The organism is Burkholderia gladioli (assembly GCF_000959725.1).
GTDB classification, from domain to species: Bacteria; Pseudomonadota; Gammaproteobacteria; order Burkholderiales; family Burkholderiaceae; genus Burkholderia; species Burkholderia gladioli.
The window spans coordinates 226,011-453,702 of sequence record NZ_CP009323.1 but is presented as its reverse complement, the minus strand read 5'-3'; the positions used below and the strand labels follow the sequence as shown (position 1 = coordinate 453,702).

Below are 227,692 nucleotides of genomic sequence, written 5' to 3'. Positions count from 1 at the left end.
GCGGGATTGACCAAGCAGCATGAAGCAGGGCGCGCCGCGCGCGGCGCGCGTCTCACGCCGGGCGAACTGGTACGGCAATCGATCCGGATGACGATGCGCGACTGGCGCTCGGGCGAGCTGACCCTGCTCGTGCTGGCGCTGGTGCTGGCGGTCGCCGCGCTGACCAGCGTCGGTTTCCTGTCCGACCGGCTGCGCCAGGGGCTCGAGCGCGATGCGCGCCAGATGCTCGGCGCCGATTTCGTGGTGCGCGCCGATCATCCCGTCGATCCGTCTTTCGCCGCCGCCGCGCGCGCCGACGGCCTCGCCACCGCCTCCACGGCGATCTTTCCCAGCATGGTCGGCGGCACCGGCGCGAACGCGCCGTCGCGGCTGGCGGCCGTGAAGGCCGTGTCGAGCAGCTATCCGTTGCGCGGGCGGGTCGAGATCGCGGGTACCGCGAGCGCGCCGGGGCGCCCGGCCGAGTCGATCCCCGCGCCCGGCACCGTGTGGGCCGATCCGGCGCTGCTCGACGCGCTGCACCTGAAGGTCGGCGACGCGGTGCGCGTCGGCCAGCGCACTTTCAGCATCTCGGCCGCGATCACGCGCGAACTCGATCGCGGCTTCTCCTTCGTCAATTTCTCGCCGCGCCTGATGCTGCGCGAGGACGAGCTCGCCTCGACCGGGCTGGTCGGCTATGGCAGCCGCGTGACCTATCGCCTGCTGGTGGCGGGCTCCGATGCGGCGGTGGCGCGCTTCGCCGAGCTCGCGCACCAGCGCGTGGACGGCGGCAAGCTGCGCGGCGTCGCGCTCGAATCGCTGCAGGAAGGGCAGCCGCAGGTGCGCGAGACGCTCGATCGCGCGCGTCACTTCCTGACCCTGGTGTCGCTGCTCACGGCGCTGCTGTCGGCGGTGGCGATCGCGATGGCCGCGCAGCGCTACATGCGCCGCCATCTCGACGGCTGCGCGGCGATGCGCTGCCTCGGCACCAGCCAGCGCACGCTGGCCGGGCTGTTTACGCTCGAATTCATCGCGCTCGGCCTGGGCTCGGGCCTGCTGGGCGCGGCGCTCGGCTACGCGGGCCACCTCGCCTTGCTGGCCGCGCTGGGCAGCCTGATCGACGTGGTGCTGCCGCAGCCGGGCATGGTGCCCGCGCTGGTCGGTATCGGCGCCGGCCTGGTGCTGCTGCTGGGTTTCGCGCTGCCGCCGCTGATGCCGCTCACGCGCGTGCCGCCGGTGCGCGTGCTGCGCCGCGAGTGGGGCGAGGCGGGCCGCACCGCCTGGCTCGGCTACGCGCTCGGCGTGCTGCTGTTCGCGGCGCTGCTGGTGGCGGCGGCCGGCAACCTGCGGCTCGGCCTGATCGTCGCGGGCGGCTTCGCCGGCGCGCTGGTGCTGTTCGCGGCGCTGGCGCGCGCCACCTTGTGGCTGGCCGCGCGCGCGGTGCGCGACGCGCGGGTCGGCGCCGGGCTCGGCTGGCGTTACGCGATCGCCTCGCTGCACCGGCGCGGCGGCGCCAGCGCGCTGCAGATCACCGCGCTCTCGCTCGGCCTGATGTGCCTGCTGCTGATCTCGATCACGCGCGACGACCTGGTCGCCGGCTGGCGCAAGTCCACGCCGCCCGATGCGCCGAACCAGTTCCTGATCGACATCCAGCCCGACCAGCGGCCCGACGTGGTGCGCTACCTCGCCTCGCACGGCATCGACGACGCGCCGCTGCAGCCGATGGTGCGCGGCCGCCTGGTCGCGATCGACGGCAAGCCGGTGAATCCCGACAGCTATCCCGACGCGAACGCGCGCCGGCTGGTCGACCGCGAATTCAATCTCTCGTACACGACCCAGCTGCCCGACGACAATCGCGTCGTCGAGGGCCGCTGGTTCAGCGATTCGCCCAAGCCGCAGATCTCGATCGAGGCGGGGCTGGCCAAGACGCTCGGCGTGAAGCTTGGCGACACACTGCGCTTCGACGTCACCGGCCTGACTGTCGATGCGCCCGTCACCAGTATCCGCAAGCTCGACTGGGGCACCTTCCGCGTCAACTTCTTCGTGCTGATGCCGCCGGCCGCGCTGCAGGATTTCCCGGCCATGTACATCACCAGCTTCCACCTGCCGCCCGGACGCGCGCGCCTGATCGACGGCCTGATCGCGCGCCAGCCCGGCATCACGGCGATCGACGTGGCGCCGATCCTGGCGCAGATCGAGCGCGTGCTGCTGCAGGTGGTGGGTGCGGTGCAACTGCTGTTCGGCTTCACGCTGGCCGCCGGCATCCTGGTGCTGTACACCGCGCTGGCCGGCAGCCGCGACGAGCGCGCGCGCGAGGCCGCGCTGCTGCGCGCGCTGGGCGCCTCGCGCAAGCAGGTGGGGGCGGTGCAGCGCGCCGAGTTCGTGATCGTCGGCACGCTGGCTGGCGTGTGCGCGGCGGCCGGCGCGCTGGCGATCGGCTCGGTGCTGGCCACCCTCGTGTTCCAGTTCGAGCTGGCGCTCAATCCCTGGGTGGTGCCGGCCGGTATCGCGGCGGGCATCGTCTGCGCGGGCGCGGCCGGCTGGTGGAGCCTGCGCGCGGTGCTGTCGCGCCCGGCGCTGCGCACCCTGCGCGACGCCTGAGCGCGGCGACTGCGGTATCGTTGCGCTTTTCCGTGGATCGAGTATCGAGGCATGACTGACGATGTAAGCGACGAGGACGCGCAATCGAAACCGAGCGCGTTCGAGCTGGTGGGCGGCGAGGCGCGGGTGCGCGAGCTGATCGACCGTTTCTACGACCTGATGGACCTGGAGCCCGAGTTCGCGGGCATCCGCGCGCTGCATCCGGCCTCGCTCGAGGGCTCGCGCGACAAGACCTTCTGGTTCCTGTGCGGCTGGCTGGGCGGCCCCGACCACTACGTGAGCCGTTTCGGCCACCCGCGGCTGCGCGCGCGGCACCTGCCGTTCCCGATCGGCAGCTCGGAGCGTGACCAGTGGCTGCGCTGCATGGCCTGGGCGATGGAGGACATCGGCCTGGACCTGCCGCTGCGCGAGCGCCTGATGCATTCGTTCTACGACACGGCCGACTGGATGATCAACCGCCGCTGAGCGGCGCGACGCGATCGAGGAGACAGCCCATGCACGAGCCGGTGCATGGGCTTTTTTCATGCATCCGTCCCTCGATGTTTTCTTTGACAAACGCTCTTACGATATATATCTTTCGATATGTTTTTCGATATCCAGGCGCGAGAGGCGGGCTTGCCGCCATCCTGAGCTCGACCGAATGTCGGCGAAATCTGGACGCTTCGGCCGCAAGATAGGCGCGATGCGCCGCTCCGCGCGGGATATCGAGGCGGGCGGCGCGGCCGCCCAGACAAGGATCGACGATCAACCCCGAAACGCGTGGCGCTGGTGCCGCGCGTTTTTCCGATGGAGCGCAAGCAATCCAATGACAATCACGCTCAACCCGTTGCGCGAACGCACCCTGCTGTGGCTGCTCGCGCTCACGCAGTTCACCGTCATCATGGACTTCATGGTGATGATGCCGCTCGGCCCGCAGATCATGCATGCCTTCGCCATCACGCCGGCGCAGTTCGCCTCGGCCGTTTCGGCGTATTCGCTGTGCTCGGGGCTGTCCGGCCTGTTCGCGGCCACCTATATCGACCGCTTCGACCGGCGCCGCCTGCTGCAGGCGACCTACGCGCTGTTCGCGCTCTCGAACCTGGCCTGCGCGCTCGCCGGCAATTTCCACCTGCTGCTGCTGGCGCGGGCCTTCGCGGGGCTCACCGGCGGCGTGCTCGGCGCGATCGTGATGGCGATCGTCAGCGACGTGATCCCGGTGGCGCGCCGCGGCGCGGCCACCGGCGTGATCATGACCGCCTTCTCGATGGCCGCGATCGGCGGCGTGCCGGCCGGCGTGCTGCTGGGCGCGCACTTCAGCTGGAGCGCGCCGTTCCTGCTGCTGGTGGTGCTGTCGGTGGTGATCTGGCTGGTCGGCACACGCGTCGTGCCGCCGCTGGCCGAGCATGTCGGGCAACCCACGCCGCTGTCGCGGATCCTGCCGCAGTTGTTCAGCCTGCTCAGCCTGCCGCGCCACCTGAAGGCCTTCGCGCTGACCTTCGTGATGATGTCCGGCCACATGCTGGTGATCCCCTTCATCTCGCCGATGCTGGTCGCCAATCACGGCGTGCAGCCGCAGCAGCTGTCCTGGCTCTACATGGCGGGCGGCGCGGCCACCTTGCTCACCTCGCGCTGGATCGGCCGGCTCTCCGATCGCTACGGCAAGCGCCAGATGTTCCGCGTGACGGCGGTGGTGTCGATGCTGCCGGTGCTGCTCGTCACGCACCTGCCGGCCATGCCCTTCGTGGTGCTGATCGCCTTCTTCGGCTTCTTCATGGTGGCGATGTCGGGCCGGATGGTGCCGATGCAGGCCCTGCTCACCACCGTGCCGGAGCCCGCGCGGCGCGGCGCCTTCCTCAGCGCGAACAGCGCCGTGCAGGCGCTGGGCATGGGGATCGGCGCCTGGGTTGGCGGGCTGCTGCTGGCGAACGGGCCGAACGGCACGATCGTCGGTTACGGCTCCAACGGCTGGCTGGCGGTGATCATGACGCTGATCACCATCGTCTGGGTCGCGCACGTGAAGGGTTCGGGGCACGACACGCCGATGCCGGCCGGGCCGCAGCCGGCCGCGGCGGTGGCCGAATCCTGAGCATCGAGGGCGTGCCGGGCGAGCGGGCATGAGCGCCCGGCACGCATGACGACAAAGGGCGCCACATTCATCACGTGGCGCCCTTTGTCATGGCGCAGGCGGTGCAAGCGGTTCAGTGGCCCGGCGTGTCGTCCGGCGTGCGCACGTAGACGCGCAGCAGTTCGTCGTCGTCGCCGGGGCGCGCGCCCTGCCAATACGGCTCCCACTCGTCGCCGAGCTTCGGCGCGACCGAGCGCGGGCTCTGCACGATCAGCCAGGTGCAGTTCGTCTGGTTCGGATCGGTGACGGGACGGTGCTCGATGTCGGCGAAATAACGCAGCATCGGGGCTTCCGATTCGCCGAGCCCGAGGCTCGCCATGCAGTCGCCCTCGTTCCATTGCTGGGCCAGGCTGCGATCGAGGTCGACGAACACCGAGCGATAGCTCTTCGCCGCGTCGAGCCAGGGCAGCAGCAGGGTGAAGATCAGGCCCCAGACCAGCACCACGCCGGCGGTCCAGGACAGCGCGCCGCGCCACTTGCCGGTCGAGCGCAGCCAGGGCAGCAGCCAGACCCAGCCGAGGGTCAGCGCCAGGCCGGCGAAGGCGAAGGGCAGTTGCAGCGGCGTGGTCCAGTCGAGCGGCAGCCAGCGGCCGAGCCAGCGGATCGGCTCGCGCGAGGCGTGATACGAGGTGACGATCGACCAGACATACCAGGCATAGATCGCCACCGCGCCGAACACCAGCCGGCTGGCGTAATCCCAGCATTGCGCGAGGCGACGCGGCAGACGCTCGACGGCGTTGGCCGCGAGCAGCGCGAGCGGCGCGATGAAGGGCAGGATGTAGAGCTGTCGCGAGGTGGCCGACATCTGCAGCACCATCATGCCGATCCCGCCGAACAGGGTGGGCAGCGCCACCGCGGGTTCGCGCCAGGCGCGCCAGCGCCCGGCCGCGAGCGCGTAGGCGGCCAGCGGCCCGACCGGGAAGCCGACCGTCAGCAGCGCGCGCCAGATGAACAGCGGCTTGTCGTTCTCGGCGCCGAGCTCGGCCACCGAGAAGCCGAAGAAGCGCCCCACGTTGTTGTCCCAGAACCAGGTCATGAACAGCGTTTCCGAGCGCATCAGCAGCGCGATTGGCCAGATCAGCGCGAACGGCGCGAGCACCAGGCCCGCGATGCCGAGCGAGCGGAAGAAGGCGCGGCCGCGGCAGGCCGGATACAGCACCATCACGGCGGCGAGCGTCGCGCCGAACACCAGCGGCACGAACAGGCCCTTGGCCATCAGCGCCATGCCCACGCCCAGGCCGAAGCCGGGCGCCGCGAAGCGGCTCGCGCGACGGCGCATGACCGCCTCGCCGACCAGTTCGAGCAGCGAGGCGAAGGCGATCGCGGCGCCGGCCATCAGCGCCACGTCGGTCATCATGTCGTGGACGTGCTTGACCACCACCAGGGTGCCCGCGCAAAGCGCGAGCGGGCCGAGCACCTTGAGGTCCAGCCAGCGCGGCGCACCGCTGGCGATGCGCGCGGCGCGGGCGGTGAAGCCGAAGGCGAGCGCGGCGAACAGCGCGCTGGCCAGGCGCGCCGCATCGTGCAGCGGCAGGTAGCGGCCGAACAGCCAGGCCAGCGTGGCGGCGGTCCAGTCGTAGAGCGGCGGTTTCTCCATGAAGGGCTGGCCGGCATTGCTCGGCACCACCAGGTCGCCGGTGTCGAGCATGTGCTGGATGATGCCGAAGGTATAGGTCTCGTCCTGCTTCCACGGATCGTGGCCGACGATGCCGGGCAGCAGGTAGGCGCAGGCGATCGCGATGGCCAGCGCCCAGACGCGCCAGCCGGCCTGCGCGAACGCGGCGGGCCAGCCGGGCGCGTCCGCGGCGGTATTGGACCAGGGCAGCCTCAGGCCCGGCGCGGCGCGGCGGCCGGCGCCCGACGAGCTGTCCTGGGGCTGGACGGCATGACGAATCGGGGCGCGCGCGGACGAGCGCGGGCCGCCGGGAGTGGAAGGTCCCTGCATCGAAAAACGTCTCAGAAGTCGGTGGTTCGACCGGCTGCCTGGCTCGGTCGATTGTCGTGCCGTGAGGAAGGCGGGATGGCGGTGCGAGCCGCGATGGTCGCTAGTAGACCATGTTTTTATTACGGCTTGTTACGAAAACTGTCGCCCGAATGTGCGATTTTTTCGCGCATGTGCTGTTTTGTGATTTGTACGTTTGCGCTGTCGTTTTCGCGACACAGGGCGAGGGCGGCCGCGGCCCGTGCGCCGGGCGGAATCGCCCGTCCGTCATGGCGCCAGGCGCGAGCGGCGAGGCGCGCCGGCGCCGATCCTGGCCGCGCCTGCGCTCACCGGCAAATCAAGCCCTCAACGTCCGCCGCCGACGTCGACCAGGGTGCCTGTCACGTAGGACGCGGCATCGCCGAGCAGCCAGACGATCGCCTCGGCCACCTCGTCGGCGCGGCCCGGGCGGCCGATCGGCGTCTGCGCGCCGAGCCGCGCCGCGCGATCGGGCTGGCCGCCGCTGGCATGGATCTCGGTGTCGATCAGGCCGGGCCGCACGGCGTTGACGCGCACGCCGTGTGGCGCGAGTTCCTTGGCCAGGCCCAGCGTGAGCGTGTCGACGGCGCCCTTGGAGCCGGCGTAGTCGACATATTCGTTCGGCGAGCCGAGCCGCGCGGCCAGCGAGGAGACATTGACGATCGCGCCGCCGCGGCCGCCGCGATCGGTCGGCAGGCGCCGCGCCGCCTCGCGCGCGCAGAGGTAGGCGCCCAGCACGTTGACCTCGAACATGCGCGTGAGGCGCGTCAGCTCCATCTCGGCGAGCGGCTGCGGCGCGGCGACGATGCCGGCGTTGTTGACCAGCGCGTCGAGCGGGCCGAGTTCGCGCTCGACATGATCGAACATGGCGATCACCTCGGCTTCGACGGCCACGTCGCCGCGCACGGTGGTGACGCGCGCGCCGCCAGCGCGCAACTCGTCGGCCAGCGCTTCGGCCGCCGCGGCGTCGCGCGCGTAGTTGATGCCGACGGCCCAGCCGCGCGCGGCGAGCAGGCGCGCGGTGGCGGCGCCGATACCGCGGCTCGCGCCGGTGACGAGGACGACCTTGCTGTTCGATGCGGACATGACGAAGCGACTCCCGGTGAATGAGGGCTGAGGGGGACGATGGCGGGGGCGAACGACGGGACGGCGCGCTGGCGCTGCGTCACGCGAGGCCGCCAGGGGAAGACGATACCGGCCGGCGCGAGAGCGCGCCAGCCGGCATGGCGATGAAGCGAAGGGGAAACGCGAGGATGGCCGGGGCGGCTTGCCCGGCCGGAAGACTCAGGGCGCCTCGCCTACCGGCGTCCACTTGTCGCGCGTGGGCGGCTGGTAGCGGCGCAACTGGTCGAGCAGGCCTTCGGGGTTCGCGTCGATGCAGAGCGACTCCACGTAACTGCCCGCCATGAAACCTTCCTCGACGGTATGCCGCAGCATCGTGACGAGCGGGTCGTAGAAGCCCTCGACGTTGAGCAGGGCCACCGGCTTGCGGTGATAACCGAGCTGGGCCCAGGTATAGACCTCGAAGAACTCCTCGAGCGTGCCGGCGCCGCCGGGCATCGCGACGAAGGCATCGCTGAGGTCGGCCATCATCTTCTTGCGGTGATGCATGTCGGGCACCACGTGCAGCTCGGTCAGGCCGTGATGGCCGACTTCCTTGTCGACCAGCAGCTTGGGTATCACGCCGATCGCGCGGCCGCCGGCGGCCAGCACCGCGTCGGCGATGATGCCCATCAGGCCGACCCGGCCGCCGCCATAGACCAGCGTCAGGCCGGCCTGCGCCAGCGCCTGGCCGAAGGCGCGCGCGGCCTCGGCATAGACGCCGCGGGTGCCCGCCGAGGAGCCGCAGTAGACACAGACCGACTTCATGATTTCGCGTCCTTGGGCGCGCCGCGAGGCGGCAGGTAGTCGTGGAATTCGCGCTTGGGCAGCTTGCCGGAAACCAGGTCGTCGAAGATCTGCCGCGAGCGGCCGCGCAGGTACGGCGCCATCACCGAGATCACGTGCATGCTGACCTGATGCAGTTCGTCGCGGATCGCGTCCTGGTCGTTGTACTTGCGCGGGTGCATCACGTATTGGTACGAGAGCCAGTAGGTGGAGATCACCGCCATGTTGGTGGCGATCACCTCGATCTCGGCCGGCGTGGCCACCAGCTCCTCGTCGGACACCAGCAGCTCGCACATCTCGCGCGCGAAGCGCACCTTGTGGCTGATGATCTGCTTGAAGTGGGTTTCCAGCGTGCGGTTGCGCGCCAGCAGGTCGTTCAGGTCGCGATACAGGAACCGGTAGGTCCACATGAAATCGGCCATGTACTGCAGATAGGACCAGGTCTCGTCGATGGTCGGACGATGGTCCTCGGGGAAGCGCAGTCGCCGTTCGATCTGCTGCTCGAACTGGGCGAAGATGCTGTTGATGATGTCGTCCTTGTTGCGGAAATGGTAGTACAGGTTGCCTGGACTGATTTCCATTTCCTCGGCGATCGTGGTGGTGGTGACGTTCGGCTCGCCGATCTCGTTGAATAGCTTCAACGACAGCTCGAGGATCCGTTCACGCGTGCGGCGGGGAGGTTTCGCTTCCATGTGTCGTCCGGCCCTGAATGTGCCGGACTGGCGGGCGCTGCATGAGGATGCTGCGTAGTTGTCCGGCTCGGGTTAGCTGTTTTCGAGACTATCGGTCGATTATAAACGGTCGTTCGCTTTCTCGGCGCTTTTCGTCGCACGAGCGGAACAATGGGAAAAGCAGGCGCCGATCGTTGCCGGCGCGGAACGAATCGGCAAGGATCGGCGCGCGTCGATGAAGAATCAGTGGCCGAGCCAGCGCGACACCACCGGCCAGAGGATGAAGCCCCAGGTGGTCAGGCAGGCGCCGAGCGCGACCGTGACGGCCGCGCTGCCGAGGTCCTTGGCGCGTTTCGAGAGCTCGTGGCGCTCCAGCGAGATCCGGTCGATTGCCGCTTCCACGCTGGAGTTCAGCAGTTCGACGATCAGCACCAGCAGCACTGAGCCGATCAGCAGCGCATGCGAAACCGCGTCGACCGGCATGAACAGGCCGACTGGCACGAGGATCGCGGCGAGCGTCAATTCCTGGCGGAACGCGCTCTCCTCGCGGATCGCCACGCGAAAGCCGTTGACCGAATGCTTGAGCGCGTACCAGGCGCGCGTGAGCCCGCGATTGCCCTTGTAGGGGTTCGGCGGCAGCGGCGCGAGCGGGTCGTCGGTGCCGAGCGGCTCGTGATGCTCGTGCCCGTCGTGCGCATCGTGGGAATCGTTATCGGCATGCGGATCGCGCGCGAACGCGGCGGCGTTCAGCGCGGGACGGCGCAGCGGCGACGGGGACGGAGCGGGCGCTTTCGCGCGCGTGGCAGGTTTCAAACGGCGGCGCCTTGAGGTTGGGAGCTGGCGGTGTTCGGCAGCGGCTTCAGGTGCGAGGCGAACTGCTCGGAGGCGGCGCGCCACGAGAAGCGCTCGGCCCATTCGCGCGCGGTGGCGCGATCGATCTTCAGCGCTTCCAGGCAGGCCTCGCGCAGGTCCTCGTTCATCGCGCCGGCGTGACCGCCGCCAAGCACGTCGACCGGGCCCGTCACCGGATAGGCCGCCACCGGCGTGCCGCAGGCGAGCGCCTCGAGCAGCACCAGGCCGAAGGTGTCGGTCTTGCTCGGGAACACGAACACGTCGGCCGCCGCGTAGACCTTGGCGAGTTCCGCCTGCGACAGCACGCCAAGATAATTCGCCTCAGGATAGCGTGATTTCAGCTCGGCCAGCGCGGGGCCTTCGCCCGCCACCCACTTCGAGCCGGGCAGGTCGAGCTTCAGGAAGGCCTCGACGTTCTTCTCGATCGCCACGCGCCCCACGTAGAGGAAGATCGGGCGCGCGGTGTTCAGCACCTTCGATTCCATCGGTTCGAAGATGTCGAGGTCGACGCCGCGGGTCCACAGCACCACGTTGTCGAAGCCGAAGGATTCCAGGTCCTGCTTGACCACCGGGGTGGGCGCCATCACCGCCAGCGAGGCACCGTGGAACCAGCGCAGGAAGCGGTAGGTGGCCGACAGCGGGATGCCGAAGCGCGCCTGCACGTATTCGGGAAAGCGCGTGTGATAGGCGGTGGTGAAGGGCAGCTTGTGGGCGCGCGCGTAGCGGCGCGCGGCCATGCCGAGCGGGCCTTCGGTGGCGATGTGCAGCGCGTCGGGCGCGAACGCGTCGATGCGCGCGCGCAGCTTGCGATACGGGAACAGCGACAGGCGGATCTCGGGATACGTCGGGCAGGGGATGGTGCGGAATTCCAGCGGCGTGAGCAGCTCGACGCGATGGCCGAGCGCGCTCAGCTCGCGCGAGGTGCTCTTCAGGGTACGCACGACGCCGTTGACTTGCGGCTCCCACGCATCGGTGACGATCATGATCTTCATGCAGGCATTCCTGTAGGGTGCGGGACGCGGGACAGCAGGGGGCTCACGCGGTGGCCTTCGCCTTGCGCGAGGTGGTGACGGGCGGCGACTGCATCACCGTCCAGTAGACGATCTTCAGCTCGCCCTCCATGGTCTCGACCAGCGCCGACAGGCTCTCCACCCAGTCGCCGTCGTTGCAGTACAGCACGCCGTCGATGTCGCGGATCTCGGCCTTGTGGATATGGCCGCATACCACGCCGTCGCAGCCGCGGCGGCGCGCCTCGTCGGTCATCACGTTCTCGAACGAGGAGATGAAGTTCACGGCGTTCTTGACCTGGTGCTTCAGGTATTGCGACAGCGACCAGTACTGGAAGCCGAGCCGGCTGCGGATCCGGTTGAACCAGCGGTTCAGCACCAGGATCAGCGTGTAGGCGGTGTCGCCCAGGTAGGCGAGCCACTTGGCATGCTGGATCACGCCGTCGAACAGGTCGCCGTGGACGATCCAGAGGCGCTTGCCGCCCAGCGTGGTGTGGAAGGCCTCGCCGCGCACCTGGATGTCGCCGAAGGCGAGGTCGCAGAACTGGCGCGCCGCCTCGTCGTGGTTGCCGGGGATGTAGATCACCTGGGTGCCCTTGCGCGCCTTGCGCAGGATCTTCTGCACCACGTCGTTGTGCGCCTGCGGCCAGTACCAGCCCTTGCGCAACTGCCAGCCGTCGATGATGTCGCCGACCAGGTACAGGTACTCGGAATCGTTGTGGCGCAGGAAGTCGAGCAGGTAGGGCGCCTGGCAGCCGCTGGTGCCGAGATGGATGTCGGACAGCCAGATGGTGCGGTAGCGATGCGCGGGTCCGTCGGATTCGTCGTGATGGCCGGCGCTGGCGCTGGCCGGTGGCGGCAGGCTCGCGTCACCGCCGGCCGTGCCGGAGAGGAACGCCGAGGCTGCCGCGCGGGCGCCGGCCGGGTCTTGGAAGAAGGTAGTCGCGGACGTTTTGAGGCCCATGCGTGACTCGCGCCGGTTGGGATAACCGGCATTGCGCCATGCGAGGATGACTGTGCCATGACAGTCACGGGACGTTCTTATTACGTTCTTTCGGCGCGGGAAACGATGGCGCCGTCAGGCCCGCCGGGCATGGAGGAGGCGTGATCGCCCGAGCTCCGGCGAGCTTGATGCGCCGATGCAACAGTGGCGCGGCAGGCTGCAGAGCGATCAATGATCGGAGGATTGCGGCCGGCCGCGACGGTATTTGGGCTCGGCGAACCAGCGTGGCGGGCGCTGGCGATTCAGCGCGGCTGCGCCACCACGCGCGTGCCGGCGAGACGGTCGTGCGGGAACTGGCGGGCCGGATCGAGCCGCGCGGCGAGCGCCCACAGCACCACCCAGGCGGCCGTCACGGCAAGGGTGGCCGGCACCGGCAACTGCAGCAGCGGATGCAGGGCGAGCGGCGGCAGGAACCACAGCCAGCCGAGCAGGTAGCGCAGGATCGCGCGTGGTGCCGAGAGCGGGGCGCCGTTGGCGGCCACCAGCCTGAGGCGCCAGGTCTTCATCGGCAGCGTCTGGCCGCCGTGGGTCCAGAACCACACGAAGTAGGCGCCGACCACCAGGGCGATCCAGGCGGCGAGCAGGCGATGGTGGACCAGGCCGTTGCGTTGCTGGAACACCAGCGCGAAGGCCAGCGCGGCGAAGAACACGATGCCGAACAGCAGCACGCCTTCGTAGAGCAGGGCGGCCAGGCGGCGGCCCACGCCCGGGCGGGGGCCGGCCGGTTCGATGGGGGAGGCGGCCGGCGCGTGGCTCACGAGCCCTTGAAGATCGACGGCGCGTCGGCCGGCGAGACCGGCAGCGGCGCGGGCGGCTGGACCGTGCCGGAGGCGGCCGTGGTCGGCACCGCGGCGCTGGCGCCCGCTTCGGCGGGCGGCGTCGTCAGCGGCGTGAGCGGCTTGGCGGGCGCGTTGGCCGGGTGGTCGTGCGCGTTGACCAGGCGGTTGATGTCGCGGTCGCTCTTGCCGGAGGGCGGCGCGCTGACCACGGTCGGTCGGCGACGGCGCTCGGCGGCGGCCAGCTTGGCCTTCTGCTCGGGCGACAGCTTCTGGTAGTCCTTCCAGGCGCGTTCGCGGGCCTGCGCGGGCAGGTCCTGCGAGGCCTGGTAGTTCTCGCGCGCGACGCGCCGTTCCTCGGCCGTCATGTTGGCCCACTGGGTCATCCGCTCATGCAGGCGTTTCTGCTCTTCGGGCGACATCTTCGGGAAACGTGCGGCGATCCGCAGCCATTTGCGCTTGCGCGCATCGCTGAAGCCGTCCCATTGGCGTTCGAAGGGCGCCAGCGCCTCGTGCTGCTGCGCGCTCAGGCGCGCCCAGGACAGCGGGCTGGCGGGCGCCAGCGTCGGAAATGCATTGGGCAGGGACAGGCTGACGGCGGGCTGGGCGGGCGGCGTGGTGCCGGAGGCCGCCACCGGCGCGGCGGCGATAGGCGCCGGGGTCTCGAAAAAACGGGGGTAGGTGGCCGCGTAGGCAACCACGAGCGCGATCACGCTCCCGAAAAATATCGCCAGTCCCCGTTTCTGCATCGCCCCGTGCGTCCTTCTCTCTCTGGTCGCGCTCAGCGCGTGTGTGACAGGTATGCGTTGAACCCGTGGTCGAGGTACGCGTTGAGCGGCAGGTTGTCGTTCAGCATCGCGGCGTCGATGTCCGCGAGCTCGGCCGTGTGCTCGAGGTTTTCCCAGTAGGCGATGCCGACGATGCCGGCCAGCAGCACCACCAGCGGCACCGCGCGCAGGATCCGGCGCGTGAGCGACACCGGCCGCGGGGCCGGACCGCGCACCAGGCCGAAGCTGCCGGTGCCGCCGCCCGCGAGGGCGGGCACCAGCACGATGGCGGTATCGGGTTTCTTGCGCGCGAGCGCGGCCCGGCGCGCGGCGGCCAGCCGATCGGCGGCCGACGGGGGCAGCTCGGCCGCGCGTTCGTCCAGCGCGCGGCGGATCTTGAGGGCGAATTCCAGTTCTTTGAGTTCGGGAGCGGAGCTCATAGCGTGATTCCTTTGGCCTTGAGCGCTTGTGCCAATGCGTGCGTGGCCCGTGAGCAATGCGTCTTGACGCTGCCTTCGGAGCAGCCCATGGCAGCGGCTGTTTCGGCGACATCCATATCTTCCCAGTAACGCATCAGGAATGCTTCCCGTTGACGCGCCGGCAGCTTGCGGATTTCTTCGTCGATCAGCGACAGCACCTGCTCCCGCTCCAGGCGCGATTCGCTGCTCTCGATGCCGCTGCCGTTGTCGGCCGTGTCGAGCGTTTCGAGCGGATCGAAGTCGTCGTCATCGGCGCCGCCGAGCGAGGAAAACAGGCTCACCCAGGTGTTGCGGACCTTCTGGCGGCGGAAGTAGTCGTGGATCGCGTTCTGCAGGATCCGCTGGAAAAGCAGGGGCAGTTCGGCGGCCGGGCGGTCGCCGTATTTCTCGGCGAGCCGGATCATCGCGTCCTGCACGATGTCGAGCGAGGCGTCGTCGTCGCGAACCGCGTAGGCGGCCTGCTTGAACGCGCGCCTTTCGACGCCCGCCAGAAAGTCGGCGAGTTCCTTGTCTGATGCCATTCCGTGAAAAGGTCTGCGCTCGAGGGGCCTGGAAGGACGAAAAATTCTGTAAACGGGGCGGATGCTAACAAATTTTCGTGCCGACCGGCATCCCGGGTGCCGCCACGAGGGCGCGCGGGATGGCGCCAGCCTGTGGTTTTATGATCAGCCTCCCGGCGGCAGGGATTTTTTTCTTGACCACTTGACTTCGCCAAGATATCGTCACCGGTTCGCAACATAAGTGATGGTCTCAATTGAGGCTGGCCCAAGAAGCCAGCTCGTCAACTGGACGCGCCGCTTGAACCCGAGCCACAAGTTCGGCAGAGAGCACCCGATCAATTTTTTGCCGAAAATTCGAAAGGTCGATATGAACATGCCCAGCGCGGAATTCTCCACGTCGGAACCTATTTCTGCCCCCTCGAGCGACTCGATCGGCGGTACCGTGCTGATGAAGGCACTGGCCGACGAGAACGTCGAATTCATCTGGGGCTATCCCGGCGGCTCGGTCCTCTACATCTACGACGAACTCTACAAGCAGGAAAAGATCCAGCACGTGCTGGTGCGCCATGAACAGGCGGCCGTGCATGCGGCGGATGCCTATGCGCGCGCGACCGGCAACGTCGGCGTCTGCCTGGTGACCTCCGGCCCGGGCGTGACCAATGCCGTGACCGGCATCGCCACCGCCTACATGGATTCGATCCCGCTGGTGGTGATCAGCGGCCAGGTGCCGACGGCCGCGATCGGCCAGGACGCATTCCAGGAATGCGACACGGTCGGTATCACGCGCCCCTGCGTCAAGCACAACTTTCTCGTGAAGGACGTCCGCGACCTCGCGGAAACGGTCAAGAAGGCGTTCTTCATCGCCCGCACCGGCCGTCCCGGCCCCGTGCTGATCGACATCCCGAAGGACGTCTCCAAGACGCCCTGCGAATACGTGCCGGTCAAGAGCGTCGCACTGCGCTCCTACAACCCGGTCACCAAGGGCCATTCGGGCCAGATCCGCAAGGCCGTGTCGCTGCTGCTGACGGCCAAGCGCCCGTACATCTACACGGGCGGCGGCATCATCCTGGCCGATGCCTCGCGCGAGCTGAACCAGTTCGCCGACCTGCTCGGCTACCCGGTCACCAACACGCTGATGGGCCTGGGCGGCTACCGCGCCTCGGATCCCAAGTTCCTCGGCATGCTCGGCATGCACGGCACCTACGAAGCGAACATGGCGATGCAGCACTGCGACGTGCTGATCGCGATCGGCGCGCGTTTCGACGACCGCGTGATCGGCGACCCGGCCCACTTCGCCTCGCGTCCGCGCAAGATCATTCACATCGACATCGATCCGTCCTCGATCAGCAAGCGCGTCAAGGTCGACATCCCGATCGTCGGCGACGTCAAGGAAGTGCTCAAGGAACTGATCGAGCAGCTGCAGACGGCCGAGCACGGCCCCGACACCGAGGCGCTCGCGCAATGGTGGAAGGACATCGAGAGCTGGCGCGCCAAGGACTGCCTGAAGTACGACCGCGAGAGCGAGATCATCAAGCCGCAGCACGTGGTCGAGACGCTCTGGAAGCTCACCGGCGGCAATGCCTTCGTCTGCTCGGACGTCGGCCAGCACCAGATGTGGGCCGCGCAGTTCTACCGCTTCGACAAGCCGCGCCGCTGGATCAACTCGGGCGGCCTCGGCACCATGGGCTTCGGCCTGCCGGCGGCGATGGGCGTCAAGATGGCCCATCCCGACGACGACGTGGTCTGCATCACGGGCGAGGGCTCGATCCAGATGTGCATCCAGGAGCTGTCGACCTGCAAGCAGTACGACACGCCCGTCAAGATCATCTCGCTCAACAACCGCTACCTCGGCATGGTCCGCCAGTGGCAGCAGATCGAATACAGCAAGCGCTATTCCCATTCCTACATGGACGCGCTGCCCGATTTCGTGAAGCTGGCGGAGGCGTTCGGCCACGTCGGGATGCGCATCGAAAAGTCGTCCGATGTGGAGCCGGCGCTCAAGGAAGCGCTGCGTCTCAAGGATCGCACCGTGTTTCTCGACTTCCAGACCGATCCGACCGAAAACGTCTGGCCGATGGTCCAGGCCGGCAAGGGCATCACGGAGATGCTGCTCGGATCGGAAGATCTGTAACGGCGTGCCCGCGCGCCGCGCGCTCGGCGCCCGCTTCCACGAGGAGCGGGCTGCGCCGGGCGGCGCGCGGCAGGCATTCGAACTGGATTAGTCGAGACATCATCGGGAAGAAGCGAACATGAGACACATCATCTCCGTGCTGCTGGAAAACGAACCAGGCGCGCTCTCGCGCGTGGTCGGCCTGTTTTCGGCACGCGGCTACAACATTGAAACCTTGACGGTGGCACCGACCGAAGACAATTCGCTGTCGCGGCTGACCATCGTCTCCATTGGCTCGGACGACGTGATCGAACAGATCACGAAGCATCTGAACCGCCTGATCGAGGTGGTGAAAGTGGTGGACCTGACCGACGGTGCCCACATCGAACGAGAGCTGATGCTGATCAAGGTGCGAGCGGTCGGCAAGGAACGCGAAGAAATGAAGCGGATGGCGGACATTTTCCGCGGCCGCATCATCGACGTTACCGAAAAGACCTACACAATCGAATTGACGGGCGCGAGCGACAAGCTCGACGCATTCATCCAGGGGCTGGACGCGGGGGCGATTCTCGAAACCGTGCGCACCGGCAGCTCGGGCATCGGTCGCGGCGAGCGCATCCTGAAGGTCTGATGCGGCCGTATCGAACGAAGCCGGCGGCGCCGTCATGCCCCGGTAGCCTTACTCATTGAACGAACTCACTGCATTTAGCGAAAGGAATCATCATGAAAGTTTTCTACGACAAGGACGCTGACCTCTCCCTCATCAAGGGCAAGCAAGTCACCATCATCGGCTACGGCTCGCAAGGCCACGCCCACGCGCTGAACCTGAAGGAAAGCGGCGTGAACGTGACGGTCGGCCTGCGCAAGGGTGGCGCGTCGTGGAGCAAGGCCGAGAACGCCGGCCTGACGGTCAAGGAAGTCGCCGAGGCGGTGAAGGGCGCCGACGTGGTCATGATGCTGCTGCCCGACGAGCAGATCGCCGAGGTCTACGCCAAGGAAGTGCACGCCAACATCAAGCAGGGCGCGGCGCTGGCCTTCGCCCACGGCTTCAACGTCCACTACGGCCAGGTGATCCCGCGCGCCGATCTGGACGTCATCATGATCGCTCCGAAGGCCCCGGGCCACACGGTGCGCGGCACCTACTCGCAAGGTGGCGGCGTGCCGCACCTGATCGCGGTCGCCCAGGACAAGTCGGGCGCGGCGCGTGACGTGGCCCTGTCGTACGCGGCAGCCAACGGCGGCGGCCGTGCCGGCATCATCGAGACGAACTTCCGCGAAGAGACCGAAACCGACCTGTTCGGCGAGCAGGCGGTGCTGTGCGGCGGTACCGTCGACCTGATCAAGGCCGGTTTCGAAACCCTGGTCGAAGCCGGCTACGCGCCGGAAATGGCCTACTTCGAGTGCCTGCATGAGCTCAAGCTGATCGTCGACCTGATCTATGAAGGCGGCATCGCCAACATGAACTACTCGATCTCGAACAACGCCGAGTACGGCGAATACGTGACGGGCCCGCGCATCGTCACGGAAGAGACCAAGAAGGCCATGAAGGCGGTCCTGACCGACATCCAGACCGGCGAATACGCCAAGAGCTTCATCCTGGAGAACAAGGCCGGCGCCCCGACGCTGCAATCGCGCCGCCGCCTGACGGCCGAGCACCAGATCGAGCAGGTCGGCTCGAAGCTGCGCGCGATGATGCCCTGGATCGCCAAGAACAAGCTGGTCGACCAGTCGAAGAACTAAGCGTTCGCTGAGCGACGGCCCCGGTTTTCCGGGGTCGGCAACGAAAAGCCGCCCGAAGGCCGTAGTGCCGAGGGCGGCTTTTGTTATGCTACGTCCTTTGCAATTCACCGAATCACACCATGAACTACCCTCATCCGATCATCGCGCGCGAAGGCTGGCCGTTCATCGCGATCGCTGCCGTCATCGCGCTGTTGATCCATGCAGTCGCGGGTTTCGGCCTGGCCTGGCCGTTCTGGCTGTTGCTCGTCTTCGTGGTGCAGTTCTTCCGCGATCCGGCCCGACCGATCCCGACCGAGGCCAACGCGGTGCTGTGCCCGGCCGACGGGCGCATCGTCGCGGTGGAAACCGCGCATGATCCCTACGCGAACCGCGAGGCGCTCAAGATCAGCGTGTTCATGAACGTGTTCAACGTTCACTCGCAGCGCTCGCCGGTGGACGGCGCGATCACCAAGGTCGAATACTTCCCGGGCGCGTTCCTGAACGCGGCGATCGACAAGGCCTCGACCGAGAACGAGCGCAACGCGGTGGTGATCCACACCGGCAGCAACCATATCGTCACCTCGGTGCAGATCGCCGGGCTGGTGGCGCGGCGCATTCTCTGCTACGTGCGCAACGGCGAGCCGCTCACGCGCGGCCAGCGCTACGGCTTCATCCGCTTCGGTTCGCGCGTGGACGTGTACCTGCCGATCGGCAGCCGCGCCCGCGTCTCGATCGGCGAAAAGGTGTCCGCATCGTCGACGATTCTTGCTGAATTGCCGCAGTAAGCGGCAGGAGGCTCGATGGCTGCATTCAAACCGCGCCGGTCGCGCAACGGCAAGTCCCTGCCGCGCTCGTTCCGGCACAACAAGGTGCTCGGCGCCGACAATTCGTCGGTCGAGCCGCGCCGCGCCGCGCGCCAGCAGTTCCTGCGCACCCGCGGCATCTACCTGCTGCCCAATGCCTTCACCACCGCCGCGCTGTTCTGCGGCTTCTTCGCGGTGGTGCAGGCGATGAACGTGCGCTTCGAGATCGCCGCGATCGCGATCTTCGTGGCGATGGTGCTCGACGGCATGGACGGCCGCGTGGCGCGCATGACGCACACCCAGAGCGCCTTCGGCGAGCAGTTCGACAGCCTGTCCGACATGGTCTCGTTCGGCGTGGCGCCGGCCCTGGTGATGTACGAATGGGTGCTGAAGGACCTGGGCCGCTGGGGGTGGCTGGCCGCCTTCGTCTACTGCTCGGGCGCCGCGCTGCGCCTGGCGCGCTTCAACACCAATATCGGCGTGGTCGACAAGCGCTTCTTCCAGGGCCTGCCGAGCCCGGCCGCGGCCGCGCTGATCGCCGGCTTCGTGTGGCTGGCCACCGACAACCGCGTGCCGCTCAAGCTCGGCTGGCTGCCCTGGGTAGCCTTCGTGCTGACCATCTATGCCGGCGTGACCATGGTGTCGAACGCGCCGTTCTACAGCGGCAAGGCGCTCGACGTGCGGCACCGCGTGCCGTTCGCGGCGATCCTGCTGGTGGTGGTGGCCTTCGTGCTGGTGTCCTCCGATCCGCCGCTGATGCTGTTCGGCCTGTTCGTGCTGTATGGCCTGTCGGGCTATGTGTTCTGGGGCTACATGGCGATCCGCGGCCGCGCCAATCCGGCCCGCTCGTCCCAGCGCGAGCACTGAGGGCGAGCCTCGCATCATCCGCGAACCAGCCCCATTTCGGTGCAAGACGGCGACCCTGATCCGGTCGCCGTTTTTTCGTCCGGAGCCGGCTCGGCGGGGCAGGGCAGGTTCCGGGTGCAGTCTGATTGCACGTGTTACGGAATGCCGCTATATTCCTCGGCATGACCGCATTTCTCCGCCTCTCCCTCCTTCAAGCCGGTGCGCCCCTATGCGCACTAGCGCTAGCGCGCCTGCCGCGCTGACCGTCTTCGCCCTCCGTCAAGCCTCGTCTGTTGTTGAGCGTCGCCAGCGGTGGCGCGAACTCCATCGTTTCTGCCGTACCCACAAGATCCCCCTGGAGCCTCCCCATGACAGACAAGCTGATCATTTTCGACACGACCTTGCGTGACGGCGAGCAATCGCCCGGCGCGTCGATGACGAAGGAAGAAAAGATCCGTATCGCCAAGCAGCTCGAACGGATGAAGGTCGACGTGATCGAAGCCGGTTTCGCGGCCAGCTCGAACGGCGATTTCGACGCGATCCACACCATCGCCGGGCTGATCAAGGACAGCACGATCTGCTCGCTGGCCCGCGCCAATGACAAGGACATCCAGCGCGCCGCCGATGCGCTGAAGCCCGCCAACAGCTTCCGGATCCACACCTTCATCGCCACCTCCCCGCTGCACATGGAGAAGAAGCTGCGCATGACGCCGGACCAGGTGTTCGAGCAGGCGCGGCTGGCGGTGCGTTTCGCGCGCAAGTTCACCGACAACGTCGAGTTCTCGCCGGAAGACGGCAGCCGCTCCGACATGGACTTCCTCTGCCGCGTGCTGGAAGCCGTGATCGCCGAGGGCGCAACCACCATCAACATCGCCGACACGGTCGGCTACGGCGTGCCGGAGCTGTACGGCAACCTGGTCAAGACGCTGCGCGAGCGGATCCCGAACTCGGACAAGGCGATCTTCTCGGTGCACTGCCACAACGATCTCGGCATGGCCGTGGCCAACTCGCTGGCCGGCGTGCAGATCGGCGGCGCGCGCCAGGTCGAGTGCACCATCAACGGTCTCGGTGAGCGCGCCGGCAATACCTCGCTCGAGGAGATCGTGATGGCGGTGAAGACGCGCAAGGACTATTTCGGTCTCGACGTCGGCCTGGACACCACGCAGATCGTGCCGGCCTCGAAGCTGGTCTCGCAGATCACCGGCTTCGTGGTGCAGCCGAACAAGGCGGTGGTGGGCGCCAACGCCTTCGCCCATGCCTCGGGCATCCACCAGGATGGCGTGCTGAAGGCGCGCGACACCTACGAGATCATGCGCGCGGAAGACGTGGGCTGGACCGCCAACAAGATCGTGCTGGGCAAGCTCTCGGGCCGCAACGCCTTCAAGCAGCGCCTGCAGGAGCTGGGCGTCTCGCTCGACAGCGAAACCGAGCTGAACGCGGCCTTCATGCGCTTCAAGGACCTGGCCGACCGCAAGGCCGAGATCTTCGACGAGGACATCATCGCGATCGTGTCGGAAGAGGCGGCGGTGGTCGAGCGCGAGCACTACAAGTTCGTGTCGCTGTCGCAGCGCTCGGAAACGGGCGAGCAGCCGCAGGCCAAGGTGGTGTTCTCGATCGATGGCGGCGAGGTGACCGGCGAGGCGCGCGGCAACGGCCCCGTCGACGCGACGCTGAACGCGATCGAGACGGAAGTCGGCAGCGGCTCGGAGTTGCTGCTGTACTCGGTCAACGCCATCACCACCGGCACCCAGGCGCAGGGCGAGGTGACCGTGCGCCTGTCCAAGAGCGGGCGCATCGTCAACGGCGTCGGCACCGACCCGGACATCGTCGCGGCCTCGGCCAAGGCTTACCTGTCGGCGCTCAACAAGCTGCACTCGGACGTCGACAAGCTCAACCCGCAACGCTCCTGAGCCCGATCGGCCGGCTTGCCCGGCCGTTGATCGGCAATGAAACGCCCCGCGCGGCCCGAAGGCCGGCGGGGCGTTTTGTCGTTGCGGGCCGCGCTTATTGCGCGCTGGGGCTGCGCAGCATCGAGATCGACCAGCGCCTGGCCGTGGCGCGCGTGGGCTGCCGGTAGTCGACCAGGATCTCGCGTGCCTGCGCATCCGCCATGAAGGCGTCGATCAGCTCGCGCACGTCGTGGTCGATGTAGTCGGCGCGCGTCGCGTCGATGATCACGATCGAACGATCCGGGATCTGCCGCAGGTAGTGCTTGACCTGCACCTTGCCGAGGAAGGACACGTCCTTGCGGAAGGTCAGCAGGTAGTGGTCGTCGTGGCGGGCCAGCGTGGCCGGGCTGCGCAGGTTGGCGAAGGCCACCGCCAGCACGCTGCACACGATGCCCAGCGCGATCCCGGCCAGCAGGTCGATGGCCAGCACGCCGGCAACGGTCGCGACGAAGGGCAGGAAGGCGGCCGGCCCCTGTTGCGCGACGGCCTTGAACAGCGCCGGCTTGGCGAGCTTGAAGCCGGTGTGGATCAGGATCGCGGCGAGCGTGGCGAGCGGGATCAGATTGATCAGCTCGGTCAGCAGGAACACGCTGACCAGCAGCAGCGCGCCATGCACCACCGCCGAGAGGCGGCTTTGCGCGCCGGCGTTGACGTTGACCGAGCTGCGCACGATCACCGAGGTGATCGGCAGGCCGCCGAAGGCGCCCGCCACCAGGTTGCCGACGCCCTGGGCCTTCAGCTCGCGGTTCGGCATCGGCGGGCGGCGCTTCGGGTCGATCTGCTCGACCGCCTCGAGCGAGAGCAGGGTCTCGAGGCTGGCGACGATCGCCAGCGTGATGGCGACGCGCCAGACATCGGGGTTCCAGAGCTGGGCGTAGTGCGGGCCGAGCTCGACGCTCTTGAGCGCGCCGCCGAGCGAGGCCAGCGAGTCGAGCGCGGGCAGCGCCACGCGATGCTCGGCCGGCGGCGCCAGCGCGGGCAGCAGGGCGCCCAGCACCAGCGTGGCGCCGATGCCGAGCACCACCACGATCAGCGGCGCCGGGACGTTGCGCACCAGCGCGAAGCGGCGCAGCGCCTTCGAATCCCAGGCCACCAGCAGGGCCAGCGAGACGATCGCGATCAGCGCCGCGCCGATCGCATGGGCGCTGAACGCGGCGGTGCCGCCATGCAGGCCGAGCGCGAAGGGCACCTGCTTGACGATCAGCAGCAGGCCGATCGCGGCCAGCATGCCCTTGATCACGGGCGACGGCACGTAGGCGGCCAACTGGCCCGCGCGCAGCATGCCGAAACCGAGCTGCAGCAGGCCCGACAAGACCACCGCGAGCAGGAAGGCGGGAAAGCTGCCGAGTTGGGCGATGCCATCGACGACGATCACCACCAGGCCGGCGGCGGGGCCGCTCACCGACAGCGGCGAGCCGCTCAGGAAGGCGACCACCAGGCCGCCGACGATGCCAGAGATCAGGCCCGCGAAGGGTTCGACGCCGGAGGCGTTGGCGATGCCCAGGCAGAGCGGCAGCGCGACCAGGAACACGACGGTGCCGGCGACGAAGTCGCGCGGAAACGTGGAGAAGGCGTTGCGTAAATTCATGATGGGGTTCGAGGCGGGGCGTTGGGGAGCGTGCTGCGGGAGGCGCGACCGGCGCCGGGTTGGGCGGCCGGCCGCGCCGTGTTGTTTCGAGTGCGTCAGGCGGGCTGGGGCTCGCGGCGCCGCGCATGCGCGGCGGCCGGTGCCGTTTCGGCAGGCTGCGCCGCGCCCGCCTCGTAGCCGGAAGACAGCACGTTGAGCAGCCCGTCCGACAGCGAGAAGATCCAGCCATGCACCAGCGGCGCCGGCAGGCTGTCGCGCACCACCGGGTGCTCGCGCAGCAGGCGCACCTGCTCCAGCACGTTCAGTTCGGCCAGGCGATTCGCGGCGGTATCGGCGGGCAGTTGGTCCAACGTGGCGCGATGCCGGCTGGCCAGCGCGCAGAGCGGCGCGATGCGCCTTGCCACATGCGGCAGGTCGGCCGGCGGCGGCAGCAGCGAGGCGCGCACGCCGCCGCAGCCGTAATGCCCGCAAACGATTACGTGATCGACCTTGAGAACGCGCACCGCGTATTCCAGCACGCTGACGCTGTTGTCGTCGTTCGGGTGGAACAGGTTCGCGATATTGCGGTGGACGAACAGCTCGCCTGGCGCGCTGTGCGTGATGGCCTCGGCCGGCACGCGGCTGTCCGAGCAGCCCAGCCACAACACGCGCGGATTCTGGCCTTGCGACAGCGCCTCGAAGAAGCCAGGCGCGCGTTCGGCGGTTTCCCGCGCCCAGGCGACGTTGGCGGCGAGCAGGGTTTTGGCGCGATTCATGAGGAATCCTTCATAAATGAACGAGATCGCGAACGGCGCCGGAGCAGCCGTATCGGCAATGCTTTCTAGATTGAAAGCTTGTTGGGGATATTAGGGGTTTGCCTCGATACGTGGAGGCCTTGAAACATTCTGTTTCAAATTCGAGATGGGTGAATCGGCTTTGCACCATTTCGGAAATCGAATTGCCGGATTCCGGTGCATTCGATCACCTGAAAAGTGACGCCCCTATTGAATTGTGACGATACAGACCGGTTCGGTGACGAAATGATTCGAAGCTTATTTTCGCAATTCTTTCGGCCGGAAAATCAATTCGTGATGCCTGGATGACAAAAAGGCCATTCCGCTTATCAGCTGGAATGGCCTGGGTAAATCCTGTCGAAATTGACAGTGATTCGATTATCAGAATGCGACGCGGCGATCGGGATCGTGCAGCGGGTCCGGCGTCTTCTGCGTGAGGCGCAGGATGCCCTGGTCGTCGAAGTAGAAGCTGTAGAGCATGTACCAGACGTTGTCCTCGAGATAACGATAGGTCCAGACCTCGCGCTTCATCAGCGGGAAGTAGGCGGTTTCCTCGGGGCGGCCGAAATTGACCAGCACGTCGGACTTCTTCCACTTGCCGATCTCGGCGCGATAGAACTCGAGCGGCTGCAGGACCTGGCGCACGTTGCGGACCTTGCCGGCCGCGTCGATATCGGCGGCGGTGGTGGTTTCGCCCATCGGCTGAGTCGGCCACATCAGGCGCTTGCCGCCGTCGGGCAGGTCGTAGATTTCCTTCGGTGGCCCGAGCCGGGCGACCAGCGCCGACTGGTCCTCGCCCGCCTGGAAGCGCTGCCACGGTTGCGCGCAACCGGCCAGCAGCGTGGCCGCGATGGCTAGCAGTACGGGAAGTCGTCGAAACATGCTGGTCTCCGTCGGATGCGATGCCGCTGTTGTATCACGACGCGCAGCCGTGTGCTCGCGCGGCGGCGCGCATTTCTCGAGGCCGCTTCGCATCGCGCATCGCTGGTGCGGCGCGGCCCGGGCGGGCGGCGATCGGCGGGCGCCGGCTCCGGTATGATCCGCTTCCCGATCGATGACAGGAAGCAGCCGATGTCCGGATGGAAACGCTTAGCCGCCGCCTGCGCGGCGCTCTCGCTGATGGCTGCCGCCGCGCCGGCCGGTGCTGCCGCGCAGGCGGCCGAGCCGGTGCGCATCGCGCTGGTGGAGGGCATGTCCGGGCCGTTTGCCAACGCCGGCGCGGCCGTCGAGCGCAACCTGCGCTTCGGCATCGAGCGCGTCAACGCGCGCGGCGGCGTGATGCTCGCCGACGGCGCGCATCCGCTGGAGCTGGTGGTGCTCGACAGCAAGGGCGGCGTCGAGGATGCGCTGCAGCAACTGCGCGTGGCGGCCGACCGGCATATCGGCTTTATCGCGCAGGGCAACGGTTCGGCGGTCGCGGCGGCGTTGGTCACCGCGATCGATCGCCAGAACGCGCGCCGCCCCGATGCGCGCATGCTGTTCCTCAATTACTCCGCCGACGATCCGGCGCTGACCGGCGCGCAGTGCAGCTTCTGGCATTTCCGCTTCGATGCCCATGCCGGGATGCGGATGGCCGCGCTCACCCAGGTGCTGGCGCAGGACCGCGGCGTGAAGCGCGTCTACCTGCTGAACCAGGACTACAGCTTCGGTCACGACGTGAGCACGCTGGCGCGCGAGGAACTGAAGACGCGCCGGCCCGACGTGGCGATCGTCGGCGACGAATTCCACCCGATCGGCCGCGTCAAGGATTTCACGCCCTATATCGCCAAGATCCGCGCCAGCGGCGCCGACGCGGTGATCACCGGCAACTGGGGCAACGACCTGAGCCTGCTGGTGAAGGCCGCGCGCGAGCAGGGGCTCGACGCCAGGTTCTACACCTTCTACGGCAACAGTCTCGGCGCGCCTGCCGCGCTCGGCGAGGCCGGCGTCAAGCACGTGATCGCCGTGGCCGACTGGCACCCGAACGCGGGCGGCGCGGCTTCCGATGCCTTCTACCGGGAATTCCGGAGCCGTTTCCCCGCCGCCCAGGACGATTACCCGGTGCGGCGCATGAGCGAGATGGTGGAGATGCTGGCGGCGGCGATCACGCGGGCGCGCTCGGCGGACCCGGCCGCGGTGGCCAGGGCGCTGGAAGGCGCGAGCTACGACGACGGCTTCCACCCGATCCGGTTGCGTGCGTCCGATCACCAGGCGATCCAGCCCCTTTACGTGATGGAAATGGATCGGCTCGGCACGCCGGGCGTGCGTGTCGACAACGAAGGGTCGGGTTACGGTTTCCGGACCGTGCTGGCCTTGTCGGCCGCGAGCACCGAGCCGCCGTCGACCTGCCGGATGACGCGCCCCTGAGGCCCGGCCGGGGCAATGCCGCGGCAGGCGCGGGGGAGGGGCTGGCCGGGCGCGGGACTTGTGCTACAATGCCGGCCGGTTGTCAATCACGACAGCCTTCACGGCACGGCCATTCTTCCGTGTCCGCCTGTTAGCTAGAAAGGAAATCACATGTCGGTTGCAGATATCAAGAAGTCGGATGTTGTTGCTCAGTTCGCGCGTGGCGCCAACGATACGGGTTCGCCCGAAGTCCAGGTCGCGCTGCTGACCGCGCGTATCGTCGAACTGACGGGTCACTTCAAGACCCACGCGAAGGATCACCACAGCCGCCGCGGCCTGCTGCGCATGGTGAGCCGCCGCCGCAAGCTGCTCGACTACCTGAAGGGCAAGGATGCCGACCGCTATCGCGCGCTGATCGAGAAGCTGGGTCTGCGTAAGTAAGCGGGCGACGTTCGCCTCCCCGCCAATGCCTGTGTCAGTCCGCTGATACAGGCATTTTGTTTTTCAGCGGTACGCAAGGTCTCGCCGTTGCCCGTACCGCGGGCGCCAGGTCCGAAGTCGCGGACCGTCGCCCAACGGCCTGTGCGCCGGGTGGAGCTTTGTGTCATTCCAGCGCGGCGGTTCGCCTGCGCCAGCCACGCCCTGGAATGGCATAAAAAACACACCTCCTTCCCGTCACGCCAGGTCGCACCGTCGTCGCGCGGTGTTTCTCGCGCGGCGCATGCCATCCATGAACAAAACAAGGAGCGACCATGTCTCTGTTCAATAAAGTCGTGAAGGAATTCCAGTGGGGCCAGCACAAGGTCCGTCTCGAAACGGGTGAGATCGCCCGTCAGGCGAGCGGTGCCGTGATCGTCGACGTCGAGGACACCGTGGTGCTGGCCACCGTGGTGGGCGCCAAGACCGCGAAGCCGGGCCAGGACTTCTTCCCGCTGACCGTCGACTACCTCGAGAAGACCTACTCGGCCGGCAAGATCCCCGGCGGCTTCTTCCGCCGCGAAGGCCGTCCGTCCGAGCACGAGACGCTGACCTCGCGCCTGATCGACCGTCCGCTGCGCCCGCTGTTCCCGGAAGGCTTCTACAACGAAGTCCAGGTCGTGATCCACGTGCTGTCGATCAACCCGGAAGTGCCGGCCGACATCCCCGCCCTGATCGGCGCCTCGGCCGCGCTGGCCGTCTCCGGCCTGCCGTTCAACGGCCCGGTCGGCGCCGCGCGCGTGGCCTACATCGACAGCCAGTACGTGCTGAACCCGACGCGCGAGCAGATCAAGGCATCGAGCCTCGACCTGGTGGTCGCCGGTACGGAGCGCGCGGTGCTGATGGTCGAGTCGGAAGCGCAGCAACTGCCGGAAGACGTGATGCTCGGCGCCGTGGTGTTCGGCCACGAGCAGATGCAGGTCGCGATCGACGCGATCCACGAGCTGGTGCGCGAAGGCGGCAAGCCCGAGTGGGACTGGCAGCCGGCGCCGAAGGACGAGGCGCTGATCGCCAGCATCACGGCCGCTGCCCAGGAGCCGCTGCTGGCCGCCTACCAGATCCGCGACAAGCAGGCTCGCTCGACCAAGCTGAAGGAAGTCTACGCCGCCACCTCGGCCAAGCTGGAAGCCGATGCGGCTGCCGCCGGCACGACCCCGGCCGACAAGGCCACGGTCGGCAACGTGCTGTTCGACATCGAGGCGAAGATCGTCCGCTCGCAGATCCTGAACGGCGAGCCGCGCATCGACGGCCGTGACACGCGCACGGTCCGCCCGATCGAGATCCGCAGCGGCGTGCTGCCGCGCACCCACGGCTCGGCGCTGTTCACGCGCGGCGAGACGCAGGCGCTGGTGGTGGCCACGCTCGGCACCAAGGGCGACGAGCAGATCATCGACGCGCTCGAAGGCGAGTACCGCGAGCGCTTCATGCTCCACTACAACATGCCCCCGTTCGCGACCGGCGAAACCGGCCGCGTCGGCTCGCCCAAGCGCCGCGAAGTCGGCCACGGCCGCCTGGCCAAGCGCGCGCTGGTCGCGTGCCTGCCGAGCGCCGAGGAATTCGGCTACTCGATCCGCGTCGTCTCGGAAATCACCGAGTCGAACGGTTCCTCGTCGATGGCCTCGGTGTGCGGCGGCTGCCTCGCGCTGATGGATGCCGGCGTGCCGATGAAGGCGCACGTCGCCGGTATCGCGATGGGCCTGATCCTCGAAGGCAACAAGTTCGCGGTGCTGACCGACATCCTCGGCGACGAAGACCACCTCGGCGACATGGACTTCAAGGTCGCGGGTACCGAAGCCGGCGTGACGGCCCTGCAGATGGACATCAAGATCCAGGGCATCACCAAGGAAATCATGCAGGTCGCGCTGGAGCAGGCCAAGGAAGGCCGTCTGCATATCCTCGGCAAGATGAAGGGCGCCGTCTCGGGTGCGAACACCCAACTGTCCGAGTTCGCGCCGCGCATGATCACCATCAAGATCAATCCGGAGAAGATCCGCGACGTGATCGGCAAGGGCGGTTCGGTGATCCGCGCGCTGACGGAAGAAACCGGCACCACCATCGACATCTCCGACGACGGCGTGGTGACCATCGCCAGCACCAGCAGCGAAGGCATGGCCGAGGCCAAGAAGCGCATCGAGCAGATCACCGCCGAGATCGAAGTCGGCCAGGTCTACGAAGGCGCGGTGCTCAAGCTGCTCGACTTCGGCGCGATCGTGAACCTGCTGCCGGGCAAGGATGGCCTGCTGCACATCTCGGAAATCGTCAACGAGCGTGTCAAGGACATCAACGACTACCTGAAGGAAGGCCAGGTCGTGAAGGTCAAGGTGATCCAGGTCGACGAGAAGGGCCGTGTGCGCCTGTCGGCCAAGGCCTTGTTGAACGAAGCGGCCCAGTCGGGCGACGCGCCGCAGCAGTAAGCGGAAAGAAAGCGGCCGGCCGCGTCAGCGCGCCGGCCGTTTTTCCTGCAGGATGGACGGGCCTGCGTCGTGAATCGGCGCAGGCCCGTCCCTATCTTGGAGCGACGCAAATGAAAGCGATCGAAATCACCGAGTTCGGCGCGCCCGACGTGCTCAAGCTCGTCGAGCGGCCCCGGCCCGATCCGAAGCGCGGCGAAGTGCTCATCAAGGTGGCCGCGTTCGGCATCAATCGCCCGGACGTGTTCCAGCGCAAGGGTGCCTATGCGCCGCCGGCGGGTGCGTCGGACCTGCCCGGGCTGGAAGTGGCGGGCGAGATCGTCGGCGGCGAATTTGGCGATGGCGTCGCGAATCCGTTTGGCCTGACGCTCGGCGATCGCGTATGCGCCTTGCTCGCGGGCGGCGGCTATGCCGAGTATGCGACGGCGCCGCTCGCGCAGTGCCTGCCGGTCCCGGCGGGCCTGAGCGAGGTCGAGGCGGCCTCGCTGCCCGAGACCTTCTTCACGGTCTGGAGCAACGTATTCGATCGCGGCGGGCTCGGTCGTGGCGAGGGCGGCGAGCAGGAAACGCTGCTGGTGCAGGGCGGCTCCAGCGGGATCGGCGTGACGGCGATCCAGATCGCGCACGCGCTCGGTTTTCGCGTGTTCGCGACCGCCGGCACCGACGAGAAATGCCGCGCCTGCGAGGCGCTTGGCGCGGAACGGGCGATCAATTACCGGAACGAGGATTTTGTCGACGTCGTGAAGTCGCTGACCAACGACCGCGGCGTGGACGTGATCCTGGACATGGTGGCCGGCACTTATGTGCCGCGAGAGCTGAGCGCGCTGGCCGACGGCGGCCGGCTGGTGGTGATCGCGCTGCTCGGCGGCGCCAAGGCGGAGGTCAGCCTCGGCGAGATCCTGCGCCGGCGGCTCACCATCACGGGCTCGACGCTGCGCCCGCGTCCGGTCGAGTTCAAGGCCCGGATCGCCGCGCAGTTGAAGGAAACCGTCTGGCCGCTGATCGAGGCCGGCACGGTGCGCCCGGTGATCCACTGCGTGCTGCCGGCGTCCGAGGCCGCCCAGGCCCACGCGCTGATGGAGAGCAGCGAGCATGTCGGCAAGATCGTGCTCGAATGGGGCGCGAGCGCTTGACATTCGCGGTTTGACCGGTTCTTGCGCGCCGAAGTAAAATCGCCGGTTTGCTGCGCCGGTGGGGGCCGTCCTCGTTCTCGAGATGGCGGACGCCGGCGATGCGGCCTTGATGAGATTCATCAGTTCGGATTCAGTTCGAGATACGAGAGACGATGTCCACACAACGAGTGAAGCGGGTAGTCGGTAACTGGAAGATGCACGGCCGTCTCGACGGCAATCGCGCGCTGCTCAACGAAGTGCTCGAGGGCGCGAAGGGCGTGCAGGCCGGTGTCGAGATCGGGGTGTGCGTGCCGTTCCCGTATCTGGCGCAGGTGGGCGAGCTGCTGCAGGGCAGCCGCGTGGTGGCGGGGTCGCAGGACGTGTCGGCCCACGAGCAGGGCGCCTATACGGGCGAGGTGGCGGCGGCGATGATCGCCGAGTTCGGTGCGAAGTACGCGCTGGTCGGCCATTCCGAGCGTCGCACCTACCACGGCGAATCGAGCGACCTGGTCGCGGTGAAGGCGCAGCGCGCGCTGGCGGCCGGCCTGACGCCGATCGTCTGCGTCGGCGAGACCCTGGCCGAGCGCGAGTCGAATGCGACCGAGCAGGTGGTCGGCGCGCAGCTCGACGCGGTGCTCGCGCTGCTGTCGGCCGAGGAGGCGGCGCGCATCGTGGTGGCCTACGAGCCGGTCTGGGCGATCGGCACGGGCAAGAGCGCGAGTTCGGAGCAGGCACAGCAGGTGCACGCCTTCCTGCGTTCGCGGCTGGCCGCCAAGGGTGTCGAGCAGGTGTCGGTGCTGTACGGCGGCAGCGTGAAGCCGGACAATGCGGCCGAACTGTTCGGCCAGCCGGACATCGACGGCGGCCTGATCGGCGGCGCGTCGCTCAAGAGCAATGATTTCCTGGCGATCTGCCGCGCGGCGCAGTAAGCGCGCGGCCGGCGCCGTCGGTTTGTGAATCCGGGGCCGCGCGAGAGGCGCGCAGCGTCCCACAATTCGGGTGAATGAGATGTCCTTTCTGAAAGTTTTGATTATCGTGGTGCAGATCCTGTCTGCGCTCGGCGTGATCGGCCTGGTGCTGCTCCAGCACGGCAAGGGTGCCGACATGGGCGCGGCCTTCGGCAGCGGCGCGTCGGGCAGCCTGTTCGGCGCCACCGGCTCGGCGAACTTCCTGTCGCGTACCACCGCGGTTCTCGCAACAATATTCTTCATCGCCACGCTGGCGCTGACCTATCTCGGTTCCTACAAGTCGGCACCGTCGATCGGCCTGCTCGGCGCGGCCACGGCGCCGGCATCGGCCGCAGCGGGCTCGCAGGCTGCTGCCGCGTCGGCGCCTTCGGCATCCGTGCCCGCCGCCGCCTCGGCCGCGTCGAGTTCGGGTCAGGACGTCCCGAAATAAAAATTCAAGAAAGCGCTCGATACTAGTTGATCAGCTAGAAGAAAACGGGTTAGAATTTAATTCTTGAAGCGATTCGCGGGAATCAGCAGTTCTTCCCGAGTTGCCGTAGTGCCGACGTGGTGAAATTGGTAGACACGCTATCTTGAGGGGGTAGTGGCGAAAGCTGTGCGAGTTCGAGTCTCGCCGTCGGCACCAAGATTCCGCAATGCCAGCCAGCTTCCAAGCGGCTGGCATTTTTCATTTCAGGCTCCGATTTGCGTTGTCCCCGGATAGCGTGCAGTCCGAAATGACCCTTTGTCCGGAAGGTGATATGCTCCGGAACGATCAGAACTAACCGATAGAGGATTGCCTTGAACCTCGCTGCCTATTACCCCGTCTTGCTGTTCCTCATCGTGGGCGTTGGTTTGGGAGTGGCATTGGTCGGCATTGGCAAGGTCCTCGGTCCCAACAAGCCCAACAGCGAAAAGAACTCACCGTACGAGTGCGGTTTCGAGGCCTTCGAGGACGCGCGCATGAAGTTCGACGTGCGCTACTACCTCGTCGCCATCCTGTTCATCATCTTCGATCTCGAAACCGCTTTCCTGTTTCCATGGGGTGTCGCCTTCCGCGACATCGGCTGGCCCGGCTTCATGGCCATGATGATCTTCCTGCTCGAATTCCTGTTCGGCTTCGCCTACATCTGGAGAAAGGGCGGCCTGGACTGGGAGTAACGGGCGGATTTGTCACCGGTTTGCGTGAGGCGGCCACTCTCCGCCGCCTGTCAGGAGTGGAAAGCAATGAGTATCGAAGGGGTCTTGAAGGAAGGGTTTGTCACCACCACGGCTGACAAACTGATCAACTGGACGCGCACCGGTTCGCTGTGGCCGATGACGTTCGGTCTCGCATGCTGCGCGGTCGAAATGATGCACGCGGGCGCGGCCCGCTACGATCTCGATCGGTTCGGCGTGGTGTTCCGTCCGAGTCCGCGCCAGTCCGACGTGATGATCGTCGCCGGCACGCTCTGCAACAAGATGGCACCGGCGCTGCGCCGCGTCTACGAGCAGATGGCCGAGCCGCGCTGGGTGATCTCAATGGGGTCGTGCGCCAATGGCGGCGGCTACTATCACTATTCCTATTCCGTCGTGCGCGGCTGCGATCGTATCGTGCCCGTCGATGTCTACGTGCCAGGGTGTCCGCCGACTGCCGAGGCGCTCGTCTATGGCGTGATCCAGCTGCAAGCGAAGATCCGTCGGACCAGCACCATCGCCCGTCAATAAAGTCCCGAGCACCCACAATATGGCAAGCAAAATCGAGACCCTGAAAGCCAACCTCGAGGCCGCGCTCGGCGAGCGCGTGGTCAGCCTGACCGAAGCGATCGGCGAGCTGACCCTGGTCGTGCGCGCGCGCGACTATGTCGAGGTGGCCACCCAGTTGCGCGACGACCGCAAGCTCGGCTTCGAACAGCTGATCGACCTCTGCGGCGTCGACTATCAAACCTATGGCGACGGCGCCTACGACGGCCCCCGCTTCGCGGCGGTGCTGCAACTGCTGTCGATCACCAACAACTGGCGCCTGCGCCTGCGTGTGTTCGCACCCGACGACGACTTGCCGATCCTGGCCTCGATGGTCGAGGTCTGGAGTTCGGCGAACTGGTACGAGCGCGAGGCCTTCGACCTGTTCGGCATCGTCTTCGAAGGCCACCCGGACCTGCGCCGCATCCTCACCGACTACGGCTTCATTGGCCACCCGTTCCGCAAGGACTTCCCGCTCTCGGGCTACGTCGAAATGCGTTACGACCCGGAGGAAAAGCGCGTCGTCTACCAGCCGGTGACGATCGAGCCCCGAGAAATCACGCCGCGCGTGATCCGCGAGGATCGCTACGGCGGCCTGAAACATTGAGAGGGCGGCATGGCTGACATCAAGAACTACACGCTCAACTTCGGTCCCCAGCACCCGGCCGCGCACGGTGTGCTGCGCCTCGTGCTCGAGCTCGACGGCGAGGTGATCCAGCGCGCCGATCCGCACATCGGCCTGCTGCACCGGGCCACCGAGAAGCTCGCCGAGAACAAGACCTTCATCCAGTCGGTGCCCTACATGGACCGCCTCGACTACGTGTCGATGATGGTCAACGAGCACGGCTACGTGCTCGCGATCGAGAAACTGCTCGGTATCGAGGTACCGGAGCGCGCCAAGTACATCCGCGTCCTGTTCGACGAAATCACCCGCGTGCTGAACCACCTGATGTGGATCGGCTCGCACGGCCTCGACGTCGGCGCGATGGCGGTGTTCCTCTACGCGTTCCGCGAGCGCGAGGACCTGATGGACGTCTACGAGGCGGTGTCGGGCGCGCGCATGCACGCGGCCTACTATCGTCCGGGCGGCGTCTACCGGGATCTGCCTGACGTCATGCCGCAATACAAGGCGTCGAAGATCCGCAATGCCAAGGCCCTCGAGAAGATGAACGAGGCCCGCCAAGGCTCGGTACTCGATTTCATCGACGATTTCTTCATGCGTTTCCCGAAATGCGTGGACGAATACGAAACCCTGCTGACCGACAACCGGATCTGGAAACAGCGCCTGGTCGGGATCGGCGTGGTGAGCCCGGAGCGTGCGCTGCAGCTCGGCCTGACGGGCGCGATGCTGCGCGGCTCCGGCATCGAGTGGGACCTGCGCAAGAAGCAGCCCTACGAGGTCTACGACAGGCTCGACTTCGACATCCCGGTCGGCGTGAACGGCGATTGCTACGACCGTTACCTGGTTCGGGTCGAGGAAATGCGCCAGTCCTGCCGCATCGCGAAACAGTGTATTGAGTGGCTGCGGAAGAATCCGGGGCCGGTGATGACCGACAATCACAAGGTTGCGCCGCCCAAACGTGTCGACATGAAGTCGAACATGGAGGACCTGATTCACCATTTCAAGTTGTTCACCGAAGGTTTTCATGTGCCGGAAGGCGAAGCCTACGCAGCGGTGGAACATCCGAAGGGTGAGTTCGGCATCTACCTCGTGTCCGACGGCGCGAACAAGCCGTACCGGCTCAAGATTCGCGCGCCCGGTTACGCGCATCTCTCCGCGCTCAACGAAATGGCGCGCGGCCACATGATTGCCGACGCGGTCACGATCATCGGTACGCAGGACATCGTGTTCGGCGAAATCGACCGTTGATCGTCACGCCGTCCGCGTCGAGCGAGCGGCGAGCAGTAAGGCTTCGCGTTGCGCACCGTGCTGGTGCGCATTCGCGGGCAGTCAATAGTGAGCGCCAGGTCTGCCGTCCCGCATCCCCGCGGCAGGTTGTTCGTTCGGTAGGAATTGAAAGAGTCGTGTCTGAAAATGATCTCAGCTGAAGGCCTGAAAGAAATCGATCGCGTGATTGCGAAATATCCCGCCGATCAGAAACAGTCCGCCGTGATGTCGGCCCTGGCCGTCGCTCAGGACGAGCACGGCTGGCTGTCGCCCGAACTGATGCAGTTCGTCGCGGATTATCTCGGCATGCCGGCCGTCGCCGTGCAGGAGGTCGCGACGTTCTACACGATGTACGAACTGAAGCCGGTCGGGAAGCACAAGCTCACGCTCTGCACGAATCTCCCGTGCCAGCTCGGGCCGCATGGCGGCGCCGAGGCCACGGCCGACTATCTGAAGCAGAAGCTCGGTATCGATTTCGGCGAAACCACGCCCGACGGCAGGTTCTCGCTGAAGGAAGGCGAATGTTTCGGCGCCTGCGGCGACGCGCCGGTGCTGCTGCTCAACAATCACAAGATGTGCAGCTTCATGAGCCGAGAGAAGATCGACCAGCTTCTTGAGGAGCTTTCGAAATGACGTCCCTCCATGATCGTCACATCAAACCGCTGATCCTCGCCAACCTGAACGGCGAGAACTGGCGTCTCGAAGACTACGTCGCGCGCGGTGGCTACAAGCAACTGCGCCGCATCATCGAAGAAAAGATCCCCCCCGAGCAGGTGATTGCCGACGTCAAGGCCTCGGGCCTGCGCGGCCGCGGCGGCGCGGGTTTTCCGACCGGCCTGAAGTGGAGCTTCATGCCGCGCCAGTTCCCGGGCCAGAAGTACCTGGTCTGCAACTCGGACGAGGGCGAGCCGGGCACCTTCAAGGATCGCGACATCCTGCGCTGGAACCCGCACTCGGTGATCGAGGGCATGGCGATCGGCGCCTATGCGATGGGCATCACGGCCGGCTACAACTATATCCACGGTGAAATCTTCGAAGTCTATCGACGCTTCGAGGAAGCCCTGGAAGAAGCGCGCGCGGCCGGTTATCTCGGCAACAACATCCTCGGTTCGGAATTCTCGTTCCAGCTGCATGCGCACCATGGTTACGGTGCCTATGTGTGCGGCGAGGAAACCGCGCTGCTCGAATCGCTCGAGGGCAAGAAGGGCCAGCCGCGCTTCAAGCCGCCGTTCCCGGCCAGCTTCGGCGTGTACGGCAAGCCGACCACCATCAACAACGCGGAAACCTTCGCGGCGGTGCCGTTCCTGCTGACGGTCGGCCCCCAGGCCTACCTCGAGATCGGCAAGCCGAACAACGGCGGCACCAAGATCTATTCGGTGTCGGGCGACGTCGAGCGTCCCGGCAACTACGAGGTGCCGCTGGGCACGCCGTTCGCGGCGCTGCTCGAGCTGGCCGGCGGGATGCGCGGCGGTCGCAAGCTGAAGGCGGTGATCCCGGGCGGTTCGTCGGCGCCGGTGATCCCCGGCGAGATGATGATGCAGACCGACATGGACTACGACTCGATCGCGAAGGCGGGATCGATGCTCGGGTCGGGCGCGGTGATCGTGATGGACGAGACGCGCTGCATGGTGCGCTCGCTGATGCGCCTGTCGTACTTCTACCATGAGGAGTCGTGCGGCCAGTGCACGCCGTGCCGCGAAGGCACGGGCTGGCTTTATCGCGTGGTGAAGCGCATCGAGAACGGCGAGGGCCGAGTCGAGGATCTGGACCTGCTGAACTCGGTGGCCGAGAACATCATGGGCCGCACCATCTGCGCGCTCGGCGACGCGGCGGCCATGCCGGTGCGCGGCATGCTGAAGCACTACTGGGACGAGTTCGCGTATCACGTCGAGCACAAGCATTGCATGGTCGGCGAGCATTCGCACGGCAGCGTCGCCGCGGCGGCCTGAAGCGAAACCCGATTGCGGAACATCAGCGCCCCGACGGGCGAGAGCGCGAGCGAGCGCTAAAGGCTAAGGACCATACATCATCATGGTTGAACTTGAGATAGACGGGAAGACGGTCGAGGTGCCCGAAGGCAGCATGGTGATCCAGGCTGCACACAAGGCAGACAAGTATATTCCCCACTTCTGCTACCACAAAAAGCTGTCGGTTGCGGCGAACTGCCGCATGTGTCTCGTTGACGTCGAGAAGATGCCGAAGGCCGTGCCGGCCTGCGCGACGCCGGTGTCGGCCGGGATGATCGTGCGCACGCACTCGGAAAAGGCGGTCAAGGCGCAGCAGGCCGTGATGGAATTCCTGCTGATCAACCACCCGCTCGATTGCCCGATCTGCGACCAGGGCGGTGAGTGCCAGCTGCAGGATCTGGCGGTCGGTTACGGCAAGTCGGCTTCGCGCTATCGCGAGGAAAAGCGCGTGGTGTTCCACAAGAACGTCGGCCCGCTGATCTCGATGGAAGAGATGTCGCGCTGCATCCACTGCACGCGCTGCGTGCGCTTCGGCGAGGAGGTGGCCGGAGTGATGGAGTTCGGCATGCTGGGCCGCGGCGAGCACTCTGAAATCACCACCTTCGTCGGCAAGACTGTCGACTCCGAGCTGTCCGGCAACATGATCGATCTGTGCCCGGTCGGTGCGCTGACGAGCAAGCCTTTCCGCTTCAGCGCCCGCACCTGGGAGCTGTCGCGCCGCAAGTCGGTCAGCCCGCACGATTCGGTGGGCGCGAACCTGGTCGTGCAGGTCAAGAACAACCGCGTGATGCGCGTGCTGCCGCTCGAGAACGAAGCCGTCAACGAGTGCTGGATCTCCGACAAGGATCGTTTCTCCTACGAAGGCCTCAATAGCGAGGAGCGCCTGACCAAGCCGATGCTGAAGCAGGGCGGCGAGTGGATCGAGACCGATTGGCAGACCGCGCTCGAATACGTCGCGAAGGGCCTCAAGGGCATCGCGGCCGATCACGGCGCCAATGCGCTGGCCGCGCTCGCGAGCCCGCACAGCACGGTCGAGGAACTGTTCCTGGTCAAGCAACTGGCCCACGAGCTGAAGGTGCCGAACGTCGATTTCCGCCTGCGCCAGACCGATTTCTCGGCGTCGATGTCGGGTGCGCCGTGGTTGGGCATGCCGATCGCCGAATTGACCAATGTCGATACCGCCTTCGTGGTCGGCTCGACGCTGCGCCGCGATCATCCGCTGTTCGCCGCACGCCTGCGCCAGGCCGCCAAGGCCGGCGCTCAAATCCATCTGCTGCACGCCACGGGCGACGACGCCCTGATCCCGAGCGCGAAGCGCATCGTCGCCGCGCCGTCGGCCTGGCTCGACACGCTGGCCGGCATCGCCGCCGCGGTCGCCCAGGCGAGCGGCGCCGAGCTGCCGGCATCGCTGGCAGGCGTCGAGGCCTCGGCCGAGGCGCAGCGCTTGGCCAAGGCGCTTGCCACCGGCGAACGCCGCGTGGTGCTGCTTGGCAACGGCGTGGTCCAGCATCCTCAGTTCGCGCAGATTCATGCCGTCGCGCAGTGGATCGCCGAACACAGCGGTGCCACGCTCGGTTTCCTGACCGAAGCGGCCAACACGGTCGGCGCGCACCTGGTCGGTGCGCTGCCGGGCGAGGGCGGCCTGAACGCGCGCGAAGCGTTCGCGCAGCCGCGCAAGGGCTACCTGCTGCTCAACGTCGAACCCGAGTTCGACACGGCCGATCCGATCGCCGCGCGCGCCGCGCTCGAGCAGGCCGAGATGGTGGTGGTGATGTCGCCGTTCAAGATCGGCGCCGAATACGCCGACGTGCTGCTGCCGATCGCGCCCTTCACCGAGACGGCCGGCACCTACGTCAACGCGGAAGGCCGCGCCCAATCGTTCAACGGCGTGGTGCGCCCGCTCGGCGATACGCGCCCGGGCTGGAAGGTGTTGCGCGTGCTGGGCAGCCTGCTGGGCCTGCCGAACTTCGAATACGAAACCTCGGACGAAGTGCGGCTCGCCGCGCTCGGCGACGGCGACCAAGCCTCGCGCCTGTCGAATGCCGCGACCGCGCAGCCGGCCCGCGCGGCCAAGGCCGCATCGGCCAACGGTGGTTTCGAGCGCCTGGCCGACGTGCCGATCTATCACGCCGATCCGCTCTCGCGCCGTGCCGGCGCGCTGCACCTGACGGTGGCGGCCAAGGCGGCGCATTCGGCCGGCCTGCCGGCCGCGCTGTTCGACCGCCTCGGCCTGAGCGACGGCGATGCGGTGCGCATCAGTCAGGGCGGCCGCTCGGTGCAGTTGCCGGCGGTGCGTGACGCGAACCTGGCCGAAACGGTGGTCCGCGTGTCGGCTGCCACGCCCGCCGGTGCGGCACTCGGCGGCCTGTCCGGTGAACTCGTGGTGGAGAAGGCGTAAATGAGCTTGTTCGATACGATCAATTCGGGTGGTACCGAGCTGCTCGGCGCGGCATGGCCGACCGTCTGGGCGCTGGTGCGGATCCTGGTGGTCTGCGTGGTGATCCTGCTCAGCGTCGCCTACCTGATTCTCTGGGAACGCAAGCTGATCGGCTGGATGCACGTGCGTCTCGGCCCGAACCGCGTCGGCCCCGGCGGCCTGCTGCAGCCGATCGCCGACGTGCTCAAGCTGCTGCTCAAGGAAGTGATCCAGCCGAGCGCGGCCAGCCGCTGGCTTTACCTGATCGCGCCGGTCATGACGGTGGTGCCGGCCTTCGCGGTCTGGGCGGTGATTCCGTTCCAGGCCGGCGCGGTGCTCGCCAACATCAACGCCGGCCTGCTCTACGCGATGGCGATTTCCTCGATCGGCGTCTACGCGGTGATCCTGGCCGGCTGGGCCTCGAACTCGAAGTACGCGTTCCTCGGCGCGATGCGCGCGGCCGCGCAGATGGTGTCCTACGAAATCTCGATGGGCTTCGCCCTGGTGCTGGTGCTGATGACGGCCGGCAGCCTGAATTTCTCGGACATCGTGGTCTCGCAGCAGCACGGCTACTTTGCGCACCACGGCATCAACTTCATGTCCTGGAACTGGCTGCCGCTGTTGCCGGTGTTCGTCATCTACTTCATCTCGGGCATCGCGGAAACGAATCGCCACCCGTTCGACGTGGTGGAAGGCGAATCGGAAATCGTGGCCGGTCACATGATCGATTACTCGGGGATGGGCTTCGCGCTGTTCTTCCTCGCCGAGTACATCAACATGATCGTGATCTCGGCGCTGGCGGCGACGCTGTTCCTCGGCGGCTGGGACGCGCCGTTCAGCTTCCTGCACTTCATCCCGGGCGTGGTCTGGCTGGTGCTGAAGATCTTCATGCTGCTGTCGGTCTTCATCTGGGTACGCGCCACGTTCCCGCGTTTCCGTTACGACCAGATCATGCGCCTGGGCTGGAAGATCTTCCTGCCGATCTGCGTGATCTGGGTGGTCGTGGTCGGCTTCTGGATGATGTCGCCGCTGAATATCTGGAATTGAGAGGGCGGATCCCATCATGACGGCAATCCAACAATTCTTTAAGACCTTCTTCCTGACCGAACTGGTGAAGGGGCTCGCGATGACGGGCCGCTACACCTTCAAGCGGAAGATCACGGTGCAGTTCCCGGAAGAGAAGACGCCGATCTCGCCGCGTTTTCGCGGGCTGCACGCGCTGCGCCGCTACGAAAACGGCGAGGAGCGCTGCATCGCCTGCAAGCTCTGCGAGGCCGTGTGCCCGGCGATGGCGATCACCATCGAATCGCAGGTGCGCGCCGACAACACGCGCCGCACCACGCGCTACGACATCGACCTGACCAAGTGCATCTTCTGCGGCTTCTGCGAGGAAAGCTGCCCGGTCGATTCGATCGTCGAGACGCAGATCCTCGAGTACCACGGCGAGAAGCGCGGCGACCTGTATTTCACCAAGGAAATGCTGCTCGCGGTGGGCGACCGCTACGAGAAGGACATCGCGGCCGCCAAGGCCGCCGACGCGCCGTATCGCTAATGCAGGACCGGCCGGCCCCAGGGGCCGGCCCGAGCCGCCGCGGCAACGGTGCGCGGCACGTCGCAGTGCCCGAGAACCGTGCCTGACCAAGGCCTAAACGATGAACCGGTAACCATGGACTTCACGACCGTACTCTTCTACATCTTCTCGCTGCTGCTGGTGATCTCGGGGCTGAAGGTGATCACCGCGCGCAACCCCGTGGCTTCCGCGCTCTTCCTCGTCCTCGCGTTCTTCAACGCCGCCGCGATCTGGATGCTGCTCGAGGCCGAGTTCCTCGCCATCCTGCTGGTGCTCGTCTACGTCGGCGCGGTGATGGTGCTGTTCCTGTTCGTGGTGATGATGCTCGACATCAACACCGACGTGCTGCGCCGCGACTTCCGCCGCTTCGTGCCGATGGCCACCGTGGTGGGCGCGATCATCGTGGTCGAGACCGCGCTGATCCTCTGGCGCGGCTACGGCGCGACGTCCTCGCCGGTGCGCGAGATCGCCTCCGGCGCGCTCGCCAACATGACGAACACGCAACTGATCGGCAAGGTGATCTACACCGACTACATCTTCGCCTTCGAAATCGCCGGCCTGGTGCTGCTGGTCGCGATCATCGCGGCGGTTTCGCTGACCTCGGGCCGCGGCAAGGAGCGCAAGCGCCAGCGCGTGTCCGACCAGGTCAGCGTGCGCCGCCAGGATCGCGTGCGTCTCGTGAAGATGGCGGCCGAGAAGCCGCCCGCGCCTGAAGCGGCACCCGCCGCGGCCGATCCCGCCGCGGCCACCAAGAGCTGAGCGGAGGAGAACCCAACCATGTTGAACCTGACTCTTGCCCACTACCTGGTGCTCGGCGCGATCCTGTTCGCGATCAGCATCGTCGGCATCTTCCTGAACCGTCGCAACATCATCGTGATCCTGATGGCGATCGAGCTGATGCTGCTCGCGGTCAATACGAACTTCGTCGCGTTCTCGCATTATCTCGGGGACGTGCACGGACAGATCTTCGTGTTCTTCGTGCTCACGGTTGCAGCGGCGGAAGCGGCAATCGGCCTCGCGATTCTGGTGACGCTGTTCCGCAAACTCGACACCATCAATGTCGAGGATCTCGACCAGCTCAAGGGCTAATTTCAGGCGAGTCTGCTATGTCGACCACACTCAACGAAACCACGCTGCTGGCGATCCCGCTGGCGCCGCTCGCCGGCTCGATCATCGCCGGCCTGTTCGGCAATACCGTCGGTCGCAAGGGCGCGCACCGCGTGACCATCCTCGGCGTCCTGATCTCCTTCGTCCTGTCCTGCCTGGTGTTCCTGCAGGTGATGGACGGCGCGAGCTTCAATGCCACCGTCTACGAATGGATGCAGGTCGGGCCGCTCAAGCTCGAGATCGGCTTCCTCGTCGATTCGCTGACCGCGATGATGATGGTGGTGGTCACCTTCGTCTCGCTGATGGTGCACATCTACACGATCGGCTACATGGAAGAGGAGGACGGCTACCAGCGCTTCTTCTCCTACATCTCGCTGTTCACCTTCTCGATGCTGATGCTCGTGATGAGCAACAACTTCCTCCAGCTGTTCTTCGGCTGGGAGGCGGTCGGCCTCGTGTCCTATCTGCTGATCGGTTTCTACTACACGCGGGAAAGCGCGATCTACGCCAACATGAAGGCGTTCATCGTCAACCGCGTCGGCGATTTCGGCTTCCTGCTCGGCATCGGCCTGCTGCTGGCCTATGGTGGCTCGATGAACTACGGCGAGGTGTTCGCCAAGAGCAACGCGCTGGCCGCGATGCACTTCCCGGGCACCGACTGGGGCCTGCTGACGGTGGCTTGCATCTGCCTGTTCATCGGCGCGATGGGCAAGTCGGCACAGTTCCCGCTGCACGTCTGGCTGCCCGATTCGATGGAAGGCCCGACGCCGATCTCGGCGCTGATCCACGCGGCCACCATGGTGACGGCCGGCGTGTTCATGGTCACGCGCATGTCGCCGCTGTTCGAGCTGTCGGACGCCGCGCTCTCCTTCATCACCGTGATCGGCGCCATCACTGCGCTGTTCATGGGCTTCCTCGGCGTGATCCAGAACGACATCAAGCGCGTGGTCGCGTACTCTACGCTCTCGCAGCTCGGCTACATGACGGTCGCGCTGGGCGTGTCGGCCTACCCGGTCGCCGTGTTCCACCTGATGACGCACGCCTTCTTCAAGGCGCTGCTGTTCCTCGCGGCGGGCTCGGTCATCATCGGCATGCACCACGACCAGGACATCCGCAACATGGGCGGCCTGCGCAAGTACATGCCGATCACCTGGATCACCTCGCTGATCGGTTCGCTGGCGCTGATCGGCACGCCGTTCTTCTCGGGCTTCTACTCGAAGGACTCGATCATCGATGCGGTCAAGCTCTCGCATCTGCCGGGTTCGGGTTTCGCGTACTTCGCGGTGGTCGCGAGCGTGTTCGTGACGGCGCTGTACTCGTTCCGCATGTATTTCCTGGTGTTCCACGGCGAGGAGCGCTTCCGCAAGCCGAAGCATCCCGATTCGCCGATGGGCAAGGCCGCCGCGCAAGGGCATGGGCATGACGCGCACGGCCACGACGATCACGCACATGAACCGCACGAGACCTCGTGGGTCGTCTGGGTGCCGCTGGTGCTGCTCGCGATTCCGTCCGTGCTGATCGGCGGCGTGGCGATCGGCCCGATGCTGTTCGGCGACTTCTTCCAGCACGGCGTGGCGTTCGACAAGGTGATCTTCATCGGCCAGAACCATCCGGCGCTCGCCGAGATGGCCGATGAATTCCACGGCTGGGCCGCGATGGGCCTGCATTCGGTGTCGGGCCTGCCGGCCTGGCTCGCGCTCGCAGGCGTGGTCGTTGCCTGGTTCCTGTATCTGAAGCGCCCGGACCTTTCGGCGGCAATCCGCCGCGCGGCCGGTCCGATCTATACGCTGCTTGACAACAAATACTACATGGACAAGATCAACGAGGTCGTGTTCGCCAGGGGCTCGGTCGCGGTCGGCCGAGGCCTGTGGAAAGAGGGCGACGTCGTGGTGATCGATGGAGTCGTCAACGGGAGCGCGCGATTCGTCAGCTGGTTCGCCGGCGTGATCCGCTTCCTGCAGTCCGGCTACATCTATCACTACGCGTTCGCGATGATCATTGGCATGTTGGGTCTCCTTACCCTGTTTGTTACGCTCGGCGGCAAATAAGAAAAGGAGAGGAACCCACTCATGTCCGCATTTCCGATTCTCAGTACCGCCATCTGGCTTCCGATCGTGTTTGGCCTGCTCATCCTGGCCGTGGGCACCGACCGGAAGCCCGGCGTGACCCGCTGGGTCGCGCTGATCGGTTCGCTGCTCGGGTTTGCAGTCACGATTCCGCTCATCACCGGTTTCGATCCGAGCACCGCGGCTCTTCAGTTCGAAGAGAACGTGATCTGGATCGACCGCTTCAATGTTTCGTATCACCTCGGCGTCGACGGCATCTCGATGTGGTTCGTCGTGCTCACGGCGCTGATCACGGTCATCGTGGTAGTGGCCGGCTGGGAAGTCATCACCGAGAACGTCTCGCAGTACCTGGCTTCGTTCCTGATGCTCTCGGGCATCATGATCGGGGTGTTCTCGGCGGCCGACGGCCTGCTGTTCTACGTGTTCTTCGAAGCCACGCTGATCCCGATGTACATCATCATCGGCGTCTGGGGCGGCCCGAACCGCGTCTACGCGGCCTTCAAGTTCTTCCTCTACACGCTGGCCGGCTCGCTGCTGATGCTGATCGCGCTGATCTACCTGTACCGGGAGACGCATACCTTCGACCTCGCGGCCTGGCAGGGCGCGAAGCTGGCGATGACGCCGCAGTTGCTGCTGTTCGGGGCGTTCTTCCTCGCCTTCGCGGTGAAGGTGCCGATGTGGCCGGTCCACACGTGGCTGCCCGACGCGCACGTCGAGGCGCCGACCGGCGGCTCGGTGGTGCTGGCGGCGATCATGCTCAAGCTCGGCGCCTACGGCTTCCTGCGCTTCTCCCTGCCCGTCACGCCCGATGCGGCGCACTATCTGGCCCCGGTCGTGATCGTGCTGTCCCTGATTGCCGTGATCTACATCGGCCTGGTCGCGATGGTGCAGACCGACATGAAGAAGCTGGTCGCCTATTCGTCGATCGCCCACATGGGCTTCGTCACGCTCGGCTTCTTCATCTTCAGCCAGCTCGGCATCGAGGGCGCGATCGTGCAGATGATCTCGCACGGTTTCGTGTCCGGCGCGATGTTCCTTTGTATCGGCGTGTTGTACGATCGCCTGCATACGCGCAATATCGCCGAGTACGGCGGGGTGGTGAACGTGATGCCGAAGTTCGCCACCTTCGCCTTGCTGTTCGCGATGGCGAACTGCGGCCTGCCCGGCACCTCGGGCTTCGTCGGCGAGTTCATGGTGATCCTCGCCTCGGTGAAGTTCAATTTCTGGATCGCGTTCGGCGCGGGCCTCACGCTGATTCTCGGCGCGGGCTACACGCTGTGGATGTACAAGCGCGTCTATTTCGGCAAGGTGGTCAACGAGAAGGTAACGACGCTGAAGGACATCGGCGCGCGCGAATTCTCGATGCTCGCTGTGCTGGCCGCGTTCACGCTGCTGATGGGCCTGTATCCCAAGCCCTTCACCGACGTGATGCACGTTTCCGTAGAAAATCTCCTCTCTCACGTTGCGCAATCCAAGCTGCCGCTGGCCCAGCAGTAAGTGTGGGCGGAGGAAACCAAGACCATGCAAAACGCACCTATGAATGCCTTGTTGCCCGACGCGCTCGTGATGCTCGCCATCATTCTGGCGTGGATCAACGACACCCTCTCCGGCGAGTCCGGCCGCCGTCTCACGTACCTGATCGCGGTCGTCTCGTCCGTTGTCGCCGGTGTGTGGTTTGCGTTCCAGGCGCTCGACCCGCACCAGTACTACTTCTTCTCGCGGATGGTGGTGGTCGACGCCTTCTCGAGCGTGATGAAGGCGGTCGTGTCGATCGGCTTCGCGGCCTCGATGATCTACTCGCGGCGCTACCTGTCGGACCGGGGCCTGTTCCGCGGCGACGTGTTCCTGCTCGGGATGTTCTCGCTGCTCGGCCAGTTGGTGATGATCTCGGGCAACAACTTCCTGACGCTCTACCTCGGCCTCGAACTGATGTCGCTGTCGCTCTACGCGCTGATCGCGCTGCGCCGCGACGGTGCCCAGTCGAGTGAAGCGGCGATGAAGTACTACGTGCTCGGCGCGCTGGCTTCCGGCTTCGTGCTGTACGGCATCTCGATGGTGTATGGCGCCACCGGCTCGCTCGAGCTGCAGGACGTGCTCAATGCCGTCGCCTCGGGCCGCATCAACAATATCGTGCTGCTGTTCGGCGTGATCTTCATCATCGCCGGCGTGGCCTTCAAGCTCGGCGCGGTGCCGTTCCACATGTGGGTGCCCGACGTCTACCAGGGCGCGCCCACGGCGATGTCGCTCATGACCGGCGGCGGCCCGAAGGTGGCGGCCTTCGCCTGGGGCTTGCGCTTCCTGGTGATGGGCCTGCTGCCGCTGGCGGCGGACTGGCAGCAGATGCTGGTGATCCTGGCGGCACTGTCGCTGATCGTCGGCAACATCACCGGTATCGTCCAGCGCAACGTCAAGCGGATGCTGGCCTACTCGGCGATCTCGAACATGGGCTTCGTGCTGCTCGGCCTGCTCTCGGGCGTGGTGAAGGGCAGCCCGGCCTTCACGGCCACCGCCTACAGCTCGGCGATGTTCTACTCGATCGTCTACCTGCTCACCACGCTCGGCGCCTTCGGCATCGTGATGCTGCTGGCCCGCCGCGATTTCGAGGCGGAAACGCTCGAGGACTTCAAGGGCCTCAACAAGCGCAGCCCGGTGTTCGCCTTCGTGATGATGCTGATGATGTTCTCGCTGGCCGGCATCCCGCCGACGGTGGGCTTCTACGCCAAGCTCGCGGTGCTCGAGGCCACCATCAACGCCGGCCTGACCTGGCTCGCGATCCTCGGTGTCATCAGTTCGTTGTTCGGCGCGTTCTACTATCTGCGTATCGTGAAGCTGATGTACTTCGATGCGCCGCAGGACACGAACCCGATCATGAGCGACACGGCGAACCGCGCGGTGCTGCTGCTCAACGGCCTGGCCGTGCTCGTGCTCGGCATCATGCCCGGCCAGCTGATGGAGGTCTGCCTGCAGGCCATCAGCCATACGCTGCCGCTCTGAAATGTCGGCAGCCGGTTGGTTCATCGTGTTGTTGGCGCTGCTGGGCGCCAACCTGCCGTTCGTGAATCAGCGGGCCTTCGCCTTCATCCCGGTCGGCGCCGCTGCCCGCAAGAGCGGGTGGTGGCGGATCGCCGAGATGATCGTGCTGTACTTCGTGGTCGGCGTGCTCGGCTTCTGGCTCGAGTCCCGCGCCGGCAACCGCTTCGAACAAGGCTGGCAGTTCTACGCGATCACCTTCAGCCTGTTCGTGGTGTTCGCGTTCCCCGGCTTCACGTTCCAGTATCTCGTCAAACGACGTTGACGGCGCTCGGCCGTCGCGTCCAACCTTGGAGCCGACGATGGCCGAATTACCGAATCACGACGACAAACTGACCGAAGTCTGCGTCGAAAGCGAATCCATTCTCGACGGCCATTTCCTGAAAGTGAAGCGCGACACGGTGCGCCTGCCCGACGGCAAGCACGCGACGCGCGAGTACATCCGCCATCCGGGCGCCGTGATGGTGATCCCGTTGTTCGACGATGGCCGCGTGCTGATGGAAAGCCAGTTCCGCTATCCGATCGGCAAGGTGATGGCCGAGTACCCGGCCGGCAAGCTCGATCCGCAGGAAGGCTCGCTGGCTTGCGCGGTGCGCGAACTGCGCGAGGAAACCGGTTATACGGCGCGCGAGTATTTCTACCTGACGCGCATTCATCCGATCATTTCCTACTCGACCGAATTCATCGACATCTATCTCGCGAAGGGCCTGACGGCCGGCGAGCGCCAGCTCGACGAGGGCGAATTCCTCGAGACCTTCACGGCCACCGTGCCCGAGCTGCTCGAATGGATCCGCACCGGCCAGATCAGCGACGTGAAGACCATCATCGGCACCATGTGGCTGGAGAAGGCCTTGTCGGGAAGCTGGCCGCTCGGCGCGGCCGAGCACGCCTGATCAATGCAGCGGCTGATTCCCGGCGATGCGAGGCCGTGCTTGCCGCCGCGCATCGCCGAACCCACCTTCGGCGTCAAATTTCCCCGCACGTTACAATCCAGCCAGTCCGGGCTCGTCCCGGAGAATTTCGATCGTGATTTAGCACGGTCGTTCTTAAATCTTCCGATTGGGCGTACACTCCCGAGACGCCCCGATTCAGCATGAAGGTCCTCGATTTACAGTGCACGCACGGCCATCGCTTCGAAGGCTGGTTTGCGTCTTCCGATGATTTCGAATCGCAGCTGTCCCGCAAGCTGGTCGAATGTCCGGTTTGCGGGGCGACCGAAATCAGCAGGATGCCGTCGGCGCCGCGCCTGAACCTGTCAGGCGCGACGAAGGAAAAGGCGCCGGCAACCGATCCGCGGCAGATGCAGGCGCAGCTGATGCGCGCCTTGCGCGAGGTACTGGACAAGACCGAGAACGTGGGCGAGCGCTTCGCCGAGGAAGCGCGACGCATCCATTACAACGAGGCGCCTGCGCGCAATATTCGCGGCGTGACCTCGGCCGAGGATGCGCGCGCCCTCGTCGAGGAAGGCATCGACGTGATGCCGCTACCGGTGCCGGCCGCACTGAAAGAGCCGCTGCAATGATCGTCTCCTGATCGGCGCGTCGTCTCCAGCCGGCCGCTCCGGTTCGCGGCCAGGAGACATGCGCATGGATCTGGACCATTCCCCCGCCGACGACGCGTTCCGCGTCGAAGTTCGCACCTGGCTCGAGGCCAACCTGCCTCGCACGCTGCGCGACAAGGTACTCAATCACAAACGTCTGTCCCGCGAGGATTATCTTAACTGGCATCGCCGTCTCGCGACGCGCGGCTGGTCGGCGCCCGCCTGGCCCGTCGAATACGGCGGCCCGGGCTGGGACGCGACGCGGCGCTTCATCTGGGACGAGGAGTGTGCCCGCGCGGGCACGCCGTCGCCGCTGACCTTCGGCGTGTCGATGGTCGGGCCCGTGCTGATGAAATATGGCAACGAGGCCCAGAAGCGCCATTATCTGCCGCGCATCCTCGACGGCAGCGACTGGTGGTGCCAGGGTTACTCCGAGCCCGGCTCGGGTTCCGACCTCGCCTCGCTGCGCACGCGCGCCGAACGGCGCGGCGATCACTATCTCGTCAACGGCCAGAAGACCTGGACCACGCTCGGCCAATATGCCGACATGATGTTCTGCCTGGTGCGCACCGATACGGCCGTGAAGAAGCAGGAGGGCATCTCCTTCCTGCTGATCGACATGAAGACGCCGGGCATCACGGTGAGGCCGATCATCACGCTCGACGAGGAGCATGAAGTCAACGAGGTGTTCTTCGAGGACGTGCTGGTGCCGGTCGAGAACCTCGTCGGCGAGGAGAACCGCGGCTGGACCTATGCCAAGTACCTGCTCGGCCACGAGCGCACCAGCATCGCGCGCGTCGGCACCTCGAAGCGTGAACTGCGCTTCCTCAAGCGCATCGCGGCCGGGCAGCGCCGCAACGGCCGCTCCCTCCTGGAGGATCCGGTGTTCGCCGCCCGCGTGGCCTCGCTGGAAATCGACCTGATGGCGCTGGAGGTGACCGCGCTGCGCGTGGTCAGCCAGGAAGCGAGCGGGCGAGGGCCGGGCCCCGAGGCCTCGATGCTGAAGATCAAGGGCTCCGAGATCCAGCAGGCGCTGACCGAGCTGATGGTCGACGCGATCGGGCCGCTCGCCGCGCCGTTCCATCCGGCCTTCCTCGAGGGAGAGCGCGATCGCGCGGTGAGCGGCGACGACGACGCGGCACCGCTTGCCGCCTATTACTTCAATTTCCGCAAGACCTCGATCTACGGCGGGTCGAACGAAATCCAGAAGAACATCATCGCGCAGATGATCCTGGGCCTCTGAGGAGCGACGCATGGACTTCACTTTCAGCGAAGAACAGCAGCAATTCGCCGACGCGTTGCGCCGTTATCTCGGCCAGCGCTACGGTTTCGAGACGCGCCAGGCGATCGTCGCCTCGCGCGAGGGCGTATCCGACGAGCAATGGCGGGCGTTCGCGGAGCTGGGGCTGACCGCCTTGCCGGTACCGGAGGCGAGCGGCGGCCTGGGCGGCGGCGCGCTCGACATGCTGGTGGCCATGCAGGCGCTGGGCGCCGCACTGGTGGTCGAGCCGTATTGGGCGACGGCGGTCGGTGCCGAGGCGCTGCAGCTCGCGGCCAGCGAGCATCAAGCCGATCGAGCGCTGCTGGCACGCGTGGCCGGCGGCGAGGCGCGCCTGGCGGTTGCCTTCGACGAACCCGGCGCGCGCTACGAGCTGCTCGCCATCGATTCGCGTGCGGAGCCGGTCGGCGACGGCTTCCGGCTCAGCGGCAGCAAGGCGCTGGTTCGTCACGGCGCCCAGGCGCAGGCCTGGATCGTGCCGGCCCGGCAGCCCGATGGCGCGATCGCGTTGTTCCTGGTCGAGCGCGGTGCCGCCGGTGCCGATGTCGAGGATTACCGAACCATCGACGGCCAGCGCGCGGCGACGCTGCGTTTCTCGAGCGCGCCCGCGCGCCGGCTCGTCGACGGCAGCCGCGGTGCCGAAACGCTGGAACGGATCGCCGATTACGGTATCGTGCTGCTCTGTGCCGAGGCGATCGGCGCGCTGGACGCGCTCAATCGCGCGACGCTCGACTACACCCGCACGCGCGAGCAGTTCGGCACGCCGATCGCGCGTTTCCAGGTGCTGCAGCACCGCATGGTCGACATGCTGATCCACACCGAGCAGGCGCGCTCGCTGGCTTATCTGGCGGCGCTGCGCTATGCCGACGACGACGCCAATCAACGGCGCCGCGCGGTATCTGCCGCGAAAGTGCGGGTGGGGCAAGCCGCGCGTTTCGTCGGGCAGCAGGCGATCCAGCTGCATGGCGGGATGGGCATGACCAACGAGGTCGCGGCGGCCCATCTGTTCAAGCGACTGTCGATCATCGACCTGACGCTCGGCGATGTCGATCACCACACGGCGCGATTTGTCTCGCTGCCGGATTTTTTCGAATACGATGCGGCCTGAGAGCACGCAAACTGACAGGAGATGGGTATGACGATCGGCTATGAGGATCTGGAAGTCGGCGGGCTGACCGAGGTCGGCAAACACACGTTCACGCCGGACGAGATCATCGAATTCGCGCAGCGCTTTGATCCGCAACCGTTCCATCTCGACGAGGCGGCCGGCAAGGCCTCGCCGTTCGGCGGATTGGTGGCGAGTGGCTGGCACACCTGCTCGGTGTTCATGGGCATGCTGGTGCGCAACGTGCTGCACGATTCGACCAGCATGGGCTCGCCCGGCATCGAGGAGATCCGCTGGATCAAGCCGGTGCGCGCCGGTGCGACCATCACGATGCAGCAGCGGATCCTCGACAAGCGGCTGTCGGCGAGCCGTCCCGATCGCGGCATCGTGACGACGGAGTGGGTTGGCACCGACGAGAGCGGCGAAACCGTGATCACGGTGCGCTCCAAGGTGATTTTCGGGCTGCGTAATCCGCAGGCGGGCGCATGAGCGGCGATTCGACGGAGAAGCAGCCTGGGCAGCGGCCCGAGCGGCCGCGCATCGCTTCCGTCGAGGCGCTGCGCGCGCTGGTCGGCGCGGATGGTTTCGCGAGCGAGTGGATCGTGATCGAACAGTCGCGCGTCAACCAGTTCGCCGACGCGACCAACGATCATCAATGGATCCACGTCGATCCCGAGCGGGCCTCGCGCGAATCTCCGTTCGGTGGCCCGATCGCACACGGCTTCCTGACGCTGTCCCTGATCCCGGCGCTGATGACCGATGCGATCGAATTCGAGCAGAAGATGGGGGTGAACTACGGGCTGAACCGCGTGCGCTTCCTGCGGCCGGTGCCGGTCGGCGCGAAGGTTCGCGGGCTGTTCGCGGTGAAGACGGCGATCGACGGCAAGCAGGGCGGCCTGCAATGCACCTGGTCGGTCGCGGTGCAGGTCGACTCGTCGGGCGAGCCGGCACTGGCCTGCGCGGCCGAGTTCGTCACCTTGCACCTGTTCTGAGGTTCCGGGCTGCAGGCGGCGCGGCTGCCGCCCAAGGCATGCCCGAACGGCGGGGCGGCGCGCAGGCGCCGTCCCGCCGTTTCGCATCTAGGCTGCCGAGTAGCGCGCGAGTTCGAGCTTGGCGATCGCGTTGCGGTGGACTTCGTCGGGGCCGTCGGCAAAACGCAGCGTGCGTGCCGAGGCATAGGCGTAGGCCAGCGGAAAATCGTCGCTGACGCCGCCGCCGCCATGCGCCTGGATCGCCCAGTCGATCACCTGGCAGGCCATGTTCGGCGCGACCACCTTGATCATCGCGATCTCGCGGCGCGCCTCCTTGTTGCCGACCTTGTCCATCTTCCAGGCCGCGTTGAGCGTCAGCAGGCGCGCCTGGTCGATCAGGCAGCGCGCCTCGGCGATCCGCTCCTGGGTCACGGTCTGCTGCGCGATCGGCTTGCCGAAGGCGACGCGCTGCAGCGTGCGCCGGCACATCAACTCCAGCGCGCGTTCGGCGAGCCCGATCAGGCGCATGCAGTGATGGATGCGCCCCGGGCCGAGACGGCCCTGCGCGATCTCGAACCCTCGCCCCTCGCCGAGCAGCAGGTTGTCGGCCGGCACCCGGACGTTCTCCAGCGTGATCTCCATATGGCCGTGCGGGGCGTCGTCGTAGCCGAACACGTTCAACGGCCGATGCACGGTGATGCCGGGCGCATTGGACGGCACCAGGATCATCGACTGCTGCGCATGGCGCGGCGCCTCGGGATCGGTCTTGCCCATCACGATATAGAGCTTGCAGCGCGGATCGCCGGCGCCCGAGGACCACCATTTGTGGCCGTTGATCAGGTAGCTGTCGCCGTCGCGCTCGATGCGCGTGCGGATATTGGTGGCATCCGACGAAGCCACTTCCGGCTCGGTCATCAGGAAGGCCGAGCGGATCGTGCCGTCGAGCAGGGGCTCGAGCCACTCGCGTTTCTGATCGTCGCTGGCGTAGCGCTCGAGCGTCTCCATGTTGCCGGTGTCGGGCGCGTTGCAGTTGAAGACCTCGGGCGCCCAGGGCACACGCCCCATGATTTCGCAGAGCGGCGCGTAGTCGAGGTTCGACAGGCCGGCGCCGCGATCGGATTCGGGCAGGAACAGGTTCCATAGCCCGGTCGCGCGCGCCTCGTCCTTCAGCGTGTCGAGCAGGGTGACCGCGCGCCAGGCGTTGCCGTCGCGCCGGTTGCGCGCGATCTCCTCATGGAACACGCGCTCGTTCGGATAGATGTGGGTGTCGAAGAAGGCGAGCAGCCGCTCGCGCAGGACCTGGGCCTTGGGGGAGTAATCGAATTCCATTGCCACCTCGCTGGAGTAGGGCGTCGATCGGAATCGGGACGGGGACCGGGATGAAGAATCGGCCGGGCTCGATGTGCTGCCGAGCCCATTGTGTTCAGCGCACTTGCTGGGCGTAGCGCCAGGCCAGCTCCGCCATCGGCCGTGCCTGCCGGCCGGCGTCGAGCGCACGTGCACTGGAGGCGGTGCCATCGGCCACGCGCTTCATGATGCCTTGCAGGATCGCGGCGATCCGGAACATGTTGTAGGCGAGATAAAAATGCCAGTCGCCCTCGATCGTGAAGCCGGTGCGCTCGACATAGCTGGCGATGTGGCGCCGTTCGTCGGGAATGCCTAGCGCGGCCAGGTCGAGCCCGCCGATGCCGCGGAATCGTCCCGGCTCGGTGTGCCAGGTCATGCAGTGATAGGAAAAATCGGCGAGCGGATCGCCGAGGGTAGAGAGTTCCCAGTCGAGCACGGCCAGCACGCGCGGCGCATCGGGCGCGAAGATCAGGTTGTCGAGCCGGAAGTCGCCATGGACGATGGCGCTGCGTTGCCGAGCCGCGTCGGCGGCCGGGATATGCCGCGGCAGCCATTCGATCAGCCGGTGCATGGCCTCGATCGGCTCGGTTTCCGAGGCGGCGTACTGCTTGCTCCAGCGCCCGATCTGGCGCGCGAAGTAATTGCCGGGCTTGCCATAGTCGCCGAGCCCGAGCGCCTGCGGGTCGAGCCGGTGCAGCGCGGCGATCACGCGATTCATCTCGTCGTAGTGGGCGGCGCGCTCGGCTTGCGTCATGCCGGGCAGCGCAGGATCCCACAGCACCCGCCCCTCGACGCAGCTCATCACGTAGAAGGCGCGGCCGATCACCGATTCGTCCTCGCAGAGCGCGAGCATGCGCGGCACCGGCACGTCGGTATCGGCGAGCGCGGCCATCACGCGGTACTCGCGCTCGATCGCGTGGGCCGAGGGCAGCAGTTTGGCGACCGGCGCCGGCTTGGCGCGCAGCACATAGCGGCGCGTCGGCGTGACGAGCTTGAATGTCGGGTTCGACTGCCCGCCGCGGAACTGCTCGATCGAGAGCGGGCCCGCATACCCACTCACATGGGCGGCGAGCCAGGTGTCGAGCGCCGCGGTGTCGATGTGCTGGGCCGCGCTGACCGGCGCCGTGCCCTCGAAGGCCGAATAATCGTCCGGCTTTGCCGCTCCTTGCTGCGCTTGCCTCATCCTTGCCTCCGGGGCGCCGCGCGGGTTCAGCTTCCCGCGTTGGCCTGAACGAACTGGTGATAGAGCACTTCCATGACGGTGTTGCGAGCGTCGCGATGCAGCGCATCGGGCGGCGTGTAGTTGAGTTGCCGGATCACCCAGTCGTGCGCATGCTGGCCGACGTCGAGCACGTTGATGCAGGCGGTCGATTGAGCGAAGCGCCCGATGAATAGCCGCTGTTCGGGCAGCGTGGCGTGGGACAGCAGCGCGCAGTTGACGCCGCCATGCAGCACCAGCAGCGCGGTGTCCCAGCCGGGATCGGCGCGCAGCGCCGCGAGCGGCGGCAGCACGCGGTCGATCAACTCGCCGATGGTTTCGCCGCCGAGGAAGGGAACGTGTTCGGGGACGATGCCGTGGAATGCGCCGATAAAGGCCGCCTCGACATCCTCCGGCGGCAGGTCGGCAAGATGGCCGCCGCGGATTTCGCGCCATGCCGGTTCGATCTCGACGTCGATCGCCTGCCCGGTTTCCGCGAGCACGAGCGAGGCCGTTTCGACGGTGCGATTCAGGCCGCTGGTGATCACGCGGTCGAAGCGGATCGATTGCGCGGCGAAGGCGCGGCCGGCCGCGCGGGCCTGGGCCCGGCCGAGTTCGTTGAGCGGTACCGCGTCCGGGTCGATCGCCTGTTGCCGGGCATCGAAATAGGTGACGTCGCCATGTCGCATCAGATAGATGCGGCGGCGGGTCGGCAGGGTATAGAGAGTGGTCATCCTGGGATCATCGGGAATAGACGGGCGGCCGTTTCTCCAGGAAGGCGGTGATGCCTTCGAGCCCGTCGGCATGATGGAGCGAGGCGACGAAATGATCGCGCTCGGCCACCAGGTGCGCCGCGAGCGGCTGCTCGGGCGCGTCGGCGAGCAAGGCCTTCACGCGCGTGACGGCGTTCGGCGAGATGCGGCCGAGCTCGTCGGCCCAGGCCAGCGTTTCGCCGAGCACCGAGCCGGCACGCGCGAGGCGATTGACGACGCCGAGATCATGCAGGCGTCGGGCCACGACCGGTTTGCCCTCGATCAGGATTTCAGTGGCCAGCGCGCGCGGCAGTGCACGGGCCAGGAACCAGGAGCCGCCGCCGTCCGGCGTGAGCCCGACGCGCGCGTAGGACATCACGAATTTCGCGTCCTCGGCGGCGACGACCAGGTCGCAAGCCAGCGCCAGCGAGAAACCGGCCCCGGCGGCCGCGCCTTCGACCGCCGCGATCACCGGCTTGGTGACGGTCCGGATCGCGGTGATCCATTCGCCTAGCAGGTCGATGCTGGCGGCCTGCACCGCGGGATCCCTGGCGCGATTCTCGAGCAGTCGGTTCAGGTTGCCGCCGGCGCAGAAGAAGCGGTCCGCGCCGGTCAGCACCACGCTGCGGATCGAGGGATCGCGCTCGGCGGTGTTCATCGCCTCGAGGCCGGCCGCGTACATGTCGGGATGCAGGGCGTTGCGTGCGCCCGGATTCGATAGCGTCAAGACCAGGGTCGATTCGCTTTCGGCGGGGCGGGACGCGAGCAGTTCGGCGCTCATGCGGATGTCTCCAGGATGTCGGTCTTTTGGCCGGCGCGGCGAATGCATGAACGCGCGTCCGGTGGTCGGGGCTGCGAAGTGCTTTAGACTAGCACGAACGTGCTATTCGGCACGTCGCGACGAGCCGCGGATTTCACGAGCAGGGCTCGCGCCTCGAACCCGTCAGGACAGGAGAACGATGATGCTGCAGCTCTGTGGTTTGCCCTTATCGAACTACTACAACAAGGTGAAGCTGGTGCTGCTCGATCACGAGATCGATTTCGAGGAGCAGATTCATACGCTGCCGTTGAGCGGTGACGAGGCGCTCGACGCCTCGCCGTTCGGCAAGGTGCCGTTCCTGCGCACCGAGCACGGCGCGCTGTCGGAATCGCAGGCGATCGTCGAGTATCTTGCCGCGCGTTATCCGGAGAAGGGCCTGTTCCCGGCCGATCCGTTCGAGGCGGCCAAGGTGCGGGAAATCACCGTCTTCGTCGAACTGTATCTCGAATGGGTCGCGCGCAGCCTGTACGGGCAGGCATTTTTCGGCGGCACGGCCAGCGAGGAGACGCAGCGGCGCGTCGAGAAGCGCCTGGTCGGCGCGCTGGCCGCGTTTCGCAAGATGACGCGCTTCGCGCCCTACGTGCTCGGCGAGACCTACGGCATGGCCGACGTGGCCGCCTATATCCACCTGCCGATCGTGGGGCTCGCGACCAAGGCCGTGTATGGCCGCGATCTGGTGGTCGAGGCGGGAATCGACTGGAAGGCGTATTCGAAGCTGGTGGGCGAGCGTCCCGCCGCGCAGCGCGTGACGGCCGATCGCAAGGCTTATCTCGAGGCGAACGGCGCCAGGCGCTAGGCCAGGGCGGCTGCGCGGGCTAGGGCAGGCGCGGCGCGAGCACGGGAAGCTGCCGGCGCCGCGCGGCCGGCTTACAGCCGCGAGAGCCGCTCCAGCGCGGTCGCGAGCGTGTCTTCGCGCTTGGCGAAGCAGAAGCGCACCACGCCCGATTCGTGCGGCTCGTGATAGAAGGCCGACACGGGGATCGCGGCAACCCCGATCTCGGCGGTCAGCCACTTGGCGAATTCCGCCTCGGGCAGGTCGCTGATCGCCGAATAATCGACGCACTGGAAGTAGGTGCCGGCGCAGGGCAGCAGCTTGAAGCGCGTCGAGGCGAGCCCGGCGCGGAACAGGTCGCGCTTCTTCTGGTAGAACGCCGGCAGCGTCAGGTAGGGCTCGGGATCGCGCAGGTAGCTGGCGAGCCCGACCTGCATCGGCGTGTTGACGGTGAACACGTTGAACTGGTGGACCTTGCGGAATTCGGCCGTCAGCGCTGCCGGCGCGGCGACGTAGCCGACCTTCCAGCCCGTCACGTGATAGGTCTTGCCGAAGCTCGAGACGATGAAGCTGCGCGCCGCGAGTTCCGGGTAGCGCGCCACGCTCTCGTGCCGCTCGCCGTCATAGACCATGTGCTCGTAGACCTCGTCAGACAGGATCAGCACCTCGGTGCCGCGCACGATCTCCTCGAGCTGGCGCATGTCGGACTCGCGCCAGACCGTGCCGGTCGGGTTGTGCGGCGTGTTGATCAGGATCAGCCGCGTCTTCGGCGTGATCGCGGCCGCCAGCTTGTCGAAGGGGATCGCATAGTCGGGCGCTTCCAGCGTGACGAACACCGGCTTGCCTCCGGCGAGTTCGATCGAGGGCAGGTAGCTGTCGTAGGTCGGCTCGACCACGATCACCTCGTCGCCGGGGTGGACCGCGCAGAGGATCGCCGTCAGCAGCGCCTGCGTCGCGCCTGCCGTGACGGTGATCTCGCTGGCCGCGTCGTAGCGGCGGCCGTAGATCCGCTCGATCTTGTCGGCGATCGCCTCGCGCAGCGGCGCGGCGCCCGTCATCGGCGGATATTGGTTGTGGCCGTCGCGCATCGCGTTGGCGACCGCCTCGATGATCCTCGGATCGCAATGGAAATCGGGGAAGCCCTGGCCCAGGTTGACCGCGCCTTTTTCGGCCGCGAGCGCGCTCATGACCGTGAAGATCGTGGTGCCGACCTGCGGCAGGCGGGAAACGATGGCGGGCGTGACGGGCGAGGCGGACGGTGCGTTCATCGTGTGTCGGGCGGATGCGATGGGGTGGACGGGGCCGAGCGCGGCGCGGGCTGCGGCCTTCAGGCCGGCGTCGGCTCGGTAGGTTCGGCGGGTTCGAGCCCGCAGGCGCTCACGAACGGCGCCGGCTGCGCGATCCGGAAGTGGAAGTCGCGTTCGGTGCGGCGCGAGAGCTTCAGCAGCGCGCGGTCTTTCGACACGAGCCAGTCGGCATCGACGGCCCGGGCGAGTTCGAGGAATTTCTGGTCGTCGCGGTCCTTGCACTTCGGCAGCGGCGGCGCGTTCTCGGGCAGCGGAGCCGAGCCATCGGCCGCTTGCGAGAGCCGGGCGACGGTGGCCAGCGCGGCGGCCTTGTCGACCGCGCGCGAGGCGAATTGCGGATAGTCGAGCACGTGCTCGAGTTCGTTCAGGCAGCGCGCGTCGATTAGGGCAACCAGGCTGCCGTTCTCGAGCGCGGCCCGGATCGGGCGCACGGCGGGGTCGTCGAACACGAGGATGTCGATCCAGACGTTCGAGTCGAGCACCACGCGGTGCCCGTCTCGCGGAGCGTTGGGGCTGGGCATTCGTTACAATCGGTGGTTTTCGTCTGACGGCACCGCACCGCGTGCCGGCGAGCCTCTATGATAATCGTTCTCTCTCCCGCGAAATCGCTCGATTACGAGACCCCGCCCCATATTCCGACCCACACGCTGCCCGACTTCATCGAAGACGCGGCCGAGCTGATCGAGGGATTGCGGAAACTGTCGCCGCAGCAGATTTCCACGCTGATGGACATTTCGGACCCGTTGGCCCGTCTCAACTTCCAGCGTTACGCGGATTGGTCGCGCCAGTTCACGGCCGCCAACGCCAAGCAGGCGGTGCTCGCCTTCAATGGCGATGTCTACGAGGGTTTCGACGCGCGGACCTTGTCCGCCTCCGATCTCGACTATGCGCAGCAGCATGTGCGCGTGCTGTCCGGCCTCTATGGGCTGCTGCGCCCGCTGGACCTGTTGCAGCCGTATCGGCTCGAGATGGGCACGCGTTTCCAGAATCCGCGCGGCAAGGACCTGTACGCCTTCTGGGGCGAGCGCATCACGCGGGCCTTGAACACGCAACTGGCCTCGCGCGATGGCGACGCACGCGTGCTCGTGAACTGCGCCTCGACCGAGTACTTCAAGTCGGTGAAGCCGAAGCTGCTCGACGCGCCGGTCATCACGCCGGTGTTCGAGGACTGGAAGGGCGGCCGCTACAAGATCATCAGCTTCCACGCCAAGCGCGCGCGCGGCTTGATGGCGCGTTACGCGGTGACCCGGCGCATCGCGTCGGCCGAGCATTTGAAGGACTTCGCCGAGGAAGGGTATGCCTTCGACGCCGAGGCCTCGAACGATTCCACCTATGTGTTCCGTCGGCGGATCGGCGCGTAATCCACGCGCCGTCCCCGAGATTCCGATCTGATCCCGTGCCTCAAGAGGGCGCGGCTACCTGGAGACAAGATGACTCTCTCGATTTCCACCCAGTTCGATGCCGGCGCGATCGACGTCGTGTTCTGCGAGCGTCCCGAGGAGATCCGCCTGCGGATTCGCGGCGACAATCAATCCGAGTTCGCGCAATGGTTCTATTTCCGCCTGTCGGGCGCGCGCGGCGAGCGCTGCGTGATGCGTTTCGAGAACGCGCACGAGAGCGCCTACCCGGCGGGCTGGCGCGGTTATCGCGCGGCGGCGAGCTATGACCGCGTGAACTGGTTCCGCGTGCCGACCGATTTCGATGGCAAGGTGATGACGATCGATCACACGCCGGAATTCGACAGCATCTACTACGCCTACTTCGAGCCCTATGGCGAGGAGCGTCATTCGGAATTCCTCGGCGCGATCCAGCAGATGCCGCAGGCCAACGTGGTCGAGCTGGGCCGTACCGTCGAGGGGCGGCCGATGTCCCTGCTCGTGCTCGGCACGCCCGACGAGGATGGCAGCAAGAAGAAGGTATGGGTCATCGCGCGCCAGCATCCCGGCGAATCGATGGCCGAATGGTTCGTGGAAGGGCTGGTCAAGCGTCTGGCGGGCTGGGGCGACTGGGCGGGCGACGCGGTTGCGCGCAAGCTCTACGATCACGCGACCTTCTATATCGTCGCGAACATGAATCCCGACGGCAGCGTGCACGGCAACCTGCGCACCAACGCGGTCGGCGCCAACCTGAACCGCGAGTGGATGGAACCCGACGCGGCGCGCAGCCCCGAGGTGCTGGTGGTGCGCGATGCGATCCACGCGATCGGCTGCGACATGTTCTTCGACATCCACGGCGACGAGGACCTGCCCTACGTGTTCGTGGCCGGTTCGGAAATGCTGCCCGGCTTCACCGATCGCCAGCGCGAGGAGCAGGACGCGTTCATCGCCGCGTTCAAGCAGGCAAGCCCCGATTTCCAGGACGAGCATGGTTATGCGGCCAGCAAGTATCGCGAGGATGCGCTCAAGCTGGCCTCGAAATACATTGGCCACGCCTTCGGCTGCCTATCGCTGACGCTCGAAATGCCGTTCAAGGACAACGCCAACCTGCCGGACGAGCGCGTCGGCTGGAACGGCGAGCGCAGCGCGGCGCTCGGTGCCTCGATGCTGCTGCCGATCCTGAACCATCTGCAGCGCTTTGCCTGAGGAGCCGATGCCTCGGCGTTGAATGCGCAAAACAAAAGGCCGGAATGTCGACGCATTCCGGCCTTTTGCATGAAGAGCCGATCGTGACGCGCCGCGAGGGCGCCGGGGCTCAGGATTTCTTCGCCGTGCTCTTCTTCTTGACGGCTTTCTTGCTCGTCGTCGATTTCTTCACCGTCGCCGATTTGCGAGTGCTCTTGCCGCTCGCCTTGGCCTTGCCCTTGCCGCGATGACCACCGTGCAATTGCCGCTTCGACGAACTGCTGCGCTCGGCGCGCGGCCTGGCGGGAGGGACCGGGTCGTTCCAGCTGAAGGCGAGCATCTGGCTGCCGACATAGCCGCAGCGGAATTTCAGGCTGGCCGGGTCACCGCCGTTCTGCGAAATACCGAGACCTTCGACCGTCACGATGCTGTCGACCTTGATGCGCTGCTTGCCCTCGTCGAACGAGTCGTTCCAGGGGGTGATCGTGGCATTGCTGCTGTCGAATGCGCTGGGCGGGAATTCGACGTGATCGAATGCACTCGATGTGCTCGCAATGAAATTGCCGTGCGCGGCGCAGTCGGCGACGAGCGGATCGGCATGCATTTCGGTGACGTATTTATTGATCAGTTCGGTGCGCTGATCGAGCAGGTCGGCGAAGGCGGGGGCGGAAAGCGCAAGCGACAGGCCTGCGACACAGGCTGCCAGCTTGCCGAACACGCCGAATAGACGCTGGGCGGGGAAGCTGTCCATCAGGATTCGAGAGTGCGGAATTGAGTCGCCGGGCACGTAAGATGCCCGGCGAAGGCGAAGAGTTCAATCTTAGCGCAATTTTTTTGACATGCTGCTGTTTGGCTGGTCGAAAGTGCCGGCTCGCGAACCGAGCCGGCACGATTGCCCGAGCAGCAGTGGATATTTTCAGGCGCGAGGGCCGCCGAGACGGTAGCGACGCACATCGAAGGTGGTCACCCAGGCCGGCCGGTAGATTGCGATCAGGGCGGTGGCCATGCCGGTGAACCAGGCCTCGCCGAGTGCGAGCAGCAGCGTGTTCAATCCATAACCGGCCGGAATCACCAGGGCCGAGCCGTCGGCGATGCCGATCTGCACGCCTGCTGCCGCTGCGGCCACGATGCCGATGGTGACGGCCGGGGCGACGAAGCCCTGGCCGACGATGAATGTTGGGAGGTTGTGGGGCAGCCAGGCAACCGCGGCACGCTGGAACAGCGTCGAAATGGCAACCGGCAGGGCGCCGTAGACGAGATAGGTTAGGCCGACACCCTGCCAGCTCGCATCGAAGACGATGGCCGCGATGCCGGTGACGGCGCCCATCGCGATCAAGGCGAGCGTCCAGTCGAACAGGGTCGCGATCAGCGTCGCGCCGAGCAGATGCATGACGAGGCCGTCGTCGAGCCAGGCGTTCGAAGCCCAGAGCACGGTGATCGTGGCGATCAGCGCACACCAGACGTGCTGCAGTGTCGGATCCTTGAGGCGGCTGAACGGACGCTTCCACGACGCGAGCGCGAGCGCCGCCGCGGCGGCGATCCAGCCACCGACGGCGACCCAGAGCGGAAGCGGCGTGTAGAGGAAGCCCATGCTTCGAATATTACTCGTTGACGCTGAAAAATGGGAACCGATTCGACTCCCGGCGCCGACTCAGGTGTTGCGTTTCGGCGTCGTCGGCTCCGGCTCGGCCGCCATGGGTACCGGGATCTGCGGCCCCTCGTAGGCAACCAGCGGATATTTCCTGCGGCTTGCGCGTGGGGATGGCGGAATCGAGCCTGGTGAGCCGAACAAGGGGCGCGACTGGGTCTGGCGGGCCGTCGCGAGCACCTCCAGATGCGGCGGCAGCCAGCCGTTGTAGATTGCCACGGCGGCGGCGCGGTTGGCCGCGCCGAGCTGCTGGAAAATGCTGGCGAGATGGATCTTGACCGTGCCCTCGCTGATGCCGAGCGTGCGGGCAATCATTTTGTTCGTGTTGCCCATGTGCACGAAACGCATGATCTGCGCTTGCCTGGGTGAGAGGACGCCGGTGCTCGGTTGGCGACGCAGGGGGATCTTCCTGGCGATACGGACTGAACGATCGCCGGCCAGGCGTGCCTCGATGAGATCGAGCGCACCGGGCGGTATGTAGTAGCCGCCCAGCAGCACCATTTCGAAGGCCCGGATCACGAGGTGGGAGCCCATGCTGCGCGGAACCACGCCCTGCGCGCCGGTCGCGAACTGTTCCTGGGCTGCCGTGGCCGACGTATCGTCGACCAGTACCGCGACGGGCGTCGGCGCGCTGGCCTCGCACAGCGCGCGCAGATCGCCGAGACGAGGCCCGTGCGGGGCGTCGACGACGATCATGTCGAAGCTGTGCTGCCTGACGACGCGCATGGCCTGCCGCCAATCCTTGGCATCGTTGTAGCCGCCGTGCCGATCGATCTGCCGCAGCAACGCCTTCAAGCCGTCGCGGCGCTCCGCGTCAGGACTCAACACCAGGAATCTCATCGCTGCCTCCTTCGTTTGGTTTGTAGCGTGATGACGATTAGCGTCGCGAACATGATGACAAAACGATTACGTCGCGTCGGCCTAGCCGAACGTCATAGGAAGAGGTGCAAGTATGTGAAAAAAAAGAGCCGCCTCGCGGGCGGCTCTTTGTCGCTGTGAAACAGCGCGGCGGCGTGCCGGCTCAATGGAAATGCGGCTGGGCGGGGGAGGCGTCTTCCGGCATTTCGGCGTGGACGATTTCACCGAGCGGGTCGGCATACAGCGGAACGCCGCAATCGTCGCAGTATTCCGGTTCGAAGCGGCCGGCGTGACGGCGGATGTCGGTCACGCCCGTATCCTTCAGCAGCGAGACGATTTCCTCGATCGGGCCGTCGACCGGGGCCTCGGCATCGACCATCGTGTCTTCCACGGCGATGTCGCCGTTCTCGCGTCCATACAGCGGCCACACGACGCCGTAGATCACGTCGTTGCTGCCGCGTCGCGTGAAGCCGATCCGGTATTCGTCGATGCGGCGCTCGCCGAAGCCTGCGACGACAGCCCGCAGTTCCTGAGGGGCAGCGCCGATGGTGTCGAACAGGTAACGGATGGCGGTGCGAACCGTATGCGGACGAACGCGCTCGTCGGCGTCGCGGCATGCCGAGTAATAGGCGTCCGGCAGCAGGCATTCGAATTCGCAGCCCGGCAGCGCGTTGGCCAGATTGCCGCCGCCCTGGCTGGTCCATTGTTCGAGGCACTGGCCGCGCTCGATGCGCGCGCCTTGCTCTTCTTCCTGCCAGCGGAACATCGGCGAGCCGGCTGGCGTCGCGACCACGGCCAGCAGGAAGCGCGGGTCAGCCAGGATCGGCGAGGTTTCGGGCAGGTCGCCGAAGTTGAGGCGGGGCGCCTGGCCGCCGAGCGCGGCTTGCGCGAGCTGCTGCGTGAGGCGATAGGCCTCGACGTGATGGCGCGGCAATTGGTCGATGCTGTAGAGGAAGGGGGCGAGCGCGACGTGCGTGTGTTCCGCGAGCACATGTGCCTGCAGGTGCGTGCGCAGGACCTCGGCGATTTCGGCCTTGAGCGTCCCGGACGGAATCATGTAGCGCGTCCAGGCGAGAATCGGCACGGCGACGAGCAGCGCTTCGTGCGTCTGCCCCTCGTGTTCGACGAGCAGCGACTCGCTGTGGGTCTCCGCCATGTCGGCAAGCGCGCCATAAGCATCGGGATGATTCTGCTGCAGATGGTCGAGCGCGGCGTCGAGGGTCGTCTGATTGCCGTTGCGGATCACCTTCGTGAGCAGCGCGTCGAGCTTCGCTTCCCAGAACCGGTCCTCGACACGGCTGCCGGATGCGAACAACGCGAGCGACAGGCCGACCAGTTTGTCGGCATCGGGGGGAAGGCGTTTGGCGGTTCGCTGGCGCATAGATCTGGATAGTTAGAGGTGGGTGCTTTGAGCCAGCCATTTTAGTCGGTTCCCGCGCGGAGTAGCGGGTCGTCCGGACGGCTACGAGAATTCCGGTACGTGCTGGCGAAGCAAGGCGAGGGGGATGTGGGAGAAAGGCGAAAAAATATGTTCGATTCCCTCTTGCGCGCTGGCCAAAGCCTGCTTAGAATCACGCCTCTTTCGCGCTAACGGAAACGCGGTGCGAAAGGGGAAGCAAGGTTGGATGGGCTGAGCGCTAGGTTGGATCGGCAGCTGGCTCGTTTGACTGAGAAGTGATCGACGAAGTGTGTTGATCGCGGCGCTGAAAAAAGTAGTTGACGCGCTGCGAAATGTTGATCATAATCTCGCTTCTCTGCTGCTGAAGAAGCCAAAGTTGCTTCGCAGATACGCTCTTTAAAAATCTACAGCCGATAAGTGTGGACGCTTGATGGCAGCGGTCCTGATCTCCGGATCAGGTCAGCAAAAGTATCAAGAGTCTCACACAAAAGTAAGTCAGGTTTGTGAAGCAATTCATTAACCTGTCAGCTTTGAGTGAGCGACCGGTTCATTATGAACCGAAAACAGTAACAGGTATTGAACTGAAGAGTTTGATCCTGGCTCAGATTGAACGCTGGCGGCATGCCTTACACATGCAAGTCGAACGGCAGCACGGGTGCTTGCACCTGGTGGCGAGTGGCGAACGGGTGAGTAATACATCGGAACATGTCCTGTAGTGGGGGATAGCCCGGCGAAAGCCGGATTAATACCGCATACGATCTACGGATGAAAGCGGGGGACCTTCGGGCCTCGCGCTATAGGGTTGGCCGATGGCTGATTAGCTAGTTGGTGGGGTAAAGGCCCACCAAGGCGACGATCAGTAGCTGGTCTGAGAGGACGACCAGCCACACTGGGACTGAGACACGGCCCAGACTCCTACGGGAGGCAGCAGTGGGGAATTTTGGACAATGGGCGAAAGCCTGATCCAGCAATGCCGCGTGTGTGAAGAAGGCCTTCGGGTTGTAAAGCACTTTTGTCCGGAAAGAAATCCTGAGGGCTAATATCCTTCGGGGATGACGGTACCGGAAGAATAAGCACCGGCTAACTACGTGCCAGCAGCCGCGGTAATACGTAGGGTGCGAGCGTTAATCGGAATTACTGGGCGTAAAGCGTGCGCAGGCGGTTTGTTAAGACCGATGTGAAATCCCCGGGCTCAACCTGGGAACTGCATTGGTGACTGGCAAGCTAGAGTATGGCAGAGGGGGGTAGAATTCCACGTGTAGCAGTGAAATGCGTAGAGATGTGGAGGAATACCGATGGCGAAGGCAGCCCCCTGGGCCAATACTGACGCTCATGCACGAAAGCGTGGGGAGCAAACAGGATTAGATACCCTGGTAGTCCACGCCCTAAACGATGTCAACTAGTTGTTGGGGATTCATTTCCTTAGTAACGTAGCTAACGCGTGAAGTTGACCGCCTGGGGAGTACGGTCGCAAGATTAAAACTCAAAGGAATTGACGGGGACCCGCACAAGCGGTGGATGATGTGGATTAATTCGATGCAACGCGAAAAACCTTACCTACCCTTGACATGGTCGGAATCCTAGAGAGATCTGGGAGTGCTCGAAAGAGAACCGATACACAGGTGCTGCATGGCTGTCGTCAGCTCGTGTCGTGAGATGTTGGGTTAAGTCCCGCAACGAGCGCAACCCTTGTCCTTAGTTGCTACGCAAGAGCACTCTAGGGAGACTGCCGGTGACAAACCGGAGGAAGGTGGGGATGACGTCAAGTCCTCATGGCCCTTATGGGTAGGGCTTCACACGTCATACAATGGTCGGAACAGAGGGTCGCCAACCCGCGAGGGGGAGCTAATCCCAGAAAACCGATCGTAGTCCGGATTGCACTCTGCAACTCGAGTGCATGAAGCTGGAATCGCTAGTAATCGCGGATCAGCATGCCGCGGTGAATACGTTCCCGGGTCTTGTACACACCGCCCGTCACACCATGGGAGTGGGTTTTACCAGAAGTGGCTAGTCTAACCGCAAGGAGGACGGTCACCACGGTAGGATTCATGACTGGGGTGAAGTCGTAACAAGGTAGCCGTATCGGAAGGTGCGGCTGGATCACCTCCTTTCTCGAGCTAATACCGCGAAAGTTGAGCGTTCACGCTTATCGGCTGTAAATCAAGACAGACTCAGGGGTCTGTAGCTCAGTCGGTTAGAGCACCGTCTTGATAAGGCGGGGGTCGTTGGTTCGAATCCAACCAGACCCACCAATTGTCTGGCGGTAGAAACCTGAGACGTCTCTGTATGGGGGCATAGCTCAGCTGGGAGAGCACCTGCTTTGCAAGCAGGGGGTCGTCGGTTCGATCCCGTCTGCCTCCACCAATCTTCAATGACAAACGTTCGGGTCAGTTGACTCGAGTCTTTGTCATTGGCGATTGAGCCAGTCAGAGGATATTGAAAGATATCGGCTGTCGTTCTTTAACAATCTAGAAGAAGTAGTAATTTGGATAGCGGAAGCGTCTATTGAGATGGGCGTGGAAACTATCCGGGTTGTGATTGTATCGATGTATCTCAAGATGATTCGAACTTCATGTTCGGCTCAATTGGAATACGGCACAAATGCGAGAACTCAACCTGTAGCGGCCTGTCAAGCGAAAGCGAGACAGACTCGTTATAGGGTCAAGCGAACAAGTGCATGTGGTGGATGCCTTGGCGATCACAGGCGATGAAGGACGCGGTAGCCTGCGAAAAGCTACGGGGAGCTGGCAAACGAGCTTTGATCCGTAGATGTCCGAATGGGGAAACCCACTCCTTTTGGAGTATCCATAGCTGAATACATAGGCTATGTGAAGCGAACGCGGTGAACTGAAACATCTAAGTAACCGCAGGAAAAGAAATCAACCGAGATTCCCAAAGTAGTGGCGAGCGAAATGGGAAGAGCCTGTACTCTTTATTTGTATTGTTAGTCGAACGCTCTGGAAAGTGCGGCCATAGCAGGTGATAGCCCTGTAGACGAAAACAGTATGAAAGAACTAGGTGTACGACAAGTAGGGCGGGACACGTGAAATCCTGTCTGAAGATGGGGGGACCATCCTCCAAGGCTAAATACTCGTGATCGACCGATAGTGAACCAGTACCGTGAGGGAAAGGCGAAAAGAACCCCGGGAGGGGAGTGAAATAGATCCTGAAACCGCATGCATACAAACAGTCGGAGCCTCGTAAGGGGTGACGGCGTACCTTTTGTATAATGGGTCAGCGACTTACGTTCAGTAGCAAGCTTAACCGAATAGGGCAGGCGTAGCGAAAGCGAGTCCGAATAGGGCGTTCAGTTGCTGGGCGTAGACCCGAAACCAAGTGATCTATCCATGGCCAGGATGAAGGTGCGGTAACACGTACTGGAGGTCCGAACCCACTAACGTTGAAAAGTTAGGGGATGAGCTGTGGATAGGGGTGAAAGGCTAAACAAACTTGGAAATAGCTGGTTCTCTCCGAAAACTATTTAGGTAGTGCCTCGTGTCTCACCTTCGGGGGTAGAGCACTGTCATGGTTGGGGGGTCCATTGCGGATTACCCCGCCATAGCAAACTCCGAATACCGAAGAGTGCAATCACGGGAGACAGACATCGGGTGCTAACGTCCGGTGTCAAGAGGGAAACAACCCAGACCGCCAGCTAAGGTCCCCAAATATAGCTAAGTGGGAAACGAAGTGGGAAGGCTAAAACAGTCAGGAGGTTGGCTTAGAAGCAGCCACCCTTTAAAGAAAGCGTAATAGCTCACTGATCGAGTCGTCCTGCGCGGAAGATGTAACGGGGCTAAGCTATATACCGAAGCTGCGGATGCATATTTATATGCATGGTAGGAGAGCGTTCCGTAAGCCTGCGAAGGTGCATTGTAAAGTGTGCTGGAGGTATCGGAAGTGCGAATGCTGACATGAGTAGCGATAAAGGGGGTGAAAGGCCCCCTCGCCGTAAGCCCAAGGTTTCCTACGCAACGTTCATCGGCGTAGGGTGAGTCGGCCCCTAAGGCGAGGCAGAAATGCGTAGCTGATGGGAAGCAGGTCAATATTCCTGCACCATTGTTAAATGCGATGGGGGGACGGATCGCGGAAGGTTGTCCGGGTGTTGGAAGTCCCGGTCGCTGCGTTGGAGAAGGCACTTAGGCAAATCCGGGTGCAGAATTCAAGGGCGTGGCGCGAGCTTCTTAGGAAGCGAAGCAATTGGAAGTGGTTCCAAGAAAAGCCTCTAAGCTTCAGTTTAACAGTGACCGTACCGCAAACCGACACAGGTGGGCGAGATGAGTATTCTAAGGCGCTTGAGAGAACTCGGGAGAAGGAACTCGGCAAATTGGTACCGTAACTTCGGGATAAGGTACGCCCCTGTAGCTTGACTGGCCTGCGCCAGAAGGGTGAAGGGGTTGCAATAAACTGGTGGCTGCGACTGTTTAATAAAAACACAGCACTCTGCAAACACGAAAGTGGACGTATAGGGTGTGACGCCTGCCCGGTGCCGGAAGATTAAATGATGGGGTGCAAGCTCTTGATTGAAGTCCCGGTAAACGGCGGCCGTAACTATAACGGTCCTAAGGTAGCGAAATTCCTTGTCGGGTAAGTTCCGACCTGCACGAATGGCGTAACGATGGCCACACTGTCTCCTCCCGAGACTCAGCGAAGTTGAAGTGTTTGTGATGATGCAATCTCCCCGCGGCTAGACGGAAAGACCCCATGAACCTTTACTGTAGCTTTGCATTGGACTTTGAACCGATCTGTGTAGGATAGGTGGGAGGCTATGAAACCGGAACGCTAGTTTCGGTGGAGCCGTCCTTGAAATACCACCCTGGTTTGTTTGAGGTTCTAACCTTGGCCCGTGATCCGGGTCGGGGACAGTGCATGGTAGGCAGTTTGACTGGGGCGGTCTCCTCCCAAAGTGTAACGGAGGAGTACGAAGGTACGCTAGGTACGGTCGGAAATCGTGCTGATAGTGCAATGGCATAAGCGTGCTTAACTGCGAGACCGACAAGTCGAGCAGGTGCGAAAGCAGGTCATAGTGATCCGGTGGTTCTGTATGGAAGGGCCATCGCTCAACGGATAAAAGGTACTCTGGGGATAACAGGCTGATACCGCCCAAGAGTTCATATCGACGGCGGTGTTTGGCACCTCGATGTCGGCTCATCTCATCCTGGGGCTGTAGCCGGTCCCAAGGGTATGGCTGTTCGCCATTTAAAGAGGTACGTGAGCTGGGTTTAAAACGTCGTGAGACAGTTTGGTCCCTATCTGCCGTGGGCGTTGGATATTTGAAGGGGGCTGCTCCTAGTACGAGAGGACCGGAGTGGACGAACCTCTGGTGTACCGGTTGTCACGCCAGTGGCATCGCCGGGTAGCTATGTTCGGAAGAGATAACCGCTGAAAGCATCTAAGCGGGAAACTCGCCTTAAGATGAGATATCCCTGGAGGCTTGACCTCCTTGAAGGGTCGTTCGAGACCAGGACGTTGATAGGTCAGGTGTGTAAGCGCAGTAATGCGTTCAGCTAACTGATACTAATTGCCCGTAAGGCTTGATCCTATAACCAGTCTGCGCCGATGTTCGCAGGTGCCAAGGCACCGCGGCCATCCCGTCCTGAGCCCAGCTCAGGATCTTGGAGCGCGACAGGTCATACAGATGGAGTCTCGTGTGCTGATACACACAACCCCATTACTACTTCTTCGAGATTGGTCGTGGCGCTCATAGCGACGCGACAACCCCTTTAGCCTGATGACCATAGCGAGTCGGTACCACCCCTTCCCATCCCGAACAGGACCGTGAAACGACTCCACGCCGATGATAGTGCGGATTGCCCGTGTGAAAGTAGGTAATCGTCAGGCTTCCCTTCATGACAACCCCCGTTGCCCTAGGCAACGGGGGTTTTGTCTTTTTGCATTGCCCAAACGCAGCTTTCCATGCATATCCCCTTACGCACAAGCATCTTGTCATCGCGCTAAGATCTGGAAGAAATTGATCAGGAGGGCAACGTGAATATCAGTGAAGCCGCGCGCGCATCGGGCGTCAGCGCAAAGATGATTCGTTATTACGAAAGTGTCGGCCTGATCGAGCCGGTCCAGCGTACTGACGCGGGTTATCGCACTTACGGCGGCAACGAGGTCCACCTGCTGAAATTCATCCGGCAAGCGCGTCGCCTTGGTTTTCTTGTTGACGATGTGCGCAAGCTTCTGGCGCTCTGGCAGGACCGTGCGAGAGCAAGCGCAGAGGTGAAGGTGATCGCGCTCGAGCACGTATCGGAGCTCGATAAACGCATCGCCGAGCTGACCGATATGCGCAATACGTTGGCAAAGCTCGCCGCCCACTGTCACGGCGACGATCGTCCGGACTGCCCGATTCTCGAAGAACTGGCTGCCCCGAATGAGCACCATTGTGGTGCGACGCGACGACAGTTTTGATCGCGCCTTTTCCGGATATATCCTTGTGAATCAACGGGTTGATGGAAATGTTGGTCAATTATTCCAAATTGGCATGCCATCCATTCGTGCATTTCATTAGCAAACTGGTGCGCTCTCGCTATAATTCGGGATAACCCTATACGGGATATCCCTTATCCAGATTCACCGGGGGATCTCAAACTTCCTTGGAGAGCATCATGGTTGCCTACATCGTTGAAAAGCTGAGCTACTGGTTCGAATCCGCTGAGCGTGAGCGTCGCGAAGCCTACCTGGCCTCGTCGAGCGACATCGTTCAACTCGAGCAGCGCATTCGCGCCCTCGAAACGAACGGCTACTCGCTGTAAGTCTTACCGGCGTCGGTCGCATGCGCTGAGCATGCGAAGCATGAAGAGCCCCGAAATTGTCGGGGCTTTTGCTTTTTGGGGTTCTGGGCGTCTAGCGCGTGCTCGGGGAGCGGCTGTATCGTTTCGACATGGACACGACAGCGAGGATGGATGGCATGAACCAGGGAATCTCTCTCCGCCGCGCCGGAGCTCGGTGTGCCTGGATGGCAGCGATGCTTGTCGTGATGGCCGGGGGCGGCCATGTGATGGCGAAGGAAGATCGGCCGCCAGTTGTGCTCGACACCCAAACCGGTATCCACGACGGTCGTTCAGGTGTCGTGCTGCAGACCGCTCCGCTGAATCCGGCCCCGATCGTGGCGCCTGCGCAAATTCGGCAGCCTGCACAGTTGCCGCAGGACAATCAACAAACGCCGTTGATCGTCGCTCCCTATATTCGCGTCCCAACCGATTCGGGGCCGCGCCGATAAGACAAATGCGGCGCGTGCGTATCAGGCGCTGCGCAACTCGATGCCGAACTTGGCACCGCCGTCCTGGCCCAATGTCTCGACCAGGTATGGCAGGGCTTCTCGCATCGACTCCGCCAGCGTGTAGGGCGGATTCAGAATGAACATCCCGCTTCCATAGAGCCCGAAGCCGTCAGCTGGCGGGTTGCTGACGGTCAGCGTCAGGTGCAGCCAGTTGGTGGTTTGCAGGCGCTTCAACTGATCCGGGAACCGCTCCGATTCCGGGCGTTTCACCTGCGGATACCAGATCGCATAACAGCCGGTCGAAAAGCGCTTCAAACCTTCTTCCACGCACGTAATTGTCCGAGCGTAGTCACGCTTGTCTTCATACGAAGGATCGATCAGCACCAGGGCGCGCCTCGGTGCGGGCGGCAGCAGTGCCTTGAGTCCTTCGAAGCCGTCGGCCGCGAAAATCATCGCTCGACGACCGGCATCGCGGAAGTTGTGCCGCAGAACGCCGATCTCGGTGCTGTGCGCCTCGAACAACCGCATCCGATCCTGTTCGCGCAGCAGGCGCCAGGCGAAGTAGGGCGAGCCAGGGTAGAAGCGCAGATCCGGGGTTTCATTGCAGGCGCGAGTCTCGGCGACATAATCGGCCAGGGCAGCCGGCAGGTCGTCGGCATTCCACAGCTTCTCGATGCCAGTCTCGTATTCTGCCGTCTTGGCGGCGAAACCTTCATCGAGCGCGTAGATCCCGGCGCCGGCATGCGTATCGATATACCAGTACGACTTGTCCTTCTTGTTCAGGTAATGAAGCAACTGGACGACGACGGCGTGCTTCAGCACGTCGGCATGGTTGCCGGCATGGAATGCGTGGCGATAACTGAACATGGCAGGATAAGACGTAGAAAATCGGATTCGATGGCGCGAGCGCGATGCCGGCGCCACCAAGGCGGCGCCGGCCCGCGGGACTCGCGCGGCCGGGTATTGTACGCGACCGTGCCTACTGCGCCTGGTCGCCGACGATTTCCTCGATGCGCTGCTTCAATTCCGGCGTGATACGTGCGGCAACCTCGACGGCCTTCATGTTCTCGCCGATCTGCTCGACACGCGAGGCGCCGGTAATCACGGTGCTGACGTTCGGATTCTTGAGCGTCCAGGCGATCGCGAGTTGGGCGAGCGTGCAGCCGAGCTCGTCGGCGACCTTCGCGAGCTTGCCGACGGCTTCGTTTTTCGCCGGATGTGTCAACTGCTCGCGCAGCCAGTCATAACCCTGCACCGCAGCCCGGCTGCCGGCCGGTACGCCGTCGCGATACTTGCCGGTCAGCAGCCCCGAGGCCAGCGGGCTCCAAGTAGTCAGGCCCAGGCCGATGTCCTCGTAGAGCCGATGGTATTCCTGTTCGACGCGGCGGCGATGAAACAGGTTGTACTGCGGCTGCTCCATCACCGGCTTGTGCAGATGATGCCGCTCGGCAATCTCGTAGGCGGCCCGGATCTCGTCGGCGCTCCATTCCGAGGTGCCCCAGTAGAGCGCCTTGCCGCGCGCGATCATATCGCTCATCGCCCAGACCGTTTCCTCGATCGGCGTGTTCGGATCCGGTCGATGACAGAACACCAGATCGACGTAATCCAGTTGCAAGCGACGCAGCGAGCCGTCGATCGCGTCCATCAGGTACTTGCGATTCAGCGTGTGATACTGGTTCGGCGCTTCCGCCAGACCCCAGAAGAACTTGGTCGACACCACGTAGCTGACGCGCGACCAGCCGAGCGCCTTCAGCGCCTCGCCCATGATTTCCTCGGACTGCCCCTTCGCATAGACTTCGGCGTTGTCGAAGAAATTGATGCCTGCGTCACGTGCCGCGGCCAGCGACTCGCGCGCGGCTCGATGATCGACCTGGTTGCCATAGGTGACCCACGAGCCGATCGACAATTCGCTGACCTGCAGCCCGGACCGGCCCAATCGCCTGTAATTCATCCTCACTCTCCTCGAATTTGGGACAGCGGCTAGCTTAGCCCGTTTGCCGACAGCATGCAGGAGGCTTCATGCACAATAGCAGCGCCGCGCCTGCGGCGGCACCTGGCCGAACGGCCGGCTTGTCGCGCAGGGCCCGGCAATGATTTCATTGGATCTGAGCACTGAATCGGGAGACGTCGAAATGGATTCGAAACTGGACGGCAAGGTTGCCGTGGTCACCGGCGCCGCGAGCGGCATCGGCAAGGAAATCGCGCTGGAACTGGCCAAGGCGGGCGCCGCCGTGGCGATCGCCGACCTGAACCAGGACGGCGCGAACGCCGTGGCCGAGCAGATCAAGACGGCCGGCGGCAAGGCGATCGGCGTGGCGATGGACGTCACCAACGAGGACGCCGTCAATGCCGGCATCGACAAGGTCGCCGCCGAGTTCGGCTCGGTCGACATCCTGGTCTCGAACGCGGGCATCCAGATCGTCAATCCGATCGAGAACTACTCGTTCTCGGACTGGAAGAAGATGCAGGCGATCCACGTCGACGGCGCCTTCCTGACCACCAAGGCCGCGCTCAAGCACATGTACAAGGACGATCGCGGTGGCGTGGTGATCTACATGGGCTCGGTGCACTCGCACGAGGCCTCGCCGCTGAAGTCGGCCTACGTGACGGCCAAGCACGGCCTGCTGGGCCTGGCGCGCGTGCTGGCCAAGGAAGGCGCGAAGCGCAATGTGCGCTCGCATGTGGTCTGCCCGGGCTTCGTGCGCACGCCGCTGGTCGACAAGCAGATCCCCGAGCAGTCCAAGGAGCTCGGTATCAGCGAGGAGGACGTCATCAAGAAGGTAATGCTCGGCAATACCGTCGACGGCGTATTCACCACGGTGGAAGACGTCGCCAAGACGGTGCTGTTCCTGTCGGCCTTCCCGAGCGCCGCGCTCACGGGCCAATCCTTCGTGGTCAGCCACGGCTGGTTCATGCAGTAAGGCCGACAATCGCACCAATGAAAAACGCGCTCCACAGAGCGCGTTTTCGAGGCAAACCGGCGCGATTCGATCGTGCCGGCAGGCTTACTTCAGGACGGCGGCAACCGCGGCCGCGACCGCGTCGATGTTGCGCGTGTTCAGCGCGGCCACGCAGATCCGGCCCGTGCTGACGGCATAGATGCCGAATTCTTCGCGCAGGCGGTCGACTTGCGCCGCAGTCAGGCCCGAGTACGAGAACATGCCGCGTTGTGCATTGATGAAGCCGAAATCACGATCCACGCCGCTTGCCTTCAGGCGTTCGACCAGGCCGTTGCGCATCGCGCGGATGCGATCGCGCATCTCGCCCAGTTCCTGCACCCACGAGGCGTACAGCTCCGGCGAGGCCAGCACGGCCGAGACCAGGGCGCCGCCATGGGTCGGCGGGTTCGAGTAGTTCGTGCGGATCACGCGCTTGAGCTGCGAGAGCACGCGCGTGGCTTCGTCCTTGCTCGAGGTGATGATCGACAGCGCGCCGATGCGTTCGCCGTACAGCGAGAACGACTTCGAGAACGACGAGGACACGAACACGTTCAGGTCGGCCGCCGCGAACAGGCGCACAGCCGCCGCGTCGGCTTCGAGGTCTTCGCCGAAGCCCTGGTAGGCGATGTCGAGGAAGGGCACCAGTTGGCGCGCCTTCACGACCTCGACGACCTGCGCCCATTGCGCGTCGCTCAGGTCGACGCCGGTCGGGTTGTGGCAGCAGGCGTGCAGCACGACGATGGTGCCTGCCTCGTAGCTGTTCAGCGCGGCGAGCATCGCGTCGAAGTTCACGCCGTGGGTGGCCGCGTCGTAGTACGGGTAGGCCTCGACCTTGAAGCCGGCCGTCTCGAACAGCGCGCGGTGGTTTTCCCAGCTCGGGTCGCTGATCGCGACCTTGGCGTTCGGGTTCAGCGTGCGCAGGAAGTCCGCGCCGATCTTCAGCGCGCCGGTGCCGCCGATGGCCTGTGCCGTCACGACGCGGCCGGCCGCGATCAGTGCCGAATCCTTGCCAAGCAGCAGCTTCTGCACGGCCGCGTCATAGGCGGCGATCCCATCGATCGGCAGGTAGCCGCGCGGCAGGCCGGCTGCGACGCGTGCCTTTTCCGCATCGGCCACGGCGCGCAGCAGCGGGATCTTGCCTTCCTCGTTGGTGTAGACGCCGACGCCGAGGTTCACCTTGGTCGGGCGCGTATCGGCATTGAACGCTTCGTTGAGGCCCAGGATCGGATCGCGGGGCGCGAGTTCGACAGCGGAGAAGAGCGACATGATGATTTCGCAGCAGTAGTGGTGAAATGAAATCAGGGTCCGGTTCCCAACGCGTCCCATGTGATGACGGGGGCGGGCCAGCGGACGGCGCCGATGCCGGGGCGAGCGGCGCGAATCCGGCTATTGTAGCGAATTGCGGCCTGGTTTCGGCCAAAGCCGGGGTGTCGTTGCAGGTATCGGTGGCGCGAAACGGCCATCGAACGCGTGTTGGAGTCCGAGGCAGACATCCTTGGAGGAGGCTCCTAGCGTCCTGGCGTCGATATCGCGGCAGGCTGCGCCTAACGGTCAGCCCGCTATTGACCGAAGCGCTAAAATACTCTTTTGCACGCGGCCAGGCCCTCGATCCATGTCCGAACACTCCCCTGAAGTCTCCGCCGAGCTCGACGAATCGAAGTTCGTGGCATTCGACGGTTCGCCGTTCCAGCTTTACCAGCCGTATCCGCCGGCGGGCGACCAGCCCACCGCGATCGAGACGCTCGTCGAGGGTGTCGAGGACGGCCTGTCGTTCCAGACGCTGCTCGGCGTGACGGGCTCCGGCAAGACCTTCACGATGGCGAACACCATCGCGCGGCTCGGCCGCCCGGCCATCGTGTTCGCGCCGAACAAGACGCTCGCCGCGCAGCTCTATGCCGAGTTCCGCGAGTTCTTCCCGCGCAACGCCGTCGAGTACTTCGTTTCGTACTACGACTACTACCAGCCGGAAGCCTATGTGCCGCAGCGCGACCTGTTCATCGAAAAGGACTCGTCGATCAACGAGCACATCGAGCAGATGCGCCTGTCGGCCACCAAGAGCCTGATGGAACGGCGCGACGTGGTGATCGTCGCGACCGTCTCGGCGATCTACGGTATCGGCAATCCCTCCGAGTACCACCAGATGATCCTGACGCTGCGCGCGGGCGACCGGATCGGCCAGCGCGACGTGATCGCCCGGCTGATCGCGATGCAGTACACGCGCAACGAGCAGGACTTCCAGCGCGGCACCTTCCGCGTGCGCGGCGACACCATCGACATCTTCCCGGCCGAGCATGCCGAGATGGCCGTTCGCGTCGAGCTGTTCGACGACGAGGTCGAGACGCTGCAGCTGTTCGACCCGCTCACCGGCCGGGTGCGCCAGAAGATCGTGCGCTTCACCGTCTATCCGTCCTCGCACTATGTGACGCCGCGCGACACTGTGATGCGTGCCGTCGAGACCATCAAGGACGAGCTGCGCGAGCGGCTCGAGTTCTTCCACAGCGAGAACCGCCTGGTGGAGGCGCAGCGGCTCGAGCAGCGCACGCGCTTCGATCTCGAAATGCTGCAGGAGCTCGGCTTCTGCAAGGGCATCGAGAACTACTCGCGGCACTTCTCGGGCGCCGCGCCCGGCGAGCCGCCGCCGACCCTGGTCGACTATCTGCCGTCCGACGCGCTGATGCTGCTCGACGAATCGCACGTGTTGATCGGCCAGCTGAACGGCATGTACAACGGCGACCGCGCGCGCAAGGAAAACCTCGTCAACTACGGCTTTCGCCTGCCTTCGGCGCTCGACAACCGGCCGCTGAAGTTCCCCGAGTTCGAGCGCAAGATGCGGCAGGTGGTGTTCGTCTCGGCCACGCCGGCCGACTACGAGATCCGTGTGTCGGGCCAGACCGCCGAGCAGGTGGTGCGGCCGACCGGCCTGGTCGACCCCGAGATCGAGGTGCGGCCGGCCACCACCCAGGTGGACGACGTGCTGGCCGAGATCAACGAGCGCGTGAAGGCCGGCGAGCGCGTGCTGATCACCGTGCTGACCAAGCGGATGGCCGAGCAACTGACCGAATTCCTCGCCGATCACGGCGTGAAGGTACGCTACCTGCACAGCGACATCGACACGGTCGAGCGTGTGGAGATCATCCGCGACCTGCGGCTCGGCACCTTCGACGTGCTGGTCGGGATCAACCTGCTGCGCGAGGGGCTCGACATCCCCGAGGTTTCGCTGGTGGCCATCCTCGACGCGGACAAGGAGGGTTTCCTGCGCGCCGAGCGTTCGCTGATCCAGACCATTGGCCGGGCCGCGCGTAACGTCAACGGCAAGGCGCTGCTCTACGCCGACCGCATGACCGATTCGATGCGCCGCGCCATCGACGAGACCGAGCGCCGCCGCGCCAAGCAGATCGCACACAACGAGAAGCTCGGCATCACGCCGCGCGGCGTGGTCAAGCGCATCAAGGACATCATCGACGGCGTCTACAGCGCCGACGAGGCGCGCGCGGAGCTGAAGGAGGCGCAGCAGCGCGCCAAGTTCGAGGACATGTCCGAAAAGCAGTTGGCCAAGGAAATCAAGCGGCTCGAGAAGCAGATGGTCGACTACGCGAAGAACCTCGAATTCGAGAAGGCCGCGCAGACGCGTGACCAACTCGCGGTGCTGCGCCAGCGCGTGTTCGGGGCCAACGTCGGCGATCACGTCGAAGGTGCGAACTGACACCGTGCATGTGCCGCTCGCCGATCCGTCCCTCCCAAGGGCTGGGTCGGTATATTCCATTCCGCCTATCGGATTCTTCCGAAATCCTTTCCATATCAAGGGCTTGAATTTCTTCCCTGTTTGTTCCCCGCGAGATTCGATGCTACACTCCCCAATTATTGAGAATGGTTCGCATTAACGTTCTTAAGTATCCCCGCCGCCCGGCACGAGACCGGGCGACGTCAATCGATCTGACGATAAAAAGAGGAGTGTCAATGTTCGCTTCATCCTTCGCCCGTAGTGGTGTCGCACTTGCCGCAGCCCTGGTCGCGATGTCGGCGTCGGCAGCCGAGTATCCGATCGGCAAGCAGCAGATCCAGGGTGGCATGGAGGTCGGCGCGGTCTATCTGCAGCCGATCACGATGGAGCCGGAAGGCATGATGCGCAAGGCATCGGATTCCGACATCCATCTCGAGTCCGATATCCATGCGGTGAAGAACAACCCGACCGGCTTCGCCGAAGGCGACTGGATGCCTTATCTGCAGGTCGAGTACAAGCTGACCAAGCAGGGCGACGCGAAGTGGAAGGCCGAGGGCATGCTGATGGGCATGGTCGCGAACGACGGCCCGCACTACGGCGACAACGTCAAGCTCGCCGGCCCGGGCAAGTACCACCTGTCGCTGACGGTGAAGCCGCCGATGCAGATGGGCAACATGGCCTTCGGCCGTCACGTCGACAAGGAAACCGGCGTCGGCCCGTGGTTCAAGCCGTTCACGCTCGAATACGATTTCCCGTTCGCGGGCATCGGCAAGAAGGGCGGTTACTGATCGCGTTCCACCGCCGGGTGATCCGGCCGGGCGGCATCGCGCGATGCCGCCCTCCACGAGAAGCACAATGACATTCCCCAAGATTCTCGCCGTCGCATTCGCCACCGCGGTGCTCGCCGGCGCGGCCCAGGCGGCCGACCTGCCCACCTTCCAGCTCGAGATGGCCGACGGCGTGCTCAAGCCGGCCCGCATCGAGGTTCCGGCCGGCCAGCGCATCAAGATCGAGGTTCGCAACACCGGTCGCGGCGCCGTCGAGTTCGAGAGCGTCCAGCTGCGCAAGGAGAAGGTGCTCGCGCCGGGCGCCGAGTCCTTCGTGGTGATCGCGCCCCTGTCGCCGGGCGAGTACAAGTTCTTCGACGATTTTCACCAGCAGGCGCAAGGCGTCATCGTCGCGAAGTAGTTCCGATTTATCGTGCGGCCGCGGATGTCCCGCCGCGGCCGGGACACGGAGGTTTCAATGGGTCAAATCATGTTCATCGTCTGGCGCGAGAGCGTCGAGGCGCTGCTGGTCGTCGGCATCCTCTATGCCTGGCTGAAGAATGGCGATGCCGAGACGCGTCGCGGCCTGCCGTATCTGTGGCTCGGCGTGGGCGCCGGGCTGCTGATGGCGTTCGGGCTCGGCGCCGCGCTGGTCGGCTTCACCGAGGTGCTCTCGGGCGACGCACAGGACTATTTCCAGACCGCGATGGTGCTGGTCGCCTGCGTGCTGATCGTGCAGATGGTGATCTGGATGAAGAAGCATGGACGCACGCTCAAGCGCGAGATGGAGCAATCGCTGCAGGAAACCACCAGGACCGCCAACTGGTGGGGCGTGGCCGTGCTGGTCGCGCTCGCGATCGCGCGCGAGGGCAGCGAGACGGTGATCTTCCTCTACGGCCTGGGCTTCGGCCAGACCGGCCATGTCGGCGGCGGCCAGGTGCTGGCGGTGGTGATCGGCCTCGCGCTGGCGCTGCTGACCTTCTATGTGCTGCAGCTTGGCGGCAAGGTGTTCTCCTGGCAGCTGTTCTTCCGCGTCACGGAAATCATGCTGCTGTTCCTCGGCGCGGGCCTGTTCGAGGCCGGCGTCGACAAGCTGATCGACAAGGAAATCCTGCCGCTCGGCATTTCGCAGCTGTGGGATACCTCGGCGATCCTCGACGATTCGAGCACGGTTGGCTCGCTGGTCGCCACCTTGACCGGCTATCGCGCGCATCCGGCGCTGACCAACCTGGTGGCTTACGTACTGTACTGGGCGGTGGTGTACACGCTGCTGAAGTTCGCGACGCGCCGCCCGGCCGCAGCGGCGGGGCGGCCCGCATGAGCACGCCGGTCGGCGGCGCGCGCTGGAGCCGGCTGTCCGAGGCCGGCCACTGGATGCAGCGCCATGGCGCGCTGATCCGCGGCATCCAGTGGGTGGTGGTGGCCGTCTATGCGTTCCTGATCCTGGTGCCGGCCTTCACGCCGCTGCCCGACGACACCGCCCATCTCTGGAACAACCTGACGCTGGCCGCGCAGTTCGTGTTCTGGGGCATCTGGTGGCCTTTCGTGCTGCTGTCGATGGTGATGCTGGGGCGCGTCTGGTGCGGCGTGCTGTGTCCCGAAGGGGCGCTGGCCGAATTCGCCAGCCGCTTCGGGCGCGGTCGTGCCATCCCGCGCTGGATGCGCTGGGGCGGCTGGCCCTTCGTCGCCTTCGGCATCACCACCATCTACGGGCAGATGGTCAGCGTCTACCAGTATCCGCGCGCGGTGCTGCTGGTGCTGGGCGGCTCGACCTTCGCCGCGATGGTGATCGGCCTGCTCTACGGCCGCGAGAAACGCGTCTGGTGCAAGTACCTGTGCCCCGTCAACGGCGTGTTCGCGCTGCTCGCGCGGCTCGCGCCGCTGCGCTTCAAGGTCGACGAAGCAGCCTGGCGCCGCTCCTACACGCAGGGCGAGCATGGCCATCGCGTGATCCCGATCAACTGCGCGCCGCTGGTGCCGCTGCGCAACATGAAGGGCGCCGCAGCCTGCCATATGTGCGGCCGCTGCAGCGGCCATCGCGACGCGATCGCCCTGACGATGCGCTCGCCGTCCGAGGAAGTGGTACAGCTCGGCGACGCGCAGGCCAGCGCCTGGGATACCGCGCTGATCCTCTACGGCCTGCTCGGCGTGGCGATCGGCGCCTTCCACTGGAGCGCCAGCCCCTGGTTCGTGACCATCAAGCAATGGCTGGCCGGCTGGCTGATCGACCATGACATCACCTGGCCCCTGGAGACCAATGCGCCGTGGTTCCTGCTCACGCATTACCCCGAGCAGAACGACGTGTTTTCCTGGCTCGACGGCGGCCTGGTGGTGTCCTACATCGTCGGCACCGGGCTGGTCTACGGCACCGCGCTGCTAATCGTGCTGTCGGCCACCACCGCGATGCTGGGGCGTTTCGAGCGCGTGCGCCTGCACCACCTGACCCAGGCACTGATCCCGCTGGCCGGCGCCGGCGTGTTCCTCGGCCTGTCGGCCACCACCTTGTCGCTGCTGCGCGCCGAGCACCTGCCGCTCGACTGGGCCTCGCCGGTGCGCATCTCGATCCTGGTCGGCTCGAATCTCTGGAGTGCGTGGCTCGCCTGGCGCGTGACGGGGCGCTACGCGAGCTGGCCGCGCCGGCTCGCCGCTATGCTCGGCTTCGCGCTCGCGCTGGCGATCGTCGACAGCGCCTGGTGGCTGATGTTCTGGGTGTTCTGACACGCCGGCGCGTTATCATCGTCGGCCCAGCGAACCAGCCATCGAGAAGCCGCGATGAGAACCAGGCCGGTACTGACCAGCGACGATGTCAAACGCATGGCGGCCGCCGCGGAAGCGCACGCGGCCGCCAATCAATGGGCCGTCACGATCCCGATCTACGACGACGGCGCCCATCTCCTCTACCTGAACCGCATGGACGGCGCGGCCCCGAGCACGGTCGAGATGGCGCTCGCCAAGGGCCGCGTGGCCGCGCTCGGCCGTCGCGACGGCAAGCTCTACGAGGAAGTGATCAAGCAGGGGCGCACCGCCTTCCTGAGCGCGCCGCTCACGGGCCTGATCGAGGGCGGCGTGGTGATCCAGCTGGACGGCGAATCGCTCGGTTCGATCGGCGTGTCGGGCGTGAAGTCGGAGCAGGATTCCGAGGTCGCGCGGGCCGGCATCGCCGCGCTGACGGCGGCCTGATCAAGTTCCGGCAGGCGTCCCCGCGGTACCCCGCACGTTTTCAGCCCGCATGAAAAAAGCGACGTGCCCGTCAGGCACGTCGCTTTCGTCTATCTGCATGAGAACCAAAAAAATGGCTTGGCTTGCTGTAACGGCTGCTTGAGTGTGGTTGCACGAAGGGGTCTAGATCTCGCGTGCAAGCCGTTACGGCTGGCTAGTGCCCAACACCTCTCAGGGAGGTGGTCCCCACAATACTCGGTACTTACTTCGTCAGGATCAGCTTGCCCAATCGCGTGGCGCGCAGCTGGTAGGTCTCGCCGTTGTGCATGATCGAGACATGGGTCCGACCTTGCAGCAGTGTGTCGCTGAACACGACCCGCTGATTCGAATCCGCGCTGTCCGCGGATTCCGCCTTCGTGACAGCCGCGACTTTCGTCCGGCCGCCGGGAGCCGCGCTGCTGGTGCGGCGCAGGGTAAGCGTGGAAGGGCGCATGAGTTCGGTCATTCGGTTGGCGGTGAATCAGTGGTGTGTCGATGGAATGAATTCTAAATGATAATTATTCCCATTTACCAGCGATGATTTTTGATCGGAACTTGAACTTCGATAGCTTTTGATAAAGTGCGCCGGCGGCCCGCGCAAGGCCGCCGGAAGTGGGTCTTCAGTGCAGGGGATCGGGGTCGCGCCGGCCTTGCGCGTATTCGCGGATCAGGCGAACCGTGTCGATATCGGCGGTGCGATAGGCTTCCTTGACGATCCCCTGGGTCTGCCGCGCGTCCTCGCTGTCGGCCGTCTCGGGCAGGGTGGTGCGGTACTCGAAGCGCAGGAACAGCTCGGCGTCGGCGCGCTCCTCGATGGTCATGGTCAGCGAGCCGCCGATCTCGCCGTCGGCGGCATGGATGTCGTAGCGGACCTGGTGGTTCGGCGTGAAGGTTACGCGGTCGCGAATCGTTGCCTGGCCGAAGTGCAGTTCGCGCTCGAGCACGGTGTCGGTGCGCGACTGGATCTCGCAGCTGTCGAGCCCGATCACGAACAGTTGCGGCTGTTCGGCACGCAGCACGAGGCCTTCCCAGAGTTGCTCGCGGGTCAGCGTCGGCAACATCGGGTTGTCCGACGCGTTGATCTGGATCAGGTGTTCAAAATTCAAGGCAGGGGCTTCCTTCGGTCGACGCGGCGCTCAGCCGCAAGAAGCCTGCATTTTGACGCAATTCCCGGGCGACGTCCGGACTCAGCGGCAGATCCGGCCCATCCGGCCGGCCTGGTAATCGGCGACCGCATCGAGGATGTCCTGCTCGGTGTTCATCACGAAGGGGCCGTAGCGCACGATCGGCTCGCCGATCGGCTGGCCGCCGAGCAGCAGCACCTCGAGCGGCGCATCGCCGGCGGCGATCTCGACCGTGTCGCCGTCGTTCTCGAACACGATCATCTGCTGCGGGCCGCTGACCTGCCGGCTCGCGCCATAGTGGCCGGCGCCGGCGATCGGGTAGGCGAACACGCGGAATTCGCGCGGCACCGGCACGGCGAGCCGCGCCTCGGGCTGCAAGGACAGATGCAGGTAGACGAGCGGCGTCTGCGTCTCGACCGCGGCCCTGGCGCCGAAGGCCTCGCCGGCGATCACCCTGATGCTGCCGCGGCCGTCCTCGGACAGCACGCGCGGGATATCGGCCGAGGCGATCTCCTGGTAGCGCGGCGTGAGTTTCTTGTCGGCACGGCGCAGGTTCACCCACAGCTGGAAGCCGTGCGCGCGACCACCGGTTGCCGCGAATTCGGGATCGGGCATTTCGCTGTGAATCAGCCCCGAGCCGGCCGTCATCCACTGCACGTCGCCGGCGCGTAATTCGCCGCTATGGCCCGCCGAATCGCGATGACGGAAATGTCCCTCGAGGATGTAGGTCACGGTTTCGAAGCCGCGATGCGGATGATCGGGCGCGCCGCGGGCCGTGCCGGGCGCGTACTCCACCGGCCCCATTTCGTCGAGCAGCAGGAACGGGTCGAAGTCGGCCAGCAGCCGTGTGGGGAACGGGCGATGAACCTGGAAACCGGCGCCTTCCGTCGCCCGTAATGACGGATAGACGCGCTGGATCGAGCGCGATACGGGCATCGTATATTTTCCTGAATGATCGATTGAGCGAAGTCAAAGTTATTATATGGATCGGCCAGCGGATTACTTCCGCGCGATCCGCAATGGATCGTTCTGCAATTGGAACGATGAAATGAATATCGACGCACACAATCTGAACGACCTGATGTACTTCTCGCAGGTCGTCGAGCACGGTGGTTTTTCGGCTGCCGAGCGTGTCCTGGGAATCTCGAAATCGCGCCTCTCGCGGCGGCTGACCGAGCTTGAGGCGACGCTCGGCGTGCGCCTGCTGCAGCGCTCGACGCGCAAGCTGGCGCTGACCGAGGCGGGACAGTTGTTCTACCAGCACTGCCAGGCGATGCTGGCCGAGGCGCAGGCGGCGATGAACGCGGTGCAGCAGTTGCGGGCCTCGCCGCGCGGCACGGTGCGCGTCAGCGTGCCGGTCACGCTGTCGCAGACCATGATGTCGCGGCTGCTGCCCGAATTCCTCCGTCGATATCCCGAGGTCCGCGTCCAGGTCCGCGTGACGAACCAGGTGATCGACCTGTTCGAGGATTCGATCGACATCGCGCTGCGGGTGCGCTCCGAGCCGCCCGAGAATGCCAATATCGTGGTGCGGCCGCTCTGGCGCACCGAGCAGATGCTGGTCGGCTCGCCGAGCCTGCTGGGGCAGAATGCGCCGCCGCTGGTGCCCGACGACCTGGTGCGCTTCGAGACGCTCGACACGCCCTCGGGCGACGGCCGCCACGTGTTCAACCTGATCGCGCCCGACGGCACGCGCCATGTGCACGAGCACGAGCCGCGGCTGGTGACGGCCGACCTGATGACGATCCGCGAGGCCGTGCTCGACGGGGTCGGAATCGCCGCGCTGCCGGAGATGATGTATGGCGGCGCGCTGCGCGCGGGGCAGTTGTCGCCGGTGATGCCGGGTTGGACCTTGCCGGTGCCGCAGCTCTACGCGGTGTTCGTGTCGCGCCAGGGTATGCCGCCGGCGGTGCGCTCCTTCGTCGACTTCCTGGTCGAAAAGCTCGACCGCGACTATCGCGAGCCCGAATGTCCCGAGCGCGACGAGAAGCACAAGCAGGCCGCCAAGGCCGCGAAAGCCGGCAAGCCGGCCGAGTCGGGCATCCTTGCCTGAGGCCGGATCGCTTTTGTCATTGAAGCGTCGCCTGCAATCGCGAGATTCAATCGGGGCTCGCTTGAATGCCCGCGCGACGCGGCCTATATTGAAATCCCATTTCGCGAAGGGATGTTCCAAGCGAATCCGGTGGCCGCATATATTGCGAGCCAGATAGGGCAGAACGCGCAAGTCCGTGCAGACCACGGCGTGCCGCATTGCGTTGCTCCAGGCGCCTGACGCCGCCGAAGAGCCCGCCGCCCGAAGGCGCCCGCGTGCGCATCAAAAAAGGCCTTCATCCTGCGATGAAGGCCTTTTACTTTGGCGCGGGGAAGACGCCGCGAACCGATTGATTCGCAGTGCTTGGAAATCGCGCCTACTTCTTCGCCTCGGTCACGAAACCGAGCTTGGTCAGGCCGCCGGCCTGGGCGGCCGACATCACCTCGGCCACGTGCTCGTAGGCGATCTTGCGATCGGCGCGGATATGCAGCTCCGGCTGCGGATCGATGCGTGCGGCATCGGCGATCTTCGCCTCAAGCTCGGTCTGGCTGACTGCCTGATCGTTCCACAGGATCGTGCCGTCGCCCTGGATCGCCAGATCGATCGTCTTGGGCTTCTCCTCGACCTTCTGGCTGCTGGCGTGCGGCAGGTCGATCTTGACCGCGTGATGGATGGCGGGAAGCGTGACGAGGAAGATGATCAGCAGCACCAGCATGACGTCGACCAGCGGCGTCATGTTGATTTCGTTCATCAGGCCGTCGTCGTCGTCGTCGCCGAACGAGGAATTCATTGCCATGACGTGACCTCGCTCAGTTCGCGCGCGTGGTGGCGAGGCGGATCGAATCGCGCTTCTTCGCCGAGGCGAGGCTCGAGCCCGTCACGAAGTAGGCGTGCAGGCCGTGCGCGAAGCGGCGCAGCTTGGTGACGATGCCCTTGTTGGCGCGCGTCAGCGCGTTGTAGCCGAGCACCGCCGGAATCGCCACGAACAGGCCGAAGGCGGTCATGATCAGCGATTCGCCGACCGGGCCCGCGACCTGGTCGATCGAGGTCTGGCCGGTCGCGCCGATCACCAGCAGCGCGTGATAGATGCCCCACACCGTGCCGAACAGGCCGACGAAGGGGGCCGTGCTGCCGATCGAGGCGAGGATCGCCAGGCCGCTCTGCATGCGCGCGACGCCGTCGTCCATGGTGTCCTTCAGGCAGCGCGTGACCCAGTCCGACACGTCCATGCGGTCGTGCAGGTGCGGCTGCGTCTGCTGATGATGCTCGGCCGCTTCCTGGCCGGCCAGCGCGAGCGCGAGGAAGGGGTTGTCCTGGGTGGTCGGCGAGGCGTCGCGCAGCTTCTGCACGCCCTTGTCGAACTCGTCCGAATGCCAGAACGATTGCTCGGCGTTCTTCATCAGGCGGCCGAGGCGCATCACGTTCCAGCCCTTGACGAGGATCACGAGCCAGGAGAGGACCGACATGATGAGCAGCGCGATCGCGATGAAGCGCGTCACGAAATCACCTTGCGCCCAGACGTGCGCGATACCGTAGCTTTCCATTTCCTTTCCTTTGTTTGAATCCGGTGAGACTGAATCGGGGTTCGGGGGCGATCACTCGCCGTCGAGATTGAACTTCATGACCTGGGTGTAACGGGCACGTACCGGCTGGCCGTTCTCGATGTAGGGCTTGCACGACGAGGCGTTGATGGCGTCGAGCGCGGCCGCGTCCAGGCGCGGGAAGTCGCTGCTCTTGGTAACGTGCGCCTTCTCGATCTGGCCGCCGACGCTGACTTCGAAATAGATGCTGACGGCGCCGGTTTCGCCGCGTCGCCGCGACAGCGTGGGATAGGTCGGCTCGATGATCTGGCAGGAGATCTTCGGCCCGGCCGCCGGCGCCGCGATGGCCAGCGTCGGCCGCGGAGCGGGCGGTGCCGCGGGAGTGGGTGGCGCCGGGGGCGCGGGCGGAGCCGGCGTCGGTTCCGGCGCCTCGATGGCATGCTCCGACGGTGCGGCCGCCACCGGCAACGGCGCCGGCTTGGGCTTGAGCACCGGCTTGGGCACCACCTTCGGCTTGTCCACCGGCTTGGGCGGCTGCGGCGTGGGTTTCGATTCGACCGCCACGGGCGTGGGCGCCGGCTGCGAGATCAACTGCACGGTCATGGTCGATTCGAGCTTGGGCTGCGGCAATTCCTTCGGGGGCATCAGCAGCGCGACGGTGATCAGCGCTGCATGGCCGAGCACCACGATGACGGCCGCGGTGACGAGACGGCGATTGAAACGGGGGGCGACCGGAGCGGGTCCGGTCGGGATGGAAGTCGAGGCCTGCATGTCTGCCAGTCTAGGCGGCGGCGCGTGGCGCGCCGGCCGCGAGGTCATGCATTACTTGCGGAAAATCAGCAGCGAAATGCACAGGGTGGTTACGAATCCGATCAGCAATTCCATCACAGCTCCTTGGCGGGTGGCCGCTGGCTAGCGATTTGCAGGCTCGCTGACGGAAAGGTCAAACAAAGGCGCGGCCGGGTGGAGCAGGCCGCGCGCGATAGCGTTGCTGTCGGTGCTCAGGCTGCCTTGCGTTCGTAGAACACCACGGGCACCGCTTGCGTGTGCGAGGCGACGCCGCAGTGGCTTTCGCAGATGCCGTGCTCGGCCATCAGTTCGCGAACCGATTCCTCGCACTTGCCGCAGCAGCTGGCGACGCCGAGCTCGAACTGCAGCTCGTCGAACGAGGCGACGCCTTCCGCCAGCGAGGCACGGATCTTTCGGTCGGACACGGACTTGCACACGCAGACGATCATGATGAGCGCGATAGCTAACGTTAATGCGAATTATTATCATTATATTCGCGCGGCTTGGCAAGCCTGCTCCACGGTTTTTTGTAACAAATCCAGGTGCTTAGCAGGGGATTGGCAAAAACGTCATGGCGCCGTGGCAGGGCGCCAGGCAGGCCGGCTCAGGCCGGCAGGGCCGTGTCGGCGCAGCGCGGCGAGGCGATCGCGACGGTTTCGGCCGGCGCGTCGAGGCCCAGCAGGGCGGCCGCGAGCGCCTGCAGGCGGCTGCCGTCGTCGGTCGAATACAGGCGCGGCGGGCGGGCCGTGGTGCCGGCCGGCGCGCGCAGGCCGTGGTCGTCGAGCACGCGGGCGAGTTGTCGCGCGATCGCCTCGCTGGTGTCAATCAGGGTCAGACGATCCTGCGTCAACTCGCGGATCGTTGCGTCGAGGAAGGGGTAATGAGTGCAGCCGAGCACCAGCGTGTCGGCGCCGGCGGCCAGCATCGGTTCGAGGTAGCCGTCGAGCAGGGCGCGCAGCGCGGGCGAACCGGTGTCGCCGCGTTCGATCGCCTCGACCAGCCCGTGGCCTGGTTGGCGCAGGAAGCGGCAGTCGGCCGCGTAGCGCTCGATCAGCGATTCGAAGCGCGCGCTGCGCAGCGTCGCCGCGGTGGCCAGCACGCCCGCCACGCGGCTGCGCGAGGCCAGGGTAGCCGGCTTGATGCCGGGCTCGACGCCCACCAGGGGGATCGCGAGTGTCTCGCGCACCACCGCGATCGACTGCGCGGTGGCCGTGTTGCAGGCCACCACCAGCGCCTTGGCGCCGCGCGCGGCCAGCCATTCGCCGATCGCCAGCGTGCGTTCGATGATGAAGGCGTCGTCGCGCTCGCCATAGGGTGCATGGCGCGAATCGGCGACGTAGACGAAGGATTCCTCGGGGAGCTGCGCGCGCACAGCGCGCAGTACCGAGAGACCGCCCAGCCCGGAATCGAAGATGCCGACCGGCGCGGCGGTGGTGGAGTCTTCTGACGCGAAGTCGGTCGGGCTGGACATGTGGGGGTGAAGCTGGCGGATGGCGATCCGCCATATTACGACGCCGTGCTCAGCTCGGCGAGCCCATCATCGACTGCTGGTAGTTCTGGATGCCGATCTTGCCGACCAGGTCGATCTGCGTCTCGAGCCAGTCGATGTGTTCCTCGGTGTCGTCGAGGATCTTCTGGAACAGTTCGCGCGAGACGTAGTCGCGCACCGATTCGCAGTAGGCGATCGCGTCCTTGCAGGTGCCCTGGGAGATGTACTCCAGCTTCAGGTCGCACTTCAGGATCTCTTCGGTTTCCTCGCCGACCAGCAGCTTGTGCAGGTCCTGCAGGTTGGGCAGGCCGTCGAGCATGAAGATCCGTTCGATCAGCCAGTCGGCGTGCTTCATCTCGCCGATCGACTCGTCGTATTCGTGCTTGCCGAGCTTCTCGAGACCCCAGTGGCGATACATGCGCGCATGCAGGAAATACTGGTTAATCGCGGTCAATTCATTCTTCAACTGAGCGTTGAGAAACTCGATGACTTTCTTGTCGCCTTGCATGGCCGTTCCTTCCTTTGTGACATAGGGTTACGGACACGAAAGATAAACGCTCGACGGCCAAAAGCCAAGCCCTAAATGCCTGAATATTCGAATATTTCTGGATAATGAGAATGATTAAGAGTAAATCAGGCCGGATTGAAATCCGGCCTGAAAATCATTCTCGTTTACTACGGATTCACGCAGTCGCGACCGGGATTTTTCCGATCTTCGCCTGCCATTCCCTCGGCCCGGTCTGGTGCACCGAGGTGCCCGAGGAATCGACCGCCACCGTCACCGGCATGTCGACCACGTCGAACTCGTAGATCGCTTCCATGCCGAGGTCCTCGAAGGCGATGACCTTGGCGCTGCGGATCGCCTTGGACACCAGGTAGGCCGCGCCGCCCACCGCCATCAGGTAGGCCGCCTTGTGCTTCTTGATCGCCTCGATCGCCACCGGGCCGCGCTCGGCCTTGCCGACCATCGAGATCAGGCCGGTCTGGGCCAGCATGGTCTCGGTGAACTTGTCCATGCGGGTGGCGGTGGTCGGGCCCGCCGGGCCGACCGCCTCGTCGCGCACCGGATCGACCGGGCCGACGTAGTAGATCACGCGGTTCCTGAAGTCCACCGGCAGGCTCTCGCCCTTGGCCAGCATGTCGGCGATGCGCTTGTGCGCGGCATCGCGCCCGGTCAGCATCTTGCCCGACAGCAGCAGTGTCTGGCCCGGCGTCCAGGCGGCCACTTCCTGCGGCGTGAGCGTGTTCAGGTCGACGCGCTTGCTGGTCTCGGTGTTCGGCTCCCAGTTGACCTTCGGCCAGGCGTCCAGCGACGGCGGGTCCAGGCGCGCCACGCCCGAGCCGTCCAGCGTGAAGTGCGCATGGCGGGTGGCCGCGCAGTTCGGGATCATCGCCACCGGCTTGGAGGCCGCGTGGGTCGGCGCCGCCATGATCTTGACGTCGAGCACGGTGGCCAGGCCGCCCAGGCCCTGCGCGCCGATGCCCAGCGCATTGACCTTCTCGTAGAGCTCGACGCGCAGTTCCTCGGCCCAGTCCTTCGGGCCGCGCTTGATCACGTCCTGGATGTCGATCGACTCCATCAGCGATTCCTTGGCCATCAGCATCGCCTTCTCGGCGGTGCCGCCGATGCCGATGCCGAGCATGCCCGGCGGGCACCAGCCGGCGCCCATGGTCGGCACGGTCTTGAGCACCCAGTCGACGATCGAGTCGGAGGGGTTCAGCATCACGAACTTCGACTTGTTCTCCGAGCCACCGCCCTTGGCCGCGACCTGCACGTCCACCTTGTCGCCCGGCACGATCTCGTAGTGGATCACGGCCGGCGTGTTGTCCTTGGTGTTCTTGCGGGCGCCCTCGGGCGGATTGACGATCGAGGCGCGCAGCACGTTGTCGGGATGCGTGTAGCCGCGGCGCACGCCCTCGTTGATCATGTCGGTCAGGCTCATGGTGGCGCCTTCCCAGCGCACGTCCATGCCCACCTTCACGAAGATCGTGACGATCCCGGTGTCCTGGCAGATCGGCCGGCGGCCTTCCGCGCACATCCGGCTGTTGGTCAGGATCTGCGCGATCGCGTCCTTGGCGGCCGGGCTCTGCTCGGCCTCGTAGGCGCGGCCCAGGGCCTCGATGTAGTCGAGCGGATGGTAGTAGCTGATGTACTGGAGCGAATCCGCGACGCTCTGGATCAGGTCTTCCTGCTTGATGACGGTCATGGCTGTGACTCAGTGGGGACTATTGGTGATGAAACTCGAAACTCGTGCGGCGGCCGGTCTGCTGCCGGCTCGCCCGCGCGGTGCTCAGGCCGCTTCGCGAGGCGCGTGCGCCTCCTCGAAATGCTTGGGGTGCGTCTGGGTGGTCAGGCGGTCGATCCAGGCCATCACCAGCGCCGACACCAGGAACGACAGGTGGATCAGCACCTGCCACATGATCGCGTGCTCGGAATGCTGGTCGGGATTGATGAAGGTCTTGAGCAGGTGGATCGAGGAGATGCTGATCAGCGCCATCGACAGCTTGACCTTCAGCACCCCCGCGTTGACGTGGTCGAGCCATTCGGGCTCGTCGGGATGGCCCTCGACGCCGAGCTTCGACACGAAGGTCTCGTAGCCGCCCACGATCACCATGATCAGCAGGTTCGAGATCATCACCACGTCGATCAGGCCGAGCACGGCCAGCATGATGTTGGTCTCGTCGAGCGAGGTGGCGTGCGTGAGCAGGTGCCAGACTTCCTTCAGGAACAGGAACACATAGACCGCCTGCGCCACGATCAGGCCGAGATAGAGCGGAACCTGCAGCCAGCGGCTCATGAAAATGAGGGACGGGAGCGGCTTCATCTTGCGGCGGACGTGCGGATCGGTCGGGCGAGCGGACATGGTCGAGCGGCCTCTGGGTGGGCGCGGATATCGTGGGTGAAGCGAATCTGAAAAAAAGCGCGATATTGTAACGTGCCCGCCGCCGGGACGGCGCCCGGGCGGGAGCGGCTCGCGAGGCGGGCCGGCAGGGGCCGGGGCCGGGGCCGGGGCAAGGCGGCAGGTACGAGACGTGCGCGAGAAGGGCAGGAGGAGGCAGGCGGGGGCGACCCGCTTCAGGGCGATCCGCCCGGCGCCGCCCGTTCGCGCCGGAGCGACCGAGCGGCCCAGGCGCCCGGGCCGCCGACCTGCCCGCCTCGCGGTTCAGGACGCGGCGGTGGGTGTGCCGCGCGGCTTCAGGCTGGCCAGCAGGATGCCGGTCACCACGCAGGCCAGCGCGAAGCCGTGCGCGAGCGTGGGCCGCTCGCCGAGGAAGGCGATGCCGTACACGGCCGCCGCGATCGGCAGCACCGCGCTGAACACGCCGGCCAGGCTGCCCGGCACGTGGCGGATGCCGATCATCCACAGGCAGAACGAGAAGATGCTGGCCGACAGCGCGTACCAGACCACCAGCGCCCAGGTGCCGGCCGGCACCGCCGCGTAGTCGAAATGCGGCAGCGCGAGCAGGCCCAGCGGCAGCATCAGCAGCATGCCGAACAGGTGCGTGTAGGCGCAGATGTCGAGCGGGCGCAGCGTCTCGGTCAGGCGGCGCGAGAGGATCACGTAGAAGGATTCGCAGCACACCGCGCCGAGGATCAGCAGGTTGCCGGCGAGCGAGCTGCCGGCCGCGGACGCGGCGCCCGGCGCATGGCCGTTGGCGAGGTTGATCGCCACCACGCCGACGATCGCCAGCGCGATCGACAGCAGGGCGCGGCCGTCGGGCCGCTCGCGCAGGAAGATCCAGGCGAACAGGGCGACCACCGCGGGGATCGTGCTGGTGATCACGCCCGCGGCCACCGCGCTGGTGCGCTGCACGCCGGTGAGCATCAGCAGGGTGAACAGGAAGGTGCCGAACAGCGCCTGCAGGAACAGGTTCAGCCACTCGGCGCGCTTCACGGTGCGCATTTTCGAGGGCCGCCACAGCGGCCAGAGCACCGCGTTGGCGATCACGAAGCGCAGCGTGGCGAGGATGGCGACCGGCACCACCACCACGATGGTCTTGCCGATGCCGACGTTGCTGCCGACCAGCAGCATCGACAGGATGAGGATGAAGGCGTAGCGATTCAAGCTGGAGTCCGGGCGTTGAGTTCAGTTAGGATTGTAACGGCCGGCGCGCCGCGGCCGCCGGCACGGCCGGGCCACGTAAGAGACGGGTAAGTTGCGAAGCTTATCGTGTCGAACGCGCGAGCAGGCCCCGCGCGATGCGGCAGCGCAGCAAGGCAGCGCCCATCGCCATCGCGGCGGCAGGTCGGCGAGCGGCCCCGCGCGCCATCACAGAAACACAAGCCAGGACAGCAAGGCCCTCGCCGCCCGGCACCGTTGACTCGGTGCCGGCGGCCGGGATCAGGAGGCACGGCGCGTCGCGCGCCGTGGAAGCGGCGCGCCCCGGGGTGCGCCGTCATGCAGTGGTTTTACCTTCATCAAGGGGTAGTCGATGTCTGCGATTGATTCGGTTCTTCACGAACGCCGCCAGTTTGCTCCGCCCGCCAGCGTTGAACAGGCGGCCAATATTTCCGGCATGGCCGCGTACCAGGCGCTGGTCGACGAGGCCGGCCGCGATTTCGACGGTTTCTGGGCGCGCCTGGCGCGCGAGGCGATCGACTGGCACAAGCCGTTCTCGAGCGTGCTCGACGAGTCGAACGCGCCGTTCTACAAGTGGTTCGAGGACGGCGAGCTGAACGCTTCGTACAACTGCCTGGACCGTCACGTCGCGGCCGGCCGCGGCGAGCGCGTCGCCGTGATCTTCGAGGCCGACGACGGCAGCGTCACCCGCGTGACCTACGCCGAACTGCTGGCGCGCACCTGCCGCCTGGCCAACGCGCTCAAGGCGCGCGGCATCGGCCGGGGCGACCGCGTCGTCATCTATATTCCGATGTCGGTCGAGGGCATCGTCGCGATGCAGGCCTGCGCGCGGATCGGCGCGACGCATTCGGTGGTGTTCGGCGGCTTCTCGTCCAAGTCGCTCAACGAGCGGCTGGTCGATGTCGGCGCCAGCGCGCTGATCACCGCCGACGAGCAGATGCGTGGCGGCAAGACCCTGCCGATCAAGAGCATCGCCGACGAGGCGATCGCGATGGGCGGCTGCGAGGCGGTCAAGAGCGTGATCGTCTACCGCCGCACCGGCGGCAAGGTCGACTGGCACGAGGGCCGCGATCTGTGGCTGCACGAGATCACCGCGAACCAGCCGGAAAGCTGCGAGCCGGAATGGGTCGGCGCCGAGCACCCGCTGTTCATCCTCTACACCTCGGGTTCCACCGGCAAGCCCAAGGGCCTGCAGCACAGCACCGGCGGCTACCTGCTGTGGGCCGCGCTGACGATGGACTGGACCTTCGACCGCAAGCCCGACGATATCTTCTGGTGCACCGCCGACATCGGCTGGATCACCGGCCATACCTACATCACCTACGGGCCGCTGGCGACCGGCTCGACCCAGGTGGTGTTCGAGGGCGTGCCGACCTACCCGAACGCGGGCCGCTTCTGGAAGATGGTGGCCGACCACAAGGTCACGGTGTTCTACACCGCGCCCACCGCGATCCGTTCGCTGATCAAGGCCTCGGGCGCCGACGAGCAGGCCCATCCGTCGCGCTACGACCTGTCGAGCCTGCGCATCATCGGCACGGTCGGCGAGCCGATCAATCCCGAGGCGTGGATGTGGTACCGCGAAAACGTCGGCGGCAATCGCTGCCCGATCGTCGATACCTGGTGGCAGACCGAAACGGGCGGCCACATGATCACGCCGCTGCCGGGCGCCACGCCCACCGTGCCCGGCTCCTGCACGCTGCCGCTGCCGGGCATCATGGCGGCGGTGGTCGACGAGACCGGCCAGGACGTGCCGAACGGGCAGGGCGGCATCCTGGTGATCAAGCGCCCCTGGCCGTCGATGGCACGCACCATCTGGGGCGATCCGGATCGATTCCGCAAGGCCTACTTCCCCGACGAGCTCGGCGGCAAGCTCTACCTGGCCGGCGACGGCACGGTGCGCGACAAGGACAGCGGCTACTTCACCATCATGGGCCGCATCGACGACGTGCTGAACGTCTCGGGCCACCGGCTCGGCACCATGGAGATCGAGTCGGCGCTGGTCTCGCACGAACTGGTGGCCGAGGCGGCCGTGGTCGGTCGCCCCGACGACATGACGGGCGAGGCGGTGGTGGCCTTCGTGGTGCTCAAGCGTTCGCGCCCGGAAGGCGAGGAGGCGCAGCAGATCGCCAAGGCGCTGCGCGACTGGGTCGGCAAGGAAATCGGCCCGATCGCCAAGCCCAAGGACATCCGCTTCGGCGACAACCTGCCCAAGACCCGCTCCGGCAAGATCATGCGGCGCCTGCTGCGCTCGCTCGCCAAGGGCGAGGCGATCACGCAGGACACCTCCACGCTGGAGAACCCGGCCATCCTCGAGCAACTGACCGAGGCGCGCTGAACCCGAGCCGGCCGGTTTCCACGGCCGGCGCGCGAAACCGCCGCCACCGGACGCGCCCGGCCCCCGCCGCGGCGCGCCGATCCGGCCGGCCCGGCACGCAGCCCCTGCGCGGCAATCCCGATTGCCCGCGCCGGGGCTTTTTTGTTAGATAAGCGGATGACCGCCGCCCCCCGTTCCCCGTCGACCACCACCTCGACCTCCCGCCACTTCAGCGATCCGCCGCCGGTGCCGGACCGGCTCGCGCGCGCCCATGCGCGCTACTGGCGCTTCAACGTCGGGCTGATCGCGGTGCTGATGGCGATCGGCTTCGCGGTGTCCTTCCTGGTGCCGCTGTTCGCGCCGTCCCTGGCCGCGCTGCGCCTGGGCGGCTTCAGCCTGCCGTTCTACCTGGGCGCGCAGGGGGCGATCCTGGTCTACCTGCTGCTGATCGCCGTCTACGTGCTGCTGATGCAGCGCGCCGATCGCCGGCTGCGGCGCGACTACGCGGCCTGCGCCGACGAGCCCGATACCGGCGCCGTGGCCGACGACCAACCGCGCCGCGCCGACGGCTGGCACGACCGGCTCGACGACGAGGCGGATCGCGACGCATGCTGACCAGCCGGCTGATCCGCGCCTATGCGTGCTACACGCTGGGCTTCCTCGCCTTCGTGGCCTTGCTCTGGCGCATCGAGCGCGCCACCGGGCCCGGCGTCTGGATCGGCTACGTGTTCCTGTTCGTGCCGATCGCCGTCTATGCCGTGATCGGGCTGCTGTCGCGCACCTCCGACCTGGTCGAGTACTACGTGGCCGGGCGGCGCGTGCCCTCGGCCTTCAACGGCATGGCGACCGCGGCCGACTGGCTGTCGGCCGCCTCCTTCATCGGCCTGGCCGGCTCGCTCTACGCCACCGGCTACGACGCGCTGGCCTACCTGATGGGCTGGACCGGCGGCTTCTGCCTGGTGGCCTTCCTGCTGGCGCCCTACGTGCGCAAGCTGGCGCGCTACACCATCCCCGACTTCCTCGGCACGCGCTATTCGAGCACCCTGGTGCGCGCGCTCGCGGCCGGCGCGGCGATCCTCTGTTCCTTCGTCTACCTGGTCGCCCAGATCCAGGGCATCGGCCTGATCGCGACGCGCTTCATCGGCGTCGACTTCGCGATCGGCATCTTCTGCGGGCTGGCCGGGATCCTGGTCTGCTCCTTCCTGGGCGGGATGCGCGCGGTGACCTGGACCCAGGTGGCGCAGTACGTGATCCTGATCGTCGCCTTCCTGGTCCCGGTCTCGCTGATCGCGATCAAGGACGGGCTCGGGCCGGTGCCGCAACTGAACTACGGGCACCTGATGACGCGCGTCGAGGCGCTCGAGGCCCAGGTGCGCGATTCGGCCGACGAACACGCCGTGCGCGAGGCCTTCCGCGCGCGCGCCGCCGTGTTCCAGGCTCGGCTCGACCGGCTGCCGGCGTCCTACGGCGAGGCGCGCGTGCAACTGGCGGACGAGCTCGCGGCGCTGCGCCGGCGCAACGGCCCGCTGCGCGAGATCAGCCAGCGCGAACGCGAGCTGGCCGAGTTCCCGCGCGACGCGGCGGCCGCGCGGGTGGTCTGGGAGCAGGCGCGCGACGAGCTGCTGGCGCGCGCCGCCGAGCCGCTGCCGATGCACCTGCCGTTCCCCTCGGCGAGCAACGACGACGAGCGCCCGCGCCGGCGCAACTTCCTCGCGCTGCTGCTGTGCCTGTCGCTCGGCACGGCGAGCCTGCCGCACATCCTGACGCGCTACAACACCACCACCTCGGTGGCCTCGGCGCGCCGCTCGGTGGGCTGGACGCTGTTCTTCATCGCGCTGTTCTACCTGAGCGTGCCGGTGCTGGCGGTGCTGATCAAGTTCGAGATCCTCGCCCACCTGGTGGGCCAGCCCTTCGCCGAGCTGCCGTCCTGGGTCACGCAATGGCAGCACTTCGAACCCGACCTGATCGGGGTGGTCGACGTGCTGCGCGACGGCATCGTGCACTGGTCCGACATCCAGATGCAGCCCGACATCGTGGTGCTGGCCGCGCCCGAGATCGCCGGGCTGCCCTACGTGATGTCGGGGCTGGTGGCGGCCGGGGCGCTGGCCGCGGCGCTGTCCACCGCCGACGGCCTGCTGCTGACGATCGCCAATGCGCTGTCGCACGACGTCTACTACCACATGGTGGCGCCCGACGCCTCGGCGCAGCGGCGCGTGACGATCTCGAAGGTGCTGCTGCTCGGCGTGGCGCTGTTCGCCTCCTACGTGGCCTCGCTCAATACCGGCAAGATCCTGTTCCTGGTCGGCGCGGCCTTCTCGCTGGCGGCCTCGAGCTTCTTCCCGGTGCTGGTGCTGGCGGTGTTCTGGAAGCGCACCACCACGCGCGGCGCGGTGGCGGGGATGATCACGGGCCTGGGCGTGTGCATCTACTACATCCTCTCGACCTATCCCTTCTTCACGCAGCTGACCGGCTTCGCCGGCCCCACCTGGTTCGGCATCGAGCCGATCAGCTCGGGCGTGTTCGGCGTGCCGGCCGGTTTCGCGGCCGCGATCGGCGTGAGTCTGCTCGACAAGCGGCCCGACGCCTATACCCGGGCGCTGGTCGATTACATTCGGCATCCATGAATCAGGCGAGGCGCGACCACCGGGCAAGCATCGGGCACTCGAGATGACGACGACACGCCATATCGACTGGCGCAGCGGCGCGGTCCGGATCGAGCAGGTCCGCATCGAGGTCGACGCGAGTGGCGCGCTCGCCCCCGATGCGCGGGCGGCCCGAGATCACGCCGGGCGGCGCACTGCGTGATCGCGTCGGCAAGCCGCTCGGGCTCCATGGATATGCGGCGAACTGCGTGATCGACGTGGCCGATGCCAGGGTGGCCAGCGTCGCCGTGCTGTTCGAGCCGATCCATTTCTTCGATGGGAGCATCACGGAATCGCGGATCGTGCAGGCGGTGGCCGCCGCCTCGGGACGGCAACTGGCGAGCACGCATCCGGCCAGCGCCGCGCTGGAGCCACTCGCCTGGGGCCGGGCCCGGTTCAGCCACGATCCGCGCCAGGCAGACCCGAGCCTGATGTTGCGGTACCCTTGAGGCCGCTGCGGGCGCCGGGAGAGCGGTGGCCCGCACGTGCATCCACCGAACTACGGGAGCAAGGACATGAAGAACGTGATTCGCGTCGGCGATCCGACCAGCCATGGCGGCGTGGTCGAGACCGGCGATTCGAGCCTGCTCGTCGAGGGCAAGCCGGTCGCGCGCGTCGGCGACCTCTGCATCTGCCCGATCGCCGGGCACCAGAGTTGCGTGATCGTCGAGGGCAACCCGGAATTTACCGTCGGCGGCCGGGCCGTCGCCTTCGACGGCCACAAGACCAGTTGCGGCGCCACCCTGCAATCGACGCTGAGCACCTTCGGCAGCGAATAGGCGGGCGGGGCGCGCGAAGCCCGGCCGGCGCGGCGCGGGGGGCTGTGACGTCGTCCATGCCGCCGCGCTTCGCGTCGAGTTTCAAGTCGAATTTCGCCGTGTCGGCACGGCACGGCGCGGCGCTCGCCGGCCCCCGCTGGGCATCGAAGGAAAGCCATGAAACCGATATCGTCGAACCAGGCAACGACCACGTCCTTGCCGCCGTCCGCGCTGGCCTGTTCGCCGGGCGCGAGCTTGCGTCGATGGCGCACGCTGCGCCGGATCAAGCAGGAACATGCAGCGGCGCTGTTCGGCGTATCGCAGTCGACGATATCGCGCTGGGAAGCCGGCACGCAGGCGGTGTCGCACGAGGAACTGCGGCGCATCGAGGCCTGCTTGTCGGCGCGCCTCGACTCGGCGGCGGATCGCGCGCTCGAGCGCCTCGTCAGCCATCACACCCGTCCCGTTCATCTCGTCTGCGACCTCACGCACCGGCTGCTGGCCTGCTCCGCGCCGCGAGCCGCGGAGTTCGCGGCGCCGCTGTCGTCGCTGATGGGCGCGTCGCTCTGGCCGTTCGCGACGGCCGAGATCGTGGCGCGCGAGCAGTCGTTGCGCGATGCGGGCTGGCAAGATCATCCGGCACCCTCGATCGAATTCGATACCGGGTCCAACGATTCGCCTCAGGTGCCGATTCGTGCGAGCCGCTGCCGCTGGACGCGTTTCACCTTGTCCGACGGGACGCTGGCGCGCCTGGTCGAGACGCTTTGAATGCCGAATGGTGAGGCGGGCGGCGACGCATAATTCATGCGTGGAGCGGGCCCGCCCGGCGCCGTATAGTGGCCGATCAATCGAGTATTCGAGGTGGCTCCCATGGACGACGCGTTGATCGACGCACGACTGGATTTCCTGCGCGGCTGCGAGCGCCTGAAGGATGTGCTGCGCAGCGGCCATACCTCGGGCGGGCGACGCGAGAGCACGGCCGAGCACAGCTGGCGGCTCGCGCTGATGGCGATGGTGCTGATGGATCAATTGGGCGAGGTCGACCCCGGCAGGGTGCTCGAGCTCTGCCTGGTGCATGACCTGGGCGAAGCGCTGGGCGGCGACGTGCCGGCGCCCGAGCAGGCCCCGGGCAGCGACAAGGATGCCGCCGAGCGACGCGACCTGCTGCGCCTCGGCGACGCGCTCGATGCGCCGATGCGCGAGAGGATCGTCGCGTTGTGGGACGAGTATGCGCGGGCGGCCACGCCGGAAGCACGCGCGGTGAAGGCGCTCGACAAGATCGAGACGATCCTGCAGCACACGCAGGGCGAGAATCCGCCCGATTTCGACTATGCGTTCAACCTCGCGTATGGACAGGCGCATACCCGCAAGGTGCCGGCGCTGCAGCGGTTTCGCGAGCGCGTCGACGAGGCGACGCGCGAGCGGATGGCCCGTGCTGGCGGGCCTTCGTGCTGAAGGCCCGCCGCGATGAATGGGCGTTTCGGTGGGGCTGGCGAGCCGCCGTTGGAGTCTGCTATACTCTCGCTCTTGCTGGAGAGATGGATGAGTGGTTTAAGTCGCACGCCTGGAAAGCGTGTATAGGTTAATCGCCTATCGGGGGTTCGAATCCCCCTCTCTCCGCCAGAAATGATCGCGAAGCCCCGTAAGTTCAAAGACTTACGGGGCTTTTGATTTTCTGGTCCCTCAATCAGGCCATCAGCCGATTCCCGAAGCGTATGTAATTCGCGCAGCCGCGCCGGCGGCTAGCCGTAAGCGGCATCCAGCGTTGGACGCAACTGCCGCACCAGATGCCAATGCGACACCACCGGTGGCAGAGCGAGGATGATGTCGAATAAAAGGATCGGACATGACGGGAATCGTGAGGCTTGCCGGTGACGTGCGCCTGGCGGTGCACGATGAGGCGGCGCCGTCCCATCACGGCCATATCCCGTTATTCGAGCTGGAACGCATGGCACGTTCCGGATACGGCAGGAACCGGGCGCAAGTCAGCCCTGACGCGTTAGCGACATTCCCATGGCGCCCATGACAGAAGACACGCCGAGGAAAATCCCCTCGGAAATCCGGAATTTCCTGCAGGCGGCGATTATCGTCGGCGATATGGTCTTGCCTTGCCGATACGCACTGCCTGACGAGATCGAGACCCTGCAAGTGGGTTTCAGGTCGAATGGGCGCACCGGCGAATCCCTGGTGTCGACGCACGATGGAGCCTGGCAGCCGGCCTGGTTCGTCCTCGCCGTGAACGATTTCAACGACCCGTTCTTCGTCGACATGGCGGAAGAGGCTGCGGGTTTTCCGGCCTATTTCGCGAAGCGCGGGGGCGGGCGATGGGACGCGATTCCCGTGGCAGGATCCCTGCGGCGTTTTGGTGAAATCCTGCTTCGCCTGAAAGCCGTGGGCGACGATGACGCGCAGGTGTCGAGGTTCGTGGAAGACGAGTTGGATGTGGCCGATCCCTTATGGAGCGAGGTCCTCCAGGCCCGCCGCGAGCACGCTGCCGAGTTCCGGGAAATCGCACCTGCGGCCTACGACCTGGCGAACCTGACGACGGTCGAGCTTGTCGTCACCGATTTCGGGGCGCAGAAGCTGAAGGTCATTCAGATCGTCAGGCGCATCCTTGGCGTGTCGCCGCAAGAGGCGCTTGCCTTGCTTGCCCGGCCCGAGCTCCTGGTTGGCACAGGCCCCAGGATCAGCCTGCAACGTCTCGCCGCCGAGTTGACCGCCGCAGGTGCCAGGACGGAATACCGGCCCCGCACCGACTGAATTTCGCTGCAAGTCAGTGGATTGCTCAGGCAAGCGATGTCAGGGTTCTGGATCGTGCGCAATCGAGAGCGACACAGGGTGCCCATGTGGAAGCTCATCGAGCTATCGAACTGGACAACCTGGTTTCGGCGGTGCAAGAGATAGCCACGCGCCTTGACTACCCCGTGCCAAATATCGACGCACTGCTTGGCATCACTCGCTTGTTTGCGCGAGTGCGCGGGCTTTACCCGGAATAGTCATGAATATGTGACAGCGCGAGGTGATTCCGCTTTGCCGCCCGCGTCTGACGTCTACCCTCGTGTTTCGCATCCCCGGCATCCACTTCGCGCCACCCAACCACCGCCTGCCGGAACCCGCCTAGAGTGCTCGGATAACCGTCGCGCCGTCCTCACAGGGAGACGTCCATGTCGATGTCCGTTGATGCCGCCGGATCGAGCACGCTCGATCCCTACCAGAGCTCGGGCCAGGGCAATACGCAGGCCTTGCAGCAGCTCGCGCAGCTCGAACAACTGATCCAGCAGTTGATCGCCGAACTGCAGATGTTCTCGCAGTTGAACAACCTGGCCAACCAGAAACCGTCTCCGTCGGTTGGCGGCGCGAGCGGTGGCGGTGGAGGCGGCGGCATGCCCGCGCTGTCGGACGGCGGTGGTGGCGGCGGTGGGCCCCAGACGCTGGCGGCCGCTCCCGGCGGCGCGCCGGCCGCGGCCGATGCCTCGCCGGCCACCGGCAGCGGCGCGCCGGCCGACAGCACGGGCGCGCCGGCAACGGCGGGCGCCTCGTCGGTCCAGGCCACGCCCGACGCTTCGGGCGGCGACATGACTCCGCAGGAAGTCGCCAGCAAGTACAAGGACGAGATCATGTCGGCATCGCAGTCCACCGGCGTGCCGCCCGGCATCATCGCCGGCCAGATCTGGCAGGAGTCGAAGGGGATCGCGAACACCCCCGGCGGCGGCCTGATGCAGCTCGGCCCCAACGAATTCCAGCAATACGGTGGCGGCGACATCTCGAACCCGGCCGACAACATCCGCGCCGGCGCGAACTACATGAAGGACCTCGCCAACCAGTTCGGCGGCAACATGGGCGCCGCGCTGCGCGCCTACAATTCCGGCCCGAATGGCGTCGACCTGAGCAACCTGAATGCGACGCCGGCCGGCACGGGCGATCCGACCTACGTGCAGAAGGTCATGCAGGCCGCCCAGCAATCGGGGCTCGCCACGGCCTGATCCGGCTGCTCGGCGCTTGCCGATCGAGGCCCGCGCCCTCGCGTTTCGCGAGGGCGCGGGCCTTGTGCTTTTTGTCGGGTTTAGGGCTGCTCGGGCATGCCTGCGCGATGAGATGCCAGGTGGTAGTATCCGCGAAATTCATGCTCGAACGTCTCGCATCGGCGAGGCGCCGGGCCTACCCACAGGAATCTTCGATGGATCTGCTGAGCCGTTTGCTGGCCTTGATGCCCGTGGCCGGGCAACTGGATGCGCGCTGCCATTTCGGCGCGCCCTGGCGCATCGACGGCGCCGCCGCCGGCGAGCGCGAAATCCATTACCACGTGCTGCTCAGCGGAGAGGCGAGCTTCGAGGACGGGCTCGGCGAGCCGCTGGCCATGCAGGCGGGCGATATCGTGATGCTGCCGTCCGGCGTGGGCCATGTGCTGCACGACGGCAGCGGCAAGCGTCCGGCGAAGTCGGAGGAGCGCTTCGTCGCCGGGCTGGAGATGGTGTCGAACAAGGGGCGCGGCGCGCCGGCCGACGTGCTGTGCGGGCGCTTCCTGCTGCCCGCCATGCCGCAGCAACTGCTGCGCGACCACCTGCCGAACCGGCTGCTGGTCAGGACCTCGGCCGCGCCGGGGCAGGACGCCGCCGCCGGCAACCGGCTGACGCGGCTGGTCGGCCTGATGCGCGAGGAATCCGACGAACTCGGCCCGGGCAGCCTGGCGCTCGTCAATCACCTGTCGGGCGCGCTGTTCGCGCTGACCATGCGATTCGCCAGCGAGGCCGGCGAGCCGCCGCGCGGGCTGCTCGCGCTGGCGGCGCGTCCGCGCCTGCAGCCGGCGCTGTCGGCGATGTTCGATACGCCCGAGAAGGCCTGGACCCTGCCCGAACTGGCCGAGCTCTGCCACATGTCGCGCGCGACCTTCGCCCGTCACTTCGACGAGGCGATCGGCCGCTCCGCCAGCGACATGCTCACCGAGATCCGCATGACCATCGCCGGCCGCATGCTGGCCGAGGGCAAGCTGTCGGTGGCGGAGATCGGCGAGCGTGTCGGCTACCAGTCGGATGCCGCGTTCCAGCGCGTGTTCAAGCGGCAGATCGGCGTGACGCCCGCGCAATGGCGGGCCCAGAGCCGCGAGCGGGTGGAACTGGCGGAAGTGGGCGAGGCCGCGTGAAGCGCCTGCATGAGGGGGCCTCGTAACGCCGGCACCTCGTGCAAGCACGTCACGCAGTACATGACGTGCTCACATGAAGGGTTCGCTTCACGCAGCCGAATCAAGCCCGGCGCGCGGCGTTGCCTCAGTTCGCGGTGGTCGCCGCCTTCAGCAGGGCCGGCACGCGCGCAAGCGGCGCCAGCAACGCGTCGTCCACGCCGTAGTCGCGCTCGAGCAGTCGCGCCGCGTCGAGATAATCGACCCGGACCGAGCCGTCCTCGGCTTGCCGGACCACCAGCCTCAGCGGCAGCTCGACGCTGGCCAGCGGATGTTGCAGCATCACCGGCGTGCCGGCCTTCGGGTTGCCGAACAGGATCAGCACGGTGGCCGGCATTGTCAGGCCGGAATCCGCCGCGGCCGCAGCCTGGTCGATTTCCGCGAAGATCCGGATGCCCTTGTCGGCGAGCGCGCCGCGCAGGTGCTCCAGCGTGCCGGCGAAATCGTGGCGGCTCTGCCAGGACAGCAGCGCATCGCTGTGTGCTTGGTTCATGCTTGCCTCCATCGGGGTGTCGAGGGGAGCGGGCGTGGCGGCCGCCGCGCCGCCGAGGCCCGCCAGCATCAGCGCGAGGCCGCCGAGCAGCGCGGCGATTCTGCCACCGACTCGCGCCGCCGCCAGGCGCGGCCGCTTATTGCGCGGCCACATGTGCCGGCACCGCGTTCAGCAGGATATTGAGCCCTTCCGAGATCAGCGGATGCGCAATGATCGCATCGCGCACCGCCGTGTAGGGCAGCTCGCCGAGCATGGCCATCTGCACCGCCGTCATCACCTCGCCGGCATTGACGCCGAGCATCGTGAAGCCGAGGATCCGATCCGATTCTCCGTCCACCAGGATCTTCATGAAGCCCTGGGTCTCGCCGCTGGTGCGGGCGCGCGGCACGGCCGCCATCGGCAGCTTGGCCACGCGCACCGCGATGCCGCGCGCCTTCGCCTCCTGCTCGTTGATGCCGATGCGCGCCAGCTCCGGCTCGATGAACAGCGCATAGGGAATCTGGCGCTCGCGGGTGCTGCGATCGCCGCCCGCCAGCTGCGATTTCAGCACGCGGTAGTCGTCGTAGGAGGCGTGCGTGAACATCGCGGTGCCGGCCACCTCGCCGATCGCCCAGGTGTTCGGCGCCGTGGTGGCGAGCCGTTCGTCGACCTTGATGATGCCGCGCTCGTTGACTGCCACGCCGGCCGCTTCCAGGCCCAGATCGGCCGTCACCGGCGTGCGGCCGGTGGCGATCAGCAGGTGGCTGCCGCTCACTTCGCTGCCGTCGTCCAGGCGCAGCGTGACCGCCTCGCCCGAGCGTCCGCTCACCTCGACCGGGCGCACGCCCGAGCGGATCGCGATGCCGTCCCCGGCGAAGGCCGCCTCGATCGCGGCGCTGACGTCCTCGTCCTCGCGCAGCGCCACGCGCGGCGCGTCGTGGACAATCGTCACGCGGCTGCCGAGGCGGCGGAACGCCTGGGCCAGTTCGAGCCCGATGTAGCCGCCGCCGATCACCACCAGGTGCTCGGGCAGCACCTCCAGTGCCAGCGCTTCCACGTGGGTGAGCGGCGCGGCGGCCTGGAGTCCCGGCACATCGGGAATCTGCGCGACCGTGCCGGTATTGATGAAGGCGTGCTCGCCCTCGACGATGCGCGTGGCGCCCTCGGCGGTGCGCACCTCGATGCGGCGCGGGCCCACGAAGCGGCCGGTGCCGATGATCAGATCGAGTCCCGAGCCGAGCATCGCCTTGCGGTTGATCTCGACCATCCCGTCCACCACCGAGCGCACGTAGCGCTTCACGCTCGCCATCTCGGCGGGGCGCGCGGCGCCGTCGCGCCGGTTCGCGAGATGGGCCAGCTCGGCCTCGTGGATCAGCGCCTTGCTGGGGATGCAGGCGACGTTGATGCAGGAGCCGCCGATCATGCCGCGCTCGATCACGGCCACCCGCTTGCCGGCGCGCGCCAGCTCCATCGCCAGCGTCTTGCCGCCCTTGCCGCCGCCCAGAAACACATATTCGAAGTTTTCGACGTTTGCCATGACCGTATCCTGATTCCGTGGGTGCCCGAAGGCGTGTTGGGAAAGTCCTGCACCGCGTGGTGCGCCGCCTGGCGGCTGGTCGATCACGCGGTTGACGGAATGCATGTTGAGGCCGCCGGCGCCTGGCGCCCAGACGCGCTCGTCTCAGCTTCATGCCCGAACGTCTCATCGCGTCGTGGCGCCGTTTTTCCGCGCGTCGAGCCGGCCCGGGCGCCGCATTTCGATAGCGCGGCTTCCGGGCTTTCCGTTCGTCAGCGGCCGATCCGCTGTCACGCAGACTTTTTCCGGACGTTGTACGCTTACGGTCTTGCGCGGGCGCCCGCGCCGCCGCGCGCTGCGGCCGGGCGCCATGCCCCGCCGGCCGGCGCGGTGGGCCGCCGCCCCCGTGTCGCCGGGCCGGCAGGCACTACGCGGGTGCCGCCACGGCACGGATGCCGCTGGCGGCGCGAGCCGCCCAGCGTGCCCGGCGGCCCGTCCCGACGCGACATGCCGCGGCAGCGCCCGGCTTCGGCCGCTCCTTTTCTCGATCAGGTGGATACCCAGATGACGAACACGACTTACACGGATACGCAGCTCCTCATCAACGGCGAGTGGTGCGATGCCGCGAGCGGCAAGACCATCGACGTGCTGAACCCGGCCACGGGCAAGGTGATCGGCAAGGTCGCGCACGCCGGCATCGCCGACCTGGATCGCGCGCTGGAAGCCGCCCAGCGCGGTTTCGAGACCTGGCGCAAGGTGACGGCCTACGATCGCGCGGCACTGATGCGCAAGGCCGCGGCGCTGGTGCGCGAGCGCGCCGACACGATCGCCCAGTTGATGACGCAGGAGCAGGGCAAGCCGCTGGTCGAGGCGAAGATCGAGGTGCTGTCGGCCGCCGACATCATCGAATGGTTCGCCGACGAAGGCCGCCGCGTCTACGGCCGGATCGTGCCGCCGCGCAACCTGGCGGTCCAGCAGACCGTGGTCAAGGAGCCGGTCGGCCCGGTGGCGGCCTTCACGCCCTGGAACTTCCCGGTCAACCAGGTGGTGCGCAAGCTCAGCGCGGCGCTGGCCACCGGCTGCTCGTTCCTGGTGAAGGCGCCGGAGGAAACCCCGGCCTCGCCGGCCCAGCTGCTGCGCGCCTTCGTCGACGCGGGCGTGCCGGCGGGCGTGGTGGGCCTGGTCTATGGCGATCCCGCCGAGATCTCGAACTACCTGATCCCGCATCCGGTGATCCGCAAGGTCACCTTCACGGGCTCGACGCCGGTCGGCAAGCAGCTCGCCGCGCTGGCGGGCCAGCACATGAAGCGCGCCACCATGGAGCTGGGCGGCCACGCGCCGGTGATCGTCGCCGAGGATGCCGACCTCGATCTGGCGGTCAAGGCCGCCGGCGGCGCGAAGTTCCGCAACGCCGGCCAGGTCTGCATCTCGCCGACGCGTTTCCTGGTCCACAACAGCGTGCGCGAGGACTTCGCCAAGGCGCTGGTCAAGCACGCCGAAGGCCTGAAGGTCGGCGACGGCCTCGCGCTCGGCACCAACCTGGGCCCGCTGGCCAACTCGCGCCGCCTGGGCGCGATGGAGAAGGTGGTGGCCGACGCGCGCAAGACCGGCGCGACGGTGGCCACCGGCGGCGAGCGGATCGGCAGCGAGGGCAACTTCTTCGCGCCGACCGTGCTGACCGACGTGCCGCTCGAGGCCGACGTGTTCAACAACGAGCCGTTCGGCCCGATCGCGGCGATCCGCGGCTTCGACTCGCTGGAGGACGCGATCACCGAAGCGAACCGCCTGCCTTACGGCCTGGCCGGTTATGCCTTCACGCGCGCGTTCAAGAACGTGCACCTGCTGACGCAGCGTCTGGAGGTCGGCATGCTGTGGATCAACCAGCCCGCCACGCCCTGGCCGGAAATGCCGTTCGGCGGCGTGAAGGATTCGGGCTACGGTTCGGAAGGCGGCCCGGAAGCGCTCGAGCCCTACCTCGTCACGAAGTCGGTGACGGTCACCGCCGCCTGAGCGGCGATGGTGACGGGGAGCCGGTCGCCCGACCGGCTCCCGGCGAGGCTCGCGTCCGGGCGGGCGCGTCTCGCGATGTAGCGCCCCAGCCCGCCATGTCCTGCCATTTTCCGTCGATTCCGACGCCGCGATTTCCCTGCTTCATCCATTCCTTGCTTCCGCGTGCCGCTTTGGGCGTGCTGCGCCGGTTCGCGCGCCGGGACGTGCCGAAAGCGTTGAAGCGCACGCCGGCCTCGCGCATCGCCGCGTGCGCGGCGGTTGCCGTCAATGGCCCGAGGTAGAAGGGATCGCGCACCACGAAGTGGTGGATCGCGTGCGTCGCGCCGAAGTTGCAGCAGAACAGCTGCAGGGGCGCGAGCCACCCGCGGCCTCGCTCAAGCCGAGGCCGCCGCCGCGTAACGCGCGATCACGCGCTCGCGGATCGACGGCTTGATGTTCGACTGGCGCATGTCGCCGCCATAGTGCGCGACCACGCGCGGGTTCATCACGCGGAACCACAGCGGCGGCAGGTAGGCGAGCAGGATCATGGTCGCGTAGCCCGACGGCAGTTGCGGCGAGTGGTCGAAGTGGCGCAGCGCCTGGTAGGAGCGCGTCGGGTTGGCGTGATGGTCGGCGTGCCGCTGCAACTGGTAGAGGAACAGGTTGGTCACCACGTGGTTGCTGTTCCAGGAGTGCTCGGGCGAGCAGCGCTCGTAGCGGCCGTTCGGCAACTGGCGCCGGCCGAGCCCGTAATGCTCGACATAGTTGACCACCTCCAGCAGCGAGGCGCCATAGACGGCCTGGACCAGCAGGAAGGGGATCACGCGCGGCCCGCAGTAGGCGAGAGCGGCGCCCCACAGCACGGCCGTCATGGCCCAGGCGTGCAGCACCTCGTTGCGCGGCGACCAGCTCGCGTGCCCCTCGCGTTCGAGCCGGCGCTTTTCCAGCCGCCAGGCCGAGGCGATGCTGCCGAACACGGTGCGCGGCAGGAAGGCCCAGAAGGATTCGCCGAAGCGCGCGCTGGCCGGGTCGGGCAGGGTCGCCACGCGCACATGGTGGCCGCGATTGTGCTCGACGAAGAAATGCCCGTAGGCGACCGGCGCGAGCGTGATCTTGGCCAGCCAGCGCTCGAAGCGCGAGGTCTTGTGGCCGAGTTCGTGCGCGGTGTTGATCGACACGCCGGTGGCCGCGCCCAGCGACATCGCGAAGCCGAGGTAGTCGTACCAGGTCAGGGGCACGTGCCGCAGCACCCACATCGCTGCGACGAAGGAGACATAGACCACCAGCGTGGCCAGGTAGACCACCCAACGGTAGTAGCGGTCGCTTTCGAGCGCCGCCACCAGCTCGTCGGGCGGGTTGCCGGCATCGTCGCCGATCAGCCAGTCGAGCACCGGGATCACGCCGAACGCGAACAGCGGGCCGAACCACCAGAAGACATGCCAGCCGGTGCTGAGCGCCAGGTGCGCGGAGAAGATCGGCAGCGTGATGGTCAGCGCGCCGAGCAGCCACCAGTAGCGTTTGCCGTCGGTCCAGCCGACGCCTGCCGTTTGCAGCTTCGCCATTGTCTCCTCCTGTTTTTCCGGCTTCGGCTTGCGTGCCGTGCGGCCCTGGCGGGTCTCGTGCCGGTTCGTTGATTTATAAGGCTTGGCGGCCGGCAACGCCAAGCCGGTCGCTAGGCGCGCGACTCCAAACGGGCGGGCGGCGGCGGGACTCGGTGGCAGCGCGCCGGCTCGGGCGATTGAAACGCGTCGAGGGCGGGGCCGGGCGCCTCCGGGCCCGGCTAGGGTGCCGGCAGGCGGCGCGGAAATTGCTGAAGGGTTGGTTGAAGTGGGCGGCGTGCAAGGGCGCTGGCGGCGAGTGGGCGCCTGAAACCCGGTTCGCTCTGTCCCCTTGCGTGGTTTAATGGCGCGCAATCGGGCGAGCGCCCATGTCCGTGCCGCCATGCCCGATCGATCCGTCATTACCCGTTCTTCCCGGAGCCTGCCCCGTGCCTGCCGAATCCTCAGCCCAAGCCGCGATCGTCTGGTTTCGCGACGACCTGCGCGTTACCGACAATCCGGCGCTCGTGCGCGCCGCCGAATCGGGCCGGCCTTTCGTCTGCGTCTACGTGCTGGAGCGCGAGGGTACGCGCCCGCTGGGCGGCGCGGCGCGGTGGTGGCTCGACGGCGCGCTGCGCTCGCTCGACGCGAGCCTGGCCGGGCACGGCGGGCGCCTGCTGGTGCTGGAGGGCGACGAGCGCGAGACCGTCGCCGCGCTCGCCGAGGAACTCGATGCCGGCGCGGTCTACTGGAACCGCCGCTACGACGGCATCGCGCGCGAGACCGACGGCGCGCTCAAGCGCTCGCTGAAGGAGGCCGGCATCGAGGCCGAGAGCTTCAACGGCGCGCTGCTGCGCGAGCCCTGGGAGCTGCAGACCGGCAGCGGCGGCGCGTTCCAGGTGTTCACCGCCTATTGGCGCGCCGCGCTCAAGAGCGGCGACGTGAGCGCGCCGCTGGCCGAGCCCTCGACCTGGCGCTTCCACGCGCTGCCGGCCTCGCTCGCGCGCCGCGCGTTGAAGATCGATGCGCTCGGCCTGCTGCCGACGCGCCCCGACTGGGCCGGCGGCCTGCGCGAAGCCTGGGTGCCGACGGAGGAGGCCGCGCTCGAACTGCTCGAACGCTTCCTCGACAAGAAGATCCGCGGCTACGGCGAGGCGCGCGACCGGCCCGACCGGCCGGCGACCAGCCGCCTGTCGCCCTACCTGCGCTTCGGCCAGTTGTCGGCGCGGCAGGTCTGGCACGCGGCGATGGCGGCGGCGCGCGAGGGCGGGGCGGCGGTGGCGGCCGACATCGAGAAATTCGTCAGCGAGCTGGGCTGGCGCGAATTCGACACCAGCCTGCTCTACCACTTCCCCGAACTGCCGACGCGCAACTACCGCGAGCGTTTCGACGCGATGCCCTGGCGCGACGACGAGGCCGGCTTCACCGCCTGGTGCCGCGGCCGCACCGGTTATCCGCTGGTCGACGCCGGCATGCGCGAGCTGTGGACCACGGGCTGGATGCACAACCGCGTGCGGATGGTGGTCGCCTCCTTCCTGATCAAGCACCTGCTGATCGACTGGCGCGCGGGCGAGCGCTGGTTCTGGGACACGCTGGTCGATGCCGACATCGCCAACAACTCGGCGAACTGGCAGTGGGTGGCCGGCTGCGGCGCCGACGCGGCGCCGTATTTCCGCATCTTCAATCCGGTCACGCAGGGGCGCAAGTTCGATCCCGAGGGCGATTACGTGCGGCGCTGGGTGCCCGAATTGGCACGCCTGCCTGCCGATGCGATCCACGAGCCCTGGCGCGCCAAGCCAATCGTGCTGGAGGCCGCCGGCGTGGTGCTCGGCCAAACCTATCCCGAGCCGATCGTCGACCACGACGCGGCGCGCCAGCGGGCGCTGGGCGCGCTGGAACTGACCAAGCGCTGAGCGCGGCGGCGGTGCCGCGCGGCTCGCGCTTCGCTGCAGCCCGGCCGGGGCTTGTGGCACAGTGGCCGCTGCCGCTGCGACCGGCGCAGCGGGCGCGACGGCCCGCGCGGCGCCCGCCGGATGCCGCGGCGCGATACCGATCGAGGGAGACGCGACCATGAGCGAGGTTCCGCCGAGCCTGCCGCTGCCGCCCGAGCCGTTCTCGGTGCAGGCCGCCGACGGCTTCGTGCTGCACGGCCATCAGTGGCGCCATCGCGCCGTCGATGCGACGCGCCCGGTGGTCGTGATCCAGTGCGCCACGGCGGTGCGCTGCCGCTACTACTTCCGCTTCGCCACCTGGCTGTTCGCCCAGGGTTTCGACGCGCTGGTCTACGACTATCGCGGCATCGGCGAGTCGCGCCCCGCCTCGCTGCGAGACCTGCGCGCCAACTGGCTCGACTGGGGGCGGCTCGACAGCGAGGCGATCCTGCAATACGTGGCGCGCAGCTTCCCCTGGCAGCCGGTCGACCTGGTCGCGCACAGCATCGGCGGCTTCACCTGCGGGCTGGCCGCCTCGAACGGCATGATCCGGCGCGCCGTGACGGTCGGCGCACAGACCGCGCACTGGCGCGATTACGGCAAGTGGACGCGCACCCGGATGCGGCTCAAGTGGCACCTGGTCATGCCGCTGCTCAGCCGGCTGTTCGGCTATTTCCCGGCGAGCCGGCTCGGCTGGATGGAGGACGTGCCGCGCGGCGTGGCGCTGTCGTGGAGCCGCAGCCGGCCGCGCTTCGAGGACACGTACACGCGCTCCCCGATCCTGGAGACGCCCGAGGAGCGGCGCGCCATGGTGGCGCGCTTCACGCGCTTCACGGCGCCGCTGCTGGCGATCAGCATCGACGACGATCCCTTCGGCACGGTTGCCGCCACCGAGCGGCTGCTCGGCTACTACGTCGCCAGCCCGATCACGCATCTGCACCTCGCGCCGCGGCGGATCGGGGTCGAGGCGATCGGGCATTTCGCGTTTTTCCACAGCCGCTTCGAGGCGACGCTGTGGCCGATCGTGCTGCGCTGGCTGCGCGAGGCGGCTCTGCCTGACGAGCCGCCGGGCGAAGTGCTGCGCCGCCCGGCGAGCCCGGGCGGCACGGCGGCGTATTCGCCCGGCGCAATCCGGTAAGATCGGCGGCTTCTTTCCCCTGATCCGGCCGCGCGCCGGCTTCCCGCCCATGGCCATCGCTTTCGAGACCGCTTCCCCCTCGCCCCAGGCTTCGGCGCTCGCGCCGCATCGGCTGGTATCGCTCGCGGTGCCCGAGGCGGCGGCGCGCGCGGGCGTGCGGCTGTGGCGAGTCGATTTCGCGTTCGGCACGCCGCTCGACGCGCCGGCCTACGCGTCGCTCGATGCGGCCGAGCGAGCCCGCGCCGCGCGCTTCCTGCGCGCCGAGGACGCCACGCGCAGCGCGGCCACGCGCGCGGCCCTGCGCGAAGTGCTCGGCGCCGCGCTCGGCGTGGCGCCGGCCGCGCTGCGTTTCGCCACCGGCGAGGCGGGGCGCCCTTCGCTGGTGGCGGATTGCGCGCCGGGCGCCGCCGCGCTCGATTTCAATGTCTCGCATTCGGGCCGCCACGCGTTGATCGCCTGGAGCGCGTCGACCCGCGTCGGCGTCGATGTCGAGGCGCCGCGCGAGGGTTTCGACTGGACGCCGCTGGGCCAGTCGGTGTTCGCGCCGGCCGACGAGGCCGCCGTGCTGGCTTGCGCGCCGGCCGCGCGGCGCGATGCCTTCTACCGTGTCTGGACCGCCAAGGAGGCGCTGCTGAAGGTGCTCGGCGTCGGCATCGCGGGCGGGCTCGAGGCGTTCTCGGTGCTCGATCCGCGGCGGCCCGGCGAACTGGTGCCCTGCGTGGTGGATTCGTCCGCGCCGGCCAGCGGCGTGGCGGCCTATACCGCCGCCTGGGTGGACGCGGCGCCGGGACATCCGGCCTGCCTTGCCTGGCGTCCGCTCGCGGCCGAATAGGGCGAATAGGGCGAATAGGGCGAATAGGGCGAATAGGGCGCCGGCCGGTTTGGCGCGGCTGCCGGCTCGACGGCTGGCGCGGCGCGCCGTCGATTCGCCCGCGCCGGGCTTCCGGTTCGATTTCCAATCCGCTGTCCTCCCGTCGCGTTCCCGGCGCTGCCTCGCGAACCGCTGGCGCCGTGATGCTTCGTCGCGCCTGAGCTTGCGAGGCTGCCGTCCGGCAGTCTGCCGAGGCTCGTGACCTGCCGTTCCATCTTTCCCCGAGGCCTTTCCCCGCCGGGCGCCAAGCTGCCGCGCGCCGCATTTTCGCGTGCATGGCCCGGGGTGTCCGCGCCCATCCCGCCCCGTATGCGGCGCTAGGGAAATCCCTGAGCGTCGAATTTTGAAAACGGGTTGTCTATACAAGTCCGCACATCTACACTGCTCAGCACCTAACTTGTATAGACAGGACGCCCTTATGATCACCTTGACCCCCGGCCATCTGACGCTCGCCCAACTTCGCTCGATCGCACGCGAGCCGGTCAAGATCGAGCTCGATCCGGCCAGCTTCGCCGCCATCGACCGCGGCGCGCAGGCGGTGGCCGACATCGCGGCCAAGGGCGAGCCGGCCTACGGCATCAACACCGGCTTCGGCCGTCTCGCCAGCACCCATATCCCGCACGACCAGCTCGAACTGCTGCAGAAGAACCTGGTGCTCTCGCACGCGGTCGGCGTGGGCGAGCCGATGAAGCTGCCGGTGGTGCGCCTGCTGATCGCGCTGAAGCTGTCGAGCCTCGGGCGCGGCCATTCGGGCATCCGCCGCGAGGTGATGAATGCGCTCGTCACGCTGTTCAACGCCGACGTGCTGCCGCTGATCCCGGTCAAGGGCTCGGTGGGCGCCTCGGGCGACCTGGCGCCGCTGGCCCATATGTCGGCCACCCTGCTGGGCATCGGCGAGGTGTTCATCCGCGGCGAACGCGCCAGCGCGGCCGACGGCCTGCGCTCGGTCGGCCTCGCGCCGCTCACGCTGCAGGCCAAGGAAGGCCTGGCCCTGCTCAACGGCACCCAGGCCTCGACGGCGCTGGCCCTCGACAACCTGTTCGCGATCGAGGATCTCTACCGCAGCGCGCTGGTGGCGGGCGCGCTGTCGGTCGACGCGGCGGCCGGCTCGGTCAAGCCCTTCGACGCGCGTATCCACGAACTGCGCGGCCATCGCGGCCAGATCGAGGCGGCCGCGGCCTATCGCGGCCTGCTCGAGGGCTCGAAGATCAACGTCTCGCACCAGGATTGCGACAAGGTGCAGGACCCGTACAGCCTGCGCTGCCAGCCGCAGGTGATGGGCGCCTGCCTGGACCAGATGCGCCACGCGGCCGAGGTGCTGCTGATCGAGGCGAACGCCGTCTCGGACAACCCGCTGATCTTCCCGGACACGGGCGAGGTGCTGTCGGGCGGCAACTTCCACGCCGAGCCGGTGGCCTTCGCGGCCGACAACCTGGCGCTGGCCGCCTCGGAAATCGGCGCGCTGGCCGAACGCCGCATCGCGCTCTTGATCGACGCCACGCTGTCGGGCCTGCCGCCCTTCCTGGTCAAGGACGGCGGCGTGAACTCGGGCTTCATGATCGCGCACGTGACGGCCGCCGCGCTGGCCTCCGAGAACAAGACGCTGGCGCATCCGGCCTCGGTCGATTCGCTGCCCACCTCGGCCAACCAGGAGGACCACGTCTCGATGGCGACCTTCGCGGCGCGCAAGCTCGGCGACATCGCCGAGAACGTCGCCGCGATCATCGCGATCGAGCTGCTGGCCGCCGCGCAGGGCGTGGACCTGCGCCAGCCGCACGCGACCAGCCCCAAGCTGCAGGAAGCGATGGCCACCATCCGCGAGCGCGTGCCGCACTACGACCTGGACCGCTACTTCGCGCCCGACATCGCCGTGATCACCGAGCAGGTGCGTGCCGGCGCGTTCGCCCGGCTGAGCCCGCTGTCCTTCGTCTCGGAGCAGTGATGCGATGAGCACGCCGGCCTACCAGGAGATCAAGGACTTCATCCTCGCGCGGATCCACGCGGGCGAGTGGGCCGAAGGCGACCTGGTGCCGTCGGAGAACGAGCTGGCGCGCGACTTCAAGGTGGCGCGCATGACGGTGAACCGCGCGCTGCGCGAGCTGACGGCCGAGCAGGTCCTCACCCGCGTGCAGGGCGCCGGCACCTTCGTGGCGCGGCCGAAGTACGAGTCGACCCTGGTGGCGATCCGCAGCATCTCGGACGAGATCGCGGCGCGCGGCCATCGCTACCACGGCCAGGTGCTCGAACTCCTCACCCTCGAGGCCGACGAGGCGCTGGCCGACGAGTTGCAGGTGGCGGTGGGCGCGAGCCTGTTCCTGTCGACCATGCTGCATTTCGAGAACGACGAGCCGGTCCAGCTCGAGCAGCGCTGGGTCAATCCGGCCGTGGCCGGCGCTTATGCGCAGCAGGATTTCACGGCCGTCACGCCGGCGCAGTACCTGATGCGCGTCGCGCCGCTGCAGCGCGTCGAGTACCGCATCGAGGCGGCCGCGCCCGATCGCGAGATGCGCGAGCGGCTCGCGATGGGCGAGGCCGAGCCCTGCCTGGTGCTGCATCGGCGCACCTGGTCGCAGGGCGTGGTGGCCTCGATCGCTAACCTCTGGCACCCAGGCAGCCGTTATCGCTTCACCGGCCATTTCTGAACCGCAACCGCGCGGCCGCGCCAGGCGCCGAACCGCGCAGCCCTTTGCATCCATTCCTTCGTAGGGAGCCGTCGACATGAACCATCCCAAGCACATCGATCCGCGTCTCGATCCGACGCGCGTGATCCGCGCGCCGCGCGGCAGCGAGAAAACCTGCAAGACCTGGCTCGCCGAGGCGGCGTACCGGATGATCCAGAACAATCTCGATCCCGAGGTGGCCGAGCATCCGCATGCGCTGGTGGTCTATGGCGGCATCGGGCGCGCGGCGCGCAACTGGGACTGCTTCGACCAGATCCTCGCCTCGCTGAAGGACCTGGAGGACAACGAAACGCTGCTGGTCCAGTCGGGCAAGCCGGTGGGCGTGTTCCGCACCCACGCCGACGCGCCGCGCGTGCTGCTGGCGAATTCGAACCTGGTGCCGCATTGGGCCAACTGGGATCACTTCAACGAGCTCGACCGCAAGGGCCTGATGATGTACGGCCAGATGACGGCCGGCAGCTGGATCTACATCGGCAGCCAGGGCATCGTGCAGGGCACCTACGAGACCTTCTTCTCGGTGGCCAACCAGCATTTCAACGGCGATCCTTCCGGCCGCTGGATCCTCACGGGCGGCCTGGGCGGGATGGGCGGCGCGCAGCCGCTGGCCGCCACCATGGCCGGCTTCTCGATGATCGCCGTGGAATGCGACGAGTCGCGCATCGATTTCCGCCTGAAGACGCGCTACGTCGACAAGAAGGCCAAGACGCTCGACGAGGCGCTGGCGATGCTGGAAGAGGCCAAGGCGAACGGCAAGCCGGTCTCGATCGGGCTGCTCGGCAACGCGGCCGACCTGTTCGCCGAGATCGTCGCGCGCGGCATCACGCCGGACTGCGTGACCGACCAGACCAGCGCGCACGACCCGGTGAACGGCTACCTGCCGCAAGACTGGAGCGTCGAACAATGGCACGAGGCGCGCAAGGTCGATCCGCAGAGCATCGTGAAGCCGGCCAAGCAGTCGATGGCCAGGCAGGTGCAGGCGATGCTGACGCTGCAGGAACGCGGCGCGGCCACGCTCGACTACGGCAACAACATCCGCCAGATGGCGCTGGAGATGGGCGTGCACAACGCCTTCGACTTCCCGGGTTTCGTGCCGGCCTATATCCGCCCGCTGTTCTGCGAGGGCAAGGGGCCGTTCCGCTGGGTGGCGCTGTCGGGCGATCCCGAGGATATCTACAAGACCGATGCGAAGGTGAAGGAGCTGATCCCCGACGATCCGCACCTGCACAACTGGCTCGACATGGCGCGCGAGCGGATCGCCTTCCAGGGGCTGCCGGCGCGGATCTGCTGGGTGGGCGTGAAGGATCGCTATCGCCTGGGGCAGGCCTTCAACGAGATGGTCCGCAAGGGCGAGCTGAAGGCGCCGATCGTGATCGGGCGCGACCACCTCGACACGGGCTCGGTGGCGAGCCCGAACCGCGAGACGGAAGCGATGAAGGACGGCTCGGACGCGGTCAGCGACTGGCCGCTGCTCAATGCGCTGCTGAACACGGCAGGCGGGGCATCGTGGGTGTCGCTGCACCATGGCGGCGGGGTCGGCATGGGCTTCTCGCAGCACTCGGGCGTGGTGATCGTGGCCGACGGCACGGACGCGGCGAAGGAGCGCCTGGCCCGCGTGCTGTTCAATGATCCGGCCACGGGCGTGATGCGTCACGCCGATGCCGGCTACGAACTCGCGCAGGAAACCGCGCGCGAGGCCGGCCTCAAGCTGCCGATGCTGGGGCGCTGAGCGAACGCACCATGACTCATCCGCTTCGACTCTCGCTGATCCGGGCCGAACAGCTCGTCGCCTCGCCGTGGAAGAACGGCGGCGGGGTGACGCGCGAAATCGCGGCGCAGCCGCCGGGCGCCTCGCTCGACGGTTTCGCGTGGCGCGTGAGCGTCGCCGACGTGGCGCAGCCCGGCCCGTTCTCGCGTTTTCCCGGGATCGATCGCACCCTGGTGCTGCTCTCGGGCGCGGGCATGAGCCTGATCGGCGAGGACGGCGCGCGGCGCCTGCTGGCCGCGCCGCTCGATCGCTTCGACTTCGACGGCGAGCTGGCCTTGTCGGCCGAGCTGAACGACGGCCCGACCCGCGACTTCAACCTGATGACGCGGCGCTCGGCCGTGACGGGCCGTGTCTCGATCCTCGCCGATGGCGCAGGCATCGATTCGAGCGCCGCGACCGTGCTGCTGTTCTGCGCGAGCGGCACGCCGAGCGTGTCGATCGACGGCGCGGGCGAGGCGGGAAGCGTCGTGCTCGGCGCGCTCGATACCTTGCGGATCGACTCACCCGGCGTGCCGGGCACGGCTATCACCGGCTCGGTGCGCGGCGAAGGCGCGCTGCTCTGTATCGAACTGATTCCGAAGGCGGCCGCGAAGGCCGCATGAACCTGGGCTGCATGAAACGATGACTCCCACTGTCTGGCATCAACTGAATCTCTGCGCCTCGGGCGATCCCGAGGAGACGATTGCCGACGCGGCGCTGGCCGTCGATGCCGACGGCACGATCGCCTGGCTCGGCCCGCGCGCGGCACTGCCCGACGCCTACGCGGGCTGGACGCGTGAAGGCCTCGGCGGCGCCTGGGTCACGCCGGGCCTGGTCGACTGTCATACGCACCTGGTCTATGGCGGCCAGCGCGCCGACGAGTTCGCGCTGCGGCTGGCCGGCGCCAGCTACGAGGAGGTCGCGCGGCGCGGCGGCGGCATCGTCTCGACGGTGCGCGCGACGCGCGAGGCCGACGAGGCGACGCTGTTCGCGCAGGCCGCGGCACGGCTCGCGCCGCTGCTGGCCGAGGGCGTGACGGCGATCGAGATCAAGTCGGGCTACGGGCTGGAGCTGGCCAGCGAGCGCAAGATGCTGCGCGTGGCGCGCCAGCTCGGCGAACGCTTCCCGGTCGACGTCCACACCACCTTTCTCGGCGCGCATGCGCTGCCGCCCGAATACGCGGGGCGCGCAGACGACTACATCGATCTCGTCTGCGACACCATGCTGCCGGCGCTGGCCGCCGAAGGGCTGGTGGACGCCGTCGACGTGTTCTGCGAACGAATCGGCTTCTCGCTCGCGCAGAGCGAGCGCGTGTTCGAGGCCGCGCACCGCCACGGGCTGCCGGTCAAGATGCATGCCGAGCAGTTGTCGAACTCGGGCGGCACGGCGCTGGCCGCGCGTCACGGAGCCTTGTCGGCCGACCACATCGAGTATCTCGACGAGGCCGGCATAGAGGCGATGAAGGCCGCCGGCACGGTGGCCGTGCTGCTGCCGGGCGCCTATTACTTCATCCGCGAGACGCAATTGCCGCCGCTCGATCTGCTGCGCCGCCACGGCGTGCCGATCGCGATCGCCACCGATCACAATCCCGGCACCTCGCCGCTCACCTCGCTGCTGCTGACCATGAACATGGGCTGCACGCTGTTTCGCATGACGGTGCCCGAGGTGCTGCTGGGCGTGACGCGCCACGCGGCCGCCGCGCTCGGCCGCGCCGACCGCCACGGCCTGCTGGCGGCCGGGCGCGCGGCCGACTTCGCGGCCTGGCCGGTGGCCTCGCTGGCCGAGCTGGCCTACTGGTTCGGACGACCGCTCTGCGAGCGTGTCGTCAAGCGCGGCGCGACCGTGTTCCGTCGCGACGCCGTGTAATTTCGAAGGGATCCTCACGATGAATCAGGCAATGCTGTTTGCCGAGAATGCCTTCCTGCCCGGCGGCTGGCAGCGCGACGTGCTGCTGGGCTGGGACGAGCGCGGCATGCTCACCGAGGTGCGCGCCGGCGTGGCATGCCCGCAAGGCGTCGCGCGCGCGCGCGGCCCGCTCGCGCCGGGCATGCCCAACCTGCATTCGCACGCCTTCCAGCGAGCGATGGCCGGGCTCACCGAATACCGGGCGAATCCGTCCGACAGCTTCTGGAGCTGGCGCGACCTGATGTACCGCTTCGCGCTGAAGCTGACGCCCGACGCGCTCGGCGCGATCGCGCGCTGGCTCTATGTCGAGATGCTGAAGTGCGGCTACACCTCGGTCTGTGAATTCCACTACGTCCATCACATGCAGGATGGCGAGCGTTATCCGCGCCAGGAGGAACTGGCGCGGCGCGTGGTCGACGCGGCGCGCGAGACCGGCATCGGCATCACCATGCTGCCGGTCGCCTACCAGTACAGCGGCTTCGGCGAGAAGCCGCCGCGCGAGGACCAGCGCCGCTTCATCAACACCTCGGAAGGCCTGCTCTCGCTGCTCGATTCGCTGCGCTCGGCCGTGCCCGAGCATGAGGGCCTGCGCTACGGCATCGCGCCGCATTCGCTGCGCGCGGTCTCCGAGCCGGGGTTGCGCGTGCTGCTGGCCGGGCTGCCGGCCGATGCGCCGGTGCATATCCATATCGCCGAGCAGACCGCCGAGGTCGAGGATTGCCTGCGCACCACCGGCATGCGCCCGGTGCAGCGGCTGCTCGACGGCTTCGAGGTCGATGCGCGCTGGTGCCTGGTTCACGCGACCCACGTCGATGAGGCGGAAACCGCCGCGCTGGCCGCCAGCGGCGCCGTGGCCGGCCTGTGCCTGACCACCGAGGCGAATCTCGGCGACGGCATCTTCCCGGCCGTCGACTACCTCGCCAGGAAAGGCGCGATCGGCATCGGCTCGGACAGCCATGCCAGCGTCGACTGGCGCGCCGAGCTGCGCTTGCTCGAATACGGTCAGCGGCTGGTGCGCCGCGAGCGCAACGTGCTGGCCGACGCGACGCAGCCGCATGTCGCCGACATGCTGTTCGCGGCCACGCTGGCGGGCGGCGCCCGTGCCAGCGGCCGGCCGGTCGGCGCGCTGCGCGTGGGCAGCCGCGCCGACTGGATCGTGTTCGATCCCGATCACCCCAGCCTGATGGAGCGCGGCAGCGACGACTGGCTGTCGGGCGTGGTGTTCGCCGAGCATGGCGACACGCCCGTGCTCGACGTCTATACCGGCGGCGAGCGCGTGGTCGACGCGCGCCGCCATCGCGACGAGGCGCAAGCCTATGCCGACTACCGCCGCGCGCTCGCGGAACTGCTGCGCTGAACGGCGCGCCCCTCGACAAGGATCTCGAACCGATGAATGCCGTCGCTGAACCCGCTGTTTTCACCCTGCACCAGGGCAGCGTGCCGCTGCTCGTCTCGATTCCTCATGCGGGCACGCGCCTGCCCGAGGATATCGCGCGGACCATGACGCCCGTTGCCGCCCACGTCGACGATTGCGACTGGCACCTCGAACGCCTGTATGGCTTCGTGCGCGAGTTGGGCGGCTCGGTGCTGGTGCCCGCCAACGCGCGCTACGTGGTCGACCTGAACCGGCCGCCCGACAATGCGAACCTGTACCCGGGCCAGGACACCACGGGGCTGGTGCCGGTCGATACCTTCGACAAGGAAGCGCTGTATCCCGTCGGCGGCCAGCCCGACGAGGCGGAGATCATGCGCCGGCGCGATCGCTACTGGCTGCCGTATCACACGGCGCTGAAGGACGAGATCGCGCGGCTGGCCGCCGAGCATGGCCGCGTGCTGCTGTGGGAGGCGCATTCGATCCGCTCGCAGGTGCCGCGCTTCTTCGAGGGGCGGCTGCCCGACTTCAACTTCGGCACGGCGAACGGCGCGAGCGCGGCGCCGGGGCTCGGCGAGGCGCTTGCCGAGGTGGTCACGCGGCAGGGTGCTTATACGGCGGTAGCGAACGGGCGCTTCAAGGGCGGCTACATCACGCGCCAGTATGGAGCGCCCGATGCGAAGGTCGACGCGGTGCAGCTCGAGCTCGCGCAGATCACCTACATGGACGAGACGCGTCCTTACGCCTACGACGAAGGCAAGGCCGATGCGGTCGCGCCCTTGCTCGAAACGCTGCTGAAGACGGCATTGGCGTATCGCTGATCCGGCACTGGTGGATGGCGCGATAAAAAGCGGCGCGTTACCCGAGAAGGGTGACGCGCCGCTTTGTCTTGCCGACCGCCTGCAGGCTCAGCGCAGCCGGATCAGCGTCGATTTCAGCTCGGTGTATTTCTCCAGCGCATGCAGCGACTTGTCTCGGCCATTACCTGATTGCTTGTAGCCGCCGAACGGGAAGTTCATGTCGCCGCCCTCGTCGTAGCAGTTGACCCAGACGGTGCCCGCCCGCAGCCGCCGCGATACCTCGTGGGCGGTGCCCAGGCTGCCGGTCCAGACGGCGGCCGCGAGCCCGTAGTCGCTGTCGTTGGCGATCCGGATCGCCTCGTCGACCGTGTCGAACACGATCACCGACAGCACCGGCCCGAAGATCTCCTCGCGCGCGATCCGCGTATTCGCCTCGGTCTCGAACACGGTCGGCTCGACATAGAGGCCGCCGCTGTCCTGCTTCACGCGCTTGCCGCCCGTCAGCAGCCTGGCTTCGGCCTGCCCCGTCTCGATGTAGCCGAGCACCCGCTCGAGCTGGATCGGGTCGATGATCGCGCCCATCGAGGTGGCGGGGTCGAGCGGATGGCCGGGCTGGTAGGCCTTGGCGGCTTCCAGCAGCTTGGCGACGAACAGCTCGCGGATCTCGCGATGCACCAGCAGGCGCGAGCCGGCCGTGCACATCTCGCCCATGTTGTAGAAGATCGCGCCGGCCGCGGCGGCCGCCGCGCGGTCCAGGTCGGGGCAATCGGGCAGCACGATGTTCGGCGACTTGCCGCCGAGCTCCAGCCAGACGCGCTTGAGGTTGGACTGGCCGGCGTATTGCATGATCTGCTTGCCGACCGCGGTCGAGCCGGTGAACGCCAGGCAATCGACGTCGCGATGCAGCGCCAGCAGCTTGCCCGGCTCGCCGCCGCCCGGCAGCACGTTGAACACGCCGGCGGGAATGCCGGCGTCGAAGGCCAGCTTGGCGACGCGGATCGCCGTCAGCGGCGATTTCTCCGAAGGCTTCAGCACCACGCTGTTGCCGGCCGCGAGCGCCGGCGCGAACTTCCAGGCCGCCATCAGCAGCGGGAAATTCCAGGGCACCACCGCCGCCACCACGCCGACCGGCTCGCGTGTGACGAGCCCGACCAGCTTTGGATCGACCGGCGCGACCTCGCCGCCGATCTTGTCGATCGCCTCGGCGAACCATTCGACGCAATAGGCGGCGCCGGGGATGTCGACCGAGGTGGTATCGGCGATCGGCTTGCCGGCATCGATGGTCTCGAGCACGGCAAGTTCGTCCTGGTGCTCGCGCAGCGCGGCCGCGAAGCGCAGCAGGATGGTGCGGCGCTCGCGCGGCGCGAGGCCGGACCAGCCGCCGCCGTCGAAGGCGCGGCGCGCGGCGGCCACGGCGGCATCGACGTCCTCGGCGCCGCTGTCGGCGATGTGGGCGAGCACGCGGCCGTCGATCGGGCTCACGCAGTCGAAGCGGCGGCCGCTCGCGGCATCGCGATAGGCGCCGTCGACGAAGGCGCGACCCTCGATCTCTAGCGAGGCGGCGAGTCGCTGCCAGTCGGCGAAGGTATGGGTCATGGGCAAGTCCTGTTCAGTGAGGCACGGCGCGCGGCCGCGTGGCCGAGCGCTGGATGGATCAATCGGTCGGCGGCGTGGCGGCCGAGACGAATTCGCAGCGCGTATCGGCGCTCGGGTTGCGGAAGCGATGGGGCAGGCGGCCCTCGAAATAATAGCTGTCGCCCGGATCGAGCCGCCAGGTGCGGCCCGAGACGATCAATTCCAGTTGCCCGGCCGTGACGATGCCGCCGAGCTGCCCCGGATGCTGGAGCGGTTGCTCGCCCGAATCACCGAGCGGTTCGTAGACCTGACGAAGCAGGGTGATCGCGCGCTCGCGCACGGTCGCGCCCGCCAGGTAGCGCGGCGTGGCCTCGTCACCGAGATTCGGCATCTCGTCGCGGCGCCAGACCACCGGCGCATCGTCCTCGAACTCGAAGGTGAAGAACTCCGCCAGGCTCATCGGGATGCATTCGAGCAGCTTCTTGAGCGAACCCACCGAGGGGCTCACGCGGTTCTGCTCGATCAGCGAGATGGTGCCGTTGGTGACGCCCGCGCGCTTCGCGAGTTCGCGTTGCGACAGGCCGTGCTTCTTGCGGATGAACTGCAGGCGCGTGGCGACTTCTACGGACATCGGACGGCTCCGGCTCGCCGGCGGCGAGCGGCAGGACGGTTCGGAATCCGGACGATGCGCGGCTGGAAAATCGTCGTGAGGCCGCTGTCGGCACGCCGGGGCTGTCGAATATTTTAAGCGGGCTGGCGGCGAACGGGCTCAGGGTAAATACCCGGCTTGGAATTTTGAAAGGCGATTGACGCCGTCCGGGAATACGTTAAGCTAAACCCCAGCAAGCCGTCATGCCGATCACTCTGGCCCGAATGACGCCAGTTTGCGCGACTCGCGCAGTGCACCGATCGCCACCGACGGCCAGCCGGCGTGTCGAGCGCTCGTGCGAATCCATCTCCCGCAGGGCTCGACGCGTTCAATACTTTAAACAGTCAGTCGAGTGTGATCGTGAGAGTCCGAGGCCCCCTGGTCAGTCGGGACCGAAGTCGGTACGCGGCGTCGCCGCGTGTCGCCGTGTCCCCCGAAACCGGCTGCGGCGAGTATCGCGCTAGCCCAAGCCTGCCTATCTTCGTCGTCATTTCCCGGCGTTGCGTGCGCCGTTTCAATGTCGGCACGGCCCGCGCGCACAATGCGCTGCGGCCGTATCACGCCGCTTCGTTGTTGCCCTAGCGCCTCGATTCCTGCTTCCGGCCCCGTGCGTGCCGCGCTTGCGCGCTCGCATGCGCCGGATTGCCGTTCCCGCATCGCGGGCGCTTGCCCTTGCATCCCGCCGAGCCGGCATGCAGCGCTGGTCCACCGCGACTGCCCATGCAGATCCGAACCGTCGCCGCGCGGCCGCCCCGGCGCGCGCGGTTGCCGCGAAGACGCTCGTCCGCCCGCTTGCCGCGGGGTGGCGCGTGCCCTCGCGTGCATCGAACCGGAGGCAGCAAGATGACCCAACACCTTTCCGGGAGGCCCCTGGTCGCCATCAGCGCCGATCGCTCGATGGCCGGCCCGCACCCGGTGCATTCCGCCGGCGAGAAATACATCGACGCGGTGGTCGACGGCGCCGGCGCGCTCGCGTTCGTGCTGCCCGCGCTCGGCGATCGCCAGCCGGTGGAAGACCTGCTCGCCTCGATCGACGGGCTGCTGCTGACGGGCAGCTATTCGAACGTCGAGCCGCATCGCTACGCGGGCGTCGCGAGTGTGCCCGGCACCTTGCACGACGCGGCGCGCGACGCCACCACGCTGCCGCTGATCCGCGCCGCGATCGAGGCCGGCGTGCCGGTGCTGGCGCTCTGCCGCGGCCTGCAGGAGCTGAACGTGGTGTTCGGCGGCAGCCTGCATCAGCGCGTGCAGGAACTGCCCGGTTTCCTCGATCACCGCGAGGACAAGTCCGCGCCGCTCGATCGCCAGTACGGGCCCGCGCATGCCGTGCGGCTCGCGCCGGGCGGCTTGCTGGCGCGGCTCGTCGGCGAAGCGGCCGAGGTCGAGGTCAATTCCCTGCATGCGCAAGGGATCGATCGGCTCGGCGAGGGGCTGACGATCGAGGCGCTCGCGCCCGACGGGTTGATCGAGGCGGTCGGCGTGCGCGAGGCGCGTGCTTTCGCGCTCGGCGTGCAGTGGCATCCGGAATGGCAGTTTGCGCGGAACCCGCTGTCGCGGGCCATTTTTTCGGCGTTCGGCGAAGCCTGCCGGGCCCGAAGGCGTATCGCGGCCTGACAGGCCGCCGTGTGCCGGCGCGTCCAATGAACACGAACGCGTCGGTGCCCACCCAACGAGGCTCCTATGCAAGACCTTGACGACTTCATGAAGCAGCATCGGATCACCGAGGTAGAGGCGATCATTCCGGACATGGCCGGCATCGCGCGCGGCAAGATCATCCCGCGCAACAAGTTCGAGACCGGCGAATCGATGCGGCTGCCGCAGGCCGTGATGGTGCAGACCGTCACCGGCGATTATCCCGAGGACGGCTCGCTGTCGGGCGTGACCGATCCCGACATGGTGTGCGTGGCCGATCCCTCGACCATCTGCCTGATTCCGTGGGCGGTCGACCCTACCGCCCAGGTGATCCACGATTGCGTGCACTTCGACGGCTCGCCGGTGGCGATCTCGCCGCGCTACGTGCTGCGCCGCGTGCTCGACCTGTATCGCGAGAAGGGCTGGCGTCCGGTGGTGGCGCCCGAGCTCGAGTTCTACCTGGTCGAGATGAACAAGGACCCGGACCTGCCGCTGCGCCCGCCGGTGGGCCGCACCGGCCGCGCCGAGACCGGCCGGCAGTCCTACTCGATCGAGGCCGTCAACGAGTTCGATCCGCTGTTCGAGGACATCTACGAGTACTGCGACATGCAGGGGCTCGATATCGACACGCTGATCCATGAAGTCGGCGCCGCGCAGATGGAGATCAACTTCCAGCACGGCGATGCGCTGTCGCTGGCCGACCAGGTGTTCCTGTTCAAGCGCACCGTGCGCGAGGCCGCGCTGCGCCACAACATGTACGCCACCTTCATGGCCAAGCCGATGGAGAACGAGCCGGGCTCGGCGATGCATATCCACCAGAGCATCGTCGACGTTGAGAGCGGCCGCAACCTGTTCGTTGACGCGAAGGGCGAATCGACCGACATGTTCCGCCACTACCTGGCCGGCCTGCAGAAATACACGCCGGCGCTGATGCCGATCTTCGCGCCTTACATCAACTCGTATCGCCGGCTGTCGCGCTTCATGGCCGCGCCGATCAACGTGCAATGGGGCTACGACAATCGCACGGTGGGCTTTCGCATCCCGCATGCGGAGCCGGCCGCGCGCCGCATCGAGAACCGGATTCCCGGCGTCGACTGCAACCCCTACCTGGCGCTGGCCGGCACGCTCGCGGCAGGTTACCTGGGCATCACGCAGGGGCTGCAACCCACCGCGCCGCTCGCGGCCGACGGCTACAGCCTGCCGTACCAACTGCCGCGCAACCTGGAGGAAGGGCTCACGCTGATGGCCGCCTCGACGCCGCTGGCCGAGATCCTCGGCGAGAAGTTCGTGAAGGCCTACCTGGCGCTGAAGGAAACCGAGTACGAGGCGTTTTTCCGCGTGATCAGCTCGTGGGAACGCCGTCATCTGCTGCTGCATGTCTAACGCAATCGCGGCGCTCGCGCGCCGCCTAACGGAGGACCCATCATGACCCAACGCATCGGCGAATCCGCCTATGTCCAGACCGTGCGCGCACCGGCCAAGGCCGCCGCGCGCTCGACCGCCGAATATCGCGCGCTCGACGCGGCCCACCACCTGCACCCGTTCTCCGACATGGGCGCGCTCAATCGTGCCGGCAGCCGCGTGATCGTGAGCGCGCACGGCGTGCATCTGCAGGATTCCGATGGGAATCGCATCATCGACGGCATGGCCGGGCTGTGGTGCGTGAACGTCGGCTACGGCCGCGAGGAACTGATCGAGGCCGGCGCGCGGCAGTTGCGCGAGCTGCCGTTCTACAACACCTTCTTCAAGACCACGCATCCGCCCGTGATCGAGCTCTCGGCCCTGCTCGCCGAGATCGCGCCGCCGGGATTCAATCATTTCTTCTATTGCAACAGTGGCTCGGAAGGCAACGACACCGTGCTGCGCGTGGTGCACCAATACTGGCTCACGCAGCGGCAGCCCGGCAGGAAGTACGTGATCTCGCGCCGCAACGGTTATCACGGCTCGACCATCGCGGGCGGCACGCTCGGCGGGATGGACTACATGCACGAGCAGATGCCCTCCAAGGTCGAGCACATCGTCCATATCGACCAGCCGTATTTCTTTGGCGAGGCGCCGGCCGGCCAGACGCCCGAGGAGTTCGGCCTGGCGCGCGCGCGGCAGCTCGAGGAGAAGATCCTCGAACTCGGCGCCGACCAGGTGGGCGCCTTCATCGGCGAGCCGTTCCAGGGCGCCGGCGGCGTGATCCTGCCGCCCTCGACCTACTGGCCGGAGATCGAGCGGATCTGTCGCAAGTACGACGTGCTGCTGATCGCCGACGAGGTGATCGGCGGCTTCGGGCGCACCGGCGAATGGTTCGCGCACCAGCATTTCGGCTTCACGCCGGACCTGATGACGCTCGCCAAGGGGCTCACCAGCGGGTATGTGCCGATGGGTGCGGTGGCGCTGTCGGACCGCGTCGCCAATGCGCTGATCGAGAACGGCGAGTTCAACCACGGCATGACCTATTCGGGCCATCCGGTGGCGGCGGCGGTGGCGGTGGCCAACCTGAAGGTGTTGCGCGACGGCGGCGTGGTCGAGCGCGTGAAGCGCGAGATCGGGCCGTATTTCCAGCAGCGCCTGCGCGAGGCGCTGGACGGCAGCCCGATCGTCGGCGAGATCAGCGGAGCGGGCCTGGTCGCCGGCATCCAGCTCGCCGAGGACCGGGTCGCGCGCCGCCGTTTCGCGAACGGCGGCGAGGTCGGCACCATCTGTCGCGACCATTGCTTCGACGGCAACCTGGTGATGCGCGCGACGGGCGACCGGATGCTGCTGTCGCCGCCGCTAGTGGTCTCGAAGGAGGATGTCGACGAGATCGTCGAGAAGGCCGCGCGCGCGATTGCTGCGACCGCGAAGCAGATCGGCGCGGCTTGAGGCCGTTGTTCTCGATGCCGGCCTCGCGCGGCCGCTGCTGCGCGACGCGCGATGGTTTCGCATTGTCAAAGGTGCGTCGCGCGGCGACGACGCTCGTCGCGATGCCGGGATGGATCGTCTATGCTGATTGAAAGGGCCGGCCGAGGCCGGCCTCTCGCATCAACGAACATGATCCGGAGGGCATCACGATGAGGTGGAACTGGCGGGCCAGCGGCGCGGTGACGGTGCTGACGACAACGATCGCGATGGCGGGATGCGCGTCGTCGGAGCCGCAGAAACCGATCTATCGCGACATGTGGGCGTCGGTGCCGTCGCCGGCCGCGGGGCAGGGACGCATCGTCTTCTTCCGCAGCTCGGCCAAGCTCGGCGGCGCGAGCGGCGACCAGGTGAAGGTCAACGACAAGCCGGCGGGTGTGATGCCCAATGGCGGCTTCTTCTATCTGGACGAACCGGCGGGGCAATACACGATCACCACCTCCAGCGCGCCCGACAAGCCATTGACGGTCGACGTGGCGCCGGGGGAAACCAAGTATGTGCGGATGCAGGTGCCGTTCGCGCTGATCGCGGGGCCGCTCACGCCCTCGCTCGAGCGCGAGCCGGGCAAGGCGCGCGAGGAATTGTCGATGCTGCGGTATGTCGGGAGCGGGCCGGGGAGCGCGGTGGCGAAGACGCAGTAGGGCGCGGAATGCGGCAACGGAAAGGGATTTGAATTCGAGTCGCCGAAATGAAAAAAGCCCTGCAAGTGCAGGGCTTTTTTCATGCCTGAATCGGCGAATTCTTTGGTGGGCGGTACTGGGATCGAACCAGTGACCCCTGCCGTGTGAAGGCAGTGCTCTACCGCTGAGCTAACCGCCCAAAGAGCCTTGAATTATGACGGGGCTTCGTTACTGCGTCAAGCCTTATTTTCGTCTCATTCCATCCGGCGGGATGTGATCCGTGCCTTGGCCGTGCCGTAACGCGAATCGAGGCGTGATTCTAGCGTCATCGTTCACTTTTTTCCAGCGTTATTTTGCATGAATGTGAATTTGTCGCCGGAGCGCGGGATGGCGGAAGGCGGTCGGCGTCGAACCGATGGATTCGAGCGCGTCAGGGCTGGCCGATCGGCATGCCTTGACGAGGTGCTGGGAGGAGGGAAAGGCGGAAGAGCGGAGGCAACCCGTCCGCGCGGCGCCAATGCACCACGCGGACGAAGCAGGGGAGGCGATCAGCCCTCGGTCGGCGGCACGAAGCCGGCGGCCTGGTCGGCGCCGTCGCCGAAGAAGTACTTCTCGGTCTGCTTGACCAGGTACTGACGCGCGCGCGGGTCGGCCATGTTCAGGCGATTCTCGTTGATCAGCATCGTCTGCTGCTTGAGCCAGCCCTGCCAGGCTTCCTTCGAGACGCTTTCATAGATGCGTTTGCCGAGTTCACCCGGCAGCGGCGGAAAATCGAGGCCTTCGGCTTCCTTGCCGAGCTTGGCGCATTGAACCATACGGGTCATCGTTGACTTCTCCTGTGATCGACTGGGGGTGGCGCGCGTCGCGCCGCTCAGAGGTGCTTCATCAGCACGAGCGACTTGCGCTGCCAGTTATAGAGTTTGCGGCGGTCCTCGGGCAGGTCGTCGACGGTCGCCTTGACGAAGCCGCGCTTGAGGAACCAGTGTTCGGTGCGGGTGGTGAGCACGAAGATGCGCGTGAGGCCCCGCGCGCGGGCGCGCTGCTCGATGCGCTTGAGCAGGCGCTCGCCGTCGCCCGAGCCCTGCGCCTCGGGCGCCACGGTCAGGCAGGCCATCTCGCCGATCTTCTCCTGCGTATACGGATAGAGCGCCGCGCAGCCGAACAGCACGCCATCGTGCTCGATCACCGAGAAGTGATCGATGTCGCGTTCGATCTGGTGGCGGCCGCGCCGTACCAGGGTGCCGTCGGTCTCGAGCGGCTCGATCAGCGTGAGGATGCCGCCCACGTCGTCGGGCGTGGCTTCGCGCAGGCTTTCCAGGTTCTCGTACGAGATCATGGTGCCTACGCCGTCGTGCAGGAACAGTTCGAGCAGCACGCTGCCGTCCAGCGTGTAGGGCAGCAGATGCGCCCGCGCCACGCCGCCGCGGCAGCCGCGAACCGCGTGCTTCAGGTAGAAGGCCTCGTCGCCCTGTACATTGCCGGAATCGAGCAGGTCGGCGGCCGCGTCGAGCGACATTTCGCGGACCAGCTCGCCCTCGCTGTCGAGCACGCCGGGCGCCTCGGTCAGGAAGATCAGCTTGTCGGCGCGCAGCGCGATCGCGGCGGCCGAGGCGACATCCTCCATCGACAGGTTGAAGGCTTCGCCGGTCGGCGAGAAGCCCAGCGGCGAGAGCAGCACCAGCTTGCGGCTGGCCAGCGAGTGGCGGATCGATTCGGCATCGATCTTGCGCACCACGCCGGTGTGCTGGAAATCGACGCCGTCGAGAACCCCCACCGGGCGCGCCGTGACGAAGTTGCCCGACACCACGCTGATGTGGGCATGCGCCATCGGCGAATTCGGCAGGCCCTGGCTGATCGCCGCCTCGATGTCCAGGCGCACTTCGCCGGCCGCCTCCTTGGACGACTCGAGCGCGCGCGCGTCGGTGATGCGCAGCCCGTGCGAGAACTCCGACTCCACCCCGTGCAGGCTCAACTGCTCCTCGACCTGCGGCCGCGAGCCGTGCACCAGCACGATCTGGATGCCCATCGCCTGCAGCAGGGCGATGTCGGCGACCAGCGCGTTGAGCAGCCCCTGCTGCACCACCTCGCCGCCGAAACCGACCACGAAGGTGCTGTTGCGAAACTTGTGAATATAGGGCGCGACGGAGCGCATCCAGTCGACGAACTGGGCGTGGCTGATCGCGGTCGCGTCGACGGGCGACGGCGCCGGGGCGGCGGGGAGGTCGGTTTGGGAATTCATGGGCGGGATTATAATGCGCCCCCATGTCGAATGTACCCAAAAGCTCCGCACCGAAGCACCCGGATGCGCAGGCCGGCGAACGCGCGCAACCGGCCGCGTCCCCCGCGTCCCCCTCGCCGCAATCGCAGCCGCCGCGTCGTGCGCCGCAAGCCGCGCCCTCGGCGCCTTCCTCCTCCGCTCAAGACACCCGCCCGGGCCAGGCACAGCCCGAGCGGCCGCCGCGCGCGCCGCGCCAGGAGCGCGAGGCCGGCGCCGGCCCGCGAGGCGGCCGCTCGCCGCGCGAAGGCTTGCCGCCGCGCGAACCCCGCCAGGGCGGCCAGGGCAAGGACGATGCCCGGGGCCGCGAAGCGCGCGCCAGGGCCGAGGGCGGCGAAGCCCGCCCCCCGCGCGAACAGCGCGAGCCGCGTGAAGCTCGCGAGCCGCGCGCCGCGCGGGCGCCCGTGACGCCGAACCCGATCCCGCCGATCAGCTTCCCCGAAAGCCTGCCTGTCTCGGGCAAGCGCGAGGAGATCGCGCGCGCGATCGCCGCCAACCAGGTGGTGATCGTCTGCGGCGAGACCGGTTCGGGCAAGACCACCCAGTTGCCGAAGATCTGTCTCGAGCTCGGCCGCGGGCTCGGTGCTGGCGGCAAGGGCCTCATCGGCCACACCCAGCCGCGCCGGCTGGCCGCCTCGTCCACCGGCCGCCGCATCGCCGAGGAGCTCGGCACGCCGTTCGGCGAGGTGGTCGGCTACAAGGTACGTTTTACCGACAATCTCGCGCCCGGCGCCTCGGTCAAGCTGATGACGGACGGCATCCTGCTGGCCGAGACGCAGACCGATCCGCTGTTGCGTGCCTATGACACGCTGATCATCGACGAGGCGCACGAGCGCAGCCTCAACATCGATTTCCTGCTCGGCTACCTGAAGCAGATCCTGCCCAGGCGCCCGGACCTGAAGCTGATCGTGACCTCGGCGACCATCGACGCCGAGCGTTTCGCGCGCCATTTCGGCAGCGAGGAGAAGCCGGCGCCGGTGTTCGAGGTCAGCGGCCGCCTGTACCCGGTCGAGATGCGCTACCGGCCGATCGCCGACGATCGCCCGGCCGCGATTCGCAACGCCGAGGGCGCCGCCTCCGGGCGCGACCGCCAGAAGAGCGCGCGCGAGGCGGAGCGCGACCTGATGGACGGCATCGTCGACGCGGTCGACGAGCTGTGCCGCGAGGGCCCCGGCGACGTGCTGGTGTTCCTGCCCGGCGAGCGCGAGATCCGCGAGGCGGCCGAGGCGCTGCGCAAGCACCATCCGCCGCACACCGAGATCCTGCCGCTGTTCGCGCGGCTCTCGGCGGGCGACCAGGAACGCGTGTTCAAGGCCTCGAACGCGCGCCGCATCGTGCTGGCCACCAACGTGGCCGAAACCTCGCTGACCGTGCCGGGCATCCGCTACGTGGTCGACACGGGGCTGGCGCGTGTCAAGCGCTATTCCTATCGCAACAAGGTCGAGCAGCTCCAGGTGGAGTCGATCTCGCAGGCGGCCGCCAACCAGCGTGCCGGCCGTTGCGGCCGCGTGGCCGACGGCATCTGCATCCGCCTCTACGAGGAAGCCGACTACCTCGCCCGCGCGCGCTTCACCGATCCGGAAATCCTGCGTTCCTCGCTGGCGGCCGTGATCCTGCGCATGAAGTCGCTGCACCTGAGCTCGATCGAGTCCTTCCCGTTCATCGAGCCGCCGCCGGGCCGTGCGATCGCCGACGGCTACCAACTGCTCAACGAGCTCGGCGCGGTCGACGACGACAACGCGCTGACCCCGCTCGGCCGCGAGCTGGCGCGGCTGCCGCTCGATCCGCGGGTGGGCCGCATGATCCTGGCCGCGCGCGACCAGCAGGCGCTGCGCGAGGTGCTGATCATCGCCAGCGCGCTGTCGGTGCAGGACCCGCGCGACCGGCCGATCGAGGCGCAGGAGCAGGCCGACCAGGCGCACCGCAAGTTCGCCGACGAGCGCTCCGAATTCCTGCAATGGCTGCGGATCTGGAGCTGGTTCGAGGAGGCGGTGGCGCACAAGAAGTCGAACCGGCAACTGGTGGACGCCTGCCGCGCCAACTTCCTCTCGCACCTGCGGCTGCGCGAGTGGCGCGACGTCCACAGCCAGCTGCTGACGGTGGTGCGCGAGCACGGCTGGCGCCTGAACGAGGTCGAGGCGACCTTCGAGCAGGTTCACCTGTCCTTGCTCACGGGCCTGCTCGGCAATATCGGCATGAAGGCCGACGACGAGCCGCATTACCTGGGCGCGCGCGGCATCAAGTTCCATCTGTGGCCGGGCTCGGCCCTGGTCAAGAAGGCCGGGCGCTGGGTGATGGCCGCCGAACTGGTGGAGACCAGCCGGCTCTATGCGCGCTGCCTGGCGAGGATCGAGCCCGAATGGGTCGAGAAGATCGGCGCGCACCTGCTCAAGACCTCGCTCTCGGAGCCGCACTGGGAGAAGAAGCCGGCCCAGGTGAGCGCCTACGAGCGCGGCACGCTGTATGGCCTGATCATCTACAACCGCCGCCGCGTGGCGTTCGGCCGGCAGGATCCGCGGCGCGCGCGCGAGCTGTTCATCCGCGGCGCGCTGGTGGATGGCGAATTCGATACGAAGCTCGCCTTTTTCGCCCACAACCGCAAGCTGCTGGCCGATATCGAGCAGCTCGAGCACAAGTCGCGCCGCCAGGACGTGCTGGTCGACGACGAGCTGATCCACGGCTTCTACGACCAGGCGATCCCCGAAGGCATCCACACCGGCGCGGCGTTCGAGCGCTGGTATCGCGACGAGGTAAGGAAGAGCGGCCAGGCCGAGGACAAGCTGCGCCTGCTGTACCTGTCGCGCGACGACCTGATGCGCCACGAGGCGGCCGGCGTGACCACCGACCTGTTCCCGAAGCGGCTGACCATGGCCGGCGTCGAGATGGGCCTGAGCTATCACTTCGAGCCCGGCTCGCCGCGCGACGGCGTGACCCTGCAGGTGCCGCTCTACGCCCTGAACCAGGTGGACGCGCGCCGCGCCGAGTGGCTGGTGCCGGGCATGCTCAAGGAGAAGGTGCAGTTGCTGCTGAAGTCGCTGCCGCAGAAGCTGCGCCGCCACTGCGTGCCGCTGCCCGAATTCGCGGCCGGTTTCGTCGAGCGCGCGGGCGGCGAGCGCTTCGGCGCCGGCGCGCTGCTCGACGTGCTGATCGGCGATATCCGCAACCAGACGCAGATCGCCATGAAATCGTCGGATTTCAAGCTGGAAACGCTGGCCGCCCACCTGTTCATGAACTTCAAGGTGATCGACGAGCATGGCCGCCAGCTCGGCATGGGCCGCAACCTGGCCCAGTTGCGCGGCGAACTCGGCGCGCAGGCGCAGCAGCACTTCCAGAAGATCGCCGCGGCGGCCACGCTGGCGCCGGCCGGCGAATCGGCCGAGGGCGCCGAGCTGCGGCCGGCGCCGGCCGCGGCCGGCAGCGCCGGGCGTTCGGCGCCGCCGCGCACCGCGCCGGCCACCGCCAAGGGCGCGGCCGGCGGCGTGGGCGAGGGCGGCCAAGGTGGGCAAGGCGCGCCGGGCGGCGCGACCGCGCTCTACGAGAACCTCACCACCTGGAACTTCGGCAAGCTGCCCGAGCTGCTGGAAATCCGCCGGCGCGGCCAGACGCTGTTCGGCTATCCGGCCCTGGTCGATCGCGGCACGCATTGCGACGTCGAGGTGTTCGACTCGCCCGAGGAGGCGGCGCGCATCCACCGCGCCGGGCTGCGGCGCCTGTTCGCGCTGCAGTTGAAGGAGCCGATCAAGTACCTGGAGAAGAATCTGCCGGGCCTGCGCGAGATGGCGATGCAGTACATGACGCTGGGCTCGCAGGACGAGCTGCGCGACCAGTTGATCGACACCGCCCTGGATCGCGCCTGCCTGCAGGACCCGCTGCCGGTCGACGACGCGGGCTTCCACGCGCGCCGCGACGAGGGCCGCAGCCGCCTGAACCTGTTGGCGCAGGAGATCGCGCGGCTGGTCGGCCAGATCCTGGCCGAGTACGCCGGGCTCGGCAAGAAGCTGGCCCAGGCCAAGCCCTTCGCGGCCGCCCATGCCGACATGACGGCCCAGCTCGGCGCGCTGGTCGGCAAGCGTTTCGTGATCGACACGCCGTACCCGCAGCTCGCGCACTTCCCGCGCTACCTGAAGGGGATCGCGATGCGCATCGACAAGCTGAAGGCCGACGCGGCCCGCGACGCGCGCCAGTTGGCCGAGTTCGCGCCGCTCAACCAGCAGTACCAGCGGGCCCTGTCGCAGCGCGGCGGGGCGGCCGATGCGCGGCTCACCGAGTTCCGCTGGCTGCTCGAGGAATTGCGCATCTCGCTGTTCGCGCAGGAACTTCGCACTCCGATGCCGGTCTCGGTCAAGCGGCTGCACAAGGTCTGGGAGTCGCTGCAGCGCTAGCGCAGCTCCGGCCGCGCAGGCGAATTCGGGCGGGCGGCCGGTCAACCGGACGTCCGCTCGAACGTTCTACAATGACGGCTGTTTCCCGACGTGAGTCTCCATGCGCAATTTCCTGTCCCTCGGTCGCGCCGCCCTGCTGTTCGGCGCGCTGACCGTCGCCGCGGCGCCCGCCGCCTTCGCCAATAACGTGATCGTGCTGAATTCGGCCGAGGCGACCCTGTCGTTGATCGACGAGCACTCGCACCAGGTGGTCGGCACGCTGCCGACCGGCAAGGAACCGCATCACCTGATGGCGACGCCCGACAATTCCTCGCTGATCGTCGCCAATTCGGTGTCGAACAGCCTGATGTTCCTCGATCCGCGTACCGGCGCGCCGCAGCGCACCGTGGAAGGCATCGACGATCCCTACCAGCTCGGCTTCTCGCCCGACCGCAAGTGGTTCGTGGCGGCCGGCCTGCGCCTGGACCGCGTCGACATCTACGGCTACGACGGCCAGAACGTCCACCTGGTCAAGCGCGTGCCGCTGCAGGTGATGCCGAGCCACCTGGCCTTCACCAAGGACAGCCGCACCGTGCTGGTGTCGCTGCAGGTGTCGGGCGAGCTGGCCGCGATCGACCTGCCGACCCAGACGGTCAAGTGGAAGATGAAGGTCGGCAAGGTGCCGGCCGGCCTGTGGATGACGCCCGGCGACAAGTACGTGCTGGTCGGCATGACCGGCGCCGACTACGTGGCGGTGGTGGACTGGCGCAACCAGAAGGTGGTCAAGACCATCCCGACCGGCAAGGGCGCCCACAACTTCCGCTCGCTGGCCGACGGCACCCACGTGGCGGTGACCAATCGGGTCGCGAACACCATCAGCATCATCGACGAGAACACGCTCACCAACGTCGGCGACATCACCGGCCTGCTGCCCGGCCCCGACGACATGGAGCTGTCGGCCGACCGCAAGACGCTGTGGGTGACCTTCCGCTTCGCCAAGAAGGTCGGCGTGATCGACCTGGCCAGCCGCCGCCTGATCCAGACGATCCCGGTCGGCCGCTCGCCGCACGGCATCTATTTCTACGATCGCGCGCCGGTGACGGCGCCCAACGGCGCCTGACGCCGGCCGGAGCACGCCGATGCTGCACATGATCGCCTCGATGCTCGATACCTTCGTGTCGAACCTGCAGACCTGGCTGTACGTCGATATCGTCCAGCCGCTGATGTTCAGGTTCGACCTGATGGACTACGACGAGGACACCTACGACGCGCTGTACTGGGTGATCGTCGGCGCGCTGCAGGTGGTGGCGATGTACCTGCTGCTGCGCCCGCTCGAGGCGCTGCGGCCGGCCGAGTCGTGGCAGCACCGCCGCGAGACGCGCGTCGACGTGCTCTACACCTTGATCGCCAAGCTCGGCATCTTCACGCTGTTCTTCTTCTTCGCGATGCAGCCCCTGTTCGACAACTTCCAGTCGTGGCTGCGGCTCAAGGGCGTCGCGAACCTCAATCTCGACACGCTGTGGCCCGGGGTGACCTCGCAGCCGCTGGTGGCCTTCCTGATCTACCTGGTGGTGCTCGATTTCGCCGGCTACTGGTATCACCGCTGGCAGCACCGGATCGGCGTGTGGTGGGAACTGCACGCGGTCCATCACAGCCAGCGGCAGATGTCGCTGTGGACCGACGACCGCAACCACCTGCTCGACGACCTGATCCAGGGCTGTTTCTTCGCCGCCATCGCGCTGGTGATCGGCGTGTCGCCCTCGCAGTTCGTGGTGCTCACGGCGCTCTCGAACTTCGTGCAGAGCGTGCAGCACACCAACGCACGGCTGCCGTTCGGCTGGCTCGGCGAGCGCCTGCTGGTCAGCCCGGCCTTCCACCGGCGCCATCACGCGGTCGGCTACGGCCACGAAGGCACCGCCTACGGCTGCAATTTCGGCGTGCTGTTCCCCTGGTGGGACATGCTGTTCCGCACCGCGTCCTGGAACAAGACGCCCGAGCCCACCGGCATCCGCGAGCAATACCAGGGCGTGTCCTATGGCGACGGTTTCTGGTCCCAGCACTGGCTCGCGATGGTGCGCATCGCGCGACGCCTGGCAGGCCGCAAGCCCGGCAAGCCGGGTGTCTCGGCCGGCACGGCCTGAGCGCCGCCGCCGGGCCTGCTGGCGACATACGACAGGATTGCCCCCGCTTGCCGAAACCGCCCGGTTCTCCCGAATCCGGGCGGTTTGCTTTTGGGCGCACCGGTGGTTCATCCCGGGCCGGGCCCGCCGCTTCGGCATCCCCATCGCGGCCCGGGTGCATCGCGGTTTTGCCGGCCGGGCGCGACGTGGTTTATGCTTGGTGCCGCCCTGATCCATTTCTCCCCTTATCCGCCCGCATGACCGACCTGCTGCGCTCCTTCGGCCGGGCTCTCGCGAGTGCGCTGCACCCGCGGATGCTCTGGCTCACGTTCGTGCCGTTCATCGTCGCCGCGCTCGGCTGGGGCATCGTGCTCTGGTTCGCCTGGCAGCCGCTGGTGGGCCTCGCGCGCGCCGCGCTCGAGGGCTTCGCGCTGACCTCCTGGATCTATCATTTCTTCGCCTCGATCGGCGTGCCGCAACTGCATGCGGTGGTGGCGCCGTTCCTGGTGGTGGCGGTGGCGATTCCGCTGATCGTGCTGACCGTGCTGCTGCTGATCGCCGCCATCTCGACGCCGGTGGTGGTCGCCCACCTGTCGCGGCGCCAGTTCGCCTCGCTCGAGCAGCGGCGCGGCGGCACCTGGTACGGCAGCGCCTTCAATTCGCTGTGGACCGCGCTGGCCAGCATCGTGGTGCTGGTCGTCACGCTGCCGCTGTGGCTGATCCCGCCGTTCTTCGCGCTGCTGCCGCCGCTGATCTGGGGCTGGCTGACCTATCGCGTGATGAGCTACGACGCGCTCGCCCAGCATGCCAGCGCCGAGGAGCGGCGTGCGCTGGTGCGCCGGCACCGCTGGCCGCTGCTGGGGATCGGCATCGCCAGCGGCCTGCTCGGCACGGTGCCGACCTTCATCTGGGTATCGTCGATCTGGACGATGGTGCTGTTCCCGTTTGTCGCGGCGGCGATGATCTGGGTCTATGCCTTCATCCTCGTCTTCTCGGCATTGTGGTTCGGTTTCTATTGCCTGCACGCGCTGCAGGACCTGCGAGCGGCCGCCGCCGCACCTTCCCAAGCATTGACGAGGCATCAATGAGCATCGGCATCATCATCATCGGCGACGAGATCCTGTCCGGTCGCCGTCAGGACAAGCATCTGGCGAAGATCATCGAACTGCTCGGCGCGCGCGGCCTCGCGCTCGACTGGGCCGAGTACGTCGGCGATTCGCGCGAGCGCATCACGGCGGCGCTCAAGCGCGCCTTCGCGGCCGGCGACATCGTGTTCTCGACCGGCGGCATCGGCGCCACGCCCGACGACCACACGCGCCAATGCGCGGCGGCCGCGCTCGGCGTGCCGCTCGCGCTGCATCCCGAGGCGCGCGAGCTTATCGCGGAACGCATCCGCGAGATGCACGGCGACGCCGCCACGCCGGTCGATTTCGAGTCGCCGGAGAACCGCCACCGCTTCGAGATGGGCACCTTCCCGCAGGGCGCCGCCATCATCCCGAACGGCTACAACAAGATCCCGGGCTTTTCCTGCGGCGACGTGCATTTCGTGCCGGGCTTCCCGGTGATGGCCTGGCCGATGATGGAGTGGGTGCTCGATACCAAGTACCAGCACCTGCATCATGCGACGCCGTTTACCGAGCGCTCGGTGCTGGTGTTCGAGCTGCCGGAATCGACGCTGACGCCGCTGATGGAGCGCATCGAGCAGGATTTCGCCGGCGTGCGCGTGTTCAGCCTGCCCAGCGTGGGCGACGCCGAGCGCGGCGGCATCTATGCGCGCCGCCATATCGAGCTGGGCGTGAAGGGCGAACCGGAGGCGGTGGCGGCCGCCTTCGTGAAGCTGCGCGAGGGCGTGCATCATCTCGGCGGCGATATCGTCGAGCCCGAGGCAGCGCGCTGAGCCGCGGCGCCGGGCGCCGCCGTCAACCGCTTCCCCCCGGCTTCGGCAGCCGGGCTTCCCCGCAAACGACACGGGCCGCATCTCGCGGCCCGTCATCGTGATGTCATCGCGCGGCCGGACGATGAACCCGACCGCCTGCCACCTTCAAGCGCCGATCCAGGGCAGCTTGCGATAGCACCAGCCTTCGACCGTCTTCCGATGCCCTTGACCGTCCTTCGCGCCCTCGAAACCCTCGAGCACGTCGAACGCCTTCGTGTAGCCGGCCTGTGCGGCGGCCACCGCGGCCAGCTTCGAGCGCGCCGCGCTGCGGCACAGGAACAGCACCGGCGTGTCGGGCCCGGCCACCGCCTTCAACTGCTCGATGAAATCGGGATTCGGCACGCCGCCGGGATAGCGGGTCCATTCGATATGCGCGTACTGGCCGTCGCCGACCAGCGGGCGGCCGACCCAGTCGAGCTCGGCGCGGGTGCGCACGTCGACCAGGCGCACGGCCGGGTCCAGTTGCAGCAGTTCGAAGGCTTCAGCGGGCGGCAGGGCGCCGCCGTAGTTCAGCTTGCCTTCGACGCGGTGCGCGTCGGCGTGGGCATAGAGCTGTTCGAGCGTGGTCATGGCGAGACTCTCTGGTCGACTCAAACCGGCATTCTAGCGCGCGAGCCGCGCGGGTCGGGCCGCGAGCGCGCGTCTGCCTGCCGGCGGCGCGCAAAATCACCAAATCGGTGCGAAATCAACTTTCGGGGACCGATCGGCATTATTTTGGTGCGTTTCTCTCGTTTTTGCCTATATTTGGTGCATAGAATGCGCCGAGCCGAGCCGGCCAAGCCCCGAAAGCGCGCGGGGCGGCCCTGTCCCGGCGCGGTTCGCCGCCCGCCGCGCCGAACTGGCGCATGGGTGGCATGGAAGCTGCTTTAGTAGCTCCGGTCAAGTCGGCCCCCTTGCTGCGCTCCAGCACCGAAGCCGATTCATCCGCTTAACGGAGGCGGTCCCAGTCCGCCGGATTTGTTCAATCAGGAGAAGAGGTTATGAGTAAAACCGTCGCCGACGTCATGCAGCTCGTGAAGGACGAGGACGTCAAGTTTGTCGATTTCCGCTTCACGGACACGCGCGGCAAGGAACAGCACGTGTCGGTGCCGGTGTCGGCTTTCGACGAAGACAAGTTCGAAAGCGGCCATGCATTCGACGGCTCGTCGATCGCGGGCTGGAAGGGGATCGAAGCGTCGGACATGCTGCTCATGCCGGATCCGGCCGCTGCCTTCGTCGACCCGTTCTACGAGGAGTCGACCCTGGTGCTGACCTGCGACGTGGTCGAGCCGGCCGACGGCAAGGGCTATGAGCGCGACCCGCGCTCGCTGGCCAAGCGCGCCGAAGCCTACCTGAAGAGTACGGGCATCGGTGACACGGCCTTCTTCGGTCCGGAGCCGGAATTCTTCATTTTCGACTCGGTCCAGTGGAACACGGACATGTCGGGCACCTTCGTGAAGATCAACTCCGAGGAAGCCCCGTGGTCGTCGGGCAAGGACTTCGAAGGCGGCAACACGGGCCACCGCCCGGGCACCAAGGGCGGCTACTTCCCGGTCGCGCCGGTCGACACGTTCCAGGACATCCGTTCGGAAATGTGCCTGCTGCTCGAGCAGATCGGCATCCCGGTCGAAGTGCACCACCACGAAGTGGCGGGCCAGGGCCAGAACGAAATCGGCACGAAGTTCTCGACCCTGGTCGAGCGCGCCGACTGGACGCAATGGCTGAAGTACATCGTCCACAACGTCGCGCATTCCTACGGCAAGACGGCGACCTTCATGCCGAAGCCGGTGGTCGGCGACAACGGCTCGGGCATGCACGTGCACCAGTCGATCTGGAAGGACGGCCAGAACCTGTTCGCGGGCAACGGCTACGCCGGCCTGTCGGAAACGGCGCTGTTCTACATCGGCGGCATCATCAAGCACGCCCGTGCGCTGAACGCGATCACCAACCCGACGACGAACTCGTACAAGCGTCTGGTCCCGCACTTCGAGGCACCGGTCAAGCTGGCCTACTCGGCACGCAACCGCTCGGCATCGATCCGCATTCCGCACGTGTCGAACCCGAAGGGCCGTCGTATCGAGACGCGCTTCCCGGATCCGATGGCGAACCCGTACCTGTGCTTCTCGGCCCTGCTGATGGCGGGTCTGGACGGTATCCAGAACAAGATCCATCCGGGCGAGGCCGCCGACAAGAACCTGTACGACCTGCCGCCGGAAGAGGATGCAAAGATCCCGACCGTCTGCGCGGGCCTGGACCAGGCGCTCGAGGCACTCGACAAGGATCGCGAGTTCCTGACGCGCGGCGGCGTGTTCACCGATGCGATGATCGACGCGTACCTGGGCCTGAAGGAACAGGAACTCGCGAAGTTCCGCATGACCACGCACCCGGTCGAGTTCGAGATGTACTACTCGCTGTAAGCGTGGCGATGGCGCTTCGTCACGTCATCGAGCGAAGCGCCGTCCTGCCGTCCGGTTTCCGGGAGCGAAAGCTTCCCGGCAGCCGGGCACACGCGAAGGGGACGGCGTTGGGCCGTCCCTTTTTCATTGCAGCGTTTCACCAGTCACGGGCGGGCATCCACGCAAGATGGTTCTGAAGAATCTGATCAAGGCCAGGGCAGGGCAGCCGGAGCGGCTGTCGGACGACGAGAGGCTGCTGCGCTCGGGGCTGCTGAACGGGCTCGAGGCGCTGCCCACGGTGGTGCTGGTGCTCGATCGCCGCACGCTGCGGATCGCCTTCGCGAACCCGTCGGCCGAGGCGATGCTCGACATCTCGCGCCGCCAGCTCGCGCAGATGCCCTGGAGCGACCTGTTCCCCAACTCGACCGAGCTGGCGACCACCATCACCGCGATCGGCGAGGGCCGTTTCCAGGCCACCCATCTCGACACCGTGCTGGAGCGGCCGGGCCGCGAGGCGCTGCACGTGCATGCGATCGTCGGTTTCCTGGAGGGCGCGCCCGACTACGTGCTGGTCGAGCTGTTCGAGAACGAGCGGCAGTCGCGCACCGACCGCGAGGAGCGGATCCACGACCTGACCGCGGTCAACAAGCACCTGATCCGCAATCTCGCGCACGAGATCAAGAATCCGCTCGGCGGCATCCGTGGCGCGGCGCAACTGCTCGAGTTCGAGCTGTCCGAGCGCGAGCGCGGCGAGCTGCGCGAGTACACGCAGGTGATCATCAAGGAATCCGACCGGCTGCAGACGCTGGTCGACCGGCTGCTGGAGCCGCACCGGCATCCGCACATCGTCGGCGACGTCAACGTGCACGAGGTTTGCGAACGCGTGCGCGCCGTGATGCTGGCCGAATTCCCGCGCGGGCTGACCATCGAGCGCGACTACGACGTCAGCGTGCCCGACCTGCGCGGCGACAAGGAGCAGCTGATCCAGGCGCTGCTCAACATCGTGCGCAACGCCGCCCAGGCGCTGCGCGAACGTATCGCCCAGGGCGATGCGCGCATCGAATTGCGCACCCGCGTGGCGCGCAAGATCACGATCGGCAAGAAACTGTTCAAGCTGGCACTGGACTTGCACGTGATCGACAACGGCCCCGGCATTCCCGAGGACATCCGCGACCGGATCTTCTATCCGCTGGTGTCGGGGCGAGAGGACGGCAGCGGCCTCGGCCTTACGCTCGCGCAGACCTTCGTGCAGCAGCACGATGGAACGATCGAGGTGGAAAGCCGGCCGGGGCGTACCGAATTTCAGATTTTGCTGCCGCTCGATCATTGAGCGGCAGTGCAGCGACTCACCGATCCATCTGACCGACCTATGAAGCCGATCTGGATAGTAGACGACGACCAATCGATTCGCTGGGTGCTCGAAAAGGCACTCGCGCGCGACAGCTTCGCGACCCGAAGCTTCTCGAACGTTCGTGAGGCGCTGGCCGCGCTCGACCATGAATCGCCGCAGGTACTGGTATCCGATATCCGGATGCCGGGCGGTTCGGGCCTCGAGCTGCTGCAGGCGATGCACGAGCGCATGCCGGGCCTGCCCGTCATCATCATGACCGCGTTCTCCGACCTCGACAGCGCGGTGGCCGCCTTCCAGGGCGGCGCCTTCGAGTACCTGGCCAAGCCCTTCGACGTCGACAAGGCGGTCGAGCTGATCCGGCGCGCGGTCGAGGAAAGCCTGCGCGGCGGCGTGCCCGACGACGACAAGCTCGCCGACGCGCCCGAGATGCTGGGCCAGGCGCCCGCCATGCAGGACATGTTCCGCGCCATCGGCCGGCTCTCGCACTCGGCCGCGACCGTGTTGATCACGGGCGAATCGGGCACCGGCAAGGAGCTGGTGGCGCGTGCGCTGCACCGCCATAGCCCGCGCGCGAACGGCCCCTTCATCGCGCTGAACACCGCGGCGATCCCGAAGGACCTGCTGGAGTCCGAACTGTTCGGCCACGAGCGGGGCGCCTTCACCGGCGCGCAGACCACGCGCCAGGGCCGTTTCGAGCAGGCCGAGAACGGCACGCTGTTCCTCGACGAAATCGGCGACATGCCCTTCGACCTGCAGACGCGCCTGCTGCGCGTGCTGTCGGACGGGCAGTTCTATCGCGTGGGCGGCCACAACCCGCTGCGCGCCAATGTGCGCGTGATCGCGGCGACCCACCAGAACCTCGAGTCGCGGGTGCGCCAGGGCCTGTTCCGCGAGGACCTGTATCACCGCCTCAACGTGATCCGGCTGCGCTTGCCGGCGCTGCGCGAGCGCAGCGAGGACATCCCGCTGCTCACGCGCCACTTCCTGCAGAAGAGCGCGCGCGATCTCGGCGTCGAGCCCAAGCGCGTCTCGGACGAGGCGCTCGCCTACCTGACCTCGCTGCCGTTCCCCGGCAACGTGCGCCAGTTGGAGAACCTCGCGAACTGGCTGACCGTGATGGCGCCCGCGCAGACCGTCGAGATCAAGGACCTGCCGCCCGACCTGGGCCCGGCGCAGGCCGCGCCCGGCGAGGGCGTGACGCCGGCCGCGGCGGCGGTCAGCAGCGATGCGCTGCCGGCCGGCACGAATGGCGCGATGGGCGGCATGCTGCCGGGCGCGCCGATCGCCAGCGGCGCGGTGGCCGCGCCCGTGTCCAGCCATCCGGTCTGGGAGCAGGGCCTGCGCACCGAGGTCGCGCGGCTGCTGCGCGAGAACTCGGCCGACGTGATGGACGAACTCGCGCGCCGCTTCGAGGCGGCCGTGATCCGCGAGGCGCTCGACTTCACGCGCGGCCGCAAGGTCGAGGCGGCCGAGCGGCTCGGCATCGGCCGCAACACCATCACGCGCAAGATCCAGGAACTGCACCTGGAGCCGTGATGCCGGACGGCGAACGCGCGGCGGCCCCGGCCGGCTGCCGCGCGTTCGCCGTTTCGCGAGATGTCGCGGCCGGCATGCACGATGCGTCGCCTTGCGTGGTCGCTCGCGGTTTTCCACGCTTTTCATCGCGTGCCGCGCGATCGGACATAATCGGGGTTTGCTCTTCAGCCGAACCACGATGTCCGATTCGTTCCACTGGCCCGACGGGCCGGATCCCTTCAAGTTCCTCGAATCGCTCGACAGCCGGCGCGCCCGCGCCTGGGTCGACGAGCAGAACGCGCGCACCCACGCCGCGCTGCGCCACGACGAAGCCTTCAACGCGCTCGCCGCGCGCCTGGCCAAGGCCTACCTGCCGCGCGAGCGGCCCGTGATCCCGGCGCGCTGGCGCGAGTGGGCCTACGACCTCTGGCAGGACGATCGCCATCCCAAGGGCCTGTGGCGCCGCGCGCGCTGGGACGACTGGCGCGCCGGCGAGCCGGACTGGCAGGTGCTGCTCGATGTCGACGCGCTCGGCGCGCACGAGCGCGAATCCTGGGTGTTCGAGCACGACGCGATCCTCTATCCCGATGGCGATCGCGCGCTGCTGTCGCTGTCGCCGGGCGGCGCCGACGCGGTGGTGGTGCGCGAGTTCGACCTGGAGCGGCGCTGTTTCGTCGAGGACGGTTTTCGGATCGACGAACCCGGCAATCACACGGTCGACTGGATCGATCGCGATACCGTCTACGTGAGCTGGGAGCGCGACGAGGACTCGACCACCGAGGCCGGTTATCCCTACGAGGTGCGGCGCTGGACGCGCGGCACGGCGCTCGACGCGGCGCCCGTGGTGTTCCGCGGCGAGCCCGACGACATCAGCGCCGGCGCGGCCTTCGATCCGATCGAGCAGCGCCATACCGCCTGGCGCAGCGTCGATTTCTTCGACCTGCATACCTACCGGCTCGACGCGGCGGGCGAGTGGCGGCGCTACGAGGTGCCCGCGCACGTGGTGGTCGGCTTCTGGCACGGCTGGCTGGTGCTGGAGCCGCGTCTCGACTGGGATTGCGAGGGCGTGTTGCACGCCGGCGGTTCGCTGCTGGCGATCCGCGAGGATGCCTTCCTGGCCGGCTCGCGCAGCTTCACCACGCTGTTCGCGCCGGGGCCCTCGACCTCGGCCTGCAGCTGGACCCACACGCGCCACACGCTGATCGCGAGCTGGCTCGACGACGTGCGCAATCGCACCTTGCTCTGGCAGCCGCAACAGCAGGAGGACGGCGGCTGGACCTGGACGTCGCGGCCGTTCGCCTGGAGCGGCGAGGCCGAGATCGATCTCGAGCCGGTGGAGCCGACGCTGAATGACGAGGTGTTCGTCGACGTCGATACCTTTCTCGATCCGCCCGAATGCTGGCTCGCCGATCTTGCCGACCAGGCCGAGGATGCCGCCGCGCGCCGCGTGCTGCTCGACCGGCCGCCCGTGCAGTTCGAGGCGAGCGCCCTGGTGGTGCGGCGCGCGGTGGCGCGCTCGCGCGACGGCACCGAGGTGCCGTACACGCTGATCGGGCCGCGCGATGCGCTCGACGGCGAGACCGACGCGCAAGGCGCGACGCGGCGCATCGCGCGCCCCTGCCTGTTGTCGGGCTACGGCGGCTTCGCGATTCCGAACCTGCCGGCCTACAGCGACGCGCTCGGCATCGCCTGGCTGGAGCGCGGCGGCGTGGCCGCCTTCGCGCATATCCGCGGCGGCGGCGAGTTCGGCTCGCGCTGGCACACCGATGCGCAGCGCGAACATCGGCAGCGCTCTTTCGACGACTTCATCGCGGTGGCCGAGCACCTGATCGACAGCGGCGTGACCACGGCCGCGCAGCTCGGCATCGAGGGCGGCAGCAACGGCGGCCTGCTGGTGGCGGCCTGCATGGTGCAGCGGCCCGAGTTGTACGGCGCGGTGCTCTGCCAGGTGCCCTTGCTCGACATGCAGCGTTACCCGAAGCTGCACGCGGGCGCGGCCTGGCTCGACGAATACGGCGACCCCGACGATGCGCGGCAGGGCGCGGCGCTGGCCGCCTATTCGCCGTATCACCGCGTGCGCGCGGATCGCATGTATCCGCCCTTGCTGCTGAGCACCTCGACGCGCGACGATCGCGTGCATCCCGCCCATGCGCGCAAGATGGCCGCGCGCATGCAGTCGCTCGGTCACGAACAGGTCTGGTACTGGGAGAATACCGACGGCGGTCACGGCAGCGCCGACGACCTGGAGCGCGCCGAATCGGATGCGGCCGATTTCGGTTTCCTCTGGGCGCACCTGGGGCCGGCGCCGGCGACGGCGGGAAGCTGATAGACGGTGAGAGAAGGGCGGCGAGGAAACTCGCCGCCTGTCGCGCACGCGAAAAACAAAAAACCCGGCAACAAGGCCGGGTTCTTCGTCTGGCGAATCACGCAGCGGTCAACTGCGTGGCACATCGCCGGATGTGTTTGGTTGCGGGGGTAGGATTTGAACCTACGACCTTCGGGTTATGAGCCCGACGAGCTGCCAGACTGCTCCACCCCGCGTCAGAGAAAACAAAGTATAGGGGTATTACGCGTGTGTGTCAAACAATACCGAGAAAAAAATTTCACGCGCCCGGCGCGGACGGAACAATTCCTCTGCGCTGGTACACTCCCGTCGAGCCGGTCTGACCGCGCGGCAGCGCGGCCGGCCGGGCCATTCCGGCATCGCCCGATACACCACGGACACTCGATTCGATGAAGATCGCCACCTGGAACGTCAACTCCCTGAACGTGCGCAAACAGCACGTGCTCGACTGGCTGGCCACCAGCCACGCCGACGTGCTCTGCCTGCAGGAGCTGAAGCTCACCGACGACAAATTCCCGAAGGCCGACCTCGAAGCGGCCGGCTATCGCAGCTGGTTCACGGGCCAGAAGACCTACAACGGCGTGGCGATCCTGGTGCGAGACACGCTCGGCGTGGACGAGACCGATGTCGTGAAGAACATTCCCGGCTTCGAGGATCCGCAGCAACGCGTGATCGCGGCCACCGTCAACGGCGTGCGGATCGTCTCGGCCTATTTCCCGAACGGGCAGGCGCCGGATTCGGAGAAGTTCGTCTACAAGCTGCAATGGCTCGATGCGCTGCAGGCCTGGCTCAAGGACGAGCTGACGCGCCATCCGAAGCTCGCGCTGCTGGGTGACTACAACATCGCCCCCGAGGATCGCGACGTCCACGATCCGGCCAAGTGGGAAGGGCAGAACCTGGTGTCGCCGCAGGAGCGCGCGCATTTCGCGGCGCTGCTCGAGATGGGTTTCGTCGATGCCTTCCGGCACTTCGAGCAACCCGAGAAGACCTTCACCTGGTGGGACTACCGGATGATGGGCTTTCGCCGCAACGCGGGCCTGCGCATCGACCACATCCTGCTGTCGCCGGCGCTGGCCGGGACGCTGACGGCCTGCGAGGTCGATCGCGTGCCGCGCACCTGGGAGCAGCCTTCGGATCACACGCCGGTGATCGCGACCATCGAGTGAAGGCGGCAGCGGCGCTCGCCTGACGTTCGCGGGTAGCATTGAAGACAACGCGGCGGCCATCGTGCCGCCGCGTTGTCGTTTCCGCGCGTCTCAGCGCACCTCGTCGGCGGGGGCCAGCTCGAAGATGCTGTCGATCTCGACCGGGATGCCCATCGGCAGCGTATGCACGCCGAGCGCGCTGCGCGCCGGCAGCGCGTCCTCGCCGAACAACTCGCGCAGCAGGTCGCTCGCGCCGTTGGCCACCAGCGGATGCGCGGTGAACGAAGCGTCGGCGCGCACGTAGACGGTCAGCCTCACGCAGCGCAGCACGCGATCGAGCCCGCAGGCCTCGTGCAGGCAGGCGAGGATCATCTCCATGGTCAGGCGCGCGGCCTGCCGCGCGCGTTCCGGCGAGATCTCGCTGCCCACCTGGCCCACCACCGGCTTGCCTTGCTCGAAGGGGCCGAGCCCCGATACGTGCGCGAGATCGCCGACGATCGAGACGCTGCGATAGGAGCCGAGCGGGCGGATGGGCGCGGGAAGTTCGATGCCGAGCGTAGCCAGGCGTTGCAGGACGGATTGCGTCACGAATCATCTCCAGAAGGCGGGCCGGCCGGCCCGTTCCTTGCAGAACGCCTGGCGGCGCCTGCGTATTCCAGAACGGTTGCACTAAAATACCGGCTCCGGCGCATCCCGCGCCCGGACGATTCCACGGGAGGAAACCGGCGATGGCCCGTCCACGCGAATTCGACGAGCAGGCCGTGCTCGATGCGGCGATCGCGCAGTTCTGGTCGCATGGTTATGCCTCGACCTCGGTGCGCGATCTGGCGACGACGATGGGCATGACCGGCGCCAGCGTCTACAACGCCTTCGGCGACAAGCGCGCGCTGTATGCCCGGTCCTTCGAGCGCTACGTGGAGGCGGGCTTTCGCGATCGCGTGCGACGCTTCGAGCATCAATTGCCGCCGCGTGAGGCGATCGTCGCCTTCTTCGAAGAGATCATCCGTCTCACCGTGCAGGACGCGCAGCGCAAGGGCTGCATGATCGTCAATACCGCCCTGGAACTGGCGCCGCACGACGCGGATTTCCAGCAGTTGCTCGAACGCATCCTCGAGGATATCGAGGCCTTTTTCCTGCGCTGCGTCGAGGCGGGGCAGGCCGAGGGCACGATTGCGCCCGAGCTGGCCGCGGTCGATACGGCGCGCATGCTGTTCGCGGTCTTGCTGGGGCTGCGCGTGCTGGCCCGCGTGCGGCCGCGGCGCGAGCTGCTCGAAGGGGCGGTGCGGCCCGCGCTGGCGATGATCGGCGCGAGCCTGCCGACGGCGAAGCCGCGCGGGCCGGCGCAAGAGACGTAGCGGCGGCACATCCTTCGCGACGACGCCTCGCGCCTTATCGACGAACCGCAGCGAACGGCAGCGCGCGGCGACGGCCGCATCACCAGCGCAGCAGGCGCGGCCCCAGCAGCGCGCCGAGCGCGGCCGGCAACGACATCCCCAGCACATACCAGAGCGCCCAGAAGGCCGGGCTCATCTCCGGGCAATGCAGGCAATAGGCGGCGGTCGCGATCGCGCTGGCGAGCAGCCCGGCCACCGCGCCGGCCAGCCTCGGCCGGGTCGCCGCCAGGGCGCGCATGGCCCAGAACACCGCGGCGAAGCTCGGTGTCGACAGCAGCAGGATGTTGAGCGCACAGACCTTCCACGACAGGCCCAGCATCAGCGGCAGGCGCGCTCCGGGCGCCGCGGCGGCCAGCACGAGTGCGCCGCCGATCCACACCAGCAGGAAGGGCAGCGCGAGCAGCCACCAGCGACGCCCGCCTCGCGAGCCGGGGCGGCCCAGGCGTTCGGCCAGCGGCCAGGCGACAGCCGCCACGGCCAGCGGAAAGGCGAGCTTGATCCAGAACAGGGCCGTGTCCATTGCCGGTGCCAGGTCGCGGCGCCAGCCGAACAGCAACCAGGTCAGCAGCAGCGAGCCGCCCAGGCCGAGCGGCAGCGCCGTGCCGAAGCGGCGCGCCGCGGCGCCGCGATCGGCGGGCGCGACACCGGTGGCGAGCAGGCCGATCAGTTCATCGGTTCTCATCGCTCACCCCGGATCCGCGCCGCCAGCGCCTTGAGCCCGCGATGCACGCCCACCTTCACCGCTGATTCGGACAGGCCCGTCAGCGCCGCCGTCTCGGTTACCGACAAACCCTGCAGCTTCACATGCAGGATCGGCAACCGCTGCTTGTCGGGCAGGTGCTCGAGCAGCTTGCCGATATCGTGGCGCGCCTGGGCCGGCTCGTCGTCGGCCACGGCGAACATCGCCTCGTGATCGTCCTCGAAGGGCACGTTGAGCGCTTCGCGGCGAAACCGCGAGCGGAAGAAATCCATCAGCTTGTAGCGCGCGATCGCATGCACCCAGGCCGTCAGCGGCTCGTCGCTGCGATAGGTGTGGCGCGCATGATGGACGGCCAGCAGGATCTCCTGGACCAGGTCCTCGACGTCGTCGTGCAATTGCGGAATGCGCTTGCGCAGATAGCCGCGCAGGTGACGCGTCAATTCCTGCAGAAAGCCGTGATAGGCGTTGGCATTGCCGTCGAGTCCGCTGACGAACAGCGCTTTCAGGCGGTCTTCCGCTGCGTACAAGGTGCATCCTGTGATGACGGGGCGGCGGTCGCGACTGGGCGTGTCCGCCGGACTGGCATCGACCTGGGACGGCGCGGGCCGCGCGCCTGGGTACGACGGCTCAGGTCTTCGAAATCGGGGTTTTAGATCGACTGTTTTAGAACGACTGCCGCAGAATAACCGAAGGATTTGGGTGCCGCAAGCGCGTGGCCCGATCGCCTCGCCTCGAGGTCGCGCGCTTCGCTTCGGCCTACCACGTTGTCCGGTTCGGCGGCCGCCCGGTGCGGGTGACGGCGCGACGGCAAAAATATTTGCGTGCTGGTGTAACCGAACGCACCGCGCTATCGAATACCTTGGCATGACGGTTCATGTTCGACGAACACGAATCCTTGCAATCCACTTACGCGGTGTTCGATATGGCACTCTCCCTGACCCGATCCGGGCCGCAGCCGATGCGAGCCAAGCCGGTGCATCCGGTCTGGCTGCGCATCACGCACTGGCTCAATGCGCTGGCCGCGCTGCTGATGATGCTGTCCGGCTGGCGTATCTACAACGCCTCGCCGGTGTTCGAATCGATCACGTTCCCCTCGTCGTGGACGCTGGGCGGCTGGCTCGGCGGCGCGCTGCAATGGCATTTCGCGGCGATGTGGCTGCTGGTGCTCAACGGGCTGGTCTACCTGGCGATCAACCTCGCCAGCGGACGCTTCACGGCGCGCTTCTTCCCGCTGTCGCCCGGCGCGGTGTTGCGCGACCTGTTCGCGGCCCTGCGCGGCAAGCTCTCGCACGCGGACCTGACGCACTACAACGCGGTCCAGAAACTCGCCTACCTGGTGGTGGTGCTCGACCTGATCGTGCTGGTGCTGTCGGGGCTCGCGATCTGGAAATCGGTGCAGTTTCCCTTGCTGCGCGAGCTGTTCGGCGGCTACGACACGGCGCGCGTGGTGCACTTCTGCGCGATGGCGGTGATGGCAGCCTTCATCGTCGTGCATGTCGCGATGGTGGCCTTGGTGCCGCGCTCGCTGCTGACCATGCTGCGCGGCCGTTGAGCGCAGGAGAAGAACCATGAAGAACCTGCTCCGCCCGCGCCTGAGCGTCGATCGCGACACCGTGCTCGCCGATGCGCAACGTGAACTCTCGATGCCCTCGCGGCGCCTGTTCGGCAAGCGCCTGCTGACGCTCGGCGGCCTGTCGATGCTCAGCGGCTGCACGCTCGGCGACGACGCCTCGGTCGACGGTTTCCTGTCCGCCGTCTCGCGCCTCAACGATCGCGTGCAGGCCGCGCTGTTCGATCCGCGCGCGTTGGCGCCCACCTATACCGAGGCGCAGATCACGCGGCCGTTCCCCTTCAATGCCTTCTACGGCATCGACCAGGTGCCGCAGGTGGACGGCAGCGACTTCCGCCTGAAGCTCGGCGGCCTGGTGAAGGGGCAGCGCATCTGGACGCTGCCCGAACTGTATGCCCTGCCGCACGAGGAGCAGATCACGCGGCATATCTGCGTGGAAGGCTGGAGCGCGATCGGCCGCTGGGGCGGCACGCGCTTCGGCGATTTCCTGCGGCGCGTCGGCGCCGATACCAGCGCGAAGTACGTGGGGTTCCGCTGCGCCGACGACTACTACGAAAGCATCGACATGGCCACGGCCCTGCATCCGCAGACGCTGCTGGCCTTCGACTACGACGGCCAGCGCCTGCCGGCGCAATACGGCTACCCGATGAAGCTGCGGATGCCGACCAAGCTCGGCTACAAGAATCCGAAGCACATCGTCGAGATATTCGTGACCAATGTCTACCCGGGCGGTTACTGGGTCGACCAGGGTTACAACTGGTTCGGCGGATCCTGAGGTCCGCCGGCTGTTCCCCCAAACGGTCCGCGATGGACGGACCGATTTTTTCCACCCGGTAAAGGAGTACATGATGAAGGTTCTGGCAACGGCAATCGTGACGGCAACGCTGGCTTTCGGCGCTTCGGCGGCATTCGCGCAGGCGAGCGGCGCCATGTCGAACGACGCGATGAGCAAGGATGCGATGTCGCATGACGCGATGGGCAACGGCGCCATGAAGCACGACGCCATGAAGCACGACACGATGGGCAAGAAGGGCGGCAAGATGAAGAAGCACGATGCGATGGGCATGGCGCCCGCGGCATCGGACGCGATGTCGAAGTAAGGTCGTCCGGGCGAGCCGAGCGCGGCCCGCGAGCCCGCGATCCTGGAAGGGATCGCGGGCTTCTTTTTTTCACTCGTTGTAACCGCAACCGTCAGTGTTCCGAATTGACTGGCGCGCGGACGAACCCGGACAACCAGGAGCCGGGCGCCGAGCGCACATGAACCACCCGCGAGACAGGCAGCCGATCCGGCATGCGGGGGGAACTCGAATACTGACGAACGAGGTGAAACGGATGAAGCTCAAACTGGTGACGGCACTGACGATTACGGCGGTGATGCTGGCGGCATGCGGCGGCGACGATTCGACGACGACGGCGAGCGCGCCGCCCGCGGTCACGCCGCCGGCTGTCACGCCTCCGGCCACGCCGCAGAAGGTCACGCAGCTGTTCGCGCAGACCAACGACGCGCAGAACGCGGTGCTGCATTTCGTGCGCAACGCGGACGGCACGCTGAGCGCGATGCCGAGCCTGGCGACCGGCGGCAAGGGCACCAATGGCGTCAACTACTTCATGGGCAACACGGTCGCGCCCGATGCGCTGACCAGCAACAACAGCCTGATCGTCTCGCCGGACGGCACGCGTTTGTTCGTGGCCAATGCCGGCGACAACACGGTCAGCGTGTTCTCGATCTCGGGCAGCACGCTGAGCCTGCTGGCGGTGTCGCCCACCGGCGGCACGCGGCCGACCTCGCTGGCGTTTTCGAACGGCGTGCTCTATGTCACGCACCAGCAGGGCGCGCAGGAGCTGGGTGCCTATCGTGTCGGCGACGACGGCAAGCTGAGCGCGATCGGCCAGTACGCGGTGGTGGTGCAGGACGCGCTGCCGACCCAGGTGTCGCTGAGCCCGGACGGCAAGTTCGTGATCGTCAACGGCTTCCTGCGCACCGTCACGCCCACCGCGCCGCTCAATACGCTGCTGGCCTTCCCGGTGCAGGCCGACGGCACGCTCGGCACGCCGGTGAACAGCACCTCGGCCGGCGTCGGCCCGTTCGGCGGCCGCTTCGGCACCGGCGCGCTGGCTTCCACCTACGTGGTGACCGACGCGCCGGGCGGCAGCGTGGAATCCTTCAGCTTCTCGGAGCCGAGCGGCAACTTCACCTCGACCGGCGCGCCCGTCACCGTGACCGGGCAGGCCGCGCCCTGCTGGATCTCGCTGACGCCGGACAACCGCTTCGCCTACATCGGCAACGGCAGCGGCGCGGTCTCGCTGTTCTCGATCGACGGTGCCGGCAAGCTCACGCTGGTCAACGCCTCGGCGGCCACCGAAACGCCGGTCGCGGGCCAGAGCTCGGCCTTCGCCAACGATTCCTGGGTCAGCCCGGACGGCAAGTTCCTCTACCAGGACTATGCCGGCGACGACAAGATCGTGGCCTACGCGATCGGTGCCGACGGTGCGCTGAGCAAGCTCGGGGAACAACCCGCCAACACGCAGTCGAAGATCAGCCTGCAGGGTTTGACGGGGATCTGAGGCAGCGGCTGGCGTCGTCCGGGCGAAGTTCAGGCCGCCGCGAAATCCACCGCGGCCTGCGCGTGCAGCGCGGTGGTATCGAACACCGGCAGCGGCGAATCGCGCTCGCCGATCAGCAGCGTGATCTCGGTGCAGCCGAGGATCACCGCCTGCGCGCCGCGCGCGGCCAGCCGGCCGATGATGGCCGCGTAGGCGGCGCGCGAGGCCGGCTCGATCAGGCCGTGGCAAAGCTCCTCGTAGATCACGCGATGGACCGTGTCGCGATCCTCGGCGTCCGGCGTCAGCACCTCGATGCCGAAACGCTCGGCCAGCCGCGCCGCGTAGAACGGCAGTTCCATGGTGTAGCGCGTGCCGAGCAGGGCGACCCGCTCCACGCCGGCCGCGCGCAGCGCGGCGCCGGTCGGATCGGCGATGTGCAGGAAGGGCAGCGTGACCGCGCGCTCGATCGCGTCGGCCACGCGATGCATGGTGTTGGTGGTCAGCACCACGACGTCGGCGCCGGCCGACTGCAACTGTCGCGCCGCGTCGGCCATGCGCGCGCCGAGCGCGTCCCAGTCCCGGGCGCGCTGCAGCGCCTCGATCTCGGCGAAATCGACCGTCACCATCACGCTCTTCGCGTTGTGGTGGCCGCCGTGCCGCGCCTTCGAGGCGCGGTTGATCATCCGGTAGTATTCCGCCGACGATTCCCAGCTCATCCCGCCGATCAGGCCGATCGTCTTCATTCCGGTGTTCCTGTTGGTGATTGGGCTGGTCGAGTATAGGCGGCGAACCCGGCGCGCGGCGGTACACCTGGAGTCCGAACGACCGGTACGGATCCTCAAGCGATCCGACCGTGACGGTGCGTCGAGCCGCCCGCGCGGCACACGACGCAGGCACACGGCGGCGCACGCGGGGATTGATCGGGCGAAAGCGCCTGCCGTATGCTCTGCCGGACAGGCACGACGCGCGAGGCGATCCGTGCCGCCGATCGAATTCAGGGGATGGCGATGCTCCACTACGATTCCGCCCACTGGCTGGCCTTCCTGGGCATGGCCGTGCTGCTCAACGTCACGCCGGGGCCGGACCTGGCCTTCATGCTCGGCCATACCGTCAAGAGCGGCCGGCGCCACGGTTTCGCCGCGATGCTCGGGGTCTGGAGCGGCGCGCTATTCCATGTGATGTGCGCCGCGATCGGCCTGTCGGCGATCCTCTACACCTCGGCCAGCCTGTTCCTGGTGGTGAAGTGGGTGGGCGTGATCTACCTGAGCTGGCTCGGCATCCAGGCGCTCCGGTCGAAGTCGGTCGCCTTCCAGCTCGACGAGCCGACCCGCCAACGCAGCCCCATGCAGGTGTTCCTGCAGGGCGTGCTGATCGACATCCTCAACCCCAAGGTCGCGATCTTCTTCCTGGCCCTGCTGCCGCAGTTCGTGGTGGCCGGCGCCGGGCCGGTGCCGCTGCAGCTCGGCCTGCACGGCGTGCTGATCATCGCGGTGGCGGCCGTGATCGAGCCGCCGCTGATCCTGTTCGGCGATCGCCTGGCACAGCGTTTTCGCGCCAGCCGGCGCATGGCGGCCTGGATCGACCGCACGCTGGGCGCCTTCTTCCTCGGGCTCGCCACCAAGCTGGCCGTGTTCCGGCAATAAGGGCGGCATGGCGCGGCATCGCAATGCCGCGCGGCTGCTCCAACCCTTTATCTTTTCCAAGCGATCCCTCAACACGGCGACACTGTTTTTTTGTACAGTGTCGTCACCTTGAAACCGCTCGCTGCCGCCCCCGCCATGGAATCCGCCGCGCCGTCCGCCTCGCCGGGCGGCGCGGCCGGGTTCGCGCGCAAGATCATCCACCTCGACTGCGACTGCTTCTACGCCTCGGTCGAGATGCGCGACGATCCCTCGCTGCGCGGCCGGCCGCTCGCGGTGGGTGGGCGGCCCGACCGGCGCGGCGTGATCGCCACCTGCAACTACGAGGCGCGGCGCTTCGGCGTGCATTCGGCGATGTCCTCGGCGCTGGCGGTGCGCAAGTGCCCCGAGCTGCTGATCCTGCCGCCCTCGATGGACAAGTACCGCATCGCCTCGCGCGCGATCATGGCGATCTATCGCGACTACACGCCCGAGGTCGAGCCGCTCTCGCTCGACGAGGCCTATCTCGACGTCAGCGGCACCGAGCGCTGCCAGGGCAGCGCCACCCTGATCGCGCGCGAGATCCGCGAGCGCGTGCGCGACACGGTCGGCGTGACGGTCTCGGCCGGCGTCGCGCCGAACAAGTTCATCGCCAAGATCGCCTCCGACTGGAACAAGCCCGACGGCCTGTTCGTGGTGCGCCCGCATCAGGTCGAGGCCTTCGTGGCGGCGCTGCCGGTGCGCAAGCTGTTCGGCGTCGGCCGGGTGACCGCCGGGAGGCTCGAACGGCTCGGCATCGAGACCTGCGCGCAGTTGCGCGACTGGTCGCTGTTCGACCTGCATCGCGAGTTCGGCGCCTTCGGCCGGCGTCTGCACGAGCTCTCGCGCGGCATCGACGAGCGGCGCGTGCATGCCGATCGCGAGCGCAAGTCGGTCAGCGTGGAGACCACCTATGTGGCCGATCTCGTCACGCCCGAGCAGTGCGCCGAGGAACTGCGCAAGCTGGTGGTCCAGCTCGACACGCGCATCGAGCGCACCCACTCGCGCAAGACCATCCGCAAGCTGTTCGTGAAGATCCGCTTCGCCGATTTCCAGCGCACCACGGTCGAGTGCGTGGCCGATCGCAGCGATGCGGGCACGGCCGTCGCGCTGCTCGAGAAGGGACTGGAGCGGCGGCGCCAGCCGGTGCGGCTGCTCGGCGTGGGCGTGAGGGTCGACGAGGACACGGCCGAGCGCCACGGCCAGATCGCGTTGTTCGACGACGACGAGGACCCGGCGCCCGAAGTCTCGATCGAGGAGGGTGACGACGAAGCGGACAGCGCGTGCGCATGAAAAAACGGCATCCACGCGAGGTGGATGCCGTTGGTCGGTGTTCGACATATTCGACACGTGCCGGCTACGGCCGGCGCGTGTCGATCAGGCGCCCTGGCGGCGCCTCAGTGCGGCTGCGTGCCGGCGGCCATGCCGTTGTGGCGCAGCAGCGCGTCGATCTCCGGCTCGCGGCCGCGGAAGGCCTTGAACGAGTCCATCGCCGGTCGGCTGCCGCCCACTTCGAGGATCTCGCGGCGATAGCGCGTGCCGGTGGCCGCGTCGAGCACCGTGCCGCTCGCCTTGGCCGCTTCCTCGAAGGCCGCGTAGGCGTCGGCCGACAGCACCTCGGCCCACTTGTAGCTGTAGTAGCCGGCCGCGTAACCGCCCGCGAAGATATGGCTGAAGGTGTTCGGCCAGCGCGAGAACGGTGCCTGCGGGATCACGTGGAAGCGCTCGTTGATCTCGCGCGCGAACTCCACCGCGTTGCTGGCGCCGGCCGGATCGAAATCGACGTGCAGCAGCATGTCGTACATCGAGAACACGATCTGGCGCAGTGTGCCCAGCCCGCTCTGGAAGTTCTTCGCGGCCAGCATCTTGTCGAACAGCGCGCGCGGCAGCGAGGCGCCGGTCTCGACGTGCGAGGACATCGAGGGCAGCACGTCCCATTCCCAGCAGAAGTTCTCCATGAACTGCGAGGGCAGCTCGACCGCATCCCATTCCACGCCGTTGATGCCCGACACGCCGAGCTCGTCGACGCGCGTGAGCATGTGGTGCAGGCCATGGCCGAACTCGTGGAACAGCGTGATCACTTCGTCGTGCGTGAAGCAGGCCGGCTTGTCGCCGATCGGCGCCGAGAAGTTGCAGGTCAGGTAGGCCACCGGCGTCTGCAGGCCGGCCGCGCGTCGGGCGCGCGAGCGCGCATCGTCCATCCAGGCGCCGCCGCGCTTGCCCTCGCGCGCGTAGAGGTCGAGATAGAACTGCGCGACCAGGCTGCCGTCGGCGTTCTCGACGCGGAAGAAGCGCACGTCGGGATGCCAGACCGGCGCCTCGTCGCGGCGGATCTTCACGCCGAACAGCGTCTCGGTGACGGTGAACAGGCCCTTCAGCACGGCCGGTTCCGGGAAGTACTGCTTGACCTCGTTTTCCGAGAACGCGTAGCGCTGCTCGCGCAGCTTCTCGGCCGCGTAGGCGACGTCCCAGGGCGCCAGCTCGCTCATGCCGAGCGTGCCGGCGGCGAAGGCGCGCAACTCGTCCCAGTCGCGCTCGGCGTGCGGACGCGCGCGCACCGCCAGGTCCTCCAGGAAGGCCGTGACCTGGGCCGGCGATTCGGCCATCTTCGGCGCCAGCGACACTTCCGCGAAGTTCGCGTAGCCGAGCATCACGGCTTCCTCGCGGCGCAGCGCGAGCGTCTCGGCCACCACCTTGGTGTTGTCCCATTCGGCCTTGCCGCCGCCGTATTGCGGGCCCAGTTCCGAGGCGCGCGTGACGTAGGCGCGGTACAGGGTCTCGCGCATCGCGCGGTTGTCGGCGTATTGCAGGACCGGGAAGTAGGAGGGGAAGTGCAGGGTGAACTTCCAGCCGGCCTTGTCCTCGCGCTGCGCGGCCTCGCGTGCGGCGGCGATCGCGTCGTCGGGCAGGCCGGCGAGCTGGTCTTCCGATTCGGCGTAGTAGGCGTAGCCGTTGGTGGCGTCGAGCACGTGGTCCGAGAAGGCCTTCGAGAGCGCGGCCTGCTGCTCCTGCAGCTCGGCGAAGCGCGGCTTCTGCGCCTCGGGCAGCTCGGCGCCCGACAGGCGGAAGTCGCGCAGCGAGTTGTCGAGGATCTTGCGGCGCTCGGCGCTCAGCGTGGCGTATTCGGCGCCGGCGGCGATCGCCTTGTACTTCTCGTAGAGCGCGAGGTTCTGCCCCACGCTCGACCAGAATTCGGTCACGCGCGGCAGGTTCTCGCCGTAGGTCGCGCGCAGCTCCGGCGTGTCGGCCACCGCGTTCAGGTGGCCAACGATGCCCCAGGCGCGGCCGAGCGGCTCGGTCACGCGCTCGACGGCTTCCACCACCTCGTTCCAGGTGGCGGGCGTGGCCGGGTCGGCGGCACGGGCGACGGCGTCTTCCGCCTGTTCGAGCAGCGTATCGAGGGCGGGCGTCACGTGTTCGGGACGGATCTCGCCGAAGCGGGGCAGGCCGGAGAAATCGAGAAGCGGGTTGGCATTGGCGCTGACGGACATGGTGCTCCCTGCGGGGTCGGAATTCGGTTCAACGGGCGCGGCAGCGAGGCCGCGGCATGTCGACATTATTGGGGCGGTGTGGCCGGTTTCCAATCGGAAGTTTCTAACGAGGTGATTGGCGGCGCGACGGGGCGGGCGGCGGCTCGGGGAAAAGCGGGGCGGGAAGACGGCGCGACGGGGAGGGGGCGAAAACGAGCAGCGGGGGCGAAAAGCGGGGAAGCGCCCCGCCGGCAGGCGGCGGGGCGGGGCCCGGGAAGCCGGCCGAAGCCTGCGCGGCTCGACCGGGCCCCGGGCGCTCAGGCCGCCGCGTCGGCCGCGCGTTCGGCGGCTTCGAGCGTGTTGATCAGCAGCATCGTGATCGTCATCGGGCCGACCCCGCCCGGCACCGGCGTGATGAAGCCGGCCACCTCGCGCAGGCCGTCGAAATCGACGTCGCCGCAGAGCTTGCCTGCCTCGTTGCGATTCATGCCGACGTCGATCACCACCGCGCCGGGCTTGATCATGTCGGCGGTCAGCACGTTGCGCTTGCCGACCGCGGCCACCACCACGTCGGCCTGGCGCGTGTGGGCGGCCAGGTCGCGGGTCTTGCTGTGGCAGATGGTGACCGTCGCGCCGGCCTCGAGCAGCAGCATCGCCATCGGCTTGCCGACGATGTTCGAGCGGCCGATCACCACCGCGTTGGCGCCGCTCAGGTCAATGCCATGCGCCTCGAACATCTTCATCACGCCATAGGGCGTGCAGGGGCGGAACAGCGGCTTGCCGGTCATCAGCGCGCCGGCATTGGCGACGTGGAAGCCGTCCACGTCCTTCTCGGGCGCGATCGCCTCGATCACCTTGTGGCTGTCGATATGGCCCGGCAGCGGCAGTTGCACCAGGATGCCGTGGATCTGCGGGTCGCGGTTCAGCGCGTCGATATGGGCCAGCAGGTCGGCTTCGGACAGCGTCGCCGGGTAGACGTCCTTCTTCGAATAGAAGCCGTTGTCCTCGCAGGCCTTGATCTTGTTGCGGACATAGACTTCGCTGGCCGGGTTGTCGCCGACCAGCACGACCGCGAGGCCGGGGCGATGGCCGCGCGCGCTCAGCGCGGCGGCGCGTTCGGCCGCTTGCGCGCGCAGGGTCTTCGAAAGGGCGTTGCCGTCGATCAGGGTGGCTGTCATGGTGGGATTCGATCCGAATAGGGAAAAGCCGGCGCGGCGGCCCGGCGGGGGCGCCGCTGCAAAGCACGGAATTATACCCATCGCCTGCCGGGACCCGACATCGATCCGGCGATGGGGCGCCATGACGGCGCGATGGATGGGGGGGCACGACCGGCGGCGGGCGTCGTCACGGGCGGGGCATGGCCGCGCCGGGACGTTCGGGCCAGCCGGGCCGGCCGCGCGGGCGCCGAATGCAAGGCCGCGGCATCCGCGCGGCGACCCGGGTCGCAACGCGGATGCCGCGGCGGTCCATCAAGCGGCAGGTCGGGAAGGCAAGCAGATCAACGCAAGCGCCCCCGGGATCACGCGCCCTCGCCAGCCCCGTGGCCGGGGCGTGACAGGGCGGCGCGTTACGCGCTCAGGCCTGCTTCTTCGACAGCGCGAGACGCAGCAGGTCCGCGACCGTGTTGACGTTGAGCTTTTCCATGATGTTGGCGCGGTGCGCCTCGACCGTCTTGATGCTGATGCCGAGATCGTCGGCGATCTGCTTGTTCAGGCGCCCCGCGATGATGCGCTCGAGCACCTGCTGCTCGCGCGCGGTCAGCTTGGACAGGCGCTCGCTGGCGGCGCGCTGCTCCTGGACGCTCTTGCTCTCGTTGCGGGCCTTGTCGAGCATGCGCTCGACCAGCTTGCGCAGCTCGGCCTCGTCGAAGGGCTTCTCGATGAAGTCCATCGCGCCCTTCTTCATGGTCGAGACCGCCATCGGCACGTCGCCGTGGCCCGTCACGAAGATGATCGGCAGCGCTGCGTTGTCGGCGATCAGGCGTTCCTGCAACTCCAGGCCGCTCATGCCCGACATCCGCACGTCGAGGATCAGGCAGGCGATCTGGCCGGCCTGCAGGGCCGGCTGATAGCCGTCGAGAAACTGCTCGGCGCTCGAGAAGCATTGCACGCGATAGCCGTTCGCCTCCAGCAGCCAGCGCAGCGAATCGCGCACGGCCTCGTCATCGTCGACGACAAAGACGGTTTCCTGAGGGGTGGTGACAGGGCTATTCATATCTCTCCCGTAACAGTATGTGATGCCACGCCGCTGCGGCCGTGGTCCTCGGGTGCCCCGATGGGCAGGCTGCAATGGAACGTCGCGCCGGAAACGCGGCCGTCCGCCTCGATATTGTTGACGACCCAGAGCCGACCGCGGTGCGACTCGATGATCGAACGACAGATGTTGAGCCCCATGCCCATGCCGTCGGACTTGGTGCTGTAGAACGGTTCGAACAGGCGCTCGGCGGACGCTTCGTCCACGCCCGGGCCCTGGTCGATCACACGGATGTCGACGAAGCCGGCCTCGATGTCGGCCACCACGCGGATCAGGCCGTCGGTGTTCGGATCCTTGACCTCGCCCATCGCCTCGGCCGCGTTCTTCATCAGGTTCATCAACACCTGCTCGATCAGCACGGGGTCGACATAAATGATAGGCATTCTCGCGCGAATTTCCGTGACGATCCGGATTCGTCGCTTGCGCGCCTCGATCTCGGCCAGGCCCACCGCGTCGGCCACGATGTCGGCCACCCGCGCGGCCTGGCGCTTGGGCTCGCTGCGCTTCACGAATTCGCGGATGCGCTTGACGATCATGCCGGCGCGCAGCGCTTGCTGGGCGGTCTTCTCGAGCGCCGGCAGCAGCGTCTCGGCGGTGCCGCGGCCGCTCTTGACCAGCGCCACGGTGCCCGAGCAGTAGTTGTTGATGGCCGCCAGCGGCTGGTTCAGCTCGTGCGCGATCGACGAGGCCATCTCGCCCATCGTCATCAGGCGGCTGGTGAACTGCAGCTTCTCTTCCTGCTGGTGGGCCAGTTCCTGGGCCTTCTTGCGGGTGGTGATGTCGGTGGCGATCTGCATCTGCGCCAGATGGCCGTCCACCCACTGGATGTACTGGCGGCGCACCTCGAACCACTTCTGGATGCTCTCGACGTAGACTTCCTGCGCGTCGGCCGTGCTTTCGGTCAGCGCCGTGGCCGGCAGGCCGGCGAAGGCGTCGACCATGTCGATCGAGTCGGAGGAGGCCTGGGTGCTGTCGAAGCCGCCGCCGGACAACTCCAGGTGGCCGTCGGGGCGGATGCCGAACAGATGGCGGTAGTAGCGGTTGGCGAACAGCAGCTCGGCCTCGTCGGCGGCCAGCACCGAAACCGCGGCGTCCAGGCTCTCCAGCACGGTAGTGAAGCGCTCGTGGGCGGCGGCCAGTTCCTCGCGGGCGCGCTTGGGCTCGGTGATGTCGGTCATCGACGACATCCAGCCGGTCTGGCGGCCCGAGCTGTCGATCAGCGGCGAAACATAGAGCCGCGCATGGAACATCGAGGCGTCCTTGCGGCGCACCCGCAGCTCGAAGCCCGAGGAGGGCGCCTTGCCGCGCAGCGTCATGTCGAGCTGGCGCTGCATTTCGGGATAGGCGTCGCGCGGCCAGTAGGGGAAGGGCGCGGTCTTGCCGACCAGGTCGGCCTCGTCCCAGCCCGTCATGCGGCAGAAGGCCGGGTTCACGTGGGTGATGCGGCCGTGCATGTCCAGCACGCGCATGCCGATCAGCACCGAATTCTCCATCGCGCGCCGGAAGAAGGCTTCCGCGTACAGCGCCTGCTGCGCCTCGAAGCGCTGGCGGGTGTGCTTCCAGAGGCTCCACAGGCTCCAGAGCACGAAGCAGGACAGGCCCGCGACCAGCCAGACGAGCGTGTTGTTCGTCAGGTTCGTCATCTGCGGGTAGGCGTAGACGCGAACCGTCAGGCCCTGGCCGGGCGGGTCCAGCGGCAGGTCGTAATGGGCGTCGCGCGGCAGGCGCGGGCGCGAGGAGGTCGAGGCCAGCTCGCGGTTGTTGACGTCGGTGATCGAGATCTTGTACTTGGCCGACAGCTCGGGCGGGATGTCGTGCTTGAGGATGCCCTCGACCGAGAACACCGCGGCGATCGAGCCCAGGTATTCGCGGTCGCGCATCACCGGGGTCTGCAGCGTCACGAAGCCGTTGCCGAAATCGTCGTAGGCTATCGCCGCGTAGGCCTGCCGGCGCGTTTGCCTGGCGTCCGACCAGGCGCCGCGCACGATCTCGGCCAGTTGGGTGTCGTTCGGCTTGGCCAGGCGCTGACCCAGCGCCGGGATCTGCATGTCCGGCCAGCGCGCGGCGCCGGGCGCGACATACCAGTTCAGGTAGAGGATCTCGGGATGCGCCTGCATCACGTCGCCGACGCCGGACTGGAAGCCGTGCTCGTCGACGCGGCCCAGCGCGATGTCGCGCGCGAAGGCCTGCAGTTGCTCCTGGGCGCTCGTCATCGACAGGCGGATCTGCTGCTGCGCCCAGGCGACGTTGCGATAGAGGGTGTCTTCCTGCTGTTGTTGTTCGCGGCGGTTGAGGCTCCACAGGATGAGGCTCATCACCACCAGGAACACCAGGATCGACAGCAGCGGCGTCAACAGATAGGAATTGGACCACCACGGGCCGTGGTGCCAACGGGACGGCTGCGACTCGGCCGGCGCACCGGACGCTCGCGCCGAGCGTGCGAATAGCCGATCGGTCAACATGGCACGCATTGTAGCGCAGGGCCATGCGGACAAAACGGCGTCGCGCATTGTTGAACCGAAAGCGAAATTTGTCGCGGATGGGCCAAGCGGCAAGGGTGCAGCGCAGCAAAATTTCGTATCGTGAGAAACAATCTCACAACTCGAAAATTTTGTTGCGCCCGCCCGCCGAGGGTCTTTACAATCCGCCGGAGCTTGCCGCAGCCGGCCGGAATCACGTCGTCTGCACGCAGCGCGATCCTCACACTCAGGACCCAGGAGACGAGTATGTCCGCTGTACCGAACGAAGTGATGAAGTATGTGGCCGCCGAGCACGACGAAGATGCCCAGGAAACCGTCGAATGGCTCGAAGCCCTGAACGGCGTGATCTCGTCCGTCGGTCCTGGCCGCGCGCACTACCTCATCGAGAAGCAGATCGAGTTCGCCCGCATGAACGGCGAACATCTGCCGTTCTCCGCGAACACCCCCTACATCAACACCATCCCGCTCGACCAGCAGGCCAAGAACCCGGGCGACCAGGATCTCGAGCACCGTATCCGTTCGTACACGCGCTGGAACGCGCTGGCGATGGTGCTGCGTGCCGGCAAGGACACCAACGTGGGCGGCCATATCGCCTCGTTCGCCTCGGCCGCGACCCTGTATGACGTCGGTTACAACCACTTCTGGCACGCGCCGTCCGCCGAGCACGGCGGCGACCTGGTGTTCGTGCAGGGCCATTCCTCGCCGGGCGTCTACTCGCGCGCCTTCCTGCTGGGCCGCCTGACGGAAGACCAGCTCGACAACTTCCGCCAGGAAGTGGGCGGCAACGGCATCTCCTCGTACCCGCATCCGTGGCTGATGCCGGACTTCTGGCAGTTCCCGACCGTCTCGATGGGCCTCGGCCCGATCATGGCGATCTACCAGGCCCGCTTCATGAAGTACATGGAAGCGCGCGGCATCGCCAAGACCCAGGGCCGCAAGGTCTGGGCCTTCCTCGGCGACGGCGAGACCGACGAGCCGGAATCGCTCGGCGCGATCGGCATGGCCAGCCGCGAGCGGCTGGACAACCTGGTGTTCGTGATCAACTGCAACCTGCAGCGCCTGGACGGCCCGGTGCGCGGCAACGGCAAGATCATCCAGGAACTGGAATCGGAATTCCGCGGCGCCGGCTGGAACGTCATCAAGGTGATCTGGGGCAGCCGCTGGGATGCGCTGTTCGCGCGCGACAAGAGCGGTGCCCTGATGCGCCGCATGATGGACGTGGTCGACGGCGAGTACCAGACCTACAAGTCGGAATCGGGCGCCTATGTTCGCGAGCACTTCTTCAACACGCCGGAGCTGAAGGCGCTGGTCGCCGACTGGTCCGATGACGACATCTGGAACCTGAACCGCGGCGGCCACGATCCGCACAAGATCTACGCGGCGTTCCACGAGGCGAGCAACTCGAAGGGCTCGCCGACCGTGATCCTGGCCAAGACCATCAAGGGCTACGGCATGGGCGAGGCCGGCCAGGCCATGAACATCACGCACCAGCAGAAGAAGCTGCCGGTCGAGCAACTGAAGCGCTTCCGCGACCAGTTCCGCCTGCCGATCTCGGACGACGTGATCGGCGACGTGCCCTACCTGAAGTTCGAGGAAGGCTCGAAGGAACTCGAGTACATGCGCCAGCACCGCCAGGCGCTCGGCGGCTACCTGCCGCAGCGCCGCCAGAAGGCGGAATCGCTGCCGGTGCCGGCGCTCGAGGTGTTCGAGCCGCTGCTCAAGGGCACCGGCGAAGGCCGCGAGATCTCGACCACCATGTCCTTCGTGCGGATCCTGAACATCCTGCTCAAGGACAAGGCGCTGGGCAAGCGCGTGGTGCCGATCGTCCCGGACGAGTCGCGTACCTTCGGCATGGAAGGCCTGTTCCGCCAGATCGGCATCTGGAACCAGCAGGGCCAGAAGTACGTGCCGGAAGATTCCGACCAGCTGATGTTCTACAAGGAATCGGAAACCGGCCAGATCCTGCAGGAAGGCATCAACGAAGCGGGCGGCATGTGCGACTGGATCGCGGCGGCGACGTCGTATTCGACGCACAACGAGATCATGGTGCCGTTCTACATCTTCTACTCGATGTTCGGCTTCCAGCGTATCGGCGACCTGGCCTGGGCCGCCGGCGACATGCGTTCGCGCGGCTTCCTGCTGGGCGGCACCGCCGGCCGGACCACGCTGAACGGCGAAGGCCTGCAGCACGAGGACGGCCACTCGCTGCTGTGGGCGGCCTCGGTGCCGAACTGCGTCAGCTATGACCCGACCTTCGGCTACGAACTCGCGGTGATCATCCAGAACGGCCTGCAGCGCATGGTGGCCGACCAGGAAGACGTGTACTACTACATCACGGTGATGAACGAGAACTACGAGCACCCGGCGATCCCGCAGGGCGAGCACGTGGCGGCCGACATCATCAAGGGCATGTACGCGTTCAGGAAGGCCGAGGCCGACCAGAAGGCGCCGCGCGTGCAACTGCTGGGCGCGGGCACGATCTTCAACGAAGTGATCGCCGCCGCCGACCTGCTGAAGAACGACTGGGGCGTCGCCGCCGACCTCTGGAGCGTGCCGAGCTTCACCGAACTGGCCCGCGAAGGCCATGACGTCGAGCGCTGGAACCTGCTGAACCCGACCGAGGAGCGTCGCCTGTCGCATGTCCAGAAGCTGCTGAAGGACACGCAAGGCCCGGTGATCGCATCGACCGACTACGTGCGCGCGCTGGTCGACCAGATCCGCGGCCAGATCGACCGCCGCTTCGTGGTGCTCGGTACCGACGGCTACGGCCGTTCGGACACCCGCAAGGCGCTGCGCCACTTCTTCGAGGTGGACCGCTACTGGGTGACCGTCGCCGCGCTGAACGCGCTGGCCGACGAAGGCACGATCGACCGCAAGGTCGTGGCCGAGGCGATCAAGAAGTACGACCTCGATCCGTCCAAGCCCAATCCGATGACGGTTTAACGCAAACGTGCCATGTCATGCCGCGCACGCCGGTGACGGCGCGCGCGACCCAGGAGACAGATACAGATGAGTCAAGTGATCGAAGTGAAAGTGCCGGATATCGGCGATTTCAAGGAAATTCCCGTCATCGAGGTGCTGGTGAAGGCGGGCGATACGGTGGAGAAGGAGCAGTCGCTCGTCACGCTGGAATCGGACAAGGCCACCATGGACGTGCCGAGCTCGGAAGCCGGCGTGGTCAAGGAAGTGAAGGTCAAGGTGGGCGACAACGTGTCGGAAGGCACGCTGATCGTGATCCTCGAGGGTGGCGCGGGCGAGGCCAAGGCCGCAGCCCCGAAGGCAGACGAGGCGCCGAAGGCCGAAGCACCGGCCGCGGCTCCCGCCGCTGCGCCGGCTGCCGCTGGCGGCACGGTCGAGGTGAAGGTGCCGGACATCGGCGACTTCACGGACATCCCGGTCATCGAGATCGGCGTGAAGGTCGGCGACAAGGTCGAGAAGGAACAGTCGCTGGTCACGCTGGAATCGGACAAGGCCACCATGGACGTGCCGAGCCCGGCCGCCGGTGTGGTCAAGGAAATCAAGGTCAAGATCGGCGACAACGTCTCGGAAGGCACGCTGATCGTGCTGCTGGAAAGCGGCGAAGGCGCTGCGCCGGCCGCGGCCGCGGCCGCGCCGAAGGCCGAGGCAGCCAAGGCGGAAGCGCCCAAGGCGGAAGCGCCGGCCCAGGCCGAAGCGAAGCCGGCACCGGCTGCGCAGGCTGCCGCGCCGGCACCGGCGCCCGCAGCGGGTGGCCGTGCCAGCCACGCCTCGCCGTCGGTGCGCAAGTTCGCGCGCGAACTCGGCGTGGACGTCGGCGGCGTGACGGGCAGCGGCCCGAAGGGCCGTATCACCAAGGACGACATCACCGCCTTCGTGAAGGGCGTGATGTCGGGCCAGCGCGCGGCACCGGCTGCCGCGGCTGCACCGGCCGCGGCCGGCGGCGGCGAGCTGAACCTGCTGCCGTGGCCGAAGATCGACTTCGCCAAGTTCGGTCCGATCGAAGCCCAGCCGCTGTCGCGCATCAAGAAGATCTCGGGCGCGAACCTGCATCGCAACTGGGTGATGATCCCGCACGTCACGAACAACGACGAGGCCGACATCACCGAGCTCGAGGCGCTGCGCGTCCAGCTCAACAAGGAAAACGAGAAGTCGGGCATCAAGTTCACGATGCTGGCCTTCGTGATCAAGGCCGTGGTCGCGGCGCTCAAGAAGTTCCCGAACTTCAACGCGAGCCTGGACGGCGACAACCTGATCCTCAAGCAGTACTACCACATCGGTTTCGCCGCCGACACGCCGAACGGACTGGTCGTGCCGGTGATCCGCGATGCGGACAAGAAGGGCCTGGCCGACATCGCCAAGGAAATGGCGGACCTGTCGAAGGCGGCGCGCGACGGCAAGCTCAAGCCCGACCAGATGCAGGGCGGCTGCTTCTCGATCTCCTCGCTGGGCGGCATCGGCGGCACGCATTTCACGCCGATCGTCAACGCCCCGGAAGTCGCGATCCTGGGTCTGTCGCGCGGCGCGATGAAGCCGGTGTGGGACGGCAAGCAGTTCGTGCCGCGCCTGACCCTGCCGATGTCGCTGTCGTACGACCATCGCGTGATCGACGGCGCGGCGGCCGCGCGCTTCAATGCGTATCTCGCGCAGATCCTCGGCGACTTCCGCCGCGTGATTCTCTGATGCCTGATGGCATCCCGGTGCCGGTTCGATGTGGCGCGCCCGGCGCGCCGCGCGGCCGGCACGGCACGCGTGACGTCCGCCTTGCCGGCGGCATCGCGCGCGTGTTCGCGGATGCGTGGTTCGATCGGCGGTAGGTAGCCCAAACAAGTAGGGGACAGTTCATGAGTCTCATCGAAGTCAAAGTGCCGGATATCGGCGATTTCAAGGAAATTCCCGTCATCGAGGTGCTGGTGAAGGCGGGCGACACGGTCGAGAAGGAGCAGTCGCTCGTCACGCTCGAGTCGGACAAGGCCACCATGGACGTGCCGAGCTCGGAAGCCGGCGTGGTCAAGGAAGTGAAGGTCAAGGTGGGCGACAACGTGTCGGAAGGCACGCTGATCGTGGTGCTGGAAGGCAGCGCGGACGCCGCGAAGCCGGCGGAAAAGGCGCCGGAAGCGCCGGCTGCCAAGCCTGCCGGGAAAGCGGCCGAAAAGCCGGCCGAGAAGGCCGCGCCGGCTGCCGCGCCGCAGGCCGGCAGCTATTCGGGCAGCGCCGATATCGAATGCGACATGCTGGTGCTCGGCTCGGGCCCCGGCGGCTATTCGGCCGCGTTCCGCGCCGCCGACCTCGGCATGAAGACGGTGCTGGTCGAGCGTTATTCGGTGCTCGGCGGCGTGTGCCTGAACGTCGGCTGCATCCCGTCGAAGGCGCTGCTGCATACCGCGCTGGTGCTCGACGAGGCGGCCGCGCTCGCGCATCACGGCATCTCCTTCGGCAAGCCCGAGATCGACCTCGACAAGCTGCGCGACTTCAAGTCGGGCGTGGTCAAGCAGCTGACCACCGGCCTGGCCGGCATGGCCAAGGCGCGCAAGGTCGAGGTGGTGACCGGGGTCGGCAGCTTCGTCGATCCGAATCACCTGGAAGTGCAGGTCGAGGGCGGCAAGAAGGTCGTCAAGTTCAAGCAGGCCATCATCGCGGCCGGCTCGCAGGCCGTGAAGCTGCCCTTCATGCCGGACGATCCGCGCGTGATCGACTCGACCGGCGCGCTGGAGCTGCGCCAGTTGCCCAAGCGCATGCTGGTGATCGGCGGCGGCATCATCGGCCTGGAAATGGCGACCGTCTACTCGTCGCTGGGCGCCGAGATCGACGTGGTCGAGATGATGGACGGCCTGATGATGGGCGCGGACCGCGATCTGGTTAAGGTCTGGGAAAAGCACAACGCCAAGCGTTTCGGCAATGTGATGCTCAAGACCAAGACGGTGGGTGCCGAGGCAAAGGAAGACGGCATCTACGTGAAGTTCGAGGGCGAGAAGGCCCCGGCGGACGCGCAGCGCTACGACCTGGTGCTGGTGGCGGTGGGCCGCAGCCCGAACGGCAAGAAGATCGGCGCCGACAAGGCGGGCGTGGCGGTCACCGATCGCGGCTTCATCGAGGTCGACAAGCAGATGCGCACCAACGTGCCGCACATCTTCGCGATCGGCGATATCGTCGGCCAGCCGATGCTCGCGCATAAGGCCGTGCATGAAGGCCATGTCGCGGCCGAGGCGGCACATGGCGAGAAGGCCTACTTCGACGCGCTGCAGATCCCGTCGGTGGCCTATACCGATCCGGAAGTGGCCTGGGCCGGCAAGACCGAGGACCAGTGCAAGGCCGAGGGGATCAAGTACGGCAAGGCCGTGTTCCCCTGGGTGGCATCGGGCCGCGCGATCGCGAACGGTCGCGACGAGGGCTTCACCAAGCTGATCTTCGACGAGGAAACCCATCGCGTGATCGGCGGCGGCATCGTCGGCCTGAATGCGGGCGACCTGATCAGCGAGGTCTGCCTGGCCGTCGAGATGGGCGCGGACGCCGAGGACATCGGCAAGACGATCCACCCGCACCCGACGCTCGGCGAGTCGATCGGGATGGCCGCCGAACTGTACGAAGGCGTCTGTACCGATCTGCCCCCGGTGCGCAAGAAGAAGTAAGAGGTCGTGCCTTGGCCGGTGCCTGTCGGCGCCGGTCGCACGCATGGCTTGCGGCCCCGTTCCGGCTTGTCCGGGCGGGGCCGTTTTCGTTGGTGTCGAGGGGAGGTGTGTCGTGCGAGGGGGCGGGAAGCGCTGGCGCAGAATGGAAAAAGCCGCGCAATGCGCGGCTTTTTTCGTGACGGCAGCCCTGGCGGCTGCCGTCGGGCCTGGTGATGCCTCAGGCCGGCTTGGCGGTGTTCGCGCGACGCGATGCGGCGGCGCTGGCAGCCTTGGTGGCCACGGCAGCGGCGGCGTTGAAGTTCGACTCGGCGATCTCGACGGCCTGCTTGGTGGCCTTCTGGACCGTTTCGTAGGTCGTGTTGGCGGCGTTGATGGCCGACTTCAGCGCGGCGACAGCCGTTTCCGAACCGGCCGGGGCGTTCTTCGCGACGTTGTCGACGAGCGCCTGGACCTTGCGGTTCTGCTCTTCATATTGCGATTCGGCAACCTTGGCGAATTCGGCCTGGGTCGACGAAGCGATGTCGTACAGGTGACGGCCGTAGGCGAGGGCCTTTTCGGCGAGCGGCTGGGCAAAGCTGGCCTGCAGGGCGAGCAGTTCCTGCGCATCCTTCACCGACAGCGCGCGCTGCACGTTTTCCTGGCTTTCCGCGAGCGTCGACTTCACGACTTGCACGTTCAGTTCGATCAGCTTCTCGACGCTTTCGAAGGCCTTGCTGGTGAGACCGAACAGGCTCTCGAGGTGGGCTTTCTGGGCGGCGGCGATTTGCTCCGGGGTCAGCAGGGACATGGTCTGGCTCCTGATTGACGAACGCCGGTCTGACGGCGGTCGTGTGAGTTAAGTGAGTGAGAGGCTCAACTTCAAGGCACGAACGGTATGCGATGTCTGGCGCAGTGCGTTGGTGCATCGCAACAACGGTTCCCATTTTAGGGCGTCCGAAGCGGATGTCAAGCGCTTTTTGTGCAATGCACAATGACGTCATTTTTACGGAAAAACAATGGCTTGGATCATTCCGACTGGAATCGGTTTCCTTGCTGCGACTGTCACACCGGCGTCATCAATGCCTTGTGCATATGCACCATATGGGGGACACGTCGAAAGGGCTTGATCGCCAGGTTTGCGCGGGTTTACCGCGGTGAAATCACGTAAACCGAATCGGACCGTGGAACGTTTGTCATGCATTCCGGTCGAAAAACGCCGTTCGCGCGCGACGCTCATCTGCCTCGGGCGAGTCGCGCCGCCGGCATTTTTTTCCGCTTCGCAGGTCGTTTCACTGGTTTTTCCCGCTGCGATTCGTCGCAACGGCGCCGTTATCCCGCTTATCCGGCCGATGCCGGACCGTGAGGTAGCGTCATCGAATTTTTCGATGGAAACGGGAGGGTGATTGCCCCTAGGTAATCCACTCTTACAATCCGGTTTAACGAAAACCGGTAAGTGCCTAAAATTGCTTATTTTTTCAGGTTTTACTACACTTGCGGAAACCTCCCGCCGCTTTGTCCAGACCCCAATGAAAGCCTCCTTATTCTCGCCGTTGAAGATGATGCACGGCGCGGCACTCGGCACCGCGGTGTCCGTCGCCGTGTCGGTGCTCGTCGCGTCGGCCGCCGTCGTGCCCGCCGATGCCCTGGCCGCGACCGCCAAGACCACCCAGTCCTCGAAGAAGGCCGCCAAGCCCGTCGCCAGCGCGAAGGGCAAGAAGCGCGCCGTCGTCGCGGAAAAGAAAACCGCCAAGGTGGCCGCCGAGGCGCCGCGCAAGGGCCGCAAGCGCGTGACGCTGGCCGCCGTGCCGGGCCGGCATCACGGCGCCGTGCGGCGCGTGGCGTTCCAGCCGCGCCAGCCTTCGGTCGGCCAGGCTTTCGGCCTGCACGACACGCCCGATGCGCTCGCGCTGCGTTCCAGCGTCGCCTACGTGGTCGACCAGAACAACTCGGAACCGCTGCTCGACAAGAACTCGCGCGCGGTGGTGCCGATCGCCTCGATCTCCAAGCTGATGACCGCGATGGTCGTGCTCGATTCGAAGGCCTCGCTCGACGAGCAGATCGCCGTCACCGACGAGGATCGCGATTACGAGAAGGGCACCGGCTCGCGACTGTCCGTGGGGTCGGTCCTGTCGCGGGAAGACATGCTGCACATCGCGCTGATGGCATCGGAGAACCGCGCGGCGGCGGCGTTGTCGCGCTACTACCCGGGCGGGCGCCCGGCGTTCATCGCGGCGATGAACGCGAAGGCGAAATCGCTGGGCATGACCGACACGCACTTCGAGAACTCGACGGGTCTGACGAGTCTGAACGTGTCGAGCGCGCGCGACCTGGTCAAGATGATCGACGCGGCTTACCAGTACCCGCTGATCCGTCGTTTCTCGACCGATCGCACCTACACGGTGTTCACCGGCAAGCGCTCGCTGGTCTACAACAGCACCAATGCGCTGGTGCGCAATCCGTCCTGGGACATCGGCCTGCAGAAGACCGGCTTCATCAACGAGGCGGGCGAGTGCCTGGTGATGCAGACCACCATCCATGGCCGCCCGATCGTGATGGTGCTGCTCGATTCCTTCGGCAAGTATTCGCGCGTGGCCGATGCGTCGCGCGTGCGCAACTGGCTCGACGCCGGCGGCGGCGAGCGCCTGACCGCGGCGAACACGGGCGCGGGCGGTACCTGATCGCTGCTTGTCGGCCCGCATCGGGGCTGGCTGCGCTTCATAACAAAAAGCCCCGCGAATGCGGGGCTTTTTGCATGGTGCCGCGATCCGCTCGTCAGATCGACTTGGCGAGCGCCGCGCCGTCGAGCTCCTTCGGCGGTCGGTAGCCGAGCGCCTCGGAGATGGTCAGCGCGGTATGGCTGATCTGGCCGAGCCAGGCATCCTGCAGCCGGTCGGCCGGCGCCGACAGCGACAGGCCCGCCACCAGCTTGCCCGAATCGTCGTAGATGCCGGCGGCGATGCAGCGCACGCCCAGTTCGAGCTCCTCGTTGTCGCGCGCGCAAGCCTGCTGGCGCACGATCGACAACTCGCGCTCGAGCTTGCCGAGGTCGGTGATGCTGTTTTGGGTATGGCCGGCGAGGCCGGTGCGCGTGGCGTACGCCCGCACGCGGGTGGTTTCGTCGGCGGCCAGGAACAGCTTGCCGACCGAGGTCAGGTGCAGCGGCGCGCGGCCGCCGATCGCGCGCACCACCTGCATGCCCGAGCGCTCCGAATAGGCCCGCTCGATATAGACGATCTCGTCGCCCTGGCGCACCGACAGGTTCACGGTCTGCCCGGTCAGCCGGTGCAGCTCGCGCATCGGCATTAGCGCCGCGTCGCGCACCGACAGGCGCGCCTTCACCAGGTTGCCGAGTTCGAGCAGGCGCATGCCGAGGCGGTAGGTGCCCGGGTCGGATCGGTCGACCAGGCGACAGGTCACCATGTCGTTGAGGATGCGGTGCGCGGTGGACGGATGCAGTTCCGTGCTCTGCGCGAGCTCCTTCAGGCTGACCGGGTCGGTGTGGTCGGCCAGCGCGTCGAGCAGCCGCATCATGCGTTCGATCACCTGGATCGACGTCTTCGGGTCCGGAGTCGGAGTGCTCATCGTGAAAAATCAGTTGACCTGTCAAACGGTGAGGAGCCGATTGTATCTCGTAATGTGAAAAAAGCGAACGCTGTTCGAGGAGTGCTTCGGATCGGTTCGATGCGCGCCGTTTCGTCGATCGCGGCGTCGCGGCGTTGGTCTTGCGCGGCAAAGCGCGGATAATGAGCGGCGTTTTCTCGAAGGAGCGGCCATGCGAGTCGGATTGTTCGTCACCTGCCTCATCGACCTGATGCGGCCTGAAATCGGTTTTTCCGCGCTGAAACTGATCCGCGATGCCGGTTTCGAGGTGGACGTGCCGCCCGCGCAGACCTGCTGCGGGCAACCCGCCTACAACTCCGGCGAGCGCCGCCTCGCGCGGGACCTGGCGGAAAAGACCCTGCGCGAGTTCGAGCAGTTCGACTACGTTGTGGTGCCGTCGGGCTCCTGCGGCGGCATGATCCGCGCCCATTACGGCGACCTGTTCCGCGACGATCCCGAACTGATGGCGCGCTTCGGGCGCTTGCGCGAGCGCGTGTATGAACTGACCGATTTCCTCGTCAAGGTCGCGAAGGTCGAGCTGCCGCGCGGCGAGTTCAGCGGCCCTGTCACTTATCACGATTCCTGCTCGGGCCTGCGCGAACTCGGCGTGAAGGCGCAGCCGCGGGCCTTGCTCGCGCAGCGTGGCGTCGAGGTCCGGGAGATGAAGGACTGCGAGCATTGCTGCGGCTTCGGCGGTACCTTCGCGCTCAAGTACGGCGCGATCTCGACGGCGATCGTCGACGAGAAATGCGCCAACGTGCAGGCCAGCGGCACGCGCACCGTGGTGCTCGGCGATCTCGGCTGCATCCTCAACATCGAGGGGCGCCTGCGCCGCACCGGCGACAAGGACACGCGCGTGCTGCACGTCGCGCAGGTCCTCGCCGGCGATCTCTGAACCTGCCGTTTCCCCGTTTCCCGACCAGCCGCCAGCCGATCCAGCCAGCCATGCAAGTTCAATCGATGCAGTTCAAGGCGCGCGCGGGCCAGAAGCTCGCCGACCAGCGCCTGCAGCAGAACCTCAAGAAGCTGTCGACCAAGTTCGTCTCGGCGCGCGCCGAGGCTGTCACGCAGATCGATTTCGCGGCCACGCGCGCCGCGCTGAAGGCGCGCCGCAACCGCGCGCTGGAGAACCTCGACGTCTGGCTCGAGGCCTTCGAGCGCGAGGCCACGCGGCGCGGCACCACGGTGCTGTTCGCCGAGTCGATGGCCGACGCGGCCAGGCTGGTGGCCGAGATCGCCAGGCGGCACGAGGTCAGGAAGGTCATCAAGACCAAGTCGATGGTCTCGGAGGAGATGCGCATCAATGCCGTGCTCGCCGAGATCGGCGTGCAGTCGATCGAGACCGACCTCGGCGAATACATCCTGCAGATCAACGACAACGAGGCGCCGAGCCACATCATCGCGCCCGTGGTCCACAAGGACAAGGACGAGATCGCCGACCTGTTCGCGCGTACCCACGGACGCGAGCGCCTGACCGAGATCCCGGCCATGACGCGCGAGGCGCGCGAGGTGCTGCGGCCGCACTTCCTCGGCGCCGACATGGGGCTCACGGGCGGCAACTTCGTGGTGGCCGAGACGGGATCGGTGGTGCTGGTGACCAACGAGGGCAACGAGGGCATGTGCACGGTGATGCCGCGCGTGCACGTGGCCGTGACCGGGATCGAGAAGGTGCTGCCGACGCTCGAGGACCTGGCCACCGCGATGCGGCTGCTGCCGCGCTCGGCCACCGGCCAGAAGACTTCGAACTATTTCTCGCTGCTCACGGGGCCGCGCGCTGCCGGTGAGGAGGACGGCCCCGAGCACAACTACGTGGTGCTGGTCGACGGCGGGCGCACCGGGCTGATCGGCGGCGAGTTCCAGGAGATGCTGCGCTGCATCCGCTGCGGGGCCTGCATGAACCATTGCCCGGTCTACCAGAAGGTCGGCGGCCATGCCTATGGCTGGGTCTATCCGGGGCCGATGGGCTCGGTGCTCACGCCGAGCTACGTCGGGCTAGAGCGCTCGCTCGACCTGCCGCAGGCCGCCACCTTGTGCGGCGAATGCGACAGCGTCTGCCCGGTCGGCATTCCCTTGTCGGGGCTGCTGCGCACGCTGCGCGAGAAGCAGGTGGAGCGGGGGCTGCGGCCCTGGCGCGAGCGCCTGGCGCTGGCCGCCTGGGGTTTCGCCGCGCGCCGACCGGCGTTGTACGGGTTCGCGACCAAGCTGATGGTGCGGGTCCTGGAGCGCGTCGGCGGCGAACGCAAGTTGGGCGGCGGGATCCGCAAGCTGCCGCTGGCGGCCGGCTGGACCGATACGCGCGACCTGCCGACGCCGACCGGGCGCACCTTCCGCGAACTCTACGCGGCGTCGAAGACCCATCTCGGCTGATGGCTTCTGCCAATGTAGGCGGGTCACCTGGAGCCGGGGCGGCGCCTTGATCCCGCACAGTGAACGCTCGAACAAATTGGCGACTGTTCGCCGCACGACAACAGAGCGTTCGCTATTTGATGGTTTATCTCAATAGGTGCGGTCTATAGAATGGCGCCTGTAGTGTCGAGCAATGGATTCGACACGCAGTCACCGGAGGTCGCATCATGAGAAAGACAATATCGATGTACTGGCCGCTCGCGATCGTCGTACCGCTTGCCGCCGTCGCGTACCTGTACGCGTCGAACGCCGCGCGCCCCAGCGAACCGCAGCCGATCGGGCAGGTTTCCGCGGAGTTGGCGCGCACCGTGTCGTTCGGGCTGGTCGGCGATTCGCCCGAAGCCGCTTCGGCCGCGCCGCTGGCCGCCACCAAGGCGCTGTGATGCCGCGCCGGCCGGCCACGGGTATCGAAGCGCGCCTGTATAATGGCGCGCTTTCTGTTTTCGCGGACGTTCGCCGCCGTCTGGTCGCACGATGAAACGCGCTTCGATCTGCTTCGTCTGCCTTGGCAACATCTGCCGCTCCCCGACCGCGGAGGGCGTGATGCGCGAGCAGGTCGGCGCGGCGGGCCTCGATCATGTGATCGAGATCGATTCCGCCGGAACGGGCGACTGGCACGTCGGCGAGGCGCCCGATGCGCGCGCCCAGCAGGCAGCGCGCGGCCGTGGCTACGATCTGTCGGCGCTGCGGGCGCGTCAGGTCGCCAGCGGCGACTTCGAGCGTTTCGACCTGCTGCTCGCGATGGACGAGGCGAATCTCGCCGAGCTGCGTCGCCGTTGCCCGGCCGAGCATCGACACAAGGTCCGTCTGCTGATGGACTTCGCGACCGGTGCCGGTCAACGCGAAGTGGCGGACCCTTATTTCGGCGGCGCGCAAGGCTTCGAGCAAGTGCTCGATCAATGCGAGCGCGCCTGTGCCGGCTTGCTCGCGACGCTGCGCGAGCGACTCGGCAACTGAACCCAAGGCCGCTGCGGCACTTCTGTAGCGTTCACTGAATCTCCCTCCCCGGGACAGGGATACTTGACTAAAACTGTCAGATATTTATACTTGACCAAAATCGTCAAGATTGCTGTCCCCTACGACTATGAGACTCACCACGAAAGGCCGTTTCGCCGTCACGGCGATGATTGACTTGGCACTGCGCCAGGAGCAGGGGCCGGTGACGCTTGCAGGCATCAGCCAGCGCCAGCGCATCTCGCTCTCGTACCTGGAGCAGTTGTTCGGAAAGCTGCGCCGGCACGAGATCGTCGAATCGGTCCGCGGGCCGGGGGGCGGCTACAACCTCGCGCGCCGTGCTGCCGACGTCACGGTCGCCGACATCATCATCGCGGTCGACGAACCGCTCGATGCCACGCAATGCGGTGGCAAGGGTACCTGCGAAGGCACCAAGCAGCCAGATGGACATTGCATGACCCACGAGCTCTGGTCGACGCTCAACCAGAAGATGGTCGAATACCTCGATTCGGTCTCGCTCCAGGATCTCGTCGATCAGCAGCGTGCCCGCGAGGGTGCGCCCGCCGTGCTGCGCGACCGCCGCGCGCCGGAACCGGCCGCGCCTGTCGAGCCGGTGCGGGCGATGCCGCTCGGGCCGAATTCGGTCTTCAACATCGCGACCAGTTCCTGAGGCGCGACGCTGCCGTACCCGATAAAACCGCACCTACATAACAGATTGTCCCTGCACTGAATGAATACCCGGAGCGACAGATGAACAACGATACTCCTCACCTGCCCATCTATATGGACTACAGCGCGACGACGCCCGTCGATCCGCGCGTGGTCGACAAGATGGTGCCGTATCTGCGCGAGCAGTTCGGCAATCCGGCGTCGCGCAGCCACGCGTACGGCTGGGATGCGGAGCGGGCGGTGGAAGAGGCGCGCGAGCAGGTGGCGGCGCTCGTGAACGCGGATCCGCGCGAAATCATCTGGACCTCGGGCGCGACCGAATCGGACAATCTCGCGATCAAGGGCGCGGCGCATTTCTACCAGGGCAAGGGCAAGCACATCATCACGGTGAAGACCGAGCACAAGGCCGTGCTCGATACCTGCCGCGAACTCGAGCGCGAAGGCTTCGAGGTGACCTACCTGGACGTCAAGGACGACGGCCTGATCGACCTCGAGGTGTTCAAGGCCGCGCTGCGCCCGGACACGATCCTGGTGTCGGTGATGCACGTGAACAACGAGATCGGCGTGGTCCAGGACATCGAGACCATCGGCGAGATCTGCCGCGCCAAGGGCATCGTGTTCCACGTCGACGCCGCGCAGTCCACCGGCAAGGTCGGCATCGACCTCGCGAAGCTGAAGGTCGACCTGATGTCGTTCTCGGCGCACAAGACCTACGGCCCGAAGGGCATCGGCGCGCTCTACGTGCGCCGCAAGCCGCGCGTGCGGATCGAGGCGCAGATGCACGGCGGCGGCCACGAGCGCGGCGTGCGCTCGGGCACGCTGGCGACGCACCAGATCGTCGGCATGGGCGAGGCCTTCCGCATCGCCCGCGAGGAAATGGCGGTCGAGAACGAGCGCGTGCGCGCGCTGCGCGACAAGCTGCTGCGCGGCCTGTCGCAGATCGAGGAAACCTATGTGAACGGCGACATGGAGCACCGTGTCCCGCACAATCTGAACATCAGCTTCAACTTCGTCGAAGGCGAGTCGCTGATCATGGCGATCAAGGATGTCGCCGTGTCGTCGGGCTCGGCCTGCACCTCGGCCTCGCTGGAACCGTCCTACGTGCTGCGCGCGCTGGGCCGTAACGACGAACTCGCGCATAGCTCGATCCGCTTCACGGTCGGCCGCTTCACCACCGAGGCCGATGTCGACTACGTGATCAACCTGTTGCAGGGCAAGATCGCCAAGCTGCGCGACCTGTCGCCGCTCTGGGAAATGCACAAGGACGGGATCGATCTGTCGACGATCGAGTGGGCCGCACACTGAACGAAGGTTGCGCGGCCCAGTGCCGCGCGCACGCAACGTATCAAGGAGTCGAATCATGTCTTACAGCAACAAGGTTCTGGATCACTACGAAAACCCGCGCAACGTCGGTTCCTTCTCGAAGGACGACGACGCGGTCGGTACGGGCATGGTCGGCGCGCCGGCCTGCGGCGACGTGATGAAGCTGCAGATCCGTGTCGGTTCGGACGGCGTGATCGAAGACGCGAAGTTCAAGACCTACGGCTGCGGCTCGGCGATCGCCTCGAGCTCGCTGGTCACCGAGTGGGTGAAGGGCAAGACGCTGGACCAGGCGCTGGCCATCAAGAACACGCAGATCGCCGAGGAACTGGCGCTGCCGCCGGTGAAGATCCACTGCTCGATTCTCGCGGAAGACGCGATCAAGGCGGCGGTGGCCGATTACCGCAAGCGTCACGACGCGACCGCGGAAGACGGCCAGGCCGCGTAAGCGGCGGCGCGGGATGGACGCCCGCGCCTGAACGCAGTGCGCCGCGAGAAGGACGAGCGGCGAGGTTTATCGAGGCACGACGCCCGCGCGCGGCGCGGGCGACCAGGAACATCATGGCAATCACACTGACCGAAAAAGCAGCGCAACACGTGCAGAAGTACCTGACGCGACGCGGCAAGGGGCTGGGCCTGCGGCTCGGCGTGCGCACCACCGGCTGCTCGGGCCTGGCCTATAAGCTCGAGTATGTCGACGACGTGGCGACCGAGGATCAGGTGTTCGAGAGCCATGGCGTGAAGGTGGTGGTCGATCCGAAGAGCCTCGCCTATATCGACGGCACCGAGCTCGACTTCGCGCGCGAGGGCTTGAACGAAGGCTTCAAGTTCAACAACCCGAACGTCAAGGACGAGTGCGGCTGCGGCGAGTCGTTCCGCGTCTGAGGACGCACCGCGCGCAGCGGGCCACAGGCGGCATTGGCCGCCTTTTTCTTGTGCGGACCGCTTCCACCTGCACCATCGACCACCAGGCCTTGGGCATCACGCGATGATTTCGCTGAAAGACAGCTATTTCGAACTCTTTCACCTGCCGACGCAGTTCGCGCTCGACGCCGGTGCGCTCGACGCCGCGTATCGCGCGGTGCAGTCCGAGGTGCATCCGGATCGCTTCGCGGCGGCCGGCGACGCGCAAAAGCGCATCGCGATGCAATGGGCCACGCGCGCCAACGAGGCTTACCAGACGCTGCGCGATCCGCTGAAGCGCGCGATCTACCTGCTGTCGCTGCGCGAGGTCGAGGTCGGCGCCGAGAACAACACGGCGATGGAGCCGGCCTTCCTGATGCAGCAGATGGAATGGCGCGAGGCGATCGAGGATGCGGCCGGCGCGAGGAATGTCGATGCGCTCGACGCGCTGCTCGGCGAATTGCGCGAGGAAAAGCGCGCGCGGCTCGACAAGCTCGCGGCCCTGCTCGACAGCGGCTCGAACCAGGGCGCGGCCGAGGCCGTGCGCCAATTGATGTTCATCGAGCGGGTGGCCGCCGAAGTGACGACGCAGATCGAGCGTCTCGAAGATTAACCGAGCGGGGCCGCGCTCGGGCGCGGCGCGCGAAGCAAGCGGGGCCTGTGCCCCTCACCGAATACAGCGATGGCTTTACTGCAAATCTCCGAACCCGGCATGGCACCCGCGCCGCATCAGCGGCGCCTGGCAGTCGGCATCGATCTCGGCACGACGAATTCGCTCGTCGCGTCGGTGCGCAACAGCGTGGCCGAGGTGCTGCCCGACGACGAAGGCCGCGCGCTGCTGCCTTCCGTGGTCCGCTACCTCGAGAAGGGCGGGCGCCGCATCGGTTACGCGGCCAAGGAGGCCGCGGCCAGCGATCCGCGCAACACGATCGTCTCGGTCAAACGTTTCATGGGCCGCGGCAAGGCCGAGGTCGAGCACGCGGCCAACGCGCCCTACGACTTCGTCGACGCGCCGGGCATGGTGCAGATCCGCACCATCGACGGCGTGAAGAGCCCCGTCGAGGTCTCGGCCGAGATTCTCGCCACGCTGCGCCAGCGCGCCGAGGACACGCTCGGCGATGACCTGGTGGGCGCCGTGATCACCGTGCCGGCCTATTTCGACGACGCGCAACGCCAGGCCACCAAGGACGCGGCGCGGCTGGCCGGCCTGAACGTGCTGCGCCTGCTCAACGAACCGACCGCGGCCGCGATCGCCTACGGGCTCGACAACGGCGCGGAAGGTCTCTATGCCGTCTACGACCTGGGCGGCGGCACCTTCGACCTGTCGATCCTGAAACTGACCAAGGGCGTGTTCGAGGTCCTCGCGGCGGGCGGCGATTCCGCCCTCGGCGGCGACGATTTCGACCACGCCCTGTTCGCGCATGTGCTCGCCGCGGCGGGTATCGAGCGCGCCGCGCTGTCGGCCGAGGACGTGCGGGCGTTGCTCGACCGTTCGCGCGCCGTGAAGGAAGCGCTGAGCGACGCGCCCGAGGCGGCCTTCGAGATGACGCTGTCGACCGGCGCGACGATCGCCCAGACGATTTCCGCCGAGACCTTCGCCGGGCTGGTCGAGCCGCTGGTCGCGCGCACGCTCGCGCCGACCCGCAAGGCACTGCGCGACGCGCAGGTCACGCCGGCCGAGATCAAGGGCGTGGTGCTGGTGGGCGGCGCGACGCGCATGCCGGTGATCCGCGCGGCCGTCGAGCGTTTCTTCGGCCAGCCGCCGCTGATCAATCTCGATCCGGACCAGGTGGTCGCGCTCGGCGCGGCCGTGCAGGCCGACCTGCTGGCCGGCAACCGCGCCAACGGCGACGACTGGCTGCTGCTCGACGTGATCCCGCTGTCGCTCGGCGTCGAGACCATGGGCGGCCTGGTCGAGAAGATCATTCCGCGCAACTCGACCATCCCGGTGGCACGCGCGCAGGAATTCACCACCTTCAAGGACGGCCAGACCGCGATGGCGATCCACGTGGTGCAGGGCGAACGCGAACTGGTGGCCGATTGCCGTTCGCTGGCGCGCTTCGAGCTGCGTGGCATTCCGCCGATGTCGGCCGGCGCGGCGCGAATCCGCGTGACCTACCAGGTCGACGCCGACGGCCTGCTGTCGGTGTTCGCGCGCGAGCAGCATTCCGGCGTGGAGGCCTCGGTGGTGGTGAAGCCGTCCTACGGCCTGGCCGACGACGACATCGCGAAGATGCTGGAAGACAGCTTCAAGACCGCCGACATCGACATGCGCGCGCGCGCGCTGCGCGAGGCGCAGGTCGAGGCGCAACGCATCGCCGAGGCGACCGAGGCGGCGCTCGCGGTGGACGCGGACCTGCTCGACACCGAGGAGCGCGCGGCGATCGACGCGCTGATCACCAAGCTGCGCGCGCTGGCGGGCGGCGAGGACACCGATGCGATCGACGCGGCGACCAAGGCGCTGGCCGAGGGCACCGACGAATTCGCGGCACGGCGGATGGACAAGAACATCCGTCGCGCGCTCGCGGGCCGCAAGCTCGACGAGATCTGAAACAACGGCATCGCGCCGGCGTGCGCGATGCGAAGCGGCGCGGCGCGCCATCGATGAAACACGGAACCGACATGCCCCAACTGGTAGTTTTGCCCCACGTCGAACTGTGCCCGGACGGCGCGGTGATCGACGCGACGCCCGGCAAGAGCATCTGCGACAACCTGCTCGACAACGGCATCGAGATCGAGCATGCCTGCGAGAAATCCTGCGCCTGCACGACCTGCCACGTGATCGTGCGCGAAGGCTTCAACGAGCTGGCGCCCTCCGAGGAAGACGAGGACGACCTGCTCGATCGCGCCTGGGGGCTGGAGCCGCAATCGCGCCTGTCGTGCCAGGCGATCGTGACCGAGGAATCGGACCTGGTGGTCGAGATCCCCAAGTACACGATCAATCACGCCAAAGAGAATCACTGACCCGTTCAGGAGGTGCGACGATGAAATGGACTGATTCGCGCGAGATCGCGATTGCGCTCGCCGACAAGTTTCCCGATGTGGATCCGAAGACGATCCGCTTCACCGATCTGCGCCAATGGGTACTCGAGCTCGACGGCTTCGACGACGAGCCCGAGCGTTCGGGCGAGAAGATCCTCGAGGCGATCCAGTTGCACTGGATCGACGAATCCGACTTCGACGACGAATGACGTGGACTCGGGCCGCCGGATCGGGCCCGACGATGCAGGAGAAAAAACGGCTCGCGCCCTTCGAGGGGCGCGAGCCGTTTTCACATGGGCGGCGGCCGAGAAGCTGCCGCGCCCGATCAGCCAGCCGCCAGCGTACCGTGCTCGATGTGCACGCGCTGACCTTCGCCGAACGGCGGCGGGTTGCGGTAGGTGAAGCTGCGTTCCGTGCCGTTTTCCATGCGCACGCGCACGTGGTAGTCGGTGGTGCTGCGCACGCGCTTCTCGATCGAGTTGCCGGCCAGGCCGCCGCCGAGCGCGCCAATGATGGTCATCGCGGTGCGGCCGCCGCCGCGGCCGAACTGGTTGCCGAGCAGGCCGCCCGCGGCGGCGCCGCCGACCGCTCCGATCCCCGTGCCTTGGCCGGGCGTGCGCGTCTCGGTGATGGCCACCACGGTGCCGCAGGTATGGCAGACCGAGGCCTGCGAGGGCTGGGCAGCCTGTTGCGCATATTGCGGCGGCTGCGGCGCGGCCTGTGCCGGCGCGCGCGCGGCGGCGACCTGGGCCGGTGCCGGCTGCGGCGCGGCTTGGGCAGTAGCCTGCGCCTGTTGCTGTTGGGCTTGCGTCGGCTGGGCCTGCGGCGCGGCGATGCCGGCCGTGGCATTGGCGGGCGCGGCGGTGGTGTCGACGGCGGCCGGCGGCGTGTCGGTCGGCGCGGTCGTGCCGCCGGCCTTCGGGAACACGCCGGTGATGGCGGCGGTGGCGGCGAGGCTGGCCACGATCACAGCGCCGGCGGCGGTCGCGATCAGCGGATGAAGACGTTTGCGCGGTGTAGACGTAGCGTTGTTCGGGTTGTCCATTTCTGCTCTCCAGCGCACTTCGTGTGCGTTATTTTCTATCGACAAGTGTCGATCAATCGATGTGGAGGCAGCGTATCAAGTTGTAACGATTGATGCGCGCACGGACCGCCAGGCGGTCGTGGCGGGGCTTGGAAGTGCAGATGCCGCCGGTGCGGCGCGAGGCGGACGTAGCAAGGCGCATGCGCCGGCAACGGGCAATTTTACGTGCCGTTACAAAGCTGTCGATTGGATGACGCAGGAGAGGCAGGGGCGGGGAAACGGGCGGCGCACGATGCGCCGCCGCGCGGGGCAGGGCCGCCGCCGGCGGGCGGCCCTTCGAGGACGCGGCTCAGTCCTCGCGGCGCAGGTGCGGGAACAGCAGCACGTCGCGGATCGTCGGGCTGTCGGTCAGCAGCATCACCAGGCGGTCGATGCCGATGCCGCAGCCGCCGGTCGGGGGCATGCCGTATTCGAGTGCGCGGATGTAGTCGGCGTCGAAGTACATCGCTTCCTCGTCGCCGGCATCCTTCTGGTCGACCTGCTTCTTGAAGCGCGCGGCCTGGTCTTCCGGATCGTTGAGCTCGGAGAAGCCGTTGGCGATCTCGCGGCCCGTCATGAACAGCTCGAAGCGCTCGGTGACGCCGGGCATCGCATCCGATTCGCGCGCCAGCGGCGAGACCTCGACCGGGTAGTCGATGATGAAGGTCGGCTCCCAGAGCTGCGCCTCGGCGGTTTCCTCGAACAGCGCGAGCTGCAGCGCGCCGAGGCCGGCGTTCAGGAAGGCCGGTTGGCCGACGTCGACGCCGAAGCGCTTGAGCTCGGTGCGCAGGAAGGCCACGTCGGCCAGTTGCGCGTCGCTGTAGTCGGGTGCGTACTTCTGGATCGCCTGCTTGATGGTGAGACGATGGAAGGGCTTGGCGAGGTCGAGCTCGCGGCCCTGGTACTGGATCGTCGCGGTGCCGAGCGAATCGACCGCCGCCTGGCGGATCACCTGCTCGGTGAAATCCATCATCCAGCGGTAGTCGGTATAGGCCGCGTAGAACTCCATCATCGTGAATTCCGGGTTGTGGCGCGGCGAGACGCCCTCGTTGCGGAAATTCCGGTTGATCTCGAACACTCGCTCGAAGCCGCCCACCACCAGCCGCTTCAGGTAGAGCTCGGGCGCGATGCGCAGGAACATCTCCATGTCGAGCGCGTTGTGGTGCGTGACGAAGGGCTTGGCCGTCGCGCCGCCGGGGATCGGGTGCAGCATCGGCGTCTCGACTTCCATGAAGTCCGCATCCGCCATGAACTTGCGGATCGAGGCGATCGCCTTGGTGCGGGCGCGGAAGGTGTTGCGCGTCTCGGGCGTGACGATCAGGTCGACGTAGCGCTGCCGGTAGCGCATCTCCTGGTCGGCCAGGCCGTGGAACTTGTCCGGCAGCGGGCGCAGCGCCTTGGCCAGCAGGCGCAGCTCGGTGCACTTGACCGACAGCTCGCCCTTGTTGGTGCGAAACAGCACGCCGCTCGCGGCGACGATGTCGCCCAGGTCCCACTTCTTGAACGCGTCGTAGGTCTCGGTGCCGACATCGGCGGGCGTGACGAAGAACTGGATCTGGCCCGAACCGTCCTGGACCGTCGCGAAGCTGGCCTTGCCCATCACGCGGCGCAGCATCATCCGGCCGGCCAGCTTGACCTCGAGCGGCTTGGCCTCGAGCGCGTCCTTGTCGGCCTCGGCGTAGTCCGCCTGCAGGTCGGCCGCGTGGTGGGTCGGCTGGAAGTCGTTCGGATAGGCGACGCCTTGCTCGCGCAGCGCGCGCAGCTTCTCGCGGCGCTCGGCGATGAGCTGGTTGTCGTCGGTCGCGGGCGCGGCCTGCTGCGGTTGGGTCGGTTCGGTCATGATGGTCGGAATTCGATGGGTGACACGGATGCGGCGTGTGACGGGTGCGGCGGATGCGGCAGGTCGGGCCGGTGCTGCTGCGCGCCCGGGCCGGCCGGGCACGGTTTCCGCGATGCTCGCGCGCGAGGCGCGGCGGCACCGCGGAAAGGGAGTGGCGCGAGGCGCCGCCCCCGGGCGATCAGACGCCCTGTTTCAGGCTCGCACCGATGAAATCGTCGAGATCGCCGTCGAGCACGGCGCGCGTATTGCTCATTTCGACATTGGTGCGCAGGTCCTTCACGCGGCTCTGGTCGAGCACGTAGGAGCGGATCTGGTGGCCCCAGCCCACGTCCGTCTTGCTCGATTCGAGCTTGTCCTGCTCGGCCTGGCGCTTGCGCATCTCGGCTTCATACAGACGCGACTTCAGCATCGCCATCGCCTCGGCGCGGTTGCGGTGCTGCGAGCGGTCGTTCTGGCACTGGACCACGATCCCGGTCGGCATGTGCGTGATACGCACCGCGGAGTCGGTCTTGTTGATGTGCTGGCCGCCCGCGCCCGAGGCGCGGTAGGTGTCGATGCGCAGGTCGGCCGGGTTGACCTCGACCTCGATCGAATCGTCGATCTCCGGATAGACGAACACCGACGAGAACGAGGTGTGACGTCCGCCCGAGGAATCGAACGGCGACTTGCGCACCAGGCGGTGGATGCCGGTCTCGGTGCGCAGGAAGCCGTAGGCGTAGTCGCCCGTGACCTTGATGGTGGCGTTCTTGATGCCGGCCACGTCGCCGTCGGACTCTTCCAGTACCTCGGTCTTGAAGCCCTTGCGCTCGCAGTAGCGCAGGTACTGGCGCAGCAGCATCGAGGCCCAATCGCAGGCCTCGGTGCCGCCGGCGCCGGCCTGGATGTCGATGAAGCAGTTGTTCGGATCGGCCGGGTTGGAGAACATCCGGCGGAATTCGATCTCGGCGACACGCTTCTCGAGCTCGGCGGCCTCGCCCTCGCTCGCCAGCAGCGTGTCCTCGTCGTTTTCCTCGCGCGCGAGTTCGAACAGATCCTGCGCGTCGCGCAGGTCGCCGTCGAGCGTGGTCAGCGTCGTCACGACGCCTTCCAGCGATTTCTTCTCGCGACCGAGCGCCTGGGCGTTCTTCGAATCGTTCCAGACGTTCGGGTCTTCGAGTTCCTTGTTGACTTCGGCTAGACGCGCGGACTTGGCGTCGTAGTCAAAGATACCCCCGTAGCTCGCCCGCGCGCCGGCGCAGGTCCGCGAGAGAGCTTTCGATCGCGTTGAGGCGTTCCGCTTCCATGGTGATGATCGCTTTTCCGGCTTCGTGAAAAGGCGAAATTATAGCCGATCGGGGGGCTCGGCCGGTAGGCGCGCCGGGGCCGCGAGCGCGCGAGCCGCCGGTATTTGCCGGGAAATCGGCTGGAAATCGGCTGGAAATCGGCTGGAAATCGGGGGAAAGCGCCTGGAAAACGGTGGCGGATCGCGTTGCTGGAGTAGGGCCGGGCGCGATCGACCGCGGCGGGGCCCGGCCTCGCGCCGCCGACCCGCGCGCCGCGCGTTGCCGTATCAGGCCGCGTGCTCGACGATCAGTTGCACGCGCGTCACGCCGTTCCAGGTGTCGCTGGCGAGGCGGTAGGCGACGGTGGCGTGCGCCGGCAGCGGCTCGGTGTGGTTGAACCAGATCGCGCCGAAGCGCTGGCGGCCGCGCGCGAGCTGCAGCTTCAGGTGCTTGTCCTTGACCAGCGCCTGCGAGGCCACCTCGAACTCGCCCGAGAACAGCGGCGCAGGGAAACCCTGGCCCCAGACCGCGCCATCGAGCAGTTCGACGAACTGCGGCGTGAAATAGGCATCCTCGAGATCGCCGTCGGTCTCCAGCACGCGCGAGAGCGCCTCCTCGGACAGCCATTCGCGCGCCACCGCCTCGAAGGCGGCGGCGAAGCGCGGCACCTTGTCGGTCTCGAGCGTGACGCCGGCGGCCATCGCGTGGCCGCCGAAGGTCACCAGCAGGTCCGGTTCGCGCTTGGAGACCAGGTCCAGCGCGTCGCGCAGGTGGAAGCCGGGGATCGAGCGGCCCGAGCCCTTGACGCGCGCGCCGCTCTCGTCGGCGTGCGCGAAGGTGAACGAGGGGCGGTGGAACTTCTCCTTGAGCCGGCCCGCGACGATACCGATCACGCCCTGGTGCCAGTCGGGGTTGAACAGCGTGATGGTGGCCGCCTCGGCCGGATCGACCTGGGCCAGGTCGGCCAGTGCCTGCTGCTGCATGCCGGCCTCGATCTCGCGGCGCTCGCGATTCATGGTGTCGAGCTGCTGGGCCAGCTCCCAGGCGCGGCCGATGTCGTCGGTGGTCAGGCATTCGATGCCGAGCGACATGTCGGACAGGCGGCCCGCCGCGTTCAGGCGCGGGCCCAGGCCGAAGCCGAGATCGAAGGCCGAGGCCGAGCGGGCCTCGCGCGCGGCGGCGCGAAACAGCGCGGCGATGCCGGGCTGCATGCGGCCCTTCCGGATGCGCTGCAGGCCCTGCGCGACCAGCACGCGGTTGTTGCCGTCCAGGCGCACCACGTCGGCCACCGTGCCCAGCGCGACCAGATCGAGCAGCCCGTCCAGGCGCGGCTCGGGCCGGGCATCGTCGAAGGCGCCGCGGCGGCGCAGCTCGGCGCGCAGCGCCAGCAGCACATAGAACATCACGCCGACCCCGGCGATGTGCTTGCTCGGGAATTCGCAGCCGGGCTGGTTCGGGTTGACGATGGCGCGCGCCGCGGGCAGCGTCGCGCCGGGCAGGTGGTGGTCGGTGACCAGCACGTCGATGCCGAGCGCGTTGGCGGCGGCCACGCCGTCGACGCTGGCGATGCCGTTGTCGACCGTGATCAACAGTTCTGGCCGGCGCGCGGCGGCCAGCTTGACGATCTCGGGCGTGAGGCCGTAGCCGTATTCGAAGCGGTTCGGCACCAGGTAGTCGATCGAGGCGCCGAGCATGCGCAGGCCGCGCACCGCCACCGCGCAGGCGGTGGCGCCGTCGCAGTCGTAGTCGGCCACCACCAGCATGCGCTTGCGCGCCGCCAGCGCGTCGGCCAGCAGCACCGCCGCGTCCTCGCAGCCCTTCAGGCTGGCGGGCGGCACGAGCCGCGCCAGGGCGGTCTCGATGTCCTCGGGGCAGGTGACGCCGCGCGCGGCATACAGGCGCGCGAGGACGGGATGCAGGCCGTGGCGGGCGAGCGCCTCGGCGTCGGCGGGGGAGGCTTGGCGGGTGACGAGTCGGGTCATGCGGATGGCTTATTCGAACAGGGAGGCGAGCGCGCGGCGTCGCCAGAATTTGCGGAGGTCGCCCCGCGTCACGGCGAGTGTGGTGGCGCCGGTGTCGCCGCACAGCGTGAAGCTCAGCTCGCGCAGCACGCCGGCGCGCAGCGCCTCGAGCGCCGGCGCGAACCAGTCGCGCTCGAGCGTGTCGAGCGCTTCGCGCCAGGTCGCCCAGTCCTGCTGGATGAAGGGCACCGTCAGCGCATCGAGTTCGAGCAGGGTGGCGCGGGCGGCCTCGTCCTCGCCGGGGGCACCGGCCAGCGCGGCAAACGCGGCCGGCGGCGCATCCACCGGCACCTGGGCGGCGAGCGCGAGGCCGCGCGTGGCGCAGTCCGTCGACAGCACGCGCGCGAACGGGCTGCTCACGGGCCGCAGCCGGCCCTGGCCGTGGAACCAGATCGAGTTCGCGGTGAACTGGCCGCGCGCCTCGCGCGTCTCGTTGACGGCGTGGCCGAACCAGGCCATCTGCACTTCGTTCTGCAGCTTCATCCACAGCCGCGAGCGCTCGCCGGTGCGGGCCTCGTGCGGCAGCCAGATCTCGATGTTGCGGCCGCTCGCGCGTAGCGGCGCGGCGCCGGCCAGCGCGGCCAGCGATTCGCTCGACAAGTACCAGCGCCGCGGATCGGGCGCCTGCAATTGCACGCCCAGTTCCTCGACCAGCGGGCGCGCGACCTCGAGCAGGGCGGCGGCCTCGGCGGCCGGCAGCTCGAGCGAGGACGGATCGATCAGCACCAGGTGGTCGGTGGCGATCTGCACGTGCACCGGCTCGACGCAGGCCCAGGACGCGTCGCCTGGCGTGCCGCCGTCGGCCAGCAGCATGTACGGCGCGAGCGGCGCGTCGTCGTCGGCGTCTCCCTGGTTCGCGCCGAAGCGCGCGGCCAGCCAGCGCTGATGCGGCAGCGTGCGCTGGAAGTCCTCGCCGGCGCTGCGCTCGACCAGGCGCGCGCGGGCCAGCAGGGCGGCCAGCGCCGGGCTGGCCAGGTCGTGCAGCGACGAGGCGGCATCGGCGGCGGACGGCAGCGCGAACGGCAACAGGAAGTGGAGGCGGCGGGGCGGAGGCAGGGCTGGCATGATGGTGCGCATTGTAGGGCAAGTAGGGCAAACGGCTCGCGCGGGCGGCACCGATCGCGTCCCGATGTTGTCGGCCGCTGCCTCGCGAGCGCCGCCCGGCTTGGCTTTGCCCTCGATCGAGAGGCGCCGCGCGGCGCGTGCCGTGCCCGCGCTTTTTCAGGGACGGTTAAGCAATGTATGGCAAACTTCGCGCGTGATCGGCGGCGCCTCCCCAAGGACGGCGGCGTCGATGCGAGCGGCGGCGCCTGCGGGCCGCCCGCCGCGCCCCGGCCCGCGCCCCCCGCGCGGGCCGGGCGATTCAGGGCCGGTGCCGGCCGCCGCAACCAGTGAAAAGGACAGGCTTGAAACTCCCGTACGAATGGCAGATCGGCTGGCGCTACACGCGCGCCGGCAAACGCACGACCGGCAACGGTTTCATCTCCTTCATCGCCGCCGTCTCGATGCTCGGCATCGCGCTCGGCGTGGCGGCCCTGATCGTGGTGCTGTCGGTGATGAACGGCTTCCAGAAGGAGGTGCGCGACCGCATGCTGTCGGTGCTGGCGCACGTCGAGATCTTCTCGCCGACCGGCTCGATGCCCGACTGGCAACTGACCGCCAACGAGGCGCGCCGCAACCCGGAAGTGATCGGCTCGGCGCCCTATGTGGAGGCACAGGCCCTGCTCACGCGCCAGGATGCCGTCAGCGGCGTGCTGCTGCGCGGCGTCGATCCGACGCTGGAGCCGCAGGTGACCGACATCGCCAAGGACATGAAGGCCGGCTCGCTGGCCGCCCTGCAGCCGGGCCAGTTCGACGTCGTGCTCGGCACCGCGCTGGCCAGCAATCTCGGCGTGTCGGTCGGCGACAAGGTCACCATGTTCGTGCCCGAGGGCACCGTCACGCCGGCCGGCATGCTGCCGCGGGTGAGGCAGTTCACGGTGGTCGGCATCTTCGAGTCGGGGCATTACGAATACGACAGCACGCTGGCGATGATCGACATCCAGGACGCGCAGAAGCTGTTCCGGCTGCCGGCGCCGACCGGCGTCAGGCTGCGGCTCAAGGACATGCAGCGCGCGCCCGAGGTGGCGGTGCAACTGTCGCATTCGCTTTCGGGCGATCTCTATATCCGCGACTGGACCCAGCAGAACAAGACCTGGTTCTCGGCGGTGAAGATCGAGAAGCGCATGATGTTCATCATCCTGACGCTGATCATCGCGGTGGCCGCCTTCAACCTGGTGTCCTCGCTGGTGATGACGGTCACCAACAAGCAGGCCGACATCGCGATCCTGCGCACGCTAGGCGCGCAGCCCGGCTCGATCATGAAGATCTTCGTGGTGCAGGGCGTGACGGTGGGTTTCGTCGGCACGCTCTCGGGCGTGGCGCTCGGCAGCCTGATCGCCTGGAGCATCCCCTGGCTGATCCCGATGATCGAGCATGCCTTCGGCGTGCAGTTCTTGCCGCCCTCGGTCTACTTCATCAGCGAGCTGCCTTCCGAGCTGGTGGCCGGCGACGTGGCCAAGATCGGCGTGATCGCCTTCGTGCTGTCGGCGGTGGCCACCCTCTATCCGAGCTGGCGCGCCGCCAAGGTGCGCCCGGCCGAGGCGCTGCGCTATGAATGAGCGGCTCGCGCAACCGGCCATGAACCCGAACTCAACAGGAAACCCGCGCATGCGCGAAACCGTGCTCGAAGCCAGCGGCATCACCAAATCGTTCCAGCAGGGCGGGCTCGACGTGCGCGTGCTGGCCGACGCTTCCGTCACCGTCCATCGCGGCGAGAAGCTGGCGGTCGTGGGCGCCTCGGGCTCGGGAAAGAGCACCCTGCTGCACGTGCTGGGCGGGCTCGACGAACCGGGCACCGGCGAGGTCTCGCTGCTCGGCAAGCCCTTCACGCGGCTCGGCGAGCGCGAGCGCAACGAACTGCGCAATCGCGCGCTGGGTTTCGTCTACCAGTTCCATCACCTGCTGCCCGAGTTCTCGGCGCTCGACAATGTCGCGATGCCGCTGCGGATCCGCCGGCTCAGTGCGGCCGAGGCACGTCACGATGCGCAGGAAATGCTGGAGCGTGTCGGCCTCGGCCATCGCGCCCGGCATCGCCCGGGCGAACTGTCGGGCGGCGAGCGCCAGCGCGTGGCCGTGGCGCGCGCGCTGGTCACCAAGCCGGCCTGCGTGCTGGCCGACGAGCCCACCGGCAATCTCGACGGCTCGACCGCCGACAATGTCTTCAACCTGATGCTCGAACTGTCGCGCACGCTCGACACCAGCTTCGTGATCGTCACGCACGATCCCGAGCTGGCCGGGCGCTGCGACCGCATCCTGCGGCTGCGCGACGGCGTGCTGCACGAGGAGCCGGCGGTGCCGGTCTGAGCCGATGTGGATCGACACGCACTGCCATCTCGATGCCGGTGAATTCGACGCGGACCGCGAGGCCGTGGTCGATGCGGCGGCGGATGCGGGCGTGTCGGGCATCGTGATCCCGAGCATCGGGCGCGACAACTTCGAGACGGTGCGCGAGCTCGCGCATCGCACCGCCGGCGGCAGCTACGCGCTCGGCATCCATCCGCTCTACACGCCCGGCGCCCGCGACGAGGATCTCGACCGGCTGCGCATGGAGATCGAGGCGAGCCTGGACGATCCGCGCTTCGTCGCGATCGGCGAGATCGGGCTCGACTACTTCGTCGAGGGGCTCGACAACCCGCGGCAGGAGCACTTCTACTACGAGCAACTGAAGTTCGCGCGCGAATTCGAGCTGCCGGTGCTCTGCCACGTGCGCAAGTCGCAGGATCGCGTGCTGGCGGGGCTGCGGCGCTTCGGGGTGCGGCGCGGCATCGCCCATGCCTTCAACGGCAGCTTCCAGCAGGCCGAGGCCTTCATCGCGCAGGGCCTGCACCTGGGCTTCGGCGGCAACGTGACCTTCGAGCGCGCGCGGCAGATTCGCCGGCTCGCCGAGCAGTTGCCGATCGAGGCGCTGGTGGTCGAGACCGACGCGCCCGACATCGCCCCCGAATGGATCTACAAGCAGCGCAACACGCCCGACCAGGTGCCGCGCATCGGCGAGGCGATCGCCGCCTTGCGCGGCAGCGAGCCCGAGGCCATCGCGCGGGCGACCACCGCCAATGCGCATGCGGCGATGCCCAGGCTGCGTCCGCTTGCCTGATTTTCCCCGCCTGATTTTCCGTTCCTGACATAGCCCGTTCGGCCGGCTCGATCGCCGGATCGATCCGGCGCGCCTGTCGATCCGCATAATCGTCGACGGGAGATGCCGAGCGTTCGGCGCGCGAGGGCCGACATGCCGATGCGGGAGATCTGGATCGCGTTCGCGCTGGGTGTCGTGATGCTGCAGCGGCAGGCTCGCCTGCCCGGCGTGGCCGAGGCGGGCGCGGCGCTGGGCGTGGTGGCGCTGCTGCTCGCGCTGATCGTGATGGTTCGTCGGGCGGCTTCGTCGTGCGGCGCGCGATGGGCGACCAGCCTGATCGTGCTCCTGCTGGCCGCGCTGGCCGGTCATGGCTATACCGCAATGCGCGCGCACCTGCGCCTGGCCGACGACCTGCCGCTCGAATGGCAGCGGCGCGAGGTGCTCGTCACGGGCGTGGTGCGCGGCCTGCCGGCGCGCGATGCGCAAGGGCAGCGCTTCCTGCTCGACGTCGACGGCCACGATACGGGGCTGCTCCGTTTCCCGGCGCGGCTGCGCCTGTCCTGGATCCGCTACGACCGGCGCGAGGCGGCGCCGCCCGAAGTGCGGCCCGGCGAGCGCTGGCGCCTGCGGGTGCGCCTGAAGCGTCCGCACGCCAATGCCAACGCCGGCCTGCGCGATGCCGAGGCGGCCTGGCTCGCGGGCGGGATTCGCGCGCTGGGTTACGTGTCCTCGTCGCGCGATGCCTCGCGTCTCGACGCGAGTCCACGCGATGCGGCCGCCGTGGTGGACCGGTTGCGCCATCGCGTGCGGGAGCGGATCCGCGCGGTGCTCGACGGCGCGCCGCATGCGGGCATCGTCATCGCGCTGGCGATCGGCGCGCAGGACGATATCGCCGAGCTCGACCGGCAGGTGCTGCGCGCCACCGGCACCAGTCACCTGGTGGCGATCTCGGGCCTGCATATCGGCATGGTCGGCGCGCTGGCCGCCTGGCTGGCCGCCGCGTTCTGGCGGCGCGGCAGCGTGCGCGGCATGGCCTTGCCCCTGTGGCTGCCGGCGCCGCATGCCGGCGCCTGGGCGGCGATCGCGGGGGCAGGCTGCTACGCCGCGCTGGCCGGCTTCAACGTGCCGGCGCAGCGCGCCTGGTGGATGCTGGCCGTGGCCTGCCTGGCCTATTTGTCGGGCCGGTCGATCGCTCCCTCGACCACGCTCGCCGCGGCGCTCGGCTGCGTGCTGCTGGCCGATCCCTGGGCCGTGCTGATGCCGGGCTTCTGGCTGTCGTTCGGGGCGGTGGCGGTGATCCTGTTCGCCGTGTCGGGGCGCGCGGCGCGGCCCTGGCCGGCGGACGAGCCGGCTGCCGTGGAAGCGGGTGGCCTGGATCCGGGCGGCACGCGGCAGCACCTGCGCCGCGCGGCGGCGCGCCTGGTTCGTGTCGGCGCGAACGGCGCGCGCGTGCAATACGCCGTCACGCTCGGTCTCGCGCCGTTCACCGTGGTCTGGTTCGGCCAGGTTCCGCTGGCCGGCGCGCTGGCGAATGCGTTCGCGATCCCCTGGGTCGGCTCGCTCGTCACGCCGATCGTGCTGGCCGGCATGGCGTTGCCGGCGCCGTTCGACGCGCTGGCCTTGCGGGCCGCGCATGCGCTGCTCACCGCCATGTTCGCGCTGTTCGAGGCGATGCCGGCCGGGCTGGCGGCGGTGGCCGAGATGCCGTCGCCATCCTGGTTCGCCTTGCTCGCCGCGCTGGCGGGCACCGGCTGGGCGCTGATGCCGCGCGGCTGGCCCTTGCGCTTCGCGGCGCCGCTGGCCTGGCTGCCCTTGGTGCTGCCGCCCTCGCCGGCGCCGCCCGCCGGCGCGCTCCGGCTGACCCTGCTCGATGTAGGCCAGGGCCTGGCCGTGCTGGCGGAGACGGCGCATCACCGCTTGCTGTTCGACGCCGGCCCCGGTGCCGAATCGACCCGGGCCGGCGAGCGCATCGTCGTGCCCTTCCTGCGGGCGAAGGGCATCCGTTCGCTCGACACGCTGATGATCAGCCACGCGGATGCCGATCATGCCGGCGGCGCGGCCGCCGTGCTCGAGGCCTTGCCGGTCCGGCAACTGACCGGCGGCCTGCCGCGCGATAACGCCTTGTGGGGGCTGGCGCGCGCGGCCGGGGTGGCGGACCGGCTGGCCTGCCGGGCCGGGCAGCGCTGGACCTGGGACGGCGTGCATTTCGCGGTGCTGTGGCCGCGTGCCGAGCCTGACGCGGATGCGCCGAACGCGAGCTCCTGCGTGCTGCATGTCTCGGCGGGCGGCCAGGCGGCCTTGCTGACCGGCGATATCGACACCGGGGTCGAGCGCACGCTGGTGCGCGACGAGCGCGCGGCGCTGGCGGCCGAGGTGCTGGTGGTGCCGCACCACGGCAGCCGCACCTCGTCCTGGGAGCCCTTCGTCGACGCCGTCGCGCCGCGCGCGGCCTGGTTCCCGCTCGGTCACGCCAATCGCTTCGGGCACCCGCATCCGACCGTCTGGGCGCGCTACGCCGCCCGCGGCATCGAACTCGCGCGCAGCGATCGGGACGGCGCCGTGAGCGTGATGCTGAACGATCCGTCTGAGCCGAACGGGCTGCTTGTCGAGCGCTATCGTGAACGTCATCGGCGTTACTGGATGGCGCCGTGAGCGGGCAGAGACGTCGCCGCGGATAGTCAGTAGAGGGAACCATCAAAGCGGCGAGGGCCGGCGCGATGCCAGGAAAATCAAGCGCTTATCCGATGATTTCGAAACGGCGCGGGGCAACGGCCGAGGCGCCGCCGTCGCGCTTCGCGATGGCGCGGCCCGGACGCGCTATGCTCGCTGCCATCGGCACTGGCGATCGCCTCCCCGCGCAGGCGGGGAGCGGCGAGCCCGGCCTCGACCCGGACCCACATGATGAAACCAGGAGACAGCGGCGACTTGAAGGACATCCTCCACTTCTCTCATGCGAACGGTTTTCCCGCGCCGACCTACCGGACCATCTTCGCCGAACTGGCCGACGACTACGAACTGCGCCATATCGACCGGATCGGCCACGACCGGCGCTACCCCGTGACGCGCGACTGGCCCCACCTGGTCGAGGAACTGCTGGAGTCGATCGGCCGCGACTATACGCGGCCGGTTTGGCTGGTCGGCCATTCGCTGGGCGGTTATCTATCCCTGATGGCGGCGCTGCAGAAGCCGCAATGGGTCAAGGGCGTGGTGATGCTCGACTCGCCCGTGATCGCGGGCTGGCGCAGCAGCGCGCTGCGCTTCAGCCAGTGGGCCGGCCTCGACGAGCGGCTCTCGCCGGCCGCGGCCACCCGCACGCGCCGCACGCGTTGGGCCGATCGCGAGGAGGCCTGGCGGCATTTCCACGAGAAGCCGGCCTTCGCGCGCTGGGACGAGCGGATGCTGGCCGACTACATCGACTACGGCATTCCGCAGACGGATCCCTCGGGCGAGCGCCGGCTCGCCTTCGATCGCGACATCGAATACATGATCTACCGCACCTTGCCGCACACGCTCGGCCCGCGCCTGGCGCACGGCGCGCCGGTGCCGGTCGGCTTCCTGGCCGGCACGCGCTCGCGCGAGGTGCGCCAGGTCGGGCTGGAGGCGACGCAGCGCGTCGCGCAGGGGCGCGTCGAATGGCTGGAGGGCTCGCACCTGTTCCCGATGGAGCGGCCGCTGGAGACGGCGCGCGCTTTGCAGCGCATGCTGAATACGCTGCGTTCGGTGGAGATGGCGTAGGCGGCTGTCGCGATGCGTGCGCGGCGATCGCGGGCGCGCTCGGGCAGGGCGCTGGCGCCGCAGCGGAATCTGTCGATATGCCGTCGATGCGACGCCGATACACGGGTGCTGGTGCCGTCGATGCGCCGCCGCGAACCGGCCGGCGCGGCCCGGCGGGCCGCTCTCCCGCGCCGCTCAAGGATAGGGCGCGATCGGCCCGCAATTGCTGAGAGATACGCGGTCTTTACGGTATAATCCGTTTTTCCCGCGAGCATCCAGCGATGACCAAATATGTATTCGTCACCGGCGGCGTAGTTTCCTCCCTCGGCAAGGGGATTGCCGCCGCTTCTCTCGCCGCGATCCTCGAATCGCGCGGTCTGAAAGTCACCCTCCTCAAACTCGATCCGTACATCAACGTCGACCCCGGCACGATGAGCCCGTTCCAGCACGGCGAAGTGTTCGTGACGGAAGACGGCGCGGAGACCGACCTCGACCTCGGCCACTACGAGCGCTTCATCAGCACCAAGATGCGCAAGGCCAACAACTTCACGACCGGTCAGATCTACGAGTCGGTGATCCGCAAGGAACGCCGCGGCGACTACCTGGGCAAGACGGTCCAGGTGATTCCGCACATCACCAACGAGATCCAGGCCTTCATCGAGCGCGGCGCGGCGTCCGCCACTTGCGGCGAGCCGGACGTGGCGATCGTCGAGATCGGCGGCACGGTCGGCGACATCGAATCGCTGCCCTTCCTCGAGGCCGCGCGCCAGATGAGCCTGCGCCTGGGCCGCAACAGCGCCTGCTTCGTGCACCTCACCCTGGTGCCGTTCATCGCCACGGCGGGCGAGCTGAAGACCAAGCCCACCCAGCACAGCGTGCAGAAGCTGCGCGAGATCGGCATCTCGCCGCACGTGCTGCTCTGCCGTGCCGATCGCCGCATCCCCGACGACGAGTCGCAGAAGATCTCGCTGTTCTCGAACGTGCCCGAAGACGCGGTGATTTCCGTGTGGGACGTCGACAGCATCTACAAGATCCCGCAGATGCTGCACGACCAGGGCCTCGATCGCATCATCTGCGAGGAACTGAAGCTGACGGTGAAGGATGCCGACCTGGCCATGTGGGGCTCGCTGGTCGACAAGCTCGAGCACCCGCAGCACGAAGTCACGATCGGCATGGTCGGCAAGTACGTCGAGCTGACCGAATCCTACAAGTCGCTGATCGAGGCACTGCGCCACGCCTCGATCCACACCTCGACCAAGGTCAACATCGAGTATCTCGATTCGGAAGAGATCGAGGCCAAGGGCGTCGACAGCCTCAAGCATCTCGACGCCGTGCTGGTGCCGGGTGGTTTCGGCCGTCGCGGCACCGAAGGCAAGATCGCGGCGATCCGCTATGCGCGCGAGTCCAAGGTGCCGTATCTCGGCATCTGCCTGGGCATGCAGCTGGCGGTGATCGAATTCGCGCGCGACGTGGTGGGCCTGAAGGACGCCAACAGTACCGAGTTCGATCCCGAGACGCCGAACCGCGTGGTCGCGCTGATCACCGAGTGGTACGACCGCGAAGGCAAGGTCGAGAAACGCACCGAGGCCTCCGACCTGGGCGGCACCATGCGCCTGGGCTCGCAGCGTTGCCCGATCAAGGCCGGCACGCTGGCCGAGGAAATCTACGGCAGTGACGTGAACGAACGTCACCGTCACCGCTACGAGGTGAACAACCGCTTCGTGCCGCAGCTCGAGTCGGGCGGCCTGGTGATCAGCGCGCGCACGCCGAGCGAGGACCTGCCGGAAATGATGGAGCTGCCGCGCTCGATGCACCCCTGGTTCGTCGGCGTCCAGTTCCACCCGGAATTCACCTCCACGCCGCGTGACGGCCATCCTCTGTTCAAGTCGTTCGTCGAAGCCGCGCTCGCCAGCCAGCAGGCGCGTGCCGGAGTGAAAGCATGAAACTGGGCGATTTCGAAGTCGGCCTCGACCGGCCGTTCTTCCTGATCGCCGGCACCTGCGTCGTCGAATCGGAGCAGATGACGATTGACACGGCGGGCCGGCTCAAGGAAATCTGCGCGAAGCTGAACATCCCGTTCATCTACAAGTCCTCGTTCGACAAGGCCAATCGCAGCTCGGGCACCTCGTTTCGCGGCCCGGGCATGGACGAGGGGCTGCGCATCCTCTCCGAGGTCAAGCGCCAGCTCGGCCTGCCGGTGCTGACCGACGTGCACGAGGTGGACGAGATCGAGCCGGTCGCGGCGGTGGTCGACGTGCTGCAGACGCCGGCCTTCCTGTGTCGGCAGACCGACTTCATCCACGCCTGCGCGCGCTCGGGCAAGCCCGTCAACATCAAGAAGGGCCAGTTCCTCGCGCCGCACGACATGAAGAACGTGATCGACAAGGCGCGCGCGGCGGCCCGCGAGGCCGGCCTCTCCGAGGACCGCTTCATGGCCTGCGAACGCGGCGTCTCGTTCGGCTACAACAATCTCGTGTCGGACATGCGCTCGCTGGCGATCATGCGCGAGACCGGTGCGCCGGTGGTGTTCGACGCCACCCACTCGGTGCAGCTGCCGGGCGGGCAGGGCACCAGCTCGGGCGGCCAGCGCGAGTTCGTGCCGGTGCTGGCCCGCGCGGCGGTGGCCACGGGCGTGGCGGGCCTGTTCATGGAAACCCATCCGAACCCGGCCGAGGCGAAGTCCGACGGCCCGAACGCCGTGCCGCTGCATCGCATGGCCGCGCTGCTCGAGACGCTCGTCACGCTCGACGCGGCAGTCAAGCGCGCGCCGTTCCTGGAAAACGATTTCAACTAATGCATGAACTTGGCGGCGGTGGCGGACGTCTGTAGCAAGGTCCGCTTCGCCGGCACAGCCTTCACGACGGAATTCATCGTCATCCTCAGAGGAAATCATGAGTGCAATCGTAGATATCATCGGCCGCGAGATTCTGGATTCGCGCGGTAATCCCACCGTCGAGTGCGACGTGCTGCTCGAATCGGGCACGATGGGCCGCGCCGCGGTGCCGTCGGGCGCGTCGACGGGTTCGCGCGAGGCGATCGAGCTGCGCGACGGCGAGACCGGCCGCTACAACGGCAAGGGCGTGCTGAAGGCGGTCGAGCATATCAACACCGAAATCTCCGAGGCGATCATGGGCCTCGACGCGTCGGAGCAGGCCTTCCTCGACAAGACGCTGCTCGAGCTCGACGGCACCGACAACAAGTCGCGCCTGGGCGCGAACGCGATGCTGGCCGTCTCGATGGCCGTCGCGAAGGCCGCCGCCGAAGAGGCCGGCCTGCCGCTGTACCGCTACTTCGGCGGCTCGGGCGCGATGCAGCTGCCGGTGCCGATGATGAACATCGTGAACGGCGGCGCGCATGCCAACAACAGCCTGGACATCCAGGAATTCATGATCGTCCCGGTCAGCCAGCCGACCTTCCGCGAAGCGCTGCGCTGCGGCGCCGAAGTGTTCCATGCGCTCAAGAAGATCCTGTCGGATCGCGGCATGAGCACGGCGGTGGGCGACGAAGGCGGCTTCGCGCCGAACTTCGGCAGCAACGACGAATGCCTGTCGACCATCCTCCAGGCGATCGAGAAGGCCGGCTACCGCGCCGGCGAGGACGTCCTGCTGGCGCTCGACTGCGCGGCCTCGGAGTTCTACCACGACGGCAAGTACCAGCTCGCCGGCGAAGGCCTGCAACTGTCGTCGGCCGAGTTCGCCGACTACCTCGCCACGCTGGCCGACAAGTTCCCGATCGTCTCGATCGAGGACGGCATGCATGAAAGCGACTGGGACGGCTGGAAGCTCCTGACCGAGCGCCTGGGCAAGAAGGTGCAGCTGGTGGGCGACGATCTGTTCGTCACCAACACGCGCATCCTCAAGGAAGGCATCGAGAAGGGCATCGCGAATTCGATCCTGATCAAGATCAACCAGATCGGCACGCTGACCGAAACCTTCGCGGCCATCGAGATGGCCAAGCGCGCCGGCTACACGGCCGTGATCTCGCATCGCTCGGGCGAGACGGAAGATTCGACGATCGCCGATATCGCCGTCGGCCTGAACGCCGGCCAGATCAAGACGGGTTCGCTCTCGCGCAGCGACCGCATCTCGAAGTACAACCAACTGCTGCGCATCGAGGAAGATCTCGGCGATATCGCCAGCTACCCGGGCAAGTCGGCGTTCTACAACCTGCGCTAACGCGTTACTATCCGGTCTAGTCACCCGTGACGCCGCTTCGCGATCCTCGTGAAGCGGCGCTTCTTATATCTGCGGCTCGTACATGCGGCTTGTCACTGTCGTCCTGATCGCCTTGCTGGTGTTGATTCAGTACCCGTTGTGGTGGGGGCATGGCGGCTGGCTGCGCGTACACGAATTGCGGCAGGAGCTGGCCAACCAGACGCAGAAGAACGCCGACGAGAAGCTGCGCAACGAGCGGATCGCCGGCGAGGTGCAGGATCTGCAGAACGGCACGGCGGCGATCGAGGAGCGGGCCCGCTACGAGATGGGCATGGTCAAGGACGGCGAGGTGTTCGTGCAGTTCGTCTCGCCGAATTCGCCGGCGCCGATGGTGCCGAACCAGAATTCGACCGCCTCGCTGACCAACCATGGCGATACCAGCAGCGCGCCGGTGCGCGTGGTGCCGAATCCGGTGTCGCGGGCCAAGCCCGAGCGGCATCACGGGCGCGCCGAGCATCACTGACGGGCGAGAGGCTCGCGCCGGCTGGTAGCGGCGAGGCGGCGACGGAAACGAAAAAGCGCGACCCGAAGGTCGCGCTTTTTCATTGGCGAGGCGCTCGATCGACGGCCCGAGCGGCTTACCAGCCCCATCCCCAGCCGGGGTAGCCGTAACCGACGCCGGTGCCCCAGCCGCGATTCCAGCCGCCGCCGTAATACCCGCCGTAGACGGTGACCGGCGTCGGCGCGTAGTAGGAATAGGCGCGCGCGGCAGCCTCGGCCGACATGATCTCGTTCTGCTCGCGCAGCACCTGCCGGTCGATCGCGTCGTAGCGCTGCTTTTCCGCGGGCGTGAGCGGCTGGGCCGTGGCGGTGGCCGCGCCGGGCTGGCCGTCGGGCAGGCGGCTCAGCACCGTCGAGGACGGCGGCACCGCGCAGCCGGCCAGCGTGAGCGCGACGAGGGCTGCCGGCAGCGAGCGTGACAGGGGCAGGGGCTTCATGACGGCTTCTCCTTCTACCTTCTTCAAGGCACTCGCGGCGACGCGCGAGCCTCAGTGACGCTGTTCGCCGGCCGGCGCGACGCCTGCGCCGATTTCAGGCGTCACGAACAGTTGTTCGACGTCGACCGGGTCGAATTCATAACGCTCGTTGCAGTATTCGCAATGAATCTCGACATGGCCGCGTTCCTCGATCACGCTGTCCACTTCCTCGCGGCCCAGCATCCGCAGCATCCCGCCCACCTTCTCGCGCGAGCAGGTGCACTGGAAGCGCGTCGCGGCCGGTTCGAAGTGGCGAACGCTTTCCTGCCAGAACAGACGCCGAAACACCGTCTCGGGTTCCGTATCGAGCAATTCCTGCGACGAGAGCGTGCTGCCCAGCGTGCAGACGCGCTCCCAGGTATCCAGGTCGGGCTCGTTGGCGGCCGGCACGATGCCGCCGTCGCCGGGCAGCTTCTGCAGCAGCATGCCGACCGCGCGCTCGCCGTTGGCGGCCAGCCACAGCCGCGTGTCGAGCTGCTCGGAATGGTGCATGTAGTGCTCGAGCATCTGCGCGACCGACTCGATCGGGCCGTCGTGGTCGTTGAGCGGCACGATGCCCTGGTAGGGCTGCTGGCCGGGTTTCTTGTCGGCCGGGTCGAGCGTGATCACGCAGCGGCCGTGGCCGCTGGCGTTGACCAGGTCGACGAAGGACATGCCTTCGCCGAGCGTGGCGGCGGTGGCGTCCGACAGCTTGGCGGTGGCGCGGATCGAGAGATCCGAGCCGCATTGCACCACCAGCATCTTGACCGGCCCGTCGCCGTAGATCTGCATGATGAGCGTGCCGTTGAACTTCAGGTTCGCGGACAGCAGCGCGCAGGCGGCCATCATCTCGCCGAGCACGTTGCGCACCGGCGCCGGGTAGTTGCGGCGCGTCAGCACCTCGCGCCAGGTGTTGCCCAGCGAGACGATCTCGCCGCGCACCGGTGCCGTGTTGAACATGAATTTCTGTAACTGGTCGCTCACTTCGGTTCCTCGATTGACGGGCAGCGGCGGCGCGGCTTTCAGCCGATCCGCACCAACTGCTCCTTGAAATACGCGCGTCGCTGCGCGTAGTTGTGCGTGTTCGCGTGCATGCGCGCGATGTCTTCCTCGCTCAGCGTGCGCACCACCTTGGCCGGCGCGCCCAGGATCAGCGAGTTGTCCGGGAACACCTTGCCCTCGGTCACCACGGCGCCGGCGCCGACCAGACAGTTGCGGCCGATCACCGCCCGATTCAAGACCACCGCCTGGATCCCGATCAGCGAACCCTCGCCGATGGTGCAGCCGTGCAGCATCGCCTGGTGGCCGATCGTCACGTTCGGGGCCACCGTCAGCGGGCAGCCCGGGTCGGTGTGCAGCACCGCGCCTTCCTGCACGTTGCTGCCGGCGCCGACCACGATCGGCTCGTTGTCGCCGCGGATCGTGGCGCCGAACCAGACGCTGGCGTTCTCCTCGAGCACCACCTTGCCGATGATCGCCGCGGTATCCGCGACGAACACGCTCTCATGAATGGTCGGGGCGTCTTCGCCGAGCTTGTAGATGGTCACGCGTTGTCTCCTGGGGTTCGCTGAGCCGGTGGGGCGCGTGTCGCGCGCCGGTACAATGTGCGCGGCCGCCTGGGGCCGTGGGCAGGCGTCGTGCGCGGGATCGGCATGATCCGCGCGATGCTGGCGTCTACCCGAATCCGCTATTGTAAATGCTTGCGCGAATTGACCGCGTACGCTGTGCCGAAGCCGTTTTCATGTCCGACCCGAATTTCTCCTCCGCCGCGCCGTCCGTTTCCTCTTCCACGCCCGCCCGCTGCGTGCGCGCGGCGGCGCTCGCCGCGCTGCTCGAGACCGAACCGGTCGCCAAGGCCGCGCAGGTGCGCGTGCTGCATGCGCAGTGGCTGGCCGGCCGCGCCGAGGTCGATCCCGAGCGCCGCTTCGCGCCGCCGCCGGCCTTGCCGGGGCGGCCGGCACGCCCGGAACTGGTCGAGCCGCGCTTCCTGCAACGCCGCTCGATGCGCTCGGAAGCCGGGCGCGCCACCTTGCTGCACGCGCTGGCCCATATCGAATTCAACGCGATCAATCTCGCGCTGGATGCGGTCTGGCGCTTCCCGGCCATGCCCGCGGCCTTTTACGCCGACTGGCTCAAGGTGGCGGCCGAGGAGGCGTATCACTACACGCTGCTGGCCGAGCGCCTTGCGGAATTGGGACACGCCTACGGCGATTTCCCGGCCCACGACGGGCTCTGGGAAATGTGCGAGCGCACGGCGGGCGACGTGCTCGCGCGCATGGCGCTGGTGCCGCGTACGCTGGAGGCGCGCGGGCTGGACGCCTCGCCGCCGATCCGCGCGCGCTTGATGCAGGCCGGCGACGAGGCTTCGGCCGCGATCCTCGACGTGATCCTGCGCGACGAGATCGGCCATGTGGCGATCGGCAACCGCTGGTTCCGCCATCTCTGCGCGCGGGCCGGGCTCGAACCGCATCCGGCCTACCTGCGGCTCGCCGAGCAGTACCATGCGCCGCGGCTGCGCGGGCCGTTCAACTTCGAGGCGCGCCGCGACGCCGGTTTCGACGAGCTGGAACTGGAGGCGCTGGTCGCCCAGGATCGCGACACGCCGCCCGCCGGCACGCCGGACTGAGCAAGCGCGCCCCGGGCACGGCGCATCGCGACGCAAATGCAGCCTAGAGAAGTGCCTCGACACATGCGTCGCCTCAGCACCATTGCACACATCGTCGCAGCGTCGCCGATATAATCGAACGACCATTCTTTTTTGGCGGCCGCGATGACCCAGACCCATTCCGACTCCATTTCCGAATTCGTGACCGTGCGTGGCGTGCGCCTGCACGTGCGCCGCTGGGGCCGGCCCGATGCGCCGGTGCTCTACATGCTGCATGGCTGGATGGACGTGGCCGCCTCGTTCCAGTTCGTGGTCGACGCGCTGGCCGGCGACTGGCAGGTGATCGCGCCCGATGCGCGCGGCTTCGGGCTGTCCGATTGGCCGGTGGCCGCGCAGGGCGGCGGCCATTACTGGTTCATGGACTACCTCGGCGATCTCGAGGCGCTGATCGATCACTACACGCCGGACGGCGAGGTCAACCTGGTCGGCCACAGCATGGGCGCGAACGTGGTCTGCCTGTATGCCGGCGCGCGGCCGGAGCGGGTGCGCCGCGTGGTCGACCTGGAGGGTTTCGGGCTGGCGCCGCCGCCGGCCTCGCAGGCGCCGCTGCGGCTGGCCGCCTGGCTCGACGAGTTGCGCGTGCCGCCGCTGCTCAAGCCCTATGCCTCGCTCGGCGAGGTGGCCGAGCGCCTGATGAAGACCAACCCGCGGCTCGCGCCCGAGCGCGCGCGTTTTCTCGCCAACCACTGGGCGCGCCGCGAGGACGACGGCCAGTACCACCTGCTGGCCGATCCGGCCCACAAGCAGGCCGGGCCGCTGCTGTACCGGCTCGACGAGGTGATGGCGGTCTGGTCGCGGGTGCGCGCCAAGGTGCTGCATGTCGAGGCGGTCGATTCGCCGACGCTGCGCATGCTGGCCGGCAGGATCCCGCTCGACGAATTCCGCAAGCGTTTCGCCGCCTTCCCCGACTGGCGCGAGAAGACCATCGAGGAGGCCGGGCACATGGTCCACCACGACCAGCCGGAGCAGATCGCGGCGCTGATCGAGGCCTTCTGCGCCTGAGGCCGCGCCGGGCCGTCCCGCGGCGGCCCGTTTCCCGTCTGTCTGCAGCCGGTTTTCGTTCCATCTCGTCCCATTCGTCCCCGTTTCGGTTCACGGGCCGCGCGGGCAGGCCCGCTGGCCGGTCCGGACCCGCGGCGATCGTGCGGCGTTGCAGTAGAATGTCGCATGCACCCGATTCCGACGATGAACGCCGATCTGCACTGTCATTCCAACGTCTCCGACGGCGCCCTGACGCCCGCAGAGGTTGCGCAACGCGCACACGCGGCGGGCGTCACGCTGTGGGCGCTGACCGACCACGACGAGGTCGGCGGCCAGCTCGCGGCGCGCGAGGCCGCGCAGGCGCTCGGCATGCGTTATGTCTGCGGCGTCGAGATCTCGGTGACCTGGGCTTCGCGCACGGTCCACGTGGTCGGTCTCAACGTCGATCCGGCCGCGCCGGCGCTGGTCGACGGCCTGTATCGCACCCGCAACGGCCGCGCCGCGCGCGCGCTGGAGATGGGCGAGCGGCTCGCCGAGATCGGCATCCCCGGCGCCTACGAAGGGGCGCTGCGCTACGTCTCGAACCCGGACCTCATTTCCCGCACCCATTTCGCGCGCTACCTCGTCGAGGCCGGCCATGCGGCCAGCACCTCCGAGGTGTTCGCGCGTTATCTCGGCGACGGCAAGCCCGGCTGCGTGCCGCATCGCTGGGCCAGGCTGGACGACGCGGTCGGCTGGATCCAGCAGGCCGGCGGCGAGGCCGTGATCGCCCACCCGGGCCGTTACGCCTACACGCCGGTCGAATTCGGCGCGCTGTTCGGCGAGTTCATCGACCTGGGCGGCCGCGCGATCGAGGTCGTCACGGGCAGCCACACGCCCGACCAGTATCGCGAGTACGCGGAGGTCGCCCGGCGCTACGGCTTCGAGGCGTCGCGCGGTTCCGATTTCCATGCGCCGGGCGAGAGCGTCGTCGAGCTCGGCAGCCTGCCGCCGCTGCCGCCGGACCTGAAACCGGTCTGGGAACGCTGGCTCTGACCCACGGCCGCGCGCGGCGCGCGGCTTCAGCCCCGGCGCGCCATGCACGCGCGGGCGACGCCCACTCCCCACTGATCCCATGTCCCAGTACTTCAGGATTCACCCGGAAAATCCGCAGCCGAGGCTGGTGCGCCAGGCCGTCGAGATCGTGAAGCAGGGCGGCGTGATCGCCATGCCGACCGACTCCAGCTACGCGCTGGCCTGCCATCTCGACGACAAGACCGCGGTCGAGCGCGTGCGCAAGATCCGCGGGCTCGACGACAAGCAACTGCTGTCGCTGCTGGTGCGCGACCTGTCCGAGCTGGCCAATTTCGCGATGGTCGACAACCACCAGTACCGGCTGATCAAGTCGGTCACGCCGGGGCCCTACGTGTTCGTGCTGCAGGCCACCAAGGAGGTGCCGCGCCGGCTCTCGCATCCCTCGCGCAAGACTATCGGGCTGCGCGTGCCGGATCACGCGATCACGCTGGCGGTGCTGGAGACGCTCGGCCAGCCGTTGCTCGGCACTACCCTGATCCTGCCGCCCGACAGCGATCCGCTCAACGATCCCGAGGAAATCCGCGAACGCCTGGAAAAGCAGGTGGACCTGGTGATCGATGGCGGCGCCTGCCCGCGCGAGCCCTCGACCATCGTCGACCTGACCGGCGACGCGCCGGTGCTGGTGCGCGCCGGCCGCGGCTCGCTCGAACCCTTCGGGCTGAGCGCCGAGGCCTGAGCGGCCGCCCGTCATCGACTGTCATGATTGCCGGCCGCCGGTTTGTCCGTCGGCCGTTTTCCGCTTGTTACAATACCGCGCCATGGACAATCTGATTCAGACCATCGTCGTCTACGCCCTGCCGGTGATCTTCGCGATCACGCTGCACGAGGCCGCGCACGGCTACGCCGCGCGCCTGCTCGGCGACAACACCGCCTACGCGCTCGGTCGCGTGTCGTTCAACCCGATGCGCCACATCGATCCGATCGGCACCATCGTGATGCCGCTGGTGCTGTACTTCCTGACCAGCGGCGCCTTCCTGTTCGGGTATGCCAAGCCCGTGCCGGTCGCGTTCCGCAACTTGCGCAATCCGCGCTGGGGCAGCCTGTGGGTGTCGGCGGCGGGGCCGGCCTGCAACTTCGTGCAGGCGCTGGTCTGGGGCTTCGTGTCGATCGGCCTGGCGGCCGCCTCGGTCGACGAGCCCTTCTTCACGCGCATGGCGTCGGCCGGCATCATCGTGAACCTGGTGCTCGGCGTGCTGAACCTGTTTCCCCTGCCGCCGCTCGACGGCGGGCGCGTGCTCACGGCGCTGCTGCCGCCCAAGCAGTCGATCGCGCTGTCGAAGATCGAGCCTTATGGTTTCATCATCGTCCTGCTGCTGATCATGACGGGCCTGCTGACGAAGTTCTGGCTGCGGCCGGGCGTCGACATCGGCTACAGCATCGTGACGGCCATCCTGACTCCCTTTGCCTCGCTTTTCTAAAACACAATCATGTTCCCCGATCGTATCTTTTCCGGCATGCGTCCCACCGGGTCGCTCCACCTCGGCCATTACCATGGCGTGCTGAAGAACTGGGCGAAGCTGCAATCCGAATACCCGTGCTTCTTCTGCGTGGTCGACTGGCATGCGCTGACCACCCACTACGAAACGCCCGAGGTGATCGAGAAGAACGTCTGGGAAGTGCTGATCGACTGGATCGCGGCCGGCATCGATCCGGCCCAGGCCACGCTGTTCATCCAGAGCAAGGTGCCGGAGCACGCCGAGCTGGCGTTGCTGCTGGGCATGAGCACGCCGCTGGGCTGGCTCGAACGCGTGCCGACCTACAAGGAGCAGATCGAGAAGCTCAAGGACAAGGATCTCTCGACCTACGGCTTCCTCGGCTACCCGGTGCTGATGGCCGCCGACATCCTGCTGTACCGCGGCTCGCTGGTGCCGGTCGGCGAGGACCAGGTGCCCCACGTCGAGATGACCCGCGAGATCGCGCGCCGCTTCAACTACCTGTATGGCCGCGAGGCCGATTTCGAGGAGAAGGCGCTGGAGGCGGCCAAGAAGCTCGGCGGCAAGCGCGCCAAGCTCTATCGCGAACTGCGCAACGCCTATCAGCAGGAAGGCGACGACGAGGCGCTGGAGCAGGCGCGCGCGATGTTGCAGGAATCGCAGAGCCTGTCGATGAGCGATCGCGAGCGGCTGTTCGGCTACCTGGAAGGCGCGCGCAAGATCATCCTGGTCGAGCCGCAGGCGCTGCTGACCGAAGCCTCGCGCATGCCGGGCCTGGACGGCGGCAAGATGTCGAAGTCCTACGGCAATACCATCGGCCTGCGCGAGGATGCCGAGACCATCACCAAGAAGGTCCGCACCATGCCGACCGATCCGGCGCGCGTGCGCCGCACCGATCCGGGCGACCCGGAAAAGTGCCCGGTCTGGCAGTTCCACCTGGTCTATTCGGACGAACCCACGCGCGAGTGGGTGCAGAAGGGCTGCAAGTCGGCCGGCATCGGCTGCCTGGACTGCAAGCAGCCGGTGGTCGAGGGCATCCTGCGCGAACAGCAGCCGATGCTCGAGCGCGCGCAGAAGTACATGGACGACCCGTCGCTGCTGCGCGCGATCGTCGCCGACGGTTGCGACAAGGCACGCAAGCACGCGGTCGAGACCATGCGCGACGTGCGTGACGCGATGGGCCTGTCGTACAACTGAGCGGCGCGCGGCGATGACCACGATTCCCGTCCACGGTGACGCGAGCGGCACGAGCGAGGCAAGCGCCTCGCCGGCCGAGCGGCCGAGCGCGGCGCCGTCGCGCTGGGTGGCCGGCTGGTCGCACCTGGTGCCCGCCGGCGGCACGGTGCTCGACGTGGCGGCCGGCAACGGCCGGCACGCGCGCTGGTTCGCCTCGCGCGGGCACCCGGTGCTCGCGCTCGATCGCGATCCCGAGGCGCTGGCCGCGCTCGGCGCCCTGGCGGGCGTCGAGGCACGCGCCGCCGACATCGAGGGCGCGCCCTGGCCGCTAGCCGACACCGCGCGCTTCGCGGCGGTGGTCGTCACGCATTATCTGCATCGCCCGTTGCTGCCGAGGCTGGTCGCCTCGGTCGCGCCGGGCGGCGTGCTGCTCTACGAAACCTTCGCGCGCGGCAACGAAACGCTCGGCAAACCGTCCAATCCCGCATTCCTGCTGACGCCGGGCGAACTGCTCGACGCCGTGCGCGGCGAGTTGCGCGTGATCGCGTTCGAGGACGGTTTCGTCGACGGCACACGGCCCGCCTTCGTGCAGAGAATCTGCGCGGTGCGCGAGCAGGGGGAGGGATTCCCGCGTTACGGACTGACCGGGTAATCCGCTACAATCGACGTTTATTGGGTTTACTTTCATTGCGTTTCATGGCTAACGGCACTCAAGACGGTATTCAATTCAGCGGCAGCATGCCCGCGATCGTGACCCCGATGCTCGAAGACGGCAGCCTCGATCTGCCGGCCTTCCGCAAGCTGGTCGACTGGCATATCGAAGAAGGGACGGATGCGCTCGTGGTGGTCGGCACCAGCGGCGAATCGGCCACCTTGTCGGTCGACGAGCACGTGCTCACGATCAAGACGGCGGTCGAGCACGCGGCCAAGCGCATCCCGATCATCGCGGGCGCGGGCGGCAATTCCACGGCCGAGGCGATCGAGCTGACGCGCCAGGCCAAATCGGTCGGCGCCGATGCCACCCTGCAGGTCGTGCCGTATTACAACAAGCCGACCCAGGAAGGCATCTACCGCCACTTCCTCGCGATCGCCGAGGCGGTCGAGCTGCCGGTGATCCTCTACAACGTGCCGGGCCGCACCGTCGCGGACATGGCCAACGAGACCATCCTGCGCTGCGCGCAGGTGCCGGGCATCGTCGGCGTGAAGGACGCGACCGGCAACATCGATCGCGCCGCGCAGCTGATCAAGGCCGCGCCACAGGGCTTCGGCATCTACAGCGGCGACGATCCCACCGCGATCGCGCTGATGTTGCTGGGCGGCCACGGCAATATCTCGGTGACCGCCAACGTCGCGCCGCGCGCGATGAGCGAGCTGTGCCGCGCGGCGATCGCCGGCGACGCGAAGACGGCGCGCGAGATCCACATGAAGCTGCTGTCGCTGCACAAGCACCTGTTCGCCGAGGCGAACCCGATTCCGGTGAAGTGGGCGCTGCAGGAAATGGGCAAGATTCGCGGCGGCATTCGCCTGCCGCTGACGGCGCTCGACGAGCGCTATCACGATGTCGTGCGCGGCGCGCTGCGCGAAGCCGGCATCGCTTGACCGACACGAACGGCCGCGCTCGCGGCCGTTCGTGCTTTCCGACCCATCCCGATTTCACCCGGCCCGCCGGTATCGCGCGTGACCCGCGTTTAGCAAGACGAAGGATTTCATGAAACATTTCGCCTTTTCCTCCCGCGCACTCCAGGCGTCCGTGGTGGCGCTCGCGCTTGGCGCGCTGGCCGGTTGCGACACGCTGAACGACTACCTCGCACCGGACCGGGTCAACTACAAGTCGACCGGCTCGGCGCCGCCGCTGGCGGTGCCCAAGGACCTGACCTCGGTGCCGGTCAATCCCTCGTACATCGCGCCGCCGACCAACGCCGGCCTGGGCGCGGCGCCGCAGCGCGCGCTCACGCCGGCCGGCAACGCGACCGAAGGCCAGCCGAGCGCGCAGGATCCCTACGGCATGCACGTCGAGCGCGACGGCGACCGCCGCTGGCTGGTGGTCGACGGGCGCACGCCCGAGCAGCTCTGGCCGCAGTTGAAGGATTTCTGGACCGACAACGGCTTCGCGCTGAAGACCGATGCGCCGACCACCGGCATCCTCACCACCGACTGGGCCGAGAACCGCGCCAACATTCCCGACGACTGGTTCCGCAACACCATCGGCCGCGTGATCGACTTCGCCTACTCGTCGGGCACGCGCGACAGCTTCCGCACGCTCGTCACGCGCGGCGCCGACGGCTCGACCGACATTTCCATCACGCACAGCGCGATGGAGGAAGTGCTGACGGGACCGCAGGGCGGGGATTCCTCGCGTTGGGTCGAGCGTCCGCGCAACCCGGTGCTGGAGGCCGTGTTCCTGGCCAAGCTGATGGAGAAGTTCGGCCTGACCGAAGCCCAGGCCAAGCAACTGTTGACCGACGCGCGGCCCGCCAGCGCGGCGGCCACGGTGGTCGACAAGAGCTCGGGCGCGCCCACCCTGGATCTGTTCGAATCCTTCGATCGCGCCTGGCTGCGCGTGGGCCTCGCGCTCGACCGCACCAACTTCGCGGTCGACAACCGCGATCGCCAGAAGGGCGTCTACACGGTGCGCTACGCGAATTCCTCGGAGGAGCTCAAGCGCGAAGGCCTGTTCGGCAAGCTGTTCTACGGCGGCGCGACGGCCGCCAAGCCGGGCAAGGAATTCTTCGTCAGCGTGCGCGCCAACGGCGATGCGAAGACCCAGGTCGCGGTAGTCGACGCGAACGGCCAGGCCGACACCTCGACCGATGCGCAGCGCATCATCACGCTGCTGCACACGCAGCTGAACTGAGGCCGTGCGCTTCACGAGCCTCGGCAGCGGCAGCGAGGGCAATGCGCTGGTCGTCGAGGCCTCGTCGGGCACCACGACCACGCGCGTGCTGCTCGACTGCGGTTTCTCCGCGAAGGAACTCGACCGGCGCCTCACGCGCGTCGGGCTCGGCTCGGGCGAGCTCGACGCGATCCTCATCACCCACGAGCACAGCGACCATATCGGCAGCGCGCTGACGGTCGCCAGACGCTTCGGCATCCCGTTGTTCATGAGTTGGGGCACCGCGAAGGCGGTCGGCGCCGACAGCGCCGCGGTCGACCTGCACGTGCTGTGGGGCGACGAAACCACGCCGATCGGCGATCTCCAGATCCTTCCCTACACGGTCCCGCACGATGCGCGGGAGCCTCTGCAATTCGTGTTTTCCGATGGCGCCGCGCGGCTCGGCGTGCTGACCGATGCGGGCATGTCGACGCCGCATCTGTGCGGCGTGCTGAGCGGCTGCGACGCGCTGGTGCTGGAGGCGAACCACGATGCCGAGATGCTCGCCAAGGGCCGTTATCCGGCCTCGCTGAAGGCGCGTATCGGCGGCTCGCTCGGGCACCTCAGCAATGCCGCGGCGGCCGACATCCTGGCCTCGCTCGACCGGGCCCGCCTGCGGCACCTGGTGGCCGCGCATCTGAGCCAGGAGAACAACCAGCCCGAGCTGGCGCGGGCCGCCCTGGCGGCGGTGCTGGGCTGCGCGCAGGAGGAGGTGGGGGTGGCTTCGCAGGACGACGGCTTCGACTGGCGGAGCCTGAGTTAGGCGCAATCTCGTCGACTCGTCCCGGCCTGCATATCGAGGGAGAACGCGACGCAGAAAATGCAGGCGAAAAAAAACCGGCCCCAGGGCCGGTTTTTCGTATCAGCGTGAGCTGATCCCAGCTTACTGGCTCGCGCCCGAAGCCGGAGCAGCGGCCGATGCGCCAGCGTCCGAAGCCGGAGCGGCAGCAGCCGATGCAGCGTCGCTCGCAGCAGCAGCCGTGCTCGATGCAGCGTCCGAAGCAGCCGCGGCAGCCGACGAAGCAGCCGAAGCGGCTGCCGATGCGTCGCTAGCAGCCGACGAAGCAGCTTGGTCCGAGCTCTTGTTGCAAGCAGCGAGTGCAACGGCGGCCAACAGCGAAGCTACGAGGAGGGATTTCTTCATGATCACGTCCTTTTATGGTTAAAGGTAAGCAACAGCGCGAAACAATACCGGTAATGTGCTCCAACACCGACCTGGGCCGCTGTGGAGATGCACTGCCAGAGCGTGAATCTTCCCTACGGCTTGGGCGGAAATTATATGCACTTTCCTATCGACCGTCGACAAATGCGGGGTCAATACGTTGTCTTTCCCATACAAGTTTGGCCTGTATGAGCGTCCTGCCAGGATAAGCCGACTGCAGCTCACCCCAGCCTGATCCAGCCCGCACAATACCACTCGTGAAGCAAAGCTGTCATGAGGGGGTGCCGGGAGTGTGTTACAAAGCGTTTCGCCTCCAGATAGCGTCGATCGGCCAGTTCCGACAGCCATTTCGAGCTGCCCGAGAGCGGATTTTCTTCGCCATTGATGAAGTACGAGCGCGCGTTATACATCAATGCCGCTTTCCTGTCGAGACGAATCCCGCGAAGGCTTGCCTGCGCGACGAAATCGTCCTCGTCTAGGGGATCGTCGGGAGCGTCGAACACCACGTTCGATTTCGGTTCGCTCAGGTAGCTGCCGAGGAAGGCCTCGATGTCGCGCGGGCTCCAGCGGATGCCGTTCAGGATGGTCGCCACGCGTTCGACCAGGACCTCGGGCAGCTCGGCGGGGCGCGTCACGGCGGGCTGCTTCGGGTCGCGATACAGCTCGCCCGCGCGCGGGCTCTGTCGCAGCGCACCACGCTCGGCGAGGTAGTAGAGGAACTGCCCTGTCAGTTCGCCCGCCGACGGCGCGCGAAAGCCGATCGAGCAGGTCATGCATTCGCCCTCGGCGATGCCGTCGTGCGCGATGTGCGGCGGCAGGTAGAGCATGTCGCCCGGCTCCAGCACCCATTCCTCGGTCGGCTCGAAATGCTGGAGCACCTTCAGCGGCAGATCCTCGCGCAGCGTCAGGTCCTTCTGCGCGCCGATGCGCCAGCGGCGCTTGCCATGCACCTGCAGCAGGAATACATCGTACGAATCGAAGTGCGGGCCGACGCCGCCGCCATCGGTCGCGTACGAGATCATCAGGTCGTCCAGGCGCGCGTCGGGGATGAAGCGAAAGCGCTCGAGCAGGGCGCGCGCGGCATCGTCGTGCAGGTCCACGCCTTGCACCAGTAGGGTCCATTCGCGCTTGCTCACCGGCGGCAGCGCGCCGTCCTCGAAGGGCCCCTGTTCCAGTTGCCATCTGTTACGAAAATGCGTGATCAGACGCGATTCCGTATCGTAGTCGGCGGCCAGTTCGAACAGCGCGTCGCGCGACAGCGGCGGCACGATATCGGGGATCGCCTGGCGGATCAGCAGCGGCTTTTTCTGCCAGTGGCGGCGCATGAATTGCGACGGCGTCAACTGGCCGAGCAGCGGTGTGGGCGTGTCGGGGTGGGGGGCGCCGGATTCGTTCTGGATCGGGGCTCGCGCGCGGTTTGCCGGTTCGGCTTCGGACCGTTGGGACATCGTATAATGCGGCTGGAAATTGGGAGATTTGGATGAAAATCGCAAAAAACACCGTCGTCTCGGTGACTTACAAGCTGTCGGATACGGAAGGCAATCTGATCGAGGAAAGCGACGAGCCGATGATCTATCTGCACGGCGGCTATGATGGCACGTTCCCCAAGATCGAGGAACAGCTCGACGGTCAGGAAACGGGTTACGAAGCGCAGATCCAGCTCGAGCCGCAGGACGCGTTCGGCGATTACGATCCCGAGCTGGTGAAGATCGAGCCGCGCGACCGTTTCCCCGAGCCGCTCGAAGTCGGCATGCAGTTCGAAGGCACGCCGGAAGACGGCGACGAGGAAGTCGATTCGCTGATCTACACGGTCACCGACATCGCCGAGGACAAGGTCGTGCTCGACGGCAATCATCCGCTGGCCGGCATGGCGCTGCGTTTCGCGCTGACCGTCAAGGACGTGCGCGCCGCCACCGAGGACGAGATCGAGCACGAGCACGCGCATGGCGCCGAAGGGCTCGAGATCGTCGACGAGGATGAGGACGACGAGGACGGCGAGGAGCCGACCCAGGGTCGCACGCTGCACTGATCGATGGAAGAACGGCCGGCATTTGCCGGCCGTTTTGCTTTGCGCCGGCGGCTTCGCTCAGTAGCCGCCGTCGGGCATCGAGGCGGGCTGGCCGCCAGGCGCCGACGCCGGCGGCAGGATGGGCGGATTGCCCGTCGAGGCCGGTTGCGGCGGCAAGCCGCTCGAGGCTGGATCGGGCAATTCCGGCAAGGCCGGGATCTCCGGCATCTGCGGCAAGGGCGTGTCGTCATGCGACGCGGCCGGCAGGGCGGGCGGCACCGGCAGGTTGCTCGGCACCTCCTGTAATCCCACTCCGAACATCGGCCGTCCGGCCGGATTCACCGTGACCCTGACCCATTGCACGAGCCGCTCGCGCGGCGCGATCGCGATGCGCGTCAGGTTCGCCACCCGATCTCCTTTCTCGTCGTGCAGCGGCTGGTCGATACGAAAGCCGGCGCGCAGCGCTTCGTCGCCGGCGTGGATCACCAGGATCGTGCCGCGGAAGGTTTGCGCCGCCTTCACCAGCGCGCGCTTGAACTCCAGGAAACCGTCGCGCGCGCGCGAGCGCCCGAAGCGCAGCCAGGCGAAGCGTTCGCGCTCGTAGTGTTCGAACTGCGGATCGGCTTCGATGACGATGACCAGCGCGCGCGCGTTGCGGCGCTTGGCGGTTTCGGCGGCGTGATCGATCCAGAACGCGCTGGCGATCGCGCGATCCTCGAATTCGCCATTGCGCCCGCCCGCCGTGAGGTAGCGATTGTTCGGCGAAGGCGCGTTGAGCGCCACGAATACCACGTCGCCCTGGGTCCAGCGGATGTTCTCGCGAAACGGCCTGAAGCGTGCCACCTCGCTTTCGCGCGTGAGCGGCAGCGGTGTCTGGCCGAAGGATTCGGAATCGGCGAGGAAGGTCTGGCGCAGGTAGTCGAGGCGCTCGACCGCGTCGTAGCCGCCGTTTTCCTTCAGCGCGCAGGCGGCCCAGTCGGCCTGGCCCGGTACGTAGAACACGGGCACGCGCGAGGCTTTGAACAGCGCTATGCGGGTGTCGTAGATGCCGTCGCGGCAGGCCTCGCGCGCGCCCTTCAGGTTGCCGTCGTAGATCGCGAAGGAGACCGAGCGATCGCGCGAGATGGCATCGAGCAGGCGTGCCGCGGCCGGTTCGTCGGCCGGGCTGTTGATCGCGCCGCTCAGTACCGCGAAGGCGTAGCCGCGCTCGGCCACGCGCGTCGTTGCCGAGGCGGCGGGCGCGGCAGCGGCGGTGGTGGTCAGCGTGGTCAGCAGCAGCGCGGCCGCGGCCATCGCGACGGCGATGCCGAAACGTGGCGCGGGCGCGCCACGCGGGTTCGCCAGCGGCGGCGGATCAGTGCGCCAGGTCATCGTCCGCCTGCCGGGCGGCGAGGGTTTGCAGTTCGTAGAGCAGGTCGAGTGCCTCGCGCGGCTTGAGGTTGTCCGGGTCGATCTCGCGCAGGCGCACGAGTGCCGGATGCGGCGCGGCCGGTGCTGCCGGTTCGCGCGCCTCGGGCAGGTCGAAATCGGGCTCGTCGTCGTAGACGGGCGGCGGCGCGGCGAACAGGTCGAGCTGCGGTGTGGGCTGGCCGGCGGATTGCTGTTCGAGGTGCGCGAGATGCTTGCGCGCGGCGCGGATCACGGCGGGCGGCACGCCGGCGAGCTGCGCGACCTGCAGGCCGTAGCTCTGGTTGGCCGGGCCGTCGTTGACCGCGTGCAGGAACACGATGCCGTGGCCGTGCTCGACCGCCGACAGGTGGACGTTGGCCGCGTGCGGGAATTCCACCGGCAACTGCGTCAGCTCGAAGTAGTGCGTGGCGAACAGCGTGTAGCAGCCGTTGTTCGAGAGCAGGTGGCGCGCGATCGCCCAGGCCAGCGCGAGGCCGTCGAAGGTCGAGGTGCCGCGGCCGATCTCGTCCATCAGCACCAGGCTTTGCGGCGTCGCGTCGTTGAGGATCGCGGCGGCCTCGGTCATCTCGACCATGAAGGTCGAACGGCCGCCGGCCAGGTCGTCGGCGGCGCCGATGCGCGTGAAGATCCGGTCGATCGGGCCGAAGCAGGCCGACTTGGCCGGCACGTAGCTGCCGACGTAGGCCATCAGCGCGATCAGCGCGGTCTGCCGCATGAAGGTCGACTTACCGCCCATGTTCGGGCCGGTGATCAGCAGCAGCTTGCGCTCGTTGCCGAGCCGGCAATCGTTGGCGATGAACTGCTCGACCTGCGCCTCGACCACCGGGTGGCGGCCCTGTTCGATCTCGATGCCGATCTCGTCGGAGAAGCGCGGCGCCACCCAGTCCAGCGCGCGGGCGCGTTCGGCGAAGGCGCAGAGCAGGTCCAGCTCGGCCAGCGCACCGGCCACGCGCTGGCATTCCTCGATATGCGGCAGCAGCGACTGCAGCAGCGCGTCGTAGAGCGCGCGCTCGCGCGACAGCGCGCGTTCCTGCGCCGACAGCGCCTTGTCCTCGAAGGTCTTCAGCTCGGGCGTGATGTAGCGCTCGGCGTTCTTGAGGGTCTGGCGGCGGCGGTAGTCGTCGGGGACCTTGTCGGTCTGGCCGCGCGTGACCTCGATATAGAAGCCATGCACCTTGTTGTATTCGACGCGCAGGTTCGCGATGCCGGTGCGCGCGCGTTCGCGTGCTTCCAGGTCGATCAGGAACTGGCCGCAGTTCTCGGAGATGTCGCGCAGCTCGTCGAGTTCGGCGTCGTAGCCGCGCGCGATCACGCCGCCGTCGCGCACCATCGCGGCCGGCTCGGGGGCGACCGCGCGCGTGAGCAGGTCGGCGCAGCCGGCCGGCGGTTCCAGCGCGGCTTCCAGGCGCGCGAGCGCGCTCGCTTGCTGGGCGATCGGCGTGATGCGCGCGCGCAGCTCGGGCAGCGAAGTGAAGGTGTCGCGCAGGCTGGAGAGGTCGCGCGGGCGCGCCGACAGCAGGGCCAGGCGCCCGGTGATGCGCTCCACGTCGGTGACCTGGCGCAGCGCGCCGCGCAGGCTGTCGAGGCTGGCGTCGCCCGCTGCCTCGAGCAGGGCGCCGATCGCTTGCTGGCGTGCCTGCGCGGCCACCGAGGCGCGCGGCGGATGGTGCAGCCAGTGGCGCAGCAGGCGGCTGCCCATGGTGGTGCCGCAGGTGTCGAGCAGCGAGTAGAGCGTCGGCGATTCGGTGCCGCGCAGGGTTTCGGTCAGTTCGAGGTTGCGGCGCGTTGCTGGATCGAGGCCGATGTATTCGGATTCCGTCTCGACCTTCAGGCTGCGCACGTGGCGCAGCTGCTGGCCCTGCGTGGAGGCGGCATACAGCAGCAGGGCGCCGGCCGAGCCGCAGGCGCTGGTCAGCGAGTGCGCGCCGAAGCCTTCGAGGCTGGCGACGTCGAGCTGGCTGCACAGGCGCTGGGTGCCCGAGGCGATGTCGAAGTGCCAGGCCGGCACGCGCGTGACCGCGCCGGCGCCGACCGGCACGGCCTCGATAGCCGCGTCGGCGGCGAGGATTTCGGCCGGGCGGATCCGCTCGAGCGCCGCGCCCAGTTCGTCGGGCGCGATTTCCGCGAGCCGCAACGCGCCGCTGGCGAGGTTGAGCCAGGCGAGGCCCACGTTGGTGAGCACGCCGCGCTTGTTGTGGCCCAGGCTCAGCGCGAGCAGGTAGACGTCGGCCTTGTCGGAGAGCAGGGCGGCGTCCGTCAGCGTGCCCGGCGTGACCACGCGCACCACCTTGCGCTCGACCGGGCCCTTCGAGGTGGCGGGGTCGCCGATTTGCTCGCAAATCGCCACCGATTCACCGAATTTCACCAGCTTCGCCAGGTATTGCTCGACCGCGTGATGCGGCACGCCGGCCATCTTGATCGGGTTGCCGCCCGAGGCGCCGCGCTGCGTCAGGGTCAGGTCGAGAAGACGCGAGGCTTTTTCGGCGTCGTCGTAGAACAACTCGTAGAAGTCACCCATCCGGTAGAAGACGAGCGTATCCGGATGTTCGCTCTTGATGCGCAGGTACTGCTGCATCATGGGCGTGTGGCCGCTGAAAGACGCTTCCGTAAGCTGCTGTTTTGTATCCGTAATTTCCTGCACGTCCTTTTCCACCAAGGGTTTCCGGCTGATTTGCTCGCATGCTAGCTTCATTTCCACATGCCGCGACATCTCGCTAAATATCACAGTTGAGCGTAGGTTTTTGCGATCTCGCCGGCTAAAACCTACGCTGGTAGAGTGTGGGCTGTGTCAGAAACCTACGCCGAGGAAAAATGCGATTCGACGCACGCGCTGCGAAGCAAATGCAGCCGGGTACACACATAACGATCGACGGTTGTCCGGGCCTTCGCTTGGAGGCAACGGCCACGCGTCGCTCGTGGACTTATCGATATAAATCGCCCGTCGACGGCCGCATGCGACAAACCAAAATCGGCGAGTGGCCGGCGTTGTCGTTAGCTGCTGCTGCGGGCGAATGGGAGAAGCTGCGATCGGCCCGCGAGGCAGGGAGTGATCCAGCACTCGCGAAGCGTTTGCAGGCTAATCCAGCGCTGGGCGTTATGGTAACGCAGGACGGTCCGCTGACTGTGCGGCAGGTGTGCCGCGCATACCTCGTCGGGCACGTCGAACGCAATCGAAAGAGCAAGGGCGCTGCAGAGGCGAAACGGATGTTCGACACGATGCTCGGCGAGTTCGGTGACCGGATCGCCGAGCAGGTTACGCGGGGCCAGGCGTTCGCCCTGCTGGAGTCGTATGCGCACATTCCGGTGCAGGCTCGGCGGCTGCGGCAGGAGTTGGGCGCCGCGTGGGACTATGCCCTAGACGCGAGCACCTTGGCCGAGACTACGCCCAATTGGTGGCGGCAAATCATGCGCGGTCGCCTCCGGAGTACCGGCAAACGGATATCTGGCGAGTCCACCGGTACAAAGAAGCGGGTGCTTGCGAATGCAGAGACCGGCCGCCTGATCAACTGGCTGCCGAATTTCAGCCGGACCGTGCATGACGCGCTGGTTCTGTATCTCTGGACTGGAACGCGCGGCGGCGAGATTGGCGCAATGACCGGTAAGGAAATCAGCGAGGAAGCTGACGGTCTCTGGTGGACCATTCCGAAGGCCAAGACGAAGAACGCGAGGCACGCAAATGCGACCGACCTGCGGGTGCCGCTGGTCGGCCGTGCAGAGGAGGTCGTACGTCGACGGTGGGCGAGATACGGGGATGGGTATTTAATTCCGTCTACGAGGGGCGCTCAGACGGAACAGAAGGTGTTTCAGTCGACGGTGTGGATGCACCAGCCCTACGCTACGACGAGACCGGAAATGGAGCGGCCTCGCCTGACCGTTACGCATTGGGCGCCGCATGATCTGAGACGCACGGCTCGGACGATGCTTGCTGCGCTGGGCTGTCCGTTCGAGGTGGGAGAGGCGATCATCGGCCACATGCTGCCTGGAGTCGGCGGCGTATACAACCTGCACAAGTATGACGAGCAGCGTCGGCACTGGCTGACGCTGCTCAATGACAAGCTTGAGGAATTGGCTATCGAGGATCGGCGGTCCGGCGCCGGCCAGTCCCGCAATTAGGTGGCGGCAGGTTCTCTGACGCAGGTCGAGTCGCAGCCCATTCCTTGACCTCGCTCGTGAGCCAGCCGACCCGGCGATCCGATATCGAGCGTGGCTTCGGGAATTGCGCCTGTCGCACGAGCTTGTGGATCACGGCTGGCGACAACGAGATTGCGGCAGAGAGCGCGTCGAGGTCGAGGTAGATCGGTTCCATCGCGACGGTCATACGTGCGTCCCTCCTTTGGTCATGGTGTTGCTCACTGTTGTTTCATTGGTTTTCTCGGCCGCCGGGATCGCGCGGCCGAGTTGCATCAATCCCGTTTCCAAGGTGATGCCGGCGGTTGCTGCCCAGGTGCGGGCTTCCTGCGCGGCCTTGTGGCGGGCGAATGAACCGATCTCGTCGGCCATCAGGTCCAGCAGCTCGACATCGGCCGCGTGCGAGACCTCGGCGATCAGCGTGCGGATCTCGATGCGAAGGGCATCGAGCCGCGCGAGCCGGCCTTGGCGGGTATCCGCCAAGGCTTTGTTCGTCTGGATAGGTTTGCGCCGCGCGAGCGGCGCCTTCCCTCTCTGGATTGCTTTTGCGGGCGAAAGCCCGCTGCTCTCCGTCTGCATCGACGTCCCGTTGACGCTTACGAGCGCGATAGCCGGGTGCTTCGTCGCGCGTTCCCGCTTGCGCGGCAGCGGACGTGGGGTAGAAGGGGCCGGGCGAGGGCTCAATTGGCGGCTCCTTTCGGATAGGGCCATGCGGCATTGGGCTCAAGTCCGGGTTTAGTCCCGCCTTTGGGCCGCGCAGCATCGAGCATGTCTGCTAGCGGCAGCATCGCGCTGTGAACCGTCGCGATGGTGGGGGAAGAAAGCTTACCGAATCCGCTATCGTGAAGCACCGCCTGCAGCGCATCCAAAAGTTGCTTTGCCTGCTGTTCGTTGATCTTCGTAGGCGTGATTGAACGCGTTGCCGGTTGCTTCCGCCTCGGCGATTGCTCGGACAGGGGGGGGGGCGCCGCTGCAGCGGGCTGTCGGGCGTCTCGCGACGCGTCGAGGTGTTTCTTTGTCACGCGGCCCTTGCCGGACTCCGATGCCTTCGCCGCACCTTTCTGAAGTCGTTCAAGAGCTTTGTCGGCCCCGTGTTCGCGAATCTGCTCGATCGCCAGCGTGCCGGCGACGGCGCCATTGCGAACCATCTGGTGCAGTTCAACCGGGGCTCGTTCGAGCAGTCCGACATCGCGGACGGTTTGGTCCGTGACGTTCAAGCGCTTGCAGATCGCCGCTAGCGTCATGCCGTGAATGTCTCGTAGCTCGGCGACGACGCCCGCTAGTTCGAGCGGCGACGAGCGCTTGCTGTCGTTGCTGAGATAGCCGTCGATCACCATTTCGGCCCGGATGACCGTCTTGGCATCGCGTACGACGACGGGGATCTTTCCGACGTCCTTACCTGCCTCGATTGCCTTCCCGGCCGCGAGGTAGCGGTGCTGCCCCTTGTAGACATACAGCAGATCCTTGCCGTCCACCTTTCGCACGTAGCAATGCAGCGGCGAACCCTTGTCGTAGCCGTTTTCGACGATTAGTGCTGTGAGGTGAGTAACCCACTCGGGGTCAACCGGGCGGATGTTGTCGGCCGGGTCATAGTGAAGTTGACCGTAAGGCACCATCCAGAGGTCTGCGGACGTTGCGCCGGCTGCAGCGGCGGCTGCTTTCGCGGTTCCAGTGGGAATTGGCGCAATGAGGTCGAGGTGACGTGTCCGGTCGTCCATCACACAGTCTCCCTGGCCGTCTGACGTTGACCGTTGCCGCGCTTCTTCGCCTTGCGGATTGTCATCGACGCCGTCTTGGCCGCTGCGCGCTTCTTGTCACGCAGCCGTTTCACTGCTTGGGCGCAGTCGTCTTCGCTCGGGATCGAAATCTGAGTGCCGGCGATGTCTCCTTCGTCGAGGATCAAATACAGCGTGTGCAGGCTGTCGGTGATGGGGCGACGGCCGACGACATATTTGCCGACGAGGATCGGCGTGGATGGGCGTTTGGCATTGCGGTCATAACGCACAACGCTCCGCAGTGAGAGGGTGTCACGGCGATCAGCGTCGAAGAGGGGCGCAGCTTTGAGTTTGATTCGCGACATGGTTGGGTCTCCATGGCGCCGGGGGCGGTTACCCCGGCATGTGCGGGGTGGTTAGGCGGTGAGGCGGTGTGCGGTCGGCTGTGCTTCGATCGGGGCGTCTTGCAGCAGATTTGCAACGATGATCAAAAGCACGGCCACGATCGTTGCGCGGACGATCGTCGACTTCTCAAAGGTAATTCGGCGTGCGGCTTCGGACTGCACCACGCGCGGTGCTTGTTCGTTATCGAGCCAATCGTGGCGCGCGTCCGTATGCGAGTCAGTCAGTTTCACAGTCAGTCTCCGGTTGGGCGTCAGGCGACGCGATGACCGGAATTAAACATCATGTTTAGTTTCAATGCAAACACTATGTTTAATCTGTGGGCGTGCACTCGCTACCCGCGTTTACGCGGCGGCAGCGGGTCAGTGGCTCAAAGTGACTTTTCTATGTACGAGTCGAGCGCCAGCGATGCCAGTTCCTGGCACCACGAGAGGACGGCGAGAAGGTGCGTTGTATCGAGGACGGGGCGCGAGGCGATTACCTTGCCGGCCCGGGTGATGGAAAAGCGAATGTCGGTGACGACGTCTGATTCGTCCGGGATCGAGGTACGGCGTGGTTTCCTGCCTGCTCGATATGCTGCTAAATCGACGACCTTAGCGCGTCGATCCCCGTTTTTGTACTTCATTGTGTGGCTGGCCCTCGGGCATCATCGCAGCGCGTATTGCGCTACGTGAGCGTTTTGCAAACGCCGCCGCAGTCGCGTTGGATGTCCCTGCTGCAAGCATGCCTTCCAGTGCCGTCATGAGTTCGGGCGAGACCTGGTTATTCGTCGTGGCTTCGGTGAAAGCGGCGACAAACGCTTTTGCTCGTTCTTGTATCGCGGGGGTCGGCGCCGGCAGCGGCTTCGATTTCTGTTGATCCGTCTGATCTTTTGAAGTCTTACCGCCGCGTAAACTTTCTTTCAGTCCGCCTGCGTCAACCATTTCTCCTTCGCCAGTCCGAAGCCATTCCGCCCTGCAGCCAAGCGCGGACGCGGCTTTCAACGCACCAGCCGCCGACATGCCACGTCGCTCCCAATTGTTCAGCAATTGAGGCGACTCGTTCAGTAGACGCGCGACGTTGGCCGGGCCTTCGACGTCCCGGAGTTGTTTAGCGGCCGCGTAGAGACGCTGGGCCGTTTCGTGAATGGCTCGCATGGGCCACATGGTCTGCGATGTAAACGCCTTGTTGTTAAACGCTGCGTTTGCATTTGATATAAACATAGTGTTTAATGTCGCCTTATGGACAAATCTGCTCACATCAACGCGGACCGACAGGCAATCGAGCGTTTGGGTGGCCCGGCCAGGGTCGCGGAACTCCTTGGATACGAGAAAAGCCATGGCGGTACTCAGCGCGTCTGCAATTGGCTCGTGCGAGGCATCCCTGCTGCGGTGAAGGTCGAGCGGCCTGACCTGTTTATGCCGGACATCGCCAGTTCGCATCGTATGACGTCTGTTCCGGGCACGACAGCATGAAAACCTACCTGTCCCAACATCAAATATGACCTGCCGATACGACAGCACGGAATGGCTGGACGTGCTCTACACGTCCGTGCGCAATACGCCGGGTGGCGTCGCTGACGCCGCGAACCACCTCACGAATCGACGCGGAAAGAACATCACGCCCGAGTCGCTGCGCCTTCGACTGCGTGGCGTCGGCGACAGCCGGCTTTCGATGGAGATGTTCGAGCTGCTGGTCGAGTGGATGCAGGAAAAAGCCGAGGCGAGCGCGCATGCACTCGACGCCTTGCACGCGTTGAATGGGCGGTTCGGTCTGGTCGCTGAGGCAGTCGACGAACAGGGAGCGGACGACGCGGGCGATGGCAGTGCTATGCGGCTGGTGTCGACTGCCCTGAGCCTGCAGGCGCATGTCGGGCTCGTTGCCGACGATGTCACGCGCGCCCTTGTCGACCGTCGTATCGACGACAACGACGCGGAGAAGATCATCGCAACTGGCCGGAAGGGGCAGCGTCTGTTTCAGCGCTTGATCCACGCAGCTCGAAACCTCGCCGCACGTCGCCGTCGTCGTCATGGCGCGGTTTAAGCCCGGCATGAGGTGCTGTCGGCCTCATCGTGAACAGATCGACCTCTGCTGCTCGCACGAGCAGCATTTGGCCTGCGCCGTCACGGCGCTTGCATCCCGATTCGAGTATGCCCCCGCCGAAGTGGGGTGCTTGCTATCCGAACTGATCGCCACGTTCCCCGATCGCCTCGCTCCGATTCTTGCGGAAGCGAAGGAAGCGGGATGCGTGCATTTATTCGTCGAGCGAGCGGCGCGTGCATGCGCAGCGCTCGCGACGAAGGCGGAACGTCACGCGTTCCGCGACCAGCTTAACGATCGTCTCTGCGCGCCGGACCTTGCCGCGTTCGACGATCTCATGTCGGCGGAATGGCGTCGACTGCGCGGCAAATAACCGGAGACACATGTGGACGTGAACGGAACCAGTAGCGCG

At 66.9% G+C, this 227,692-nt stretch carries 207 protein-coding genes, 6 tRNA genes, 3 rRNA genes and 2 pseudogenes (1 of these 218 running past the window's edge); 141 read left to right on the top strand and 77 right to left on the bottom strand.

Features of this window, described 5'->3' with window-relative positions; all coding sequences use genetic code 11:
- The 4 genes from BM43_RS18905 to BM43_RS18890 form a co-directional block, all read left to right on the top strand.
- Positions 1-10, top strand: partial view of a DUF4126 domain-containing protein gene (locus BM43_RS18905; protein WP_013698896.1) — the 3' end only. 608 nt of this gene lie to the left of the window's left edge; 10 of the gene's 618 nt are visible here — the last part of the coding sequence; its start codon lies beyond the left edge, outside the window; the stop codon is at positions 8-10.
- Complete coding sequence (locus tag BM43_RS18900) at positions 7-2,577, top strand: ABC transporter permease (RefSeq protein ID WP_036049838.1); 2,571 nt, start codon at positions 7-9, stop codon at positions 2,575-2,577. Before BM43_RS18905 ends, BM43_RS18900 begins: the two co-directional genes overlap by 4 nt.
- Before the next feature lie 51 nt (positions 2,578-2,628).
- Complete coding sequence (locus BM43_RS18895; protein WP_025096483.1) at positions 2,629-3,042, top strand: group II truncated hemoglobin; 414 nt, start codon at positions 2,629-2,631, stop codon at positions 3,040-3,042.
- Positions 3,043-3,382: 340 nt separating this feature from the next.
- The gene (locus BM43_RS18890) at positions 3,383-4,642 is read left to right on the top strand and encodes an MFS transporter (protein WP_036049840.1); all 1,260 of its coding nucleotides are present in this window, start codon (positions 3,383-3,385) and stop codon (positions 4,640-4,642) included.
- Positions 4,643-4,754: 112 nt separating this feature from the next.
- Here BM43_RS18890 and BM43_RS18885 read toward each other — a convergent pair whose 3' ends face one another.
- From BM43_RS18885 to BM43_RS18835, 11 genes are all read right to left on the bottom strand, one after another.
- Positions 4,755-6,626 carry an ArnT family glycosyltransferase gene (locus BM43_RS18885; protein ID WP_036049842.1) on the bottom strand — a complete coding sequence of 624 codons (1,872 nt, stop codon included), beginning with the start codon at positions 6,624-6,626 and terminating at the stop codon, positions 4,755-4,757.
- A 342-nt stretch (positions 6,627-6,968) separates the two neighbouring features.
- Entirely contained in the window at positions 6,969-7,727 is a 759-nt protein-coding gene (locus BM43_RS18880) for an SDR family oxidoreductase (protein ID WP_036049843.1), read from the bottom strand.
- Positions 7,728-7,925: 198 nt separating this feature from the next.
- Positions 7,926-8,510, bottom strand: coding sequence for an LOG family protein (locus BM43_RS18875; protein ID WP_013698890.1), 585 nt, complete (start codon positions 8,508-8,510; stop codon positions 7,926-7,928).
- The gene (locus BM43_RS18870; protein ID WP_013698889.1) at positions 8,507-9,220 is read right to left on the bottom strand and encodes a TetR/AcrR family transcriptional regulator; all 714 of its coding nucleotides are present in this window, start codon (positions 9,218-9,220) and stop codon (positions 8,507-8,509) included. Before BM43_RS18870 ends, BM43_RS18875 begins: the two co-directional genes overlap by 4 nt.
- A gap of 222 nt (positions 9,221-9,442) precedes the next feature.
- Positions 9,443-10,012, bottom strand: coding sequence for a diacylglycerol kinase (locus BM43_RS18865; RefSeq protein WP_088555488.1), 570 nt, complete (start codon positions 10,010-10,012; stop codon positions 9,443-9,445).
- Positions 10,009-11,043 (bottom strand): glycosyltransferase family 4 protein, encoded by a 1,035-nt coding sequence (locus BM43_RS18860; RefSeq protein WP_036049845.1) that lies wholly within the window; start codon positions 11,041-11,043, stop codon positions 10,009-10,011. Before BM43_RS18860 ends, BM43_RS18865 begins: the two co-directional genes overlap by 4 nt.
- Before the next feature lie 43 nt (positions 11,044-11,086).
- Positions 11,087-12,022 carry a UDP-2,3-diacylglucosamine diphosphatase gene (locus BM43_RS18855; RefSeq protein ID WP_036049847.1) on the bottom strand — a complete coding sequence of 312 codons (936 nt, stop codon included), beginning with the start codon at positions 12,020-12,022 and terminating at the stop codon, positions 11,087-11,089.
- Between the two features lie 281 nt (positions 12,023-12,303).
- Positions 12,304-12,819, bottom strand: coding sequence for an RDD family protein (locus tag BM43_RS18850; protein WP_042286121.1), 516 nt, complete (start codon positions 12,817-12,819; stop codon positions 12,304-12,306).
- Complete coding sequence (locus BM43_RS18845) at positions 12,816-13,586, bottom strand: DUF3106 domain-containing protein (RefSeq protein ID WP_036049849.1); 771 nt, start codon at positions 13,584-13,586, stop codon at positions 12,816-12,818. Before BM43_RS18845 ends, BM43_RS18850 begins: the two co-directional genes overlap by 4 nt.
- Positions 13,587-13,618: 32 nt before the next feature.
- Positions 13,619-14,044 (bottom strand): DUF3619 family protein, encoded by a 426-nt coding sequence (locus tag BM43_RS18840; RefSeq protein ID WP_036049851.1) that lies wholly within the window; start codon positions 14,042-14,044, stop codon positions 13,619-13,621.
- On the bottom strand, positions 14,041-14,604 hold the full coding sequence (locus BM43_RS18835) for an RNA polymerase sigma factor (RefSeq protein ID WP_036049854.1): 564 nt from the start codon (positions 14,602-14,604) through the stop codon (positions 14,041-14,043). The genes BM43_RS18840 and BM43_RS18835 overlap by 4 nt, the downstream gene beginning before the upstream one ends.
- Before the next feature lie 346 nt (positions 14,605-14,950).
- Here BM43_RS18835 and BM43_RS18830 point away from each other — a divergent pair, with 346 nt between their 5' ends.
- The 6 genes from BM43_RS18830 to BM43_RS18805 all read left to right on the top strand — a co-directional run bounded on the left by BM43_RS18830 (position 14,951) and on the right by BM43_RS18805 (position 21,971).
- A complete protein-coding gene (locus BM43_RS18830) occupies positions 14,951-16,714 on the top strand; it encodes an acetolactate synthase 3 catalytic subunit (protein ID WP_025096473.1) in 1,764 nt (587 codons plus the stop codon).
- 118 nt (positions 16,715-16,832) lie between these two features.
- Entirely contained in the window at positions 16,833-17,324 is a 492-nt protein-coding gene (gene ilvN, locus BM43_RS18825) for an acetolactate synthase small subunit (RefSeq protein ID WP_013698880.1), read from the top strand.
- Between the two features lie 92 nt (positions 17,325-17,416).
- On the top strand, positions 17,417-18,433 hold the full coding sequence (gene ilvC, locus BM43_RS18820; RefSeq protein WP_013698879.1) for a ketol-acid reductoisomerase: 1,017 nt from the start codon (positions 17,417-17,419) through the stop codon (positions 18,431-18,433).
- A gap of 119 nt (positions 18,434-18,552) precedes the next feature.
- Positions 18,553-19,197: a phosphatidylserine decarboxylase gene (locus BM43_RS18815; RefSeq protein WP_013698878.1), complete on the top strand. Its 645-nt coding sequence runs from the start codon at positions 18,553-18,555 to the stop codon at positions 19,195-19,197.
- Between the two features lie 15 nt (positions 19,198-19,212).
- On the top strand, positions 19,213-20,082 hold the full coding sequence (pssA, locus tag BM43_RS18810; protein WP_013698877.1) for a CDP-diacylglycerol--serine O-phosphatidyltransferase: 870 nt from the start codon (positions 19,213-19,215) through the stop codon (positions 20,080-20,082).
- A 347-nt stretch (positions 20,083-20,429) separates the two neighbouring features.
- On the top strand, positions 20,430-21,971 hold the full coding sequence (locus tag BM43_RS18805) for a 2-isopropylmalate synthase (protein WP_013698876.1): 1,542 nt from the start codon (positions 20,430-20,432) through the stop codon (positions 21,969-21,971).
- Positions 21,972-22,065: 94 nt separating this feature from the next.
- On the opposite strand, the gene BM43_RS18800 is transcribed toward BM43_RS18805, so the two are convergent.
- From BM43_RS18800 to BM43_RS18790, 3 genes are all read right to left on the bottom strand, one after another.
- Positions 22,066-23,601 carry a SulP family inorganic anion transporter gene (locus tag BM43_RS18800; protein WP_226285138.1) on the bottom strand — a complete coding sequence of 512 codons (1,536 nt, stop codon included), beginning with the start codon at positions 23,599-23,601 and terminating at the stop codon, positions 22,066-22,068.
- Positions 23,602-23,693: 92 nt separating this feature from the next.
- A complete protein-coding gene (locus BM43_RS18795; protein ID WP_036049858.1) occupies positions 23,694-24,353 on the bottom strand; it encodes a carbonic anhydrase in 660 nt (219 codons plus the stop codon).
- Positions 24,354-24,752: 399 nt separating this feature from the next.
- Positions 24,753-25,253 (bottom strand): hypothetical protein, encoded by a 501-nt coding sequence (locus BM43_RS18790; RefSeq protein ID WP_025096470.1) that lies wholly within the window; start codon positions 25,251-25,253, stop codon positions 24,753-24,755.
- A gap of 189 nt (positions 25,254-25,442) precedes the next feature.
- Here BM43_RS18790 and BM43_RS18785 point away from each other — a divergent pair, with 189 nt between their 5' ends.
- The 28 genes from BM43_RS18785 (at position 25,443) to BM43_RS18650 (ending at position 52,325) form a co-directional block, all read left to right on the top strand.
- Positions 25,443-26,717, top strand: coding sequence for a branched-chain amino acid ABC transporter substrate-binding protein (locus BM43_RS18785; RefSeq protein WP_036053085.1), 1,275 nt, complete (start codon positions 25,443-25,445; stop codon positions 26,715-26,717).
- 150 nt (positions 26,718-26,867) lie between these two features.
- Positions 26,868-27,137: a 30S ribosomal protein S15 gene (rpsO, locus tag BM43_RS18780; RefSeq protein WP_013698871.1), complete on the top strand. Its 270-nt coding sequence runs from the start codon at positions 26,868-26,870 to the stop codon at positions 27,135-27,137.
- Positions 27,138-27,448: 311 nt separating this feature from the next.
- Positions 27,449-29,587 (top strand): polyribonucleotide nucleotidyltransferase, encoded by a 2,139-nt coding sequence (pnp, locus tag BM43_RS18775; RefSeq protein ID WP_013698870.1) that lies wholly within the window; start codon positions 27,449-27,451, stop codon positions 29,585-29,587.
- Between the two features lie 110 nt (positions 29,588-29,697).
- On the top strand, positions 29,698-30,717 hold the full coding sequence (locus BM43_RS18770; protein WP_036049859.1) for an NAD(P)H-quinone oxidoreductase: 1,020 nt from the start codon (positions 29,698-29,700) through the stop codon (positions 30,715-30,717).
- 152 nt (positions 30,718-30,869) lie between these two features.
- Positions 30,870-31,625 (top strand): triose-phosphate isomerase, encoded by a 756-nt coding sequence (gene tpiA, locus BM43_RS18765; protein ID WP_036049862.1) that lies wholly within the window; start codon positions 30,870-30,872, stop codon positions 31,623-31,625.
- Between the two features lie 79 nt (positions 31,626-31,704).
- A complete protein-coding gene (gene secG, locus BM43_RS18760) occupies positions 31,705-32,094 on the top strand; it encodes a preprotein translocase subunit SecG (RefSeq protein ID WP_017918089.1) in 390 nt (129 codons plus the stop codon).
- Between the two features lie 110 nt (positions 32,095-32,204).
- Positions 32,205-32,289: transfer RNA gene (locus BM43_RS18755), tRNA-Leu, on the top strand.
- 155 nt (positions 32,290-32,444) lie between these two features.
- Positions 32,445-32,804, top strand: a complete 360-nt coding sequence (locus tag BM43_RS18750) for an NADH-quinone oxidoreductase subunit A (RefSeq protein ID WP_013698866.1) — start codon at positions 32,445-32,447, stop codon at positions 32,802-32,804.
- A gap of 66 nt (positions 32,805-32,870) precedes the next feature.
- Complete coding sequence (locus BM43_RS18745) at positions 32,871-33,350, top strand: NuoB/complex I 20 kDa subunit family protein (RefSeq protein ID WP_013698865.1); 480 nt, start codon at positions 32,871-32,873, stop codon at positions 33,348-33,350.
- A 19-nt stretch (positions 33,351-33,369) separates the two neighbouring features.
- Entirely contained in the window at positions 33,370-33,972 is a 603-nt protein-coding gene (locus tag BM43_RS18740) for an NADH-quinone oxidoreductase subunit C (protein WP_013698864.1), read from the top strand.
- A 9-nt stretch (positions 33,973-33,981) separates the two neighbouring features.
- Positions 33,982-35,235, top strand: a complete 1,254-nt coding sequence (locus BM43_RS18735; protein WP_036049865.1) for an NADH-quinone oxidoreductase subunit D — start codon at positions 33,982-33,984, stop codon at positions 35,233-35,235.
- A 165-nt stretch (positions 35,236-35,400) separates the two neighbouring features.
- Positions 35,401-35,886 carry an NADH-quinone oxidoreductase subunit NuoE gene (gene nuoE, locus BM43_RS18730; protein ID WP_013698862.1) on the top strand — a complete coding sequence of 162 codons (486 nt, stop codon included), beginning with the start codon at positions 35,401-35,403 and terminating at the stop codon, positions 35,884-35,886.
- Complete coding sequence (gene nuoF / locus BM43_RS18725) at positions 35,883-37,202, top strand: NADH-quinone oxidoreductase subunit NuoF (protein ID WP_013698861.1); 1,320 nt, start codon at positions 35,883-35,885, stop codon at positions 37,200-37,202. Before nuoE ends, nuoF begins: the two co-directional genes overlap by 4 nt.
- Before the next feature lie 82 nt (positions 37,203-37,284).
- A complete protein-coding gene (gene nuoG / locus BM43_RS18720) occupies positions 37,285-39,618 on the top strand; it encodes an NADH-quinone oxidoreductase subunit NuoG (protein WP_036049869.1) in 2,334 nt (777 codons plus the stop codon).
- On the top strand, positions 39,619-40,683 hold the full coding sequence (gene nuoH, locus BM43_RS18715) for an NADH-quinone oxidoreductase subunit NuoH (protein ID WP_036035423.1): 1,065 nt from the start codon (positions 39,619-39,621) through the stop codon (positions 40,681-40,683).
- A gap of 16 nt (positions 40,684-40,699) precedes the next feature.
- Complete coding sequence (nuoI, locus tag BM43_RS18710; protein ID WP_013698858.1) at positions 40,700-41,188, top strand: NADH-quinone oxidoreductase subunit NuoI; 489 nt, start codon at positions 40,700-40,702, stop codon at positions 41,186-41,188.
- A gap of 114 nt (positions 41,189-41,302) precedes the next feature.
- Complete coding sequence (locus BM43_RS18705) at positions 41,303-41,965, top strand: NADH-quinone oxidoreductase subunit J (protein WP_013698857.1); 663 nt, start codon at positions 41,303-41,305, stop codon at positions 41,963-41,965.
- A gap of 18 nt (positions 41,966-41,983) precedes the next feature.
- The gene (gene nuoK, locus BM43_RS18700; RefSeq protein ID WP_013698856.1) at positions 41,984-42,295 is read left to right on the top strand and encodes an NADH-quinone oxidoreductase subunit NuoK; all 312 of its coding nucleotides are present in this window, start codon (positions 41,984-41,986) and stop codon (positions 42,293-42,295) included.
- A 17-nt stretch (positions 42,296-42,312) separates the two neighbouring features.
- Positions 42,313-44,361: an NADH-quinone oxidoreductase subunit L gene (gene nuoL / locus BM43_RS18695; protein ID WP_013698855.1), complete on the top strand. Its 2,049-nt coding sequence runs from the start codon at positions 42,313-42,315 to the stop codon at positions 44,359-44,361.
- A gap of 21 nt (positions 44,362-44,382) precedes the next feature.
- Positions 44,383-45,876 carry an NADH-quinone oxidoreductase subunit M gene (locus BM43_RS18690; RefSeq protein ID WP_036035418.1) on the top strand — a complete coding sequence of 498 codons (1,494 nt, stop codon included), beginning with the start codon at positions 44,383-44,385 and terminating at the stop codon, positions 45,874-45,876.
- A gap of 39 nt (positions 45,877-45,915) precedes the next feature.
- Positions 45,916-47,373, top strand: a complete 1,458-nt coding sequence (gene nuoN / locus BM43_RS18685) for an NADH-quinone oxidoreductase subunit NuoN (protein ID WP_025096460.1) — start codon at positions 45,916-45,918, stop codon at positions 47,371-47,373.
- A 1-nt stretch (position 47,374) separates the two neighbouring features.
- Positions 47,375-47,674 (top strand): DUF2818 family protein, encoded by a 300-nt coding sequence (locus BM43_RS18680; protein WP_013698852.1) that lies wholly within the window; start codon positions 47,375-47,377, stop codon positions 47,672-47,674.
- 37 nt (positions 47,675-47,711) lie between these two features.
- A complete protein-coding gene (locus BM43_RS18675) occupies positions 47,712-48,302 on the top strand; it encodes an NUDIX domain-containing protein (RefSeq protein ID WP_025096458.1) in 591 nt (196 codons plus the stop codon).
- A gap of 200 nt (positions 48,303-48,502) precedes the next feature.
- Positions 48,503-48,931 (top strand): DUF1178 family protein, encoded by a 429-nt coding sequence (locus BM43_RS18670; protein WP_013698850.1) that lies wholly within the window; start codon positions 48,503-48,505, stop codon positions 48,929-48,931.
- A 64-nt stretch (positions 48,932-48,995) separates the two neighbouring features.
- On the top strand, positions 48,996-50,192 hold the full coding sequence (locus BM43_RS18665) for an acyl-CoA dehydrogenase family protein (protein ID WP_036049871.1): 1,197 nt from the start codon (positions 48,996-48,998) through the stop codon (positions 50,190-50,192).
- Positions 50,193-50,202: 10 nt separating this feature from the next.
- A complete protein-coding gene (locus BM43_RS18660) occupies positions 50,203-51,336 on the top strand; it encodes an acyl-CoA dehydrogenase family protein (protein ID WP_036049874.1) in 1,134 nt (377 codons plus the stop codon).
- A gap of 27 nt (positions 51,337-51,363) precedes the next feature.
- Positions 51,364-51,822, top strand: a complete 459-nt coding sequence (locus BM43_RS18655) for a MaoC family dehydratase (protein ID WP_017918096.1) — start codon at positions 51,364-51,366, stop codon at positions 51,820-51,822.
- Positions 51,819-52,325, top strand: a complete 507-nt coding sequence (locus BM43_RS18650; protein ID WP_042286125.1) for a MaoC family dehydratase — start codon at positions 51,819-51,821, stop codon at positions 52,323-52,325. Before BM43_RS18655 ends, BM43_RS18650 begins: the two co-directional genes overlap by 4 nt.
- Positions 52,326-52,412: 87 nt before the next feature.
- Here BM43_RS18650 and BM43_RS18645 read toward each other — a convergent pair whose 3' ends face one another.
- From BM43_RS18645 to BM43_RS18630, 4 genes are all read right to left on the bottom strand, one after another.
- Positions 52,413-53,633: an acyl-CoA dehydrogenase family protein gene (locus BM43_RS18645; protein WP_036049876.1), complete on the bottom strand. Its 1,221-nt coding sequence runs from the start codon at positions 53,631-53,633 to the stop codon at positions 52,413-52,415.
- A gap of 94 nt (positions 53,634-53,727) precedes the next feature.
- Complete coding sequence (locus BM43_RS18640; protein ID WP_036049878.1) at positions 53,728-54,834, bottom strand: phosphotransferase; 1,107 nt, start codon at positions 54,832-54,834, stop codon at positions 53,728-53,730.
- Positions 54,835-54,860: 26 nt separating this feature from the next.
- Positions 54,861-55,583, bottom strand: coding sequence for a histidine phosphatase family protein (locus BM43_RS18635; protein WP_036049880.1), 723 nt, complete (start codon positions 55,581-55,583; stop codon positions 54,861-54,863).
- 7 nt (positions 55,584-55,590) lie between these two features.
- The gene (locus tag BM43_RS18630) at positions 55,591-56,382 is read right to left on the bottom strand and encodes an oxepin-CoA hydrolase, alternative type (RefSeq protein WP_036049883.1); all 792 of its coding nucleotides are present in this window, start codon (positions 56,380-56,382) and stop codon (positions 55,591-55,593) included.
- Positions 56,383-56,563: 181 nt separating this feature from the next.
- On the opposite strand from BM43_RS18630, the gene BM43_RS18625 reads away from it, so the two are divergent.
- Positions 56,564-57,217 carry a glutathione S-transferase family protein gene (locus tag BM43_RS18625; protein WP_036035514.1) on the top strand — a complete coding sequence of 218 codons (654 nt, stop codon included), beginning with the start codon at positions 56,564-56,566 and terminating at the stop codon, positions 57,215-57,217.
- 71 nt (positions 57,218-57,288) lie between these two features.
- Here BM43_RS18625 and BM43_RS18620 read toward each other — a convergent pair whose 3' ends face one another.
- Positions 57,289-58,461 (bottom strand): pyridoxal phosphate-dependent aminotransferase, encoded by a 1,173-nt coding sequence (locus BM43_RS18620; RefSeq protein WP_036049886.1) that lies wholly within the window; start codon positions 58,459-58,461, stop codon positions 57,289-57,291.
- A gap of 59 nt (positions 58,462-58,520) precedes the next feature.
- Positions 58,521-59,021, bottom strand: coding sequence for a putative toxin-antitoxin system toxin component, PIN family (locus tag BM43_RS18615; protein WP_036049888.1), 501 nt, complete (start codon positions 59,019-59,021; stop codon positions 58,521-58,523).
- Positions 59,022-59,078: 57 nt separating this feature from the next.
- Here BM43_RS18615 and yaaA point away from each other — a divergent pair, with 57 nt between their 5' ends.
- Both yaaA and BM43_RS18605 read left to right on the top strand, forming a co-directional pair.
- Entirely contained in the window at positions 59,079-59,861 is a 783-nt protein-coding gene (gene yaaA, locus BM43_RS18610; RefSeq protein WP_036049891.1) for a peroxide stress protein YaaA, read from the top strand.
- Positions 59,862-59,930: 69 nt separating this feature from the next.
- Positions 59,931-61,082: a M14 family metallopeptidase gene (locus tag BM43_RS18605; protein WP_036049894.1), complete on the top strand. Its 1,152-nt coding sequence runs from the start codon at positions 59,931-59,933 to the stop codon at positions 61,080-61,082.
- A 109-nt stretch (positions 61,083-61,191) separates the two neighbouring features.
- Here BM43_RS18605 and BM43_RS18600 read toward each other — a convergent pair whose 3' ends face one another.
- The 4 genes from BM43_RS18600 to BM43_RS18585 form a co-directional block, all read right to left on the bottom strand.
- Entirely contained in the window at positions 61,192-61,812 is a 621-nt protein-coding gene (locus BM43_RS18600; RefSeq protein ID WP_036049896.1) for a BspC domain-containing protein, read from the bottom strand.
- A gap of 165 nt (positions 61,813-61,977) precedes the next feature.
- Entirely contained in the window at positions 61,978-62,652 is a 675-nt protein-coding gene (locus BM43_RS18595) for an energy-coupling factor ABC transporter permease (protein ID WP_036049898.1), read from the bottom strand.
- A 60-nt stretch (positions 62,653-62,712) separates the two neighbouring features.
- Positions 62,713-63,549 carry a LuxR C-terminal-related transcriptional regulator gene (locus BM43_RS18590; protein ID WP_013698834.1) on the bottom strand — a complete coding sequence of 279 codons (837 nt, stop codon included), beginning with the start codon at positions 63,547-63,549 and terminating at the stop codon, positions 62,713-62,715.
- A 181-nt stretch (positions 63,550-63,730) separates the two neighbouring features.
- Entirely contained in the window at positions 63,731-64,948 is a 1,218-nt protein-coding gene (locus BM43_RS18585; protein WP_013698833.1) for a DUF2863 family protein, read from the bottom strand.
- 596 nt (positions 64,949-65,544) lie between these two features.
- Here BM43_RS18585 and BM43_RS18580 point away from each other — a divergent pair.
- The 8 genes from BM43_RS18580 (at position 65,545) to BM43_RS39125 (ending at position 72,188) form a co-directional block, all read left to right on the top strand.
- A 16S ribosomal RNA gene (locus BM43_RS18580) occupies positions 65,545-67,077 on the top strand.
- 64 nt (positions 67,078-67,141) lie between these two features.
- Positions 67,142-67,218: transfer RNA gene (locus BM43_RS18575), tRNA-Ile, on the top strand.
- A 36-nt stretch (positions 67,219-67,254) separates the two neighbouring features.
- Positions 67,255-67,330, top strand: a tRNA-Ala gene (locus BM43_RS18570).
- 295 nt (positions 67,331-67,625) lie between these two features.
- Positions 67,626-70,505, top strand: a 23S ribosomal RNA gene (locus BM43_RS18565).
- 185 nt (positions 70,506-70,690) lie between these two features.
- Positions 70,691-70,804, top strand: a 5S ribosomal RNA gene (rrf, locus tag BM43_RS18560).
- The 16S, 23S and 5S rRNA genes sit together here with 2 tRNA genes alongside, the layout of an rRNA operon.
- 147 nt (positions 70,805-70,951) lie before the next feature.
- On the top strand, positions 70,952-71,377 hold the full coding sequence (gene cueR / locus BM43_RS39135) for a Cu(I)-responsive transcriptional regulator (RefSeq protein ID WP_080742280.1): 426 nt from the start codon (positions 70,952-70,954) through the stop codon (positions 71,375-71,377).
- Between the two features lie 197 nt (positions 71,378-71,574).
- Positions 71,575-71,721 carry a DUF3563 family protein gene (locus BM43_RS39130; protein WP_013698831.1) on the top strand — a complete coding sequence of 49 codons (147 nt, stop codon included), beginning with the start codon at positions 71,575-71,577 and terminating at the stop codon, positions 71,719-71,721.
- Positions 71,722-71,876: 155 nt separating this feature from the next.
- Positions 71,877-72,188 carry a hypothetical protein gene (locus tag BM43_RS39125; RefSeq protein ID WP_370449028.1) on the top strand — a complete coding sequence of 104 codons (312 nt, stop codon included), beginning with the start codon at positions 71,877-71,879 and terminating at the stop codon, positions 72,186-72,188.
- Between the two features lie 21 nt (positions 72,189-72,209).
- Here BM43_RS39125 and BM43_RS18550 read toward each other — a convergent pair whose 3' ends face one another.
- Positions 72,210-73,055: a 23S rRNA (adenine(2030)-N(6))-methyltransferase RlmJ gene (locus BM43_RS18550; RefSeq protein WP_036049902.1), complete on the bottom strand. Its 846-nt coding sequence runs from the start codon at positions 73,053-73,055 to the stop codon at positions 72,210-72,212.
- A gap of 112 nt (positions 73,056-73,167) precedes the next feature.
- Entirely contained in the window at positions 73,168-74,139 is a 972-nt protein-coding gene (locus BM43_RS18545; protein WP_036049904.1) for a potassium channel beta subunit family protein, read from the bottom strand.
- 181 nt (positions 74,140-74,320) lie between these two features.
- Here BM43_RS18545 and BM43_RS18540 point away from each other — a divergent pair, with 181 nt between their 5' ends.
- A complete protein-coding gene (locus BM43_RS18540) occupies positions 74,321-75,109 on the top strand; it encodes a 3-hydroxybutyrate dehydrogenase (RefSeq protein WP_036049907.1) in 789 nt (262 codons plus the stop codon).
- A gap of 84 nt (positions 75,110-75,193) precedes the next feature.
- Here BM43_RS18540 and BM43_RS18535 read toward each other — a convergent pair whose 3' ends face one another.
- Entirely contained in the window at positions 75,194-76,393 is a 1,200-nt protein-coding gene (locus BM43_RS18535; RefSeq protein ID WP_036049909.1) for an amino acid aminotransferase, read from the bottom strand.
- A gap of 346 nt (positions 76,394-76,739) precedes the next feature.
- Here BM43_RS18535 and uvrB point away from each other — a divergent pair, with 346 nt between their 5' ends.
- The 6 genes from uvrB (at position 76,740) to BM43_RS18505 (ending at position 82,795) form a co-directional block, all read left to right on the top strand.
- The gene (gene uvrB / locus BM43_RS18530) at positions 76,740-78,830 is read left to right on the top strand and encodes an excinuclease ABC subunit UvrB (RefSeq protein ID WP_013698825.1); all 2,091 of its coding nucleotides are present in this window, start codon (positions 76,740-76,742) and stop codon (positions 78,828-78,830) included.
- Between the two features lie 254 nt (positions 78,831-79,084).
- A complete protein-coding gene (locus tag BM43_RS18525; RefSeq protein WP_036040975.1) occupies positions 79,085-79,636 on the top strand; it encodes an iron transporter in 552 nt (183 codons plus the stop codon).
- Between the two features lie 67 nt (positions 79,637-79,703).
- On the top strand, positions 79,704-80,036 hold the full coding sequence (locus tag BM43_RS18520; protein ID WP_017920272.1) for a cupredoxin domain-containing protein: 333 nt from the start codon (positions 79,704-79,706) through the stop codon (positions 80,034-80,036).
- A gap of 57 nt (positions 80,037-80,093) precedes the next feature.
- Complete coding sequence (locus tag BM43_RS18515; protein ID WP_036049912.1) at positions 80,094-80,936, top strand: FTR1 family iron permease; 843 nt, start codon at positions 80,094-80,096, stop codon at positions 80,934-80,936.
- A complete protein-coding gene (locus BM43_RS18510; RefSeq protein WP_013698821.1) occupies positions 80,933-82,333 on the top strand; it encodes a 4Fe-4S binding protein in 1,401 nt (466 codons plus the stop codon). The genes BM43_RS18515 and BM43_RS18510 overlap by 4 nt, the downstream gene beginning before the upstream one ends.
- Positions 82,334-82,387: 54 nt before the next feature.
- Positions 82,388-82,795 (top strand): GlcG/HbpS family heme-binding protein, encoded by a 408-nt coding sequence (locus BM43_RS18505; protein WP_036049914.1) that lies wholly within the window; start codon positions 82,388-82,390, stop codon positions 82,793-82,795.
- Positions 82,796-83,036: 241 nt separating this feature from the next.
- On the opposite strand, the gene hemP is transcribed toward BM43_RS18505, so the two are convergent.
- The 3 genes from hemP to BM43_RS18490 form a co-directional block, all read right to left on the bottom strand.
- Positions 83,037-83,279: a hemin uptake protein HemP gene (gene hemP / locus BM43_RS18500; RefSeq protein ID WP_013698819.1), complete on the bottom strand. Its 243-nt coding sequence runs from the start codon at positions 83,277-83,279 to the stop codon at positions 83,037-83,039.
- 154 nt (positions 83,280-83,433) lie between these two features.
- On the bottom strand, positions 83,434-83,919 hold the full coding sequence (locus tag BM43_RS18495) for an SRPBCC family protein (protein WP_013698818.1): 486 nt from the start codon (positions 83,917-83,919) through the stop codon (positions 83,434-83,436).
- A gap of 81 nt (positions 83,920-84,000) precedes the next feature.
- Positions 84,001-84,873 carry a pirin family protein gene (locus tag BM43_RS18490; RefSeq protein WP_036049917.1) on the bottom strand — a complete coding sequence of 291 codons (873 nt, stop codon included), beginning with the start codon at positions 84,871-84,873 and terminating at the stop codon, positions 84,001-84,003.
- 112 nt (positions 84,874-84,985) lie between these two features.
- Between BM43_RS18490 and BM43_RS18485 the strand changes: the two genes are divergently transcribed.
- Positions 84,986-85,990 (top strand): LysR family transcriptional regulator, encoded by a 1,005-nt coding sequence (locus BM43_RS18485; RefSeq protein WP_036053093.1) that lies wholly within the window; start codon positions 84,986-84,988, stop codon positions 85,988-85,990.
- 355 nt (positions 85,991-86,345) lie between these two features.
- Here BM43_RS18485 and BM43_RS18480 read toward each other — a convergent pair whose 3' ends face one another.
- From BM43_RS18480 to BM43_RS18440, 9 genes are all read right to left on the bottom strand, one after another.
- Positions 86,346-86,765 (bottom strand): ExbD/TolR family protein, encoded by a 420-nt coding sequence (locus BM43_RS18480; RefSeq protein ID WP_013698815.1) that lies wholly within the window; start codon positions 86,763-86,765, stop codon positions 86,346-86,348.
- 13 nt (positions 86,766-86,778) lie between these two features.
- The gene (locus BM43_RS18475) at positions 86,779-87,513 is read right to left on the bottom strand and encodes a MotA/TolQ/ExbB proton channel family protein (RefSeq protein WP_036049920.1); all 735 of its coding nucleotides are present in this window, start codon (positions 87,511-87,513) and stop codon (positions 86,779-86,781) included.
- A 51-nt stretch (positions 87,514-87,564) separates the two neighbouring features.
- Positions 87,565-88,281, bottom strand: coding sequence for an energy transducer TonB (locus BM43_RS18470; protein WP_036049923.1), 717 nt, complete (start codon positions 88,279-88,281; stop codon positions 87,565-87,567).
- A 230-nt stretch (positions 88,282-88,511) separates the two neighbouring features.
- The gene (locus tag BM43_RS18465) at positions 88,512-88,748 is read right to left on the bottom strand and encodes a (2Fe-2S)-binding protein (protein ID WP_017920277.1); all 237 of its coding nucleotides are present in this window, start codon (positions 88,746-88,748) and stop codon (positions 88,512-88,514) included.
- A gap of 155 nt (positions 88,749-88,903) precedes the next feature.
- Positions 88,904-89,770, bottom strand: coding sequence for a glutamate racemase (gene murI, locus BM43_RS18460; RefSeq protein WP_036040962.1), 867 nt, complete (start codon positions 89,768-89,770; stop codon positions 88,904-88,906).
- A gap of 49 nt (positions 89,771-89,819) precedes the next feature.
- Positions 89,820-90,296, bottom strand: coding sequence for a bacterioferritin (gene bfr / locus BM43_RS18455; RefSeq protein ID WP_013698810.1), 477 nt, complete (start codon positions 90,294-90,296; stop codon positions 89,820-89,822).
- Positions 90,297-90,471: 175 nt separating this feature from the next.
- Positions 90,472-91,995: a fumarate hydratase gene (locus tag BM43_RS18450; protein WP_036049926.1), complete on the bottom strand. Its 1,524-nt coding sequence runs from the start codon at positions 91,993-91,995 to the stop codon at positions 90,472-90,474.
- Positions 91,996-92,079: 84 nt separating this feature from the next.
- Positions 92,080-92,652, bottom strand: a complete 573-nt coding sequence (locus tag BM43_RS18445) for a TIGR00645 family protein (protein WP_013698808.1) — start codon at positions 92,650-92,652, stop codon at positions 92,080-92,082.
- Between the two features lie 300 nt (positions 92,653-92,952).
- Entirely contained in the window at positions 92,953-93,855 is a 903-nt protein-coding gene (locus BM43_RS18440) for a DMT family transporter (RefSeq protein WP_036049928.1), read from the bottom strand.
- A 367-nt stretch (positions 93,856-94,222) separates the two neighbouring features.
- Here BM43_RS18440 and acs point away from each other — a divergent pair, with 367 nt between their 5' ends.
- From acs to BM43_RS18385, 11 genes are all read left to right on the top strand, one after another.
- Entirely contained in the window at positions 94,223-96,205 is a 1,983-nt protein-coding gene (gene acs, locus BM43_RS18435; RefSeq protein WP_036049931.1) for an acetate--CoA ligase, read from the top strand.
- Positions 96,206-96,361: 156 nt separating this feature from the next.
- Positions 96,362-96,799 (top strand): DUF4212 domain-containing protein, encoded by a 438-nt coding sequence (locus BM43_RS18430; RefSeq protein ID WP_080742279.1) that lies wholly within the window; start codon positions 96,362-96,364, stop codon positions 96,797-96,799.
- Entirely contained in the window at positions 96,793-98,808 is a 2,016-nt protein-coding gene (locus tag BM43_RS18425) for a sodium:solute symporter family protein (RefSeq protein WP_036049934.1), read from the top strand. Before BM43_RS18430 ends, BM43_RS18425 begins: the two co-directional genes overlap by 7 nt.
- Before the next feature lie 119 nt (positions 98,809-98,927).
- Positions 98,928-99,275 (top strand): hypothetical protein, encoded by a 348-nt coding sequence (locus BM43_RS18420; RefSeq protein ID WP_230676254.1) that lies wholly within the window; start codon positions 98,928-98,930, stop codon positions 99,273-99,275.
- Between the two features lie 66 nt (positions 99,276-99,341).
- Positions 99,342-99,605, top strand: a complete 264-nt coding sequence (locus BM43_RS18415; protein ID WP_013698802.1) for a PAAR domain-containing protein — start codon at positions 99,342-99,344, stop codon at positions 99,603-99,605.
- Between the two features lie 156 nt (positions 99,606-99,761).
- The gene (locus BM43_RS18410) at positions 99,762-100,352 is read left to right on the top strand and encodes a helix-turn-helix domain-containing protein (RefSeq protein ID WP_036049935.1); all 591 of its coding nucleotides are present in this window, start codon (positions 99,762-99,764) and stop codon (positions 100,350-100,352) included.
- Between the two features lie 102 nt (positions 100,353-100,454).
- On the top strand, positions 100,455-101,039 hold the full coding sequence (locus BM43_RS18405) for an HD domain-containing protein (RefSeq protein WP_036049937.1): 585 nt from the start codon (positions 100,455-100,457) through the stop codon (positions 101,037-101,039).
- Positions 101,040-101,116: 77 nt separating this feature from the next.
- Positions 101,117-101,207: transfer RNA gene (locus tag BM43_RS18400), tRNA-Ser, on the top strand.
- A gap of 390 nt (positions 101,208-101,597) precedes the next feature.
- A complete protein-coding gene (locus tag BM43_RS18395) occupies positions 101,598-102,344 on the top strand; it encodes a hypothetical protein (RefSeq protein ID WP_052409298.1) in 747 nt (248 codons plus the stop codon).
- Between the two features lie 404 nt (positions 102,345-102,748).
- Positions 102,749-103,567, top strand: a complete 819-nt coding sequence (locus BM43_RS41965; protein ID WP_052710575.1) for a lytic transglycosylase domain-containing protein — start codon at positions 102,749-102,751, stop codon at positions 103,565-103,567.
- A 194-nt stretch (positions 103,568-103,761) separates the two neighbouring features.
- Positions 103,762-104,724, top strand: coding sequence for a cupin domain-containing protein (locus BM43_RS18385; protein ID WP_036040951.1), 963 nt, complete (start codon positions 103,762-103,764; stop codon positions 104,722-104,724).
- 124 nt (positions 104,725-104,848) lie between these two features.
- Here the strand turns inward: BM43_RS18385 and BM43_RS18380 are convergent, their stop codons facing one another.
- Positions 104,849-105,406: a DUF302 domain-containing protein gene (locus BM43_RS18380; RefSeq protein WP_230676255.1), complete on the bottom strand. Its 558-nt coding sequence runs from the start codon at positions 105,404-105,406 to the stop codon at positions 104,849-104,851.
- Positions 105,390-106,769 carry an FAD-dependent oxidoreductase gene (locus tag BM43_RS18375; RefSeq protein ID WP_036049939.1) on the bottom strand — a complete coding sequence of 460 codons (1,380 nt, stop codon included), beginning with the start codon at positions 106,767-106,769 and terminating at the stop codon, positions 105,390-105,392. Before BM43_RS18375 ends, BM43_RS18380 begins: the two co-directional genes overlap by 17 nt.
- A 543-nt stretch (positions 106,770-107,312) precedes the next feature.
- Between BM43_RS18375 and BM43_RS18370 the strand changes: the two genes are divergently transcribed.
- Positions 107,313-108,758: an NAD-dependent succinate-semialdehyde dehydrogenase gene (locus BM43_RS18370; RefSeq protein WP_036040945.1), complete on the top strand. Its 1,446-nt coding sequence runs from the start codon at positions 107,313-107,315 to the stop codon at positions 108,756-108,758.
- Positions 108,759-108,921: 163 nt separating this feature from the next.
- Here the strand turns inward: BM43_RS18370 and BM43_RS41735 are convergent.
- A pseudogene (locus tag BM43_RS41735) lies at positions 108,922-109,119 on the bottom strand (fatty acid desaturase); the annotation flags it as partial.
- A 13-nt stretch (positions 109,120-109,132) separates the two neighbouring features.
- Entirely contained in the window at positions 109,133-110,299 is a 1,167-nt protein-coding gene (locus BM43_RS18365; protein WP_036049941.1) for an alkane 1-monooxygenase, read from the bottom strand.
- Positions 110,300-110,724: 425 nt separating this feature from the next.
- Here BM43_RS18365 and BM43_RS18360 point away from each other — a divergent pair, with 425 nt between their 5' ends.
- From BM43_RS18360 to hutG, 10 genes are all read left to right on the top strand, one after another.
- Entirely contained in the window at positions 110,725-112,188 is a 1,464-nt protein-coding gene (locus BM43_RS18360; protein WP_036049943.1) for a cryptochrome/photolyase family protein, read from the top strand.
- A gap of 157 nt (positions 112,189-112,345) precedes the next feature.
- Positions 112,346-113,344: an alpha/beta hydrolase family protein gene (locus BM43_RS18355; protein ID WP_036049945.1), complete on the top strand. Its 999-nt coding sequence runs from the start codon at positions 112,346-112,348 to the stop codon at positions 113,342-113,344.
- Positions 113,345-113,393: 49 nt separating this feature from the next.
- The gene (locus BM43_RS18350; RefSeq protein WP_036049947.1) at positions 113,394-114,176 is read left to right on the top strand and encodes a 4'-phosphopantetheinyl transferase family protein; all 783 of its coding nucleotides are present in this window, start codon (positions 113,394-113,396) and stop codon (positions 114,174-114,176) included.
- A 457-nt stretch (positions 114,177-114,633) separates the two neighbouring features.
- Entirely contained in the window at positions 114,634-116,157 is a 1,524-nt protein-coding gene (hutH, locus tag BM43_RS18345) for a histidine ammonia-lyase (protein ID WP_017921802.1), read from the top strand.
- Between the two features lie 4 nt (positions 116,158-116,161).
- On the top strand, positions 116,162-116,857 hold the full coding sequence (gene hutC / locus BM43_RS18340) for a histidine utilization transcriptional repressor HutC (protein WP_013698787.1): 696 nt from the start codon (positions 116,162-116,164) through the stop codon (positions 116,855-116,857).
- Positions 116,858-116,933: 76 nt separating this feature from the next.
- The gene (hutU, locus tag BM43_RS18335; RefSeq protein ID WP_036049948.1) at positions 116,934-118,622 is read left to right on the top strand and encodes a urocanate hydratase; all 1,689 of its coding nucleotides are present in this window, start codon (positions 116,934-116,936) and stop codon (positions 118,620-118,622) included.
- Positions 118,623-118,633: 11 nt separating this feature from the next.
- Positions 118,634-119,263, top strand: a complete 630-nt coding sequence (locus tag BM43_RS18330; protein ID WP_036049950.1) for a HutD/Ves family protein — start codon at positions 118,634-118,636, stop codon at positions 119,261-119,263.
- A gap of 19 nt (positions 119,264-119,282) precedes the next feature.
- Positions 119,283-120,506, top strand: a complete 1,224-nt coding sequence (gene hutI / locus BM43_RS18325; protein WP_036049952.1) for an imidazolonepropionase — start codon at positions 119,283-119,285, stop codon at positions 120,504-120,506.
- 19 nt (positions 120,507-120,525) lie between these two features.
- Positions 120,526-121,902, top strand: a complete 1,377-nt coding sequence (locus BM43_RS18320; protein WP_036049955.1) for a formimidoylglutamate deiminase — start codon at positions 120,526-120,528, stop codon at positions 121,900-121,902.
- A gap of 32 nt (positions 121,903-121,934) precedes the next feature.
- On the top strand, positions 121,935-122,738 hold the full coding sequence (gene hutG, locus BM43_RS18315; protein ID WP_036049958.1) for an N-formylglutamate deformylase: 804 nt from the start codon (positions 121,935-121,937) through the stop codon (positions 122,736-122,738).
- 87 nt (positions 122,739-122,825) lie between these two features.
- Here hutG and BM43_RS18310 read toward each other — a convergent pair whose 3' ends face one another.
- Complete coding sequence (locus tag BM43_RS18310) at positions 122,826-124,313, bottom strand: aldehyde dehydrogenase (RefSeq protein ID WP_036049960.1); 1,488 nt, start codon at positions 124,311-124,313, stop codon at positions 122,826-122,828.
- Positions 124,314-124,371: 58 nt separating this feature from the next.
- Positions 124,372-124,923 (bottom strand): cupin domain-containing protein, encoded by a 552-nt coding sequence (locus BM43_RS18305; protein WP_013698781.1) that lies wholly within the window; start codon positions 124,921-124,923, stop codon positions 124,372-124,374.
- An 861-nt stretch (positions 124,924-125,784) separates the two neighbouring features.
- Between BM43_RS18305 and BM43_RS18300 the strand changes: the two genes are divergently transcribed.
- From BM43_RS18300 to BM43_RS18285, 4 genes are all read left to right on the top strand, one after another.
- Positions 125,785-126,555, top strand: coding sequence for a gamma-glutamyl-gamma-aminobutyrate hydrolase family protein (locus BM43_RS18300; RefSeq protein ID WP_036049961.1), 771 nt, complete (start codon positions 125,785-125,787; stop codon positions 126,553-126,555).
- 66 nt (positions 126,556-126,621) lie between these two features.
- A complete protein-coding gene (locus tag BM43_RS18295) occupies positions 126,622-127,956 on the top strand; it encodes a glutamine synthetase family protein (RefSeq protein ID WP_013698778.1) in 1,335 nt (444 codons plus the stop codon).
- Between the two features lie 42 nt (positions 127,957-127,998).
- On the top strand, positions 127,999-129,426 hold the full coding sequence (locus tag BM43_RS18290) for an aspartate aminotransferase family protein (protein WP_036049963.1): 1,428 nt from the start codon (positions 127,999-128,001) through the stop codon (positions 129,424-129,426).
- Between the two features lie 188 nt (positions 129,427-129,614).
- The gene (locus BM43_RS18285; RefSeq protein WP_219925717.1) at positions 129,615-130,103 is read left to right on the top strand and encodes a DUF2846 domain-containing protein; all 489 of its coding nucleotides are present in this window, start codon (positions 129,615-129,617) and stop codon (positions 130,101-130,103) included.
- A gap of 103 nt (positions 130,104-130,206) precedes the next feature.
- Here the strand turns inward: BM43_RS18285 and BM43_RS18280 are convergent.
- From BM43_RS18280 to argA, 3 genes are all read right to left on the bottom strand, one after another.
- Positions 130,207-130,281 (bottom strand) — tRNA-Val (locus BM43_RS18280).
- A 349-nt stretch (positions 130,282-130,630) separates the two neighbouring features.
- Positions 130,631-130,906, bottom strand: coding sequence for an oxidative damage protection protein (locus BM43_RS18275; protein ID WP_013698775.1), 276 nt, complete (start codon positions 130,904-130,906; stop codon positions 130,631-130,633).
- 47 nt (positions 130,907-130,953) lie between these two features.
- A complete protein-coding gene (argA, locus tag BM43_RS18270) occupies positions 130,954-132,321 on the bottom strand; it encodes an amino-acid N-acetyltransferase (protein WP_013698774.1) in 1,368 nt (455 codons plus the stop codon).
- Positions 132,322-132,344: 23 nt separating this feature from the next.
- Here argA and hrpA point away from each other — a divergent pair, with 23 nt between their 5' ends.
- The 5 genes from hrpA (at position 132,345) to BM43_RS18245 (ending at position 140,735) form a co-directional block, all read left to right on the top strand.
- The gene (gene hrpA / locus BM43_RS18265) at positions 132,345-136,739 is read left to right on the top strand and encodes an ATP-dependent RNA helicase HrpA (protein WP_036049965.1); all 4,395 of its coding nucleotides are present in this window, start codon (positions 132,345-132,347) and stop codon (positions 136,737-136,739) included.
- Positions 136,740-136,839: 100 nt separating this feature from the next.
- A complete protein-coding gene (locus BM43_RS18260) occupies positions 136,840-137,838 on the top strand; it encodes a YVTN family beta-propeller repeat protein (RefSeq protein ID WP_017919207.1) in 999 nt (332 codons plus the stop codon).
- Positions 137,839-137,857: 19 nt separating this feature from the next.
- Positions 137,858-138,859 (top strand): sterol desaturase family protein, encoded by a 1,002-nt coding sequence (locus BM43_RS18255; protein ID WP_013698771.1) that lies wholly within the window; start codon positions 137,858-137,860, stop codon positions 138,857-138,859.
- A gap of 236 nt (positions 138,860-139,095) precedes the next feature.
- On the top strand, positions 139,096-139,926 hold the full coding sequence (locus BM43_RS18250) for an EI24 domain-containing protein (protein ID WP_036049967.1): 831 nt from the start codon (positions 139,096-139,098) through the stop codon (positions 139,924-139,926).
- Positions 139,923-140,735, top strand: coding sequence for a competence/damage-inducible protein A (locus tag BM43_RS18245; RefSeq protein ID WP_013698769.1), 813 nt, complete (start codon positions 139,923-139,925; stop codon positions 140,733-140,735). Before BM43_RS18250 ends, BM43_RS18245 begins: the two co-directional genes overlap by 4 nt.
- A gap of 144 nt (positions 140,736-140,879) precedes the next feature.
- Here BM43_RS18245 and BM43_RS18240 read toward each other — a convergent pair whose 3' ends face one another.
- Positions 140,880-141,344 carry a rhodanese-like domain-containing protein gene (locus BM43_RS18240; protein ID WP_013698768.1) on the bottom strand — a complete coding sequence of 155 codons (465 nt, stop codon included), beginning with the start codon at positions 141,342-141,344 and terminating at the stop codon, positions 140,880-140,882.
- 410 nt (positions 141,345-141,754) lie between these two features.
- Between BM43_RS18240 and glnA the strand changes: the two genes are divergently transcribed.
- The 4 genes from glnA to BM43_RS18220 all read left to right on the top strand — a co-directional run bounded on the left by glnA (position 141,755) and on the right by BM43_RS18220 (position 148,341).
- Positions 141,755-143,170, top strand: coding sequence for a type I glutamate--ammonia ligase (gene glnA, locus BM43_RS18235; protein ID WP_013698767.1), 1,416 nt, complete (start codon positions 141,755-141,757; stop codon positions 143,168-143,170).
- Positions 143,171-143,336: 166 nt separating this feature from the next.
- Positions 143,337-144,479, top strand: a complete 1,143-nt coding sequence (glnL, locus tag BM43_RS18230; RefSeq protein WP_013698766.1) for a nitrogen regulation protein NR(II) — start codon at positions 143,337-143,339, stop codon at positions 144,477-144,479.
- Between the two features lie 39 nt (positions 144,480-144,518).
- On the top strand, positions 144,519-146,036 hold the full coding sequence (gene ntrC / locus BM43_RS18225; RefSeq protein ID WP_036049969.1) for a nitrogen regulation protein NR(I): 1,518 nt from the start codon (positions 144,519-144,521) through the stop codon (positions 146,034-146,036).
- Positions 146,037-146,214: 178 nt separating this feature from the next.
- Positions 146,215-148,341: a prolyl oligopeptidase family serine peptidase gene (locus BM43_RS18220; protein WP_036049971.1), complete on the top strand. Its 2,127-nt coding sequence runs from the start codon at positions 146,215-146,217 to the stop codon at positions 148,339-148,341.
- A 138-nt stretch (positions 148,342-148,479) separates the two neighbouring features.
- Here BM43_RS18220 and BM43_RS18215 read toward each other — a convergent pair.
- A tRNA-Met gene (locus BM43_RS18215) sits at positions 148,480-148,556 on the bottom strand.
- Between the two features lie 192 nt (positions 148,557-148,748).
- Here BM43_RS18215 and xth point away from each other — a divergent pair.
- Complete coding sequence (gene xth / locus BM43_RS18210; protein ID WP_036049978.1) at positions 148,749-149,525, top strand: exodeoxyribonuclease III; 777 nt, start codon at positions 148,749-148,751, stop codon at positions 149,523-149,525.
- Between the two features lie 90 nt (positions 149,526-149,615).
- On the opposite strand, the gene BM43_RS18205 is transcribed toward xth, so the two are convergent.
- Positions 149,616-150,092, bottom strand: coding sequence for a RidA family protein (locus tag BM43_RS18205; protein ID WP_013698762.1), 477 nt, complete (start codon positions 150,090-150,092; stop codon positions 149,616-149,618).
- A 140-nt stretch (positions 150,093-150,232) separates the two neighbouring features.
- Between BM43_RS18205 and BM43_RS18200 the strand changes: the two genes are divergently transcribed.
- Positions 150,233-150,859, top strand: coding sequence for a TetR/AcrR family transcriptional regulator (locus tag BM43_RS18200; RefSeq protein WP_017919212.1), 627 nt, complete (start codon positions 150,233-150,235; stop codon positions 150,857-150,859).
- A gap of 79 nt (positions 150,860-150,938) precedes the next feature.
- On the opposite strand, the gene BM43_RS18195 is transcribed toward BM43_RS18200, so the two are convergent.
- Positions 150,939-151,580 carry a DUF1109 domain-containing protein gene (locus tag BM43_RS18195; RefSeq protein ID WP_017919213.1) on the bottom strand — a complete coding sequence of 214 codons (642 nt, stop codon included), beginning with the start codon at positions 151,578-151,580 and terminating at the stop codon, positions 150,939-150,941.
- Positions 151,577-152,125: a sigma-70 family RNA polymerase sigma factor gene (locus BM43_RS18190; RefSeq protein ID WP_013698759.1), complete on the bottom strand. Its 549-nt coding sequence runs from the start codon at positions 152,123-152,125 to the stop codon at positions 151,577-151,579. The genes BM43_RS18195 and BM43_RS18190 overlap by 4 nt, the downstream gene beginning before the upstream one ends.
- Before the next feature lie 395 nt (positions 152,126-152,520).
- On the opposite strand from BM43_RS18190, the gene BM43_RS18185 reads away from it, so the two are divergent.
- The 4 genes from BM43_RS18185 (at position 152,521) to BM43_RS18170 (ending at position 155,733) form a co-directional block, all read left to right on the top strand.
- Positions 152,521-153,150 carry a cytochrome b/b6 domain-containing protein gene (locus BM43_RS18185; protein WP_036041027.1) on the top strand — a complete coding sequence of 210 codons (630 nt, stop codon included), beginning with the start codon at positions 152,521-152,523 and terminating at the stop codon, positions 153,148-153,150.
- 16 nt (positions 153,151-153,166) lie between these two features.
- The gene (locus tag BM43_RS18180) at positions 153,167-153,943 is read left to right on the top strand and encodes a molybdopterin-dependent oxidoreductase (protein ID WP_013698757.1); all 777 of its coding nucleotides are present in this window, start codon (positions 153,167-153,169) and stop codon (positions 153,941-153,943) included.
- Positions 153,944-154,016: 73 nt separating this feature from the next.
- Complete coding sequence (locus tag BM43_RS18175) at positions 154,017-154,268, top strand: pentapeptide MXKDX repeat protein (protein ID WP_036049980.1); 252 nt, start codon at positions 154,017-154,019, stop codon at positions 154,266-154,268.
- A 232-nt stretch (positions 154,269-154,500) separates the two neighbouring features.
- Positions 154,501-155,733: a lactonase family protein gene (locus BM43_RS18170; RefSeq protein WP_036049993.1), complete on the top strand. Its 1,233-nt coding sequence runs from the start codon at positions 154,501-154,503 to the stop codon at positions 155,731-155,733.
- A gap of 29 nt (positions 155,734-155,762) precedes the next feature.
- On the opposite strand, the gene BM43_RS18165 is transcribed toward BM43_RS18170, so the two are convergent.
- On the bottom strand, positions 155,763-156,455 hold the full coding sequence (locus BM43_RS18165; RefSeq protein ID WP_036049997.1) for an aspartate/glutamate racemase family protein: 693 nt from the start codon (positions 156,453-156,455) through the stop codon (positions 155,763-155,765).
- 264 nt (positions 156,456-156,719) lie between these two features.
- Between BM43_RS18165 and BM43_RS18160 the strand changes: the two genes are divergently transcribed.
- Entirely contained in the window at positions 156,720-157,355 is a 636-nt protein-coding gene (locus BM43_RS18160) for a LysE family translocator (RefSeq protein WP_036053105.1), read from the top strand.
- 135 nt (positions 157,356-157,490) lie between these two features.
- The gene (gene dinB / locus BM43_RS18155) at positions 157,491-158,663 is read left to right on the top strand and encodes a DNA polymerase IV (protein WP_036050000.1); all 1,173 of its coding nucleotides are present in this window, start codon (positions 157,491-157,493) and stop codon (positions 158,661-158,663) included.
- Between the two features lie 104 nt (positions 158,664-158,767).
- Here dinB and BM43_RS18150 read toward each other — a convergent pair whose 3' ends face one another.
- From BM43_RS18150 to fixL, 4 genes are all read right to left on the bottom strand, one after another.
- Complete coding sequence (locus BM43_RS18150) at positions 158,768-160,861, bottom strand: M3 family metallopeptidase (protein ID WP_036050002.1); 2,094 nt, start codon at positions 160,859-160,861, stop codon at positions 158,768-158,770.
- 296 nt (positions 160,862-161,157) lie between these two features.
- The gene (folD, locus tag BM43_RS18145) at positions 161,158-162,018 is read right to left on the bottom strand and encodes a bifunctional methylenetetrahydrofolate dehydrogenase/methenyltetrahydrofolate cyclohydrolase FolD (RefSeq protein ID WP_013698750.1); all 861 of its coding nucleotides are present in this window, start codon (positions 162,016-162,018) and stop codon (positions 161,158-161,160) included.
- 397 nt (positions 162,019-162,415) lie between these two features.
- A complete protein-coding gene (fixJ, locus tag BM43_RS18140) occupies positions 162,416-163,054 on the bottom strand; it encodes an oxygen response regulator transcription factor FixJ (RefSeq protein ID WP_013698749.1) in 639 nt (212 codons plus the stop codon).
- Entirely contained in the window at positions 163,051-165,555 is a 2,505-nt protein-coding gene (gene fixL, locus BM43_RS18135) for an oxygen sensor histidine kinase FixL (RefSeq protein ID WP_036050010.1), read from the bottom strand. Before fixL ends, fixJ begins: the two co-directional genes overlap by 4 nt.
- Here fixL and BM43_RS42495 point away from each other — a divergent pair.
- From BM43_RS42495 to lpdA, 4 genes are all read left to right on the top strand, one after another.
- Positions 165,554-165,679, top strand: coding sequence for a hypothetical protein (locus BM43_RS42495; RefSeq protein WP_255222532.1), 126 nt, complete (start codon positions 165,554-165,556; stop codon positions 165,677-165,679). The genes fixL and BM43_RS42495 overlap by 2 nt on opposite strands.
- A 140-nt stretch (positions 165,680-165,819) precedes the next feature.
- The gene (gene aceE, locus BM43_RS18130; RefSeq protein ID WP_013698747.1) at positions 165,820-168,516 is read left to right on the top strand and encodes a pyruvate dehydrogenase (acetyl-transferring), homodimeric type; all 2,697 of its coding nucleotides are present in this window, start codon (positions 165,820-165,822) and stop codon (positions 168,514-168,516) included.
- A 66-nt stretch (positions 168,517-168,582) separates the two neighbouring features.
- Positions 168,583-170,232, top strand: a complete 1,650-nt coding sequence (aceF, locus tag BM43_RS18125; RefSeq protein ID WP_036050013.1) for a dihydrolipoyllysine-residue acetyltransferase — start codon at positions 168,583-168,585, stop codon at positions 170,230-170,232.
- A gap of 161 nt (positions 170,233-170,393) precedes the next feature.
- Positions 170,394-172,178 carry a dihydrolipoyl dehydrogenase gene (gene lpdA / locus BM43_RS18120; RefSeq protein WP_036050015.1) on the top strand — a complete coding sequence of 595 codons (1,785 nt, stop codon included), beginning with the start codon at positions 170,394-170,396 and terminating at the stop codon, positions 172,176-172,178.
- 217 nt (positions 172,179-172,395) lie between these two features.
- On the opposite strand, the gene BM43_RS18115 is transcribed toward lpdA, so the two are convergent.
- Positions 172,396-172,965 (bottom strand): phasin family protein, encoded by a 570-nt coding sequence (locus BM43_RS18115; RefSeq protein WP_025099860.1) that lies wholly within the window; start codon positions 172,963-172,965, stop codon positions 172,396-172,398.
- A gap of 373 nt (positions 172,966-173,338) precedes the next feature.
- Between BM43_RS18115 and BM43_RS40580 the strand changes: the two genes are divergently transcribed.
- Positions 173,339-173,560, top strand: coding sequence for a hypothetical protein (locus BM43_RS40580; protein ID WP_144417679.1), 222 nt, complete (start codon positions 173,339-173,341; stop codon positions 173,558-173,560).
- Between the two features lie 123 nt (positions 173,561-173,683).
- Positions 173,684-174,835, top strand: coding sequence for a D-alanyl-D-alanine endopeptidase (gene pbpG, locus BM43_RS18110; RefSeq protein WP_036050017.1), 1,152 nt, complete (start codon positions 173,684-173,686; stop codon positions 174,833-174,835).
- A 94-nt stretch (positions 174,836-174,929) separates the two neighbouring features.
- Here pbpG and BM43_RS18105 read toward each other — a convergent pair whose 3' ends face one another.
- The gene (locus BM43_RS18105; protein ID WP_013698742.1) at positions 174,930-175,739 is read right to left on the bottom strand and encodes an IclR family transcriptional regulator; all 810 of its coding nucleotides are present in this window, start codon (positions 175,737-175,739) and stop codon (positions 174,930-174,932) included.
- A 190-nt stretch (positions 175,740-175,929) separates the two neighbouring features.
- On the opposite strand from BM43_RS18105, the gene BM43_RS18100 reads away from it, so the two are divergent.
- From BM43_RS18100 to iscX, 12 genes are all read left to right on the top strand, one after another.
- Positions 175,930-176,652, top strand: a complete 723-nt coding sequence (locus BM43_RS18100) for a (Fe-S)-binding protein (protein ID WP_036050019.1) — start codon at positions 175,930-175,932, stop codon at positions 176,650-176,652.
- Between the two features lie 50 nt (positions 176,653-176,702).
- A complete protein-coding gene (locus BM43_RS18095) occupies positions 176,703-178,124 on the top strand; it encodes a lactate utilization protein B (protein ID WP_036050020.1) in 1,422 nt (473 codons plus the stop codon).
- A gap of 206 nt (positions 178,125-178,330) precedes the next feature.
- Positions 178,331-178,546: a hypothetical protein gene (locus tag BM43_RS18090; protein WP_013698739.1), complete on the top strand. Its 216-nt coding sequence runs from the start codon at positions 178,331-178,333 to the stop codon at positions 178,544-178,546.
- A gap of 91 nt (positions 178,547-178,637) precedes the next feature.
- Positions 178,638-179,120 (top strand): low molecular weight protein-tyrosine-phosphatase, encoded by a 483-nt coding sequence (locus BM43_RS18085; RefSeq protein ID WP_036050021.1) that lies wholly within the window; start codon positions 178,638-178,640, stop codon positions 179,118-179,120.
- Between the two features lie 127 nt (positions 179,121-179,247).
- Positions 179,248-179,787 (top strand): Fe-S cluster assembly transcriptional regulator IscR, encoded by a 540-nt coding sequence (iscR, locus tag BM43_RS18080; RefSeq protein WP_025099865.1) that lies wholly within the window; start codon positions 179,248-179,250, stop codon positions 179,785-179,787.
- Positions 179,788-179,867: 80 nt separating this feature from the next.
- Positions 179,868-181,091 carry an IscS subfamily cysteine desulfurase gene (locus tag BM43_RS18075; protein WP_042286405.1) on the top strand — a complete coding sequence of 408 codons (1,224 nt, stop codon included), beginning with the start codon at positions 179,868-179,870 and terminating at the stop codon, positions 181,089-181,091.
- Positions 181,092-181,146: 55 nt separating this feature from the next.
- Positions 181,147-181,554 carry a Fe-S cluster assembly scaffold IscU gene (gene iscU, locus BM43_RS18070; RefSeq protein ID WP_013698735.1) on the top strand — a complete coding sequence of 136 codons (408 nt, stop codon included), beginning with the start codon at positions 181,147-181,149 and terminating at the stop codon, positions 181,552-181,554.
- Between the two features lie 113 nt (positions 181,555-181,667).
- Positions 181,668-181,991: an iron-sulfur cluster assembly protein IscA gene (iscA, locus tag BM43_RS18065; protein ID WP_013698734.1), complete on the top strand. Its 324-nt coding sequence runs from the start codon at positions 181,668-181,670 to the stop codon at positions 181,989-181,991.
- Between the two features lie 103 nt (positions 181,992-182,094).
- Entirely contained in the window at positions 182,095-182,622 is a 528-nt protein-coding gene (gene hscB, locus BM43_RS18060; RefSeq protein WP_025099868.1) for a Fe-S protein assembly co-chaperone HscB, read from the top strand.
- 69 nt (positions 182,623-182,691) lie between these two features.
- Positions 182,692-184,560, top strand: a complete 1,869-nt coding sequence (gene hscA, locus BM43_RS18055) for a Fe-S protein assembly chaperone HscA (protein ID WP_036050024.1) — start codon at positions 182,692-182,694, stop codon at positions 184,558-184,560.
- Positions 184,561-184,631: 71 nt separating this feature from the next.
- Entirely contained in the window at positions 184,632-184,973 is a 342-nt protein-coding gene (gene fdx, locus BM43_RS18050) for an ISC system 2Fe-2S type ferredoxin (protein ID WP_013698731.1), read from the top strand.
- Between the two features lie 20 nt (positions 184,974-184,993).
- Entirely contained in the window at positions 184,994-185,200 is a 207-nt protein-coding gene (iscX, locus tag BM43_RS18045; RefSeq protein WP_013698730.1) for a Fe-S cluster assembly protein IscX, read from the top strand.
- 116 nt (positions 185,201-185,316) lie between these two features.
- On the opposite strand, the gene BM43_RS18040 is transcribed toward iscX, so the two are convergent.
- The 5 genes from BM43_RS18040 to BM43_RS18020 form a co-directional block, all read right to left on the bottom strand.
- Positions 185,317-186,036, bottom strand: coding sequence for a glycine zipper 2TM domain-containing protein (locus BM43_RS18040; protein ID WP_036050028.1), 720 nt, complete (start codon positions 186,034-186,036; stop codon positions 185,317-185,319).
- Positions 186,037-186,364: 328 nt separating this feature from the next.
- A complete protein-coding gene (lysS, locus tag BM43_RS18035; RefSeq protein WP_036050035.1) occupies positions 186,365-187,894 on the bottom strand; it encodes a lysine--tRNA ligase in 1,530 nt (509 codons plus the stop codon).
- 178 nt (positions 187,895-188,072) lie between these two features.
- Positions 188,073-189,101: a peptide chain release factor 2 gene (gene prfB, locus BM43_RS39110; protein WP_111946549.1), complete on the bottom strand. Its 1,029-nt coding sequence runs from the start codon at positions 189,099-189,101 to the stop codon at positions 188,073-188,075.
- 342 nt (positions 189,102-189,443) lie between these two features.
- The gene (gene recJ, locus BM43_RS18025) at positions 189,444-191,138 is read right to left on the bottom strand and encodes a single-stranded-DNA-specific exonuclease RecJ (RefSeq protein ID WP_036050038.1); all 1,695 of its coding nucleotides are present in this window, start codon (positions 191,136-191,138) and stop codon (positions 189,444-189,446) included.
- A 9-nt stretch (positions 191,139-191,147) separates the two neighbouring features.
- The gene (locus tag BM43_RS18020) at positions 191,148-192,254 is read right to left on the bottom strand and encodes a hypothetical protein (protein ID WP_036050041.1); all 1,107 of its coding nucleotides are present in this window, start codon (positions 192,252-192,254) and stop codon (positions 191,148-191,150) included.
- 329 nt (positions 192,255-192,583) lie between these two features.
- Here BM43_RS18020 and BM43_RS18015 point away from each other — a divergent pair, with 329 nt between their 5' ends.
- The 9 genes from BM43_RS18015 (at position 192,584) to ftsB (ending at position 203,742) form a co-directional block, all read left to right on the top strand.
- Positions 192,584-193,837, top strand: a complete 1,254-nt coding sequence (locus BM43_RS18015) for a lipoprotein-releasing ABC transporter permease subunit (RefSeq protein ID WP_025099068.1) — start codon at positions 192,584-192,586, stop codon at positions 193,835-193,837.
- 19 nt (positions 193,838-193,856) lie between these two features.
- A complete protein-coding gene (gene lolD, locus BM43_RS18010; RefSeq protein ID WP_042286172.1) occupies positions 193,857-194,582 on the top strand; it encodes a lipoprotein-releasing ABC transporter ATP-binding protein LolD in 726 nt (241 codons plus the stop codon).
- A 4-nt stretch (positions 194,583-194,586) separates the two neighbouring features.
- On the top strand, positions 194,587-195,372 hold the full coding sequence (locus BM43_RS18005; protein ID WP_036050046.1) for a TatD family hydrolase: 786 nt from the start codon (positions 194,587-194,589) through the stop codon (positions 195,370-195,372).
- 138 nt (positions 195,373-195,510) lie between these two features.
- On the top strand, positions 195,511-198,003 hold the full coding sequence (locus tag BM43_RS18000) for a DNA internalization-related competence protein ComEC/Rec2 (protein WP_036053108.1): 2,493 nt from the start codon (positions 195,511-195,513) through the stop codon (positions 198,001-198,003).
- Between the two features lie 273 nt (positions 198,004-198,276).
- On the top strand, positions 198,277-199,086 hold the full coding sequence (locus BM43_RS17995; RefSeq protein WP_036050050.1) for an alpha/beta fold hydrolase: 810 nt from the start codon (positions 198,277-198,279) through the stop codon (positions 199,084-199,086).
- 260 nt (positions 199,087-199,346) lie between these two features.
- The gene (locus tag BM43_RS17990) at positions 199,347-201,008 is read left to right on the top strand and encodes a CTP synthase (protein ID WP_017919663.1); all 1,662 of its coding nucleotides are present in this window, start codon (positions 199,347-199,349) and stop codon (positions 201,006-201,008) included.
- The gene (gene kdsA, locus BM43_RS17985; RefSeq protein ID WP_017919662.1) at positions 201,005-201,859 is read left to right on the top strand and encodes a 3-deoxy-8-phosphooctulonate synthase; all 855 of its coding nucleotides are present in this window, start codon (positions 201,005-201,007) and stop codon (positions 201,857-201,859) included. Before BM43_RS17990 ends, kdsA begins: the two co-directional genes overlap by 4 nt.
- A gap of 97 nt (positions 201,860-201,956) precedes the next feature.
- On the top strand, positions 201,957-203,240 hold the full coding sequence (eno, locus tag BM43_RS17980; protein ID WP_013698717.1) for a phosphopyruvate hydratase: 1,284 nt from the start codon (positions 201,957-201,959) through the stop codon (positions 203,238-203,240).
- 82 nt (positions 203,241-203,322) lie between these two features.
- On the top strand, positions 203,323-203,742 hold the full coding sequence (ftsB, locus tag BM43_RS17975; RefSeq protein WP_013698716.1) for a cell division protein FtsB: 420 nt from the start codon (positions 203,323-203,325) through the stop codon (positions 203,740-203,742).
- Between the two features lie 115 nt (positions 203,743-203,857).
- Here the strand turns inward: ftsB and BM43_RS17970 are convergent, their stop codons facing one another.
- From BM43_RS17970 to BM43_RS17960, 3 genes are read right to left on the bottom strand one after another with little or no spacing between them, the layout of a single operon-like run.
- Positions 203,858-204,217: a hypothetical protein gene (locus BM43_RS17970; RefSeq protein ID WP_013698715.1), complete on the bottom strand. Its 360-nt coding sequence runs from the start codon at positions 204,215-204,217 to the stop codon at positions 203,858-203,860.
- Positions 204,218-204,268: 51 nt separating this feature from the next.
- Positions 204,269-205,219 (bottom strand): Hsp33 family molecular chaperone HslO, encoded by a 951-nt coding sequence (hslO, locus tag BM43_RS17965; RefSeq protein WP_017919660.1) that lies wholly within the window; start codon positions 205,217-205,219, stop codon positions 204,269-204,271.
- 38 nt (positions 205,220-205,257) lie between these two features.
- Positions 205,258-205,782 (bottom strand): gamma carbonic anhydrase family protein, encoded by a 525-nt coding sequence (locus BM43_RS17960; protein WP_025099059.1) that lies wholly within the window; start codon positions 205,780-205,782, stop codon positions 205,258-205,260.
- A 194-nt stretch (positions 205,783-205,976) separates the two neighbouring features.
- Here BM43_RS17960 and BM43_RS17955 point away from each other — a divergent pair, with 194 nt between their 5' ends.
- The 10 genes from BM43_RS17955 (at position 205,977) to BM43_RS17910 (ending at position 215,199) form a co-directional block, all read left to right on the top strand.
- A complete protein-coding gene (locus tag BM43_RS17955; RefSeq protein WP_036050052.1) occupies positions 205,977-206,861 on the top strand; it encodes a ferritin-like domain-containing protein in 885 nt (294 codons plus the stop codon).
- A 144-nt stretch (positions 206,862-207,005) separates the two neighbouring features.
- On the top strand, positions 207,006-207,902 hold the full coding sequence (locus BM43_RS17950; RefSeq protein WP_036050055.1) for an alpha/beta fold hydrolase: 897 nt from the start codon (positions 207,006-207,008) through the stop codon (positions 207,900-207,902).
- A 183-nt stretch (positions 207,903-208,085) separates the two neighbouring features.
- Positions 208,086-208,916: a 3',5'-nucleoside bisphosphate phosphatase gene (locus BM43_RS17945; RefSeq protein ID WP_013698710.1), complete on the top strand. Its 831-nt coding sequence runs from the start codon at positions 208,086-208,088 to the stop codon at positions 208,914-208,916.
- 79 nt (positions 208,917-208,995) lie between these two features.
- On the top strand, positions 208,996-209,631 hold the full coding sequence (locus BM43_RS17940; RefSeq protein ID WP_013698709.1) for an L-threonylcarbamoyladenylate synthase: 636 nt from the start codon (positions 208,996-208,998) through the stop codon (positions 209,629-209,631).
- An 82-nt stretch (positions 209,632-209,713) separates the two neighbouring features.
- The gene (locus BM43_RS17935; protein ID WP_036050057.1) at positions 209,714-210,373 is read left to right on the top strand and encodes a site-2 protease family protein; all 660 of its coding nucleotides are present in this window, start codon (positions 209,714-209,716) and stop codon (positions 210,371-210,373) included.
- A 9-nt stretch (positions 210,374-210,382) separates the two neighbouring features.
- Positions 210,383-211,585 carry a tryptophan--tRNA ligase gene (locus tag BM43_RS17930; protein WP_013698707.1) on the top strand — a complete coding sequence of 401 codons (1,203 nt, stop codon included), beginning with the start codon at positions 210,383-210,385 and terminating at the stop codon, positions 211,583-211,585.
- 13 nt (positions 211,586-211,598) lie between these two features.
- Positions 211,599-212,216, top strand: coding sequence for a class I SAM-dependent methyltransferase (locus tag BM43_RS17925; protein ID WP_230676256.1), 618 nt, complete (start codon positions 211,599-211,601; stop codon positions 212,214-212,216).
- Between the two features lie 44 nt (positions 212,217-212,260).
- Entirely contained in the window at positions 212,261-213,163 is a 903-nt protein-coding gene (dapA, locus tag BM43_RS17920) for a 4-hydroxy-tetrahydrodipicolinate synthase (RefSeq protein WP_025099054.1), read from the top strand.
- A 109-nt stretch (positions 213,164-213,272) separates the two neighbouring features.
- Positions 213,273-214,418 (top strand): outer membrane protein assembly factor BamC, encoded by a 1,146-nt coding sequence (gene bamC, locus BM43_RS17915; RefSeq protein WP_036050060.1) that lies wholly within the window; start codon positions 213,273-213,275, stop codon positions 214,416-214,418.
- A gap of 4 nt (positions 214,419-214,422) precedes the next feature.
- A complete protein-coding gene (locus BM43_RS17910; RefSeq protein ID WP_036050063.1) occupies positions 214,423-215,199 on the top strand; it encodes an MBL fold metallo-hydrolase in 777 nt (258 codons plus the stop codon).
- Positions 215,200-215,819: 620 nt separating this feature from the next.
- On the opposite strand, the gene BM43_RS17905 is transcribed toward BM43_RS17910, so the two are convergent.
- On the bottom strand, positions 215,820-217,046 hold the full coding sequence (locus tag BM43_RS17905; RefSeq protein WP_172535111.1) for a cupin domain-containing protein: 1,227 nt from the start codon (positions 217,044-217,046) through the stop codon (positions 215,820-215,822).
- Positions 217,047-217,078: 32 nt separating this feature from the next.
- On the opposite strand from BM43_RS17905, the gene BM43_RS17900 reads away from it, so the two are divergent.
- The gene (locus tag BM43_RS17900; protein WP_013698701.1) at positions 217,079-217,627 is read left to right on the top strand and encodes an FKBP-type peptidyl-prolyl cis-trans isomerase; all 549 of its coding nucleotides are present in this window, start codon (positions 217,079-217,081) and stop codon (positions 217,625-217,627) included.
- A gap of 57 nt (positions 217,628-217,684) precedes the next feature.
- Here BM43_RS17900 and BM43_RS17895 read toward each other — a convergent pair whose 3' ends face one another.
- Both BM43_RS17895 and mutS read right to left on the bottom strand, forming a co-directional pair.
- On the bottom strand, positions 217,685-218,950 hold the full coding sequence (locus tag BM43_RS17895; protein ID WP_036053113.1) for a membrane protein: 1,266 nt from the start codon (positions 218,948-218,950) through the stop codon (positions 217,685-217,687).
- A 10-nt stretch (positions 218,951-218,960) separates the two neighbouring features.
- Positions 218,961-221,594, bottom strand: a complete 2,634-nt coding sequence (gene mutS / locus BM43_RS17890; protein ID WP_042286169.1) for a DNA mismatch repair protein MutS — start codon at positions 221,592-221,594, stop codon at positions 218,961-218,963.
- Between the two features lie 233 nt (positions 221,595-221,827).
- Here mutS and BM43_RS17885 point away from each other — a divergent pair, with 233 nt between their 5' ends.
- On the top strand, positions 221,828-223,129 hold the full coding sequence (locus tag BM43_RS17885) for a tyrosine-type recombinase/integrase (protein ID WP_036050065.1): 1,302 nt from the start codon (positions 221,828-221,830) through the stop codon (positions 223,127-223,129).
- On the opposite strand, the gene BM43_RS39095 is transcribed toward BM43_RS17885, so the two are convergent.
- From BM43_RS39095 to BM43_RS40575, 6 genes and pseudogenes are all read right to left on the bottom strand, one after another.
- On the bottom strand, positions 223,086-223,322 hold the full coding sequence (locus tag BM43_RS39095) for a helix-turn-helix transcriptional regulator (RefSeq protein ID WP_013698698.1): 237 nt from the start codon (positions 223,320-223,322) through the stop codon (positions 223,086-223,088). The two genes, BM43_RS17885 and BM43_RS39095, sit on opposite strands and share 44 nt — an antisense overlap.
- A gap of 8 nt (positions 223,323-223,330) precedes the next feature.
- Entirely contained in the window at positions 223,331-223,723 is a 393-nt protein-coding gene (locus BM43_RS17880) for a hypothetical protein (protein WP_036050080.1), read from the bottom strand.
- A 167-nt stretch (positions 223,724-223,890) separates the two neighbouring features.
- Positions 223,891-224,862: pseudogene (locus BM43_RS17875) on the bottom strand (pyridoxal phosphate biosynthetic protein PdxJ); the annotation flags it as partial.
- The gene (locus BM43_RS17870) at positions 224,862-225,224 is read right to left on the bottom strand and encodes a hypothetical protein (protein WP_036050083.1); all 363 of its coding nucleotides are present in this window, start codon (positions 225,222-225,224) and stop codon (positions 224,862-224,864) included. The pseudogene BM43_RS17875 and the gene BM43_RS17870, both read right to left, overlap by 1 nt.
- A 51-nt stretch (positions 225,225-225,275) precedes the next feature.
- Positions 225,276-225,494 carry a hypothetical protein gene (locus BM43_RS39090; protein WP_025099044.1) on the bottom strand — a complete coding sequence of 73 codons (219 nt, stop codon included), beginning with the start codon at positions 225,492-225,494 and terminating at the stop codon, positions 225,276-225,278.
- Between the two features lie 360 nt (positions 225,495-225,854).
- Positions 225,855-226,580: a hypothetical protein gene (locus BM43_RS40575; protein ID WP_155296535.1), complete on the bottom strand. Its 726-nt coding sequence runs from the start codon at positions 226,578-226,580 to the stop codon at positions 225,855-225,857.
- Between the two features lie 160 nt (positions 226,581-226,740).
- Between BM43_RS40575 and BM43_RS17865 the strand changes: the two genes are divergently transcribed.
- Together BM43_RS17865 and BM43_RS17860 are read left to right on the top strand one after the other, a co-directional pair.
- Positions 226,741-227,283 (top strand): hypothetical protein, encoded by a 543-nt coding sequence (locus BM43_RS17865; protein WP_036035932.1) that lies wholly within the window; start codon positions 226,741-226,743, stop codon positions 227,281-227,283.
- Entirely contained in the window at positions 227,270-227,653 is a 384-nt protein-coding gene (locus BM43_RS17860; protein WP_036050087.1) for a hypothetical protein, read from the top strand. Before BM43_RS17865 ends, BM43_RS17860 begins: the two co-directional genes overlap by 14 nt.
- Positions 227,654-227,692: the final 39 nt, after the last annotated feature.

Coding starts and splice junctions, on each gene's coding strand:
- BM43_RS18150 (WP_036050002.1), bottom strand. CDS start 160,861: ATGTCCGTCAGCGCCAATGCCAACCCGCTTCTCGATTTCTCCGGCCTG.
- BM43_RS17885 (WP_036050065.1), top strand. CDS start 221,828: ATGCGATTCGACGCACGCGCTGCGAAGCAAATGCAGCCGGGTACACAC.
- BM43_RS18195 (WP_017919213.1), bottom strand. CDS start 151,580: ATGAGAACCGATGAACTGATCGGCCTGCTCGCCACCGGTGTCGCGCCC.
- BM43_RS39095 (WP_013698698.1), bottom strand. CDS start 223,322: ATGGAACCGATCTACCTCGACCTCGACGCGCTCTCTGCCGCAATCTCG.
- BM43_RS18550 (WP_036049902.1), bottom strand. CDS start 73,055: ATGTTCAGTTATCGCCACGCATTCCATGCCGGCAACCATGCCGACGTG.
- BM43_RS17955 (WP_036050052.1), top strand. CDS start 205,977: ATGTCCGACCCGAATTTCTCCTCCGCCGCGCCGTCCGTTTCCTCTTCC.
- BM43_RS17950 (WP_036050055.1), top strand. CDS start 207,006: ATGACCCAGACCCATTCCGACTCCATTTCCGAATTCGTGACCGTGCGT.
- BM43_RS17970 (WP_013698715.1), bottom strand. CDS start 204,217: ATGAAGCCCCTGCCCCTGTCACGCTCGCTGCCGGCAGCCCTCGTCGCG.
- BM43_RS18790 (WP_025096470.1), bottom strand. CDS start 25,253: ATGTTTCGACGACTTCCCGTACTGCTAGCCATCGCGGCCACGCTGCTG.
- BM43_RS18875 (WP_013698890.1), bottom strand. CDS start 8,510: ATGAAGTCGGTCTGTGTCTACTGCGGCTCCTCGGCGGGCACCCGCGGC.
- BM43_RS17900 (WP_013698701.1), top strand. CDS start 217,079: ATGAAAATCGCAAAAAACACCGTCGTCTCGGTGACTTACAAGCTGTCG.
- hrpA (WP_036049965.1), top strand. CDS start 132,345: ATGTCGAATGTACCCAAAAGCTCCGCACCGAAGCACCCGGATGCGCAG.
- BM43_RS18830 (WP_025096473.1), top strand. CDS start 14,951: ATGAACATGCCCAGCGCGGAATTCTCCACGTCGGAACCTATTTCTGCC.
- BM43_RS18385 (WP_036040951.1), top strand. CDS start 103,762: ATGGATCTGCTGAGCCGTTTGCTGGCCTTGATGCCCGTGGCCGGGCAA.
- BM43_RS18185 (WP_036041027.1), top strand. CDS start 152,521: ATGGCACTCTCCCTGACCCGATCCGGGCCGCAGCCGATGCGAGCCAAG.
- iscU (WP_013698735.1), top strand. CDS start 181,147: ATGTCTTACAGCAACAAGGTTCTGGATCACTACGAAAACCCGCGCAAC.
- BM43_RS18835 (WP_036049854.1), bottom strand. CDS start 14,604: ATGGCATCAGACAAGGAACTCGCCGACTTTCTGGCGGGCGTCGAAAGG.
- BM43_RS18240 (WP_013698768.1), bottom strand. CDS start 141,344: ATGACCACGCTCGAACAGCTCTATGCCCACGCCGACGCGCACCGCGTC.
- BM43_RS18100 (WP_036050019.1), top strand. CDS start 175,930: ATGCGAGTCGGATTGTTCGTCACCTGCCTCATCGACCTGATGCGGCCT.
- BM43_RS18445 (WP_013698808.1), bottom strand. CDS start 92,652: ATGTCCGCTCGCCCGACCGATCCGCACGTCCGCCGCAAGATGAAGCCG.
- BM43_RS18430 (WP_080742279.1), top strand. CDS start 96,362: ATGACCGCCGCCCCCCGTTCCCCGTCGACCACCACCTCGACCTCCCGC.
- BM43_RS18380 (WP_230676255.1), bottom strand. CDS start 105,406: ATGTGGCCGCGCAATAAGCGGCCGCGCCTGGCGGCGGCGCGAGTCGGT.
- BM43_RS18815 (WP_013698878.1), top strand. CDS start 18,553: ATGAACTACCCTCATCCGATCATCGCGCGCGAAGGCTGGCCGTTCATC.
- yaaA (WP_036049891.1), top strand. CDS start 59,079: ATGATAATCGTTCTCTCTCCCGCGAAATCGCTCGATTACGAGACCCCG.
- BM43_RS17940 (WP_013698709.1), top strand. CDS start 208,996: ATGTCCCAGTACTTCAGGATTCACCCGGAAAATCCGCAGCCGAGGCTG.
- fixJ (WP_013698749.1), bottom strand. CDS start 163,054: ATGAATAGCCCTGTCACCACCCCTCAGGAAACCGTCTTTGTCGTCGAC.
- BM43_RS18855 (WP_036049847.1), bottom strand. CDS start 12,022: ATGGGCCTCAAAACGTCCGCGACTACCTTCTTCCAAGACCCGGCCGGC.
- BM43_RS17990 (WP_017919663.1), top strand. CDS start 199,347: ATGACCAAATATGTATTCGTCACCGGCGGCGTAGTTTCCTCCCTCGGC.
- BM43_RS18870 (WP_013698889.1), bottom strand. CDS start 9,220: ATGGAAGCGAAACCTCCCCGCCGCACGCGTGAACGGATCCTCGAGCTG.
- BM43_RS18260 (WP_017919207.1), top strand. CDS start 136,840: ATGCGCAATTTCCTGTCCCTCGGTCGCGCCGCCCTGCTGTTCGGCGCG.
- BM43_RS17930 (WP_013698707.1), top strand. CDS start 210,383: ATGTTCCCCGATCGTATCTTTTCCGGCATGCGTCCCACCGGGTCGCTC.
- BM43_RS18005 (WP_036050046.1), top strand. CDS start 194,587: ATGTGGATCGACACGCACTGCCATCTCGATGCCGGTGAATTCGACGCG.
- BM43_RS18615 (WP_036049888.1), bottom strand. CDS start 59,021: ATGCCCAGCCCCAACGCTCCGCGAGACGGGCACCGCGTGGTGCTCGAC.
- BM43_RS18350 (WP_036049947.1), top strand. CDS start 113,394: ATGGCCATCGCTTTCGAGACCGCTTCCCCCTCGCCCCAGGCTTCGGCG.
- BM43_RS18740 (WP_013698864.1), top strand. CDS start 33,370: ATGGCAAGCAAAATCGAGACCCTGAAAGCCAACCTCGAGGCCGCGCTC.
- BM43_RS18490 (WP_036049917.1), bottom strand. CDS start 84,873: ATGCCCGTATCGCGCTCGATCCAGCGCGTCTATCCGTCATTACGGGCG.
- BM43_RS18200 (WP_017919212.1), top strand. CDS start 150,233: ATGGCCCGTCCACGCGAATTCGACGAGCAGGCCGTGCTCGATGCGGCG.
- BM43_RS18545 (WP_036049904.1), bottom strand. CDS start 74,139: ATGAATTACAGGCGATTGGGCCGGTCCGGGCTGCAGGTCAGCGAATTG.
- BM43_RS18365 (WP_036049941.1), bottom strand. CDS start 110,299: ATGGCGAAGCTGCAAACGGCAGGCGTCGGCTGGACCGACGGCAAACGC.
- uvrB (WP_013698825.1), top strand. CDS start 76,740: ATGTCCGAACACTCCCCTGAAGTCTCCGCCGAGCTCGACGAATCGAAG.
- hutH (WP_017921802.1), top strand. CDS start 114,634: ATGATCACCTTGACCCCCGGCCATCTGACGCTCGCCCAACTTCGCTCG.
- BM43_RS18170 (WP_036049993.1), top strand. CDS start 154,501: ATGAAGCTCAAACTGGTGACGGCACTGACGATTACGGCGGTGATGCTG.
- nuoL (WP_013698855.1), top strand. CDS start 42,313: ATGTCGACCACACTCAACGAAACCACGCTGCTGGCGATCCCGCTGGCG.
- BM43_RS18860 (WP_036049845.1), bottom strand. CDS start 11,043: ATGAAGATCATGATCGTCACCGATGCGTGGGAGCCGCAAGTCAACGGC.
- BM43_RS18375 (WP_036049939.1), bottom strand. CDS start 106,769: ATGGCAAACGTCGAAAACTTCGAATATGTGTTTCTGGGCGGCGGCAAG.
- nuoG (WP_036049869.1), top strand. CDS start 37,285: ATGGTTGAACTTGAGATAGACGGGAAGACGGTCGAGGTGCCCGAAGGC.
- lpdA (WP_036050015.1), top strand. CDS start 170,394: ATGAGTCTCATCGAAGTCAAAGTGCCGGATATCGGCGATTTCAAGGAA.
- BM43_RS18300 (WP_036049961.1), top strand. CDS start 125,785: ATGACCCAACACCTTTCCGGGAGGCCCCTGGTCGCCATCAGCGCCGAT.
- xth (WP_036049978.1), top strand. CDS start 148,749: ATGAAGATCGCCACCTGGAACGTCAACTCCCTGAACGTGCGCAAACAG.
- BM43_RS18660 (WP_036049874.1), top strand. CDS start 50,203: ATGGACTTCACTTTCAGCGAAGAACAGCAGCAATTCGCCGACGCGTTG.
- hutC (WP_013698787.1), top strand. CDS start 116,162: ATGAGCACGCCGGCCTACCAGGAGATCAAGGACTTCATCCTCGCGCGG.
- BM43_RS18895 (WP_025096483.1), top strand. CDS start 2,629: ATGACTGACGATGTAAGCGACGAGGACGCGCAATCGAAACCGAGCGCG.
- BM43_RS18220 (WP_036049971.1), top strand. CDS start 146,215: ATGTCCGATTCGTTCCACTGGCCCGACGGGCCGGATCCCTTCAAGTTC.
- BM43_RS18040 (WP_036050028.1), bottom strand. CDS start 186,036: ATGGACAACCCGAACAACGCTACGTCTACACCGCGCAAACGTCTTCAT.
- fixL (WP_036050010.1), bottom strand. CDS start 165,555: ATGTTGACCGATCGGCTATTCGCACGCTCGGCGCGAGCGTCCGGTGCG.
- nuoN (WP_025096460.1), top strand. CDS start 45,916: ATGAATGCCTTGTTGCCCGACGCGCTCGTGATGCTCGCCATCATTCTG.
- BM43_RS18840 (WP_036049851.1), bottom strand. CDS start 14,044: ATGAGCTCCGCTCCCGAACTCAAAGAACTGGAATTCGCCCTCAAGATC.
- nuoH (WP_036035423.1), top strand. CDS start 39,619: ATGAGCTTGTTCGATACGATCAATTCGGGTGGTACCGAGCTGCTCGGC.
- recJ (WP_036050038.1), bottom strand. CDS start 191,138: ATGACCCGACTCGTCACCCGCCAAGCCTCCCCCGCCGACGCCGAGGCG.
- BM43_RS18535 (WP_036049909.1), bottom strand. CDS start 76,393: ATGTCGCTCTTCTCCGCTGTCGAACTCGCGCCCCGCGATCCGATCCTG.
- BM43_RS18290 (WP_036049963.1), top strand. CDS start 127,999: ATGACCCAACGCATCGGCGAATCCGCCTATGTCCAGACCGTGCGCGCA.
- BM43_RS18665 (WP_036049871.1), top strand. CDS start 48,996: ATGGATCTGGACCATTCCCCCGCCGACGACGCGTTCCGCGTCGAAGTT.
- ilvN (WP_013698880.1), top strand. CDS start 16,833: ATGAGACACATCATCTCCGTGCTGCTGGAAAACGAACCAGGCGCGCTC.
- BM43_RS18355 (WP_036049945.1), top strand. CDS start 112,346: ATGAGCGAGGTTCCGCCGAGCCTGCCGCTGCCGCCCGAGCCGTTCTCG.
- BM43_RS18295 (WP_013698778.1), top strand. CDS start 126,622: ATGCAAGACCTTGACGACTTCATGAAGCAGCATCGGATCACCGAGGTA.
- BM43_RS18785 (WP_036053085.1), top strand. CDS start 25,443: ATGTCCGGATGGAAACGCTTAGCCGCCGCCTGCGCGGCGCTCTCGCTG.
- BM43_RS18090 (WP_013698739.1), top strand. CDS start 178,331: ATGAGAAAGACAATATCGATGTACTGGCCGCTCGCGATCGTCGTACCG.
- BM43_RS18285 (WP_219925717.1), top strand. CDS start 129,615: ATGAGGTGGAACTGGCGGGCCAGCGGCGCGGTGACGGTGCTGACGACA.
- BM43_RS18105 (WP_013698742.1), bottom strand. CDS start 175,739: ATGAGCACTCCGACTCCGGACCCGAAGACGTCGATCCAGGTGATCGAA.
- BM43_RS18515 (WP_036049912.1), top strand. CDS start 80,094: ATGGGTCAAATCATGTTCATCGTCTGGCGCGAGAGCGTCGAGGCGCTG.
- BM43_RS18680 (WP_013698852.1), top strand. CDS start 47,375: ATGTCGGCAGCCGGTTGGTTCATCGTGTTGTTGGCGCTGCTGGGCGCC.
- nuoK (WP_013698856.1), top strand. CDS start 41,984: ATGTTGAACCTGACTCTTGCCCACTACCTGGTGCTCGGCGCGATCCTG.
- BM43_RS17945 (WP_013698710.1), top strand. CDS start 208,086: ATGAACGCCGATCTGCACTGTCATTCCAACGTCTCCGACGGCGCCCTG.
- BM43_RS18470 (WP_036049923.1), bottom strand. CDS start 88,281: ATGCAGGCCTCGACTTCCATCCCGACCGGACCCGCTCCGGTCGCCCCC.
- glnL (WP_013698766.1), top strand. CDS start 143,337: ATGGTTCTGAAGAATCTGATCAAGGCCAGGGCAGGGCAGCCGGAGCGG.
- eno (WP_013698717.1), top strand. CDS start 201,957: ATGAGTGCAATCGTAGATATCATCGGCCGCGAGATTCTGGATTCGCGC.
- BM43_RS18690 (WP_036035418.1), top strand. CDS start 44,383: ATGTCCGCATTTCCGATTCTCAGTACCGCCATCTGGCTTCCGATCGTG.
- ilvC (WP_013698879.1), top strand. CDS start 17,417: ATGAAAGTTTTCTACGACAAGGACGCTGACCTCTCCCTCATCAAGGGC.
- pssA (WP_013698877.1), top strand. CDS start 19,213: ATGGCTGCATTCAAACCGCGCCGGTCGCGCAACGGCAAGTCCCTGCCG.
- nuoI (WP_013698858.1), top strand. CDS start 40,700: ATGACGGCAATCCAACAATTCTTTAAGACCTTCTTCCTGACCGAACTG.
- BM43_RS18625 (WP_036035514.1), top strand. CDS start 56,564: ATGCTGCAGCTCTGTGGTTTGCCCTTATCGAACTACTACAACAAGGTG.
- kdsA (WP_017919662.1), top strand. CDS start 201,005: ATGAAACTGGGCGATTTCGAAGTCGGCCTCGACCGGCCGTTCTTCCTG.
- BM43_RS17870 (WP_036050083.1), bottom strand. CDS start 225,224: ATGTCGCGAATCAAACTCAAAGCTGCGCCCCTCTTCGACGCTGATCGC.
- ftsB (WP_013698716.1), top strand. CDS start 203,323: ATGCGGCTTGTCACTGTCGTCCTGATCGCCTTGCTGGTGTTGATTCAG.
- BM43_RS18630 (WP_036049883.1), bottom strand. CDS start 56,382: ATGAGCGCCGAACTGCTCGCGTCCCGCCCCGCCGAAAGCGAATCGACC.
- fdx (WP_013698731.1), top strand. CDS start 184,632: ATGCCCCAACTGGTAGTTTTGCCCCACGTCGAACTGTGCCCGGACGGC.
- rpsO (WP_013698871.1), top strand. CDS start 26,868: ATGTCGGTTGCAGATATCAAGAAGTCGGATGTTGTTGCTCAGTTCGCG.
- aceE (WP_013698747.1), top strand. CDS start 165,820: ATGTCCGCTGTACCGAACGAAGTGATGAAGTATGTGGCCGCCGAGCAC.
- BM43_RS17925 (WP_230676256.1), top strand. CDS start 211,599: ATGACCACGATTCCCGTCCACGGTGACGCGAGCGGCACGAGCGAGGCA.
- BM43_RS18675 (WP_025096458.1), top strand. CDS start 47,712: ATGGCCGAATTACCGAATCACGACGACAAACTGACCGAAGTCTGCGTC.
- BM43_RS18275 (WP_013698775.1), bottom strand. CDS start 130,906: ATGACCCGTATGGTTCAATGCGCCAAGCTCGGCAAGGAAGCCGAAGGC.
- hutI (WP_036049952.1), top strand. CDS start 119,283: ATGACTCCCACTGTCTGGCATCAACTGAATCTCTGCGCCTCGGGCGAT.
- BM43_RS18245 (WP_013698769.1), top strand. CDS start 139,923: ATGAGCATCGGCATCATCATCATCGGCGACGAGATCCTGTCCGGTCGC.
- ntrC (WP_036049969.1), top strand. CDS start 144,519: ATGAAGCCGATCTGGATAGTAGACGACGACCAATCGATTCGCTGGGTG.
- BM43_RS18600 (WP_036049896.1), bottom strand. CDS start 61,812: ATGGACAGCTTCCCCGCCCAGCGTCTATTCGGCGTGTTCGGCAAGCTG.
- BM43_RS18075 (WP_042286405.1), top strand. CDS start 179,868: ATGAACAACGATACTCCTCACCTGCCCATCTATATGGACTACAGCGCG.
- BM43_RS18645 (WP_036049876.1), bottom strand. CDS start 53,633: ATGGAATTCGATTACTCCCCCAAGGCCCAGGTCCTGCGCGAGCGGCTG.
- BM43_RS17865 (WP_036035932.1), top strand. CDS start 226,741: ATGACCTGCCGATACGACAGCACGGAATGGCTGGACGTGCTCTACACG.
- BM43_RS18485 (WP_036053093.1), top strand. CDS start 84,986: ATGAATATCGACGCACACAATCTGAACGACCTGATGTACTTCTCGCAG.
- BM43_RS39130 (WP_013698831.1), top strand. CDS start 71,575: ATGGTTGCCTACATCGTTGAAAAGCTGAGCTACTGGTTCGAATCCGCT.
- hutG (WP_036049958.1), top strand. CDS start 121,935: ATGAATGCCGTCGCTGAACCCGCTGTTTTCACCCTGCACCAGGGCAGC.
- BM43_RS40575 (WP_155296535.1), bottom strand. CDS start 226,580: ATGGCTTTTCTCGTATCCAAGGAGTTCCGCGACCCTGGCCGGGCCACC.
- BM43_RS18175 (WP_036049980.1), top strand. CDS start 154,017: ATGAAGGTTCTGGCAACGGCAATCGTGACGGCAACGCTGGCTTTCGGC.
- lolD (WP_042286172.1), top strand. CDS start 193,857: ATGAACCCGAACTCAACAGGAAACCCGCGCATGCGCGAAACCGTGCTC.
- BM43_RS18605 (WP_036049894.1), top strand. CDS start 59,931: ATGACTCTCTCGATTTCCACCCAGTTCGATGCCGGCGCGATCGACGTC.
- BM43_RS18705 (WP_013698857.1), top strand. CDS start 41,303: ATGGACTTCACGACCGTACTCTTCTACATCTTCTCGCTGCTGCTGGTG.
- BM43_RS17880 (WP_036050080.1), bottom strand. CDS start 223,723: ATGCAGACGGAGAGCAGCGGGCTTTCGCCCGCAAAAGCAATCCAGAGA.
- BM43_RS18805 (WP_013698876.1), top strand. CDS start 20,430: ATGACAGACAAGCTGATCATTTTCGACACGACCTTGCGTGACGGCGAG.
- BM43_RS18635 (WP_036049880.1), bottom strand. CDS start 55,583: ATGACCACTCTCTATACCCTGCCGACCCGCCGCCGCATCTATCTGATG.
- BM43_RS18165 (WP_036049997.1), bottom strand. CDS start 156,455: ATGAAGACGATCGGCCTGATCGGCGGGATGAGCTGGGAATCGTCGGCG.
- BM43_RS18160 (WP_036053105.1), top strand. CDS start 156,720: ATGCTCCACTACGATTCCGCCCACTGGCTGGCCTTCCTGGGCATGGCC.
- iscA (WP_013698734.1), top strand. CDS start 181,668: ATGGCAATCACACTGACCGAAAAAGCAGCGCAACACGTGCAGAAGTAC.
- BM43_RS18745 (WP_013698865.1), top strand. CDS start 32,871: ATGAGTATCGAAGGGGTCTTGAAGGAAGGGTTTGTCACCACCACGGCT.
- BM43_RS17860 (WP_036050087.1), top strand. CDS start 227,270: ATGGCGCGGTTTAAGCCCGGCATGAGGTGCTGTCGGCCTCATCGTGAA.
- argA (WP_013698774.1), bottom strand. CDS start 132,321: ATGAATTCCCAAACCGACCTCCCCGCCGCCCCGGCGCCGTCGCCCGTC.
- aceF (WP_036050013.1), top strand. CDS start 168,583: ATGAGTCAAGTGATCGAAGTGAAAGTGCCGGATATCGGCGATTTCAAG.
- secG (WP_017918089.1), top strand. CDS start 31,705: ATGTCCTTTCTGAAAGTTTTGATTATCGTGGTGCAGATCCTGTCTGCG.
- BM43_RS18395 (WP_052409298.1), top strand. CDS start 101,598: ATGGCGCCCATGACAGAAGACACGCCGAGGAAAATCCCCTCGGAAATC.
- nuoE (WP_013698862.1), top strand. CDS start 35,401: ATGATCTCAGCTGAAGGCCTGAAAGAAATCGATCGCGTGATTGCGAAA.
- BM43_RS18640 (WP_036049878.1), bottom strand. CDS start 54,834: ATGAGGCAAGCGCAGCAAGGAGCGGCAAAGCCGGACGATTATTCGGCC.
- nuoF (WP_013698861.1), top strand. CDS start 35,883: ATGACGTCCCTCCATGATCGTCACATCAAACCGCTGATCCTCGCCAAC.
- BM43_RS18320 (WP_036049955.1), top strand. CDS start 120,526: ATGAATCAGGCAATGCTGTTTGCCGAGAATGCCTTCCTGCCCGGCGGC.
- BM43_RS18735 (WP_036049865.1), top strand. CDS start 33,982: ATGGCTGACATCAAGAACTACACGCTCAACTTCGGTCCCCAGCACCCG.
- pnp (WP_013698870.1), top strand. CDS start 27,449: ATGTCTCTGTTCAATAAAGTCGTGAAGGAATTCCAGTGGGGCCAGCAC.
- dinB (WP_036050000.1), top strand. CDS start 157,491: ATGGAATCCGCCGCGCCGTCCGCCTCGCCGGGCGGCGCGGCCGGGTTC.
- BM43_RS42495 (WP_255222532.1), top strand. CDS start 165,554: ATGGCACGCATTGTAGCGCAGGGCCATGCGGACAAAACGGCGTCGCGC.
- BM43_RS18305 (WP_013698781.1), bottom strand. CDS start 124,923: ATGTCCGTAGAAGTCGCCACGCGCCTGCAGTTCATCCGCAAGAAGCAC.
- tpiA (WP_036049862.1), top strand. CDS start 30,870: ATGTCCACACAACGAGTGAAGCGGGTAGTCGGTAACTGGAAGATGCAC.
- bamC (WP_036050060.1), top strand. CDS start 213,273: ATGAAACATTTCGCCTTTTCCTCCCGCGCACTCCAGGCGTCCGTGGTG.
- dapA (WP_025099054.1), top strand. CDS start 212,261: ATGGCTAACGGCACTCAAGACGGTATTCAATTCAGCGGCAGCATGCCC.
- glnA (WP_013698767.1), top strand. CDS start 141,755: ATGAGTAAAACCGTCGCCGACGTCATGCAGCTCGTGAAGGACGAGGAC.
- BM43_RS18370 (WP_036040945.1), top strand. CDS start 107,313: ATGACGAACACGACTTACACGGATACGCAGCTCCTCATCAACGGCGAG.
- BM43_RS18880 (WP_036049843.1), bottom strand. CDS start 7,727: ATGTCCGCATCGAACAGCAAGGTCGTCCTCGTCACCGGCGCGAGCCGC.
- BM43_RS18525 (WP_036040975.1), top strand. CDS start 79,085: ATGTTCGCTTCATCCTTCGCCCGTAGTGGTGTCGCACTTGCCGCAGCC.
- BM43_RS18890 (WP_036049840.1), top strand. CDS start 3,383: ATGACAATCACGCTCAACCCGTTGCGCGAACGCACCCTGCTGTGGCTG.
- BM43_RS18410 (WP_036049935.1), top strand. CDS start 99,762: ATGAAACCGATATCGTCGAACCAGGCAACGACCACGTCCTTGCCGCCG.
- BM43_RS18095 (WP_036050020.1), top strand. CDS start 176,703: ATGCAAGTTCAATCGATGCAGTTCAAGGCGCGCGCGGGCCAGAAGCTC.
- BM43_RS18620 (WP_036049886.1), bottom strand. CDS start 58,461: ATGAACGCACCGTCCGCCTCGCCCGTCACGCCCGCCATCGTTTCCCGC.
- pbpG (WP_036050017.1), top strand. CDS start 173,684: ATGAAAGCCTCCTTATTCTCGCCGTTGAAGATGATGCACGGCGCGGCA.
- BM43_RS41965 (WP_052710575.1), top strand. CDS start 102,749: ATGTCGATGTCCGTTGATGCCGCCGGATCGAGCACGCTCGATCCCTAC.
- hutU (WP_036049948.1), top strand. CDS start 116,934: ATGAACCATCCCAAGCACATCGATCCGCGTCTCGATCCGACGCGCGTG.
- BM43_RS18465 (WP_017920277.1), bottom strand. CDS start 88,748: ATGATCGTCTGCGTGTGCAAGTCCGTGTCCGACCGAAAGATCCGTGCC.
- BM43_RS18585 (WP_013698833.1), bottom strand. CDS start 64,948: ATGCGCCAGCGAACCGCCAAACGCCTTCCCCCCGATGCCGACAAACTG.
- BM43_RS18770 (WP_036049859.1), top strand. CDS start 29,698: ATGAAAGCGATCGAAATCACCGAGTTCGGCGCGCCCGACGTGCTCAAG.
- BM43_RS18505 (WP_036049914.1), top strand. CDS start 82,388: ATGAGAACCAGGCCGGTACTGACCAGCGACGATGTCAAACGCATGGCG.
- BM43_RS18250 (WP_036049967.1), top strand. CDS start 139,096: ATGACCGACCTGCTGCGCTCCTTCGGCCGGGCTCTCGCGAGTGCGCTG.
- iscX (WP_013698730.1), top strand. CDS start 184,994: ATGAAATGGACTGATTCGCGCGAGATCGCGATTGCGCTCGCCGACAAG.
- folD (WP_013698750.1), bottom strand. CDS start 162,018: ATGACAGCCACCCTGATCGACGGCAACGCCCTTTCGAAGACCCTGCGC.
- BM43_RS18310 (WP_036049960.1), bottom strand. CDS start 124,313: ATGACCCATACCTTCGCCGACTGGCAGCGACTCGCCGCCTCGCTAGAG.
- acs (WP_036049931.1), top strand. CDS start 94,223: ATGTCTGCGATTGATTCGGTTCTTCACGAACGCCGCCAGTTTGCTCCG.
- BM43_RS18425 (WP_036049934.1), top strand. CDS start 96,793: ATGCTGACCAGCCGGCTGATCCGCGCCTATGCGTGCTACACGCTGGGC.
- BM43_RS18115 (WP_025099860.1), bottom strand. CDS start 172,965: ATGTCCCTGCTGACCCCGGAGCAAATCGCCGCCGCCCAGAAAGCCCAC.
- BM43_RS18595 (WP_036049898.1), bottom strand. CDS start 62,652: ATGGGCTTCCTCTACACGCCGCTTCCGCTCTGGGTCGCCGTCGGTGGC.
- BM43_RS18520 (WP_017920272.1), top strand. CDS start 79,704: ATGACATTCCCCAAGATTCTCGCCGTCGCATTCGCCACCGCGGTGCTC.
- lysS (WP_036050035.1), bottom strand. CDS start 187,894: ATGACCGAACCGACCCAACCGCAGCAGGCCGCGCCCGCGACCGACGAC.
- BM43_RS18475 (WP_036049920.1), bottom strand. CDS start 87,513: ATGGAAAGCTACGGTATCGCGCACGTCTGGGCGCAAGGTGATTTCGTG.
- BM43_RS18655 (WP_017918096.1), top strand. CDS start 51,364: ATGACGATCGGCTATGAGGATCTGGAAGTCGGCGGGCTGACCGAGGTC.
- bfr (WP_013698810.1), bottom strand. CDS start 90,296: ATGCAAGGCGACAAGAAAGTCATCGAGTTTCTCAACGCTCAGTTGAAG.
- BM43_RS18650 (WP_042286125.1), top strand. CDS start 51,819: ATGAGCGGCGATTCGACGGAGAAGCAGCCTGGGCAGCGGCCCGAGCGG.
- BM43_RS18670 (WP_013698850.1), top strand. CDS start 48,503: ATGAAGGTCCTCGATTTACAGTGCACGCACGGCCATCGCTTCGAAGGC.
- BM43_RS18330 (WP_036049950.1), top strand. CDS start 118,634: ATGACTCATCCGCTTCGACTCTCGCTGATCCGGGCCGAACAGCTCGTC.
- BM43_RS18450 (WP_036049926.1), bottom strand. CDS start 91,995: ATGACCGTCATCAAGCAGGAAGACCTGATCCAGAGCGTCGCGGATTCG.
- iscR (WP_025099865.1), top strand. CDS start 179,248: ATGAGACTCACCACGAAAGGCCGTTTCGCCGTCACGGCGATGATTGAC.
- BM43_RS18020 (WP_036050041.1), bottom strand. CDS start 192,254: ATGCGCACCATCATGCCAGCCCTGCCTCCGCCCCGCCGCCTCCACTTC.
- hscB (WP_025099868.1), top strand. CDS start 182,095: ATGATTTCGCTGAAAGACAGCTATTTCGAACTCTTTCACCTGCCGACG.
- BM43_RS18480 (WP_013698815.1), bottom strand. CDS start 86,765: ATGGCAATGAATTCCTCGTTCGGCGACGACGACGACGACGGCCTGATG.
- murI (WP_036040962.1), bottom strand. CDS start 89,770: ATGTCCAGCCCGACCGACTTCGCGTCAGAAGACTCCACCACCGCCGCG.
- BM43_RS18255 (WP_013698771.1), top strand. CDS start 137,858: ATGCTGCACATGATCGCCTCGATGCTCGATACCTTCGTGTCGAACCTG.
- BM43_RS18510 (WP_013698821.1), top strand. CDS start 80,933: ATGAGCACGCCGGTCGGCGGCGCGCGCTGGAGCCGGCTGTCCGAGGCC.
- BM43_RS18180 (WP_013698757.1), top strand. CDS start 153,167: ATGAAGAACCTGCTCCGCCCGCGCCTGAGCGTCGATCGCGACACCGTG.
- hemP (WP_013698819.1), bottom strand. CDS start 83,279: ATGACCGAACTCATGCGCCCTTCCACGCTTACCCTGCGCCGCACCAGC.
- BM43_RS18845 (WP_036049849.1), bottom strand. CDS start 13,586: ATGCAGAAACGGGGACTGGCGATATTTTTCGGGAGCGTGATCGCGCTC.
- BM43_RS39125 (WP_370449028.1), top strand. CDS start 71,877: ATGAACCAGGGAATCTCTCTCCGCCGCGCCGGAGCTCGGTGTGCCTGG.
- BM43_RS18405 (WP_036049937.1), top strand. CDS start 100,455: ATGGACGACGCGTTGATCGACGCACGACTGGATTTCCTGCGCGGCTGC.
- BM43_RS18000 (WP_036053108.1), top strand. CDS start 195,511: ATGCGGGAGATCTGGATCGCGTTCGCGCTGGGTGTCGTGATGCTGCAG.
- BM43_RS17905 (WP_172535111.1), bottom strand. CDS start 217,046: ATGTCCCAACGGTCCGAAGCCGAACCGGCAAACCGCGCGCGAGCCCCG.
- BM43_RS18085 (WP_036050021.1), top strand. CDS start 178,638: ATGAAACGCGCTTCGATCTGCTTCGTCTGCCTTGGCAACATCTGCCGC.
- BM43_RS18540 (WP_036049907.1), top strand. CDS start 74,321: ATGGATTCGAAACTGGACGGCAAGGTTGCCGTGGTCACCGGCGCCGCG.
- hscA (WP_036050024.1), top strand. CDS start 182,692: ATGGCTTTACTGCAAATCTCCGAACCCGGCATGGCACCCGCGCCGCAT.
- BM43_RS18795 (WP_036049858.1), bottom strand. CDS start 24,353: ATGAATCGCGCCAAAACCCTGCTCGCCGCCAACGTCGCCTGGGCGCGG.
- BM43_RS18885 (WP_036049842.1), bottom strand. CDS start 6,626: ATGCAGGGACCTTCCACTCCCGGCGGCCCGCGCTCGTCCGCGCGCGCC.
- BM43_RS18415 (WP_013698802.1), top strand. CDS start 99,342: ATGAAGAACGTGATTCGCGTCGGCGATCCGACCAGCCATGGCGGCGTG.
- mutS (WP_042286169.1), bottom strand. CDS start 221,594: ATGATGCAGCAGTACCTGCGCATCAAGAGCGAACATCCGGATACGCTC.
- BM43_RS18590 (WP_013698834.1), bottom strand. CDS start 63,549: ATGAGATTCCTGGTGTTGAGTCCTGACGCGGAGCGCCGCGACGGCTTG.
- BM43_RS17935 (WP_036050057.1), top strand. CDS start 209,714: ATGGACAATCTGATTCAGACCATCGTCGTCTACGCCCTGCCGGTGATC.